216 protein-coding genes and 4 pseudogenes (2 of these 220 only partly in view) are annotated in these 230,686 nt (G+C 67.5%); 126 read left to right on the top strand and 94 right to left on the bottom strand.

The window, feature by feature from the left end:
* On the bottom strand, positions 1–394 hold the 5' portion of the coding sequence (locus NI1_RS24255) for a TetR/AcrR family transcriptional regulator (RefSeq protein WP_067824934.1). Its footprint begins 206 nt before the window's first position; only the first 394 of its 600 coding nucleotides appear in the window; its start codon is at positions 392–394; the stop codon falls past the left edge of the window.
* A 149-nt stretch (positions 395–543) separates the two neighbouring features.
* On the opposite strand from NI1_RS24255, the gene NI1_RS24250 reads away from it, so the two are divergent.
* The 3 genes from NI1_RS24250 (at position 544) to NI1_RS38935 (ending at position 4,217) form a co-directional block, all read left to right on the top strand.
* Positions 544–1,392: an alpha/beta fold hydrolase gene (locus tag NI1_RS24250; protein WP_067824932.1), complete on the top strand. Its 849-nt coding sequence runs from the start codon at positions 544–546 to the stop codon at positions 1,390–1,392.
* Positions 1,389–3,764 carry a beta-glucosidase family protein gene (locus NI1_RS24245; RefSeq protein WP_067824930.1) on the top strand — a complete coding sequence of 792 codons (2,376 nt, stop codon included), beginning with the start codon at positions 1,389–1,391 and terminating at the stop codon, positions 3,762–3,764. Before NI1_RS24250 ends, NI1_RS24245 begins: the two co-directional genes overlap by 4 nt.
* A gap of 75 nt (positions 3,765–3,839) precedes the next feature.
* Positions 3,840–4,217: a hypothetical protein gene (locus NI1_RS38935; RefSeq protein WP_067824929.1), complete on the top strand. Its 378-nt coding sequence runs from the start codon at positions 3,840–3,842 to the stop codon at positions 4,215–4,217.
* A gap of 1 nt (position 4,218) precedes the next feature.
* Here NI1_RS38935 and NI1_RS24235 read toward each other — a convergent pair whose 3' ends face one another.
* Genes NI1_RS24235 through NI1_RS24205 form a run of 7 tightly spaced genes read right to left on the bottom strand, consistent with a single transcriptional unit; the run spans position 4,219 to position 13,120 of the window.
* Positions 4,219–4,884, bottom strand: a complete 666-nt coding sequence (locus tag NI1_RS24235; RefSeq protein WP_067824927.1) for a double zinc ribbon and FHA domain-containing protein — start codon at positions 4,882–4,884, stop codon at positions 4,219–4,221.
* Positions 4,884–6,170, bottom strand: coding sequence for a vWA domain-containing protein (locus NI1_RS24230; protein ID WP_067824925.1), 1,287 nt, complete (start codon positions 6,168–6,170; stop codon positions 4,884–4,886). Before NI1_RS24230 ends, NI1_RS24235 begins: the two co-directional genes overlap by 1 nt.
* Positions 6,167–7,291 (bottom strand): PP2C family protein-serine/threonine phosphatase, encoded by a 1,125-nt coding sequence (locus NI1_RS24225; RefSeq protein ID WP_245663382.1) that lies wholly within the window; start codon positions 7,289–7,291, stop codon positions 6,167–6,169. The genes NI1_RS24230 and NI1_RS24225 overlap by 4 nt, the downstream gene beginning before the upstream one ends.
* Positions 7,288–9,678, bottom strand: a complete 2,391-nt coding sequence (locus NI1_RS24220; RefSeq protein WP_067824923.1) for a serine/threonine-protein kinase — start codon at positions 9,676–9,678, stop codon at positions 7,288–7,290. Before NI1_RS24220 ends, NI1_RS24225 begins: the two co-directional genes overlap by 4 nt.
* Positions 9,675–10,874 (bottom strand): hypothetical protein, encoded by a 1,200-nt coding sequence (locus NI1_RS24215; RefSeq protein ID WP_067824922.1) that lies wholly within the window; start codon positions 10,872–10,874, stop codon positions 9,675–9,677. The genes NI1_RS24220 and NI1_RS24215 overlap by 4 nt, the downstream gene beginning before the upstream one ends.
* Before the next feature lie 6 nt (positions 10,875–10,880).
* Positions 10,881–11,852: a glutamate ABC transporter substrate-binding protein gene (locus tag NI1_RS24210; protein WP_369690154.1), complete on the bottom strand. Its 972-nt coding sequence runs from the start codon at positions 11,850–11,852 to the stop codon at positions 10,881–10,883.
* On the bottom strand, positions 11,849–13,120 hold the full coding sequence (locus tag NI1_RS24205; RefSeq protein WP_501193569.1) for a GlnX family signal transduction membrane protein: 1,272 nt from the start codon (positions 13,118–13,120) through the stop codon (positions 11,849–11,851). Before NI1_RS24205 ends, NI1_RS24210 begins: the two co-directional genes overlap by 4 nt.
* 231 nt (positions 13,121–13,351) lie before the next feature.
* Here NI1_RS24205 and NI1_RS24200 point away from each other — a divergent pair, with 231 nt between their 5' ends.
* On the top strand, positions 13,352–16,183 hold the full coding sequence (locus NI1_RS24200; RefSeq protein ID WP_157535305.1) for a hypothetical protein: 2,832 nt from the start codon (positions 13,352–13,354) through the stop codon (positions 16,181–16,183).
* A 24-nt stretch (positions 16,184–16,207) separates the two neighbouring features.
* Here NI1_RS24200 and NI1_RS24195 read toward each other — a convergent pair whose 3' ends face one another.
* Both NI1_RS24195 and NI1_RS24190 read right to left on the bottom strand, forming a co-directional pair.
* On the bottom strand, positions 16,208–16,792 hold the full coding sequence (locus NI1_RS24195; protein WP_067824918.1) for a hydrolase: 585 nt from the start codon (positions 16,790–16,792) through the stop codon (positions 16,208–16,210).
* 30 nt (positions 16,793–16,822) lie between these two features.
* A complete protein-coding gene (locus NI1_RS24190; protein WP_084523602.1) occupies positions 16,823–17,290 on the bottom strand; it encodes a MarR family winged helix-turn-helix transcriptional regulator in 468 nt (155 codons plus the stop codon).
* Positions 17,291–17,449: 159 nt separating this feature from the next.
* On the opposite strand from NI1_RS24190, the gene NI1_RS24185 reads away from it, so the two are divergent.
* The 5 genes from NI1_RS24185 (at position 17,450) to NI1_RS24165 (ending at position 22,081) form a co-directional block, all read left to right on the top strand.
* Positions 17,450–17,944, top strand: a complete 495-nt coding sequence (locus tag NI1_RS24185) for a methylated-DNA--[protein]-cysteine S-methyltransferase (RefSeq protein WP_067824914.1) — start codon at positions 17,450–17,452, stop codon at positions 17,942–17,944.
* On the top strand, positions 17,941–18,669 hold the full coding sequence (locus NI1_RS24180; RefSeq protein WP_067824912.1) for a 2OG-Fe(II) oxygenase: 729 nt from the start codon (positions 17,941–17,943) through the stop codon (positions 18,667–18,669). Before NI1_RS24185 ends, NI1_RS24180 begins: the two co-directional genes overlap by 4 nt.
* Before the next feature lie 102 nt (positions 18,670–18,771).
* Positions 18,772–19,428: a TetR/AcrR family transcriptional regulator gene (locus NI1_RS24175; protein ID WP_067824910.1), complete on the top strand. Its 657-nt coding sequence runs from the start codon at positions 18,772–18,774 to the stop codon at positions 19,426–19,428.
* A gap of 150 nt (positions 19,429–19,578) precedes the next feature.
* Positions 19,579–20,718: an esterase/lipase family protein gene (locus tag NI1_RS24170; RefSeq protein WP_067824908.1), complete on the top strand. Its 1,140-nt coding sequence runs from the start codon at positions 19,579–19,581 to the stop codon at positions 20,716–20,718.
* 25 nt (positions 20,719–20,743) lie between these two features.
* Positions 20,744–22,081: a lipase family protein gene (locus NI1_RS24165; protein ID WP_067824906.1), complete on the top strand. Its 1,338-nt coding sequence runs from the start codon at positions 20,744–20,746 to the stop codon at positions 22,079–22,081.
* Here NI1_RS24165 and NI1_RS24160 read toward each other — a convergent pair.
* Both NI1_RS24160 and NI1_RS24155 read right to left on the bottom strand, forming a co-directional pair.
* Positions 22,074–23,336, bottom strand: coding sequence for a PucR family transcriptional regulator (locus NI1_RS24160; protein ID WP_067824904.1), 1,263 nt, complete (start codon positions 23,334–23,336; stop codon positions 22,074–22,076). The two genes, NI1_RS24165 and NI1_RS24160, sit on opposite strands and share 8 nt — an antisense overlap.
* 94 nt (positions 23,337–23,430) lie before the next feature.
* Positions 23,431–23,886, bottom strand: coding sequence for a (4Fe-4S)-binding protein (locus NI1_RS24155; protein WP_067824902.1), 456 nt, complete (start codon positions 23,884–23,886; stop codon positions 23,431–23,433).
* Between the two features lie 144 nt (positions 23,887–24,030).
* Here NI1_RS24155 and NI1_RS24150 point away from each other — a divergent pair, with 144 nt between their 5' ends.
* The 3 genes from NI1_RS24150 to NI1_RS24140 all read left to right on the top strand — a co-directional run bounded on the left by NI1_RS24150 (position 24,031) and on the right by NI1_RS24140 (position 26,473).
* Complete coding sequence (locus NI1_RS24150) at positions 24,031–24,768, top strand: SDR family NAD(P)-dependent oxidoreductase (RefSeq protein ID WP_067824900.1); 738 nt, start codon at positions 24,031–24,033, stop codon at positions 24,766–24,768.
* Positions 24,769–24,858: 90 nt separating this feature from the next.
* On the top strand, positions 24,859–25,701 hold the full coding sequence (locus tag NI1_RS24145) for a hypothetical protein (RefSeq protein WP_084523601.1): 843 nt from the start codon (positions 24,859–24,861) through the stop codon (positions 25,699–25,701).
* Positions 25,702–25,729: 28 nt separating this feature from the next.
* Positions 25,730–26,473, top strand: coding sequence for a phosphotransferase family protein (locus NI1_RS24140; RefSeq protein ID WP_067825330.1), 744 nt, complete (start codon positions 25,730–25,732; stop codon positions 26,471–26,473).
* A gap of 7 nt (positions 26,474–26,480) precedes the next feature.
* Here the strand turns inward: NI1_RS24140 and NI1_RS24135 are convergent, their stop codons facing one another.
* Positions 26,481–27,548: a fatty acid desaturase family protein gene (locus tag NI1_RS24135; RefSeq protein WP_245663381.1), complete on the bottom strand. Its 1,068-nt coding sequence runs from the start codon at positions 27,546–27,548 to the stop codon at positions 26,481–26,483.
* 221 nt (positions 27,549–27,769) lie between these two features.
* On the opposite strand from NI1_RS24135, the gene NI1_RS38930 reads away from it, so the two are divergent.
* From NI1_RS38930 to NI1_RS24105, 6 genes are all read left to right on the top strand, one after another.
* Positions 27,770–28,036: a hypothetical protein gene (locus NI1_RS38930; protein ID WP_067824896.1), complete on the top strand. Its 267-nt coding sequence runs from the start codon at positions 27,770–27,772 to the stop codon at positions 28,034–28,036.
* Between the two features lie 39 nt (positions 28,037–28,075).
* Positions 28,076–28,726: a hypothetical protein gene (locus NI1_RS24125; protein WP_067824894.1), complete on the top strand. Its 651-nt coding sequence runs from the start codon at positions 28,076–28,078 to the stop codon at positions 28,724–28,726.
* A 4-nt stretch (positions 28,727–28,730) separates the two neighbouring features.
* Entirely contained in the window at positions 28,731–29,048 is a 318-nt protein-coding gene (locus NI1_RS24120; RefSeq protein ID WP_084523600.1) for a hypothetical protein, read from the top strand.
* A gap of 39 nt (positions 29,049–29,087) precedes the next feature.
* Positions 29,088–29,489, top strand: a complete 402-nt coding sequence (locus NI1_RS24115; RefSeq protein WP_067825326.1) for a nuclear transport factor 2 family protein — start codon at positions 29,088–29,090, stop codon at positions 29,487–29,489.
* Between the two features lie 23 nt (positions 29,490–29,512).
* The gene (locus NI1_RS24110; RefSeq protein WP_067824891.1) at positions 29,513–30,490 is read left to right on the top strand and encodes an NAD-dependent epimerase/dehydratase family protein; all 978 of its coding nucleotides are present in this window, start codon (positions 29,513–29,515) and stop codon (positions 30,488–30,490) included.
* A gap of 96 nt (positions 30,491–30,586) precedes the next feature.
* The gene (locus NI1_RS24105; RefSeq protein ID WP_067824890.1) at positions 30,587–30,952 is read left to right on the top strand and encodes a hypothetical protein; all 366 of its coding nucleotides are present in this window, start codon (positions 30,587–30,589) and stop codon (positions 30,950–30,952) included.
* A gap of 88 nt (positions 30,953–31,040) precedes the next feature.
* Here NI1_RS24105 and NI1_RS24100 read toward each other — a convergent pair whose 3' ends face one another.
* The 3 genes from NI1_RS24100 to NI1_RS38925 all read right to left on the bottom strand — a co-directional run bounded on the left by NI1_RS24100 (position 31,041) and on the right by NI1_RS38925 (position 33,486).
* Positions 31,041–31,553: a L,D-transpeptidase gene (locus NI1_RS24100; RefSeq protein ID WP_245663380.1), complete on the bottom strand. Its 513-nt coding sequence runs from the start codon at positions 31,551–31,553 to the stop codon at positions 31,041–31,043.
* Between the two features lie 203 nt (positions 31,554–31,756).
* Positions 31,757–32,950 (bottom strand): MlaD family protein, encoded by a 1,194-nt coding sequence (locus NI1_RS24095; RefSeq protein WP_245663379.1) that lies wholly within the window; start codon positions 32,948–32,950, stop codon positions 31,757–31,759.
* 50 nt (positions 32,951–33,000) lie between these two features.
* Complete coding sequence (locus NI1_RS38925) at positions 33,001–33,486, bottom strand: helix-turn-helix transcriptional regulator (protein WP_067824886.1); 486 nt, start codon at positions 33,484–33,486, stop codon at positions 33,001–33,003.
* A gap of 117 nt (positions 33,487–33,603) precedes the next feature.
* Here NI1_RS38925 and NI1_RS24085 point away from each other — a divergent pair.
* Together NI1_RS24085 and NI1_RS24080 are read left to right on the top strand one after the other, a co-directional pair.
* Positions 33,604–34,788, top strand: a pseudogene (locus tag NI1_RS24085) (acyl-CoA dehydrogenase family protein).
* A 16-nt stretch (positions 34,789–34,804) separates the two neighbouring features.
* Positions 34,805–35,875, top strand: a complete 1,071-nt coding sequence (locus tag NI1_RS24080) for an acyl-CoA dehydrogenase family protein (RefSeq protein ID WP_067824884.1) — start codon at positions 34,805–34,807, stop codon at positions 35,873–35,875.
* 276 nt (positions 35,876–36,151) lie between these two features.
* Here NI1_RS24080 and NI1_RS24075 read toward each other — a convergent pair whose 3' ends face one another.
* From NI1_RS24075 to NI1_RS24055, 5 genes are all read right to left on the bottom strand, one after another.
* Positions 36,152–37,648, bottom strand: coding sequence for an ABC transporter ATP-binding protein (locus NI1_RS24075; protein ID WP_067824882.1), 1,497 nt, complete (start codon positions 37,646–37,648; stop codon positions 36,152–36,154).
* Complete coding sequence (locus NI1_RS24070) at positions 37,645–38,454, bottom strand: ABC transporter permease subunit (protein ID WP_067824880.1); 810 nt, start codon at positions 38,452–38,454, stop codon at positions 37,645–37,647. The genes NI1_RS24075 and NI1_RS24070 overlap by 4 nt, the downstream gene beginning before the upstream one ends.
* Positions 38,451–39,392 carry an ABC transporter permease gene (locus tag NI1_RS24065; protein WP_067824878.1) on the bottom strand — a complete coding sequence of 314 codons (942 nt, stop codon included), beginning with the start codon at positions 39,390–39,392 and terminating at the stop codon, positions 38,451–38,453. Before NI1_RS24065 ends, NI1_RS24070 begins: the two co-directional genes overlap by 4 nt.
* On the bottom strand, positions 39,377–40,897 hold the full coding sequence (locus NI1_RS24060) for an ABC transporter substrate-binding protein (RefSeq protein ID WP_245663378.1): 1,521 nt from the start codon (positions 40,895–40,897) through the stop codon (positions 39,377–39,379). The genes NI1_RS24065 and NI1_RS24060 overlap by 16 nt, the downstream gene beginning before the upstream one ends.
* Positions 40,898–41,038: 141 nt before the next feature.
* Positions 41,039–43,936 carry an AfsR/SARP family transcriptional regulator gene (locus NI1_RS24055; protein WP_169815624.1) on the bottom strand — a complete coding sequence of 966 codons (2,898 nt, stop codon included), beginning with the start codon at positions 43,934–43,936 and terminating at the stop codon, positions 41,039–41,041.
* A gap of 135 nt (positions 43,937–44,071) precedes the next feature.
* Between NI1_RS24055 and NI1_RS38125 the strand changes: the two genes are divergently transcribed.
* Positions 44,072–45,478, top strand: coding sequence for an MFS transporter (locus tag NI1_RS38125; protein WP_067824872.1), 1,407 nt, complete (start codon positions 44,072–44,074; stop codon positions 45,476–45,478).
* Positions 45,479–45,484: 6 nt separating this feature from the next.
* On the opposite strand, the gene NI1_RS24045 is transcribed toward NI1_RS38125, so the two are convergent.
* Positions 45,485–46,735: a DoxX family membrane protein gene (locus tag NI1_RS24045; RefSeq protein ID WP_067824870.1), complete on the bottom strand. Its 1,251-nt coding sequence runs from the start codon at positions 46,733–46,735 to the stop codon at positions 45,485–45,487.
* Between the two features lie 179 nt (positions 46,736–46,914).
* Here NI1_RS24045 and NI1_RS24040 point away from each other — a divergent pair, with 179 nt between their 5' ends.
* Positions 46,915–47,673 (top strand): RsiV family protein, encoded by a 759-nt coding sequence (locus tag NI1_RS24040; RefSeq protein WP_067824868.1) that lies wholly within the window; start codon positions 46,915–46,917, stop codon positions 47,671–47,673.
* 1 nt (position 47,674) lies between these two features.
* Here the strand turns inward: NI1_RS24040 and NI1_RS24035 are convergent, their stop codons facing one another.
* The gene (locus tag NI1_RS24035) at positions 47,675–48,598 is read right to left on the bottom strand and encodes an undecaprenyl-diphosphate phosphatase (protein ID WP_067824866.1); all 924 of its coding nucleotides are present in this window, start codon (positions 48,596–48,598) and stop codon (positions 47,675–47,677) included.
* 195 nt (positions 48,599–48,793) lie between these two features.
* Here NI1_RS24035 and NI1_RS24030 point away from each other — a divergent pair, with 195 nt between their 5' ends.
* The 5 genes and pseudogenes from NI1_RS24030 to NI1_RS24010 all read left to right on the top strand — a co-directional run bounded on the left by NI1_RS24030 (position 48,794) and on the right by NI1_RS24010 (position 53,980).
* Positions 48,794–49,801 (top strand): phosphatidylinositol-specific phospholipase C, encoded by a 1,008-nt coding sequence (locus tag NI1_RS24030; RefSeq protein ID WP_067824864.1) that lies wholly within the window; start codon positions 48,794–48,796, stop codon positions 49,799–49,801.
* A gap of 31 nt (positions 49,802–49,832) precedes the next feature.
* Positions 49,833–50,666, top strand: coding sequence for an MBL fold metallo-hydrolase (locus NI1_RS24025; RefSeq protein WP_067824862.1), 834 nt, complete (start codon positions 49,833–49,835; stop codon positions 50,664–50,666).
* A 229-nt stretch (positions 50,667–50,895) separates the two neighbouring features.
* Positions 50,896–52,068, top strand: coding sequence for an elongation factor Tu (gene tuf, locus NI1_RS24020; protein WP_067824860.1), 1,173 nt, complete (start codon positions 50,896–50,898; stop codon positions 52,066–52,068).
* Positions 52,069–52,179: 111 nt separating this feature from the next.
* A complete protein-coding gene (locus tag NI1_RS24015; protein ID WP_067824858.1) occupies positions 52,180–53,142 on the top strand; it encodes a purine-nucleoside phosphorylase in 963 nt (320 codons plus the stop codon).
* Positions 53,143–53,196: 54 nt separating this feature from the next.
* A pseudogene (locus tag NI1_RS24010) lies at positions 53,197–53,980 on the top strand (acyl-CoA dehydrogenase family protein).
* Position 53,981: 1 nt separating this feature from the next.
* Here NI1_RS24010 and NI1_RS24005 read toward each other — a convergent pair.
* The 4 genes from NI1_RS24005 to NI1_RS23990 form a co-directional block, all read right to left on the bottom strand.
* The gene (locus tag NI1_RS24005; RefSeq protein WP_067824856.1) at positions 53,982–54,797 is read right to left on the bottom strand and encodes an SDR family NAD(P)-dependent oxidoreductase; all 816 of its coding nucleotides are present in this window, start codon (positions 54,795–54,797) and stop codon (positions 53,982–53,984) included.
* Positions 54,798–54,981: 184 nt separating this feature from the next.
* Complete coding sequence (locus NI1_RS24000; RefSeq protein ID WP_067824854.1) at positions 54,982–55,392, bottom strand: hypothetical protein; 411 nt, start codon at positions 55,390–55,392, stop codon at positions 54,982–54,984.
* Positions 55,377–56,780 (bottom strand): HAMP domain-containing sensor histidine kinase, encoded by a 1,404-nt coding sequence (locus NI1_RS23995; protein ID WP_245663377.1) that lies wholly within the window; start codon positions 56,778–56,780, stop codon positions 55,377–55,379. The genes NI1_RS24000 and NI1_RS23995 overlap by 16 nt, the downstream gene beginning before the upstream one ends.
* Positions 56,777–57,439 (bottom strand): response regulator transcription factor, encoded by a 663-nt coding sequence (locus NI1_RS23990; RefSeq protein ID WP_067824851.1) that lies wholly within the window; start codon positions 57,437–57,439, stop codon positions 56,777–56,779. Before NI1_RS23990 ends, NI1_RS23995 begins: the two co-directional genes overlap by 4 nt.
* A gap of 74 nt (positions 57,440–57,513) precedes the next feature.
* Between NI1_RS23990 and NI1_RS23985 the strand changes: the two genes are divergently transcribed.
* From NI1_RS23985 to NI1_RS40160, 4 genes and pseudogenes are all read left to right on the top strand, one after another.
* Positions 57,514–59,466 carry a glycoside hydrolase gene (locus tag NI1_RS23985; RefSeq protein WP_067824850.1) on the top strand — a complete coding sequence of 651 codons (1,953 nt, stop codon included), beginning with the start codon at positions 57,514–57,516 and terminating at the stop codon, positions 59,464–59,466.
* Positions 59,463–60,392, top strand: a complete 930-nt coding sequence (locus NI1_RS23980; RefSeq protein ID WP_067824848.1) for an endonuclease/exonuclease/phosphatase family protein — start codon at positions 59,463–59,465, stop codon at positions 60,390–60,392. Before NI1_RS23985 ends, NI1_RS23980 begins: the two co-directional genes overlap by 4 nt.
* A gap of 133 nt (positions 60,393–60,525) precedes the next feature.
* Positions 60,526–60,921: pseudogene (locus tag NI1_RS40165) on the top strand (AarF/UbiB family protein); the annotation flags it as partial.
* 160 nt (positions 60,922–61,081) lie between these two features.
* Positions 61,082–61,471 (top strand): AarF/ABC1/UbiB kinase family protein, encoded by a 390-nt coding sequence (locus NI1_RS40160; protein ID WP_067824846.1) that lies wholly within the window; start codon positions 61,082–61,084, stop codon positions 61,469–61,471.
* Between the two features lie 10 nt (positions 61,472–61,481).
* On the opposite strand, the gene NI1_RS23970 is transcribed toward NI1_RS40160, so the two are convergent.
* The 5 genes from NI1_RS23970 to NI1_RS23950 form a co-directional block, all read right to left on the bottom strand.
* Positions 61,482–62,840 (bottom strand): hypothetical protein, encoded by a 1,359-nt coding sequence (locus tag NI1_RS23970; RefSeq protein ID WP_084523598.1) that lies wholly within the window; start codon positions 62,838–62,840, stop codon positions 61,482–61,484.
* Positions 62,841–62,997: 157 nt separating this feature from the next.
* Positions 62,998–64,566: a flavin-containing monooxygenase gene (locus NI1_RS23965; RefSeq protein ID WP_067824844.1), complete on the bottom strand. Its 1,569-nt coding sequence runs from the start codon at positions 64,564–64,566 to the stop codon at positions 62,998–63,000.
* On the bottom strand, positions 64,563–67,160 hold the full coding sequence (locus NI1_RS23960; RefSeq protein ID WP_067824842.1) for an SDR family NAD(P)-dependent oxidoreductase: 2,598 nt from the start codon (positions 67,158–67,160) through the stop codon (positions 64,563–64,565). The genes NI1_RS23965 and NI1_RS23960 overlap by 4 nt, the downstream gene beginning before the upstream one ends.
* A gap of 29 nt (positions 67,161–67,189) precedes the next feature.
* Positions 67,190–68,746 carry a flavin-containing monooxygenase gene (locus NI1_RS23955; protein ID WP_067824840.1) on the bottom strand — a complete coding sequence of 519 codons (1,557 nt, stop codon included), beginning with the start codon at positions 68,744–68,746 and terminating at the stop codon, positions 67,190–67,192.
* A 93-nt stretch (positions 68,747–68,839) separates the two neighbouring features.
* Positions 68,840–69,718 (bottom strand): RNA polymerase sigma-70 factor, encoded by an 879-nt coding sequence (locus NI1_RS23950; RefSeq protein ID WP_067825318.1) that lies wholly within the window; start codon positions 69,716–69,718, stop codon positions 68,840–68,842.
* A gap of 172 nt (positions 69,719–69,890) precedes the next feature.
* On the opposite strand from NI1_RS23950, the gene NI1_RS23945 reads away from it, so the two are divergent.
* Together NI1_RS23945 and NI1_RS23940 are read left to right on the top strand one after the other, a co-directional pair.
* Positions 69,891–70,376: a carboxymuconolactone decarboxylase family protein gene (locus tag NI1_RS23945; RefSeq protein ID WP_067824838.1), complete on the top strand. Its 486-nt coding sequence runs from the start codon at positions 69,891–69,893 to the stop codon at positions 70,374–70,376.
* Positions 70,377–70,431: 55 nt separating this feature from the next.
* On the top strand, positions 70,432–71,289 hold the full coding sequence (locus tag NI1_RS23940) for an alpha/beta fold hydrolase (protein ID WP_067824836.1): 858 nt from the start codon (positions 70,432–70,434) through the stop codon (positions 71,287–71,289).
* A 2-nt stretch (positions 71,290–71,291) separates the two neighbouring features.
* On the opposite strand, the gene NI1_RS23935 is transcribed toward NI1_RS23940, so the two are convergent.
* From NI1_RS23935 to NI1_RS23925, 3 genes are all read right to left on the bottom strand, one after another.
* Entirely contained in the window at positions 71,292–72,731 is a 1,440-nt protein-coding gene (locus tag NI1_RS23935; RefSeq protein ID WP_067824834.1) for an ABC1 kinase family protein, read from the bottom strand.
* 80 nt (positions 72,732–72,811) lie between these two features.
* On the bottom strand, positions 72,812–73,606 hold the full coding sequence (locus NI1_RS23930) for an amino acid-binding protein (protein ID WP_157535302.1): 795 nt from the start codon (positions 73,604–73,606) through the stop codon (positions 72,812–72,814).
* Between the two features lie 152 nt (positions 73,607–73,758).
* On the bottom strand, positions 73,759–74,094 hold the full coding sequence (locus NI1_RS23925; RefSeq protein ID WP_067824830.1) for a TfoX/Sxy family protein: 336 nt from the start codon (positions 74,092–74,094) through the stop codon (positions 73,759–73,761).
* A 114-nt stretch (positions 74,095–74,208) separates the two neighbouring features.
* Here NI1_RS23925 and NI1_RS23920 point away from each other — a divergent pair, with 114 nt between their 5' ends.
* A complete protein-coding gene (locus tag NI1_RS23920; protein ID WP_067824828.1) occupies positions 74,209–75,297 on the top strand; it encodes a carboxylate-amine ligase in 1,089 nt (362 codons plus the stop codon).
* Positions 75,298–75,300: 3 nt separating this feature from the next.
* Here NI1_RS23920 and NI1_RS23915 read toward each other — a convergent pair whose 3' ends face one another.
* From NI1_RS23915 to NI1_RS23900, 4 genes are all read right to left on the bottom strand, one after another.
* On the bottom strand, positions 75,301–75,840 hold the full coding sequence (locus NI1_RS23915) for an LppU/SCO3897 family protein (protein ID WP_067824826.1): 540 nt from the start codon (positions 75,838–75,840) through the stop codon (positions 75,301–75,303).
* A 311-nt stretch (positions 75,841–76,151) separates the two neighbouring features.
* Positions 76,152–76,778 (bottom strand): MBL fold metallo-hydrolase, encoded by a 627-nt coding sequence (locus NI1_RS23910; protein WP_067824824.1) that lies wholly within the window; start codon positions 76,776–76,778, stop codon positions 76,152–76,154.
* Entirely contained in the window at positions 76,778–77,863 is a 1,086-nt protein-coding gene (locus NI1_RS23905; RefSeq protein WP_067824822.1) for an S-(hydroxymethyl)mycothiol dehydrogenase, read from the bottom strand. Before NI1_RS23905 ends, NI1_RS23910 begins: the two co-directional genes overlap by 1 nt.
* Before the next feature lie 98 nt (positions 77,864–77,961).
* Positions 77,962–78,840, bottom strand: a complete 879-nt coding sequence (locus NI1_RS23900; protein ID WP_067824820.1) for a LysR family transcriptional regulator ArgP — start codon at positions 78,838–78,840, stop codon at positions 77,962–77,964.
* A gap of 71 nt (positions 78,841–78,911) precedes the next feature.
* Between NI1_RS23900 and NI1_RS23895 the strand changes: the two genes are divergently transcribed.
* Positions 78,912–79,529: a LysE/ArgO family amino acid transporter gene (locus tag NI1_RS23895; RefSeq protein WP_245663376.1), complete on the top strand. Its 618-nt coding sequence runs from the start codon at positions 78,912–78,914 to the stop codon at positions 79,527–79,529.
* Here the strand turns inward: NI1_RS23895 and NI1_RS23890 are convergent.
* Positions 79,526–80,533: a Gfo/Idh/MocA family protein gene (locus NI1_RS23890; RefSeq protein ID WP_067824815.1), complete on the bottom strand. Its 1,008-nt coding sequence runs from the start codon at positions 80,531–80,533 to the stop codon at positions 79,526–79,528. The genes NI1_RS23895 and NI1_RS23890 overlap by 4 nt on opposite strands.
* A 68-nt stretch (positions 80,534–80,601) precedes the next feature.
* Positions 80,602–81,606 carry a LacI family DNA-binding transcriptional regulator gene (locus tag NI1_RS23885; RefSeq protein WP_067824813.1) on the bottom strand — a complete coding sequence of 335 codons (1,005 nt, stop codon included), beginning with the start codon at positions 81,604–81,606 and terminating at the stop codon, positions 80,602–80,604.
* Positions 81,607–81,866: 260 nt separating this feature from the next.
* On the opposite strand from NI1_RS23885, the gene NI1_RS23880 reads away from it, so the two are divergent.
* From NI1_RS23880 to NI1_RS23800, 17 genes are all read left to right on the top strand, one after another.
* Positions 81,867–82,769: a TIM barrel protein gene (locus NI1_RS23880; RefSeq protein WP_067825316.1), complete on the top strand. Its 903-nt coding sequence runs from the start codon at positions 81,867–81,869 to the stop codon at positions 82,767–82,769.
* Positions 82,770–82,785: 16 nt separating this feature from the next.
* Positions 82,786–83,787, top strand: coding sequence for a sugar ABC transporter substrate-binding protein (locus NI1_RS23875; protein WP_067824811.1), 1,002 nt, complete (start codon positions 82,786–82,788; stop codon positions 83,785–83,787).
* Between the two features lie 21 nt (positions 83,788–83,808).
* Complete coding sequence (locus tag NI1_RS23870; RefSeq protein ID WP_067825313.1) at positions 83,809–84,858, top strand: ABC transporter permease; 1,050 nt, start codon at positions 83,809–83,811, stop codon at positions 84,856–84,858.
* Positions 84,855–85,637: an ATP-binding cassette domain-containing protein gene (locus NI1_RS23865; protein ID WP_174564521.1), complete on the top strand. Its 783-nt coding sequence runs from the start codon at positions 84,855–84,857 to the stop codon at positions 85,635–85,637. The genes NI1_RS23870 and NI1_RS23865 overlap by 4 nt, the downstream gene beginning before the upstream one ends.
* Entirely contained in the window at positions 85,634–86,572 is a 939-nt protein-coding gene (gene iolC / locus NI1_RS23860) for a 5-dehydro-2-deoxygluconokinase (RefSeq protein ID WP_067824809.1), read from the top strand. The genes NI1_RS23865 and iolC overlap by 4 nt, the downstream gene beginning before the upstream one ends.
* Entirely contained in the window at positions 86,563–87,456 is an 894-nt protein-coding gene (locus tag NI1_RS23855; protein ID WP_067824807.1) for a Cgl0159 family (beta/alpha)8-fold protein, read from the top strand. Before iolC ends, NI1_RS23855 begins: the two co-directional genes overlap by 10 nt.
* Complete coding sequence (iolB, locus tag NI1_RS23850) at positions 87,453–88,352, top strand: 5-deoxy-glucuronate isomerase (protein WP_067824805.1); 900 nt, start codon at positions 87,453–87,455, stop codon at positions 88,350–88,352. Before NI1_RS23855 ends, iolB begins: the two co-directional genes overlap by 4 nt.
* Positions 88,349–90,403 (top strand): thiamine pyrophosphate-dependent enzyme, encoded by a 2,055-nt coding sequence (locus tag NI1_RS37375; RefSeq protein ID WP_084523597.1) that lies wholly within the window; start codon positions 88,349–88,351, stop codon positions 90,401–90,403. Before iolB ends, NI1_RS37375 begins: the two co-directional genes overlap by 4 nt.
* A 176-nt stretch (positions 90,404–90,579) precedes the next feature.
* Positions 90,580–92,082 carry a hypothetical protein gene (locus NI1_RS23840; protein ID WP_067824803.1) on the top strand — a complete coding sequence of 501 codons (1,503 nt, stop codon included), beginning with the start codon at positions 90,580–90,582 and terminating at the stop codon, positions 92,080–92,082.
* A gap of 157 nt (positions 92,083–92,239) precedes the next feature.
* Positions 92,240–94,195, top strand: a complete 1,956-nt coding sequence (locus tag NI1_RS23835) for an MFS transporter (protein WP_067824801.1) — start codon at positions 92,240–92,242, stop codon at positions 94,193–94,195.
* A gap of 66 nt (positions 94,196–94,261) precedes the next feature.
* A complete protein-coding gene (locus NI1_RS23830) occupies positions 94,262–95,167 on the top strand; it encodes a winged helix-turn-helix transcriptional regulator (protein ID WP_245663375.1) in 906 nt (301 codons plus the stop codon).
* A gap of 83 nt (positions 95,168–95,250) precedes the next feature.
* The gene (locus NI1_RS23825) at positions 95,251–96,711 is read left to right on the top strand and encodes a carotenoid oxygenase family protein (protein ID WP_067824799.1); all 1,461 of its coding nucleotides are present in this window, start codon (positions 95,251–95,253) and stop codon (positions 96,709–96,711) included.
* Positions 96,712–96,725: 14 nt separating this feature from the next.
* Positions 96,726–97,787, top strand: coding sequence for an LLM class flavin-dependent oxidoreductase (locus NI1_RS23820; RefSeq protein ID WP_067824798.1), 1,062 nt, complete (start codon positions 96,726–96,728; stop codon positions 97,785–97,787).
* Positions 97,780–98,964, top strand: a complete 1,185-nt coding sequence (locus NI1_RS23815; RefSeq protein WP_067824796.1) for an acetyl-CoA C-acyltransferase — start codon at positions 97,780–97,782, stop codon at positions 98,962–98,964. Before NI1_RS23820 ends, NI1_RS23815 begins: the two co-directional genes overlap by 8 nt.
* Positions 98,965–99,023: 59 nt before the next feature.
* Complete coding sequence (locus NI1_RS23810; RefSeq protein ID WP_067824794.1) at positions 99,024–100,751, top strand: class I adenylate-forming enzyme family protein; 1,728 nt, start codon at positions 99,024–99,026, stop codon at positions 100,749–100,751.
* A gap of 31 nt (positions 100,752–100,782) precedes the next feature.
* A complete protein-coding gene (locus NI1_RS23805; protein ID WP_067825310.1) occupies positions 100,783–101,997 on the top strand; it encodes an acetyl-CoA acetyltransferase in 1,215 nt (404 codons plus the stop codon).
* Between the two features lie 20 nt (positions 101,998–102,017).
* Entirely contained in the window at positions 102,018–103,241 is a 1,224-nt protein-coding gene (locus NI1_RS23800; RefSeq protein WP_067824792.1) for a cytochrome P450 family protein, read from the top strand.
* A gap of 4 nt (positions 103,242–103,245) precedes the next feature.
* Here NI1_RS23800 and ilvD read toward each other — a convergent pair whose 3' ends face one another.
* The gene (gene ilvD, locus NI1_RS23795) at positions 103,246–105,099 is read right to left on the bottom strand and encodes a dihydroxy-acid dehydratase (protein WP_084523595.1); all 1,854 of its coding nucleotides are present in this window, start codon (positions 105,097–105,099) and stop codon (positions 103,246–103,248) included.
* Positions 105,100–105,206: 107 nt separating this feature from the next.
* Between ilvD and NI1_RS23790 the strand changes: the two genes are divergently transcribed.
* Complete coding sequence (locus NI1_RS23790) at positions 105,207–105,803, top strand: TetR/AcrR family transcriptional regulator (RefSeq protein ID WP_169815623.1); 597 nt, start codon at positions 105,207–105,209, stop codon at positions 105,801–105,803.
* On the opposite strand, the gene NI1_RS23785 is transcribed toward NI1_RS23790, so the two are convergent.
* Positions 105,804–106,232, bottom strand: a complete 429-nt coding sequence (locus NI1_RS23785; RefSeq protein ID WP_067824790.1) for a nuclear transport factor 2 family protein — start codon at positions 106,230–106,232, stop codon at positions 105,804–105,806.
* A gap of 84 nt (positions 106,233–106,316) precedes the next feature.
* Positions 106,317–106,997 carry a DUF2510 domain-containing protein gene (locus tag NI1_RS23780; RefSeq protein ID WP_084523594.1) on the bottom strand — a complete coding sequence of 227 codons (681 nt, stop codon included), beginning with the start codon at positions 106,995–106,997 and terminating at the stop codon, positions 106,317–106,319.
* Between the two features lie 107 nt (positions 106,998–107,104).
* Here NI1_RS23780 and NI1_RS23775 point away from each other — a divergent pair, with 107 nt between their 5' ends.
* Positions 107,105–108,592 (top strand): DUF4246 domain-containing protein, encoded by a 1,488-nt coding sequence (locus tag NI1_RS23775; protein ID WP_084523593.1) that lies wholly within the window; start codon positions 107,105–107,107, stop codon positions 108,590–108,592.
* A 13-nt stretch (positions 108,593–108,605) separates the two neighbouring features.
* Here the strand turns inward: NI1_RS23775 and NI1_RS23770 are convergent, their stop codons facing one another.
* Positions 108,606–109,220 carry a class I SAM-dependent methyltransferase gene (locus tag NI1_RS23770; RefSeq protein ID WP_067824787.1) on the bottom strand — a complete coding sequence of 205 codons (615 nt, stop codon included), beginning with the start codon at positions 109,218–109,220 and terminating at the stop codon, positions 108,606–108,608.
* 60 nt (positions 109,221–109,280) lie between these two features.
* Positions 109,281–109,841, bottom strand: coding sequence for a dihydrofolate reductase family protein (locus NI1_RS23765; protein ID WP_067825304.1), 561 nt, complete (start codon positions 109,839–109,841; stop codon positions 109,281–109,283).
* A gap of 154 nt (positions 109,842–109,995) precedes the next feature.
* On the opposite strand from NI1_RS23765, the gene NI1_RS23760 reads away from it, so the two are divergent.
* The gene (locus NI1_RS23760; protein ID WP_067824786.1) at positions 109,996–110,739 is read left to right on the top strand and encodes an AAA family ATPase; all 744 of its coding nucleotides are present in this window, start codon (positions 109,996–109,998) and stop codon (positions 110,737–110,739) included.
* A gap of 594 nt (positions 110,740–111,333) precedes the next feature.
* On the top strand, positions 111,334–111,858 hold the full coding sequence (locus NI1_RS23755; RefSeq protein ID WP_157535300.1) for a DUF1499 domain-containing protein: 525 nt from the start codon (positions 111,334–111,336) through the stop codon (positions 111,856–111,858).
* A 159-nt stretch (positions 111,859–112,017) separates the two neighbouring features.
* Here NI1_RS23755 and aat read toward each other — a convergent pair whose 3' ends face one another.
* Positions 112,018–112,755: a leucyl/phenylalanyl-tRNA--protein transferase gene (aat, locus tag NI1_RS23750; RefSeq protein ID WP_245663374.1), complete on the bottom strand. Its 738-nt coding sequence runs from the start codon at positions 112,753–112,755 to the stop codon at positions 112,018–112,020.
* 131 nt (positions 112,756–112,886) lie between these two features.
* Between aat and NI1_RS23745 the strand changes: the two genes are divergently transcribed.
* Positions 112,887–113,399, top strand: a complete 513-nt coding sequence (locus NI1_RS23745; protein WP_067824784.1) for a nitroreductase/quinone reductase family protein — start codon at positions 112,887–112,889, stop codon at positions 113,397–113,399.
* Positions 113,400–113,607: 208 nt separating this feature from the next.
* Complete coding sequence (locus tag NI1_RS23740; RefSeq protein WP_157535299.1) at positions 113,608–115,263, top strand: WD40 repeat domain-containing protein; 1,656 nt, start codon at positions 113,608–113,610, stop codon at positions 115,261–115,263.
* Between the two features lie 11 nt (positions 115,264–115,274).
* Here the strand turns inward: NI1_RS23740 and NI1_RS23735 are convergent, their stop codons facing one another.
* Positions 115,275–115,733, bottom strand: a complete 459-nt coding sequence (locus NI1_RS23735) for a hypothetical protein (protein ID WP_067824781.1) — start codon at positions 115,731–115,733, stop codon at positions 115,275–115,277.
* A gap of 238 nt (positions 115,734–115,971) precedes the next feature.
* Here NI1_RS23735 and NI1_RS23730 point away from each other — a divergent pair, with 238 nt between their 5' ends.
* Positions 115,972–117,162, top strand: coding sequence for an alanine--tRNA ligase-related protein (locus NI1_RS23730; RefSeq protein ID WP_218026816.1), 1,191 nt, complete (start codon positions 115,972–115,974; stop codon positions 117,160–117,162).
* Here NI1_RS23730 and NI1_RS23725 read toward each other — a convergent pair.
* The 3 genes and pseudogenes from NI1_RS23725 to NI1_RS38920 all read right to left on the bottom strand — a co-directional run bounded on the left by NI1_RS23725 (position 117,134) and on the right by NI1_RS38920 (position 119,764).
* The gene (locus tag NI1_RS23725) at positions 117,134–118,261 is read right to left on the bottom strand and encodes a serine hydrolase domain-containing protein (RefSeq protein WP_067825301.1); all 1,128 of its coding nucleotides are present in this window, start codon (positions 118,259–118,261) and stop codon (positions 117,134–117,136) included. The genes NI1_RS23730 and NI1_RS23725 overlap by 29 nt on opposite strands.
* Before the next feature lie 137 nt (positions 118,262–118,398).
* Complete coding sequence (locus tag NI1_RS23720) at positions 118,399–118,881, bottom strand: hypothetical protein (RefSeq protein WP_157535298.1); 483 nt, start codon at positions 118,879–118,881, stop codon at positions 118,399–118,401.
* Between the two features lie 89 nt (positions 118,882–118,970).
* Positions 118,971–119,764, bottom strand: a pseudogene (locus NI1_RS38920) (alpha/beta hydrolase).
* 152 nt (positions 119,765–119,916) lie between these two features.
* On the opposite strand from NI1_RS38920, the gene NI1_RS23710 reads away from it, so the two are divergent.
* The 4 genes from NI1_RS23710 (at position 119,917) to NI1_RS23695 (ending at position 122,485) form a co-directional block, all read left to right on the top strand.
* On the top strand, positions 119,917–120,387 hold the full coding sequence (locus NI1_RS23710) for a MarR family winged helix-turn-helix transcriptional regulator (RefSeq protein ID WP_067824777.1): 471 nt from the start codon (positions 119,917–119,919) through the stop codon (positions 120,385–120,387).
* Positions 120,388–120,498: 111 nt separating this feature from the next.
* Positions 120,499–121,167, top strand: coding sequence for a GNAT family N-acetyltransferase (locus NI1_RS23705; protein ID WP_169815622.1), 669 nt, complete (start codon positions 120,499–120,501; stop codon positions 121,165–121,167).
* A gap of 191 nt (positions 121,168–121,358) precedes the next feature.
* A complete protein-coding gene (gene arfB, locus NI1_RS23700) occupies positions 121,359–121,787 on the top strand; it encodes an alternative ribosome rescue aminoacyl-tRNA hydrolase ArfB (RefSeq protein ID WP_067824773.1) in 429 nt (142 codons plus the stop codon).
* Between the two features lie 155 nt (positions 121,788–121,942).
* Positions 121,943–122,485, top strand: coding sequence for a hypothetical protein (locus tag NI1_RS23695; protein ID WP_067824771.1), 543 nt, complete (start codon positions 121,943–121,945; stop codon positions 122,483–122,485).
* A gap of 77 nt (positions 122,486–122,562) precedes the next feature.
* On the opposite strand, the gene NI1_RS23690 is transcribed toward NI1_RS23695, so the two are convergent.
* Complete coding sequence (locus NI1_RS23690) at positions 122,563–123,600, bottom strand: tetratricopeptide repeat protein (RefSeq protein WP_067824769.1); 1,038 nt, start codon at positions 123,598–123,600, stop codon at positions 122,563–122,565.
* A gap of 661 nt (positions 123,601–124,261) precedes the next feature.
* Here NI1_RS23690 and NI1_RS23685 point away from each other — a divergent pair.
* The gene (locus tag NI1_RS23685; protein WP_067824767.1) at positions 124,262–124,762 is read left to right on the top strand and encodes a hemerythrin domain-containing protein; all 501 of its coding nucleotides are present in this window, start codon (positions 124,262–124,264) and stop codon (positions 124,760–124,762) included.
* Between the two features lie 30 nt (positions 124,763–124,792).
* Here the strand turns inward: NI1_RS23685 and NI1_RS23680 are convergent, their stop codons facing one another.
* On the bottom strand, positions 124,793–125,989 hold the full coding sequence (locus NI1_RS23680; protein ID WP_157535295.1) for a hypothetical protein: 1,197 nt from the start codon (positions 125,987–125,989) through the stop codon (positions 124,793–124,795).
* Between the two features lie 564 nt (positions 125,990–126,553).
* Here NI1_RS23680 and NI1_RS23675 point away from each other — a divergent pair.
* Entirely contained in the window at positions 126,554–127,801 is a 1,248-nt protein-coding gene (locus tag NI1_RS23675) for a hypothetical protein (protein ID WP_157535294.1), read from the top strand.
* A gap of 561 nt (positions 127,802–128,362) precedes the next feature.
* Here the strand turns inward: NI1_RS23675 and NI1_RS23670 are convergent.
* Complete coding sequence (locus NI1_RS23670) at positions 128,363–128,566, bottom strand: hypothetical protein (RefSeq protein WP_067824760.1); 204 nt, start codon at positions 128,564–128,566, stop codon at positions 128,363–128,365.
* 83 nt (positions 128,567–128,649) lie between these two features.
* On the opposite strand from NI1_RS23670, the gene NI1_RS23665 reads away from it, so the two are divergent.
* Complete coding sequence (locus NI1_RS23665; protein WP_067824758.1) at positions 128,650–129,429, top strand: alpha/beta fold hydrolase; 780 nt, start codon at positions 128,650–128,652, stop codon at positions 129,427–129,429.
* Positions 129,430–129,714: 285 nt separating this feature from the next.
* Here the strand turns inward: NI1_RS23665 and NI1_RS23660 are convergent, their stop codons facing one another.
* Both NI1_RS23660 and NI1_RS23655 read right to left on the bottom strand, forming a co-directional pair.
* Complete coding sequence (locus NI1_RS23660) at positions 129,715–130,245, bottom strand: dihydrofolate reductase family protein (RefSeq protein ID WP_067824756.1); 531 nt, start codon at positions 130,243–130,245, stop codon at positions 129,715–129,717.
* A gap of 182 nt (positions 130,246–130,427) precedes the next feature.
* Complete coding sequence (locus NI1_RS23655; RefSeq protein ID WP_067824754.1) at positions 130,428–131,873, bottom strand: carotenoid oxygenase family protein; 1,446 nt, start codon at positions 131,871–131,873, stop codon at positions 130,428–130,430.
* 91 nt (positions 131,874–131,964) lie between these two features.
* Between NI1_RS23655 and NI1_RS23650 the strand changes: the two genes are divergently transcribed.
* The 3 genes from NI1_RS23650 to NI1_RS23635 all read left to right on the top strand — a co-directional run bounded on the left by NI1_RS23650 (position 131,965) and on the right by NI1_RS23635 (position 134,708).
* Positions 131,965–132,591: a TetR/AcrR family transcriptional regulator gene (locus tag NI1_RS23650; RefSeq protein WP_067824753.1), complete on the top strand. Its 627-nt coding sequence runs from the start codon at positions 131,965–131,967 to the stop codon at positions 132,589–132,591.
* A gap of 197 nt (positions 132,592–132,788) precedes the next feature.
* Positions 132,789–133,016 (top strand): hypothetical protein, encoded by a 228-nt coding sequence (locus tag NI1_RS23645; RefSeq protein ID WP_067824751.1) that lies wholly within the window; start codon positions 132,789–132,791, stop codon positions 133,014–133,016.
* A gap of 768 nt (positions 133,017–133,784) precedes the next feature.
* Positions 133,785–134,708, top strand: a complete 924-nt coding sequence (locus NI1_RS23635; protein WP_157535293.1) for a hypothetical protein — start codon at positions 133,785–133,787, stop codon at positions 134,706–134,708.
* 165 nt (positions 134,709–134,873) lie between these two features.
* Here NI1_RS23635 and NI1_RS23630 read toward each other — a convergent pair whose 3' ends face one another.
* Positions 134,874–135,338, bottom strand: a complete 465-nt coding sequence (locus NI1_RS23630; RefSeq protein WP_157535292.1) for a hypothetical protein — start codon at positions 135,336–135,338, stop codon at positions 134,874–134,876.
* Between the two features lie 250 nt (positions 135,339–135,588).
* Here NI1_RS23630 and NI1_RS38120 point away from each other — a divergent pair, with 250 nt between their 5' ends.
* Complete coding sequence (locus NI1_RS38120; protein ID WP_157535291.1) at positions 135,589–135,918, top strand: hypothetical protein; 330 nt, start codon at positions 135,589–135,591, stop codon at positions 135,916–135,918.
* A 596-nt stretch (positions 135,919–136,514) separates the two neighbouring features.
* Entirely contained in the window at positions 136,515–136,772 is a 258-nt protein-coding gene (locus NI1_RS23625; RefSeq protein ID WP_067824744.1) for a hypothetical protein, read from the top strand.
* Between the two features lie 205 nt (positions 136,773–136,977).
* Here NI1_RS23625 and NI1_RS23620 read toward each other — a convergent pair whose 3' ends face one another.
* The 3 genes from NI1_RS23620 to NI1_RS23610 all read right to left on the bottom strand — a co-directional run bounded on the left by NI1_RS23620 (position 136,978) and on the right by NI1_RS23610 (position 138,625).
* Positions 136,978–137,724 (bottom strand): hypothetical protein, encoded by a 747-nt coding sequence (locus tag NI1_RS23620; protein WP_157535290.1) that lies wholly within the window; start codon positions 137,722–137,724, stop codon positions 136,978–136,980.
* Positions 137,725–137,727: 3 nt separating this feature from the next.
* Positions 137,728–138,261, bottom strand: coding sequence for a hypothetical protein (locus NI1_RS23615; protein ID WP_157535289.1), 534 nt, complete (start codon positions 138,259–138,261; stop codon positions 137,728–137,730).
* A gap of 160 nt (positions 138,262–138,421) precedes the next feature.
* Positions 138,422–138,625, bottom strand: a complete 204-nt coding sequence (locus NI1_RS23610; protein ID WP_067824739.1) for a hypothetical protein — start codon at positions 138,623–138,625, stop codon at positions 138,422–138,424.
* 355 nt (positions 138,626–138,980) lie between these two features.
* On the opposite strand from NI1_RS23610, the gene NI1_RS23605 reads away from it, so the two are divergent.
* From NI1_RS23605 to NI1_RS23600, 3 genes are read left to right on the top strand one after another with little or no spacing between them, the layout of a single operon-like run.
* Positions 138,981–139,574 carry a DUF6630 family protein gene (locus tag NI1_RS23605; protein WP_157535288.1) on the top strand — a complete coding sequence of 198 codons (594 nt, stop codon included), beginning with the start codon at positions 138,981–138,983 and terminating at the stop codon, positions 139,572–139,574.
* An 11-nt stretch (positions 139,575–139,585) separates the two neighbouring features.
* The gene (locus tag NI1_RS38115) at positions 139,586–139,759 is read left to right on the top strand and encodes a hypothetical protein (protein ID WP_157535287.1); all 174 of its coding nucleotides are present in this window, start codon (positions 139,586–139,588) and stop codon (positions 139,757–139,759) included.
* 28 nt (positions 139,760–139,787) lie between these two features.
* Entirely contained in the window at positions 139,788–140,888 is a 1,101-nt protein-coding gene (locus NI1_RS23600; protein WP_067824735.1) for a hypothetical protein, read from the top strand.
* A gap of 114 nt (positions 140,889–141,002) precedes the next feature.
* Here NI1_RS23600 and NI1_RS23595 read toward each other — a convergent pair whose 3' ends face one another.
* Positions 141,003–141,572, bottom strand: coding sequence for a DUF6630 family protein (locus NI1_RS23595; RefSeq protein WP_067824733.1), 570 nt, complete (start codon positions 141,570–141,572; stop codon positions 141,003–141,005).
* A gap of 339 nt (positions 141,573–141,911) precedes the next feature.
* Here NI1_RS23595 and NI1_RS23590 point away from each other — a divergent pair, with 339 nt between their 5' ends.
* Positions 141,912–142,268 (top strand): hypothetical protein, encoded by a 357-nt coding sequence (locus tag NI1_RS23590; RefSeq protein ID WP_067824731.1) that lies wholly within the window; start codon positions 141,912–141,914, stop codon positions 142,266–142,268.
* Positions 142,269–142,839: 571 nt separating this feature from the next.
* Here NI1_RS23590 and NI1_RS23585 read toward each other — a convergent pair.
* Positions 142,840–143,112, bottom strand: a complete 273-nt coding sequence (locus tag NI1_RS23585; protein WP_067824729.1) for a hypothetical protein — start codon at positions 143,110–143,112, stop codon at positions 142,840–142,842.
* 400 nt (positions 143,113–143,512) lie between these two features.
* Here NI1_RS23585 and NI1_RS23580 point away from each other — a divergent pair, with 400 nt between their 5' ends.
* Positions 143,513–143,710: a hypothetical protein gene (locus tag NI1_RS23580; protein WP_157535286.1), complete on the top strand. Its 198-nt coding sequence runs from the start codon at positions 143,513–143,515 to the stop codon at positions 143,708–143,710.
* Positions 143,711–143,786: 76 nt separating this feature from the next.
* Entirely contained in the window at positions 143,787–144,968 is a 1,182-nt protein-coding gene (locus tag NI1_RS23575) for a DUF3558 family protein (RefSeq protein ID WP_067824725.1), read from the top strand.
* A 54-nt stretch (positions 144,969–145,022) separates the two neighbouring features.
* On the opposite strand, the gene NI1_RS23570 is transcribed toward NI1_RS23575, so the two are convergent.
* On the bottom strand, positions 145,023–145,397 hold the full coding sequence (locus tag NI1_RS23570) for a GFA family protein (protein ID WP_067825297.1): 375 nt from the start codon (positions 145,395–145,397) through the stop codon (positions 145,023–145,025).
* A 249-nt stretch (positions 145,398–145,646) separates the two neighbouring features.
* Here NI1_RS23570 and NI1_RS23565 point away from each other — a divergent pair, with 249 nt between their 5' ends.
* From NI1_RS23565 to NI1_RS23540, 6 genes are all read left to right on the top strand, one after another.
* Complete coding sequence (locus tag NI1_RS23565; RefSeq protein ID WP_067824723.1) at positions 145,647–146,162, top strand: P-loop nucleotide/nucleoside kinase family protein; 516 nt, start codon at positions 145,647–145,649, stop codon at positions 146,160–146,162.
* A 227-nt stretch (positions 146,163–146,389) separates the two neighbouring features.
* Complete coding sequence (locus NI1_RS23560; protein ID WP_067824721.1) at positions 146,390–146,989, top strand: hypothetical protein; 600 nt, start codon at positions 146,390–146,392, stop codon at positions 146,987–146,989.
* Positions 146,990–147,358: 369 nt separating this feature from the next.
* Positions 147,359–148,132, top strand: a complete 774-nt coding sequence (locus tag NI1_RS23555; RefSeq protein ID WP_245663373.1) for a class III extradiol ring-cleavage dioxygenase family protein — start codon at positions 147,359–147,361, stop codon at positions 148,130–148,132.
* Between the two features lie 418 nt (positions 148,133–148,550).
* Positions 148,551–148,853, top strand: coding sequence for a DUF6342 family protein (locus NI1_RS23550; RefSeq protein WP_067824719.1), 303 nt, complete (start codon positions 148,551–148,553; stop codon positions 148,851–148,853).
* A gap of 38 nt (positions 148,854–148,891) precedes the next feature.
* Positions 148,892–149,194, top strand: a complete 303-nt coding sequence (locus NI1_RS23545) for a DUF6342 family protein (RefSeq protein WP_067824717.1) — start codon at positions 148,892–148,894, stop codon at positions 149,192–149,194.
* A gap of 30 nt (positions 149,195–149,224) precedes the next feature.
* Positions 149,225–149,527 carry a DUF6342 family protein gene (locus NI1_RS23540; RefSeq protein WP_067824715.1) on the top strand — a complete coding sequence of 101 codons (303 nt, stop codon included), beginning with the start codon at positions 149,225–149,227 and terminating at the stop codon, positions 149,525–149,527.
* Between the two features lie 84 nt (positions 149,528–149,611).
* Here NI1_RS23540 and NI1_RS23535 read toward each other — a convergent pair whose 3' ends face one another.
* Entirely contained in the window at positions 149,612–150,487 is an 876-nt protein-coding gene (locus tag NI1_RS23535; protein ID WP_067824713.1) for an NAD-dependent protein deacetylase, read from the bottom strand.
* 132 nt (positions 150,488–150,619) lie between these two features.
* Between NI1_RS23535 and NI1_RS23530 the strand changes: the two genes are divergently transcribed.
* The gene (locus NI1_RS23530; protein ID WP_067824711.1) at positions 150,620–151,417 is read left to right on the top strand and encodes an SDR family oxidoreductase; all 798 of its coding nucleotides are present in this window, start codon (positions 150,620–150,622) and stop codon (positions 151,415–151,417) included.
* A gap of 6 nt (positions 151,418–151,423) precedes the next feature.
* Here the strand turns inward: NI1_RS23530 and NI1_RS23525 are convergent, their stop codons facing one another.
* Positions 151,424–152,422: a 1-aminocyclopropane-1-carboxylate deaminase/D-cysteine desulfhydrase gene (locus NI1_RS23525; RefSeq protein ID WP_067825293.1), complete on the bottom strand. Its 999-nt coding sequence runs from the start codon at positions 152,420–152,422 to the stop codon at positions 151,424–151,426.
* 67 nt (positions 152,423–152,489) lie between these two features.
* On the opposite strand from NI1_RS23525, the gene NI1_RS23520 reads away from it, so the two are divergent.
* The 3 genes from NI1_RS23520 to NI1_RS23510 all read left to right on the top strand — a co-directional run bounded on the left by NI1_RS23520 (position 152,490) and on the right by NI1_RS23510 (position 155,796).
* Complete coding sequence (locus NI1_RS23520) at positions 152,490–153,368, top strand: Gmad2 immunoglobulin-like domain-containing protein (protein WP_245663372.1); 879 nt, start codon at positions 152,490–152,492, stop codon at positions 153,366–153,368.
* Positions 153,369–153,615: 247 nt separating this feature from the next.
* A complete protein-coding gene (locus NI1_RS23515) occupies positions 153,616–154,479 on the top strand; it encodes an SDR family NAD(P)-dependent oxidoreductase (RefSeq protein ID WP_067824707.1) in 864 nt (287 codons plus the stop codon).
* Between the two features lie 21 nt (positions 154,480–154,500).
* On the top strand, positions 154,501–155,796 hold the full coding sequence (locus tag NI1_RS23510) for a phytoene desaturase family protein (protein WP_067824705.1): 1,296 nt from the start codon (positions 154,501–154,503) through the stop codon (positions 155,794–155,796).
* Positions 155,797–155,806: 10 nt separating this feature from the next.
* On the opposite strand, the gene NI1_RS23505 is transcribed toward NI1_RS23510, so the two are convergent.
* Entirely contained in the window at positions 155,807–156,454 is a 648-nt protein-coding gene (locus NI1_RS23505; protein WP_067824703.1) for a TetR/AcrR family transcriptional regulator, read from the bottom strand.
* A gap of 92 nt (positions 156,455–156,546) precedes the next feature.
* On the opposite strand from NI1_RS23505, the gene NI1_RS23500 reads away from it, so the two are divergent.
* The gene (locus tag NI1_RS23500; protein ID WP_084523590.1) at positions 156,547–158,013 is read left to right on the top strand and encodes a cytochrome P450; all 1,467 of its coding nucleotides are present in this window, start codon (positions 156,547–156,549) and stop codon (positions 158,011–158,013) included.
* Here NI1_RS23500 and NI1_RS23495 read toward each other — a convergent pair whose 3' ends face one another.
* On the bottom strand, positions 158,014–159,018 hold the full coding sequence (locus tag NI1_RS23495; protein ID WP_067824701.1) for a TY-Chap domain-containing protein: 1,005 nt from the start codon (positions 159,016–159,018) through the stop codon (positions 158,014–158,016).
* 124 nt (positions 159,019–159,142) lie between these two features.
* Here NI1_RS23495 and NI1_RS23490 point away from each other — a divergent pair, with 124 nt between their 5' ends.
* Positions 159,143–159,934, top strand: a complete 792-nt coding sequence (locus tag NI1_RS23490; protein WP_067824699.1) for a phosphatidylethanolamine N-methyltransferase family domain-containing protein — start codon at positions 159,143–159,145, stop codon at positions 159,932–159,934.
* Here NI1_RS23490 and NI1_RS23485 read toward each other — a convergent pair.
* The 5 genes from NI1_RS23485 to NI1_RS23465 form a co-directional block, all read right to left on the bottom strand.
* A complete protein-coding gene (locus tag NI1_RS23485; RefSeq protein WP_067824697.1) occupies positions 159,931–161,202 on the bottom strand; it encodes a sensor domain-containing diguanylate cyclase in 1,272 nt (423 codons plus the stop codon). The two genes, NI1_RS23490 and NI1_RS23485, sit on opposite strands and share 4 nt — an antisense overlap.
* 37 nt (positions 161,203–161,239) lie before the next feature.
* Positions 161,240–162,049 (bottom strand): SAM-dependent methyltransferase, encoded by an 810-nt coding sequence (locus NI1_RS23480; RefSeq protein ID WP_067824695.1) that lies wholly within the window; start codon positions 162,047–162,049, stop codon positions 161,240–161,242.
* Positions 162,050–162,163: 114 nt separating this feature from the next.
* Positions 162,164–162,943, bottom strand: coding sequence for a M50 family metallopeptidase (locus tag NI1_RS23475; RefSeq protein ID WP_067825289.1), 780 nt, complete (start codon positions 162,941–162,943; stop codon positions 162,164–162,166).
* Between the two features lie 52 nt (positions 162,944–162,995).
* On the bottom strand, positions 162,996–164,867 hold the full coding sequence (locus NI1_RS23470) for an arabinofuranosyltransferase AftB family protein (RefSeq protein WP_501193570.1): 1,872 nt from the start codon (positions 164,865–164,867) through the stop codon (positions 162,996–162,998).
* A gap of 179 nt (positions 164,868–165,046) precedes the next feature.
* Positions 165,047–165,973, bottom strand: coding sequence for a terpene synthase family protein (locus NI1_RS23465; protein WP_157535285.1), 927 nt, complete (start codon positions 165,971–165,973; stop codon positions 165,047–165,049).
* Between the two features lie 586 nt (positions 165,974–166,559).
* On the opposite strand from NI1_RS23465, the gene NI1_RS38110 reads away from it, so the two are divergent.
* Entirely contained in the window at positions 166,560–166,793 is a 234-nt protein-coding gene (locus NI1_RS38110) for a hypothetical protein (protein WP_157535284.1), read from the top strand.
* Positions 166,794–166,827: 34 nt separating this feature from the next.
* Here the strand turns inward: NI1_RS38110 and NI1_RS23455 are convergent, their stop codons facing one another.
* Positions 166,828–167,514 (bottom strand): response regulator transcription factor, encoded by a 687-nt coding sequence (locus tag NI1_RS23455; protein ID WP_067824688.1) that lies wholly within the window; start codon positions 167,512–167,514, stop codon positions 166,828–166,830.
* Positions 167,511–168,731, bottom strand: coding sequence for a sensor histidine kinase (locus NI1_RS23450; RefSeq protein WP_067824686.1), 1,221 nt, complete (start codon positions 168,729–168,731; stop codon positions 167,511–167,513). Before NI1_RS23450 ends, NI1_RS23455 begins: the two co-directional genes overlap by 4 nt.
* A 233-nt stretch (positions 168,732–168,964) precedes the next feature.
* Here NI1_RS23450 and NI1_RS23445 point away from each other — a divergent pair, with 233 nt between their 5' ends.
* Genes NI1_RS23445 through NI1_RS23435 form a run of 3 tightly spaced genes read left to right on the top strand, consistent with a single transcriptional unit; the run spans position 168,965 to position 170,482 of the window.
* A complete protein-coding gene (locus NI1_RS23445; protein WP_067824684.1) occupies positions 168,965–169,330 on the top strand; it encodes a DUF6223 family protein in 366 nt (121 codons plus the stop codon).
* Between the two features lie 14 nt (positions 169,331–169,344).
* The gene (locus tag NI1_RS23440) at positions 169,345–170,109 is read left to right on the top strand and encodes an arsenate reductase/protein-tyrosine-phosphatase family protein (RefSeq protein WP_067824682.1); all 765 of its coding nucleotides are present in this window, start codon (positions 169,345–169,347) and stop codon (positions 170,107–170,109) included.
* The gene (locus tag NI1_RS23435) at positions 170,090–170,482 is read left to right on the top strand and encodes a VOC family protein (protein ID WP_067824680.1); all 393 of its coding nucleotides are present in this window, start codon (positions 170,090–170,092) and stop codon (positions 170,480–170,482) included. The genes NI1_RS23440 and NI1_RS23435 overlap by 20 nt, the downstream gene beginning before the upstream one ends.
* A 43-nt stretch (positions 170,483–170,525) precedes the next feature.
* Here the strand turns inward: NI1_RS23435 and NI1_RS23430 are convergent, their stop codons facing one another.
* Positions 170,526–171,854: a sensor domain-containing diguanylate cyclase gene (locus NI1_RS23430; RefSeq protein ID WP_067824679.1), complete on the bottom strand. Its 1,329-nt coding sequence runs from the start codon at positions 171,852–171,854 to the stop codon at positions 170,526–170,528.
* A gap of 116 nt (positions 171,855–171,970) precedes the next feature.
* Complete coding sequence (locus NI1_RS23425; RefSeq protein ID WP_245663371.1) at positions 171,971–173,083, bottom strand: terpene synthase family protein; 1,113 nt, start codon at positions 173,081–173,083, stop codon at positions 171,971–171,973.
* A gap of 192 nt (positions 173,084–173,275) precedes the next feature.
* Between NI1_RS23425 and NI1_RS23420 the strand changes: the two genes are divergently transcribed.
* Positions 173,276–173,896, top strand: coding sequence for a hypothetical protein (locus NI1_RS23420; RefSeq protein WP_067824675.1), 621 nt, complete (start codon positions 173,276–173,278; stop codon positions 173,894–173,896).
* Between the two features lie 34 nt (positions 173,897–173,930).
* Here NI1_RS23420 and NI1_RS23415 read toward each other — a convergent pair whose 3' ends face one another.
* Entirely contained in the window at positions 173,931–175,208 is a 1,278-nt protein-coding gene (locus NI1_RS23415) for a cytochrome P450 family protein (protein WP_245663370.1), read from the bottom strand.
* Between the two features lie 227 nt (positions 175,209–175,435).
* Here NI1_RS23415 and NI1_RS23410 point away from each other — a divergent pair, with 227 nt between their 5' ends.
* The 3 genes from NI1_RS23410 to NI1_RS23400 all read left to right on the top strand — a co-directional run bounded on the left by NI1_RS23410 (position 175,436) and on the right by NI1_RS23400 (position 180,078).
* Positions 175,436–176,689, top strand: a complete 1,254-nt coding sequence (locus NI1_RS23410; protein WP_067824673.1) for a cytochrome P450 family protein — start codon at positions 175,436–175,438, stop codon at positions 176,687–176,689.
* A gap of 234 nt (positions 176,690–176,923) precedes the next feature.
* Positions 176,924–178,693, top strand: a complete 1,770-nt coding sequence (locus NI1_RS23405) for an acyl-CoA dehydrogenase family protein (RefSeq protein ID WP_084523588.1) — start codon at positions 176,924–176,926, stop codon at positions 178,691–178,693.
* Between the two features lie 188 nt (positions 178,694–178,881).
* Complete coding sequence (locus NI1_RS23400) at positions 178,882–180,078, top strand: MFS transporter (RefSeq protein ID WP_067825285.1); 1,197 nt, start codon at positions 178,882–178,884, stop codon at positions 180,076–180,078.
* A 90-nt stretch (positions 180,079–180,168) separates the two neighbouring features.
* On the opposite strand, the gene NI1_RS23395 is transcribed toward NI1_RS23400, so the two are convergent.
* Both NI1_RS23395 and NI1_RS23390 read right to left on the bottom strand, forming a co-directional pair.
* The gene (locus tag NI1_RS23395; RefSeq protein ID WP_067824669.1) at positions 180,169–181,056 is read right to left on the bottom strand and encodes an alpha/beta hydrolase; all 888 of its coding nucleotides are present in this window, start codon (positions 181,054–181,056) and stop codon (positions 180,169–180,171) included.
* Positions 181,053–182,585 carry a flavin-containing monooxygenase gene (locus tag NI1_RS23390; protein WP_067824667.1) on the bottom strand — a complete coding sequence of 511 codons (1,533 nt, stop codon included), beginning with the start codon at positions 182,583–182,585 and terminating at the stop codon, positions 181,053–181,055. Before NI1_RS23390 ends, NI1_RS23395 begins: the two co-directional genes overlap by 4 nt.
* A gap of 121 nt (positions 182,586–182,706) precedes the next feature.
* Here NI1_RS23390 and NI1_RS23385 point away from each other — a divergent pair, with 121 nt between their 5' ends.
* From NI1_RS23385 to NI1_RS23350, 8 genes are all read left to right on the top strand, one after another.
* Positions 182,707–183,954 carry a PucR family transcriptional regulator gene (locus tag NI1_RS23385; RefSeq protein WP_067825283.1) on the top strand — a complete coding sequence of 416 codons (1,248 nt, stop codon included), beginning with the start codon at positions 182,707–182,709 and terminating at the stop codon, positions 183,952–183,954.
* Between the two features lie 24 nt (positions 183,955–183,978).
* Positions 183,979–184,605: a TetR family transcriptional regulator gene (locus NI1_RS23380; protein ID WP_067824664.1), complete on the top strand. Its 627-nt coding sequence runs from the start codon at positions 183,979–183,981 to the stop codon at positions 184,603–184,605.
* A 238-nt stretch (positions 184,606–184,843) separates the two neighbouring features.
* Positions 184,844–186,412: a GMC family oxidoreductase gene (locus NI1_RS23375; protein WP_067825281.1), complete on the top strand. Its 1,569-nt coding sequence runs from the start codon at positions 184,844–184,846 to the stop codon at positions 186,410–186,412.
* Positions 186,409–188,106 carry an aldehyde dehydrogenase family protein gene (locus NI1_RS23370; RefSeq protein WP_067824662.1) on the top strand — a complete coding sequence of 566 codons (1,698 nt, stop codon included), beginning with the start codon at positions 186,409–186,411 and terminating at the stop codon, positions 188,104–188,106. The genes NI1_RS23375 and NI1_RS23370 overlap by 4 nt, the downstream gene beginning before the upstream one ends.
* A 220-nt stretch (positions 188,107–188,326) precedes the next feature.
* Positions 188,327–189,862 carry a class I adenylate-forming enzyme family protein gene (locus tag NI1_RS23365; protein ID WP_067824660.1) on the top strand — a complete coding sequence of 512 codons (1,536 nt, stop codon included), beginning with the start codon at positions 188,327–188,329 and terminating at the stop codon, positions 189,860–189,862.
* A 27-nt stretch (positions 189,863–189,889) separates the two neighbouring features.
* A complete protein-coding gene (locus NI1_RS23360) occupies positions 189,890–190,672 on the top strand; it encodes an SDR family oxidoreductase (protein ID WP_067824658.1) in 783 nt (260 codons plus the stop codon).
* Positions 190,665–191,702, top strand: coding sequence for a phosphotransferase family protein (locus tag NI1_RS23355; protein WP_067824657.1), 1,038 nt, complete (start codon positions 190,665–190,667; stop codon positions 191,700–191,702). The genes NI1_RS23360 and NI1_RS23355 overlap by 8 nt, the downstream gene beginning before the upstream one ends.
* 3 nt (positions 191,703–191,705) lie before the next feature.
* Complete coding sequence (locus tag NI1_RS23350; RefSeq protein WP_084523587.1) at positions 191,706–191,948, top strand: DUF3263 domain-containing protein; 243 nt, start codon at positions 191,706–191,708, stop codon at positions 191,946–191,948.
* On the opposite strand, the gene adh is transcribed toward NI1_RS23350, so the two are convergent.
* The 3 genes from adh to NI1_RS23335 all read right to left on the bottom strand — a co-directional run bounded on the left by adh (position 191,918) and on the right by NI1_RS23335 (position 195,692).
* A complete protein-coding gene (gene adh / locus NI1_RS23345; RefSeq protein WP_067824655.1) occupies positions 191,918–193,435 on the bottom strand; it encodes an aldehyde dehydrogenase in 1,518 nt (505 codons plus the stop codon). The two genes, NI1_RS23350 and adh, sit on opposite strands and share 31 nt — an antisense overlap.
* 85 nt (positions 193,436–193,520) lie before the next feature.
* Positions 193,521–194,732 (bottom strand): GAF domain-containing protein, encoded by a 1,212-nt coding sequence (locus NI1_RS23340; protein WP_218026813.1) that lies wholly within the window; start codon positions 194,730–194,732, stop codon positions 193,521–193,523.
* Between the two features lie 303 nt (positions 194,733–195,035).
* Complete coding sequence (locus NI1_RS23335) at positions 195,036–195,692, bottom strand: TetR/AcrR family transcriptional regulator (RefSeq protein WP_067824653.1); 657 nt, start codon at positions 195,690–195,692, stop codon at positions 195,036–195,038.
* Between the two features lie 177 nt (positions 195,693–195,869).
* Here NI1_RS23335 and NI1_RS23330 point away from each other — a divergent pair, with 177 nt between their 5' ends.
* The 5 genes from NI1_RS23330 (at position 195,870) to NI1_RS23310 (ending at position 201,351) form a co-directional block, all read left to right on the top strand.
* Positions 195,870–197,183: a saccharopine dehydrogenase family protein gene (locus NI1_RS23330; protein ID WP_067824651.1), complete on the top strand. Its 1,314-nt coding sequence runs from the start codon at positions 195,870–195,872 to the stop codon at positions 197,181–197,183.
* Between the two features lie 2 nt (positions 197,184–197,185).
* A complete protein-coding gene (locus NI1_RS23325) occupies positions 197,186–197,881 on the top strand; it encodes a transporter (protein ID WP_067824649.1) in 696 nt (231 codons plus the stop codon).
* Positions 197,878–199,194, top strand: a complete 1,317-nt coding sequence (locus NI1_RS23320) for an NAD(P)/FAD-dependent oxidoreductase (RefSeq protein ID WP_067824647.1) — start codon at positions 197,878–197,880, stop codon at positions 199,192–199,194. Before NI1_RS23325 ends, NI1_RS23320 begins: the two co-directional genes overlap by 4 nt.
* 73 nt (positions 199,195–199,267) lie before the next feature.
* Positions 199,268–200,320 (top strand): phosphotransferase family protein, encoded by a 1,053-nt coding sequence (locus tag NI1_RS23315; RefSeq protein WP_067824645.1) that lies wholly within the window; start codon positions 199,268–199,270, stop codon positions 200,318–200,320.
* Positions 200,317–201,351, top strand: a complete 1,035-nt coding sequence (locus NI1_RS23310) for a TIGR03857 family LLM class F420-dependent oxidoreductase (RefSeq protein WP_067824643.1) — start codon at positions 200,317–200,319, stop codon at positions 201,349–201,351. The genes NI1_RS23315 and NI1_RS23310 overlap by 4 nt, the downstream gene beginning before the upstream one ends.
* Before the next feature lie 14 nt (positions 201,352–201,365).
* On the opposite strand, the gene NI1_RS23305 is transcribed toward NI1_RS23310, so the two are convergent.
* From NI1_RS23305 to NI1_RS23260, 10 genes are all read right to left on the bottom strand, one after another.
* The gene (locus NI1_RS23305; protein ID WP_067824641.1) at positions 201,366–202,553 is read right to left on the bottom strand and encodes a DUF445 domain-containing protein; all 1,188 of its coding nucleotides are present in this window, start codon (positions 202,551–202,553) and stop codon (positions 201,366–201,368) included.
* Complete coding sequence (locus NI1_RS23300; RefSeq protein WP_067824639.1) at positions 202,554–203,144, bottom strand: hypothetical protein; 591 nt, start codon at positions 203,142–203,144, stop codon at positions 202,554–202,556.
* 36 nt (positions 203,145–203,180) lie between these two features.
* A complete protein-coding gene (locus NI1_RS23295) occupies positions 203,181–204,176 on the bottom strand; it encodes an MlaD family protein (RefSeq protein ID WP_067824638.1) in 996 nt (331 codons plus the stop codon).
* Positions 204,173–205,198 carry an MlaD family protein gene (locus NI1_RS23290; RefSeq protein ID WP_067824636.1) on the bottom strand — a complete coding sequence of 342 codons (1,026 nt, stop codon included), beginning with the start codon at positions 205,196–205,198 and terminating at the stop codon, positions 204,173–204,175. The genes NI1_RS23295 and NI1_RS23290 overlap by 4 nt, the downstream gene beginning before the upstream one ends.
* Positions 205,199–205,378: 180 nt before the next feature.
* Positions 205,379–206,482, bottom strand: a complete 1,104-nt coding sequence (locus NI1_RS23285; protein WP_067825275.1) for an MlaD family protein — start codon at positions 206,480–206,482, stop codon at positions 205,379–205,381.
* Entirely contained in the window at positions 206,482–207,471 is a 990-nt protein-coding gene (locus tag NI1_RS23280) for an MlaD family protein (RefSeq protein ID WP_067824634.1), read from the bottom strand. Before NI1_RS23280 ends, NI1_RS23285 begins: the two co-directional genes overlap by 1 nt.
* Positions 207,468–208,466 carry an MlaD family protein gene (locus NI1_RS23275; protein WP_067824632.1) on the bottom strand — a complete coding sequence of 333 codons (999 nt, stop codon included), beginning with the start codon at positions 208,464–208,466 and terminating at the stop codon, positions 207,468–207,470. Before NI1_RS23275 ends, NI1_RS23280 begins: the two co-directional genes overlap by 4 nt.
* Positions 208,463–209,515 carry an MlaD family protein gene (locus NI1_RS23270; protein ID WP_067824630.1) on the bottom strand — a complete coding sequence of 351 codons (1,053 nt, stop codon included), beginning with the start codon at positions 209,513–209,515 and terminating at the stop codon, positions 208,463–208,465. The genes NI1_RS23275 and NI1_RS23270 overlap by 4 nt, the downstream gene beginning before the upstream one ends.
* Positions 209,516–209,527: 12 nt before the next feature.
* Positions 209,528–210,391, bottom strand: coding sequence for an ABC transporter permease (locus NI1_RS23265; RefSeq protein WP_067824628.1), 864 nt, complete (start codon positions 210,389–210,391; stop codon positions 209,528–209,530).
* A complete protein-coding gene (locus NI1_RS23260) occupies positions 210,391–211,239 on the bottom strand; it encodes an MlaE family ABC transporter permease (RefSeq protein ID WP_067824626.1) in 849 nt (282 codons plus the stop codon). The genes NI1_RS23265 and NI1_RS23260 overlap by 1 nt, the downstream gene beginning before the upstream one ends.
* Positions 211,240–211,376: 137 nt before the next feature.
* On the opposite strand from NI1_RS23260, the gene NI1_RS23255 reads away from it, so the two are divergent.
* The 6 genes from NI1_RS23255 to NI1_RS23230 all read left to right on the top strand — a co-directional run bounded on the left by NI1_RS23255 (position 211,377) and on the right by NI1_RS23230 (position 217,210).
* Complete coding sequence (locus NI1_RS23255) at positions 211,377–211,778, top strand: SCP2 sterol-binding domain-containing protein (protein ID WP_067825273.1); 402 nt, start codon at positions 211,377–211,379, stop codon at positions 211,776–211,778.
* Positions 211,775–212,890: an NAD(P)-dependent alcohol dehydrogenase gene (locus NI1_RS23250; protein ID WP_067824625.1), complete on the top strand. Its 1,116-nt coding sequence runs from the start codon at positions 211,775–211,777 to the stop codon at positions 212,888–212,890. The genes NI1_RS23255 and NI1_RS23250 overlap by 4 nt, the downstream gene beginning before the upstream one ends.
* Positions 212,887–213,996, top strand: coding sequence for an NAD(P)-dependent alcohol dehydrogenase (locus NI1_RS23245; RefSeq protein WP_067824623.1), 1,110 nt, complete (start codon positions 212,887–212,889; stop codon positions 213,994–213,996). Before NI1_RS23250 ends, NI1_RS23245 begins: the two co-directional genes overlap by 4 nt.
* Positions 213,993–215,441, top strand: coding sequence for an aldehyde dehydrogenase (locus NI1_RS23240; protein WP_067824621.1), 1,449 nt, complete (start codon positions 213,993–213,995; stop codon positions 215,439–215,441). The genes NI1_RS23245 and NI1_RS23240 overlap by 4 nt, the downstream gene beginning before the upstream one ends.
* A 79-nt stretch (positions 215,442–215,520) precedes the next feature.
* Positions 215,521–216,462 carry an alpha/beta hydrolase gene (locus NI1_RS23235; protein ID WP_157535282.1) on the top strand — a complete coding sequence of 314 codons (942 nt, stop codon included), beginning with the start codon at positions 215,521–215,523 and terminating at the stop codon, positions 216,460–216,462.
* Between the two features lie 94 nt (positions 216,463–216,556).
* A complete protein-coding gene (locus tag NI1_RS23230; RefSeq protein ID WP_067824620.1) occupies positions 216,557–217,210 on the top strand; it encodes a TetR/AcrR family transcriptional regulator in 654 nt (217 codons plus the stop codon).
* Between the two features lie 57 nt (positions 217,211–217,267).
* On the opposite strand, the gene NI1_RS23225 is transcribed toward NI1_RS23230, so the two are convergent.
* Positions 217,268–218,056: an enoyl-CoA hydratase/isomerase family protein gene (locus NI1_RS23225; RefSeq protein WP_169815620.1), complete on the bottom strand. Its 789-nt coding sequence runs from the start codon at positions 218,054–218,056 to the stop codon at positions 217,268–217,270.
* 105 nt (positions 218,057–218,161) lie between these two features.
* Here NI1_RS23225 and NI1_RS23220 point away from each other — a divergent pair, with 105 nt between their 5' ends.
* The 4 genes from NI1_RS23220 to NI1_RS23205 all read left to right on the top strand — a co-directional run bounded on the left by NI1_RS23220 (position 218,162) and on the right by NI1_RS23205 (position 223,491).
* Positions 218,162–219,109, top strand: coding sequence for an alpha/beta fold hydrolase (locus tag NI1_RS23220; protein WP_084523580.1), 948 nt, complete (start codon positions 218,162–218,164; stop codon positions 219,107–219,109).
* 92 nt (positions 219,110–219,201) lie between these two features.
* Positions 219,202–220,740, top strand: coding sequence for an aldehyde dehydrogenase family protein (locus NI1_RS23215; RefSeq protein WP_218026812.1), 1,539 nt, complete (start codon positions 219,202–219,204; stop codon positions 220,738–220,740).
* 40 nt (positions 220,741–220,780) lie between these two features.
* On the top strand, positions 220,781–222,427 hold the full coding sequence (locus tag NI1_RS23210) for an AMP-dependent synthetase/ligase (protein WP_067824615.1): 1,647 nt from the start codon (positions 220,781–220,783) through the stop codon (positions 222,425–222,427).
* Positions 222,424–223,491: a phosphotransferase family protein gene (locus NI1_RS23205; RefSeq protein WP_067824613.1), complete on the top strand. Its 1,068-nt coding sequence runs from the start codon at positions 222,424–222,426 to the stop codon at positions 223,489–223,491. The genes NI1_RS23210 and NI1_RS23205 overlap by 4 nt, the downstream gene beginning before the upstream one ends.
* A 72-nt stretch (positions 223,492–223,563) precedes the next feature.
* Here NI1_RS23205 and NI1_RS23200 read toward each other — a convergent pair whose 3' ends face one another.
* Positions 223,564–225,168: an FAD-dependent oxidoreductase gene (locus tag NI1_RS23200; protein WP_067825267.1), complete on the bottom strand. Its 1,605-nt coding sequence runs from the start codon at positions 225,166–225,168 to the stop codon at positions 223,564–223,566.
* 74 nt (positions 225,169–225,242) lie between these two features.
* On the opposite strand from NI1_RS23200, the gene NI1_RS23195 reads away from it, so the two are divergent.
* The 6 genes from NI1_RS23195 to NI1_RS23170 all read left to right on the top strand — a co-directional run.
* A complete protein-coding gene (locus NI1_RS23195; RefSeq protein WP_067824611.1) occupies positions 225,243–226,037 on the top strand; it encodes a crotonase/enoyl-CoA hydratase family protein in 795 nt (264 codons plus the stop codon).
* Positions 226,037–227,194: a thiolase family protein gene (locus NI1_RS23190; protein ID WP_067824609.1), complete on the top strand. Its 1,158-nt coding sequence runs from the start codon at positions 226,037–226,039 to the stop codon at positions 227,192–227,194. The genes NI1_RS23195 and NI1_RS23190 overlap by 1 nt, the downstream gene beginning before the upstream one ends.
* A complete protein-coding gene (locus NI1_RS23185) occupies positions 227,194–227,619 on the top strand; it encodes a Zn-ribbon domain-containing OB-fold protein (RefSeq protein ID WP_067825265.1) in 426 nt (141 codons plus the stop codon). The genes NI1_RS23190 and NI1_RS23185 overlap by 1 nt, the downstream gene beginning before the upstream one ends.
* Before the next feature lie 94 nt (positions 227,620–227,713).
* Complete coding sequence (locus NI1_RS23180) at positions 227,714–229,339, top strand: AMP-binding protein (protein WP_067824607.1); 1,626 nt, start codon at positions 227,714–227,716, stop codon at positions 229,337–229,339.
* Positions 229,336–230,553: a cytochrome P450 gene (locus tag NI1_RS23175; RefSeq protein WP_067824605.1), complete on the top strand. Its 1,218-nt coding sequence runs from the start codon at positions 229,336–229,338 to the stop codon at positions 230,551–230,553. The genes NI1_RS23180 and NI1_RS23175 overlap by 4 nt, the downstream gene beginning before the upstream one ends.
* Positions 230,554–230,561: 8 nt before the next feature.
* Positions 230,562–230,686, top strand: partial view of an acyl-CoA dehydrogenase family protein gene (locus NI1_RS23170; RefSeq protein WP_067824603.1) — the start only. The gene runs 1,024 nt beyond the window's last position; only the first 125 of its 1,149 coding nucleotides appear in the window; its start codon is at positions 230,562–230,564; its stop codon lies off the right edge, out of view.

Raw genomic sequence — 230,686 nt, 5'->3', positions numbered from 1 at the left:
TGCGGTACCGCTCGACCGCCCAGGCGTGCGCCGGATGGTCGGCGGTGGCGGCCTCGCTGGTGAGCACCGTGAACAAGCGCACCAGCCCGGGCACGTGCGCGTTGTACTCCACCAATTGCACCAGCCGCATGAGCGCGTCCTTGCCGCGCAGCGGCTGACTGGTCGAGAACCGGTCGTAGTCGATGCGGTCGCGCTGCTCGAGCACCGCCGCGAGCAGTGCGGTCTTGCTGGGGAAGTAGTGCAGCAGCCCCGGCTGCGAGAGCCCGCACCGTTCGGCGATCTCGGCGATGGAGGCCCCGCGGTAGCCGTTGTCGGCGAACGCGCGCAGCGCCTCGTCGATGATCTGCTCGCGGCGCGCCTCGCCCCGGGAGCGTCGGTGCGAGTTCTGCGTCATGACCAGGCACACTAGCCAAGTGCGCTGATCAGGCAAAATCAGCAGAGAATAACGGAAGGATAACAGTCCCGAGTGAGTGCTCGGTAGACTGGTTCTCCGCTGGCAGACTCGTGTCGGCTGTACAGGGATGTGCGAGGAAGGGAGACCGGATGAGTCGGATCAGCGAGGCGATCACACCGATCACCCTGCGAGGCGGCGCCGGAACGCTCGCCGGTTGGGAGATCGCGCCGGCCGCCGATACCGAAGCGCGCGGCACCGTCGTGCTGGTGCCCGGGTTCACCGGCTCCAAGGAAGACTTCGAGTTCATGCTCCCGCTGCTGTCCGCGGCCGGATATCGCGCGGTCGCCTACGACCAGCGCGGGCAATACCAATCGCAGGGCCCGGACGATATCGCCGGCTACACCATGGACGACTTCGTCGGCGATCTGCTCGGCGTGCTCGATCAGGTGTCGCCCGGCGCGCCCGTGCATCTGGTCGGGCATTCCTTCGGCGGCTATGTCGGCCGGGTCGCGGTGATCGCCGAACCACGTCGTATGCGCAGCTTCACCCTGCTCGCCTCGGGCCCCTCGTCGGTCGAGGACATCAATTTCCCGCCCCCGCGGCTGGTCGCGCAGTTGGTGGAAGCCGGTGGGCGCGAGGTCATCTGGCAGCAGATGAGCGACGCCATGACCGCGGCCGGGACCACCTTCGCGCCCGAGCGCGCGGAGTTCCTGCACAACCGGATTCTCGCCACGAAGCAGGCCAATATTCTCGGCATCCTGAAGGTGATGGAGCAGCCGCCGGTCAAGGATCCGGCCGAGCTGCGCGACACCGGCGTGCCGCTGCTGGTCGCCTACGGCGACACCAACGACCTGTGGGACCCCGCCGTGCACGAGCGGTTCGCCGCTCAGCTGGGCGCGCGGACGGCCGTCTACCACGGCGTCGGCCACGTGCCGAACGAGGATGTGCCCGAACAGGTCTGCGCCGACCTGATCAGCTTCTGGAAGGAACTGGCATGAGCGACCGCATCGAAGAGCTGCTCGGCAAGCTGGACCTGCCCGCCAAGATCGAACTGATCTCCGGCGCGGGCTTCTTCCGGTTCGCGGGCGAACCGGGCATCGGACTGGCCGAGATGCCGGTCTCGGACGGGCCGTCCGGCGTGCGCGGCGAGGAGTGGGACGAGCGCGATCCGTCGGTGAGCCTGCCGTCGGGCACCGCGCTGGCGGCCACCTGGGATCGCGAGCTGCTCACCGAGATCGGGGCGCTCATCGCCGCCGAGGCCCGGCGCAAGGATGTGTACGCGGTGCTGGGGCCGACCATCAACCTGCATCGATCGCCTTTGGGCGGACGGCATTTCGAATGCTTCTCCGAGGATCCGGTGCTCACCGGTGAGATCGCCGACGCGTACGTGCGCGCGGTGCAGGCGCACGGCGTGAGCGCGTGCCCGAAGCACTACGTGGCCAACGACTCCGAGACCGAACGCTTCACCGCCGATGTGATCGCCGCCGAGCGGACCCTGCGCGAGCTGTACCTGTACCCGTTCGAACGGTCGGTGCGGGCGGGCGCGTGGATGATCATGGCCGCCTACAACTCGGTCGACGGCGTCACCATGACCGAGAACGCGCTGCTCGACGAGCCTTTGAAGGGCGAGTGGGGATTCGACGGCGTGGTGGTGTCGGACTGGACGGCGGTGCGCTCCACCGCCGGTGCGGCCAAGGGCAACGACATCGCGATGCCCGGACCGTGGGAGGCGTGGGGCGCACCCCTGGAGGAGGCGGTGCGCAACGGTGCGGTGCCCGAGGCGGCCATCGACGAAAAAGTCCGGCGCATACTGCGATTCGCCGAGCGCGTAGGCGGATTGAACGGCACGCCCAAGGCCGTGACACCGTTCACCGATGCCGCCGCACAGCAGCTGGTGCGGGAAGCCGCCGCCAAGGCCATGGTGCTGGTGGCCAATGACGGCACGCTGCCGCTCGGCAAGCCCGCGCGAGTGGCGCTGCTCGGATCCGCCGCCGCCGAACCGCGTTTCATGGGCGGCGGCAGCGCCACCGTCATTCCGGCGCACACCACCTCGCCGCTCGAGGGGCTGTCGGCGGTGCTGCCGGTGACGTACACGCCCGGCGTGCACCTGAGCGACCACATGATTCCGGTTCCGCTCGCCCTGGTCACCGATCCGGAAACCGGGACCGCCGGTGTCTCGCTGCGCTACCTCGACGGCGAGACCGTGCTCGCGGCCGAGCATCGCACCGCGGGCAACCTGATGCTGTTCGGCAATCCGAATGCCCTGGCCGCCAAGGTCATCGAGCTGCGCGGGCGGTTGCGGGCCGACACCACCGGCGAGTGGCGGATCGGATTCGCGGGCGTGGGCGCGCTCAGCCTGAGCATCGACGGTGAGACGGTGCTCGAGGACACCGTCATGCCCGACGGCGGCGATCCGGTGGAGATGCTGCTGAACCCGCCCCAGCGGTTCGTCACCCGCAGCCTCACCGAAGGCGACGAAGTGGATGTGCTCATCCGCATGGTGCCCGGCGGCGGCTTCCCGGCGCTGGGCATCACCTACGCCATCGGCCGCCCGCGCCGCGCCGATGACGAAGAGTTCGCCGCCGCAGTCGAACTGGCGCGCGATTCCGAAGTAGCGGTGGTGGTGGTCGGCACCACCGAGCAGATCGAATCCGAGGGCTTCGACCGGACCAGCCTCGCCCTGCCCGGCCGTCAGGACGAACTGGTGGCCGCCGTCGCGGCGGTCAATCCGCGCACCGTAGTGGTGGTGAATTCCGGTTCCCCCGTGGAGATGCCGTGGCGCGACGACGTGGCCGCCGTGCTGCTCACCTGGTTCCCGGGCCAGGAATTCGGTGCGGCGCTGGCCGATGTGCTCACCGGCGCCGCAGAACCCGGCGGCCGTTTGCCCACCACCTGGCCCAAGACCATGGCCGACGTGCCGGTGCTGAACACCAAGCCGAACCCGGACCACACCCTGCCCTATGACGAGGGCATCCACATCGGCTACCGGGCGTGGCTGAAATCCGGTGTGGCCCCGGCCTATCCGTTCGGGCACGGGCTCGGCTACACCACCTGGGAGCTGTCCGAGCTGACCGTCTCGGGCCGCACCGCCACCGTCACCGTCACCAATACCGGCGACCGCGCGGGCCGGCAGGTAATCCAGGCGTACCTGTCCCGGGCGAACAGCGCCGTCGACCGCCCGGTGCGCTGGCTGGCCGGCTTCGCACCGGTGGAAGCCGGGGCCGGTGAATCCGTCACCGCCACCATCGAATTGCCGCAGCGCGCGTTCGAACACTGGACCGATACGGGCTGGGCCGTCGAGCCCGGCGACTTCACGCTCCATGTCGGCACCTCCGTCATGGATCTACCGCTCACCGCCCAGATCGGCTGAGCCGCAGCCGGTCCCGTGCCGCGTGCGGGACCGGCTGCCCACTTCTTCGCTCCTTCGCGCACTCCGGGATCCCCTGTGTCCAATTTCGACGCCGACGCCGCCGTCGGCGAAACCGCCACGGCCACACCCGCACGCGGATTGCTGCCGATGCTGTTCGTCGGCAATGCGGCTATGTACGCGCTGTACATGGGCGTCGGTTCGGTCCTGCTGCCCTTGCAGATCGAGCACCTCGACCCCGCGTCCAAGGTGGCGAACCTGGTGCTGCCCAAGGCCGAGGACGCCGCCCGCGATATGGGCGTGTTGAACATCGCCAATGCCGGACCGCAGATCCTGGGCCCGTTCGTGGCCTCGGCGGTGGTGAGCCTGGGCGGCTACACGCCGTTGTTCCTCTTCGGCGGGCTGCTGTCGGTGCTCGGCGCGCTCGCGGTCGCCCCGATCCGGTCGGTGCGCTGAATCAGGGCTGTTCGGCGGTGAGGGTGATGGTGGTCCAGCCGCCGACGTGAATCCGATCGCCTGATTTCAAGGGCAGGGGCCGGCGCGGCGGGATCGGCACGGAGCTCTCGTTGAGACAGGTGCCGTTGGTCGAACCGAGATCGGTGACGGTGACGGCGTCGAGACCGACGTGCAGGATCGCGTGCGAGCGCGAGACCGCCACATCCGCCGGCGCGATGGACAGGTCGATGTGCGGGTGCACGCCCTGGGATTCGCTGCGCTTGCCGATCAGGATGTCGGTGTCGTGCAGCGGGATTCGGCGTTCGGGGTAGAAGACGGGGAACTCGACGCGATCCAGGTCCGGGCCTTTGAGCGCGATCATGCGCTGATAGTGCCCCTGATCCGCGGTGACCGTGGCGACCCACAGCACCGTGCCCGCGGGCGGCACGATGCCGTGCTCGCCCGTGGCAGGCGCGACGGAAGGCGCTGGGGGAGTGAGGTTCCGGGGCGGGGAGCCCAGGGCGGAATCGAAGCCGCAGTATTCGCAGAACCGTCCCTCCATCGGGGACTGGCACTGCGGGCACGGCACGAGCTGGGTGGTGGGAGGCGCGCCCGCGGCCATCGGCGATCCACATACATCGCAGTAGTCGATCGCCGTGGACGGGTGGCCTTCGGGGCAGGCGGGCATCAGTCGTCCTTTCGCACCCGGGCGGTCTTGGTGGAGCGCACATCCAGGGCCATCTCGTCGGCCGGGTCGATGGCCGAACGCAGCCGCACCGTCCCGGTCCGGTCGTCGACCTCCACCACCGCCGCGAGCAGTTTGGCGGTGTTGTCGTTACCGGATTCGGCGGCCAGTTGCACCGCGCGCTGGAGTTTCGCGGTGGCCGTGGTGAGATCACCGGCCTTGCGGGCGGCGAGGCCCTCCTGCACGGCCGCCGCCAGCTCGGCCTGGCCGGTGTAGTGGGCGACCCGCCGGCTGATGCGCGCCGAGAGGTCGGTGTCGGTGGTCCAGACGGCCTTCACCAGCCCCTGGCCCACCACTTGGTCACCGATCACCAAACTGATTCGGGCGGCCAGCTTCTCGCGGCCCGGAGCGGCCGGCTCCACCTCGAGTTGCACGTGGTAGTCGCGCTCCTCGGCGCCCCACGAGCCCAGGGGATACTCACCCACCTGCGGACCCACCTCGTTGCGACGATCGGTCAGCGCCTCGATATTCGGCGCCACCTGCTTCACGAACCGGATCCGCGCCCCGACCGGCGTCCAGAGCCGCAGCGTCAGTTCGGGAATCGACTTGGCCATGGAGCTCTGCATCATGGCGGCGAAATCGGCGGCCAGCAGGTCCGGAGTCTTGATCAGGTCGACGGTGCCGTGCAGCGCGGAGGCGATGGAGCGCAATTCGTCCACCCGCCAATCGGTTCCGACGCCGCGGCAATCACAGGTGAACACGCCCTCCGACGCCTGGATCTCGCGGGCCAGCTGTTCGGGCGTCTCGTGTTCGTTCTGCCCGTCGGTGAGCAGGATGGCGTGCACCATCGCGCCCGGATGATGCTGGGCGATGAGCCGCGACAACCCCAGCCAGGTGCCGATGGCGGTGCCGCCGGAGGGCCGCAGTTTGTCCAGGGCGTGCCGGGCGGCGGTGCGGGTGTGCCGGTCGGCGACCGCGGAGGGGCTCGTCGTCGGGTACACCACTTCGGCCTTGTCGGTGCCGGCCACGATCGCGAACCGGGTGCCGTCGGCGAGCACGTCGAGGGCGGCCAGGGTGGCGCGGCGGGCGCCGCCGAACTTGTCGTAGCTGCCCATCGAACCCGAGCAGTCGATGATCAGGATCTCCACCCGCTGCTGCGGCGGGGCGGCGACCGCCAGGTCGTCGGAGGTCTCCACGGTGACGATGGCGTCCACGGTGCGGGCGCCTTCGGCCAGGTATTCGTTCTGGTCGACGGCGACCGAAATGCCTTCGGCGGTAGCGGAACTCATCGGGCATCTCCTGTCTGCACCGGGCTGGGTACGGGTACCAGTGCCACGCTGATGTTGTCCTTGCCGCCCGCGTTGAGCGCGTGATCGACCAGCGCCCGGGCGGCGGGCAGCGCCGGATAGGCGGTGGCGATGCGGGCCAGCGCGGCGGCCTCGGGCAGGTAGTTCCACATGCCGTCGGTGCAGAGCAGCAGCACCCCGGGGTCGGTGACCCGCAGGCTGCGCACACAATCGGCGGGCCAGGGTTTGCGTTCGCTGTCCGCGCCGAGCCAGCGGGTGAGCACGTGCGCGTGCGGGGCGTCCATGGCGGTGTCCTCGTCCATCACGCCGGTGTCCACCAGGGCCTGGGCCAGGGAGTCGTCGCGGGTGAGCCGGGTCGAATCGTCGAAGTCGGGGCGCAGCCAATAGGCCCGGGAGTCACCGATATTGACGACGGTGAGCTGGGCGCCGCCGTCGGCCGCGAGCCGGGCGATGGCCGAAACATAGGTGCAGGACGGGGATTTGCCTTCCGGAGTGCCGATATCGCGCACCGCCTGGGCGGCCGCGTCCAGCCCGGCCAGCACCGCCTCTTCGTCCGGGCGGCCCATGCTCAGGGCGGTCAGGCAGGCGTCCACGCCCGCGCGCGCCGCCGCACCGGAGGCCGCCTGCGGGTCCTCGGAGGTCGAGACGCCGTCGCAGACCGCGATCACCACGGTGCGCGAATTCTCCAGCACCGCGGCCGCGACCGAATCCTCGTTGTGCTCGTGCAGGATGCCGCGGTCGGTGATGAGCACGGTCGCGGCCAGATCGGCTTCGAAGCGATCCCGGCGCACGCTCAGCTGCCCGCAGTCCGCGCAGTAGCCGTCGGCGTCGAAATGCCTGCCGCCGCAGGCTTCACACGCGGTGACACCGGAGTCGTAGGCCATGGTGGTGCCGGTGAACGGCGGGATGGCATTGCTGAGGGCGGTGGCGAGGGCCGGTGCTGCGGTGAGTTCGGGCAAGGTGGAATCCTCCGTGGACGATGCGATATCGGCGGGCTGCGGCGGCAGTGCGATGCGGCGGGTACTCAGCCGGTGTCCGCATGCCTCGCAATAGTTTTCGGTCTCGGCCGCGAGTGCCCCGCAGGCCGGGCAGCGGGCGCTCACCAGGAGGTCCTGGGCCGCACCGCATTGGCCTGTTCGACCAGGGTGATGCGCTCCCACATGTCATCGGTCTCGCGGGCCAGATCGCGGTAGCAGCGTTCCAGGCCGGTGCGCACGCCCGGTTGATCGAGGGAACTGCCGAGCAGCGGGGCGTGACCGGTGGGCACGCGGCCCGATCGCAGCCAGTGCAGGGCGGCGTCGAAGACGCGCAAACGAGCCTGTGCGGCAACCCGTTTGGAGTCCAGCCGGAGTCCTTCGACCCGGCCGCCGGCATCGCGCAGCAGGCTCTCGGTGAGTTCGCCGTCGCGATCCACGTCGAGGAGGATGTCGACGGCCGCGATGCCGGCCTCGGTGTGCACCGCCGACGCGTGGTCCACCTGATCCAGCACAGTGATCGCGCCGGTGCGGTCCCGGGCCAGCCGGCGCAGGCGGGACAGACCGAAAGCCGCACTGGTGAAGCCGCGATCGGTGCGCCACACCGCCTCGTAGTAGTCGGCGGCCCGGCGGCGCGCCGGCTCCGGATCACTGCCGTTGCCGTGATTGCCCAGATTCTCGGCGGTCACCGCGAGCGCCAGTTTCGGTGCGGCCTCGCCGGGCAGCGCCGTGTACAGCGCATCGAATTCCGCCGCGGCGGCGGGCCAGTCGCGTTGCAGCAGCCGGGCCAGGCCGCGATACCAGGTGAGGCGCCAATCGCCGGTCAGGGTTTCCTCCAGTTCGTCCAGGCGGCGCAGGGCGTCGTCCACCGCGCCGTATTCCAGTGCGGCGCGGACCAAGCGGAGCGGAATCTCCACCGACTCCGCCTGACCGGTCACCACCGAGCGCAGCCCCGCGGCGAGCTCGCGCTCCAGGATCTCCGGTTCGACCGCGCTCGTCGAAGCCAGCAGCGCCGCGCCGGTATCGTTCGGATCGACCAGCGGGACCGGCAGGGCCGCAACGAGTTTCGCCGGATCATCCGGGAGTTCGTCGCCTACGCCGAACACCCCGCGCGACGGGCCGAAGCGGGCGGACAGGCCCGGGCGGGGCACGCCGTCGTCGGTGGCGAGCACCTCCCGCAGTACGCCGGTGAGCTGATCGGCCATCTCCTCCATGGAGCTGAACCGGGCATCGGGGTCCGGATCGGTGGCGCGCAACAGGAATCGGTACAGCGATTCGTGTCGGGCCAGCACCGGTTCGGTGGCCGGGGTGGGCAGCGGGCCCAGGCGGCCGTGCTCGATCGGCAGGCTCATCAGCAGCACCGCCAGGGTGCGCCCGACCGTGTACACCTCGGTGGCGATGGTCGGGCCGGTCTCGGCGATCTCGGGAGCCTGATAGCCCGCGGTGCCGTAGATGGCGCTGTGCTCGTCGTTCATGGCGATGACCGCGCCCAGGTCGATGAGCTTGAGCTGCTCCTCGGTCTGCATCACGTTGTCGGGCTTGAAGTCGCAGTAGGCCCAGCCGTAGGAGTGCAGATAGCCCAGCGCGGGCAGCATCTCCAGCACATAGGCGATGGCGCGGGCGGGCGGCAGATACGTGCCCTCGGTCTCGCGATGCCGCCGCAGCAGCTGTTTGAGCGAGGTGCCGCCCACGTACTCCATCACGATGTAGCCGACCGGTTCCCCATCCGGTCCGGTCTCCTCGGCGAAGTTGTAGATGCGCACGATATTCGGGTGATCGACCTGCGCCAGGAAGCGGCGCTCGGCCACGGCGGCGCGCATGGCGTCCGCGTCGCCGGTATTGAGCAGGCCCTTCAAGACCACCGGACGGTCGTTGACCTTGTGATCCACCGCGAGGTAGATCCAGCCCAGGCCGCCGTGGGCCAGCGGGCCCAGCACCTCGTACTGGCCGACCGACTGGCCCTGGGACAGCTTGGGCGTGAACGAGAATCGCGTCCCGCAATTGCCGCAGAAGCCTTCCGTGCGGCCCGGCTGATCGGCCCGGCCCCGGCCCACCGGCCGATCGCACTTGCCGCAATACCGCTGGTGCTCGGGCACCTGCGCGTTGCTGAGCACCGCCGAAACCGGCTGAATCCGTGGCACGCGTGGGACATTCACCATTCCCGCGCCCAGCCGGCCGCGGGTCGCCCCCGACGACCCGGACCGTCCGGTGCGCACCGACCGGCTGCTGCCGCGCCCCGATCGCCTGCCGGTGCCGGTTCCCGCGGATCCCGATGCGGTGGAGCTGATTCCGGCGGTGCCCGCCGGCGCCTGCGTCGTGGGCGCGGTGCCGCAGGTCTCGCAGTAGCCGTCGCTGATCTTCCCGCCGCAGCCCGGTTCGATGCAGAGCCCGGCGGTGGCCGGGGTGGCGGGCGCCGGTGCGCTCGCGGTGGTGCCGGGCGGGGGAGGGGCGGCTCCGCAGACATTGCAGTAGCCGTCCTCGATCGTTCCCGTGCACCCGGGCTCGGTGCAGTTCACAGTCCCCTCCCCGATTTCATCGCGATCAGTTGGCGATAGTCCGTTATGGCGCGGGTGACCGCGGCCAGATCGCACGGGCGGCGCGACAGCAGCCCGGCGGCGATGCGGCTCGCGGCCAGCACATCCCGGTCCTCGCTGACACCCAGGCGGGCCGCCTTCGCCCGATAGGCGTCGAGCCGGCCGCGCAGTTCCAGGCGGCGGTCCAGCAGCCCCTGGGCCAGTTCCTCGTTGTGCGCGGCCGCGGCCTGCGCCGCGGTGAGCCGGCGGCGCAGATCCCACAGGGCGGCGGGATCGGCCGGATTGGCTTCCAGCGCGGTCAGTTCCGCACCGAACACGGCGCTGTCATCGGTGTGCACCGGCAGTGCGGCGGTCGCGATGGAGTGCTCGGCATCGAGGCGGGCGTGGTCGGCGCGCTCGTAGGTGCGGCGCAGGGCCTCGATCCGGCCGCGGGTGCGTTCCACCGCCTCGTCCCACCGTGCCGCCAGCGCATCAAGCTCGGCGAACAGGGCTGCGGCGGCACGCATTCGGGTGTTCAGGCCGGCCAGACGGCGATCCAGCTCGGTGGGGGACAGCGACAGCGGATCGGTCGCGGCCCGGTTCGACAGCTCATCGATATCGTGCGCCAATTCCCGCAATTCGGAGAAGGCGGAACGGTTTCCGCGGTGCGCACCGGCCTTGTCGAGTTGTGCTTGCAGCGGCGCGATCTCGGCGGTCACCCGGTTGTTGACGGTTTCCACGGCATCGAGGATCTCGATCAGGGCCGGGAAGGCCGCGCGCATCCGGTCGAGGGTGTCGGCGAACCCGGCCCGGGTGATGTGATGGCTGGGCCCGGTGAGGGTGCGCCGGGCCAGCGGAATCGTATTGCGGGACACCTCGAGCGGCCGGCCGCGCAGCAGCTGCGTCAGCTCCTCGCGGTCCACGGCATCGAGCCGGCGGCGGGCGCGCGCCGCCCGGACCTTTTCGAGGATGCCGCGCAGCCGGCCGAAATCCTCCCAGAGCAGATCCAGCTGCTGCTGCGCCGGGGCCCAATGCTCGGCGGTCTTGCCGATCGGCGGAAAACTGCGCAGCAGCACCAATCCCGGATGCTGGTCCAATTCGACCAGCGTGGCCGCGATCGCTTCGATTTCACGTTCCCGTTCGGCGGTTTCGCGATCGATCTCGGCGACGGTGAGAATGTATCCGGAATTCCCCTGCATGGCCGGTCACTCGGAATACTTGGCGGCGGGCGGACTCGGCGCGGGACCGAGCACCGTGAGGCGGGCATTGTAGAGCCGGGTCCAGGTGCCGTCGCCGCGAATACGTTCCAGCACCCCGTTCACGAAACGCACCATATCGGTGTTCTTCTTCGGTACGCCGATCGCGTACGCGTCGAACGCCATCGGCTCACCGACGATTTCGAGATTCGGATCCTGCTCTTTCAGACCGTAGAGAATCGGCAGATCGGTGCTGATCGCATCCACCTGACCCTGTTGCATGGCGGTCAGGCAGTCCAGCCAATTCGACATGCCGATCACCGTCGGCCGCGGATTCAACGCGAAGATGGCGTCCATGGTGGTGGTGCGGAAAACCGCGCAGACGCGTTTCCCGGCGAGATCGGCCGAGGTCTTGACGTTCGAACCCTTGGTGGTGAGAATTCGCTGATCGGTGACGAAATAGGTGCTCGAGAACTGGATTTCCTGCCGGCGCACACAGGTGGCCGTGAAATTCTGCACCACGATGTCGACTTCGTCGCCGGTGAGCGCGGGCACGCGGTGCGCGGCGTCGATGGGGTGCAGTTCGATCTTCTCCGGATCGCCGAACAGATCCTGCGCCACTTCCCGGGCGATATCGATATCGAAACCCTCGAGCTGTCCGGTCACCGGATTGCGGAACCCGAACAGATATTGATTCTGATCCACCCCGACCCGCAATTTACCGCGCTGCACGATGGCGGCCATGGTCGAACCGGCGGGCATGGCGCCCGCGCGGGGCTGGCCGCCCGGCCGCAAGCTGGCCTCGGGATTGCAACTGATATCGCCGCGCTGATTCGGCGCCTCGGTGACCTCCACCGCGCCCGTCGGGAGCGGATCACCGGCGGGCAGGTGCAGCGACGACCCGCCCGGCCCCGCCGACCCGCAGCCGCCCAGGACGGCGGTGGCCAAGGCCAGCAACAAGATTCGACCGCGCACGCTCACAGGAACTCCTTCAACCGCGGCCATACGCCGATCACCACGGCACTCGCGGCCGCCAGCAACAGCACCAGCGCACCCCACGGGCTCAACGTGAGCGCGTCGCCCGCAGCATCCACACCATCGCGCACATCCGTTCGCGCCGCCTCCAATTCGCCGCGCAACGTGTCGTCGAGTACGCCGAAACGGGTGGCGGAGGTGCCGGCCCCGGTGCCGATGGACTGGCTCACCGCGCCCTGATAATCATTGCCCTGATAGGCGGCGACCTCCAGCCGATGCCCGTCCTGCCAGCCGGTGAGCGCCCGCATCGCGGTCGAATCGTCGCCGGTGGCGGCGGTGACGGCGCTCCTCAGTTCGCCGGTGCGGGCCTCGAACCGCTTCTCGCTCTCGGTCAGATCGCCGCGGGTGACCAGTTGCAGGGTCTCCTCGGTGCGCGCCTGCTGGGCGAGAATCCGTGCCTTGGCGAGGGTTTCGAAGCGGGTGGTGGCCCCGTGCGCGCCGGAATCGATGGACTGGGCGGCGGCGAGGGTCGCGGCGGAAAGCCACAGCAGCGTCAGCACGGTGAGCCCGGCCGCGGTGAGCACACCGATATTGAAACGGCGGTTGGTGCGGCGCAACAGCACCCAGGACAGGTACCCGCAGAGTGTGGCCACGATGAGCAGCGTCAGCAGGCTGGTGCCGGGAATCGCGGTGATGTCTTCCTGGTCGGCGCGCAGGCGCGTGAGCCGATTCTGTTCCAGCTCTTGGGCGTTCTCGAGCACCGAGGTCTGCATGAGCGAGGACGCCTGCCGCAGATAGGCCGCGCCGACGGGCAGCTGCTGACGGTTGTTGGCGCGCGCCGCCTCGACCAGGCCGGTGTAGGTGGGCAGCTCGGAGGAGATGCGGGCGACGATCTCGCGGGTCTCGGCGTCGGAGGCGCCGGTGGTGGCTTCGGAGAGCGCGACCGCCGCGTCGGTCAGCGCCTGGCGGTACTGCGCGCGCACCGTGGGCGATTCGATACCGCCGGAGAGGAACGCGCTGGAGGCCGCCGCATCGGCCGCGGACAATGCCACGTACAAGCGCTGCGCGGCATCGGCGAGCGGTTCGGTGTGGCCGAGTACGGTATCGCGGCGGCTGATCTTCTCATTGAACTGATTCGCGCAGACCAGACCCGATATCAGGCAGGCGATCACGAGTATCGCCGCCACCGCGGCGAGTATGCCCGGCGCGGTCCGCGCGAAACGCCGCGTCCACTCCGCTGCGTCGCGAGTGGCCGCCGGTAGACGACTTCGCACCGTTCCCCCGTTCGACCGGCCTGCTCCCCGTACGGTGATGGTACGGGAGGTGTCCGGTTGTGTCGATCGCGTTCCAACCAGTTGGATTGAATTGGTGTATCACGCAATTCGCAGTATTGCACTCGGAGCAATAATCCGTTGCCGCGATGCGCACCGCACTCGTATGGTCTGCCGAGGAGGGGTTCGGCCGCGCGCCGAATCCGGGGAACGCGGTAAACGGGAGTGCGGAGTTTGGCAGTACGGTTGGCCTGGGGTGTAGTGGCGGATCGAGACCGGCGGGCCTGGGCGGCCGAAACCGGAGCACCGATCGATCCACGCGCGCAGGATCTTTCCGAAGGCGCGGCGGTGGTGCTGGGTCCGCGGGACAGTGAATTCGCCGATATCGAAACGGCGCGGGCGGAACTGAATCAGCTCATCGCCGCCGGCGGGGTTGTCCTGGCCGGGGCCGGAATTGATTTGGGCAATGGGTTTATCTCCGCGCGACTGGCCGGGGCCGGCGGTGATCGGCGCGATGCGGTATTGGCGGCATTGCGGGTACTGGGGTCCGCGGGCGCGCCCCGATTGGGTGAACGCACCGCCACCCTGGTCGCATTGTTCGGGGTGACCGCGACCAAACCCGTCGGGGCGGCGGCGGAACGCGCGATTGCCGAAGAACGCTGGGCGGCATTGACTCTCGCGTCGGCGGCGGCGGATCTGCTCGGGCCCGAACAACTCGAACGGGTGCTCGGCTTCACCGCGCCGGCGGATATCGACCCGGTCCCGGGTGGGGCGGCCTCGGCGCTGGCGGTGAATCTGCGGGTGGTGCTGGAACCGTTTTCGCGCCCGAAGCGGGCGGCGCTGCTGGCGGATCTGTGGCGGCAGGTGTGCGATCGGCAGGTCGCGGTGGCGGCGCAGCGGTCGCTGTCCGCGTCGCAGGACCACGAGATAGCGGGCAAGCTGAGCGCGCGCTACCGTGCGCACGCCGAGGAACGCCTCGAGCGGCAGGCGCGGTATCGGGACGACGTGCCGCTGACGGTGTTCGATGCCCTGCGCTTCGCCGCCACCTGGGACAACCTGTGGAAGTATCGCGCCGAGTGGCTGATCGAGGACGCGATCGCCGCCACCGTCCTGCTGCGCACCGAACTCGCCGTGCGCGAACACGGAGTGGCCGAAGGCATTTCCCGCATGCGCGAGCAGATCTCGGCCGCCTCGGCGCTGCTGCGCAATTCCGACCTGAAGTGGGCGCGCAGCCGCACCCCGGAGCAACTCGACCTGCCAGCTCGGCCCGGGTGCCACGTCCGCGAAATCGACGCCTGGCTTCGCAGCCAGCCGCTGAACGCCGCGTTCGAACGATTCCTGCCTACCCGGCTGCGCACCGCGCTGGCCTACGTCGTCGTCGTCGATACCGCCTGCCACGACGCGCTGTGCAATCAGCTGCCCCGGGACGACCACCCCGAGAAGTGGGCGTCCGAAGCCCTGCTCGACTGGCGGGAAAAGGTGGGCTACACCGAGATTCGCCCGCCCAGCGAGTGGTTGCAGCGCCCCGTCCTGCGCGACTCCGCCTCCGGCGACTGTCTGGCCGAACGCCTGGCGGCCGACCCCACGACCCGCGACCAGCCGAGCGATCTGCTCTGGTACGCCGAGCTGGCCGACGCCATGCTGCGAGCCCAAGGACAAGCCCGCGCCGAGATTTGGTTCGAATACGGTTTCATGCACTTCGACGCGCACCCGGACCCCACTCCGGTGACGCTCGATCCCCTCACCCCGCGCCCCGATTCGGTCCCGCTGGCGGTAGCCGGTGCCGCCCAACTGCTTTCGCTCGGCGCGACCGCACCGCCCCGCTGCCGCGACTGGGTGCGCCTGTGCACGGGCCTGATGACCAGCGGTGCCGTCGCCGCCGCCCTGAGCAACGAATTCCAGATCCCCGAACCGGTACTGGCCTGGGACGGAGCCGAACTCCCCGGCACCGCCACCCGCCTCCAGATCGCCCGCAACGGCGGCCACCTGGCGGAATGGTCCGACTACATGGGCAATTGCATTGCGGGCCAGTGGTATCAGGACGAGGCCGTGCGCGGCCGCAGCATCCTGATCGCGGTCCGTGACGACCGGAACGTCATCCAGGTCAATGCCGAACTCCGCTCCACCGGCCCCGGCTGGTTCGCCGACGAGATCAAAGCCCGCTTCAACAACGAACCCGACCCATCGGTGAAGAAAGCCATCCAGCACTGGGCCCTGACTCTCCGCGCCGCCGAACCGGACCCGGAACCACCGTCCGCCGAAACACCCCCGCGCCCCCGCCGCGCCCGCCCGAACCCGCTACGCGAGATCGCCCCCGACCTGTACGCCGCCACCCGCGTAACCCTCGCCGCCGCCCAGCCCGCCCTGCACGTCATCACCGCCATAGCCGGAGACCCCGCCGCCGACCCGAAAACCCTCACCCCCGTGCGCCGTTCGACCCTCACCCGCCTGACCCGCCTGACCACCGAAGCCCTCGAATCCGGCCGCATCACCCTCCCGCAACTCTGGTCGGCCACCGCCACCCACCCCCTCACCGCCGCGGTAAACGCCCTCGACCCGGCCCTCCAAGCCCGCTACCCCCGCCTGCACACCCTCTCCGAAGACGCCCCCCTCCCCTCGAAAGCCCTGCGCGCCTTCATAAAAGACCCCGAAATGGCAACAGCCCGCTCCCAGGAAATCCTCGCCCGCCGCCTCCGAACCATCCTCGCCCACCTCACCCTGACCGCCGCCCCCACCCTCACCCGCGCCGTCATCGCCCACCCCGAAACCCCCACCCTGTGCGCCCTCATCCAAGCGATCACCTGCGCGCACAACTACCCCCACCGCACCCTCCCCATCGCCGACCCCCGCGCAACCACCATCCCCGCCTTCCCCACCACCTCCCTCTCCGACCCGAACGGCCCCTGGCAACTCGCCTGGCCCGACGCGGTCACCCTCGGAGCCGACCGCGAACGCTTCTGGAACCAGATCGCCGACACCGGCCTCCTGGCCCCCGCCGACTGGCTGAACACCGATGGCTGGCAAGCACTCTGGTCCCGAGCCACCGCCAACTCACGAAACGGCTGACGTCCGCTGCGGCGAGACTTGCGGTCAGGCGGTGGGGGTGGCGGCGAGTTCGGCGAGGAGTTGGGTTGTGGTGGTGGTCAATCCGAGGCGGGGGAAGATCTTGGTGGTGGAGTGGTGGTGGGAGGCGGGGTCGCGGTCGGAGACGGCGTCGGTGGGGATGATGACGGTGTAGCCGTGTTCGTGGGCGGCGCGGGCCGTTGATTCGACGCCGATGCTGGTGGCTATGCCGGTGAGGACGATGGTGGTGATGGTGCGGCGGCGGAGTTGCAGGTCGAGGTCGGTGCCGTAGAAGGCGCCCCACTGGTGTTTGGTGATGGGGAGGTCGGTGGGGTGGAGGTCGAGGGCTGGGACGTAGTCGTCCCAGCCTGGCGGGGGAGTGGTGGTGAGGGGATGTTCGGTGCGGCCGGGGGCGGCGTCCGCGCCGTCCGGGGCGAAGGAGACTCGGACCGGGAATACCGGGAGGTTGCGGGCTCGGAAGGCTCGGGCCAGGGCGGCGGAGCGGGTGATCACCTCTTCGGTGGAGTGCGGGGTTGCGGGGGCGGCGACTATGCCGTTTTGCAGGTCGATGATCACTAGGGCGGTGTGGGGGTCGAGCAGGTCGGATGTCATCGGGAGTCCTTGCGGTGCGGGGGGATTCGGTCAGGGCTCGACGAGGCGGGCGAGCAGGGGGATGGCGGCGAGTAGCGAATGTTGTTCGGTGGGGGAGAGTTTGGTGGCGATGGACTCGGCTAGCCAATCCTCTTTGGCGTCGTGCGCTTGGTTGAGCAGGCGTTCGCCTTCGGGGGTCAGGGACAGCAGGTTCTGGCGTTGATCGGTGGGGTGCGGGGCGCGGGTGAGGTAGCCGCGGTCTTCGAGTGCGGCGACGGTGAGGCGCATGGATTGCGGGCGGACCCGCTCGGCTCGGGCCAGGTCGGCGACGGTGCTGGGGCCGTCGGAACCCAGGCGGCTCAGGGCTACGGCCTGGGACGGGGTGATGTCGAGTCCGGCGCGAGCGGTGCGCAGGTGGCGGAGCAATCGGCTGCTGATGATCCGTAGCTCGGCGGCCGCGACGGTGAGGTCTTCCGGCGAATGCTGAGCACTCGACCGGTGTTCGGCGGGTCCGCTCATGTGGACCAGTATCGATATTGACAGGAAAGCTTGCAAGTTTGCCTGTCGAAGCTTTGCTGCGAGCTGGTGGATGCGGTGTCCGATTCCCGCCGGTACTTCTCTTTCGCATTGGGCAGATTGGTCAGTGGAACAACGACGACATCGAGGAAAGGACTCGTAATGACCGTCTACACGACCATCGACAGCCCGCTCGGCGAACTGCTGCTGGCGGGCAAGCGGGCCGGCGACGGTGTCGTGCTCACCGCACTGTCGATGAGCGGTGGCAAAGGCGCGGTGATCCGGCCGGACTGGGTGCAGGACCGGGCCGCGTTCGCGAACGTCATCGACCAGCTGGCCGGCTATTTCGCGGGCGAGCGCACCGAATTCGAACTCGAGATGTCCAGCAGCGGAAGTGAATTCCAGGATCAGGTGTGGCAAGCGCTGGACGCCGTCCCGTACGGCACCACCGTCACCTACGGTGAGATCGCGGCCCGGATCGGGGCACCGCGTGCGGCGATCCGGGCGGTAGGTGCGGCCATCGGCGCGAATCCGCTGCTCATCGTGCGGCCCTGCCATCGGGTGATCGGGGCGAACGGATCGCTCACCGGGTACGCCGGCGGGCTGCCGCGCAAGCAGCAGTTGCTCGTCCTCGAGCGCGTCCTGCTCGCCGCATGAGCGCCCCCGCCCGGCCCGGCACCGATTGGGCGGCGCGGGTGGGGGAGCAGGACTGGGCGGCGCTGGCGCGTGATCTCGACGATCACGGCCAGGCGCTGACCGGTCCGCTGCTCACCGCCGACGAATGCCGTTCGCTCACATCGCTTTACGATCGGCCCGAGCATTTCCGCTCCACCATCGACATGGCCCGGCATCGCTTCGGATCCGGTGAATACCGTTACTTCACCCACGATCTGCCGGACGCGGTGCGAGGTTTGCGGGCGGCGTTCTATCCGCACCTGCTCCCCATCGCACGCGACTGGGCCGCTCGCCTGTCCCGGCCCGGCACCTGGCCCGCCGACCTCGACGAGTGGATTCGCCGGTGCCACCACGCCGGTCAAGCCAAATCGTCGCAGATCCTGCTGCGCTACGGCCCCGGCGATTGGAATGCCCTGCACCGGGACCTCTTCGGCGATCTCGTCTTCCCGCTCCAGGTGGTCATCGGCCTGGATCGACCCGGGATCGACTACACCGGCGGTGAATTCCTGCTGGTAGAACAACGCCCCCGCGCCCAATCCCGCGGCAGCGCCATCACCCTGCCACAGGGCCACGGCCTGGTCTTCACCACCCGCGACCGCCCCGTCCGCTCCGCCCGGGGCTGGTCGGCGGCCCCGATCCGGCACGGTGTCAGCCTGGTTCGCTCCGGCCGCCGCCACACCCTCGGCCTGGTGTTCCACGAAGCCTGACCGGGCGCCGGTCCCGGCCCTGCCCGCCCGGTATCGCGAATGGAAACAGCGCGCCTCGGCGGCCGTCCCTCGGGAAATCGGCGGGCGCAATAAGCTGTGAGCGTGAGTGTGGAAGCTGAGGGTTCGCCGGGACCGTTGCCGAAGGGACGGCACGGGCTGACCCGCGAGGAAGTGGTGACCTCGCAATACCGGCGTTTATGCACCGCGGTGCTGGAGGCCGTCGGTGAGCTGGGCTATGCGGCCACCACCGTCGCCGATATCGTCTCACGCGCGCAGGTGGCGCGCCGCACCTTTTATTCGGTCTTCGGCGGCAAGGACGAATGCTTCGCCGCCGCATACGATCTCGCGGTTTTCGCCGCCCTGGACCAATTGCAGGAAACCGTCACCGGAATGCAGGGCGTGAATTTCGCCGATCGGGTGCGGATCTCGTTCGAAATCTATTTGAATGTGCTGGCCGTGCAACCGGGCGCGGCGCGGGCGCTGTATGTGGAAACCCTCGCCGCCGGCCCCGCGCTGGTGACGCATCGGCTGCGGGTGCACGAGCGCTTCGCCGAGTACATCATGGCGGTGTCGCGGATAGGGGTGCGCGACGGCGATCTGCCCGCCGACCCGGACCCGCGCCTGATCGACATGCTGCTGGGCGGCATCGACGATCGGGTGCGCGCCTGCCTGCACGAGCGCGGGGCCGCCGCCCTGCCCGAGCTCGCGCCGCTGTTCACGCACACCGCCATCGCGTTGGCGAGCGCCCCGAGGTTCTGAGCGCACCCGGCGCTGTCGCCCGCCACAAACGCCGCCCCTGCGCGGTTTGTCACTCGGCACAGCGAACGTGACACGGGCCACACCGGACCCCTACCGTCGCAATCGAATTCGAATCACATCGAGTTCTGTTCCATGCGGTAGGAGAATTTCATGAGACCAGGTTTCCGGGTGCTGGGCAGCGCCGTATTCGCGAGCGCCACCGCCGTGACGCTGGCGTTGTCGAGCGGAGTGGCCGATGCCGATCCGGAAATCCCGGCCACCACACAGGGTTTGGCGGATTACATCAGCAAAGGCTTGAATCCGGCACCCGATGGCCGGCAGCCCCGCGCCATTGCCGGAACGGGCAGCAGTTCCGGTTCCGCCGTCACCAGCACCGCCTCCGACGCGATCGGCGAGGGCCCGGAGATGACGGCATTCCTGGCCGCCTTCGGATACGGCCTCACCCACCCCGATGCCGCGCCGCCCGGATCCAACAACTGGAATTGCAAACCGACCGCGGCACATCCACATCCGGTGGTGCTGGTGCACGGCACCTGGCTCAATACCTACGACAGTTTCGCGTATCTGGCGCCACGTATCGCCCGCGCCGGATTCTGTGTCTTCGCCTTCAATTTCGGCCGCGAAGGCGTGCTCGAAGGCGGCGGGCTGGGACCGATCCTGCCCGGCCGGTACGGGGTCGGCCCGATGGAGGACTCCGCCCGTCAGCTCTCCGTGTTCGTGGACCGGGTGCAGGCCGCCACCGGCGCGTCCATGGTCGACATCATCGGGCATTCCCAGGGCGGGCCGGTGGCCAACCAGTACCTGAAATTCGAAGGCGGACAAGGGAAAGTCGGCAAGGTCATCACCTTCGGCGCCACCAATCACGGCACCTCGCTGCTGGGCATCGCCACCCTCGCGCGCATCATCAACAACCTCGGCGTGAACATTCTCGGCTTCTACGAACCGTTCATCGGGCAGGCCAATGTGCAGCAGGCGGCCGGATCGGCCTTCTACGCCAGCCTGAACCGCGACGGCGACACCGTGCCGGGCGTGGCCTACACCGCCATCGGCACCACGCACGACGAGATCTCCAACCCCTACGACTGGACCTTCCTGACCGCCGGCCCCGGAGCCACGGTCGACAACATCACCCTGCAACAGGGGTGCGAACAGGATCTGTCCGACCATCTCACGATCATGTACTCCCCGCGCGCCGTGTCCTTCGCGCTGCGCGCCCTGGATCCCGCGGTGCAGCCCGAACCGGAGTGCGCCTTCAACCCCTGGATGATCGGCGGCGGCGGCAAACTGTAGCCGTCCGGTACCGGAAAGGACCCTCATGACCCTCGGCGACGCGGTCGAACTACCCAGTCCCGGAACAGAATTCGACGCGCCCGCCGGGCGGCCCCGGCTGCCGCCCGACGACCCGTTCTACCGGTCGCCGGTGGAGTTGAGCCGCATCGCGCCCGGCACCATCCTGCGCACGCGCCGAGTTCGCCTGGGACTGTTCGGGATGGTGCCGCAGCGCGTCACCGCCTGGCAGTTGCTGTACCGCACCGTCGATCTGCACGGCACGCCCGAGGCGGCCGTGACCACGGTGCTGCTGCCCTGGGACGCGGACCCGGAGCGGTCGCGGCCACTGGTGTCGTTCCAGTGCGCCATCGATGCGATTGCGCCGATGTGCTTGCCCTCCTACGCTTTACAGTATCGGGCTCGCGCGTTGGGGGCGATCCCGCAACTGGAGCTGCCCTTGGTGGCGGCCGCGCTGGCCCGGGGCTGGGCGGTGTCGATACCCGATCACGGCGGGGTCGACGGGCGTTTCGGCGCCGCGCTCGAGCCCGGGTACCGCGCGTTGGACGGCGTGCGCGCGGCCCTGCGTTTCGCGCCGCTCGGACTGGATTCCCGTGCCCGCGTGGGCTTGTGGGGCTACTCCGGCGGCGGACTGGCCACCGCGTGGGCGGCCGAGCTGGCCGCGGAGTACGCACCCGAGCTCGATATCGTCGGCGCGGTCGCGGGTTCGCCGGTGGGGGATCCGGCGGCCGCGTTCGTGCGGCTCAACGGTTCACCTTTCGCCGGTTTCGCCATGGTGTTCACCGCCGGGCTGCGGCGCGCCTACCCGCGACTGGACCGGGTGCTGCGCTGCCAGCTCTCCGCGGACTATCTGAAATTGCTTGCGTACGCGGAGAATACGCCGACGCTGCCGTTGCTGGCCCGGTTCGTCGGGCGGGACGCCGACCGGCATCTCAGCGGCGGGCTCACCGACTTCCTGACCCATCCGGAGGTGGTGACGGTGCTCGACGAGATCCGGCCCGGCCATCGCGCGCCCACCATGCCGATGCTGGTGTTGCAGGGCGTGCACGACGAGGTGATCGCCGTCGCCGATATCGACGCCCACGTCGGCCGCTATCTGGCGCAGGGGGTGCACGTCACCTATCTGCGCGACCGGCTCAGCATGCATCTGCCCTTGCAGTTCATCGGGATTCCGGCCATGATCGCGTGGCTGGCGGATCGCTTCGACGATCGGCCCCGCACGCCCGCGGGAACGCGCACGGTCTGGTCGGTGGCGTTCGACCGGACGGCCCGGTCGCAGCACCTCGGCTTGGCGGCCTTGTTCGTCCGGATGCTCACGGGCCGTCCGATTCGCGAACGTCCCGCGCCCGGTTGGCATTTCAAGTGAACGCGGGCTCGAAGTGCTTGCTCGGCACCGCATTCCGATAGGTGCGCGCCACCAGTGCCGAGCGCAGATACCACAGCCCCGACGGCTGGGACGGATCGAATCCGGTGAGTTGCCCGATCCGTTTCAGCCGGTAGTCGACGGTATTGATGTGCACGCTCAAGGCCCGTGCGGTGCGCCGGCGGTTCAGGTCGTTGCCGATGTGCCGGCGCAGGGTCTCGAGCAGCTCCGGGTACTCGTCCAGGGGATCCAGCAGCGAGCCGAGGTATTCGCGGCCCGGTCCGGGACGGGTCAGCTGGTACTCCATGGCCAGGTCGTCGAAGCGGTACAGGCCCGGCGAACATTCCAGGCGGTGCACCATGTCGAGGAGTTCGTGCGCGCGCTCCGCGCCATCCGGGATGCCGCCGGTTTCGGTGTGCATGACCGTGGCGGTGATGGAAACCTGTGCGGCGGTGGATAATCCGGTCACGAAAGCCTCCAGGTCGGCCGCGGACGGATCGGAGTCGGGCAGCAGTACGGTGCCGCCGTCCGACCCCAGCAACGACAGCGCCCGGCCCGCGCTGCGCCGCGCCAGTTCGGATTGGAGGCGCCGCAACTTCCGGCGCGCCACCACGCCGCCGTCCACGCTGGCGTCGCTCTCGCCGGGATGCGCCGGAATGCTCAGGGCCAGCACGTAATACGCGCCATCGATCTGTACTCCGCCCGCGCGTGCCATGGTCGATGTCGAATGGCCGGCCAGCAGTGCCGAAGTGACGGTGTGCACGGCGCTGTGATGCTCGGCGGCGACCGCGCGATGCTCGCGCACATAGGCGACCGCGAAGGCGGAGTCGATGGTGGCGAGCACTTCCAGCAGTCGCCGGGCCGTAACCGCCACGCGCGCGGAGTCATCGGGGCCGATGGGCCCCAGGAGCAGGTCGAACCCGCGCGCGAATCCATCGTGCACGGCCCGGTGGATGGCCCCGATCGGAATGCCCTCCCGCGCCCAGTCCGCGCCGGCGCGCTGCAATCGCTCGATCTTGGCGGTCACATCCCGGCCTTCGAGCACCCCGGTGGCGAGCTCCAGGCAGGTCCGCGTCACCACCGTGACCTCGCCGCGCAGGGCATCGCCGGGCAGTGTGCCGCACGGTGCCACATGCGCGGCGAAATGCTCCACCAATTGCCGTGACAGGCCTCGGATATCGTGCAGCGGAGTCGAAATGGCTTCGACCGCAGGCCCGTTCGCGAGTTCGGCCGATCCGGAATACCTAGGTGCGCTCATATTCGACTCCACTACCCTCTTCAGGGAACGCTTGCGTTCCTACTGGAGCGTAACTGTAGTGGGGCCGAATCCGGGTCGCAATCAACCGAAAAGATCACCCGTGCAGATCGCAGCTCCCATCGCAGAAAGGAGCATTGCCGGTCTTGCCGCACCGGCACGCCGCCATGCGGGTCTCGCGCAGGAATTCCGGGGTGCCGTCGGCATTCCGGCCGGGTACCGAGACTTGCAGATCACCGCGGAGCAGCAGCGGTCCGCCGGGTAACGGGATCACCGTCGTCACCGCGTCGCCGGTCTCGTGCGGGCCGGGCTCGAGCAGATAATGCAGTGCGCCGCTCGGGCATCGCCGGATCACCTCGGCGACTTCGGTCGCGCTCGCCCGGTCCGGCTGGATCCACGGTCGCTGCGAGGTATCGAACACCATGGGCAGGCCGCGGACGCACTCGGCGAAGTGCACGCAGCGCGCGGCGTCGTAGTAGACGGTCACCTCGGGCGCGGTATAGGCGCGGCCCGGCGGGGTGCCGGGGTCGGAAACGGACTGGTCAGCAGGCATTCTCGAACGGTACGCCTTGCCGCTGCCCGCGGCGGGGCACCGCGCTGGAGACACGGCCGTCGGCATCGATACCGCCGGCGTGCGAACGCGTAACTCGACGACCGAACCTCCCGGGTGGCAAGCTGACCGCATGGTGATCTTGAAATGAGCCGGGGTGTGCTGGTGACGGGCGCCTCACGCGGGATCGGGCGCGCCGTCGCGACCATGTTCGCGGAACTCGGCGACCGGGTCGCGGTGCATTACTCCTCGCGGCGTGAGCAAGCCGAGGAGACGTTGCACGGGCTGCCCGGTACCGGTCACGTACTCATCGGCGGCGACATCTCGGATCCGGCCGGCGCCGCCGCGATCGTGGATACCGCCGTCGGCACGCTGGGCACCGTGCACGTGCTCGTGAACAATGCCGCGGTCAATCTCGCCGGCCCGGTCGCCGACACGGATTATGAAGAGTGGCAACGGGTTTGGCGTCGGACCGTCGATGTCAATCTGCTCGGCACCGCCAATGTGAGCTTCCTGATCGCCAAGCACATGATCGGCCGCGCGGTCGCGGGGCGCATCGTCAATATCGGCTCCCGAGGGGCGTTCCGGGGCGAACCCGATCATCCCGCCTACGGTGCGACGAAGGCGGCGGTGCATGCGCTCGGCCAATCGCTGGCCGCCTCGCTCGCACCGCACGGCATCGCGGTGGCCTCGGTGGCACCGGGTTTCGTCGCCACCGAACGCGTCGCCGACCGTGTCACCGATCAGGTCCGCGCCCAGAGCCCCTTCGGCCGCGTCGCCGAACCCGCCGAAATAGCCGCGGCCGTCCGCTATCTCGCTTCCCCGGAAGCGCAGTGGAGCTCCGGCGCGGTCCTGGACGTGAACGGCGCCTCCTACCTGCACTGAACAGCGCGGAACCGGCCGCTCGCGAATTCTGTACGCTCGCAAACGAGCCTGCCGGCGGGTGCGCCGCGCGATCGAGCCCAAGGAGTCTCCGTGACCGGTTCCCCCGCTCGAGTCCGATCCGCGGAGCTGCCCGCCCGCGCACTCGCCGCCCTCGCGGTCGGCCTGACCGCGGCCTTCGTCCTCGCCCCCGGCCGGCTGGCGTCGGGCACGGGCACGGATTTCACCGGTGAAAGCGACCTGCGCACCGCCTTCCGCGCGGCCTTCGCCACGTATTGGCGTTCCAGCCAACGCGATTACCCGCCCGCGCTCCAAGCGATCGTCGACTACTGGTTCCGCTATCACCTGGTCAAGGCGGTGATCGCCGCCCTTCTGCTCCTGGTCCTGCTGAAACTCGCCCTGCTGCTCTGGAAGCAATTCCGCACCACCGCCCCGGAACCCGGCGGCACCACGGCGCTGCTCGCCGGCGCAACGGTCACCACCCTCCTCGCCCTCGTCGCCCTGGTCCTGCTGATGGCCAATATCCAAGGTGCGATCACCCCCTTCGCCTCCCTGTTCCCCCTGCTCACCGGCGACAACCTGGACCCCGAAACCCAAACGGTCCTGAGCCAGATCAATCAGCACCTGAGCGACTACCCGAACAACGGAACCACCCCCGCCCTCGAAGTGATGATCACCGACTTCGCCCACTACCACCTCGCCATGGCCATCATCGCCGGAACCGTGGCCGTCACCTTCGTCACCCTCAGCGCGCTGCTCTGGAAGCGTTTCGCCGCAACCGAATCCACCAACCGCGGCACCCGCCGGGCACTGAGTACCTTCGCCACCGCCTCGGCCCTGCTGTTTCTCGCCACCGCGATCGTCGTGTCAGCGAACATCACCAACGCCACCGACTCACCCCCCGGCCTCGCCGCACTGTTCACCGGCGGCTGGTGACCGCCACCGGCTCGCGATAGTGTCCGGCATGGAAACGATCGAGGTCATAGCAGCCCATCATGAGCGCGCGACCGTGCGCGTCGGCGACATGTTCCTGAAGATCGACGCCGATCGGACTCGCACCGACCACGAAGTCGCCGCGATGGCGCTGGCCCCGATCCCAACGCCGAAGGTGTTGTGGCGCAAGCCATCCGTCCTCGCACTGGCCGCGGTCGGGGGAACAGCGCTCGGCCGCCTCGGCGAACCATCGACCGCGTCTTCCACAGCCTGGGCCGCCGCCGGTGCAGCCATTCGGGAGCTGCATGACGCACCGCTACCTCCGTGGCCCGGCCGCACCCCCGCCGAAATCGCTTCGGAACTCGACGCCGAATGCGCCTGGCTCATCTCGAACGACGTTCTGCCCATCGAAGTGATCACGCACAATCGCCGACTGGCAGCGGTCGCGCTGCGCCCGTGGAAGCCGGTCTTCGTACACGGCGACCTACAGGTCGCCCACGTTTTCGTCGCCGACGACGAGGTCACCGGCATCCTCGACTGGTCCGAAGCCGCCCGGGGCGACGCCCATTACGACCTCGCCACTTTGACACTCGGGCATCAGGATCGGCTCGATGACGTTCTCGGCGGTTACGGAGCCGGCCTCGACCGCGACGTGATCCGAGCCTGGTGGTCACTGCGCAGCCTCCGGGGCGTCCGCTGGCTGATCGAGCACGGTTCGGACCCCAGCGCACCGGGCTGCGAAATCGACGTGCTGAAGTCCAGTCTTCGCCGTTGAGCCCGGTTCAACGTGCGGAGGCGTGGCGGCCGACGGCGTTGAGGTGGGTGAGGGCTTCGGCGTAGGAGACGACGACGCTGGTTTCGGCGTAGGGGACGCCGATTTCGGCGCAGTAGGCGCGGACCAGGGGTTGGGCGGTGCGCAGGGCGGGGCGGGGCATCGAGGGGAACAGGTGGTGTTCGATTTGGTAGTTGAGGCCGCCGAAGACGGTGTCGGTGACCGGGCCGCCGCGGACATTGCGGGAGGTGAGGACCTGGCGGCGCAGGAAGTCGGTTTTGTCGCCGTCGGGGAGGACCTCCATGCCCTTGTGGTTGGGGGCGAAGGTGCAGCCCATGTAGAGGCCGAACAGGCCCTGTTGGACGGCGATGAAGACCAGGGCTTTCGCCGGTGACAGGATCAGGAAGACCGCGGTCAGGTAGCCGATCGCGTGGGCGGCGAGGAACGCGCCTTCCCGGACGCGGTGCGGGATAGGCCATTTCAGGACCGCGCGCACGCTCGAAAAGTGCAGGCTGCCCGCTTCGAGCAGCAGCATCGGAAAGAAAAGCCAGGCTTGGTATCGGAAGATGAAGCGCCGCCAGCCTTTTCCGGCAGCGGCGCGGGCACCGGAATGCGCCAAGATGCCCGAAACGTCGGGATCGGCGCCCTCGGTATTCGGATGCGCGTGATGCCGATTGTGATTGCTGGTCCACCATCCGATGCTGACCCCGGTAGCCAGATTCCCGACGATCAGCCCATACCAATGGTTGGCCCGCACGGTCCCGAAGATCTGCTTGTGCCCCGCATCATGTCCCAGGAACGACAGCTGCGCGAACACCGCGGCCAGCACGACAGCCGGACCCAACGCCCACCACGAATCGCCGATCACCCACAGCGCAGCCCAGCCACCAGCGAAAACCGCTGCGGTGACAGCGCTCTTCCACCCGTAATACCGCAACCGCCGATCGAGCAGCCCCGCCTCTTTCACCCGCCGCAACAACACCGCGTAGTCGCTCCCACGCGTCGACCCGGCCGCGACCACCACCGGTGACCGCTTCTGTTCCCGCCGCGCGGGCCGCTGTGCTGTCTCAATTACCAAAGGTTCTGCACATCCTGCGATCGTGGTGTTCAGCAAGTCGCCGCGCGAGCGCCTGCCGCGCACGAGATTCCGGGTTCGGCACCGAACCGCCCGCGTATCCTAGAACAGCATCTCGCGCCGCCGACACCGGCAGGTGAACGAACGGGCGGACCGGCAACACATCTACATGACGACTTCGCGTCCGCCGCACCCGAGCGGCGTCCCGGCTACGGTTGATCCGCATGGCGCACAACAAGATAGAGCTGACCGCGGATTCGGTTCGGGACCTGCTGCGCGACCAGCACCCCGACCTCGAGGGCTACCCCCTGCGGCTCGGCGCGCGCGGATGGGACAACCAACTCTGGCGGCTCGGCGACGATCTCGCCGTGCGCTTCTCATCGGCGACGCCGGCGACCACGGCCGCCCCGGCGGCAAGCCCACCTGGGGGCCGCCCGGTCACGCGGCGCTGCATCGCCTCATCGCGACGATCGGCCGCTGATCGATCCTGAGGCGGCGGTTCTGCGGGACCATCGCTTAGCATTCGGGGTATGCGCCGCGGGTGGGTCTCGATCCTGGTGGGCCTGACCGTGATCGGGACCAGTGGATGTGTGGGAGCGATCGATCGGTCGGTGTTCGAGCAGGAGGTTCGGGCGCGGGGTGGGGGACTGGTCGATGCGTTGCCGCGTGAAGGGTTCGCGGCGCTCGCGGCGCGCTTGGGGACCGCTGATCCGGAAGCCGATGTGCTTTTGCTGACCGCGCCGGACTCGAATCAGTTCCGGCTGGTGCTCGACGATCAGCCGGTTCAAGTGACCCGATTCCTCGCCGGTCGCGGCGACCTGGCCACCGGTACGCCGACGCTGCGCATGCGCGTCCGAAACCCTCGTGAAAGCCGGCAGCTCGACGACTATTCGTTCACGCTCGGAAGTCTCGGTTCCGCGGAGCCGGTGCGGGTTTCGGCATTCGACGATCTCGACGGGGAAGTATTCCATCTCAGTGAGGTGACCGGGTTGTCGAAGCTGGAGGAGATCGTCGATACCGCGCGCCGGAAGAGCGAACTCGGTGATGGGCAGGTGAATACGGTGGTGGTGAGCCGGTTCGGAGGCGAAATCCGGATTGTCGCCAACGTGGTTTCGCCGCGCACGGAGATGCTCGCCGAGTTCGATCGCACCGGCGCCCTGCTTCGAATTCGGCAGGTGTGAGGCGATGGCCCGTTTTCTCGGGATCGCGGCCTCCACCGCGGCCGCTGCCGGTGCCCTCACCCTGGTGGTTCCGCTCGCGATCTGGCCCGGCGAAGCGAAACTGACCGCGCCAATGCTCTGTTCGCCCGCGACAGAGCCGATGGTCGTCTCCGACACCATGCATGATTCGGAAGGCACCTCGGTCAACTACACGCTCTACTGCGTCGGTCAGCGCGGCGAGTTCACCGATGCCGGCTTCGCATTGCCGATGCTGATTCTCTTCGCCGCACACCTGACCATCCTGGCCGCATTTGTGATGGCTGTTTCCCGCCAGCAGCGGTGAGGTGTGGCGGCGAAGATCGTTGACGTGCCGACGAATGTGATGACCACTCTGAAGGACTTCTACGCAGCGGAGGCCGCGTACCTCGCCGATGGATCCGGCTTCGAGAACATGGCTCGGTATCTCGCGCCGAATGTCGTCATGTACCAGGCGTCGTCGCTGCCGTACGGCGGTGAATGGCGCGGCCACAACGGATTCCGTGGATTCATCGCGGCGATGGGGGAGAGCTGGGACGGGCTGTGGTTCGACGAGCAGCAGTTCCTCACCGAGGGCGATCGCGTCGTGGTCTACAGCCGGGGCCGCCTGCGTGCTCGGCGCACCGGCCGAGTGCTGGAAACCTCTCTGCTGCAATGGATCAGCTTCCAGGACGGACTGATCACCGAGTTCCGTCCTTATTACCACGACACCTCGGCAGTCCTGGAGGCGCTGCACGAATCCCGGTAGCCAAGGGATGGTAGAGAGGTCGTATGGAGCGTTTTCTGGTCACGGGCAGCTCGGGGCATCTCGGGGAAGGGCTCGTGCGGGTGCTGCGGGAGCGTGGGCAGGACGTGGTCGGGCTCGATGTGGCCGAATCCGCGTACACGACGTTCGTCGGGTCCATTGCCGATCGTGATGTGGTGCGGCGGGCGCTGGACGGGGTTACGCGAGTGCTGCACACCGCGACGCTGCACAAGCCGCATGTCGGCTCGCATCGGCGTCAGGACTTCGTCGATACCAATGTGACCGGCACGTTGACCTTGCTCGAGGCGGCGGCGGAAGCCGGAGTGCGGGGGCTGGTGTTCACCAGCAGCACAAGCGCTTTCGGGCGGGCGCTGACACCCGAGGCCGGTCAGCCCGCCGCGTGGATCACCGAAGAGGTGCCGCCGGTGGTGCGGAATATATACGGCGCCACCAAGATTGCCGCCGAGGACCTCTGCGAACTCGCCGCTCGCGATCTGAACCTGCCCGTGATCGTCCTGCGCACCGCACGCTTCTTTCCCGAACCGGACGATCGCGACGAGGTCCGCAGCGCCTACGACGACGCCAACCTCAAAACCAATGAATTTCTCTACCGCCGGATAGATCTCGCCGACGTGGTGGACGCTCACCTGCTTGCCGCCCGGCGAGCCCCGGCACTGGGTTTCGGCCGCTACATCCTCAGCGCCACCACCCCGTTCACCCCCGCCGATCTCGCCGAGCTGGCGGTCGACGCGCCCGCCGTCGTGGCGCGCCTGTTCCCCGATATCGCCGCCGACTACCGCAAGCGGGGCTGGCGCATGTTCCCCGCCCTCGACCGCGTCTACGTCAACGACCGCGCCCGCCGGGACCTCGGCTGGACCCCCGAGTACGACTTCCGATCCGTCGTCGAACTGGTCCGCGCGGGCCGCAAACCGTGCAGCCCGCTGGCGGCCACCATCGGCGCCAAGGGCTACCACGCCACCAAAACCGGCGTCTACACCCGTTGACCGCGCCGCACGCCGTGGATCGCCGACCGCCGAGGGCAGGCAGCGGGTGAGCGGCTCGCCGACTCTAGGATTCGAGTATCGACGGTCGGAGGGCGGATGCGGATCGGGAGTGCGGGCGAGCGTACGGACTGGTTGGTGTTGTGGGCGGTGGCGGCGTGGGGCGCGATCGCCGCGGTATTGACCGCGCCGTTGACGGCGGGGCTGGTGGGAGTCGTTTTCCGGTTTCCGATTCCGTTCGGCGAACCGGCGCGCGGGTTGGGCGATGTGCTCAATGCGGTGATGGCTTCGGTGTTCTATCTGATCTGGGGTGAGGGGGTCGTGCTGGCGGTGCTCGGTGGAACGGCGGGGTATTTCATTGCCAGGGGCTTCGGGCCGGGGTTGCTGCGGCCGCTCTCGCTCGCGGTCGCGGCGGCTGTCGGGCTGGGGCTAGTCGGAGGACTGATTCTCGCGGTGTTCGGATGATTCGGTCGGCCCCGGGCGAGGCGCGGGACAGCAAGGCCCCCTCTCGCTTTGCGGGAGGGGGCCTCGGGAACCACTGCGGTGGCGACGTTTAAGTCACTACCTCGACGGTGTCGCCGACATTCATGTAATTGAAGAACTCGCGCGCCCCGTCGGGGGTCATGCGGATACAACCGTGGGACTGCTTCTCCACCGGTCCGATGTGGAATGCGATATCGCCGTTGAAGAACATGGCGTACTCCATCGGGGCATTGTGCATGGTGCTCCAGTGGAAGGGCTTCTTGAGGAAGACCTTGAAAACACCCGGCGGCGTTTCGTAACCGGGCATACCGTGCGAGATGGGCGTGGGGCCGAAGACGACCTTGCCGTTGTCCATCAGCCAGGCCTCATTGGTGCTGAGGCGCAGGCAGGCGCGAGCATTCGCGCTGCACGGAGCTACGACCGGTGCGGGAGCGGTATCCGGGATGATCGATGGAACACCCGGGACATCCGGTCCGCCCGGCCATAACGGGTCGGCGTGGGCGGGCGCGGTCGCGAGACCGGCGGTGGCGACACCGACCAGTACCGCGGAGCGCGCCATCGCGCCGAGGGAACGCTTGCTCATCATCGAGATTCAGACCTCTCTAGCCTTGCCCGCCACCCTTGCTGGTTCCGCCTGCGAGGGCGAAGGGACATCACGTTGGGACAAGCATTGGGACCATGGGAGGGGTACCGCTGATCATTCTTAACCGTGCCGAGCGCGATTCGTGGGACAAACCGCCACTGACGCGCCGACACGCGAGCCGTCGGGGGTGGACGCGCCGGTGATCAGCGGATCGGCGGCAGGGTGCGTTCGTTCGGATCGGCCCCGGCGGGCAGGTGCGCGCCATTGTTCGGAACATTCGGGCGCGGCGCGTTGGACGAGCCCCGGATCTGCTGATCGGCCGGCGGATTGTCGCAGTAACTCCAGCGTGCGAGGGTGCCGTCCTGGACCACATACGGGGCGGTCGCCTTGGCCGAGTAGTTGCACCACGGCCGGGCCCAGATATCGACGATCGTGTAGAACTCGTTGTCGTGCGCCGGAACACCCATGGCTTGCGTGCCGGGCACCAGCGCGGGGAACAGGGCGCGCAGGGCGGGGATCCGCAATTGCGCGGCGCGCACGATGGCGGTCATGGTGACCGCGAGCTGGTGGATCGGCTCCTCGTTGCGGTCGAGGGTCTCGCTCGCGATCGCCAGCTGCCCGGGCGCGCGATCGAGCAGCTCGCGCAGTTCGGCATTGGCGGCGTTCGCCTGATCCATCAACGTGCGCGAATTGCGGGTCAGCGTCCCCAGATCCGGTTGCGCCTGCGAAGTGGTGGCGGCGATCGAGCGCAGGTTCTCGATCAGGTTCACCGTTTGCGGCAGCAGGTTGTCCAACCCGGTGGTGGCGATGCTGACGCCCTCGATCAACCCCCGCAACTGCTCTTTACCGCCACTGAGCGCGATATCGAGCTCGTTCAGAATGACCTCGTATTTGTCCGGATCTATCTGGGCGATCAGCTCGTTCGAGTCCGCGAGCGCCTCCCACACCGGTGTCGGCGTGCTGATCTGCGCCGGATCGAAATGCACCACCTGTCCGTCGTGCAGATACGGCCCGGCGTCGGTGCGCGGCCGGAAGTCCATGTACTGTTCGCCCGCCCCCGACAGCGCTCCCACCGCAATGGCGGTATCGGCCGGGATCTTGTACTTGTCGTCGATCACCGCGACCGCCGCGATCCGCGCCCCGCCGTCGATGATGTCGACCGCCCGCACTTGCCCGACGCGATACCCCCGCCACGTCACATCATTGCCGGCTTGTAGCCCGCCCGACCGATCGAGATGCACGGTGACGGCATAGGTTCCGCCCGGCGGGCGCACCCGCGCCACATCCACGGCCAGATACCCGGCACCCACCAGCAACAGCCCCACGAGGGAAAGATTCGAGATCAAGGTTTTGCGCTCACGCAGCACGCCCACGGACCCGCCTTCATTGCCGATCACGGACAAAAGGTTCGGTGCACAGCAAACACTCGGCGAAACTGCGGGCAATACTAACCGGGCGAGCGCAGCAGACCCAGTTCGGCCGCGCGGACACCGATTTGGAATCGCGTGGACACGCCGAGCCGCGCCATGAGATCGGCGACCTGCCGGCGATAGGTGCGCAGTGACACACCGAGGCGGCGCGCGGCGGTCTCGTCCTTGAGGCCGAGCGCGAGCGTGCCGAGCACCGCGCGCAGCGCCGCATCGATTTCGGGCCGCACCGGATCCAGCGCGACGGCCAGCCCCGCCGCCGATTCCCAGGCCATCCGCGCGAATTGGTCGAGCGCCCGCAACCGCACCTGTTTCCCGGCCGCGAGCAGATCCCCGACCACCACCTGCCCCAGCCGGTAATGGTTCGGCGACCGAGTCGGATTCGAAACCGCCACCACCGCTTCATGTTCCGCGCGCAGCAGCAACCGCTGGACATCGTCGTCCCAATGCCCGTCCTGGCTGAAGCGGACGATCCCGCCCCGCGCCGGCCTCGCATCCCGCGTCATAACCCTGCCCCGATCCTCTCCCTCACCATTACGTTCCGTGGTCCACCCCTGTCAACGGCGGTGGCAGCCTCCTGCCACACCCCGCGCGCCCGAGCCATCGCTTCCTACCGTCGGCTCATGCACATCGACTTCACCGACGAACAGCTGCAACTGCGTAAACAGTTGCGCGAGTACTTCGCGGACCTGATGACACCGCAACGGCGAGCAGCGTTGCGGCGCGGGCCCGGCGGCGAGCACGGGGACGGGGTGACCTATCGGGAGATCGTGCGGCAGCTCGGGGCTGATGGCTGGCTGGTGCTCGGGTGGCCCCGGGAGCACGGCGGGCAGGGGCGATCCATGGTGGATCAGCTCATCTTCAATGACGAGGCCGCGGCGGCGGGGGTGCCGTTGCCGTATCTGACGGTGAATACGGTGGGGCCGACCATCATGCGGTACGGAACGCCGGAACAGCGGGAGTACTACCTGCCGCGGATCGCCAGGGGTGAAATCCATTTCTCCATCGGCTATTCCGAGCCGGCGGCCGGCACCGATCTGGCGTCGCTGCGGACGCGCGCGGTGCGGGACGGCGACGAATACGTGATCGACGGCGAGAAGATGTGGACCAGCCTCATCTAATACGCCGACTACGTGTGGCTGGCCGCGCGCACCGATCCGGCGGCGGGTAAGCACGGCGGATTGTCGATTCTCGTGGTTCCCACCGGGGCGCAAGGGTTCTCGTGGACGAAGGTGCACACCATGGCGGGAGTGGGGACCAGCGCCACCTACTACTCCGGGGTGCGGGTGCCCGCCGCGAACCTGGTGGGCGGCGAGAACCGGGGCTGGTCGTTGATCACCAACCAGCTCAACCACGAACGGGTCGCGTTGAGTTCGGCTGCGCCACTTCGGGAATCGATGCGGCAGGTGCGGGAGTGGGCGCGGAACACCCGCACGGACGACGGTTCTCGAGTGATCGACGCGGAATGGGTGCGAGTGCATTTGGCGCGGGTGCACGCGCATGCCGAATATCTGAAGCTGCGCAATTGGCGTACCGCCGCGGCCGCCGACGCGGGGGAGCTCGGACCCGCGGAGGCCTCGGCCACCAAGGTGTTCGGAACCGAATTCGCCACCGAGGGATACCGATTGCTGATGGAGGTGCTCGGCGCGGAATCGATTCTGCGCGAGGATGCGCCGGGAGCCTTGCTGCACGGGCGGATCGAGCGCTTCCACCGGTCTTCGCTGATCCTCACCTTCGGCGGCGGGATCAATGAGGTGCAGCGCGACATCATCGCCAAAACCGCCCTCGCCCTGCCGGTCGCGCGCTGAAACTAGGAGTACGACAATGGATTTCGAATACACCGAAGCGCAGCGCGACCTGTCCGGGCTGGCGCGCGACCTCTTCACCGAACACGCCGGTCGGCCGGCCGGATTCGATCCGGAGCTGTGGCGCGCCATGGCCGCCGCCGGACTGCTCGATGCCGCCCTGCCCGAAACCGCCGGGGGAGCGGGATTCGATGTGCTCGAGCAGTGCGCCATCCTGATCGAGCTCGGCCGGACCCTCGCGCCCGCGCCGTATGCGACGAGCATCGCCGTGGCCGCCGCGACGATCGCCCGGTTCGGCGACGAATCCCAGCTGCGCCGATGGGTGGACCCGGTGCTGTCGGGCGAATCGACCATCGCCCCCGCATTGGCACGCACCACCGTCGCGTTCGAAGCCGAACCCCACGGCGAACGCCGGCGTATCACCGGCTCCCAATCGGTCGTCGCCGCGGGCGCTTTCGCCGGAGCCTTCCTGGTCGAGGCCCGCGCCGGCGCGGATTCACTACTGCTGCTGGTGGATCGGGAGGCCGAAGGCGTCGACGTCACCGCACAGCAGGTGGTCGACGGAAAGGACGCGGCCCGGCTGGAACTGCGGGATGTACGCGTCGATGCCGGCCACGCCCTCACCGCCCCCGGTGCCGCCGCCTGGGCACGCCGCCGCGCCACCCTCGCCACCTGTGCGCACCAGCTCGGCGTCCTCACCCGCGCCCTGGAGCTGACCTGCGAGTACGCCCGCGACAGAAGGCAATTCGGGCAGCCCATCGGCGCGTTCCAAGCGGTCCGCCAGCGTCTGGCCGACGCCTACATCGATGTCGAGGCCGTTCGCCTCACCCTCTGGCAGGCGGCGTGGCGGGAATCCCGTTCGCTACCGGCCGATGCCGAGATCGCGGTGGCGAAGTTCTGGGCCGCCGAGGCCGGGCACCGGGTGGCGCACACGGGCGTGCACGTGCACGCCGGCACCGGCATCTACCTGGACTATCCGATGCAGCGCTATTTTCTGGCCGCCAAGCGCGCCGAGTTCGAGTCCGGATCCGCCACGTCCCAGTTGCGCGGGCTCGGCGAGCTCTTGGCCGCCGAGCCCGCGGACGCCTGAGGCGCGATCACCCGATCGGCGAGCAGGCCGGCCCACCAGGTGATGCGGGCGCGACCCAGGACGCAACGGTCGCCCGCTGCGGTCCAGACCCCGGCGGTGATGCCGCCCAGGCGAGCCGTGGTGATCCGGGCATGTATCCACCGCGTGTGCACCCCTCGTACCCACGCGGCCATGGCCGTCGTGTTCGCCGACACCGTGACCTCCCTTTCATCGGTGGTGGCGTTGGGGAAACCTTTCCACCCGCCGATAAAAAGCGAATAAACGTTCTCTATGAGGTCAGGTCAGCAGTGCCCGGGTCTGCGGCGCGGCCGGTTCGGCCAGGACGCGGGCGGTGTCGCCGCGTTCGACGATCGCGCCGTCGGCGAGCACCACGATCCGGGTGCAATGCCGCGCGACGACGGCCATGTCGTGGCTGACGACCACCACGCCGATGCCCCGGGCGAGCCGGGTGCGCTCGATCAGGTCCATGATCGCGGCGGCGGTGGCCGCGTCCAGGGCGGAGGTGATCTCGTCGCAGAGCAGCACCTCCGGTTCGGCGGCCAGCGCGCGGGCGATGGCGACACGCTGGCGCTGACCGCCGGAGAGTTCGCGGGGATAGCGCTCCAGCAGTGCGCGATCCAGCTCCACATCGGCCAGCAGCGCCGCCGTGCGTGCGGTGATCTCACCGCGCCGGGTGATCCCGTTGAGCCGCAGCGGGCGCGACAGCGCCTGTCCCACGGTGTGTTTCGGATTGAGGGTGGAGAGCGGATTCTGCGGGATCAACTGGATGCGCCGGCAGTCGCGCCGGGACCGCCGCCGTGCTCCGACCGCCAGCGGGCGTCCGGCCACCTCGAGCGTGCCCGTGGCCTCGGCGTGAATACCCGCCAGCACCCGTGCGAGGGTGGTCTTGCCCGCGCCCGAAGGCCCGGCCACCGCAATCGATTCCCCCGCGCGGACTTCGAGATCGATGGAGTGCAGCAGGGTGCGGCGACCGGCCGCGGCGCCGATTCCGCGCGCCCGCAACAGCACCGGCGAGTTCGCGCCCGGTGCGGCCACCGCGGAGGTCAGCCGCGTGAGTGCCGCCTGCCGGGTGCCCAGTGCGACCACGTCATCGGCGAGCCGATGCAGGATCTCGGTGTCGTGGCCGGAGACCAGCACCGCTACCCCGTCATCGGTGGCGAGCGATCGCAGCAGCTGGGCGATCTCGTTGCGCAAACCGCCGTGCAGGCCGGCGAGGGGTTCGTCGACGACCAGCACGCCGACCTCGCGAACCAGCGCCAGCGCCAACGCGATTCGCCGCTGTTCACCACCGGAGAGCTCACCCGGGTATCGCCGCAGGCACCGCGCGGGCAGGCCCACCCGGTCCAGCACCTCGATCGCCTGTCGGTCGTCGGGTCGTCGGGTCGCTGCGCGGAGCAGCGCGCCGATCGCGGGCCGGTCGTCGGGTCGTCGGGTCGCTTCGCGGAGCAGCGCGCCGATCCGCATCCGCGGGTTCAAGGCGGCTCCCGGATCCTGGCTCACCAGCGCGAGGTTCCGGCGGCGGAAGGCTTGCAGCGCAGCCGGTTCCAGTGCGAACACATCCTGCCCGTGCACCCGCACCGAGCCGCTGACGCGGGTGGTGCCCGCCGCGAGGTGCCCCAGGACCGCGCGCATGAGCGTGGTCTTCCCGGAGCCCGAAGGACCGGTCAGCGCCGTGACACCGCCGGCCGGCACGTGCAGCGAGACCGGGGCGAGCAACTGGGTGCCCGAGGATGCTCGGACACCGAGGTTCTCGACGATCACCCCGGCGGTCATAGGTCGCGCCGTCCGCGCCCGAACGCCACCACGGCGCTGTTCACGCTGACCGCCAGCAACCCGATCGCCAGGCTCGGAGCCAGCACCGCCGCGGGATTGAGCAGGATTCCGGAAGCGTTCTCCCGCACCATGATCGCCCAATTCGCATCGCCGAGCGAGGTCGGCAGTTGCAGGAAAGCGGCCGTGCTCACCAGATACATGGCCTCCACGAACCGCAAGCCCAGCTGGGTCAGCAAGGTCTCGCGCAGGTTGGGCAGCAGTTCCCGGAAAACCAAGTAGCCCAGGTGTTCTCCACGCGCCTGCGCCGCCTCCATGAACCCGGCGCGTGTCACTCCGCTCGCCGCCGCGGCGAAAACGCGTGCCGTGTAGGGGGTTCCGGCGATGACGGCGACGATGACCAGGCCGAGCGCACCGGATTCGGGCCAGGACAGCATGAACAGCAGGATCGCCAGCACGGGCGGCAGCAGCATGCCCAGGTCGGCGGCGCGTTCGATCCAGCCGCCGAGCCGCGGTCGCAGGGCCGCGACGGCACCGAGCACCGCCGCGCACCCGGTGACCACGGTGGCGATCACCGCGGCGAGCAGCAGCAATCCCCAACCGCCGCGCAGCAATTGACTCCACACGTCCCGGCCGAGCCGATCGCCGCCCAGCCACGCCGCCCCGCCGGGCCGCTGGAAGCTGATCCCGATACCGTGCTCGGCCGAATGCGGGGCCAGCACGGGACCCAGGACGGCGATGGCGACGATCACGGCGGCGGGGATGATCGGCGGCCACCAGCGCCGGGCCGGGGCCGGGGCATCGATCATGACCGGCCTCGATTCGCCCACGCCCGTACGGCATCCGCCAGCAGCAACACGCACAGGATCGTGGTGCCGGTCATCGCCACGACCGCCGCGACCAGCGCGGTATCGCGATCGGAGACCGATCCGGCGATCATCGCGCCCATGCCCGGATAGTTGAAGACCGTCTCCACCACGAGCGCCCCGCCGAACAGGGTGCCGACCGAGGTCGCGAAGGAGGTGGCGATGGTCGGCATGGCGAACGGCAGGATGTGGCGCAGCAGTACCGTGCGCTCCGGCAGGCCGTTCAGCACCGCGCTCTCCACGTGCGGGGCCGAGGCCGCGTCCGCGATCGCACCGCGCACCACCCGAAGGTTCCACGCGGACTGCGGGATCGCCAGCGCGGCGACCGGCAGGATCAGCATCCGCGCGCTCGCGGGATATCCCGACCGGTCGGTGAAAGTGACCGCCGGTAGCCAATCCAGCCAGAGCGCAAACACCAGCACCAGCAGCGTCGCCAGCACGAACTCCGGAACGGCGATGACGAACGCCGACCCCGGCGCCAGCACCCGGGCCGCCCGACCGCGCGGCCGCGCCGCCCACCACAACCCGCACAGCATCGACACCGCCACGGTCACCGCCATCGCGACCGCGGCCAGCAGCAGCGTCTGCGGAAACGTGGCCGCCAGCAGATCGTTCACCGGCGCCCCGCGCGCCGTGGTGCCGAAATCTCCGCTGAGCACCCCGCTGAACCAATCCCGGAACCGCACCGGCAGTGGCCGATCCAGCCCCAGCTCGTGCTCCTTGGCCGCCAGCTGATCCGGTGTGGCGTCACGCCCCAGCACCGCCCGCGCCGCATTGCCCGGCAGCAGGTCCACGACCACGAACACCAAGGCCAGCAACGCGATCAGCAAACCCAGCCGACGCGCGATCGATCCGGCGAAACCGATCAATTCGACATCCACACGCGTTCGAGTTGCACGCGCCCGTACCCGCCCAGCTTCGGCAGATCCCGCACCGAACTCGACGCCACATCGATCCCATCGGCCAGGCCCCACACGAGGTAACCGCCGTGGTCGTACTGGATCTGCTGGATGGTCCTGCTCGCTTCGGTGAACTTCGCGCCGGCCGGTGCGGCCAGCGCGTCCAGATACGCCTTGTCGAAATCCGGGTCCTGGAAACCGGTTTCGTTCCATTTGGTGCGTGAGTACATCACCTTGCTGGCGAAGAACACGACCGAATCGTTGGTGCCCCAATTCGCCGTGTACAGGGGTGCTTTCAGCCAGGTCTGATCGTAGAAGGCGTTCGAATCCTGGACGACGACCTCGATCGATACCCCGATGTCCTCGACCTGGCTCGCGAACACCTTGGCCGATTCGACCTCGCCCGGGGCTTCCTGCTTGGTGAGGAGCTGATAGGTCTTGCCGGTGTCGAACTTCGCCGCGGCGAGCAACTGTTTCGCTTTCGCGACATCCCGCGTGCGCTGCGCGAGGGACTTGTCGTAGGTCGGATCGGCGGTGCCGAGAACGTCATTGGCGATGCTGCCGTACCCCGAAAGCACCTGTGCCACCATCGCTTCCCGGTCCACCGCCAGCCGCAGCGCCGTACGGACCCGGGCATCGGCGAACGGGCCGTCGCAGGTGCGCATGGCGATCACCACCGCGACATCGTCGGGGCGGCGCACCACCTGGAGATCGCCGCGGCCCTCGGCGGTGCGCCCGGCGACCGCTCCGACGCTCGAGGCGAGGTCGATCTGCCGGGCCAGCACCGCGTTCGCCATCGATTCGGGGCTCTCGAACAGCGTGACCTCGATGGCGTCGAGCAGGGGTGCGCCACCGTGCCAGGCGTCGTTGCGGATCAGCCGCGCGTTCCCGTTGTGGTAGCTCTCCAGCTGGAACGGCCCACTCCCGACGGCCCGCGTGAAATCGGTGGTGCCGCGCGGAACCGTGAAGGTCATCAGCCGAAGCAGCAGTGGCAGCTGGCTGTTCGGGTTCGCACAGGTCAATGTCACCGCATTGGGTCCGGCGGCCTTGATGTCGTCGGCCGATGCGACGGGAACCTTGGTTTCGCCGGCGGTCTCGCGCAGCCGCCGCAGTGACCACACCACGTCCTCGGCGGTCACCGGGCGGCCGTCGTGGAAGGCGGCCCCGTCGGCGATGGTGAAGGTCCAAACGCGTTGTGCCGCATCGGATTCCCACTTCGAGGCCAGTCGCGGCGCGACGTTCGGGTCCGCGCCCGGCACCGTGAGCGGGTCGTACACCAGCGACATGATCAGGAAGTCGCTGTCGTTGCTGAGGGTGGCGTGCGGGTCGCGTTCGACCTTGGCGGACTTGCCGATCGCGCCGATGCGCAGCGTGCCGCCGCGTCGCGGGGCGCCGCCGGAATCGCCGGGGGAGCCGTCACCGCAGGCGGCGAGCGTCAGGATCGCGCTGAGTCCGAGACCGGCTTTGAAGAGTTGACGCCTGTTCACATCCACGCTGACCTCACCCGGTTCGCCTGCCTTATAGGTTAGCCTCTGCTAATTCGGCAAAGGCTAGCCCGGCGACTCCCGGCGAGGCAACAGCATCGCCGCCATCCGGATTCCCGGGTGCGGCAATGCGGTTCGCTCCGGTCACGGCCGGGCCGGTGGACCGAAAAGCGCGGCCGGGGTGGGGGCGGGCAGGCCCGCGCGCCGGAAGATCTCGGTGGCATCGCGCAGTTCGGCGTCGGCGGCCGCGGTGTCGCCGCGGGCGGCGCGGGCCGCCGCACGCAGCGCCATGGCCCGGGCCCGGTCGAGCGGATCGGCGGCTTTGGCGAACAGGTCCAGGGCATGGGTGGCCTCGGTCTCGGCGGCGGGGACGCGCCCGGCCCGCAGATGGATCTGAGCCAGACGGGTGCGCGCCCAGCCTTCCCAGAGCCGCACGCCATTGCGGCGGGCGATGGCGACCGCTTCGTTGCCGAGTTCGCGGGCGCGCTCGTGCTCGCCGAGCATGGATCGGGTGGCGGCCAGTTCATGGGTGGCCCAGCCGAGAGCGACGGGATTGGAGGCTTCGCGCGCCAGCGTGATGGCGCGGCCGGCCACCGCCACCGCCTCGTCGTATTGGCCGGATTCGCAGAGGGTTCGGGTAGCGATGGCCAGGATCCAGGCCTCCATGGAGCGGTCGCCCTCGGCGCGGGTGAGGGCCATGGCATTGGCGTAGTGACGGTGCGAGTCCTTGGTATTGCCCATGCGACGGTCGGCCACGCCCAGCAGCACCTCGGTCAGGATCTGCAAGCGGCGGTCGGCGGCGTCGGCGGGCGGCGAGATCGGTTGCAGGAACTCCATACTCGCCTCGATCTCGCCGAGACCGACTTGCAGCAGGGCGCCGGTGGCCACCCGCAGGCGGCGCGCGGAGGTGGCGTCGTTCTCGCGAACGGCGGTGTGCAGCAGCCCTTTCAAGGCATCGGAGAGTTCGCGGGCGCGCGTTCCGGCATCCATCAGCTCGGCCATCACCCAGGCCATGTCGGCGGCCACCGCGACCGCCGGGCCGCCGATGCGCGCGGCCTGCCGGTGCAGGGCGATCACGACCGGGCGCTCGATATCGTTCCAGGTCTGTCCTTCGGCCCCGTTGGTGAAGGTGCGGCCGGGGACGTCGGTGGGCACCAGCAGCCGCGCGGTATTGCTGAAATCGATGGCGCAGAGCAGGTTCTTGGTGCTCGCCAGGTAGTAGTCGAGCAGCCGCACCAGGACGGTGGATTCGTCTTCCCCCGCGCTCCCGTCGGGGTCGTTGGCCTCGGCGAGCCGGGCCGCGAACAGGCGCAACAGATCATGGAAGCGATAGCGCCCGGGAGCGGTGGTCTCCAGCAGGTTCAGATCCACCAGCGACTCGCAGAGCTGCTCGGCGCGGGCGACCGGCACGTCGAGTACCGCCGCCGCGCCGTCGACCGGGAAGTCGGGCACATCGTTGCGGGCGAGCATGCGAAAAGCCCTGGCCTGCTCGGGATTCAGCTGACCGTAGCCGAGCTGGAAGACGGCCTCGACGGCCAGTTCACCGGTTTGCAGGATGTCGAGACGCTGGTTCTCGTCGGCCAGCCGATCGGCCAGCGCGGCGAGGGTCCACTGCGGCCGCACCGCCAGCCGCGCGCCCACGATGCGCACCGCGAGCGGCAGGCGGGCGCACAGCGCGATCACCGTCAGCGCCGCATCCTGTTCGGCCGCAACGCGTTCCGCGCCCAGCACCCGGGTCAGCAGCGTCATGGCCTCCTCGGTCTCGAGCACATCGAGCCGGGTGCGGCGCAGCGCGGGCAATTCGGTGAGCACCGAGCGGCTGGTGACCAGCACCGCCGTCCCCGGCGTCCCTGGCAGCAGCGGGGCGACCTGGGCGCTGTCGCGGGCGTTGTCCAGCACCACCAGCACGCGCTTGTCGGACAACAGGGTTCGCAATTGGCACGCCCGGTCGTCGACGGCGGAGGGGAGGTCGCCCTCCGCGACGCCGAGCGCGCGCAGGAATCCGCCGAGCGCGTCGCCGGGCGAGACCGGCTCGGGATCGACGCCGCGCAGGTTCACATACAGCTGCCCGTCCGGGAAACGGTCGCGCACGCGATGGGCGACGTGCAGTGCGAGGGCGGTCTTGCCGACGCCGCCCATGCCGCCGACCGCCGAGATCACCACGGTGCTGCCGTCGCCGGTGAGCTCCGCCGCGATCTCCTCGCTGACCCGTGAGCGGCCGGTGAAATCGGCGATGTCGGGCGGCAATTGGGCCGGGGTGGGGGTGGGGCGCGGGGCCCGCAGCACCGGCGGCAGCTCGGCGCGCAGGATGCGGGTGTGCACGGCGCTCAACTCCGGTCCGGGCTCGACGCCGATGCCGTCCACCAGGGCCCGCCGGGCGCGCGCGTACTCCTCGAGCGCGTCGGCTTGGCGCCCGCAGTGGTAGAGCGCCGTCATGAGCAACGCCCGGAACCGTTCCCGCAGCGGATGCTCGTCGATGAGCGGCCCGAGTTCGGTCACCGCGTCGGCGCTGCGCCCGGTCTCGATGTCCAGGCTGAGCCGATCTTCCAGAATGGCCAGCCGCCACTGTTCCAGGCGGGCCCGCTGCCGTTCGGCGAAGGGTCCGGGTAGCCCGCCCAGTGCCGCGCCCTGCCATTGGGCCAGTGCGGCTTCCAGGGTGTCGCGGGCGGCGACCGGATCCTCGTCGCGCAATTGCGCGGCCGCGGCGACCCGGTCGACGACGGTGTCGATATCGGTGCAGCCGGCCGGAACTCGCAGCGCGTAGCCGTCGCCGACCGAGACCAGCAGACTCGACGGCCCGCGCATGGTGCGTTCGGGTTCGAGTTCGCGGCGCAGCTTGGCCACGTGCGTGCGCAGGGCCGGGACCGCGCGCAACACCGGATCGTCGCCCCAGATGCCTTCGACGAGTTCGGCCGCGGTCACCGCCTTCCCCTCGCGCAGCAGCAATGCCACCAGCACGGCGCGCCGCTGTGGCGGGCCGAGATCCAACGGTGTGTCTCCGCGCCAAGCCCGGACCTCACCCAATACCGCGAACTTCAACAAACCGACCTCCCCGTTCGGGCAGTGTAAATGGCCGCCTGGCTCGTTGATCCGGCGACTATTCAACACCGATCACAGCCCCCCATCGTGGAATATCGGCCCGCTCGACGGGTTCGGCAACGAAATGGGGGAGGGAATATGGCCCATCGGGTATCCGGCGAGGTCACCGACATCGGTGCGCGGGCGGTGCCGGCGCTGGTGTGCGCGGCATCGTTTCTGACGTTTCTGGATGTCTCGGTGGTGAACATCGCCTTCCCGAGCATCGCGCAATCCTTCACCGGCACAAGTCGATCCGTGCTGACCTGGGTGGTGAGCGGGTACAGCGTGACGTTCGCGGCCGGGCTCGCGCCCGCCGGGCGGCTGGCCGACGTGATCGGGCGCGGACGCCTGTTCCTGCTCGGGCTGGCCGGATTCGTGCTGACCTCGCTGGCGTGCGCGGTCGCGCCCACGGCGGCGGCGCTCATCGCGGCGCGACTGCTGCAAGGGGTGGCGGCGGCGGTCGTGGTGCCGGCGTCGGTGGGGCTGCTGCTGGGGGTGGTCGCACCGGAGAAACGGCCGGGCGCCATCGGAACCTGGACGGCCACCAATGGTCTGGGCGCGGTGCTCGGGCCGGTGCTGGGCGGGCTGCTGGTGGATCAGTTCGGATGGCGGGGGATCTTCGCCGTCAATATCCCGATCGGGGTGGCGCTGGTCGGGGTGGGCCTGTGGCTGGTGCCGGCCGATCGGCCGCGGGTTCGGGGGCCGCTGCCGGATGCGTTGGGCGCGTTGCTCTTCGCCACCGCCACCGGGTCCGTCGTCGCGGCCGTCACGCGGGGCCAGGATTGGGGCTGGACCGCACCGCTCACCGCGGGCCTGCTGCTGGGCGGGCTGACGCTGCTGGCGCTCGCGCTGTTGCGCGCCCGCTACCATCGCAGCCCCGCCGTGGATCTGGCGCTGTGGCGCAACGGGCTGTTCGCCCGCACCAGCCTGGCCTCGGCCGTCATCGGCCTGGCACTCTTCGCGCATATGCTGATCGGCCCCATCTTCCTGGCCGAGATCTGGCATTACTCGGTGGTCAAAGCCTCGTTCGTACTCACCATCGCGGCGGTCGCGGCCATGATCACCTCGGTCGTGGTCGGCAAGATCGGCACCGCGCACAATGCCGGCCGGCTCGCGGCCCTGGGCGCGCTGCTGTTCGCCGCGGGCGCGACGCTGCTGGGCACGCACGCGCTCACCGCCGAGGAACGGCTCTGGACGGTGTGGGCCCCGGCCGCCGCGGTCATCGGCCTGGGCATCGGACTCTCGTTCGCCGCGTTGGGGATTGCAGCCTCGGCCGCCATCCCCGCGGAGAAGTTCGCCGCCGGGCTCGGCATGAACTTCACCGTCCGCCAGGTCGGGGGCGGTCTGGGTATCGCGATCCTGGCCGCGCTGGTCTCCGCGCACGGCATCCATCTGCTCGATGCCGTCCACCAGCTCTACCGCGTCGAGGCGATCGTCCTGCTCGCCGCGGCACCGCTGTGCCTGACCCTGCGGCCCGCGAAGACCGCCCCCGTCACCGTGGGCTGACCGGAATCAGTTGCGGCGCTCTTCGATTCGATCCCGCGCGGCTTCGGCGGCCCGGGCACTGCGGTCGAGCGCGGTCTCCGCCAGCAGCGCGCCGCGATCGAGCGCGGTCTCGGCGAACCGCACGCTGCGGTCGCGAGCCGTCTCGGCGGCGTCGGCGGTCCGGCCGCGGGCGATCCGGGCGGCCTGCCGACGCCGGCCGCGTGCGGTCCGGGCGGCTTTCACGCCTCGATCGTGCGCGGCTTCGGCGGCGCGCAGCCGGCGTTCCCGAGCGGTCTCGGCGACCTGCGCGCCACGCTCCCGTGCGGTCTCGGCGAGATCCGCACCCCGGTCCCGCGCGATCTCGGCGAAGTCGGCGCCGCGTTCGCGTGCGATCTCGGCGAAGTCCGCGCCGCGTTCCCGGGCGGTTCCGGCCAGGTCCACGCCGCGTTCCCGGGCGGTTTCGGCGAGGTCGGCGCCGCGGTCGCGGGCGATTTCGGCGAAGTCCGCGCCGCGATCTCGCGCGATCTCGGCGAAGTCGGCGCCGCGGGTCTTGGCCACGTCCACGAAACGCCCGCCGCGCCGCTTGGCGATATCGGCGAACTCGCGACCGCGTTCACCTACGGTCTCGGCGATTTCCGCGCTCTGTTCCTTGGCGGTCTCGGCCCAGTGCGGGGCCTCGGACTGCACGGTGTCGGCCAGATCGGCGATCTTCTCCTTGGTGTGACCGGCCGCGACCTTGCCGTGCTCCAGGGCCCCTTCGAGCCCCTTGCGCAGGGACTGATAGGTGTTGTCGGAGCCGCCGTGGACCAGCGGGAGGCTCGCCGAAACCTTTGCGGCGGCCCGCTTTCCACGCCAGGCCAGGGACGGCTTGCCCGCGGTGTCGGAGGCCGCGATCAGCAATCCGCCGAGCAGGCTCACGTCCTTGATGAAGCCCAGTCGCTTGGCCGCGCGCCGTTCGGGATCCTGCTCGTCCCAGAAATTGTGCTCGACGGCGGTGGCGGGAACGAGGGTGGCCGCCAGCACCGTCGACGCGATCCGGGGCATGCGACCGAACGCCAGCAGCGTCGCGGCGCCGACCTGCACCATGGCGTTCACCCGCACCACCTGTCCGGGATCGGACGGAAGTTTGGCGGCGTAATTCTCGGGCAATTTCCGTTCACCGTGCTGCACCAGCGTGGCGGCCGTCTTGGTGCGGGGCTCGGGGTTGGCGAGTGTGGTGAGCCCGTCGGCGATGAACGCGGACGCCAGGAGCGGACGGGCGATTCGTCGAATCAGCATGTTGGGGTTCCTTTCCGCCCAGGCAGTGCCCACTGTCGGATCGGGCAAACCTGCCCGTACCGGCGCGTCGGCGGAGACTCACCGCGTGCTCGGTGATCCGTTGGTACATCGTGAGCGGCCGGGCCGATGGTTGTCGGTGAGCACCGAGCAGAGCCGGTGCCGGAACATCGGGAGGGATCGTGCGCATCACCATCGTCGGTTTGATCGCCGCCGCCACGCTGGCCGTGGCGGCAACGGGTTGTTCCACCGACGGGACGTCCACCGTGCCCACCACGGGGCGTCCCACCGTCGTGCAGACTGTCGAATCGTCGCCGCCCAGCACTGCCTCGGTAATCACGGCGACCACCATCCGGGTCAATGGTAAACAGGGATCGCTCAGCTATGACGTAGACGTGCCGCAATTGGCGGGACAAGGCCGGGACGCCGCCGTCAAGGAGTTCAACGACGGTATGCGCACCACCTTGCAGGCCATCATCGCCGCGCGTTCGGATGCGGTGAAGCTGACCGGCGTCGCCGATGAGAGCAAGGTCGAGTATCTCGGGAACAAGGTGGCCGGCGGCATCATGTGGCTCACCCTCGATTTCGGCGGCGCGCACCCGACCGCGGTGCTCGCCACGCATGTGACGAACCTGGACACCGCCAAGCAGATTCGGGTCGCGGACCTGTTCACCGACGAGACGGCCGGGCTCACCAAGCTCTCCACGCTGGCGACCCAGAAACTGAAGAAGTCCAAGTACGCGAGCGTCATCGACGCCGACGGCCTCACCCCCACCCGGGACCACTTCCAATATTGGACGCCCACGCCCGAGGGCATGCACCTGTATTTCGAGCAGGGTCAGGCCGCGCCGCCCGTCGCGGGCGTGCTCGACGTGACCATCGAATGGTCGGCGCTGACCGGTGTCCTGAAGCCGGGCATGCCGGAGGTGCTGGCCGGCTGACTCACCAGAAACGCAGCACCGAGACCGGCCCGGCGATCAGGCAGTAGAGCGCGAAGAGCAGCAGCGTGCGGGTCTGGAAGTAGCGTTCCAGGAAGCGCACGGCGAGCCAGGAGCAGAGCCCGGAGACCAACGCGCCGAACAGGATCGGACCGCGGCAGCCCGCGCTGCCGGGGCCGATGAGTTCGGGCAGCTCGATCACCCCCGCGCCGAGAATGGCGGGGGTGGCGAGCAGGAAGGCGAACTTGGCGGCGTGCTCGTGTTCCAGGCCGCGCCAGAGCCCGCCGACCATGCTCAATCCCGCTCGGCTGAAGCCGGTGATCAGCGCACCCGCCTGCGCGAGGCCGATGCCGGCCGCATCGGCGGCGCTGAGCGCGGCGAGCGGACGGTCGGTTTGGCGGCGGGCGCGGGTCTCGGTGGGGCGGGCGCGGTGCAGGGCGAACCGCCTGCCGTACTGGGCGAGGGTGGGTTCGTTGCGGCGGCGCAATCCCTCGCCGATGATCAGGACCACCCCGTTGAGGGTCAGGAAGACGGCGGCGTAGATCGGCGCGGCGAAGAGCGCGTGCAGCGAATGTTCCAGCAGCGGACCGAGAACGGCCACCGGCAGGGTGCCGATCAGCAGCAGCCAGGCCAGGCGCTGCGGGACGGTGTCGACGCGCTTGGTGCGCAGCGTATCCAGGAAGCCGCCGCCGATGGCCTGCCAATCGCGCCGATAATGCCCGAGCAGGGCCAGCGCCGTCGCCACGTGCAAGGCCACCACGAACGCCAGATACGGTGTGCCCCCGCCCGATTCCCCTTCGGTCAGCTTCGCCCAGTCGCCGCCGAGCCAGGCCGCGACGAGTACGGAATGCCCGAGGCTGGAGATGGGGAAGAGTTCGGTGAATCCCTGGACCGAGCCGATGACCGTCGCTTCGAGGTAAGTGAGCATCGCGAAGGAGTTTCGCACGGCGGCGAGGGGTGATTCCTGGCAGGTCGCTGTGATCCGGAATGTCCGAATTCGTTGGTGAACAACGGGTTTCGACCGGCTGAACCGAAAAGCAGGACAACTGGTCTGATGTCCAGCTAGGCTCGCGGCGCGATCGCGCAAGATCGCATTTCGAGGATTCGGCAGAGCGAGGCGTGAATGAGGACCAGTCGTAGGGAGCTGCTGCGGGCCGCGGTGGGTGCGGCGGTCGTCGCCGGTGTCGGTGCGGCCCCGGCGTGGGCGGGTCCGGTCCGGCGCACCGTGAGCGCTCCGCAGGCGTGGATGTCGGGGTTGCCTGACGGGACTTCGCTACTGCGGCTGACGATTCCGGGTACCCACGACTCCTGCTGCACCAGCCCGGCCAACGGGACGGAGTGGGCACACACCCAGAACTGGTCGCTGCCCGAGCAATTCGCGCACGGCATTCGCTTCCTCGACATCCGCTGCAATGGATTGCAGGACCACACGAGCGATTCCTTCGGCATCTACCACGGGCCCGCCTATCAGGACATCACCTTCGACGACGTGCTGAACCGATGCCGGGACTTCTTGGCGCGCAACCCCGGTGAGGTCTTGATCATGCGGGTCAAGAAGGAGGACGGCACCGGAAACGATGTGGGTTCCGACTTCGAACGGGTCTTCAACGGATACCTCGATGTGAAGGGCTACCGCTCGCTGTTCTGGATCGGCAATCGCATTCCCGCGCTCGGCGAGGCGCGCGGGCGGATCGTGCTGATCACCCAGTTCGCCAACCAGCTGTCCACCCTGCGCTGGCCCGGCGGCGACAACGGCGTCGTCACCAATGACGCCTTCTACGTACAGGACCGGTATCAGGGGCGGGGTCTCGCGGGCCTGGACTCGGGTTCGTCGGCCGGTTCCTCGGGCTCCGCGCAGACCGGATCGTCCGGCGGCGACAAATTCGATTACGTCCGCGACTGCTTCGACAAGTCCGCCGCCGACCCCGGCAACACCCGGATGTACATCAACTTCACCAGCTACGCCGACCGCGCCTGGCCCAAGGACAATGCCGCGGCCATCCTGCCGAAGGTCGAGTCGTATCTCACCGAACACCGCGGCAAGCCCGGGCATTTCGGTATCGTTCCGATGGATTTCCCCGACCGGTATCCGAACGTCCTCGACCTGCTGCTGGAGCGCAATTTCAGCTGACGGAACCGGCCCTGTCCGACAAGGAGACGCGATGCATGCGGGCCTGGATGTGCGGTGGATTCACGGGTCGCCGTCGGCCGAGCACAACACCGACGTGGACATCCAGGTGTACGCCTACGACGCGAACACCATCATCCTGCGGCAGAACATGGCCGTCGACTACGAGGCCCCGTTTCTGTTTCTGCTGTTCGGGGATGAGCGGGCGGTGCTGATCGACACCGGCGCGACCGAGTCCGCCGAGTTCTTCCCGCTGCGGCGCGTGGTCGACGATCTGGTCGAGGACTGGCTGGCCCGCTATCCACGGCCCGCGTACCGGCTGCTGGTGCTGCACACTCATCCGCACGGCGATCACATCGCGGGGGACGGTCAGTTCGCCGATCGCCCGGATACCACGCTGGTCGCCGGTGACCGGGAAACCGCCTGGCAGTACTTCGGATTCGATCGTGACGCCGAGGCCGTCGCGCGGGTCGATCTGGGCGGGCGGGTGCTGGAGTGCCTGGCCACGCCGGGGCATCACGAAGCGGCCGTGACCTTCTACGATCCGCGGACCGGGTTCCTGCTCACCGGTGACACCGTGTATCCGGGCCGGCTCTACATCGAGGACTGGGCCGCGTTCTCGCGCAGTATCGACCGGTTGCTCGAGTTCACCGCGCAACGACCGGTCTCGCACGTGCTGGGTTGTCATATCGAGATGACCACGACGCCGGGCGTGGACTATCCGGTGCGCACCACCTATCAGCCCGACGAGCCGCCACTGGAGATGCGTCCCGGCATCCTTCGCGAAATCCGTTCTGCCATGGACGAAGTCGGTGATACGCCGCGCCGTAAGGTCTGTCCGGAGTTCATCCTGTACCCGCTACCGTGAAAATCGGTGGCGCGTAAGGCCGCCCACGCGTCATGATCGTCGGCATGTTCTCGCAGTCCATCGCCCCATACCCCGCAGTCGCGGGCGCGATGGCTGCTGCCCAGGCACAGTCCGCATTCGACGGCGCACGAAGCTGACCTTCTCCGGGACGTCCCGGGACCTCAGACGGGGAAGGTCGGCGCGTCTTTGAGGTCCCCTCGAAACCTGGACTCCTGGATGGAGAATCGTCATGGGCAAGCAGCCCTACATTCGTAACAAGCCGCACCTGAACATCGGCACCATGGGCCACGTCGACCACGGCAAGACCACGCTCACCGCCGCCATCACCAAGGTGCTCGCCGAGCGCGACGGCGGCAAGTACGTGCCGTTCGACCGCATCGACCGGGCCCCGGAGGAGATCGAGCGCGGCATCACCATCAATATCGCGCACGTCGAATACGAAACGGCCACCCGGCATTACGCGCACGTGGACATGCCGGGGCACGCCGACTTCGTGAAGAACATGATCACGGGGGCGGCGCAGCTGGACGGGGCGATCCTGGTGGTGTCGGCGCTGGACGGCATCATGCCGCAGACCTCCGAGCACGTGGTGCTGGCCCGGCAGGTCGGGGTCGAGCACATCGTGGTCGCGGTCAACAAGGCCGACGGCGCGGATGCCGAGCTGCTGGAGCTGGTCGAGCTGGAGGTGCGGGAACTGTTGTCCGCCAACGGATACGACGGCGACAACCTGCCGGTCGTACCCGTCTCGGGCCTGAAGGCGCTCGAGGGTGACGAGCACTGGTCGCGGGAGTTGCTGCGGCTGCTGGACGTCATCGACGAGCACATCCCGATGCCGGTGCGCTACACCGATGCGCCGTTCCTGATGCCGGTGGAGAACGTGCTCACCATTACCGGGCGCGGCACCGTCGTGACCGGCGCGGTGGAGCGCGGACAGGTCCGGATGGGCGACCGGGTGACCGTGCTCGGGTTCGGCGAGACCATCGAATCGGTGGTGACCGGCGTCGAAACCTTCGGGCGGACCATGGAATCGGCGGAGGCGGGCGACAATGTGGCGCTGCTGCTGCGCGGCGTGCAGCGCGGGCAGGTGCAGCGCGGCCAGGTGGTCGCGGCTATCGGCAGCATCGCCGTGCACCGCGGGTTCACCGCCCGCGTGCGGCTGCTCAGTGCCGCGCAGGGCGGGCGGCGCACCCCGGTCGCGTCGGGCTACCGGCCACAGTTCTTCCTGCGCACGGGCGATGTGTCCGGGCAGGTGGTGCTGGCCGGCGGCCGGGCGGTGCCGGGGGAGACCGTCGAGATGACGGTGACCCTGGATCGCGCGGTGCCGCTGGAGCCGGGCCTCGGGTTCGCCGTGCGTGAGGGGAACCTGACGGTGGCCGCCGGTACGGTGCTCGCCGTCGAGTAGCCGGACGTCCCGGTTTCGAGCCGTGTGCTCGGAGCCGGGACTTCCCGTCCGACACTCCGGTACAGACCCCCACTCCGGCGTTTCGCTCGGCGTGTCTCCTAGTCTGGCGCAATGACCACCCGTTGCCAGAAGTTCGCCGCCACCGTGGGCGTGGCCGCCGTCGCGCTCGCCGGATGCGCGAGCGGATCGAACTCCGAGAGCTCGGACAAGATCGATGTCGGCGTGCTGGTGATCACCATGTTCGATCCCGAGAACCAGGTGTGGCTGGATAGGGAACAGCTGCCCACCACCGTCGAGGTGCCCGGTGCGTACAAGCCGGTGCGCTGCAATGCGGACAAGCTGTGCGTGGCCGAGACCGGTCAGGGCAAGGCGAACGCCGCCACCTCCATGATGGCGATACTCGGCAGCGACAAGTTCGACTTCTCGCACGCGTACTTCCTCACCGCCGGAATCGCGGGCACGCCACCGGATCAGGGCACGCTCGGTTCGGCCGCCTGGGCGCGCTACGTGGTCGACTTCGACCTCGGCAACCATCTGGAGCCGGCCGAAGCCCCCGACGTACCGTTCGGGTACCGCCCCGTCGAGGCTTACAACACCGCCGTCTACAAACTCGATGACGCGTTGGTGGACAAGGCATTCGAGCTGTCGCAGGGTGTGCAGCTCGCCGACACGCCCCAGGTCGCCGCCGCCCGCGCGCAATACCCCGGCCAAGCGGGGCGCACCCCCGGAATCATGAAGTGCGACACCATGACCGGGGACGACTTCTATTCGGGCAAACCGCTCTCCGATACCGCCCGCTACATCATGGACCTGCGCACCGAGGGGCAGGGCGTCTACTGCACCACGCAGATGGAAGACAATGCCACCGCGACCGCATTGCAGGCGCACGGCTACCTGAACCGCTACCTGTCGCTGCGCACCATGAGCAACTTCGATCAGCCGTACCCGGGCCAGACGGTGGTGCAGCACCTGGACGACAGTTCGACCGGTGGCTTCCGGCTGGCCTGCGAGAACGCTTACACCCTCGGCAAAGTCGTCGCGGCCCACCTGCTGAAGAACCCGCCCGAGAACTGACTCCGGCCGGAAATCTCTCTCCGGTCGGCCCCGGCATCCCGGACCATGGGTGCCATGGAATGTGGGCACTACGGCGACGATCATCTGGCTTTCGCGGAACTGGCGCGCGGCTTCGCCCGCAAGGAGGTCGCGCCGCGCTATCCGGACTTCGAGGCCGCCGGGATAGTGCCGCGCTCGGTCTTCGCGCGCGCGGGTGAACTCGGGCTGCTCGGCTTCGCGGTGCCGCAGGGGTAATCTGGTCAACGGCGCGAAGACCTTCATTACCAACGGCATCAATGCGGATCTGGTCATCACGGCGGTGCGCACCTCAGCCGAGCGTCATCGCGGCATCAGCCTGCTGGTGCTCGAGCGTGGCATGGCGGGATTCGAACGCGGGCGCGGTTTCGAATACCTCATGCGGAACCTGCCCCAGGAGCGCATGCAGATCGCCGTCGCCTGCCTGGCCCGCGCTCGCGCCGGCCTCCGCTGGACCATCGAATATGTCGGCGGCCGAACCGCTTTCGGCCAACCCATCGGCGGCTTCCAGAACACCAAGTTCACCCTCGCCGACGTATCCACCGAAGTGGCGGTGGCCGAGGCGTTCATCGACAGATGCGTGCTGGAGCTCGATGCCGGTCGACTCACCCCCGCCGACGCGGCCAAGGCCAAGCTGTGGGCCTCGGAAATGGAGTTCCGTTGCCTGGACCGCTGTCAGCAGCTTTTCGGCGGATACGGCTATATGCGTGAGTATCCGATCGCCCGCGCCGCCGCCGACGCCCGGGTGACCCGGGTGTACGGCGGGACGTCGGAGATCATGCGCGAAATCATCGGCCGGGACCTGAAATTGACGCAGCGATAGCTCAGCGCTTCAGGCCGTGGCCGGCGGCGATGAGCCGCTCCATGACCGTGCGCGGGACCAGGCGGCGCACCGCGAACATCAGCGGTGCGTTACTGCCCACGGCGTAAAGCGGTTTCGGCCGATCTGCTTCGGCGGCGCCCACAATGGTCTTCGCAACCTGTTCCGGGGCAATGCCTTTGGACATCTTCTGATCCAGGGTCGCCATGAACTTGGTGAAATCGGTGGTGTGCGGCGAACCTTCGTTCAGGTACTTGGTGCGGCGCTCGCTCAATCCGGTATCGATCTGCCCGGGCTCGACGGTGGTCAGCCACACCCCGAACGGTGATTCCTCGAACCGTGCCGCCGTGGCGAAGGCCCGCAGCGCCGCCTTGGTCGCGGCATACGACGAGCGATACGGCATCGGAAAACTGCCGATCATGGAGCCCACCATGATGATTCGCCCGTACCCGCGCTCGCGCATGCCCGGCAGCAGCTGCTGGGTCAGCGCCACCGGTCCCAGCACGTTGAGCCGGAACAGCCGCTCGACCGCCTCGGCCGGCAGCTCCGCGAGGGGCCCGGCCTGGCTTTCGCCCGCATTGTTGACCAGCACGTCCACCGTGCCCAGCGCCGCGGTGCAGCGGGCGATGGAATCGGCGTCGGTGAGGTCGAGCGCCCGGTAATCCACCCCGGGCAGCCGATCGGCAGCGGCGATCGAATCAGGATTGCGGCTGGTGCCGATCACCTTGTGGCCACGCGCCGCGAAGGCCGCCGCCGTCGCTTTGCCGATGCCGGACGAAGCGCCGGTGACTACCACGGTGCGGGTCGAATTGCTGCTCATGGAACTGAACGCTAGCCGCTGAACGCACCCCGAGCCACACACCGACACCGAACGAAGCGGCGAAAACCGGCACGAACAGAACTGCTTGGGTGCTCATGCCGGGCAATCGGGAACACGCAGGACTGCTGTTACGTGACGATTTGCGATGAATTCGCAGGCAGACCCGCCGGTTCGCCCCGGCCGGCTACTTCGGCAGCGGATAGCTCTGCGACGGCTCGCCTTCGGGGATGACCGTGAGCTGGGTGAAGTACCCGTCGACGGGCTTGCTCAGCGTCACCGCGGCGGGCACGGCCCGCTGTTCGCCGTCGGCGCAACTGGGTTCGCAAGTATTGCTGTTCTCGATGCCGCTGCCGTGCGCGGCATCGGCGTTCCAGTCCGACCAGGTGAGCCCGGAGACCGACAGATTGCCGTCGGCACAGGTGATGGTGAGCTGGCTCGGCCGTGATTCGGGCTGGGAGACACAGTTCTTGATCCGCGGGAGCGCCGCGACGGTGGTCGTCGCGGACGCCGCGGCCGAAGAGTCGTCGTTCGAGCCGCATCCGGTCACCGCGGCGGCGAGCACGAGCCCGGTGGCGATGGCTAGGGGCAGTCGCATGGATCCTCCTGATCGGTCGAGCTGTGCGGGGCGGGGAAACGCATCCGGAACTCGGCGCCGTGACCGGGCTCGGTGGCGACCGAGACCGTGGCACCGTGGATTTCGGCCACCTGCGCCACGATCGCCAAGCCGAGGCCGTGGCCGGGGGTGGAGCGGGCGGTGGGGGAGCGGTAGAAGCGGTCGAAGACGTGCGGCAGCTCCGCGGCGGCGATGCCGGGACCCGCATCGCGGACCGTCAAGGTCCGATCGGCCAGTGCGACATCGACTTTCGCCCCGGCCGGGCTGAATTTGGCGGCATTGTCGAGCAGGTTGGTGATGGCGCGGCTCAATCGCGCCGCACTGCCCCGGACCGTCGTGGGCTCCAGCTCCGGGCTGAAATCGATTGCGGGCCAATGCCGTCGAGCGATATCCAGGCGGTCTTCGATCAGAGTGTCCAGGCGCAGGTCCTCGAAGGGTTCCCGGGCGGCGGCCGAATCGTCGGCGCGGGCCAGATCGATGAGATCGGTGACGAGGCCGGACAATTCCTCGGACCGGACGCGCAGCGCGGCGGCGGTCTCGGCCAATTGGTCCGGGGGCAGGCGGTCCGCGCGGCGCAGCAGATCGATATCGGTGCGCAGCGCGGTGAGCGGGGTGCGCAGTTCGTGGGAGGCGTCGGCGATCAGACGCTGCTGTGCCGCACGGGAATCGCGCTCGGCCGACAGCGCGGCATCGAGTTCGGCGAGCATGGTGTTGATGCTGGCGGCCAGGCGGGCGAGCTCGTCGGAGCCGCTGACCGGGATGTGCTCGCCGGGATCGCGGGTGCGGGCCACACGTTCGGCGGCCTCGGTCAGGGCCGCGACCGGGGCGAGCGCGCGCCGGGCGAGCAGTATGCCGATCCCGGCCGCCAGCAGGGTTCCGGCCGCCGCCCCGGCCAGCAGCGCCCAGCCCACCCGGTGCAGGCTGGTGTCGATGGTGTCCGAGCGCTGTGCGACCTGCACGGCGCTACCGGGGCGCAGCGGCGCGGTGTACATGCGCAGCGGGTAACCGTCGAGGGTGATATCGCTGTAGTAGGCATCCGCGGAACCCGCTGCCACCGCACGGGTTCCGGCGTCCACGGGCAGGCTCTGCTCCGGATAATGCTCCGATTCGATGGTCCCGTCCGCCGCCACCACCTGAACGCAACTGGGGGCGGCCAGATACCGGCACGGTCCGGAGGACGCCGCGAGGGCCGGTTCCGTGGGGTACTGGCGTTCGATGCGGATGGCTTGGCGGCGCAGGTTCAGATCCAGCGCGCCGCGCAGTTCGTGACCCACCACCGCATAGGCGGCGGCCGCCATCCCCGCGAGCGCGGAAGCCATTGCGAGCACGAAGAATACGGCGATCCGGCCGCGCAGGCCGAGACGTTTCACGCCGGACCCAGCCGGTAGCCGACGCCGCGCACGGTGTGAATCAAGGGCGGGCGGTCCCCGGCCTCCAGCTTGCGGCGCAGATACCGGATGTAGACCTCCAGCGAATTCGACGACCGGTGACCCCATACCCGATCGATGAGGGTTTCCCGGGGCAGCGCCTGCCCGGCATTGCGGAGCAGCACCTCCAGCAGCGCGAATTCGGTTCGGCTGAGCTCGATTTCGCTATCGCCCCGGTGGACCGTGTGAGCGGCGGTGTCCATCACCAGATCTCCGGAGGAGAGCACCGCACCGTCCTCGGGATAGGTGCGGCGCACCAGTGCGCGCACGCGCGCCAGCAGCTCGTCCAGATCGAACGGTTTGACCAGGTAGTCGTCGGCCCCGGCATCGAGACCCGCGATCCGGTCGGCCACCGCGTCCCGGGCGGTGAGCATGAGAATCGGCGTGCGATCCCCGCGTCCGCGCAGCGTCCGGCACGCGGTCAGGCCATCCATGAACGGCATCAGCACATCCAGCACCACCACCTCCGGCTGCCATCCGGCAACCTCGGTCAGCGCGGTCGCGCCATCGCCGGCGGCCCGGGTCTCGTACCCTTCGCTGCCGAGGGCGCGCACCAGCGCGTCCCGTACCGCGGGCTCGTCGTCCACCACCAATACGCGCACCCCACGAATATACGGACCGGCGGCACCTGGGCATTCTCATCCGGCTCTCATGTCGGGTGTCCAGGGTGAGCGGTATGGGACATCGGAAACTGCGCCGCGCCGGAGCGGTGATCGTCATTGCGGGCCTCACCGCGGCCGGGCTCGCGGCCTGCGCGAGCGAGCCGGCGCCGGCCGCGCCCCGAATCGAGGGCAATCAGGTGGTTATCCCGATCGACGGCGGCATGGCCGAGGTCGACACCACCTCCCTGGCAGTGGGGGCGATGGCCTCCGGGCAGCGGCTGGAGCTGTCCGGTCCGGCGGATGGGGAGCTGGGCGCACCCGGGCCGGTACGGGTCGAGGGTGCGGCGGCCGGCTGGAACTATCCCGATCGCGGGCTCACGGTGAGCGCGAGCGCCGCCGACGGCCGCCTGCGTATCGATGTGCGCGGTGAGCGGGACGAGAAGCTGATGTGGCCGGTCACGGGCGGCGACGAGGCCGCGCGTTCGCTTCAGATCCCGCGCGGCGAGGGGCTCTCGCTGCCGGTGCGCGACACCTTCTGGAACGGTCCCGACACCGGTCTGGTCGGTGAAAACCTCTCCCTCACTGCGGGATTGACCATGCCTTTCTGGGGCTTCACGATCGGTGACCGTGGTGTCAGCTATGTGGTGCCCACCGATATCGGCAGCGCGGTGACCGTGCAGTCCGAAGGCGGCCGGCTGCTGGCCCGTGGCGAACACGACTTCGAGCCCGCGCGCGGAACCAATGACTACCGGGTCGATTTCGCCCTCACCGACGCATCGCCGGTCGCGGCGGCTCGGGACTATCGCGCGTGGTTGCTGAAGCACGGCGAATTCCGTTCGCTGACCGAGAAGATCGCCGAGAATCCCGCGATCGGCAAACTGCTCGGCGCGTTCCACACCTACATGTGGGGCGACGGACGTAGCCCGGAAGCCATTGCGCAACTGGAGAAGCTGGGCATCGACCGCATGTGGATCGGCTACGACGCCGACGGCAAACCCATGACGGGGGAGGCGGTGCGCGCCGCCGCACAGGCCGGTTACCTGGTGGGCCCCTACGACTCCTACGACAATGCCCAGGATCCCGCCACCGCCGACAACCCCTCCTCGCGCTGGCCCGGCCGATTGTGGCCGGACGGGTGCGTGCACGACGCCGACGGAGTACCCGAGACCGGCTTCGGCGGGCGCGGCTGCTATCTGAGCACCGAAGTGCTGAAACAGGATCCGAAGCTGTATCAGCAGCGCTATGCCGCCATGACCGCCAACGGCGCGGACAGCTACTTCCTGGATGTGGATGCCGCCGGTGAGTTCTTCGACGACTACACCGCCGCGCATCCCATGACCCGGACGCAGGATCGGGAGAATCGCCTGGAACGCATGCGCTGGCTGGCCGCGGACCGCAAGACTGTGCTCGGCTCCGAGTCGGCGGGCGCGTGGTCCGCGCCGGTGCCGGCCTTCGATCACGGCGCACAGAACCCCATCTCCGACGGGCTGTGGAAATTGCAGCGCGACAAGCAGACCTGGGGCGCGTACTACCCCGAGCAGGCGCCCAAGGCGTTCTTCCAGCCGGTCGACCTGCCCGCCGCGCTGGCCACCGCCATGTTCGATCCGGCCTACCGGGTGCCGCTGTACGAGACGGTGCTGCACGACTCCCTGGTCAATGCCGACCGCTGGGAGCTGTCGTACTACAAACTGCCGCAGCAACAAACGATGCGCGCACTCACCGCGATCCTCAACAACACGCCGCTGAACTTCGTCCTGGACCGCGCCGCCATCGACGCGCACGGGGCGGAAATCGCACGCCTGCAACAGTTCTTCGCACCGTTGCACGAGGCCGCGGGCACCCTGCCCATGACCGACTTTCGCTGGCTCACCGACGATCATCAGGTGCAGCGCAGCGTCTTCGGCGACGGCACGCTCACGGTGACCGCTAACTTCGGTACCCGAGCCCACGACGGTCTGCCCGGCGGCTGCGTGGACGCACAGCTCGCCGGTGATCCACTGCCGCGCCGCCTGTGCCCGGGACAATGATCGGCACCGGCGGCAGGACCGCGCCGAAGGCGATCGTATTCGCCACTGCCGCAGCGGTTCTCACCTTCGCACTGCTCGGGCACGAATGGATTCCCGATATCGCCGGATCCGGTGCGGTGCTGGACGCCGCGGTCCCGTGGCTGGGGCTGCTCGTCCCGGTCCTCGCGGTGACGGCCGTACTGCTGCGCAGTCCGGCGGGCGCGGTCACCATGCTGGTCCCCCTGCTGGCCTGGGCTTACGTCTTCGGTGCGTGGTGGGCTCCGCGTCCCGCTGCCGCCACGCCGGGCGGTGGGCTGACCGTGGTGTCCCAGAATCTGTTCGCCGCCAACGGTTCCCCGGTCGCGACCGCCCGCGCGCTGCTTTCCGCCGATGCCGATGTGGTCGCGGTCCAGGAGTTCGCCGGATCCAATCGCGCACCGGTGCAACGCATTCTGGATGACGCGTATCCCTATCGCGAGCAGCTCGGCACCGTGGCGCTGTGGAGCCGTTACCCGACCTCCGACGCCGAACCCGCCGACGTCGGCATCGGCTGGACCCGCGGACTGCGCACCCGCATCGCCGCACCCGGTGGCGATGTCGTCGCCTACGTCGTGCACCTGCCGTCCATCCGTCCGGGGGAGAGCGCCGGACGCGATCACGGATTGGCGGTGCTGTCGCGTCAGCTCACCGGCGAACCGGCCGAACGTGTCCTGGTGGCAGGCGATTTCAATACCGCCACCACCGACCGGAACTGGTCCGGCTTCGCGCCCGGATACCGAGATGCGCTGTCCGCGGGCGGTTCCGGCCCCGGATTCACCTGGCCGTCCTCCTTCCCGCTGGTGCGGCTCGATCATGTCCTGGTTCGCGGCGGCGCGGTCGACTCCGCGTCCGTGCTGCGCACTCCGGGTCCCGATCACCGGGCCGTGCGGGCCACCATCGGCTTCTGAGTCCGCCGCGTGATCGACCCCGCTCCGAAAACCACTTACACTGTCTGAGACGGGGGTGCCGGGTGTGGTCGGCGCTCGCGGCGCAGAAAGGAACGGCAACGTGGCCGGAACCAGGAGAAAAGGCATCTCTCGCATGGCGAAGGTGGCGAGCATCCCCGCCACCCTGCTGGCCCAGCGGGCCGCCGCCACCGGCCGCGGTCTGCTCGCGGGCGCCGAACGCGGCAGCATCACCGACGAGATGCTCGACAATGCCGCCGACCAGGTCTTCGCGGTGCTGGGCGAGCTCAAGGGCGGAGCCATGAAGCTCGGCCAGGCGCTCAGCGTCGCCGAGGCCGCGGTACCACCCCGCTTCGCCGAGCATTTCCGCGCGGCGCTGACCCGCTTGCAGCAGGAAGCCCCGCCCATGCCGGTCGCGGACACCCACCGCATGCTCGATCTGCAATTGGGCACCGCGTGGCGGAAACGCTTCGCGCACTTCGAGGATCAGCCGATCGCGGCGGCGAGTATCGGGCAGGTGCACAAGGCGGTCTGGCACGACGGCCGCACGGTCGCGGTGAAGGTGCAGTACCCGGAGGCCGAGGAGTCCGCATCCGGGCAACTTCCAGCTTCGGCCGGACGGGCGGCTCGGCGTCATCGATTTCGGTGCGTGCGCGGAGACGCCCCGAGGCATTCCGCGGGCCGCTGGGCGAATGGGCCGGTGCGCACTGGCCGGGGACTACGCGGGGCTCGAACGAGTGCTGCGCGAGGAGGGTTTCGTCAAGCCCGGGGCCGCCATCGAGATCGATCCCATCCGGCGTCGCATCGAGCCGATCGTCGCCCAGATCGACGGTCACGACTTCCATTTCAGCCGTGCCATGCTCCAGGAGGACGTGGCGCGGGCCTTGGATCCGGCGAACATCTCCCTGGTCAATGCTCGCGCCATGAAAGCGCCCGCGGACCGGCCCGAGTACGCCATGTTCGGGCGCGTGCTCGGGGGCGTGGTGGGCATCTGCGCGCAGCTCGATGCCCGGGGGCCGTTCCTGGGGCTGGCGGAGCAGTGGATTCCGGGCTTCGCCGACAGCCACGAGGCCGCCGGCTGAGGCGTCACGATCAGCGGAAGTACGGTGCGGGCTGCACCCAGTGAAAGCCGCGCGAGACGGACGGGAGCCGGTCCAGGTCCAGGCGCGCCAACCGCATCCGCACCGGACGGCCACCGACCTGCCCCTCCAGGATCAACTCGCCGGCTTCGGGCTGCTCGTAGGCGAAGGTCGCGATCTTCCACTGGTGCGCGCGATCCTTGGCCAAGGTGACGGTGTGTGCGTCGGCGTCGACCTCGCCGGGGAACGACACCAGGGAATCGTCCATGCGCTGCGCGGTGACGCCGATGGTGTTGTCGAAGATGATGCGGCGGAATCGCTCGTTGGCACCGAGCATTTGGGCATTGTGCTCCTTGCCGCTGTAATCCACGAGCGGCGGCAGGGTCTGGCCGGCGACGGTGTATTCGGTGACGTTCCAGATGCCGTACAGCGGTGAGTGCTCCCGGCCGTTGCCGTAGGAGCGATACGCGTCGTAGCCCTCGGTGATCGAGGTGAACAGCAGCCACGCCCCGAACAGCACCTGGGCGAGCAGCAGCATCCGCTGTGCGCGTGGGGTCGCCACCAGCGGTGGGGTGTCCGGGGCCGGAACGGCGTGCCCGGTGAGCGCCTTGACGATCCGGGCGATGTCGGGCGCGGCGAGGATGGCCGAGTACACGACCAGTTGCAGCGCGAACAGCTTCACCGGCACATCGAAGGTGAGGTTGAGGACGGCGACCTGGAGCGACACGATGAATGCCAGCACCGCGCCCAGTCCGGCGGTGCGCGGCAGCACCAGCAGCAGCGCGGCGGTGAGCTCCGCTGCGCCCAAGGCGATTTCGTAAGGCTCCGACATCGCGGTCGAGGCCCACAGGATCGACATCGGGCTCATATCGCCGAACGGCTCGACCAGGCGCTCCAGGCTGAAGGTCATCTGCGAGGGCAGCGCCTTCACCATGCCGTACAGCAGCAGCGCGGCTACCAGGACGGCGCGCAGCAGCAGCCGGAACCAGCCGTAGAGCCGGTCGTAGCCGGGGCGGCGGCGATCGAGGATCGACCAGACCGCGGTGGCCACGACGGCGACCAGCAGCAGCGTGAACTCCGCGACCCACTGCGTCGCGGTATCACTACTGCCGGAAGCGGAGTAGTCGGCCCGGGTGCCGAAGAACTGCGTACCCACCCAATCGGAGAGCGGATGCAGCGCCGTCCATTTCGCGACCGTCAGCACGGTATCGGTCGGCAGCCCGAAGGAGCGCAGCAGGGCGTGCGCCACCCACGGGGCCGCCATTCCGACGCCGACGAAGACGAAGCCGAACCGGAAAGCGATGCGCACCAGCGGATGCCACGCTGCGGCCGGGGCCCGCTCGTCGTCCAGCCGGCCCGCTTCGGCCGCCATTGTTGCCACCACGGATAACCCCTCACCAATTCACGCAGCAAACTCCTTGCGGGCGTGAACGTTATGGCAACCGGTGATACGGGCGTATCCGGCAAAAGTGGTGCCCCGATCGTCCGTGCCCCCGGAATCATCGCCACGAGTGCTGGGTGCCCGGCGGTCAGTTCACCGAGACCGCGCGCCGCCCGTTGCTGGTGACGGTGACCGGCCGGGTCACCGTGAAGCGGTAGTCGTCCAGGGGGAAATGCCGGTTCTCCCAATACATTTCCAGCTGGGTGGAGGGGCGGAAGGCCGCGCCGTCGCCCTGATAGTTGATGTAGTAGGTGTTCGAGGTGACACAGCCCTGGGTGAACAGGTGGGTGCGCTTGGCGCGTTCGTCCATGCGGGCGAAGTAGCGGTCGTGCGGCTCCTGGCGGACCTCCACGCGGGTGGCCCGGCGGCGGCGCGCCTCCTTGATGACGCGCGCGGCATGCGCCGAGGTGGATTCGATGAGCGGGATATAGGAGCCCGGCGCGTAGGCGTAGGGGCCGACGATGAGGAACGCGTTCGGGAACCGGGGCACCGAGACGCCCTGATACGCCTGGAAGCGATTGCGGTCCCAGAATTCACCGAGCTCCAGTCCACCGCGACCGTAGATGGGATAGGGCGGCGTATAACCCTTCTCCATCACCTTGAATCCGGTGGCGCACAACACCATATCGAATTCGCGTTCCCGCCCGTCGGCGCTGACGATGCCGGTCGGGGTGAAATGCTCGATGGCCGCGGTGACCAGGTCGACGTGCGGGCGGGTGAAGGTCTGGAAGTAGTTGTTGGAGATGGACGGTCGTTTGCAGCCCAGCCGGTAGTCGGGGGTGAGCTTGCGGCGCAGTTCGGGATCGCGCACCTGGCTGAACAGATAGCCCTTCATGGCGGCCTCGCCGAGGGTGATACCGGCCGAGGTGACGCGCGGATAGTTCGAGATGGCCAGGCCCGCGCCCAATCCGGCATTGACCCCGATATTGCCGAGGAATCGCACCGTCTTCTGTACCGGCGCGAAACCGAGCAGTGTATTGAGCACCGGGCCCATCTCGAAATCGAGCTTGGGGCCGATCCAGATGGCGCGGCGCTGATACACCGTCAACTGCGAAACCGTCTTGGCCAGTTCGGGAATCGCCTGGAGCGCCGTCGCGCCGGTGCCGATGACCGCGACCCGTTTGCCGCTGTAATCGTAGGAGTGATCCCACCGCGAGCTGTGCATGAGCTTGCCGGTGTAGTCGTCGATACCCGCGATATCCGGATTGTTCGGCTGCTCCAGCCCGCCCACCGCGCCGATGGTGTAGCGCGCGGTGATCTCGCCGCCGTCCTCCAGCCCGATCCGCCACAGGTCGTTGTGCTCGTCGAAGGAACCGCGCACCGCGCCGGAGCCCAATCGCAGTTTCGGCCGCAGACCCTGCCGGTCCACCACCTCCTCGGCGTAGCGCTGCAATTCCTCGCCGGGCGCGAAGAAGCGTGACCAGTGCGAGCGCGGCTGGAAGGAGAAGTTGTAGACCGGTGACGGAATATCCACGGCCACACCGGGATAGGTATTGGCCAGCCAGGTGCCGCCCACCTTGTCCCACTTGTCGATGATGACGAAGTTCTCGATCCCGGCCTTGCGCAGGGCCACGCCCGCGCCGATCCCGCCGAGACCCGCGCCGATGACGACGACTTCGTATTCGGGGGTGCGGGGGGAGCCGTTGGTGGTGCTCATCGTTGAGACCTCGTGTTCTCGGGAAGAGGGGATGATGCGTGCGCCGCGGCGATGACGTCCGGAAGTTGCTGCCGCCGTAGCTTTCCCGCGGTGGTGCGGGGGAGTTCCGGCGCGAACACGATGTCGCGCGGGACCTTGTAGTTGGCGAGGGTGGATTTGATGTGCGCGCGCAACGCCTGCGCGGTGGTGCGCGCGCCCGGCTCCAGGACCACCACCGCGGCCAGGCGCTGACCGAATTCGGTGTCGGGGACGCCGATCGCGCCCGCGTCGGCGACGGCGGGATGGGCCAGCAGGGCGGCTTCGACCTCCTGGGGGAAGACGTTCTCGCCGCCGGAGACGATCATGTCGTCGGAGCGGCCGTCGATGAACAGCCGGCCCTGCGCGTCGAAATGGCCGAGATCGCCGGAGTCCATATGCTTTCCGACCATGGCTTTGGCGCGGCCGTCGGTGTAGCCGTGCGACATGGCGGGGTTGCGGTTCACGATGCGGCCGGTGTGACCGGTGGGCAGTTCGCGGCCCTGCTGATCCACGATGCGGATATCGACCAGACCGGTCGGTGGTTTGCCTACGGTGCCGGGCGCGGCGCGCAGATCGGCCGGCGTGGCGATCGCGCCCGCACCCGTCTCGGTGGAGGCGTAGCCGTTGAACAGCACATCGCCGAACTCGTCCATGAAAGCCGTTGCCAGCCAAGGCGGTAGCGGTGCAGCCCCGCACACCACCATTTGCAGGCTGTCGGTGCGATAGTCGTGGCGGTCGGCATCGGGCAGTGCCATGATGCGGCCCAGCATGGTCGGCACCAGGCAGGCGATGCGCACCCCGTGGCGTTCGATATCGGCGAGCACGGTCTCGGCGTCGAAGCGTTCGTGCACGATGGCGGTGGAGCCGAGCAGGAACGCGGCGGGGAGGGCGAGGAAACCGAAGGTGTGATGCAGCGGCGGGGCGATGATCATCGGTTCGCCCAGGCGTGGAATCGGTTCGAAGCGAGCCAGGTCGGCCACCGCGCCCAGCATGCGCGGGTGCAGCCCGGCCAGCACGGGCAGTGCGGCCCGGCCGCCGATCCCGCGCGCCACGCCCTTCGGCACGCCGGTGGTGCCGCCGGTGAGGAGCACTATCGCACCGCCGTGGGCGGGTTCGCGCACGGGTGCACCGCCCGCCTCGATCAGCTCGGCCACCGTCGGCAACCCACCGGCCGCACCGCGCACCACCACCCGCCGCCCGGAGTAGCCGGATTTCGTTATCTCGCCGTGGAATTCGCCGTCGTACAGCAGTAGATCGATGCCCTCGCGGCGGAGCACCTCGCCGATCTGCGGGCCGGCGAAACCGTAGTTGAGCGGAACCAGGTCGGCCGAGAGCCGGGCGGCGGCGTAGGCGGCCGCGACGAAACCGCGATGATTGCGGCACAGCACGCCGACCTTGTTGCCGCGCCGGATATCCCAGCGTGCCCGCAGCGCGGCGGCGAGGTGTTCGACGTGCCGGTGCAGTTCGGCGGCGGTGATCGGGCCGTCGTCGTCGATCACGGCGGGGCGGTCGGGGAAGCGGGCCGCGAACAGGGCCAGGGTGGTGGCCAGGCCGACGCCCCCGCGCAGGGCCGCGGCGGCATGTGGAATCCGGTTGGGCGGCAACAGTTTCAGTGCACCGGTGCCGGGAAACCGGGCCGCCAGGGTCACCGCGTCGTCCAGGAGGTTGGCGGCCGATTCCAGGCGGCCCAGCCGTCCGGCGATATCGACCGGCCGGTTGTTCCAGTTTCCCAGCTCGGCGTAGCGGGTCAGCAGGCGCTGCGCCAGCGGCGAGGAGTCCATCGCATAGGACACCGGCGCGCTCGCGCGCTCCCACCACGGGCGAATCGCCAAGGGCCGGTCCACAATCGCGCGGCACACCAGGCTCGCGGCCTCCTCGGTGGACATGCTCGGGGTGTAGCGGTACATGCGGTACGGCCCGAGCATTTCCGAGCGCACCAATTGCAGATGCACGGCGGTGCTCGTGATGCCGTCGGCGCGCAATTCCGGTCCGGCTCCGCGCATCCAGGAATTGAAGGCCGCTTTGGTGGCGATGTACGCGGTCCAGCCGACGCCGGGCATATGCACGCCCGCGGTGCTGATATTCACGATATGGCCCTGGCGGCGCGCTCGCATGGACGGCAGCAGGCTCAGCACCAGGCGCACCGGGCCCAGATAATTGATGCGATTGGTGTCGTCGAAATTGTCCCAGCGGTCCAGGGAGTCCGAGAGCCAGCGGCGGATGGACTTGCCCGCGTTATTGACGAAGACGTCGACGTGACCGTGGTCGGCGAGGACGCGCTCGACCATTTCGGCGCAGGCGTCCATATCGGTGAGGTCGGTGGGGTAGGGGTGGATCGATCCCGGTGCGCCCGCGAGTTCGTCGCGCAATTCCGTCAGCAGCCGGGCGCGCCGGGCGACGGCGGCGACGATCGCGCCATTGCGGGCCAAGCGCTCCGCGGTGGCCCGGCCGACGCCGGAGGAGGCCCCCGTCACCAGGATGACCTTGCCGGATACGGCCGGAGCCAGCCGCCGGTCGCTGATTCCGTAACTTGCCGCGCCCAGCGCGATCCGGATCGATTCGGGTAATTCGATCATGGGCTGGAGATTCCTTGCCGAGCGCGGTATCACGCGGTCTGGGTATCGAATTCGTAGTCGGAGAACGGGAACCGGCGATGCTCACGGCGGGCGGTGAAGAATCCGGTGGGCCGGATATAGGTGCTGTCACCCTGCGAATTGCGGTAATAGGTGGGTACGTGCGCGTTCAACTCCGCCAGGTAATAGCGCATGGCCGCACCGTGCCGGTAGATCCGGCGGTGGTAGGCGTCGTGCGCGTCCTGGCGGACCGCGACGAAGGTCGCGCCGCGGCGGCGGGCCTCCGAAATCGCCCGCACCGCATGGTCGGCGGTCATCTCCACGAAGGCGTGCCAGCCGCTGCCGGACCAGGAATACGGCCCGACCAGGGTCCACCGGTTCGGGAGCGCGGGCAGCGCCACGCTCTCGTAAGCCTGTAAACCGTTTTCCGCGTAGAACTTTCCCAGATCCATGCCCGCGCGGCCGATGACCATGCCGGGCGTATAGGTCTCCGGATCGGAGAACACGTGATAGCCGGTGGCCAGGACGATCATGTCGAATTCGCGTTCGACGCCGTCGGTGGTGCGCAGGCCGCCGGCGGTGAAGCATTCGATGGGGGTCGTCACCAGATCCACATTCTCGCGATTGAAGGCCAGCAGATAGCCGGTATTCGCGGTGGGGCGCTTGGCGATCGGACCATAATCCGGGGTGAGCGCGGCGCGGGTCCCGGGGTCGGTGACCATGGTGCGCAGCAGTGCCCGATAGCCGCGAATCGCGGCCGTGTCCATGGCGCGCATCGCGGGTTTCGCCACCGCCATCGGCGCGGTCGACATGGCACGCAGCGCCGCGTCCACGACGACCAATGCGGCCCCGTGCACAGCGGCCTGCACCCCCGGCACCCGCAAGGCCATCTGCACCACCTCGGGAATCTTCGGATTGGGCTTGGGAATACACCACACCGGCGTCCGCTGGAACACCGCGAGATGCGCTACTTCGCCGGCGATCGACGGCGTAATCTGTACCGAGCTGGCTCCCGTGCCGATTATCGCGACCCGCTTACCTCGCAGGTCGTAATCGTCATCCCAATCCGACGGCCGCTGTATCTTTCCCCGATACTCGGCCAGCCCCGGAATTCCCGGATCCTGCTTCGGACTGATGAACGCCCCCACCGCGCTGACCACGAACCGCGCCGTAACGACCCCGCCGCCATCGAGATACAGATTCCAGCGATGCCGGTCCTCGTCCCATTCTTCGCTGATCACCCAAGTCCCGAAGCGCAGATGCGGATACAACCCGAATCGCCGGGCCACCCCCATGTGATACCGCTTCACCTCCGCTCCCGGCGCGAACAGCCTGCTCCAATTCGCGTTCCGGGCGAACGAATACTGGTAGGCGATGGACGGAATATCGACTTCCAGACCCGGGTAATGGTTCTCCTGCCAGCTCCCGCCGACCTCGTCGGCCCGTTCGAGAATGACGAAATCCTCGATCCCGGCCCGCTTCAGCTTGACTCCGGCGGCGATCCCGCCCGGGCCGGCTCCGATGACGACCACCCGGTGGTCCGGCCCCGAATCCCGAAGTGCGCCATTGCGCTTCGATACTGTGCCCACGTGCCTCGGCCTTTCGAGCAGGCGACTGGTATCCCACCAGAGTAGATCTGTCTGGGACAGTGATCAAGGGTGGGAATCCGAGGCGGGTCCGGTTCACCGGTGCAGCGGGGTCTCCGCGTGCATGTGCGTCATCTTCTCCGGATTGCGCACCGCGTAGAGCCCGCTGATCAAGCCGTCGTCCATGCGCAGCGCCAGCACGGTGTCGGCATCGTCGTCGGCGCGGACCAGCAGCGCCGGGTAGCCGTTGACCTCGACGGATCGGATCGCGGCGGCGGACATTCGAGCCAGCCCCAGCGCGAGCACCCGCGCCACCCGCTCGGCCCCGACCACCGCCACCTGGACGGCCTGCACGATTCCGCCGCCATCGCCGAGCAGGACCACCTCGGGGGCGAGGATGTCCAGGAGAGGTTGCAGGTCACCGGTTTCGACGGCGCGCTGGAAAGCCGTGAGCGCGGAGCGGGTTTCGTCCGCGGTGACGCTGCCGCGCGGCCGGCGGGCCGCCACGTGCGACCGGGCGCGATGAGCGATCTGCCGCACCGCCGCCGGTGACCTGTCCACCGCCTCCCCGATTTCGTCGTACCCCAGATCGAAGACCTCGCGCAGCACGAAGACCGCGCGCTCGGTCGGCGTCAGCGTCTCCAGCACCAACAGCATTGCCATGGACACGCTTTCGGCGAGCTCGACATCCTCGGCCACATCCGGCGTGGTCAGCAGCGGTTCCGGCAGCCACGGACCGACATAGGACTCCTTGCGCCGGTTCAGCGTTCGTAAACGGCCCAGCGCTTGCCGAGTGGTGATCCGCACCAGGTAAGCACGCGGATCCCGCACCTCCGCGAGATCCACGCCGGTCCATTTCAACCAGGTCTCCTGCAACACGTCCTCCGCGTCGGCGGCGGACCCGAGCATCTCGTAGGCGACGGTGAACAGCAGCTTGCGGTGGGTGACGAACTCGTCCGTGGCGGCGTCGGGCATGCGGGTCTCCTCTTGTTTCTCACCCACCAGACACCGCCCACCGCGATTTTGTGACACCCCCGCGGCAATGAATTCCTATGGCGCACGTCACGTTCCCGATGCTGTCACAGCTGGCGGGCGACCGGCATCTCATGGTCGTTCACTTCGAAAACACTCCGGTGAGGATCACATCATGGAACCCCGTTTCGACCTGATGGCCAACGAGCTCGGCGCCAAGCTCGGCAAGCGCTTCGCCAACGCCGGCCTGCTGATCATGCAATCCACCCTCCCGAAAACCACCCAGGAACTGGTGGAACTCCGCGTCGGTCAAATCAACGGCTGCGGCTTCTGCGTGGACGCCCACTCCAAAGAACTGGCCGCCGCCGGCGAACCCGCCGTCCGCATCAACCTGGTCGCCACCTGGCGCGAATCCACCGTCTACACCGATGCCGAACGGGCCGCCCTCGCGCTGGCCGAGGAAGGAACCCGCGTCGCCGACGCCGCCCGCGGCGTCTCCGACGAAACCTGGGCCCAGGTCCGCGAACACTACGACGACGACCAGACCGCGGCCCTGCTCTACCTGGTAGCCATGATCAACGCGGCCACCCGCCTGAACGTCATGGTGCACAACAAGGGCGGCTCCTACGAGCCCGGCATGTTCGCCGCCTACGCCGGCTGACCACCGGCCTCCGGCGGAGTTAGAGTCTGGGAAACCTGAGCCTGGAGGGAAACCCATGCAAACTTCGCTGGAGCAGTGGATCGCCGCGGGGTCGTGGCTGGAGGTGGACGGGCATCGGGTGTTCCACCGGCAGGACGGGGCGGCGGGCGGGCGGCCGGTGACGCTGCTGCACGGGTATCCGTCGTCATCGCACGATTGGAGCGGGATCGTCCCGGCACTCGTCGAATCGGGTTGCCGGGTCACCACTTTGGATTTTCTCGGGTTCGGGGCCAGCGACAAGCCGCGCGGGCACGACTATCGGATGGCCGGGCAGGCCGATCTGGTGGAGCAGGTGTGGAAGCGGCTCGGGATCGGTGAGACCGCGCTGGTGGCACACGATTACGGGGTGAGTGTGGCGCAGGAGCTGCTGGCTCGGGATCCGGGCCGGGTGACGCGGATGGCCTGGATGAACGGCGGGCTGTATATAGATCTGTACCGGCCCTTGGCGATTCAGAAATTGATGATCTCGCCGGTCGGGAAACTGCTGGGGCCGTTGATGTCCGAGACCACGTTTCGGGCGTCGGTGCGCCGCACGGCGGGGCGGCCGCTGGCGGAGGAGGTGCTGCACGAGATGTGGCTGTCCACCGCGCGGGACGGGGGCACCCGCATTCAGTGGCAGATCAATCGCTATCACGCCGAACGCCATGCGAACGCCGTCCGCTGGCAGCGCGCCCTCGAAACCTATTCGGGGCCTACGTTGTTCATCTGGGGTCCGGCCGATCCGATCAGCGGCGGCCAGGTCGGGCGGTTCCGCGAGCGGTTCCCGGAGGCGACCATCATGGTGCTGGACGAACCGCCCGCGGTCGGGCACTGGCCGCAGCTCGAGGACCCGGACACGGTGCGCTCGGCCCTCACCGGCTTCCTCGCGGAATAGCGCTATCCGGCCGCGGCATCGCGGGATGGGCCGGCGCTGCGGCGCAGGCGATGCATGGCGAGATCGGCGGGGCGGTCGGCGCGGGTGCGGTGGCGGGTCATGACCGCGGTGAGCTCCGGTGACCAGCGCAGGATTTCGTCTCGAATGGGGCCGGTGGCGCCGAGTTGGCAGCTGAGGCCGAGCAGACCGGCCAGGGCGCGCTGGAACGGGGCGAGGTAGGCGGGCGCGCCCAGTTGGCGGAAGACGTTGGTGAGGCGGGGGCTCGCGACCGAGAGCACGCGTTCGCGGAGCCATTCGGTGTTCGCGTGGAAGGTGGGGTGGCGCAAGAGATCGGTGAATGGCATGAGTTCGGCCACCAGAGCCTCGGCGTCGAGGGGGCCGGTGGCGAAGCCGTGGGCGCGGGCGGCCGCCTCCAGATCGGTGGGGGTGCCGTTGATCAGCGCGTCGACGAGGTCATGGACCATCGGGAGGAATTGCGGTGGGGGCCAAGGGGTGCAGGCCCCGAAGTCGACCACGCCGAGCCGGCCGTCGGGCAGCACCCGGAAGTTACCCGGGTGCGGGTCGCCGTAGAGCAGGCCGCAACGCTGCGGTGAGGACCAGACGAAACGGATGGCGAGCATGCCCACCCGGTCGCGTTCGGCCTGCGCGCCCGCGGTGACCAGGCGGGTGAGCGGGACCCCGTCGAGCCATTCGCTGATGATCACGTCACCCTGCTGGGCGATCACAGCCGGCACGTGGAAATCGGGGTCACCGGCGTAGGCGGCGGCGAAGGCGCGCTGGTTGTCGGCCTCGGCGGCATAATCGAGTTCGGCTCGCACACACTCGGACAGCGCCGCGAGGGCGGCGGCCACATCGGTGTTCGGGAGGAAGACGGGCGCGATCCACGCCAGCTTGCGCAACTGCTCCAGGTCGCTGAGCACGGCCTCGCGCGCACCCGGGTACATGATCTTCACCGCGACCCGGCGGCCGTCGTGCCAGACCGCGCGATGCACCTGCCCGATGGTCGCCGAAGCCGCCCGCCGGTCGTCGAATTCACGGAAGTGGGCGCGCCAGCCGGGGCCGAGCGCGGCGGCCAGTTCGGCGTGCACGGTGCCGGGCAGCATCGGCGGCGTCGCATCCTGCAAGCGGCTCAAGGCGTTTCGATACGGTTCGGCGAGCTCCGGCGGCAGCGCCAGCTCGTAGAGGGCGAGCATCTGCCCGAGTTTGGCCGCGCAGCCCTTCAATTCGCCCAGCACCTCGAACATGTGCTCGGCGGTGCGCACCCGGATATCATGATCCACCTGGCGCGCCGGCCGCCCCATCGCCTTCTTGCCGGCCCCGGCCATCCGGCGGCCCGCGAAGGCGACCGGCAGGGCGGCGAGTTTGGCGGAGCGAACCGACTTACGGGCGGGCGGATTACCGCCGGTGTCCCGTTCCCCCCGCCGTGTACGACGCAAACTCATCGATCATCCCCTTGCGCGCGCTCGACCAATGCGCAAGAAGTCAGTGTGCCATGCGAGGAAACTATTCGGTACGGAAAGGTTCAGCCTTGGCGCGCGGACAATTTCGCCAGGTCGGTCAAGCGGTGCGCCCGCGCGATCTCGGCGGGGGTGAAAGGCTCGCCGGAGCGGATGAAGGTCATGGGCTCCGCGGCGGTGATCTCCAGCACCGTTCCGGGCGCGCTCTCGGGATCGGCCGCCGGAACATATTGCGCGCCCAGCAATTCCGCGATGACCAGGGGCAGTTCGCCCGGATCGAGCGCGATCCGGGCGGCCAGGCCCAGCGCCTTGGTCTGCCCGTCCACCAGGGTCAGCGCCGAGGCGGGCCAGATGCCGACCGGTGTGCCGCCCGCCCGGGTGACGGCATTGGCCAGCCGCTGCGGGGTGATGTCCGAGGGCGTCGAGACCACCAGTTCGTCCAGCGCCCCGTCTTCGAGGTGATGCACGTGGACGGTGAGAATATTGGCGCGCTTGTCCGCGAGATGCTTGGCGAGCAGCTCCAGCCGGCCGGGCTTGTTGTCCACCCGCACCCGGATGCGCCACAGCTGTTCGGCACTGTCGAGCCGGTGCCGATGCCGCAGTTCGGGAGCGTGCAACCAGCGCGCGAAGTACCGCATGGCCCCGGGCTCCACCACCCAGATCACCAGGATGGTGGTGGTGACGGTCAGCAGTACGACGGTGAGCAGGTAGGGCAGTTCGTAATGGATGACCAATGCGTGCAGGGCGAGCTCGACCGGGAAGACGGCGGCCAGTTTCGCCAGCGTCAAACGGGTGCGCCGCGGATGGGGCAGGCGACCGCACACTTCGCAGGCCAGCGCATGTACCTCGGTTTGCCTCATATTCACCAGGTTCGGTGAACGAGGTTTCACCGATGTGCCCGGCGGTAAAGACGGAGTGACAAATCGCGTTCTCACCGGCCGGATAGGTGGTGTGCCGCACAGCAATTCGCGAGGTGTGCCGGGTAACACACCATTTGCGCTGGAGTTTCGCCCTACTTCGGGGGTAGGGAGCGCGCGTAGGCCACGCCGCGGCCCACCCACTCGTCGAGGGCATCGTGGTCGTCCACCGCCTCGGCGGCGACCCGCAACCAGCCCTTCATCTCGCGCCCGCGCATGACCATCAACTCCACCGCGTCCCGCCGCGCCAGCTCCACCGAACTGTCCGGATCGGTCCGCACCAGCAGCCCGCCCTGCCCGCTGGCGGCCACCGCCATATTGCCGCCGATCAGAAAGGCCAGCCCGCCGAACATCTTCTTCTCGACGGTCAGGCCGCGTGCGGGACCGAGTGCGTCCCGGATCCGCTCGGCCAGCTCTTCGTCATATGCCATTTCCGCATTGTGACCCCGGCCACCGACAATTTCCGGCTCGCGCCGAAAGTTAGCGGCCGAAAAGAGACCGTTCCGGCAGGTGTCAGGGCGCGCGGATTGAGGTACACAGGGAAAGTGGAAGCACCGCCGACGGTAGGTGTCGAAGAGGAGTTTCTCCTCGTGGATCCGCGCACCGGTGCGCCTGTCGGCCGGAACGCCGACGTCGCACGCACCGCCGCGGACCTCGGCATCGAGCTGCAATTGGAGATCACCCGCTGCCAGGTGGAGACCAGCACCAGGATCCACACCAACACCGGCGACCTCCTGCGTGAGCTGCGGGAACTGCGGCGCGGAGCCGCCGCCTGCGCCGAGAAGAACGACGCTCTGCTGCTGGCCGCCGCCGTTCCCCCGAGCGGCCCCGACGATCTCTCCATCACCAGCACTCCCCGTTACCATCGCATCGCCGAAACGTTCGGCCGCCTGGCCTACGACCAGGGCATCTGCGGCGCCCACGTCCACGTGGAGGTCCCCAATCGTGAAGTGGCCCTTCAGGTCAGCAATTTCCTGCGCCCCTGGCTCCCCCTCCTGCTGGCCCTGACCGCCAACTCCGCCATCTACCGCGGCGACGAAACCGGTTATGCCAGTTGGCGAAACATTCTCTGGCGCCGCTGGCCCAGCGCCGGCCCACCCCCGCACTTCGATTCCCTCGAGGACTACGACACCCGCGTGGAATCCATGCTTTCCCGAGGCGTGATTCTCGACCGCAAAATGGTCTATTGGGATGTGCGCCCGTCGATTACGTTTCCCACGGTGGAAGTCCGCGTCAGCGACGTCCCTGCCACCGCCGAAGAAAGCGCCCTCCTCGCAACCCTGGTCCGCGCCGCCGTCATGACCGCCCGCACCGCGACCCGAGTCCCCGTCATCGCGGAGGACACCCTGCACGCGGCCTACTGGAAAGCCGCCCACGAAGGGATAGACGGCCCCGCCATCAACCCGCTCGACGGCCGCACCATCCCCGTGGAAGAACTCCTCGACGACCTCATCGGCCGCCTGCACACCGCCCTGGAACAACTGGGCGACCTCGACTTCGTCACCGCCACAGTCCGTTCCCTCCTGGCCCGCGGCAACGGCGCCCGCCGCCAACTCGCCGCCTTCCGAGCCCGCCGCGAAATCACCGACGTGGTAGGCGAACTCGCCGAAGCCACCCTCTACGCCTGCCGCTGATCGCTACTTCTTCTTCAGGCAGAGCGTGAAATCGGCGACGCCCGCACTGTTGTTCCGTTTGGAAGACTCGCTGTAGACCTGATCCGCCTGCGGATACTGTTTCGCACACTGCATATCGGCGAGGCCGGCCACGGTGATCACCCCTATCACCGTCGCCTCGGCGCGGCTGTCGGAGCACGCCACGATGACCAGATCGGGATCGGTGGCGCTGCCTTTGTCCCGAACACAGTCCCCGACCTCGGCGGCCCTTGCGCCGGACCCGGACGAGAACCCGGCGAACGCCGAATGTGCCCCGGACGAACCATTGTTCGCGGCGACGACCAGCAGCACGATGAGCGCCGGCGGAACGAAGAACCCGGCCACCTGCCACCGCCGAGTCAACGGCTTCCCCGGATTCATCGGCACCCCCGGCGCCCCTGGAATCGGCGCCCCGAGCCGGTTCAACCTCGCTCGATTCACCAGATTGACCAGAATGGTGATCGGATTGGCGAGCACGAACGATATCGGTCCCCACCAGCCCTCCACCAGGCTCGCCCCGGTCATCTGCCGAAACGAGGCCAGGCCACAGGTTTTGCAATACGGCCCCGGCAACTTCCGGAACTGCATGACGAGCACCAACCCCCGATGCGCACGAAATGTGGCATCAACCGCCGGCGTCGCCCCGCAGTACCGGCAATAAGCGCCATTCGGCTCCGAAACGGGCACGGCACCGGACGGTGATTCGATTGTGGACATTGCTGGGCTATCCCCCCGTGTGAACTGTGGAACCGCCGTATTGAAGCACACTCGGGAGACGGATTCGGCCCCGGTCGATCGAGGGGACCGAACGGGGCCGTACTGGTAACTCCGACCGATCAATTGGCGCGGGTGCGCCATTCTTCGAGGTGTTCGGCCTCCGCGCCGATGGTGGTGGATTCGCCGTGTCCGGTGTGCACCAGGGTTTCCGGGGGCAGGGACAGCAGGCGGTCGGCGATGGAGGTGACGATGGTGCCGTAGTCGGAGTAGGAGCGGCCGGTGGCGCCGGGGCCGCCGTGGAAGAGGGTGTCGCCGGTGAAGACGACGCCGAGGTCGGGGGAGTGGAAGCAGCAGGCGCCGGGGGCGTGGCCGGGGGTGTGCAGGACGTGCAGGGCGGTGCCGCCCACTTCGATGATCTGCTCGTCCGACAGCTCGCCGTCCGGCGTCACGTCGGGGTGGGTCAGCCGCCACAACACCAGGTCGTCGGGGTGCAGCAGGATGGGAGCGCCGGTGGCGGCGGCCAATTCGGGGGCTACCCGGATGTGGTCGTCGTGGGCGTGGGTGGCGAGGATCGCCTTCACGGTGCGGCCACCGACCAAGTCGAGGATCGTTTCGACATGGTGGGGGGCGTCGATGATGACGCATTCGGCGTCGTCGCCGACCAGCCAGACATTGTTGTCGACGTCGAAGGTTTCGCCGTCGAGGCTGAACGTGCCGTTGGTGACGGCGTGATCGATGTGCGCCACTAGAGCATCACCACCGAGCGCAGGACGTCGCCGTGATGCATCTTGGTGAAGGCGGCCTCCACGTCGGTGAGCGAAATCGTCTCGGTGACAAAGGCATCCAGGTCGAAGCGACCCTGCTTGTAGAGCTCGATCAGGTAGGGGAAGTCGCGCGAGGGCAGGCAGTCGCCGTACCAGGAGGACTTCAAAGAGCCGCCGCGGGAGAAGAAGTCGATGAGCGGCATCTCCAGCTTCATATCGGGGGTGGGGACACCGACCAGGACCACGGTGCCCGCCAGGTCGCGGGCGTAGAACGCCTGCTTCCAGGTCTCGGGGCGGCCGACCGCGTCGATCACGACGTCGGCGCCGAACGAATCGGTGAGCTCCTGAATGCGTTCGACCGCATCCTCTTTGGCGGCGTTCACGGTATGGGTGGCCCCGAAACCCTTGGCCCACTCCAGCTTCCGCTCATCCACATCCACGGCGATGATGGTGGTCGCCCCGGCCAGCCGCGCCCCGGCGACGGCCGCGTTCCCGACACCGCCGCAACCGATCACCGCGACACTGTCCCCACGGCTGACCGCACCGGTATTGATGGCCGCGCCCAGCCCGGCCATCACCCCGCAGCCCAGCAGCCCCGCCGCCGCGGGCGACACGCTCGGATCCACCTTCGTGCACTGCCCGGCATGCACCAGGGTCTTCTCGGCGAACGCGCCGATCCCCAGCGCGGGCGTCAACGGAGTGCCGTCGGTCAACGTCATCGGCTGCGCCGCATTGAAAGTCGAGAAGCAGTACCACGGCTTGCCCTTACGGCAGGCGCGACAGGAACCGCACACGGCCCGCCAGTTCAGGATGACGAAATCGCCCGGCTCCACATCGGTGACGCCCTCGCCGACCGCCTCCACGATGCCCGCGGCCTCATGCCCCAGCAGGAACGGGAATTCGTCGTTGATGCCGCCCTCGCGGTAGTGCAGGTCGGTGTGGCACACCCCGCACGCCTGCACCTTCACCACGGCCTCGCCGGGACCGGGATCGGGGATCACGATCTCGGTGACTTCGACCGGAGCATTCTTCGAGCGCGCAATCACGCCCCGCACGATCTGGGACATTGGTTCCTTCCTGTTTTCGGCACAAGCCGTTCCGACTATCGCATCCCGGCCCGGTAACTAGCGAGGGATCGCCGGTCCCTCCCAACCGGATAGCGGTTCTAGAGCAGCGCCTCGGCGGCGGCCTCGGCGATGGTGGCCGCCAGCCGGCCGAGCGCGGGGGAGTCGAGTTTCCACTGCTGCCAGTACAGCGGCACATCGATGAACATCTTGTCGTCCAAGGGGATCAGGTTGTCCCGCGGTCGGCGCTGAAGGTCCGGCACCATGCCCCAGCCCAAGCCCAGCCGGATCGCCTCCACGAATCCGGCCGAGGACGGAATGTAGTGGCGCGGCGGATCCACGGGCTTGCGAGTGTATTGCCGGACCAACCGGAATTGCAGATCGTCCTTGCGGTCGAACAGGATCACCGGGGCCGCCGCGAAGGCTTGCGCGGTCGGCCCGTCGGGAAACCAGTCGCGCACGAAATCCGGTACGGCCATGGCCCGGTATCGCATGGCTCCCAACCGCCGCACCGTGCAGCCTTGCACGGGCGCGGCGGTGGAGGTGATGGCCGCCATCACCGTCCCGTCCCGCAGATATCGCGTGGTGTGCTCCTCGTCCTCCCGATGGATCTCGTAATTCACGCCCGCCGCGGCCCGCCCCAGCGCGGGCATGACCCAGGTTTGCAGCGAGTCGGCGTTCACCGCGATGGGTATCCGCACCGGCCGGTGCGCGGGCTGCTGCTCGTCGCCGAGCTCGAGCGCCGTGTCCCCGGTCAGCAATTCGATCTGCCGCGCCAGCCGCAGCACCGCCAGCCCCGATTCCGTCGGCCGCACCGGTTTGGTCCGCTGGACCAGAATCCGCCCGGCCGCGTCCTCCAGGGCTTTGATGCGCTGGCTGATAGCCGAGGCGGTCACGCTGAGCCGCCGCGCCGCCGCCTCGAAGGTGCCCTCGCTGATCACCGCATCCAGCGCGCGGAGCTGGTCCAGCTGTAGATCCATGTAAGAAATGCTAATGGTAGATAAAAATCTTTAGCTGGACTGGTGCTGGACGACCGCCCTACTTTCGAATGGTGAACGCATCATCGGCGGCCCTGGCGGCCATCTCGGGACTCGGCTTCGGACTCTCCCTCATCGTGGCGATCGGCGCGCAGAACGCCTTCATCCTGCGCCAGGGCATCCGCGGCGAGCACGTCCTGCCGGTGGTGGCGGTGTGTGCGCTCTCGGATGTGGTACTCATGACCCTCGGCGTGGCGGGCTTCGGTTTCGTCACCCGGACCGCGCCGTTCCTGATGACCGCGGCCAAGTACGCGGGCGTGGCGTTCCTGCTCGGCTACGCCTTCCTCGCCGCCAAGCGGGCGTTCTCCGCCTCCGCGCTGACCGCGGGCGGCGGCGCGCCGATCGCGCTCGGCGCGGCCATCGCCACCTGCCTGGCGGTGACCTGGCTGAACCCGCACGCCTACCTGGACACCATGGTGTTGCTGGGTTCGTTCGCCAGCACCTACGCCACTCCCGACCGCTGGTTCCTGGCGGCGGGCGCGATGCTGGGCAGCATCATCTGGTTCACCGGCCTGGGATTCGGCGCGCGACTGCTGGCCCCGGTGTTCGCCAAACCGGCGGCCTGGCGGGTGCTGGACTCCGGTATCGCGATCGTCATGACCGGCCTGGCGGTCGGCCTGCTGGTCAGCTAGCGCACCGCCGAAACCGGCACCGGACGGCCCTCGCGGCGCGAAAGTTCGCACGCTTCAGCGATATAGAACGCCTCGAGGGCATCGGCGGGCGGGCACGGGTTCGACATCTGCCCGGTGGCCACGCCCACGAAGGTCGCCAGCTCCTCGGTGTACGCGCCCCGGAAGCGATCCATGAATCCGGGATAGGCGGGCAGCGGCGACGGCGGGTAGTCGGGCTCGACCGAATGCAGCGGAGCCCGATCATCAAGCCCCACAACGGCATTGCCCGCCGACCCGAGCACCTCCAAACGCACGTCGTACCCCGCGCCGTTGTAGCGGCTCAGCGAAACAGACGCCAGCGCACCGTCATCGAGGCGCAGTATCACCGCCGCGGTATCCACATCGCCCGCATCGGCGAAGAACTGCTCCCCGCGATTGCCGCCGGTGGCATAAACCTCGATCACCTCGCGCCCGGTCACCCAGCGAATGATGTCGAAATCGTGCACCCCGCAATCGCGGAAGATGCCGCCCGAGCGCGGAATGTACTCGGCGGGCGGCGGCGCGGGATCCAGGGTGGTGGCGCGCAGGGTGTGCACCCACCCCAATTCCCCCGAGGCCACGGCCGCGCGGGCGGCGCGATACCCGGCGTCGAACCGGCGCTGAAACCCGATCTGCACCGGCGTTTCGGCATCCGCGACCCGGCGCACCACCTCCAGGGTCCCGGCGATATCGGCCGCGATCGGCTTCTCACAGAACACCGGCAGCCCGCGATCCACCGCCGCGGTGATCAGCGCGGGATGCGAGTCGGTGGCGGTGGTGACGATGAGCGCGCCGATGCCGGCGGCGAACAGCGCCTCCAGATCCGCCGCGTACTCCACATCCAGTTTGTCGGCGGCGGTGCGGGCGCGGGCGGCGTCGGCATCGGTGACGATCACCGACTCCACGCCCGGCAGGGTTTTCAGGGTCTCGGCGTGCGAGGTGCCGATCCGGCCGGTGCCGGCGAGGCCCACACGGAGGGAGGTCATAGCTGCTCCTCGGAGATGAGTTGCGGTGAAAGGGGTTGCGCCCCGCTTGATCTCGGGTTGCGCCCCGGTCAATCCCGGGGCGCGGCCGTCGTGGCGCGGACGACCAGTGCGGGTTCCAGGCGTTTGCGCACCGGTTCGGTGCGCTGATCGTGCAGGCGTTCGGTGAGCGCCTCCACCGCCAGCCGCCCGATGCTGGTGCGCGGCTGATCGATGGTGGTGAGCGAGACGTGCCGCAGCGCGGCGAGCGAGGAATTGTCGTACCCGACCACCGAGACATCCTGGGGGACGCGCAGTCCGGCTTCCTCCAGGGCCGTCATGGCGCCGACCGCATTGAAGTCGTTGCCGCAGACCAGGGCGGTGGGGAAATTGGCCGGGGTGAAGAGGTTCAGCAGTTTGCGCACCGCCAGCGCACCGGCCTCGTCGGTGTGCTCGCTGGCCACCACCATGGGTTCGAGGCCGTGCCGGGCCATGGCGGCGCTGTAGCCCTTGCGGCGCGGCGCGGCGGCGAACGCGGCGCCGCCGTCGAGGTGCACGATGCGCCGATGTCCCAGTGCGGCAAGGTGATCCACCGCCAGCGCCGCACCCAGCTCGCCATCGTCGTTGACGGTGTCCACCCCCGCGATGGTGGAGCCGCGGGAAACCAGCACGACCGGGGTGCGTTGTGCCGCATCGCGAATCGCGCTCGCGGGCAGCACCGGCGACAGCAGGATGACCCCGCCGGGCCGGAATGCGAGCAGGCCGTCGAGGGCGGCCTGCTCCCGGGACGCACTGCGCCGCCCGGTGTTCAGGATGAGCTCCAGCCCGGCTTCTTGCGCGGCCTCGTCCATGCCCTCGATGACATCGGCGAAGAAGGCGTTGCGCAGATCCGACACCATCACCCCGACGATATTGGAGGTCCGGCTGGCCAATGAGCGGGCCATGGCATGCGGCTGGTAACCGAGCTCGGCGGCGGCGGCCAGCACCGCGCGGCGGCGGTGTTCGCTGACCTTGGGGGAGTTGCGCATGACGAGTGAGACCAGCGCGCGGGAGACGCCGGCGCGGGCGGCGACATCTTCCATGGTCGGTCGCGTCAAAACTGCCTCCGTGCTCGCGGATCGGTGTGTGACGCACGCTACCGTCTCGCCTCGCCTCGGGCAATAGAGCGCTCTAACGGGAGAATTCGGACCGTCTGACGAAGGCTCGTTTGCCCTGGAAGTCGGTGTTCGGCTAGGTGGCAGCGGGCTTTTCGGCTGATGTCGCACCCTTGACACCCGAGTGATCCAAGTTACATTGTTGGAGCGCTCCAATAGCGAGCCCTCCATTCGATGGCTTACCGACAGGTCTGGAAATGCCGATGACCGAACCGCTCCATCCACTGCGTATCGCAGCCGCGCCGATCTCCTGGGGAGTCTGCGAAGTGCCCGGCTGGGGGCATGTCCTCGAACCCGCGACAGTCTTCGCCGAGATGGCGGCACTCGGGCTGGCCGCCACCGAATTCGGCCCACCCGGCTATCTACCGGCAGACCCCGTGGAGCTACGCGAAACGCTCGGCACCTACGGTCTCACCGCGCTCGGCGGATTCCTGGCGCTCGCCCTGCACCGTGAGCCGCGCCAGGCCCTCGAGACCGCCCGCCGCACGGCCGCGCTCTTCGCCGCCACCGGGGCCGAGATGCTGATCCTGGCCGCCGCGACCGGGCAGGACGGCTACGACACCCGTTCGCCGCTCAGCGATTACGAATGGCGGACGGTGCTGGACACCGCCGCCACGGTCGCCGATATCGCCGCCGAACACGGCCTGCGGACGACCGTGCACCCGCACGTCGGCACCCATGTGGAGACCGAGGCCGAGGTGGAACGCTTCCTCGCCGATTCCGAACTGGACCTTTGCCTGGACACCGGGCACCTGGCCATCGGCGGCACCGACCCGGTCCGGCTGGCCCAGCGGCACGCCCTTCGCATCGGGCATATTCATCTCAAGGATGTCCGGCTCGCCCTGGCCGGCGAAGTACGTTCCGGTGCAAGGGAATACAGCGACGCGGTCCGGCACGGCCTGTACACGCCGCTCGGCGCGGGCGATGTCGATATCGAGGCGCTGGTGCGCGCGGTGCACGGCGCGGGCTATCGCGGTTGGTACGTCATCGAACAGGACACCGCCCTCGCGCCCGGTGACACCGCCGCGAATTCGACCCGGGACGCGCGACAAAGTCTGCGACACCTGACCGAAATCGGCTCCGCCGTGACCTCGGCGCGGATTTAGTAGGGAGGTGCAGACGATGAAGTCCAAACCCACACCCTCCCGACTACGGCGGTGGCGGCGATTGACGCCGTGGATAGCCGCGGCGGCGGTACTGGCCGCCTGTAGCGGGCCCGGCGGCGATACGGCCGGCGACACCACCCAGGCCCCGGTCTCGGTCGGCGAATTGAAATCGGTCGCGGTGGTCACCCACGGCTCACCCGGCGACGCCTTCTGGAATGTGGTCAAGAACGGCGCGCAAGCGGCCGGTGACCAGCTCGGAGTGCGTGTCGACTACAACTCCGCCGGCGATCCCGGACAGCAGGCCAAACTCATCGACAATGCGGTGGCCAAGGGCGTGGACGGCCTGGTGGTCTCCATGGCCAACCCGGACGCGCTGCGCAGCTCGGTGGAGAAGGCGGTGGCGGCGGGCATTCCGGTGGTCACCATCAACTCCGGCGAGACCGAGAGCGCGGTGTACGGGGCCATCGGGCATGTCGGGCAGAGCGAACGGCTGGCGGGTGAATCGGCCGGCAAGCGTTTGAAGGACGCCGGAAAACACAAGCTGCTCTGCGTGATTCACGAAGCGGGCAATGTGGGTGCGGCCGAACGCTGCGCCGGCGCCACCCAGGGCTTCGGGACCGCCGTCACCCTACAGGTCGACATCAACAATCCGACCGACGCGCAATCGCGGATTCGCGGTGCGCTGGAAGCGGATTCGTCGATCGACGCGGTGCTCACCCTGAACTCGCAGATCGCCGCGCGCGCCGTGGACGCCGCCAGGGAATCCAAGTCCAAGGCGACCGTGGCCACCTTCGATCTGAACAGCGATGTGGTGACCGCGATCCAGGCCGGAACGCTGCTCTTCGCGGTGGACCAGCAGCAGTACGAACAGGGCTATCTGCCGATCGTGTTGCTGAAGCTGTACAAGTCGAATCTGGACACCGTCGGCGGTGGCCGGCCGGTGCAGACGGGCCCCGCGTTCGTGGACAAGTCCAATGTCGACGCCGTGGCGGCGCTGGTCGCCCAGGGCACGCGGTGAGCAGGACGAGGAGTGAGTGAAATGAGTACTGCCACAACCACGTCCGATACCGCGGTAGCGCAGGCCGCGAATCCGCCACTGGTGAACCGGCTGATTCAGCGACCGGAGATCGGGGCGCTGCTCGGCGCGATCGTCGTCTTCGTGTTCTTCTCCGTCGTCACCAGCAAATTCCTGAGCCCGCAGGGCATTTCGAACTGGCTCGACGACGCCTCCACGCTCGGCATCATGGCGGTCGCGGTGGCGCTGCTCATGATCGGCGGTGAATTCGATCTCTCGGCCGGTGTGATGACGGCCTCCACGGCGCTGGTCACCGCGCTGCTGGCGGTACACGCGGGCTGGAACGTATGGCTCGCGCTGGCGGTTTCGCTGGTGTTCGCCCTCGCGGTCGGCGCGCTCAACGGCTGGGTGGTGATGCGCACCGGGTTGCCGAGCTTCATCGTCACCCTGGGCACCTTCCTGGCCCTACAGGGCCTGAATCTCGGTGTGACGCGGGCGATCACCGACAATGTCCAGGTCACCGGCATTCGCCGCGCCGATGGCTACGAGTCGGCGGGCTGGGTCTTCGCCTCCACCACCGATATCGGCGACGCCCGCATTCAAGCCTCGGTGGTGTGGTGGATCGTGTTCGCGGTCGTGGGCGCGTTCATCCTGTTGCGCACCCGCTTCGGCAACTGGGTCTTCGCGGTCGGCGGTTCGCTGCCCAGCGCCCGGGCCGTGGGTGTTCCGGCGGCGCGCACCAAGATCCTGCTGTTCATGACCACGGCGTTCGCGGGCTGGGTGGTCGGCGCGTGTAATCTGCTGCGCTTCACCAGCGTTCAAGCCAACCAGGGCATCGGGCTGGAATTCCAGTACATCATCGCCGCGGTGGTCGGCGGCTGCCTGCTCACCGGCGGGTTCGGCTCGGTGATCGGGGCGGCGCTGGGCGCGCTCATCTTCGGTATGGCCCGGCAGGGCATCGTCCTGGCCGGGTGGAACGACGACTGGTTCATGTTGTTCCTCGGTGTGCTGCTGCTGTCCGCGGTGCTGGTCAACAATGCGTTCAAGAAGCGGGCGGAAAGGGTACGGCGATGACGATCCCACTCATCGAAACCATCGGCATCGGGAAGAGTTACGGCGGTGTGGTCGCCCTGCGGGATGTATCCACCGTGGTCAACGCGGGTGAGGTCACCTGCGTGCTGGGTGACAACGGCGCGGGCAAATCCACGCTGATCAAGATCCTGGCCGGGGTGCATCAGCACGACAGCGGCGAAATGCAGATCGAGGGTGAGACGACTCGATTGGCCTCGCCGCGAGCGGCACTGGATCGCGGGATCGCCACCGTGTACCAGGATCTGGCCGTGGTGCCGCTGATGAGCGTATGGCGCAACTTCGTGCTCGGTTCGGAGCCGGTGAAGAAGTACGGGCCCCTCGAATTCCTCGATCGCGCGCAGGCCCTGGACATCACGCGGAAAGCGCTGGTGGACATGGGAATCGACATTCACGATCTGGAACAGCCGGTGGGCACGCTCTCGGGCGGGCAGCGGCAATGCGTCGCCATCGCCCGCGCCGTGCACTACGGGGCGAAGGTGCTGATCCTCGATGAACCCACCGCCGCACTCGGCGTGAAGCAGGCCGGAGTGGTGCTGCGCTACGTGGTCCAGGCACGCGATCGCGGGCTCGGCGTCGTGCTCATCACCCACAACCCGCACCACGCCTACCCCGTCGGTGACCGGTTCCTGCTGCTCAAACGCGGCACCCAGCTGGGCAGCTACGAGAAGTCTCAGATCGACCTGCCCGAGCTCACCCGGCAGATGGCCGGCGGAGCCGAACTCGAAGCGCTGCAACACGAATTGGAGCGGGTGGTGTCGTGACCGACCTCGACGTGCTGACCATCGGCCGGGTCGGGGTGGACCTGTACCCGGAGCAGAGCGGGGTACCCCTGGCGGAGGTCACCACCTTCGCCAAGTTCCTCGGCGGTACGGCCACCAATGTGGCGGTGGCGGCGGCCCGGCTGGGCCGCCGCACCGCGGTGCTCACCAAGGTGGGGGCGGACGGGTTCGGGCCCTTCGTGCGAAAGGCCCTGGAGGACTTCGGTGTCGCGTCCCGATACGTGGGGACCGCACCGAATCTGCTGACCCCGGTGGTGTTCTGCGAACTCGACCCGCCCGCCGATCCGCCGCTGCTGTTCTACCGCCTGCCCATCGCCCCGGATCTGACCCTGACCCCCGACGAAATCCCCTGGGATGTCGTCGATTCCGTGCCTCTGCTGTGGGTGACCGGGACCGGTGTGAGCGCCGAACCGGGACGCACCACCCAGCGTGCCATCCTGGAGCGCCGGGCCCGGCGCGGGCACACCGTGCTGGACCTGGACTACCGGCCCATGTTCTGGCCGGACGTCGACACCGCCCGCACCGAGATCGGCTGGATGCTCGATCACGTGAACGTGGTGGTGGGCAATAGAACCGAAGTAGAGGTCGCGGTCGGCACCGCCGACCCGGAGCAGGCCGCCGACCGCCTGCTCGAACGCGGCGTCCGGCTCGCGGTGATCAAACGCGGAGCCGAGGGCGTGCTCATCGCCACCGCGTCCGAGCGCTGGACCGTCCCGCCCTGCCCGGTGCGGGTGGTCTGCGGGCTCGGCGCGGGCGACGGCTTCGGCGGCGCGCTCGCCCACGGCCTGCTGGCCGGCTGGAACCCGCACCGCATCGCCTCCTACGCCAATGCGGCGGGCGCGCTGGTGGCTTCCCGCCTGGCCTGCGCCGACGCCATGCCGACCGATGCCGAGATCGAGGAGATGCTGTGCACCTGACCGACGCCCGCTGGCAGGAGCTGCTCCGCCTCCGCGCCACCGAGCCCGAAGCCGTCCAACGCGCCTACGCCGACCGCCGGCGCCGCCCGAACCTGTTGTCCGGCACCGGAACCCTGTTCCTGGTCGCGGCCGACCACCCGGCCCGCGGAGCCCTCGGCGTAGGCGCCGACCGCACCGCCATGGCCGACCGCCGCACCCTGCTGGAACGCCTGCTCATCGCCCTCGCCAACCCGGCGGTGGACGGCGTCCTGGGCTCCCCGGACATCGTCGAGGAACTGCTGCTGCTGGACGCCGTACACGAGAAGATCGTCATCGGCTCGATGAACCGCGGCGGCCTGGCCGGCGCCGACTGGGAAATCGACGACCGCTTCACCGGCTACGACGCCGAATCCCTGGTCAAATACCGGCTCGACGGCGGCAAAATGCTACTCCGCCTGGTGGATTCGGACCCCGGCACCATTCCCACCCTCGAAGCCTGCGCCCGCGCGGTCTCCGAACTCGCCGAACACGGACTGATGGCCATGGTCGAACCCCTGCCCTACGGCCGCGAGCCCGACGGCTCCCTGGTCATGCACAAAGACGCCGCCTCGCTGCAACGCGCCGTCACCGTAGCCTCCGGACTCGGCTGCACCTCCGCCTACACCTGGCTCAAAATCCCGGCCCCCGAAGACATTTCCGTCCTCGACGCCACCACCCTCCCGGTGGTCGTCCTCGGCGGCGCACCGTCCGGCGACCCCGAAGCCGACCTCGAGTCCTGGGGCGCGGCGCTACGCCACGAAGTCGCCCGCGGCCTCGTCGTCGGCCGCAGCCTGCTCTACCCACCGGACGGCGATGTGGCCGGCGCGGTGGACGCGGCCGCCCGCGTACTCGCGGTGGCGCGATGAGCAAGACCAGCAAGCTGCACTGGGAGCGCGGGACATTGAGCGACGGGATCGACCCGGTGCGGCTCAACCCCGGCGAGGCGGGATGGACCTATACCGGATTGCGGGTGCTGCGCCTGCTGCCGGGTGAGACGCGACAGCTGCGGACGGGCGAGTTCGAAGCGTTCGTGCTGCCGCTGGCCGGATCCTGCCGGGTGCGGGTGGACGGGGTGGAGTTCGAACTGGCCGGGCGGCGTTCGGTTTTCGAACGGGTCACCGACTTCGCGTACGTGCCGCGCGATGCGGAGGTGGAGCTGATCGCCGAGGGCGCGCTCGAGGTCGCATTGCCCATGGCGCGGTGCGAGCGGCGACTGGATCCGAAATACGGTCCGGCCGAAGGGGTTCCGGTAGAGGTGCGCGGAGCGGGACCGGCCACGCGGCAGGTGACCGGGTTCGGGGTGCCGGGAATCTGGGACCATGCCGACAAGCTCAATGCGTGTGAGCTGCTCACCCCGGACGGGAACTGGTCCTCGTATCCGCCGCACAAGCACGATACTGCGAGCGACTGCGAAGTGGTGAACGAGGAGGTCTACTACTTCCGGATCGGGGAGACGGGCTCGATCATGCCGTCGAACAAGGGATTCGGGCTGCATCGCACCTATACCGCCGACGGCGCGCTGGACGAGAACGTGGCGGTGCGCGACGGCGATGTATTCCTGGTTCCGCACGGATACCACGGCCCGTGCATCGCCGCGCCCGGCTATCCCATGTATTACCTCAATGTGCTGGCCGGGCCGGCCGACGAGCGCTCCATGGCCTTCTGCGACGACCCGGCACACGCCTGGGTGCGTGACAGCTGGGCCGGCATGCCGCTCGATCCGCGCTGCCCGATCACCTCCAGTGAAGGACGAGTCCGATGAAACTCACCACCGCGCAAGCCCTGGTGGCGTGGCTGATCGCGCAGCGCTCGGAAACCCTCGACGGAGCCGAAGTCCCGCTGTTCCCAGCTGTTTTCGGGATCTTCGGGCATGGAAACGTACTCGGCCTCGGCACCGCCTTGCACGAGCGGCGCGCCGAGATCCCGCTGTGGCGTGGACAGACCGAGGAAGGAATGGCCCTCGCCGCCGTCGGCCTGGCGAAGGCCGCGCACCGCCGCCAAGTAGGCGTGGCCACCTCCTCGATCGGACCCGGCGCATTGAACATGGTGACGGCCGCCGGTGTCGCGCACGCCAATCGACTCCCGCTGCTCCTGCTGCCCGGCGACACTTTCGTCGGTCGCGCTCCCGATCCGGTGCTGCAACAGGTCGAGCACTACGGCGATCCCACCCTCACCGTCAACGACGCCTTCCGCCCGGTGAGCCGCTTCTTCGACCGCATCACCCGCCCCGAACAACTCCTCGCCACCCTGCCGCAGGTGGCCCGTGTCCTCACCGACCCGGCCGACACCGGACCGGTGACCCTGGCGCTCCCGCAGGACGTGCAAGCCGAGACCTTCGATTACCCCGAAGCCCTGTTCGAGCCTGTCCTGCACCGTATTCCGCGCCCCCGCCCCGACCTGCACAGCCTTCACGCGGCTGCCGAGGCCCTGCGCTCCGCGCGGCGACCACTATTGGTGCTCGGCGGGGGAGTGCGCTACTCGGGCGCCGCCCAGCAGGCCGTGGAATTCGCTGCGCGGCACGGTATTCCGATCACCGAAACCACCGCCGGCCGCACCCTCGTCCCGCACGACCACCCCCTCTACGCCGGTCCGCTCGGCATCACCGGCGCGGCCTCCGCCAATACCCTTGCCGCTGAAGCGGATCTGGTGCTCGCCGTCGGCACCCGCCTCCAGGATTTCACCACCGCCTCCTGGACGGTGTTCGCGCCGGATGTGCGCCTGGTGCACATCAACACCGCCCGCTTCGACGCCGTCAAACACGGTGGCCTCGCCGTCGTAGGAGACGCCGCCGCGACCCTGGATGAACTAGCGGCACTACTGGGCGTTACCGCGGTGCATCCGAGAGTGACCGACCCGGCCACCGCTGGGCACACCGTCCGCGCCCTGAGGATTGCCGCACCCGCTGCGGAGGCGGCGGATGTCGTGCCGGAATCTTCTGCTCGCCGAACTCTCCCCGGTCCTGGAAGCGCAGCGCCCGAAGACGGGGACGCCGCGCGCCGCGGTGGCGCAGCCAGGCGGCCCGACTGGCGCGCGGAGCCGTCGTGGACTGGCCGCGCGGCCGCCGTGCGTGCGGAATGGGACGCGCACATCGACAAGTTGCGAGCGCCCGCGCCCGGTGCGCCCAGTTACGCCCAGATCGTGGGCGTCGTCAATGAACTGAGCGGTGCTGCCGATTACGTGATGACCGCTTCCGGCGGTCTGCCGGGCGAGGTGATCGGCGGGTGGCGCGCCACCGGTGGCAATCCCACCATGGACGTCGAATACGGCTTCTCCTGTATGGGATACGAGCTCGCCGGGGCATGGGGCGCTGCCTTGCTGCGCCGCGAGACCGGCGCCGAGGGGCTGGTCACCACCCTGCTCGGCGACGGCTCGTACCTGATGCTCAACTCCGAGCTGTTCTCCGCCGCCTTCGCCGGGCACCCCATGGTCGCCGTCGTCTGCGACAACGACGGTTTCGCGGTGATCGCACGACTCCAGCAGGGGCAGGGCGGGGAGCCGTACAACAACTTCCTCGCCGACTGCCGCACGCATCACGCCGAACCGCCGCGCGTCGATTTCGCCGCGCATGCCCGCGCCCTCGGCTGCGCCGTGTTCACCGCCGGCGATCCGGCGGAGTTCCGCGACGGCTACTCCCGGGCACGCGCCGCCGCGGTGGCCGAACAGCGCCCGGCGGTGGTGGTGGTGCGCACCCGGCCCGCCGATTGGACCGAGGCCGGGGCCTGGTGGGAAGTGGGTGTGCCGCAACATCTCTCGGGCCGGGCCGCCTACGATGCGGTGAAACCGGGACAACTGCGGTACATCGGGCGCGGCTGATCTTCGACACTCCCGGTGCCCGCCGGGCAAACCGGGCATCGAGGCCGATGGGTCACCCGCGCCGGGATTTTGTGGCAGACTCGGCGCAAACGCGCGAACCGGTGAAGGTGGAGGGGTTGACCCGTACAATCCCAGCCCGGCTCGTGCTCGGGTGATGCGGGAGTTTGAAGGTCGCAATGGATCTCAGCGCCATCGAGCGCCAGGTGGCAACGGATCGAGGGGCTGCGCGGGACCGCTCCGCGGAGACCGAGTTGGCACTGGCGACCAGCCTCTGCGAATTCGCCCGCGCGCTCATCGCCACCAAGTCCGATCCGGCGCAACGCGATCGCTCGCCCGCCGCACTGGAACCCGCCCAGGAGGCGGTGCTGATCCGGTTGCGCTGGCTGACCGCCGGGCATGTGACGGCGGTCTTCGCCAACCAGGTGCAGGAGGCGCTGCGGCTGTTCGAGCAGGCGGCGCGCACCATCGGGCATCGGGAGCTGGCCACCTCCACCATCCGCAATGCCTGTAACGCGTATCGCCATGTCGCGCAGACCTATCCGCAGGCCCAGGGCGTGTGCGCCGACGCGCTCTCCAAGTGCGGCGTCTGGCTGTGCCGCCTGGACCCGAATGCCGCCGTCGCCGCCAGCGAGGACGCGGTGCGGATTCGCGCCGCCATGTACGCTGCCGACCCGGATCAGGCCAACCGCTATCTGGCCACGCTCAACACCCTGCTGCGCACCCTGATGGTCGGCCGTCAGCGCAAGCAGGCGCTGTCCATGTACCGCGAACGCTATGCCGCCGTCACCTCCCCGGCCATGACGCAGGGCCTGCGCGAAATCCGTATCGACGAACTCGGATTCACCTCCAAGACGGTCACCGCGCTGGGCAAGCTCGACTGCACCACCCTCGAACGCGCCGGGTACCTCACCCAGCAGCAGATCCTGTACCAGACCTCGGGTGACCTGGCCACCATCGAGGAGGTCAACTGGCAGCTCGCTCTGGTCGGCCTGAAGCCGCTGGCCGCCGGCGCCCTCCCGGACCCGCCTTCCAAACCGGTCGAGATCAGCACCTCGTTCGGCGCGCTCAGCGTGCGCTGCTCCTCGCGCAATGCCGTCACCCTGGTCCGCGCCGCCCTGCTCGCCGCCTATGTCTCCGACGGCGCGGAACCGGTGCCCAGCTCCGCCTACCTCGGCGTGGAAGAAAAGCACTGGAGCACCCCCGAGCCCGAGGTCAACGTCCAGGAACGCCTCGGCGAGGACGTCGTCATCATCGAGAAGATCTCCGAACACTGGGTTTCGGTCAAATCCCTCAATTGGGAAGTGGCCCCCGTCGGCAGGCATCCCCTGGCCCTGCGCCTGTCCCAGGAATGGCCGGTCGTGAGCGTCACCACCACCGAGCAGATCTCCTACGAGCTCTGCTGGTACGAGGGCGGCACCGCGACCCAGTACGCCGCACTCGGCCTGCCCGCCGGTCAGATCGCCCTCGAAAAACCGCTCGCCCCATTGGATTTCAAGGCCCTCGCCGATTACGGCGCGGATTACGCCTCCGAAACCCAGGTCCGCGCGGCCTTCGGCAATACCACCATGTTCACCAAATTGACGAAACTCCCCGGCAGCGGAATTCGCCAGGCCGCCGAAGCCGGACCGCTCGCCGAGCACGGGTCGAACATTCTCTACTTCCGGGACGCCTCCGAATAGTCCCGGCCCCGATCAGTAGCACTGTCCAGTATTCATTGCTGAATGCAGTGATGTAGATCACTTGTGCCCGCTACCCTGTTCTCACCCGGCGCTCGCGCTGCATCACGAAGGGTCTTCCGGTCACACGAGTTGCCGTGGGCAGAAAGGCAACTCGATCATGAGCACGACTCCGACCGCCGTCCCTCCCGCCGCCCCCGACACTCCGCCGCCCACCCTGGTCACCGGATTGTGGCAGCGGAAACTCCCGCACTATCCGGATACCCCGGCCCGATCCTGGTACCTCTTCCTGGTCGTGGTCGTTTCGATCGCGCTGTACTACCAGCTGTTCGTGGCCGGCGCGGTCGGCAATCAGCTGATCGCCTACTTCCACCTGAGCTTCCGATACTTCGTCGGCATCTTCATCGCGGGTTCGGCGTTCGGAGCGGTGGCCTCGGTCATCACCGGCATCATCGACCGGTGGGGGCGCGCCAATATCGTCGCCTATGGCACGGTCATCTGCTCGGCGCTGACCCTGTTCGCGGTGCCGCAGACCACCACCAAAGAGTCCTATCTGATCGTGTACTGCCTGATCAGCATTGTGGAAGGCGCAGTGCTGGTCGCGACTCCGGCACTGGTGCGCGACTTCTCGCCGCAACTCGGCCGGGCCTCGGCCATGGGATTCTGGACGCTGGGGCCGGTGTTCGGCGCGCTGGTGACCACCGAGATCTCCACCCAGACCCTGGACGCGCATCCGGACTGGCAGTTCCACTACCGGTTGTGCGGCGCCGTCTGTTTGATCATCTCGATTCTCGGGGTGATCGGGCTGCGCGAGCTGAGTCCGGCGCTGCGGGATCAGGTCATGGTGTCGCTTCGGGACCGGGCGCTGATCGAGGCGCGGGCGCGCGGGCTCGATGTCGAGGCGCTGGAGCGCAACGAGTGGAAGCAGATGATGCACCTGGACATCGTCGGATCTGCGCTGGGGATCTCGATCTTCCTGGCCTTCTTCTACACGATCGTGTCGTTCCTGCCGGTCTACATGGCGACCAACTTCGGCTTCAGTTCGGCGCAGGCCAATGCGCTGGGCAACTGGTATTGGATCGCGAGCGCGCTGTCGCTGGTGCTGACCGGGATCGTGTCGGACTACCTGAAGGTGCGCAAGCCGTTCATGATCTTCGGGGCGATCATCTCGATCATCGGGATCTACGTCTTCCTCGGCTACACCGATAAACCCGGCACCGACTACTACACCTTCGCGGTGGTGCTGAGCTTCATCGCCATCGGCACCGGGATCTCGTACTCCACCTGGATGGCGAGCTTCACCGAGACCGTGGAGAAGCGCAACCCGGCGGCCACCGCGGTCGGGCTGGCGGTGTGGGGCGGCATGCTGCGGACCGTGGTGACCGGGGTGCTGTTCGGGTTGCTGATCGTGGTGACCGCGGCCGGGACGCTGGTGAACTACGGGCCCAAACTGCAAGAGATCCAGGCGAAGTACCACAGTGAGATCGAGACCATAAACAAGGTGGGCGCGGATACGCTGACGGCGCTGAGCAAGAATCCCGGGGATGCGGCGGCGCAGGTGAAGGCGCTGACCACGCTGTCGGGGCAGTCGGCGGCGGATGTGCAGACGACCTTGAGCGTCAATGCCAAGTACCCCGAGGAACTGGCCACCTTGCAGGCCATCGACAGTGGGGTGCTGACCAAACTGCTGACCAATCCCAATGATTCGGAGGCGGCGGCGACCGCGGTCGGGCAGGTGGCGAAGAAGTTCTCGATCACGCCCGAAGCGGCGGCGGCGCGGATTCAGGCCGCCAAGGCGGTGCCGGTGAGCGATCTGGCCGTGGTGTCGGTGGCGGGTCCGTCCATCGCGACCGCGAGCACCCAGCTGCTGGCGGTGGCCAAGATCCCGGCCGAGGATCGCGACTATCTGGCCGCGCACGGTAAGGACGCACAGCAGGCGGCCATCGACGGTCCGGCGCAGTGGAAGCGCTGGTGGTGGATCTGCCTGATCGCGCAGGTGCTGTTCATTCCGTTCGTGTTCATCATGTCCGGATATTGGAGCCCGAAGAAGGCCGAGGAGGCGGCGGCCGAGCACGATGCGGCTGTCGATCGGGAACTGGCGGGCCTGGCGAAGTGAGGTCGGGGGATGGGCTCGGCGGTGCTGCGGGGCCGCCGAGCCCATTCATCCACTACAGTTATTGAAGTGCAATCTACCCCCGCCGTGCCGGCTGTCAACAGTGTCGCCGCGACCTTCGATCTGCTGGGCGACCGGCTGACCTTGACCGTGCTGCGGCATGCGTTCGTCTCGCGGGCACGGCGGTTCAACCAGTGGATCGAGTGCACGGGTGCGCCGCCGGCGGTATTGACGGCGCGGCTGCATGCCCTGGTCGAGGCGGGAGTGCTGGTGCGGACGGCCGGGGCGGGGGATCGCGGCGAGTACCGGCTCACCGAATTGGGTTTGGGGACTTGGGAAATCCTGGTCTGCGTGTGGACCTGGCAGCGGGAATGGACGGCGGAGTGGGCGCTGCTGCCCGAGTTCGTGCATACCGACTGCGGGCACCGGGGGCCGCCGGTATTGCTGTGCCGGGGGTGCGGGCGCACCGTCACCGCGCACGACACCGATGTGGAGCTGGATCGGGAAGCGTTGTGGCACATCACCTCCGGGCGGCGGCGGTCCGCGCGGGCGGCGGTCTCCCCGGTGCGGGCGGACGCGCGGTTCGACGAGATCATGGAGGCGATCGGGGATCGCTGGAGCGCCTCGGTCACCGGCTTGGCGCTCGCCGGAGTGCGCAGGTTCTCCGAATTCCGTGCGGCCTTGAACCTTTCGCCGACCACCCTGACCGAGCGGTTGAACCGGCTGGTCGAAGCCGGGATATTGCAGCGGTCCGAAGCCGGGGGGCGTGAATACCGGTTGACGCCGCGCGGGCGGGCCCTGTTCGGGGTCTTCGCCTTTCTGCTCGCCTGGTCCGAGCGGGCGCATCCGGACGCGCCGGAGCCGGGATTGCTGATCCGGCACCGGGACTGCGGGGCGGTGCTGCGGCCCGCTTTGCGCTGCCGGGGCTGTGATGCCGAGCTGGGCCGTACCGATGTGACGTTCGAGCGGCCTTGACAGCTGCGGCATGAGACGCGTATCACTTCATTAACTGTAGTGAAATCTGCCGGGCTTGGCGGTCCGGCCGCTGGAGGCTTCTCATGCCGCTCAACGAAGAACTCATCGCGCCCGCCGCTGCGGCGCTGACCAATCCGTATCTGGAGGGCCCGTACGCGGCGACGGCGGAGGAGGTCACGGCCACGAATCTGACTGTGCTGCACGGGGAATTGCCCACCGACCTCGACGGCGTCTATGTGCGCAACGGGCCGAATCCGCAGTTCGCGCCGCTGGGCCGCTACCACTGGTTCGACGGTGACGGCATGCTGCACGCGGTGCACTTCGAGAACGGGCGGGCCACCTACCGGAATCGGTTCGTGCGGACCGGCGAATTCGAGGCCGAGCGGGCGGCGGGAACGGCATTGTGGCGCGGCGTGATCGAGCCGTGGGACGGGAATCCGGCGGGGGATCGGCGCGAGCGGAACTCCGCCAATACCGATGTGGTGTTCCATCACGGGAACCTGCTGGCGCTCTGGTACCGGGCGGGCAAGCCGTACGCGCTGGATCCGGTCAGCCTGGAGACGCGCGGCGTCGACAACTTCAACGGCACTCTGCGCGGGGAGGTTTCGGCGCACGCCAAGGTGGATGAGCGCACCGAGGAACTGCTCTTCTTCGACTACGGCATCAACGCCCCGTACCTGCGCTACGGTGTGGCCGATCCGAACGGGACGGTCACCCACTACACCGGGCTGGAGCTGCCCGGGCCGCGCCTGCCCCACGACATGGCGATCACCGAAAACTATTCGGTGCTGATGGATTTGCCGCTCTACAACGATCCCCGCGCCGCGGCCGCGGGACGGTTCAAGATCTTCTTCGATCGCACGCTGCCCAGCCGCTTCGCCGTGCTGCCGCGTTACGGCGATGGGGCGCAAGCGAAATGGTTCGAGGCCGACCCGGGATACATCTACCACACCGTCAACTCGTGGGAAGAAGGCGACGAGATCGTCCTGGTGGTCTGCCGGGTATCCGAGCCCAGCCCCGTCTCCGACCGCGCCCACCCGCTCGCCCAGCTGCTGGCCTACCTGCGTCCCGAGGCGAAGCTGCACCGCTACCGCTTCGACCTGCGTACCGGCCGGACCATCGAGGAGCCCCTGGACGACGTCAACACCGAATTCCCGGCCATCGACCAGGGACTCACCGGCCGGGCCGGCCGCTACTCCTACCAGATGCGTCTCTCGGTGGATCGCACCATGATCTTCGACGCGGTGATCAAGTACGACATCCGCACCGGCACAAAGGAAACCGCGCCCTTCGGCGACGGCATCTACGGCAGCGAACTGACGGTCGTCCCCCGCCCGGGCGGGAAGTCCGAGGACGACGCCTACCTGACCATGTTCGCCCACAACAACCACACCGGCCTGTCCGAAGTCTGGATCTACGACGCCGCCACCCTCACCTCCGGCCCGCTCTGCCGCCTGGCCCTCCCGGTCCGCGTCCCCCTGGGCTTCCACGCCACCTGGGTGAGCGGCGACCGCATGCGCGCAGCCGCCGCCCCCATCGCCTGAAAAGGGTTCCCCGCGTGACCGATCCCGCTCTCGGTGTCAGCCTCCCGTACTGGCAGGACCGTGACCCCCTCGATGCTCTCCTGGTGGCCGAGACCGCCGAAAAGCTCGGCTACGACCGACTTTGGATCGGCGAGATGGCCACCTTCGACGCCTTCGCCCTGGCCTCCGCGATCGGCGGCACCGCCGGTCGCATACCGCTGTGCGTGGGCCCCCTCGCCGTGGACGTTCGCACCCCGGCGACCATCGCCATGGGGGTGGCCAGCGTCGCCGCGCTCACCGGCCGCCCGGTGGACGTGGCGCTGGGCACCTCCAGCACGGTGGTGGTGCGTGACTGGCACGGCCGCGAAAGACGCCGGACCGCAGTGCATCTGGAGGAGTCCGCCCGCATCGTCCGGGCACTGCTGTCGGGCGACCGCGTCGAGTACGAAGGTGCGACCGAGCGCATGAACGGATTCCGGCTACGGCTCCCGGTGGCACCCCGGACGGAATCGGACATATTGGCGCAGAGCGGTTCTCAGGTCATGGCCGGTCGCGGCAATGACCCCTCCCGTGCGCGGGCGGAGTTGGTGCTGGCGGCCTTCGGGGCGAGCGCGCTCAGGGCGGCGGCCCGGGTCGCCGACCGCGTGGTGCTGAACCTGGTCACACCCGCGCAGGTGGCCCGATGTGTCACCGCGATAAAGGAGTTCGCCGAACGCGCGGGACACGACGCACCGCCGGTGTCGGTCTGGGTGACCGCCGCGGCCGACCCGTCGCCGGAAATGCTGGCCACGCTGAGACGCGGGGTCGTGGGTTACTTGCGCGCGCCGGGCTACGACGCCATGTTCACCGAAGCCGGGTTCGGCGAGGTGGTAGGGCTGGCCCACAGCGGGGCGCGGCCACGTGCCGTGCTGGCCGCGGTGCCGGACGAATTGGCCGCGGTAGTAGGGATGTTCGGTGATCGAGCCGAGATAGCGGCCCGGCTCACGGCTTATCGGGAGGCCGGCGCCGACGAAGTGGTGATCGTGCCGGTGACCACGGCCGAGGATCCGGGCGGGAGCTACACGCTGGAGACCGTGCTGGGGGTGGAGCGTGCGTGAGGCGTACGTGTACGACGCGGTGCGGTTGCCCAGGGGGCGGGTGCGCAAGAGCGGGGGGACTCTGGCCGATGTCCCGCCGCACGAATTGTTCGGGCAGCTGCTGACGGCATTGGAGCAGCGGTCGTGCCCGCCCGAGGTGGTCGACGACATCATCGTGGGGATCAGCACGGTGGCGGGGGAGCAGGGCGGAGATCTGGCGCGGGCCGCCGCATTGTGGGCGGGCTGGCCGGATTCGGTTCCGGGCGGGGTGGTTTCGCGATTGTGTTGCTCGGGACTGGACGCGGTGCAGAGCGGTGCGGCGCGGGTCGCGGCGGGATACGCCGACGTGGTGGTCGCGGGCGGAGTGGAATCCATGTCGCGGGTGCCCATGCTGTCGGATCGGCCGGGCATCGCCACGGATCCGGATCTGGGGGAGCGGGCCGGGTTCGTCACCATCGGGGTGTCGGCGGATCTGACGGCGGCGGTGCACGGGATCGGGCGGGCGGAGCTGGATGCCTACGCGGTGCGCTCGCATCGGAAGGCTTCGGGCGCAGCGGGTTCGGACTCGGTGATACCGGTGCGCAAGGGCGGGACCCTGCTGCTGGCCGCCGACGAAGGAGCGCGGGCCGATGCGAGCCTGGAGAACTTCGCCGCATTGCCGGCCCTGTTCGAGGCCGATCCGGGATGGGATCGGGTGGCACGGCGGCTGCCGGGTGCGCCGCGACCGGCAGCCGGATTGCATACCCTCGCCACCGCTCCGCAACTCGCCGACGGGGCCGCGGCGGTATTGCTGGGCAGCCGCCGAGCGGAAGGTTCGGTGGGTCGTGCGCCGCGCGCGGTCATCGCGGGGACGGCGCAGGCCGCCGAACGGTCTCCGCTGCTCACCGCGCCCGTCGCGGCCGCACGGCGAGCCATGGATCGGGCGGGGGTCGGGACCGCCGGCATCGACGTGGCCATCATCAACGAATCCTTCGCTGTCACACCGATAGTGGTGATGCGCGAACTCGGTCTGAACCCCGAACGCGTGAACCCCACCGGCGGCGCGCTGGCCGTCGGTCATCCGCTCGGAGCGACCGGCGGGATCCTCCTCGCCGAGGCCCTGGACGCCCTCACTCGCATCGACGGCGAGCATGCGCTCGTCGCGATTCCCGCCGCGCTCGGACTCGGATCGGCGGTGGTGCTCCGCCGGCTCCGCTGAGCCGGTACGGCCGAAACGACCATCCTCCACCGTCGAGAACTACGAACACAGGGACCCTCATGGCCGAATCAACTCTCTCCCCGGCAATTCCCACTGATCGACCCGGCGCGCACCGCTGCCATCCCGAGGAACTGGTGCGGGAATATCTCGAACGCGGCTGGTGGGAGCCGGACACGATTCCGGAGATCTTCCGGCGGCGCGTCGCCGAAGCGCCGGCCGCGCCCGCGGTCAGTGATCCGGCGAATCTCGCCGAGTTGACCGGGGCGACGCCACGCACCTCGAGCTGGCGGGAACTCGATGATCAGGTGCTCGATATCGCGGCCGTATTGTGGGCCAACGGGATTCGGCAGGGCTCGACGGTGGCTGTGTTGCTGCCGAATTCGATCGCGCTGACCGCCACGTATCTCGCGCTGTGGCGGATCGGTGCGGTGGCGACGCCGATGCCGGTTTCGTACCGGCGGCACGAGATCTCGGGGATCGTGGCGGCCACGGATGCGGACGCGCTGATCACCACCGGCGTGCTGGGGGATCGGGAGCTCGCCGCGGAAGCGTTGACGATCGCGGAGGGGCGACGGGTGGTCTTCGCGTTCGGGCCACGGGTGCCGGAGCAAGCCGTCGAGGTCGGGCCGCCGGCACCGGAGGAAGCTCGAAAGCTGGTGTGCGACTACGAGTCCGGTCTCGAGCGGACCGTGAACGACCGGATCACGGTGTGCTGGACCAGCGGCACCGAAGCCGCACCCAAAGGTGTGCCACGTTGTCACGGCGACTGGCTGGCGGTGGCGCGCGGCGTGCAGGACGGGCTGGCGCTCACCACGGAATCGGTGGTGCTGAATCCGTTCCCGATGGTGAACATGGCGGGATTCGCGGGCACGCTCCTGCCGTGGCTGCTGACGGGCGGGCATCTGGTGCAGCATCATCCGCTCGATCTGCCGGTGTTCCTGCGCCAGATCGCCGAGCATCGAGTGACCTACACCTGTATGCCGCCGGCACTGCTGACCATGCTGCTCCAGAACGACGCGCTGCGCGCCCACGCGGATCTGAGTTCACTGCACACCGTCGGCTCCGGCGGCGCTCCCTTGCCGCCGTCCGTGGTCCGACGCTGGCAGGAGGAACTCGGCATCGCCGTCGTGAACTTCTTCGGCTCCAATGAGGGTGTGAGCCTGCTGGGCGCTCCGGCCGACATCCCGGATCCGACGGTGCGCGCCCAGCATCTTCCGCATTACGGTGCGGCGGGCGTGCGCTGGGCGACCCGGCTGGCCGCGAGCACCGCGGTGAAGCTCGTCGACGTCGTCACCGGGGACCAGGTGACCGAGCTCGGCGGACGCGGCGAGCTGCGGATGCGCGGGCCGGCGGTGTTCGGCGGCTACCTGGCGGGTACGGCCGCCACCACACCCTTCGATGCGGACGGATACCTGTGCAGCGGAGACGTTTTCGAACTCTGCGGCGAAGGCGGCCGGTATCTGCGATTCGTGGACCGGGTCAAGGAGATCATCATTCGCGGCGGCATGAATATCGCGCCCGCCGAGATCGAAGGACTGCTCGCCGATCACCCCGGGATCGCGGAGGTCGCGGTGGTCGGGTACCCGGATGCCGTACTCGGTGAGAAGTGCTGTGCCTTTGTGGTTCCCGCGCCGAATACCACCGTCACCCTCGATGATCTCGTCGCATATCTGCGATCGCGCGACGTGGCCTCGTTCAAACTGCCGGAACGATTGGAGATCGTGGCGAGCTTGCCGCGCAATCCGGTCGGCAAACTACTGCGCCGCGAACTGCGCGCGCGTCTCTGAGCCTTCGAGAATTCCAGGAGTTGTTGTGTCCGTGCATATTCTCGGTGGGAGCCAAACGGATTTCGCCGTCAACTGGCAGCGCGCCGGACTCGGATTCGATGCGCTTTTCAGCCGGGTGGTCGACGACTCGTTGCGCGCCGCCCAGGTCGACGCGGCCGATATCGGGGTCATCCACGTCGGCAACGCCTTCGGGCAGTTGTTCACCGGCCAAGGGCAGTTGGGCGGGATGCCCGCCACCGTGCGGCCCCAATTCTGGGGTGTACCGGCTACCCGGCACGAGGCCGCCTGCGCCTCCGGCAGTATGGCCGTGCTCGCCGCCATGGCCGACCTCGAGTCCGGGCGCTACGACTGCGCGCTGGTGATCGGCGCGGAGCTGGAGAAGACCGTGCCGGGCGGGCAAGCGGCACGGTTCATGGGCGCGGCCGCCTGGGCCGGGCATGAAGCGCTGGGGACGGATCTGGTGTGGCCGAGCATGTTCGCCGCCATCGCCGAGGAGTACGACCGCCGCTACGGCCTCGACCCGGCGCATCTGCGGGCCATCAGCGCACTCAATATCGGCAACGCACGCTCGAATCCGGCTGCGCAAACCCGGGATTGGAAGTACGCACCGGACAGCTTCGATGCCGACGACGAGGCCAATCCGCCGGTGGCCGGAGTGCTGCGCCGCCAGGATTGCAGCCAGATGACCGACGGTGCCGCGGCGGTGGTCTTGGTGTCCGAACGATTCCTTCAGCAGCGCAACACTATTCGGCCCGCCGGTCGATCGGTGATCGCAGGCTGGGGACACCGCACCGCCGCCCTGTCACTGGACGCGAAACTGGCTTACTCGGCCGACGACCCCTACGTCTTCCCGCACCTGCACCACACGGTCCGCGACGCCCTGGACCGCGCCCGGCTCCCCGATATCGACGCCGTCGACGCCGTGGAGGTCCACGACTGCTTCTCCATGTCGGAGTACGTGGCCCTCGACCACCTCGGCATCACCGCGCCCGGCGAGAGTTGGAAAGCCATCGAAGCCGGTGAAATCGCCCGCGACGGAAGACTTCCCGTCAATCCCGGCGGCGGACTCATCGGCATCGGACATCCCGTCGGCGCCACCGGAGTTCGCATGCTTCTCGACGCGCACCGCCAGGTCACCGGGCAGGCGGGCGACATTCAGGTGCCGGATGCGCGCCGGGTCGCTACGGTGAACATCGGCGGCAGCGTGACCACCGTCGCGAGCTTCGTGGTGGCCGCCGTCGACTGAGGACAACGTCAGGAGATCCCTTGTCGGACAACGAACCTCTCATTCTCGATCCCACCGGAGTCGATATCCAAGGTGAGGCCGCGCGGCTGCGCGAACGCGGCCCCGTCACCCTCGTCGAACTGCCCGGCGGTATTCGCGCCTGGTCGGTGAGCGATGTGGCACTGCTGAAGAACCTGCTCACCGATCCGCGGGTATCTAAGTCGGCGAAACAGCATTGGCCCGCGTTCATCAACGGTGAAGTGCCGCAGGATTGGGCGCTGTATCCGTGGGTTTCGGTGTCGAGCATGTTCACCGCGTACGGCGTGGACCATCGGCGGCTGCGCAAGCTGGTCGCGCCCGCGTTCACCCATCGCCGGACCGCGGCCATGCAGCCGCGCATCGAGCGCATCACCGCGGACCTGCTCGACACCCTCGCGAAGACGCCCGATGGTGAATCCGTGGACCTGCGTGAAAGTTTCGCCTATCCGCTGCCCATCCAGGTCATCTCCGAGATGCTGGATGTGCCCGAGGAGCTGAACCCGACCCTGCGGTCCTGCGTGGACGCGTTCTTCGACACCACGCTCACGCCCGGGGAATCGATGGCGAAGTACGGCGAAATGTACGAGCTGCTCGCCGAACTCGTGTCGCGCCGGCAGCAGCGGCCGGGCGACGACATGATCAGCGTGCTGATCGCCGCCCGGGACGAGGACGACGGGTCCACGCTCACCGATACCGAACTCATGGACACCCTGCTGCTGGTGATCAGCGCCGGGCACGAAACCACCGTGAACCTCCTGGACCAAGCCGTCTTCACGCTGCTGACGCACCCCGGTGAGCTGGCGAAACTCACTGCGGGCGAGGTGAGCTGGGAAGATCTGGTCGAGGAATCGCTGCGCTACCAAGCCCCGGTCGCGCACCTGCCGCTGCGTTACGCGGTGCAGGACCTCGAAGTGGGCGGGGTCCGGATCGCTGAGGGCGAGCCCATTCTCGCCTCCTATGCCGCCGCCAACCGGGACCCGAAGCTGCACGGCCCCACCGCGAACGAGTTCGACCTGACCCGGGAGAGCAAGGAGCACTTGGCCTTCGGGTACGGGGCACACCATTGCCTCGGTGCGCCCCTGGCCCGGCTGGAGGCGAAAGTGGCCTTGCCCGCGCTGTTCGCGCGGTTCCCGGAACTGCGGCTGGCGGTCGAACCCGGTGAGCTGGGCGCCGTGCCCAGCTTCATCTCCAATGGTCACGACCGCCTGCCGGTCTACCTGAAATAACCCGTCAGGCAGGCAGTTTCGACGCATCGCGGACCGCGCCGCGATCGGCGGAGGTGGCGAGCATGGCGTAGGTGCGCAGCGCCAGCGAGACCTGACGGTCACGCTGGCGCGGCCGGTATCCGCCGCCTGCCTCCAGCTCCGCGCGGCGCGCGGCCAGTTCCGCATCCTCGACCGCCAAAGTCATACCGCGCGAGGGGATATCGATGGTCACGGCATCCCCGTCCCGCACCAGCGCGATCGGCCCGCCGGCCGCTGCCTCCGGCGAGATGTGCCCGATGGACAGCCCCGAAGAACCGCCCGAGAACCGTCCGTCGGTCACCACCGCGCACGCACCGGCCAAACCGCGGCCCTTGAGATACGAAGTGGGATACAGCATCTCCTGCATGCCCGGTCCGCCGCGCGGCCCCTCGTAGCGGATCACCAGCACGTCACCGGGCTGGATGCGGCCGGAGAGAATCGCCTCCACCGCCTCTTCCTGCGAATCGACCACGACGGCCGGTCCGGTGAAGGTGTGCATGTGCTCGGCCACGCCCGCCGACTTCACCACCGCGCCGTCGGGTGCGAGATTGCCGCGCAGCACCGCCAAACCGCCGTCGCGGGAATGCGCGTGAGCGAGATCGCGGATGCAGCCGTCGGCGGCATCGACATCGAGGGTGTGCCAGCGCTCGGACTGTGAGAAGGCCGTGGCCGAACGCTTCCCGCCGGGTGCGGCATGGAACATCTCCAGCGCGGTGGGGGAGGGCTTCTCGGCGCGCACATCCCATTCGGCCAGCCACGCATCGAGCGAATCCGCGTGCACCGCATGCACATTCCGGTGCAGCAGGCCCCCGCGATGCAGCTCACCCAGGATGGCGGGCATACCGCCCGCGCGATGCACATCCTCCATCAGATAGCTGCCGTTCGGTGCGACCTTGCACAGGCACGGGATCTGCGGGGACATCTTCTCGATATCGGTCAGCGTGTAGTCCAGCCCCGCTTCCTGCGCCGCCGCCAGCAGGTGCAGCACGGTGTTGGTGGACCCGCCCATGGCCAGATCCAACGCCATCGCATTGTCGAAAGCCTCACGGGTGGCGATGTTCCGGGGCAGCACCCGGTCGTCGTCCTGCTCGTAATAGCGGCGGGTCAACTCCATCACCGTATGCCCGGCCGACTCGTACAGCGCCTTGCGCGCGGTATGGGTGGCCAGCACGGTGCCGTTGCCCGGCAACGCCAGACCCAGCGCCTCGGTCAGGCAGTTCATGGAATTGGCGGTGAACATGCCCGCGCAGGACCCGCAGGTCGGGCAGGCGTTCTCCTCGATGCGCGCCATATCCTCATCCGACACGTCGGGGGAGACGGCCTCGGCCATGGTGACGATGAGGTCCAAGCGGCTGCGGACGGTGCCGTCGACCAGTACGGCGCTGCCGCCCTCCATGGGCCCGCCCGAGACGAACACGGTGGGGATGTTCAACCGCATGGCCGCCATCAGCATGCCCGGGGTGATCTTGTCGCAGTTGGAGATACACACCAGTGCGTCGGCGCAGTGCGCGCTCACCATGTACTCGATCGAATCGGCGATCAGATCCCGCGACGGCAGCGAATACAGCATTCCGCTGTGCCCCATGGCAATTCCGTCGTCGATGGCGATGGTGTTGAACTCGCGCGCAATACCGCCCGCCGCTCGTACCGCCTCCGACACGATCCGCCCGACCGGTTGGAGATGGGTGTGCCCCGGCACGAACTCGGTGAAGCTGTTGGCGATGGCGATGACCGGCTTGCGGCCGATATCCGCCGACGGGACGCCGCTGGCGCGCATGAGCGCGCGAGCCCCCGCCATATTCCGACCGTGCGTGACGGTGCGCGAACGCAATGCGGGCACGATGCCACCTCCTGAATCCCAATCTCCAACCGTGCAGTTGCAACCGCACGGTTGGAGTCTTGCATACCGGCGGGGTGAACCGCAACCATGCGGTTGGAGATGGTTGGATGGTGCGCATGGCGTGGGATACCGAGGGCACCAAACGGCGACTGCTGGAAGCGGCGGTGCACGAATTCGCCGAACGCGGCCCCGACGGGGCGCGGGTCGCGGCCATCGCCACCCGCGCCGGAATCAACAAGGAACGGATCTACCAGTACTTCGGCGACAAGAGCGGCCTGTTCGAAGCCGTCCTCACCGACCAGCTGGAACAACTCGCCGCAGCCAGCCCACTCTCCGCCGACAGCGCCGGCGACCTGGCCGAATACGCCGGCCACGTTTTCGACTTCCACCAGACCCACCCCCAGTTCCTGCGCCTCATGTACTGGGAGGGCTTGCAGCACGGCGGCGGCGAACTCCCCGCCGAATCCGCCCGCGCCTCGCACTACGCCGACAAGGTCGCGGCTCTGGCCGCCGCCCAGCGCGCCGGCAAGCTCGCCGACGACGTCGCACCCGGATACCTGCTGTACGCGGTCGCGGCACTCGCGGCCTGGTGGTTCGCCGCACCGCAGGTGGTCCGGATGATCCTCGGCGCGGACACCGACTCACCGGCCACCCTGCGCGCGGCCCTGGTCGCTTTGGTGCGGCGGCTCGAACTGCGTTCCTAGCTACCCGAGTCGATCCGGCAACGGGGCAAGTGTGAAGTTCTGCCAGACATAGCTATCCATCTGATGCTGATCACCGGAGAGGTTCACCACCCGATCGACCTTCCCGGCCGCATCGAAATGCCAGACCAGCGCCCAGATGGTGTCCACCTGGCCCGCGCCCGCGGTCGAGTAGCCGCGGTGAATATCCACCACATACTCGTCATTGGCTTCGAGAAAGAACGTCTCCGCCTTCATGCCCGCCTTGGCCAGCGCATCGAAGAATGCCAGCACCTCATCGATGCCCCGCTTGGTCCCCGACAGCGCATGATGCCCCGGAATGGTCCACTCGATGTCCTCGGTGAGCACGGCGCGCATGCCGTCCAAGTCATAGCGGGCATAGGCATCGAAGAATGCGGTAATGGCGGTGATCTTCGTATCTTGTTCGGTCACAGTACTTCTCTACCCGCGGGACGATGTCCGAGGGAAAGACCGATTCGGGCTGGACTCAGCGCGGTTCGTTATGAATTCGCCCGGTCAGGCGTTCAGGTAGCGCCGGGAGATGTCCTGGTAGACGCGCGGAACGGTGGCGAGGATCAATGCGCCCAGCGGTCCGGTGAGAGGGCGGTCGAGCTGTAGGTGCATCTCGTAGCGGTCGATGATCCACTTGTTCCGGCGCACCACCTCGTGATCGATCCTGCCGATCTGCTCGTTGCCGGCGTCGCGGATCAGGAATCGGTCCGACCAGTTGCCGGCGCATTCGACAGTGCCGAGCGGGACGTCGTTTTCGTCGCTCAGGGTGAACTTGGTCTTCGACGACCAGCCCACGGTGACCTTGCCGAGGTCCTTGATGCGGCTGACGGACTTGAACCGGACCACATCCTCGGTGATGGTGTGGATGAGCGCGTCGTCCTGGTCGCGGAGTTCGACTCTGGTGCCCGCCAACCTTTCAAGCACTTTCGCGCCGATGGGCACCATCGATCCGAGTGGCCTACCGTGGTGGTCGGTAATGGTCCAGCCGCGATGCTCGATCAGTTCGGCTTGGTGCCGGAAGACCAGGCCGCGTTCCGCGAGCAATCGCGGATCGACCGAAACAACCTGTGTCGGTGTGGTTCTCACCGGCAGCGGCTGACTGTGCTCGGTCCAGCGGTACCCGTCCCACCAGCGCAGGAGAGTGCCGTTGGGATACCAGCCAGGGGGCGGGAGCGGTGCTGCCATGACCCCAGGTTAGGAAGCGGCCGGACCCGTTCCTACCCACCGCAGGGGTGAGAATCCGGCACCTGACGGCAGTATTCTTGCTGCCGTCGCGAACAGTGAGAGAGAGAATGACTGAGCTAGCCGCATTTCCGCTGCCCTTTACCGGTTTTCATACGACGGTCGCGCCGGTGCGGACCCTGCGGGAACGTCAGATGATGCAGTTGAGTTCCGGTATTCGGTCGAAACCGGCGTGGTCCGTCAAGATCGATGATGCCGAGATCGTCGGCAGATGGACTCGGGAAGCGGTCGAACAAGGACTGACCGAGGCCCAAATCCGTTATGTGCTGGCGGAATTGGCGTACTACGCCGGGCTGCGGGATGAGCGGACCGGGATCGAGGTGGCGGCTGTCGACGGGGTGTGGCAGTCGGATTCGCTGATCGAGGACGAGTTGAGATCGCGTCTGCGGGAAGCGGTTCGGGTGCTGGAGGAGGTGCCCGCCGAGGAGCTGGATTGGCATCCGGGGACCGATGCACAGGTGCTGGATCTGGTGCATCCGTCGCTGTTCTGCCGGGTGCGGTCGGTGAGTTCGGCCGACGATTCCGATTGGAAGAAGCCGACCTCTCATTACGAGCGGTACCTGCATTCGGAGAAATTCCAGTGGCTGCCAACGGATGTCGAGGTCGGCGCCGACGGTGCAGCCGTGTTCTGCTCATACGTGAACAATGTGCATCCCGATACCCATCGGGAACTCGAAGCCGTGCTGCCCGAGCTGTTCACGCGGGTGCTCCCGCTGTTCGAGAAGGTGCTCACCGAATTGCGTAATCCGCGACCCGTGCGGATCGAAGTCGACTCGACCAGCTGGTATGACCAGGACCCGGACCGGCCGGTCGAACCCGAGGACGAGGACGACGAGGACGCCCAGCGCGAATGGGAAACGGCGATGGAGGAATGGTGGGACTGGCGCAGCCCCGTGATCCCGGACGCGCCCGAATTCACCCCGCCGGCGACACCCGAACGCGTCGAGCTGCGCGGCCGGCGCCTCCAGGTCATCGTCAAGCTCGCGAATATCCATCTCACGCCGGAGCGGCCCCGATACCCCGGCGGCAGTTGGCATGTCGAAGGCATGTTGAACGAGCGCATCGTCTCGACCGCCATCTACTATTGGGACAGCGAGAATATCGGCGACAGTCAGCTCGGCTTCCGGGCGGCGATCGACGACCCGGATTACGAACAGAACGACCGCACCGGCGTGTCCGAGGTCTACGGTCTCGGCGACGAGGATCCGCTGAATCAGGTGCTCGGGTCGGTGCGCACCAGCGCCGGGCGCTGCATCGCGTTCCCGAACATCCTCCAGCATCGCGTCGCACCCTTCGAACTGGCCGATCCCACCCGGCCCGGGCATCGAAAGATCCTGGCGTTCTTCCTGGTCGACCCGTCGGTGCGAATCACCTCGACCGCCGATGTGCCCCCGCAGCAGCCGTGGTCGCCGACCTCGACCATGACGCTGGCGCAGGCCAAGGAGTTTCGTGCGGAGCTGATGCGGGAGCGGAAGTTCTTCATCGACGAGCACAACGAGGAGCTGTACGAGCGGGAGTTCTCGCTCTGTGAGCATTGACCCGCAGTGGATTTCACTCCGCGCGGGAGAACACCGCCACCAGGAAGTCGGAGTCGTCGTCGAAAGGCCGCAAGTCCCACGCCGAAAGTTTCAGATCGACTGTGAGCCCGGCGTTTTCGGCGTCGGCCAGGAATTGCGGGAACTCGTAACCCCGATCGGCGCCGAAGCCGGTGACCAGGCGTCCGGTCGGGGCGAGGTGGCGGGCGAACCCGTTCAGCACGGCCGCCCTGGTGGAGGGCGCGAGGAAGGTCATCACGTTCCCGGCGCAGACGATGGCATCGAAGTCGGCGGCGACCCCGCGACTCGGCAGATCCAGCTCCGCGAGGTCACCGACCAGCCAGGCCGGACCGGGGTAATCCTGTTCCGCCGCCGCGATCAGCACCGGATCGACGTCGACACCGACCACGAGGTGACCGGCCGCATGCAGGTAACCGCCCACCCGCCCCGGCCCGCACCCCGCATCCAGGACGCGGCTGCCGCGCGCGAGCATGGCATCGATCATCCGCGCCTCGCCGACGATATCGGTGCCGTCGGCCGCCAAAGCCCGGAACCGCTCCACATACCAGCTCGAATGCGCCGGATCCGCCGCGGTGAGCTCCTCCCACTGGCTGGGGACGCGTCCGCTCATCGTCAGTTCCTCCTCGCTGTGGCAAACCTCCGGTTCACTCTGCCACGGCCGGGCCGATCTTCACCGTGCGCGCTGGTACCGAAGGTAGACGACCTGCGCCCCCACCTGGCGAGTCTCGACCAAACGCAGCTCGAGACGCCGGTCGAGCGGCGGAAAGTACGGCGTTCCGCTGCCGAGCACGACCGGGTAAACGAACTGACAGTATTCGTCGATCAGATCCTCGGCGATGGCCGCCGCGGCAATCTCAGCGCCGGCAATGGCCACCACGCCCGGACCCGGCTGCCCCCGCAACCGATCGATTTCGGTGGCGATATCGTCGGTCGCAAGCCGCGCATTGCCACTCACCGACTCCAGCGTGCGCGAGAACACCACCTTGGGAATCGGCCGCCAAATCTTGGCGAACTCCAAATCCGCCTCATCGCTCATCGTCTGCTCGGCGGTCTCCCAAACCAGCATGGTCTCGTACAGCTTGCGCCCACACACATGCGCCGCGATATCGCGAGTCTGCTCGATATGGAACCGCATCAACTCTTCATCGGGAACGCTCCAACCGAGGTCGTCACCGGGCCCAGCGATATACCCGTCCAGTGACACACTCAGCGAATAGATCACGGGCAACATCGAATCCTCCTCGATGATCGATCGGTCCACCCCGCGACGAGGCGTGAATGTGCTTCCGTTGTGGTCCAGGCTGCCCTACGAACCCGACCCCATGCGCGTACGACTTCAACGTTTGCCGGACAATTCCGGCTATGGATGCCGTGGACGCTCGCCGATGAATGCCCCTTACGTCCGGAGCGCTGTTCTCGACCGGTCCAATGTGCCGTCCTTCGACCAGTATCCGTTCTCCTTGCCGGTGGTGCGCGAGTTATCGGAGTTGGAGCTGCATCCCCGGGTGACCTTCCTGGTGGGCGAGAACGGCAGCGGCAAGTCGACACTGCTGGAGGCGATCGCCACGGCGTGGGGCTTCAACGCGGAAGGCGGCACCAAGAACTTCAACTTTTCCACCCGCAGCTCCCACTCGGCCCTCAACGAGCATCTGCGACTGGTGAAGTCCATACACAAACCCCGCGACGGCTTCTTCCTGCGCGCGGAAAGCTTCTTCAACGTCGCCACCAATATCGAGGAGCTGGACCGTGAGCCCGGCTCCGGACCACCACTGATCGGCGCCTACGGCGGCGTCTCGTTGCACGAACAATCACACGGCGAATCCTTCTTCGCCCTCCTGATGCACCGCTTCAACGGCCACGGCTTCTACGTCCTCGACGAGCCGGAAGCCGCACTGTCCCCCAGCCGCCAACTCGCGATGATCGCCCGCCTGCACGAACTCGTATGCGCCCGTTCCCAATTCCTGATCGCCACCCACTCCCCGATCCTCATGTCCTACCCGGACGCCTGGATCTACCAAATCGGCGAGGACGGCTACGAACTCGTCGAATACGAGGACACCGAGCACTACCGAATCACCCGCACCTTCCTCGACAACCCCGCCAAATACCTCGACGAACTACTGGATTGACGAGATCGCCTGAGCCACAATCGCCGATTGGCTGATCATCAACCAGGCCCTGTCGGTGCATGAAAACAGCGAGGCAGCGTCACGCCTGATGCACGCGATCGCCAACATCGCTCCAACAGTTCCGAACTCCCCGGGGTAGCCTGCGGCGTGAACGCAGACGGCTGGCTGGAAGATACGCGAGCGTCCTACGACAGCGTCGCCCTCGCGGATGCATCCCTAGCCGGTCTGGTTGCATGGTATTCGCTGATTCACATCCCCGACCACGAAATCCCTACTGTCCTAGCGCATTTCCGCCGAGCCCTGCGCCCCGGCAGCCCGCTGCTACTCGGCTGAAACTCCGCCTGTCCCACATCGATTATTCAGTGAAGCGGCCCCGTTCGATCAGTCGGGGAGCGGGATCTCCCTGATCTGCCTGGCCTTCGATTGGGCAGCGACGCAAGGCGAACTGGGGTTGTTGACCGAGTACGAGTGGCCGACCTCGGCCACCACGCCGCTGCGGCCGCCGGATCGATCAACGCGCTACCCGGCAGGACAGCCTTGGTGCGAGGGGATGACGGAGCGGTATGACTTCGACGAGTTCAGTAGGCTGCCGCCATGAGTCCTCTCTGGCGCGGGGCAACCCGGATATTTCTGCGCAGCGGCCTGATCTTCGGCTGTGTCATGGCGCTTTACCTGGGGTTGGTCTCCGGCTCCGTGTGGGGCGGGGTGATCGCCGGATTGATCGGCGGGCTGCTGTTCGGTGCCGTGATCACTGCGCTGTCCATTTTGCAAGCACGGCGCAACGGCACTGGTCATGAGCTCGGAGCCGATGTGCGCCAGCAGGTTTCGATCGAGGTGGCGCAATCCGCAGGGGAAGCGTTCGCGGCGGCCGAACGAGCGCTGGCCGAGTTGCGAGCGACCATCACACAACGCGATCTCGCCGCTGGTGTACTCGCCGCACGGACAAAGATGTCATGGATGAGTTGGGGCGAGAACCTGCGGGTGGTGGTGGCAGAGCGGCCCGACGGCAGCACCGTGGAGGTCTCCAGCCGTCCGCGCCTTCCGGTCACGACCGTCGATTACGGTCGCAATCTCCAGAATGTGCGCTCGATCGTGCGGGCGCTGACCGTGCCGACGTAGCGGCCCACCACCGGCGGATATCTCAGCGCCGGTGGACTTCTCGGAAGCGGCGAAGATCCTCGCAGCCGTACGCGGTTACGGATCACCTCGGCGGTTGTCGAACGCACTCAATTCGGCGCAAGGTGCTTTCGGCGCGGCATCCTTCGCTGTGGTGACCGCTCACCCCGGTAGATGATTGGGGGAGTTGGGGATTGGGATCTCGAATTGCCAGGGGCCGGGGATGTCCGGGCGGGCGGCGGCCTGGGTGTGGAGGTGCAGGTAGTCGGTGCGGGGGACGTCGATGGCGCCGAGGGAGGTGAGGTGGCTGGAGGTGACTTGGCAGTCGATGAGGGTGAAATCCCAGGCGGTCAGTTGGGTGCAGAGCCAGTAGAGGGCGATTTTGGAGGTGTCACGGGCGCGGGAGAACATGGACTCGCCGGCGAAGGAGCGGCCGAGTGCGACGCCGTAGAGGCCGCCGACGAGTTCGCCGTCGCGCCATACTTCGACCGAGTGCGCATGACCGAGGTTATGCAGTCGCAGGTAGGCCGCCTGCATGTCGGAGCCGATCCAGGTTCCTTCCTCGTTCCCGCGCGGCGCGGCGCAATTCGACATCACATCGGCGAAAGCGCGATCCATGGTCACGCCGTAGTCGGCAGCAGTGACAGATCGGCGATAGGACCTGGTCACCCGCAGGTCGGCCGGCAGCAGAATGCTGCGCGGGTCCGGGCAGTACCAGTGGATCATTTCGCCCGGGTTGTACCAGGGGAAGATGCCCGCGGAATAGGCGCTCAGCAGCCGCTCCGGCGACAGATCGCCGCCGAAAGCGACCAGTCCGGAAGGATCCGCGAGCTCGACGGGTGGGAAGGGCTGGTCGGGTTCGGCCAGGTACATCCGCATCAGGTCGGCAGCGTCGGTCACCGGATCGAGATTACCGACTCGAGCGAACAGCCTCGGGCTGGACAGATCAGTGCGGCGACTCGTGAAATGCGCCGGTATTTCTCGTTTGAACTAGGACCTGATCTGTCCTATATCCGCGACATGATCGACTCATGAGCGAAATCGAATCGACTGTGGGACAGCCGGATCAGGCCGACATCACCGATTACAACGATCCGAACGCGCCGTGGAACCAGGCGTGGGACCAGGACGGCGGCATCGCCAACTGGAACGATGATGTGATCAAGGAGTTCCGGGCGAACTCGGGCGTGGTGGGCGGCGCATACGCGGGTGGGGATCTCATCCTGCTCACCACGACCGGAGCCAGGAGCGGCAAGCGGCACACCACGCCGCTGGGACCCCTGTATCGGGACGACACCATGTATGTGAGCTCGTTCATCGAGGACAAGTACCCGGCCTGGTGGTACAACATCAAGGCGAATCCGCGGGTCACCATCGAACTTCGAGGCGAGACTCACCAGGCGACCGGCAAGGTGCTCGAAGCCGCGGAGTACGAAGAATTCGCGGCGTGGGTGCTGGCCAACAACCCGCTGCTCGCGGATTTCCAGTCCAAGGTCGACAGGCCGATTCCGTTGGTAGTGCTGACTCTCGACGCTGAGGGCTGAACGCTCCTCCGAACTTCACGGCCGCCCAGCTCGCAAATCGGTCCGACGCCGCGAGGGATGCTAGGACTGCGAGGTGGATTCTTCTGCTTCGACCCCACCGCCGCCCGTACCTTGTCTACGTCAGACGGCGATCCGACTGGCGAAGGCCGGCGATCTCGAGGAACTGCGGCGGCTGGCGGATGCCGGTGACGCGCAAGGATCCCGGCAGTTGGCTGCCGGCTTGTTGCGCGCGGGACGGGTCGCCGAGTTGGAAGCGCGGGCGGCCGATGGAGATCGGTATGCCGCTCGGGCACTGGCGGATTGGCTGCTGCGGCAAGGTCGCATCGACGAGGCCATCGACCAGATGCGGGTGGTGGCCGAGGGCGGAAATGCAGGTGCTCGCAGACGATTGGCTCGATTGCTCGCCGGGCAGGGGCGGGTGGAAGAAGCTATTTCGCAGCTGGACCGCCTGCCGGAGCGAGATCGGTTCGCCGGCGTGGTCGGGTGGCTGTCCAGCCAGCGTCGCTTCGACCTGCTGCAACAGCTGGCGGTCGCCGGAAATGCCCATGCCACAAGGGAACTCGAGCGAGGTGCGCTGAAGTTGTGGCGTGCCGCCCGCCTGACCGCCGCCATCGATCTGCTCACCGGCATCGACCAGAGGTGTTCGCAGTATCGCGACCTCGACTGGACGATGGTGAACATCGCGAACGAATGGCGGGTACGGCGGCTCCACCTTCGTGAGGAAGCCATCGAGTTGCTGGGCGCCGTCGCGCACCCGATGCTCCGGCGGGTGCGGGCCGGGCTGCTGCTCGCACAAGGGCGCTATGACGAGGCGGTGACGGAACTCCGGGCGCTCACCGCCGGGGGCGACCACGCCGCCGAAGCGAGATTGAATGTGGTGCTGCGGCGCGAGCTACCTGCCTTGGAACTGCGTGCATTCGAGCACTGCGCCGGCGACTTCCGTACGGTCGCGTTCAGTCCGGACGGGGCCGTGCTCGCTATCTGCGACGGCAACAACCACACGATCGTCGCGTGGCACCTCGAGACCCGTAGGGTCTTGTACACCGTGCGGACGTCCTTCTTCATCGGCGCGATCGCGTTCAGCGGCGACGGTACGGTGTTGGCTGCCAACGGTTGGGGTCGAGCAGCGGTGTGGGATGCGGCCACCGGCAAGCACCTGCGAGACCTGGGCGCGCACATCCGCTATGACAACGGAGTCGCTTTCATCTCCGACCGCACGCTGGTCGAGGGACATACGTTGTGGGACATCACCACCGGCGACCGCTTGCTCGTTCTGGGCGTCGACGACGCCGAGGGACGAGCCGAGCACCTGTTGGACGAGCGGGCGACCGATGCGTCAGCCGGTGGTTCCGGCGATCGGGTTCGGGCCGTCGCTCTCGCGCGGGACGGTCACCTGCTGGCAACCGGCACCGAGATCGGTGATCGCACCCGGGACCGGAAAATCCTTGTCCAGCTGTGGAATCCGAATACTGGTGAGCACCTCCGCGATTTCCGACTCGACGGTCGACCACCTGTACTGAGTCTCGCTGTCAGCCCCGACAGCAGTCTCATTGCCGCCGCCTGCGAGTCCAAGGTGTGGTTGATGGACGTCGCGGGGGATCGCGTGCGACGCCTGGGCGGTCGTGGCGGTGCGGACGCGGTCGCGTTCCACCCCGACGGTCACCTACTGGCGACGGCCCGGCGCTGCGGCTGGACCGATTCCGGGGTGCGAGTGTGGAATTCGGCAACGGGGTCCCGCATAGGCGAGCTGGAAACACCCGCCCGGGCGATCGCCTTCAGTCCCGACGGCGCATCCTTGGCGACCGCGGACGAGGCCAGCGGGCTGGTCTGCCTGTGGGACACCGCGCGTTGGCAAAGCCGATAGGCTTCGGCGCCTCAGCCTCGGTCATGTTCGTGTGCAATCGGATTCGGCTCCGGTTCCTGCGCTGCGATCCATCTACCCGTCGCCGGTAGCGCGGACAGGACGAGGATCAGCAGGCTCGCGGTGACCGGAATGAACAAGAAGACGAATCCCCTATTGAGGAATTGCGCCACGCCCGCGATCAACGCCACTCCTGAAGTGAGGATCAACACGACCCGACCCGTTCTCAGGTACGCCAGCAGCAGGAATCCGCCGACGTACCAGGCGACACCGACGACGATGGCGATGATCCCCATGAAGAACAGATCCGTGTACAGGCTCACCTCGTCCGAGTATTCGCGGGCGTGCTCGTCGGCACCGACGATCATGTAGAGCACCCACATGATTCCGGTGATCGCGGTGAGTGGGCCCAGGATCAGCGCGATGAGGGCTGCGGTGACGGCGGTCGCGCCGGCATTGTCCGGAGGGCTCATGAGGCACAGTATTGCGCGCCGGAAAATCGGTCGTGCTCCGGTGGTGTCGTTGCTACCGTGCCGGCTATGAAGGTCGATTCGCGAACCGCTGCCGCGCGAGCTCTGTGCTCGCCGGTCGCTGCCGCTTGACCTCATTCCCTTGCCGGCGACCGGAGACGGTCCGTCGGTGTGGCTTTCATTGCGGGGCTCGCCATGTGCGGTCGTTTCCGGTCGATTTCATTTCGATGGAGGAATCACCGTGATCACTACAGAGCAGACCGTTCGCACGTTCGTCGAGTTCTTCCGGGAGCGGGGGCATCAACTCGTGTCAGGGGAATCGCTGGTGCCGCCGCCAGGGGGTTCGGTGCTGTTCACCACTTCCGGGATGCATCCGCTGACCGAGTACCTGATGGGTCGCACGCATCCGCAAGGGCGGCGGTTGACCAATTTGCAGCGGTGCCTTCGCACTACCGATCTCGACGAGGTCGGGGACGACACGCATTTGACGGTTTTCGAGATGCTCGGCTCTTGGTCGCTCGGGGACTATGGCGGATCGCAGAGTCTGCGCTGGGGTTTCGAGCTGCTGCGTGACGGGTTCGGCGTCGACCCGGGGCGCATGCACGTCACCGTGTTCGGTGGGGACGAACATGTCGGGCCGGACAATCAATCGTGGGAAACATGGACCGAGCTGGGTGTCCCGGTCGAGCCGACGGTTGACGAAAACTGGTGGGACAACGGGCCGGTCGGACTGTGCGGACCTGATTCGGAGATATTCGTCTGGACCGGACCCGAGTCGCCGCGGGGCACACCGACCACCGATGAGCGATGGGTGGAGGTGTGGAATCACGTCATGATGCGGTACGTGAGGCATTCGGACGGGAGCCTCGAAGCGTTGTGGCGGCCGGGTATCGACACCGGGCTGGGGCTGGAACGACTGGTGCGGATATTGCAGGGGACACGGTCCGTCTTCGAAATCGATGTCTTCCAGCCGTGGATGAGCACATTGCCGCGATTGTGGGGGCCGCTGGACGAACCATCCGTGCGGCTGCTCTGCGATCATCTGCGGTCCAGCATCGTCGTAATCGGTGACGGGATAACGCCTTCCACGACGGGTCGCGGATATGTGCTGCGCCGCTTGATACGCCGGGTATTGACCACGCTGTGGCGCGGCGATCCGACGAGCACCCTGTCCGACCTTCCGATCGATCTGATCGAACACACCCTCGAGCATTTCCGGCAACTCGGCGATCCCCGCGAAATCCGCACGATTCTGCTCGACGAGGAGCGCAAATTCGGTCAGCTGCTCCAACGCGGACGGCAGATCCTGTCCCGCCCGCGCTTCCGAGAATCATTGAGCGACAGTGACTATGAGTATCTGCGCGACACCCATGGCATCCCGCGCGACCTTGTTCTGCATCTCCTCACCGAGAGTCGCAGAGAGCGGTATTGAGGGCGGTGCGCATGTCCGCGTTCTTGGTGTCGCTGCCGCCGGGGGCGAGGTTGACCATCACCGTGGCGGTCCGGCCGTCGGTGGTGGCTCCGCTGATCACCGAGAAACCGAGGATGTCACCGTTGTGGCCCCAGTAGGTGCCGCCGCAGGGCAGCGGGGAGCTCATGAAACCGAGCCCGTAGGCGTTTCCGGAGGCATCTCCGGTCGCTCGGGTCGTCATCATGGCTTGAAGTTCGGTGGGTTGCAGTAGGCGGCCGGTGAGCAGGGAGCGGAGGAAGATGTTCAGATCGGCTGTGCTGGAGATTATTTCGCCGGAAGCGCCCGCGATCGATGGGTTGAAGTCGGTCAGTTCGACGAGGGCGTCTCCGGGCTTCGCGTACCCGCGAGGGTGCGTGCCGGTGATCGTCGATCGGTTTCCGGGCGCGGAGGTGTCGTGCAGCGCGAGCGGCTCGATGATGCGCCGATCGATCTCCTCCTGGAACGGCCGGCCGGTGACCTTCTCGATGAGCATCCCGGCCAGCACATAGTTGGTGTTGGAGTAGCTCCAGCCGCTCCCGGGCGGGAACAACGGCGGGTGGGCGAGGGCCGTCCGCACGAGCTGCTGCGGATCGTATTGAGCGAGAGGGTTTTTCACCACCTCCAGCAAATCGACGTAGTCCAGGTAATCGGGCAGGCCGCTGGTGTGCTGGAGCAGTTGCCGCACGGTGATCGCACGCCCGTCATTGCCGTTTCCGATGACCAGTCCGGGTAGATACCGCTCGATCGGTGCATCGAGCGCGATTTCGCCCGCGCCCACCAGCTGCAATACCACCGTGGAAACGAACATCTTGGTCATACTGCCGACTCGGAACCGGCTGTGATCCGCCATCGGCACCCGAGTCTCGATATCCGCCACGCCGCTTTTCAACACGGCGCGGCCGCGCGGCCCGTTCACCGCGAGCAGCGCTCCCGGAGCCGCGTCCGCGGTGGTCAGCCGCTCGAGCACGCCGCGCGCATCGCTGTAATCGGGCGAGGTATCGGCCTGTGTTGCGGTGCTGCAAGCGCACAGCGTCAGCACCGACGCGCACAAAGCGCCGAAAAGGTAAGCGGAGCCGGGCATTTTGTCCTCCAACAGGGTGGTGGACAAAATGCTAGGCAGCCGCAACCGGTGCACACCTCACCCGAGAGAGCCAGCCGTGGCACCGCATCTGATACCGGAGAGCCATAGAGCGGGATGTGATGCCGGCCGACAGTGGTTCAGCGGGGCGCGGGTACGTCCACGATCAGCTCGCCGGGGCTGGGATTCGTACTGACCTGGATGCTCACCCGTCCCGAACCGGGGAAGTGGAAGAAGGTGGCGTTCCAGCCGTAATGGCTGTCGTAATGGGTGGCTTGGGTTTTGGTTTCGGTGACGCCACTGTCGAGGTTGGTGGCGGTCACTGTTGCGGAGATCGAGCAGTCGGTGCCCGTGGCGGGCGATTGGGACAGCGAACCGAACGGATTGCTCTCGGTATCGGCTTTGAAATTCACCTGCACCTGAATCGAGCTGTCGAAGAAGGTCGCATGGTCGCCGCCTTGCTGCCCCTGCTGCGGGGAGGCAGACGCGCTGACCGTGCCCACACAACCCGGCCCGGCATCGACGTGCGCGGGATCGAAGGACGAGGTCTCCGCGGCCGCCGGACCGACCGCCGCCCCGAACGCGATAACCGGCAGCGTCGATATCGCCGCAAACCTGAGCATGCTTCGCATCATGGCTTCTGTCCTAGCATGAACCCGGCCGTGAAGATCGACTTTGCCGAGATGTGCGCGGGTCGATGAACGTGCATCGCCTACCCGCCGGCGTGCCGTAGCTGCTGGCTGAGGAAGTGTGCTGCACGGTCCAGGGCTTGGTCGGCCTCGTCGAGCATGCCGGCGAAGGATTGGAAGACGTGAGGTACGCCCGCGGTGATGTCGAGGATGACATCGACCCCGGCGGCTTGCGCGCGGGCCGCCAGGCGGGTGGAGTCGTCGAGGATCATTTCGTTGCCGCCCGCCTGTAGCAGTATCGGCGGGAAACCGGTGAGATCGGCGAGAACCGCGGGGCTGAGCAGCGGCTGGTGCGGGTTCTGCCCGGCGAGATACATGGCGCCGGTGCGCTCGAGGGCTGCTCGGGTGAAGACCGGATCGATGCTCTCCTTGGTCTTCATGCTTGCGCCGGTGCGGGTCATGTCGAGCCCGGGGGAGAAGGCCACGATCGCGGCCGGCAGCGGCAGGCCGGCGTCGCGAGCGGCCAGACAGGTGGTGACGGTCAGGCCGCCCCCGCGGAATCGCCCGCGAATGCGATGTTCGAGGGGTCCTCTCCGCTGTCGAGCAGGGCGCGGTAGGCGCTCAGCGTGTCGTCGATCGCGGCCGGGAAGGGGTGTTCGGGCGCCAGCCGGTAGTCCACCGAGAAGGCGCGAAATCCGGTGCGAGTCACCAGGTTCGCGGTCAGCGACATCGCAGTTTCCGGTGAACCGAAGACGAAGCCCCCGCCGTGGAAGTACAGGATGGTCCCGGGGCGCGGGCTATCGGCTGGTTCGACGAGTACGGCGGGCCGGGCGCCGAGTTCCGTGGTTCGGGTGCGTATTTCGGCCGGCACGCTCATCTGGGCCATCAGCGCCCGGAATGCCGCCCGGATCTCCTGGACCGATCGAGGTTCGGCCGGTGGCGGCTGACGTAGTAGCGCGTCGACCCGTGCACGTTGTTCGCTGCTCATGTTCGCCTTCCTTGGAATTATCTTGCTATAAGATATATGCCATGGAATATACATCGGGCTCGGTCGATCTGCCGAGCGTCTTCTCCGACGTGGTCCGGTGCGAGACGCGGCTGTACAACGCGCTCGGCGATCGCCTTCGTGAGCGGCACGGGATCGTCGCTTCGCAGTTCGAATCCCTGCGCTTCCTGCGTGATCATCCAGGGGCTCGGGTGGCCGACCTCGCCAACGAGTTCGCCACCGGCGTCGGGGCGATGAGCAAAGGTGTCGACCGTTTGGAGAAGCAGGGATGGGTAGCGCGGCAACCTAATCCGGCGGACCGTCGCTCATCGCTGCTGGAGCTGACCGACGCCGGTGCGCGTCTGGTCGAAGCGGCCGAAGTCACCTTTGCTGAGCAGCTGGGCGAATTGCTGGGCGGCAGCCTCTCTGGGTCCTCGTTATCGGTTGTCGCGCAGGTATTTTCGCAGCTGCGCGCCTCGCTCGAGCGCGACCGGATCGGGCTGCCGGCAGGCTGATCGGCGGTAGGCTACAAGATCATTTCGGTGAGTTGGGAAGGGATGATGACCTCATCGGGTAAGCGGCAACCCTATGTCGACGCGGTAAACGCCTATGTCGCAACCCATTTGGTGCGAGCATACGAAACCGGTGATGGCGACGCCTCCTGCTGGTTCCGTACCGGCGCTCCCAGTGACGAACTGAACGGGGTGCTGCGACTCCGCGGCGATCTCCCCGGCGAGATCGAGCGATTGCGGGGTCTGCTGGATGGTGTCCCCGCGTCCTGGCATGTCTGGCGAGAGAGCGATCCCCCGGAGCTTCCTGAACTACTGGCGCGATACGGCCTCGCACGGTTCGAATCCGAGCCGCTCATGGTGTTCTCCGGCGGGGCAGCGCTCGGGCCGCCGGAATTCGCACGGATCGAGGAAGTCACCGACGAGACCGGCCTCGTGCAATGGGCGTCGCTGTGGTCGGGTACGCCTGGCGCGGAGGCTCTGGCGGCGGGTCTACGTCAAGGCCTGCAACTGGCATCGGTTCGCTACTTGGTGTGGCGTGAGCGCGGCGCGATCCTCGGCTGCGCCGCCGTCGTGACCAGCGCCGCCGGCGCGTCGATCGAGCACATCGTCACGCGAGCCGATCAGCGCGGACGAGGAATAGGCACCGCCCTCACCCGCCGCGCCCTCGACCTGGCGCTCGAATCCGGCACCGACCGCGTCGTGCTCACCGCTTCTCCCGATGGCGAGCAGATCTACCGCCGGCTCGGATTCGTCACCGTCGGGCACGTCGACCGGTACGCATAAAGACGACGTCATACCTTGCGCCACAACAGATCCCGACCGGCGGGCCAATCGCGCCCATGAGGTCGCTATCGTCATCGGAATGCCACACACCGCCGCAGACCCACCGGTCGCTATCGTGGATGAAAGGGCCACCCTCGAGTCGTAACTGGACCGACGCGGCCGAAATCGTGTCGGGAGAATGGCGTCGAACAGTGGCAGCAGACCTGAACGTGACTCGCACGCTGGTAATCCCGGCGTCCGAGCTGCGCGAGCGGTTCTCCCGTTCGTCCGGCCCAGGCGGCCAAAACGTCAACACCACCGACAGCCGCGTCGAACTCTCCTTCGACCTCGCCAATTCCCCCTCGATACCGGACCCGCTGCGCACCCGAATGCTCGACCGCCTCTCCACCCGCCTGATCAACGGCGTACTCACAATCGCCGCATCCGAGCACCGCACCCAACTCCAAAACCGCGCCGCCGCCCGTGATCGCCTCGCCGCCCTCCTCCGCGCCGCCGCTGCCGCCCCACCCCCCGACCGCCGCGCAACCAAACCTTCACGCGCGGCAAAGGAACGCCGCATAGCAGCCAAGAAGCGACGCGGCGTCACCAAACGCAACCGCCGCACCTCAGCCGACGACTAGGTCCTGTGACTATCCGACACCTATTCCACGCTTATCCGACGGCCTAGCCTCGATCCGGGGAGACCAACGCCGGAGCTCCCGTCCGATTACCAGGAATTACCGGCTCCAGCAAGCAGCTCGGGACGGATCGGCCCGGTGGCAAGTGAGGAAATAGCATGCACGGCTACGATTTACGATGGTTGTGGGTCACCATGGCCCTCGTCACCACATGCGGGCTACTGATGGCCGGATGTGTGGCCATGAACGTGATTGATCGACTGGACAAGGACCTGTCTACCGCCGAGGCACGCAGGCAGATGGAACGAAGCCACATCCACATACCCGAATCGTTCAGACTGATCAACATGCGGCGATTCGGCTGCCCCGCCCTGGCAGGTGCATGCGGTTATCGAGGGAGTTTTGTGGCGTCAGCAGAGAATTTCCCAGAGCTTCGAAACCCCTTCACCGATGCCACCCACCACCGCCCGTTGCAGAAAGTAACGTGCCCCGAGCTGCGGGAGCGCGTTGACTTCATGCCGACAGGCAAGAAGAGTGACGATGACTGGAACTTCGATTGCGCCGGTGCAATCGAATTATTCGCCAGCACTCCCTATGACACCCCTGCCGGCGTAACAGGCACTGTGCACAGCTATCCCGAAATCACGATCGCTCGCGACTCCCAGTTCGCCACGCTCTACTTCTATTCGAGCCCATCTTGAGTCAGACCTGGGCCAAGGGGCTGAATGGGATTCGCTGCGCGGCATGACGGCTCGGCATCGGTTCGGGTTCGTGGAAGTCAGCGAGGCTGCTTGCGCGCCTGCCGGAGCCAGTATCTCGCCTCGGAGCGTTCGCCTTTCTGTTTCAGCAGGAGCCCGAGGTTGTTCATGGCACCGGTGTTGCCGGCGGCCGCGCCTTGGCGGAACCATGATTCGGCCTCGCTCGTCCGATCTCGCTTCTGTAGGAGGACGCCGAGATTCGACATCGCGTCTGCGCGTCCGTGGCCTGCGGCTTTGCGGAGCCACTTCTCGGCCTCGTCCATCTCGTCCCGTTGGAACATCAGGACGCCGAGGTTGTACATCGCGCCGGGGCTGTCACGGGCTGCGGCCTCGCGAGTCCATAGCTCCCATTCGGCGATCTCGTCACGCTGCAATAGCAGGGCCGCAAGGGAATTCATCGACTCGGCGTGTTCGAGGGCCGCGCCTTTGCGCAACCACGACTCTGCTTCGGTCAGGTTTCCATGGTCGTGTAGCAGGTTCGCGAGACTGCGCATCGCGTCGGCTTGCCCGAGGGCGGCGGCCTTGCGCAACCACGATTCCTGTTCGCCCTCGTTTCGCGGATACAACAGGCGCGCGAGGTTGTACATCGCGTCGGCATGCCCGAGTGCAGCGGCTTTACGGAACCAGGTCTCCGCGTCGCCCCGCTCGCCGTGCCGAGCAAGCCGGAGCCCTAGGCTGTTCATCGCGTGGGCGTCGCCGTGTTGCGCGGCTTCGCGGTACTGCTCGTTATCCTCGTTCCGTTCCTCGGACAGGCTTCTGAGCGTGCGCATCGAGCCGGCATTACCGCCTTCCGCCGCCGTGCGAAACCACGTTTTCGCCTCGTCCGTCTCGCCGCGCTTATGCAGGACAGATCCGAGATTGTGCATCGCGTAAATGTCGTTTCGGGCCGCCGCCTCGCGGTACCACGTCTCGGCCTCCGCCGCCGCACCCTGCCCGTAAAGCAGAGTGGCGAGGGCGGTCATGGCGTCTCTGTTGTCGAGGGCAACAGCTCGGCGGAACCATGATTCCGCTTCGTCCGTCTTCCCCTGCGCCTGCCGCACGGCTCCGAACCGGACCATCGCGTCGGAGTCGCCGCGGGCTGCGGCTCGCTTGAACCGCCGAATCCGAACAGGCCCAACCTTATACGGATCCAATTACGCTCGCCTCCCCGAACTGCACTGCGCCACGATCCATTCCGGGTCAGCTGCAATACTCGCTTCGAACTATGAGCCCGCAGGCATCGAAAGACGGCTCGCCCGCGGATTCCATCGCCGAATCATAAGTCCAGCAAGCGATTCGCGCCGGGTAAAGTAGCCATCTGGTCGACCGGTGCCGGTCTATTATCGGCCGATCGATGGTCGTCAGCGCCACATGCGGCAGGCCAAGCGGGCCGTTCCTTGCGGTCAGTCCGGGGGTTCCTGCGCGCCTTCCTCGGTGCCGACGTCCTCGGCAACTTCTCGGCTAGCCATCCCACCGTCCTTCCCTTGGTCCGAGGGGCCTGGCCGGCCGCCCTTAGGTTCGTCGGTGTCGTTTTCGCGCCGCTCTTCTGGTCCACTCATGGCAGCTTCCTTCCGTGTGGTTCCCGATCAACAGCCGACTACCTCCGCAGGAGGCGGGCAAACGTCGAGCACGCGGCGGATCAGGGCGGAGGACCGCCCGAGGCTGCGGTTTGGTTGCCGACACGCGGGGAATGGCGGATCCGAAGGTTCCTTTCCTATTTGCCGCGGTGGAGGAGTTGCGATGTCCAGTGATGCGATCGTGCTGTTGCGTGAGGACCACAAGCAGATCCGGAAGCTGTTCCGGGATTTCGAGAAGGCGGGTGCGAGCGCGCACGCGGAGAAAGGGCGACTCGTCGACAAAATCATCGAACTGCTGACCGTGCACACCTATCTGGAGAACGAATGCATGTATCCGGCGGTGCGCAAGCTGCTGCCCGACTTGGAGGACGACATCCTCGAATCCTATGAGGAACACCATGTCGCCGATGTACTGGTGATGGAGCTGGCGGGGATGAAGCCGGAGGACGAGCGCTTCACAGCCAAGACGACCGTCCTGATCGAGAACGTCGACCATCACATCGAAGAGGAAGAGGGGGAGTGGTTCCCGAAGGTACGAGACCAGCTGGGGCGCAAGCAACTTCAGGAAATCGGTGAGCGGATGATCGAGTTGAGGAAGAAAGCGCCGCGGTCGCCGGCGCAGCCATCGGCGGTGAAGAAGGCCATCGACGCGGTGCGGGCCTGACCAGCCGGAGCCTTCTTGGCGAGTATCCGGTTAGTAGTCGTTTCCTCGCGGCTGGAGGGCCAGGGCTCGGTTCAGGCGGCGGATTCGGCGGTTCGATGCGGGTTTGCCGAAGGCGTAGATGAACGGCCATTGGGGCCCGGTGTATTCGGCAGGGATATAGCCCAAGCGTTGGAGTAGCCCTTTGCCGACGGGGAGGGCTGCGAAGAAGCCGCCGGCGATCGCCCATTGGGTGACGCCGTCGAAGACCAGTCCGCCGGCCGCGGTGATCGCCCCACCGGTAAAACCTATGACACTATCCGGTTTTGCTACCCAACTCCGTAGGGTGTTCTTCAATTCCGCGGTGTCGAGCTGTCGGCTCAGTTCTCGAAAGACCTTGTCATCCAGTAGGTCTGGGTTCTCGTAGGCAACGGATCGGCATAGTGACGAGAACCAGGAGATCAGCTGGTCGTGTGCATCGGAGCGGACGAAGCCGGAGATATGGTCGACTGTGCCGGAGGTTTCGAGGGTTCGCAGCAGTCTGCGCAGCTGGGTCGCGAGTTCGGCGTAGTTCGCGCGACGCTGTTGCGCTCGGCGAATCGATCCGCTTTCCGATTCTCCGGGGTGTACCTCGGACATCCATTTCAGGAACCGGCTGTCGCTCTGGGACAGGAAGAACGGTGCCTCGGCAGCTGAATCACAGTATGCCTCAGCATGATTGAAGGCTTGCTGGAACACGGCCTCGGCGACGCCTCGGGGATCAGAGGCCAGGCGGTGGGCGGTTTCCAATACGCCGTCCGGGATCGCGCCACCGCGGCGGGCTGCCCGAGTGACACTGCCGATCACTCGTGGATTCTCGGTCAAATACTCCTGCGCGCGTTCCTTGCCCTGCGCCGGGGGAACGATGCGCACCCGTTTGTCGATATCCGCCTTGTCCTTGTCCTCCTCGGCGATGCGGCGAATGACATCGTCCACGCCCCGAGTCCATTTGGCACCCGCCCAGTAGTGGTTGTCCCGGAATGCTGAGGACATGATCCAGCTTTCGCGGGCGTGAATGCGAAGGTCGCCACGGTTCATCAAATCCAGGAAGACCTTCGTCCCAACTGTGCACTCGGGGATGTTGAGGAGGACGGTCGACGGGGCCCAGAGAACCAAGGGCCTGCTTGCTGCGATCATGCGGTGCAGGTTGCCGTATCCAACCGGACCGTACTCGCTGATATGACAGAAGGTACGGAAGTCCGTGCTCGCCATACTCGTGTGCTCCGCTTGGCCCGACAGTTGCCCTCCATGGTGACATCGAACGAGCTACAGCGCAGGAGGTTCGCTGCCGGTCAGGTTCCCCTGAGGACGTTGAGGGGCTTCCTGGGCAGGGGTGCACCCTCCTTGTGCGCCTTGGTAAGTACCAAGGCGTCGCCGGTCGCCGCCCTGGTCACTGACCCACCGGCGATTGTCGACCTCGCTGGTAGGGTCTTAGGAACGGGAGGCGGGATGGGATCCAGTGCGCGACATGATGGTTCGGCGATGGCGATTTTCCGGCGTCGAATAGGGGCGTGGGTCCTCATAATGCTCGGGCTCGCAGTGATGTTCGGCATGCTGCTGGCCCCGGTGATCTTCGCTCTGAACAAGTTGCTGGATCTGGTAGCTGCCCACGCCACGTAGTGCGGTCAGGCCAACGGTCCGCTGCCATCGGGCAATTGCCTCAATCATGTTGTAGGTCAATACGGAACGACGAGCAGCGAGTTGCTGCCGACCGAGGGAAGCGACTATCGCGACCGGCGGCATGACAGTGCGGATTGGCGGAGCTAGGTTCGATATGTGGAACGTGAAGTTTTCGCCGAGCGATTCGCTAGTGCCGCAGCGGCGGCCGTGCGGTACGCGCGCGTTCAACTGATCGAGGATCTACCCGCACCGCTGACGTTCCGCGTTTGCCTGAATAGGTCTTATGACGGTATTCCCGCGCAACCGGGTGAGGTTCGATTTCCGGGCGACGGTTCCAGGGATCGCGCAAAAGCATTGCATCGCTGCGACTTCGAGACGGTGGTGGGCGAGTTGTGGCGGCAGGGCCGGGTGCCGCAGTGGATCGATCTTGCCGTGGTCGGTGTCTCGCGCTCGGCGACGATCGTGGAAGTCGCATGCTGCGGGCGGTTCACCGACGATGAGGATCAGCTGTACCACCTGCGCGGTGGCACGGCACCGTTTCATGCCGTGGGGCCTGTGCTGCCGCCTTTCCATGATGGCACCCGATTCAGCATTCACACACGCGGCGAATGCTGGGACCGTGACGACCTCGACATGCTCGTCGCCAACCCGGACCGGGTGTGGTCGTTACGAATCGAAACCGACGAGTTCGATCGCGAGATGCTGTCCGCTGTTCCCGACCTGCCCAATGTCGAGATCATCGAGCACGCGGCGTGCACCCTCGAAGACGACGCGCTGACAGCGTTCGCCCGCTTTCCGAAATTGCGGATCCTCCGGTTGTACCTGTCGAAGTCCGAGCGTTTCCACCTCGGTCACCGCCGTCTGGGTACGCTCACCGGCCTCGCGATCGCGAATCTGCCGAATCGACCATGGACGCACGATCTTCGCGACCTCGCCCCCGGCCTCACCAGCCTGGACCTGCATGGGCAGGACACGGTCCGGCTCGACGGCTCTTTCCCGAAATCCCTCCATCGCCTGACCCTCACCGCCCCTCGGATCAGCGCCGCCACCCTGTCACCACTTCAGGTCGAGCACCTCGACTTCCACCTTGCCGACAGCACAAGCCGCGCCATTACCTCGCTACTGCACGTGATCGCGCCGCTCGAGACGCTCGGCCTACGTGACACTCCCGTCACCGACTCGATCATGCAAAGTCTCGAGGGCTACCGGCTCAAAGGAATCGACCTGGTGCGCACCCAGGTCAGCGCCGCAGCATTGAACGACTACCGCGGCCGCCACCCCGAGACCGAGCTATACCCTCGACAGCCGATAGCGACAACGGAGTCGATTCAGACTGCCAGCCCATGGGACAGCGTGCGGATAGAGTTGACCAAACCTCACGACGACTTCGGTGAAGCCCGGTGAAATGCTCCGTGTATTCGACTGCCCGCCATATGGATTGGTGCGGCTGCACAAGCCGTAATACTCGATCGCCTGCGCTGGCCGGGGCAGCGGCTAAGTTCGAACTCACAAACCCCCGGCCAACGGTTGGCCTCCCACCGAGGCCATTTCAATAGTTCAGCAACGAAGTTGGCTATCGTCGATTATTCCCGCTGGCAGAAATGAACGCACGATGCAGGCTGAACCGGTCTGGATCCACGGGACAGCAGCGTCATCGACCGGCTGTGTCGCCGGGACGGCAACCTCGGATGCACCCGGCTCCGGCTCCAGAACGATTGCCGCGCCTGCCGCGCCGGTGCCGATGGTCAACGCCAATGCAGCTGCGATAACTACTCCAACTGTAAAACGCTTCATCACAACGCAATTCCCTCCTGTGTGGAAATATTCGGCCTCACAGAGGCACGCCCATCGTCCTACCCGCGTGACGCGACCCGAAACCGGGAAAGGCGCGTCTCTCATCCAGAGCGGAACGCTGAAACCGAGGTCGGAGATTCTGCGGGTGCCGTCCCTGAATTGGATTGCTGCTCAGGCGAAGAAGTCGAGCAGCAGCGACGCGAGCAGTTCGGGCTCGTGGAGCACTTCGTGATCGGCGCCGGTCAGGACTTCCCGTCGTGCGTTCGGGATGGCAGCGGCCAGAACTTGGTTCGCGGTCTGGATCCACGACAGCCGTCTTATGCCGGTTCCTGACCTATCTTGGACGCTTACCCGCTGTGCGGCAATGCTTTTCATATCAACATCGAGTGGAACCAGCTAAAGAGGTGCCGGTAACGATCGGTGCTCCTCGCGGGCGCGCCCACGTGTGATAATCGCGCATGGCCTCGATCAAGTCTCCGCTTGTCTTGCTCCACGGCGTCACCATGTCGGCCCGGGTGTGGGACGAGGTCATCCCGCTGCTCACTCCACGCCACGAGGTCTTCGGGCTGACCGCACTCGGACACCGGGGCGGCCCGCCGGTGCAGCGGCGCCCGGCCACCGTCGCCGACCTCGTCGACGCTGCCGAGGTCATGCTGGACGAGCTCGGGCTGCACCGGCCACACCTGGTAGGGAACTCGCTCGGCGGCTGGATGGCGATCGAACTCGCCCGGCGTGGCCGGGCGGCCAGTGTGTGCGCGTTGTCGCCGGCCGGGTTCTGGTCGGCGGGCACGCATGCGCAAACCGGGGGCGTCACGAAGTTGAGCAGGCTGGCCACGCTCAATCGACTCACCCGCACGGTGCAACCACTGGCCTTTCAACTGCCGCTGGTCCGCCGCTTGGGGATGCGTGACATCGCTTGCCACGCAGACCGTTTGACTCCGAGCGCAGCGTTGGAGTCCGCGCGCGACCTGCTCGACTGCGCGGTCACCGGTGATCTGCTGGCCACCGACGAGCAGATCGCTCCGCTGGACCCGCTGCCCTGCCCGGTCACCCTGGCGTGGTCGAGCCGCGACGCCATCCTGCCGCCGCAGATCAACGGCAAGATCGCCCGGGAACGCCTGCCCCGGGCAGACTTCGCGTTGCTCCCCGGCGTCGGTCACGTCCCCATGATCGACGACCCGGCCCTGGTAGCCCGAACAATTCTCGCCCGCACACGAGAGCACACCCCGAACGCCTGACGCCGATCCGTCCCCGCCGTCAGCTCCGTCCGCCCGCGGTGAGCTCCCCGCAGCGGGACGGCAGCTTCTGCGGCACATGCAAGTTGTGGCGACACCGATGTACTCGCGCATCGGCATTATCGTGCGTCGCCCTGGCTGAACCACGTTCTGCCCGTTGATCTTCCATGGTCCCGCGCTGGTTCTTCGAACCGCTCGGAAGGCGGCAGACGAATGCGTTTGCGGGCGCGAGACGTCTCGGGGGGACGAAGGATCTGAGCTCGCGTCCGCTCTCTCGGCGGGCGCTGGTCAGTGCTGCGGCAGCACCCGATAGACGATCTCCACCCCACCGCCGTCCAACGACCGCGAACTCTCGAATTCCAGACCGGTCCGTGGATCCAGCGAATCGGTCAGGCGCATGCCACCACCGACGAAGAACGGCAGCACAACCAGTTCGAGTTTGTCGAGAACCCCAAGGGCACGGTAGGTCTCGATCGTAGCGGGGCCACCGATGAGATGGACATCGCCGCCACGATTGGCCGCCCGGATCTTCTCCAGCAATCGCTGCGGATCATCGTCGACGATCACCTCCTCGGGCGTGCCTTCGGGTCGATGCGAGCCGAGAACGAAGACCTCCAAGTCCGGCCAGGGCCAGCGATCGGCGGTCAGCGCGGGTTCGAACGTGGTGCGCCCCATCAGAGCGGCTTCGCAGGTTGTCAGGAATTCGGCGATGCCGTGACTGCCAGGTCCGTGCACCGGATCGATGACCTGAGGTGGCCAGCCGTCCGGAGTCGTCACGTAGCCGTCAGCGCTCACGCACAGCCGGGCCAGGATTTGCACGAGTACACCCTTCCGTCGAGTTACAGCAGAGACGGCCCCCGCCGCCGAAATTCATCGGCCGACAGAAGATCCGGCCGGGATCGTCCACCGGACATGTACAGCGGCTTGTATCCCGAATTCGGCGTATGCGTGCACTCGTTGGCGGCGCCCACGGCCAACTCCGAAGCGCCCGGGTCGCGGCATTACCGGATGGTGTTCGGCTGGGCGATGCGGTGGGTGAAGGTGCCGTGGAATCCCCAGGGGATGTGGTGGTCGAGCCAGGCGGTGGCCAGTGGTCCGTGTTCGAGGTCGCGGGCGTCGAGGATCAGCAGTTGGGAGCGGTTTTCGGTGAGGTGGTGGTTGAGGGCGAGGAGCCAGCCGTCATCCTCGGCGGCATCGCCGGTGCGGGGGACGAACAGGGGTTCGCCAACCGAGCTCGCCCCCAGCTCGCAGCTGCTCACGGTGCCGGTGTGGTGCTCGACCTTGAGGATCGTGTTGAACAGCCCGGCGGGGCCGCCAGCACCCGCGAGGTAGCTGTAGCGGTGTTCGCGTGTGCCGCGGCGCCAGTCGTATTGGGGGAATTCGCCGGAGCGGTCGGTGAGCTCGCGTTCGATGACTGTGCCGCCCTTGGTGATTCGGTATTGCATCAGCCGGGAGTCCGGGAACTGGGGTGTGCCGGTGCCGGCGTGGTTGACCATTCCGGTCATGCGGCGGAATGCGTCCCATTCGGTGTCGAGGTGCACCAATTCGACCACGACGTCGTCGCCGTCGTCGTAGGCGTTGGTGACGTGTATGTGCAGCAGCGCCTCGTGTTCGACGATGCGTGGTCGGCCGCCGTTCTTGGGGACCAGCAGGAAGCGGGTTCCTTTGGCGCGCTGAAAGTCCAGTGAGTCGATGAACGAATGGGTGGCGAGTGCGATCTTGGGGATGTTGGGCAGGATCGGGTCCAGGACGAACACCAGATACCTTGCGGTGAGCGCGAAATCGTGGTTCCAGGGCAGATCGAGCATCGGGATCGTTGCGAGCCGGTGCAGTCGCCCGGCCGGGTCGACGCGGTAGGTACGGATGCGGGGTGTGGGCAGCAGGTCCAGGCCGAAGTTGTACATGTCGCCGGTGATCGGATCCCATTTCGGGTGCGCAGAGAACGCGCCCAGGAAGCCGAGTTTGCCGTCGAAATCGGTGGGGCCCAGGGTTTCCAGGGTGTCGGGGTCGATGCGGTGCGGGTTGCCCAACTCCCACAGCGCGAGCAGGCCGCCGTCGTAGTTGACGATGTTCGTATTGGCCACGTTCGCGGGCAGCCGCCCGATATTGGCGAGCGGCCCGCCTGGAATCTGACCGCCGACACCGCGATACCGGATCCGATCCGACTGCTGTCCGTGCCGGAAGTGGCGGGTGCGGACATACCGGTTGCGGAACCGCACCCCCGAGCCGTCGAGGACGAACTGCGAGATCATGCCGTCGCCGTCGAACACGTTGTGCAGCAACGAGCGACCGACTTGATGCTTGCCCGGCCCGATCCGGTACAGCGTGCCGCGTAGTTCCGGCGGCAGGTGCCCGTCGATCTGCTCGATCCGGTAGTCGTGCTCGTCGAGCAGGGGTGCGGTGACCTGTCGATAGGCGGCGATATCGGGGACAGAGGTGCTGGTCATCGCGGATTCTCCCTTGAATCGCTAATCTGATGACATCTGTCATCTGATGACGTATGTCCGCAAATGTAGGACTGCGCCTAGAGTGTTGTCAATGACGAACGAGGCCCTGCGCAGCTACGGCGGTGTCAGTGCCGTGGACCGTCGCGCCGAGCGCCGGTCCCGGTTGATCGCCGCGGCCCGCACCACTTGGGGCGAATCCGGGATCGCCGCGGTCACGGTGCGCGGAGTCTGCAAGAGCGCCGGACTCACCGACCGCTATTTCTACGAGCATTTCGCCAACCGTGAGGAGCTGCTCGCCGCCGTCGCCGACGAGGTTCGTGACCAATTGCTGGCCGTCCTCGTGGCAGCCGGCATCTCGAGCACCGGCCCCGCCGAAGCGCAACTGCGCGCCGCACTTCAGGCCTTCCTCGAAACCGTCGCGAGCGATCACCACATTCACCGCATCGTCTCGAGCGACCCCGGCGACATGCCCGCCCTGATCCAACGCCGCCACGACGTGCTCGACATGATCACCGACCTCGTCGTCGCGCACGCCCCGGCCGCATTGGGAACCACCCCCGACCCGGTACGGCTACGCCGCGCTGCCCTGTTCATCGCCGGCGGAGTCAATCAACTCATCGAAGGCTGGCTCACCAGCACCGTCGACATGCCCGCCGCGGACCTCGCCGCCGAGTGCGCCCGCATGTGCATCAACGTCATCGGCAATATCGAAGCCTGACAACCCGAAACCTCTCACGAACACACGAACGGTTCCTCGCCCCCGGCGCGCCCATCGGCAGATCAGTGCGTTCGCCGGCAGTCATCGCGGCCGTGCTGAACCCGAGCGGTTAGCGGCAGATAAGTGCGTTCGATGCCCCCATTCGACACGCGGTCGTGTAGTCCATCAGCGAACCGAGGTGTCACTAGGTTCGAGCCATGAAGGTGAGGATCCAGGCCGGAGACAAACCGATCACAGGCACCTATGAGATCCAGGGTGACGTGCACCAACTCGCAGCTGGTGATCACGTGATCGTCGAGTACGACAACACACTCGGCTATGCCGACGATGTGCACATCGAGCACGCCGCGCAGGGTGTCACCATCCACATTCCGTCGGCCGCTTGGAGGGTGTGGTCCTCGGATGGCGCAGAAATCTCTCCGTAAACACCCATCCTGCATTCGGCAGTGCAGGACGTTCGGGCGACCCCGGATCGGCGCGGCCGGTTGACCTTCCGCGTGCCACGCTGGCCGTTTCGACCCGCGCGGCTCGCGGCAGTTCCGGACGTTCTCACCGACCGCTACATCACGACGTACAGGCGCTACCTGTCCTCGGCTCCGTCCCGCTGAGCACGCTGGAAACCCTCCGCGATCCGCCGGAGGTACTCCCCGTACTCGGGTGAATCCAATTCGTAGCCTTGCTGGTTCCACCGATGAGCGCTCCACCGATCATCGATCTCGGCTTGATGGATTGCCCTGAGCACCTCCGGCCGGTAGATCAGAGCCACACGCCAATTGCCGAGGTATCGAGCCTGGATATGAGCTGTGACGTACCGGCGGCGGTGAGCAGTACCGACCACGGTCACCACCTCATGACCCTTACCCGCGAAACCGCCGATCACATGAAGCTTCGCCCCAGCCGGGAAGATCTTGTGGCTTCGCATGTCAGCGTTGGGCCCCGACTCCTTGTACGGATACGGCAACAATGACGCGACCACACACCACTCAGGTCCAACGGCATCGCTCACGGCATCAAGATATCGGCCCACCTGGTGAAACACGTGCATTGATCCCCAGCACCCGGCCACGCCCATCCGTCGTGAAGGCCCTTATAAGCGGCATGAGCGGATGTGACTGTCGGTGGCAGCAACCACTCCGCAGCGTGTTGGTCATCGAACGGCGGCGTTGTCAGGGTGAGTGCTTAGGCTCGGCAGCATGACGCAGAGGACGACAGTGACGGAATTGGTCGCGCTGGACGACGAAACTCGAGAGCACTTGGAGGCTCTTGTTCCCGCAATCGAGAAGCTGGCGGACTTCTACTGCGATGCGGGTCGGCCCATGCCCGGCAGCGCACTGGAGTCCGAATTAGAGGTGCTGACCACCCAGACGACCGTGGCAACCATCCCCGTCATCGGGTTGAACGCGCTCGACCACCTGCAAATGGCTGCCAGGGGTGTGCTGCGCGCACGTCAGATCTCGGCGTTCTCGACCTTCACCCTCGTTCGGTCGGCGATCACTGCCGCTGGACTCGGCGGGTGGATTCTCGCGGCCGAGACGGAGAAGGAACGGCAATCCCGGACCCTCTGTGTGGCGTATCACGAGGCGAAGAACAACCGAACCGCCGCCCGTGAACTGGTCAACGACCACGCCGAGCGGGATGCCACGCCGGAGAACGAGCACTACAACGCGCGCCGAGACTCCGCGCTCAACAAGATCAAACAGTTGAATGCCCAACTCGACGCGATCGTGGCTGACGCTGTCCGCATCGGGGTAGGCGACAGCCCGACCGCAGAGACGATAAAGAAGCACATAAAAGAGAAACCAACCGATACCGAGATCATCGGCGCTGCCGCTGCTCTCGTCGCGCCGCACGCGTACTACGCCGACTTCGGCGCCAAGAGCGAAATCGTGCTTCGATGGCGGACGATGAGCGCCCACGCCCACGGGTTGAGTTGGGCCGCGCGGATGTCGGTGGTCGAGGCGACGACCGGCGAGGGTCGTCAACTGTCTATCTGGAACCCGCAAGGTGTGGATCTGCTCCAGGGAATACAGGTCGCCTGGGATCTCGTGTACGGCATGACCGAAAGGTACATCGAACTAATGGGACGGCGTCCGGCGTCGCAAGACGACGTCAGCTGAGTCCGGCCCTTCTATTGGCCACGCGGTGGGGCGCTGCACTAGTCCGCGCCGACCCATCCGGAACTCGGCATGAGCGGATGGTTGAGATGTCATGTGGCGGAAGCCATATAGGCGGCGAGCATGGTGGTTACGAAGGTATGACCCAGCATGTGCGGGTGCGGATAGTCAGGCGGGCGCGATGGTGGGAGCGAATTTGCGCTCCCACGCTTCCCGGATCGCAACCGCGATCAAGATGACCAGCAGAGCGGTGAACGGCATGAGGACGAAGTTCCGGTGTCCACCCGGCAGAGCGGACCAGATCAGCAGCGCGGCGACAAACGGCACTGTGACAGTGACGATTCCGGCGATGAACCGTCGCACTACCACCGCTTCAGCGAGCGCCGACAGCACGAGCAGGCAAAACCCGATCAGTGAGGTCACACCCAGGTGCTCGAACCCATCCGACGGTAGGTAATCGGCGTATCGGCGGGGCATGTCGGTCAGCGGCGCATACGGGTCCCAGGGGAAGAAATCGGCCTCGCTGCTATCGAACCACGTGATGCCACGGTCGAGCATGGCCGCCACGATGAACACCCACCAGGACACATGACCTGAGATCTGGGCTGTCCGAAACCTCTGATAGCGGGTCATGGGTTGCAACTTAGATCAACGGCACAGCGCGCATGGTCAAGGAGCGCCGTGGTGCGCCGGATTCCGTCGACTGCCCGTGATTGAGCTGATCGATGGCAGCTACCCGTCGTGTCATCGGCATGATGATGCAGTCGGACCGGCCGGCCGCAGTCGGTCCGAACGACCTTGTAAGCGGCAATCCAGGACGTTCGGAGGTCCACCGTCGCCCCGTCCGATGTGGCATCAACACTGGTGCAGGACGTCAGGGTCGGTGTCGCTGGAACTTCGGATGCAGGACCGCGACGTCATGGATTCGGTCGAGGGCGGACAACGTCAGCCGACGGAAAATCAGCAAACAGAAGCCAGCGGCGAAGAGGCCGACGCTTGGTGCCACGGTTCCGGCGTGGAGAGAACTCGATCCGAATATCGGTATCACCAATCTGACGATTCCGATCCACGTGACCACCCAAGCTGCGAGACGAGCACAGCCAGCAAGTACCGACAGGACGGTCACGCGGCGGTGACAGCGGGCGCACTGCGGTATGCGCTCGGTCACGATGCGGTTAACCACGGGCCCTTCGACTCGGTACTCGTACTGTGAGCCCTCAGTGCGCGGCTTTCCGCAGAACCAGCACATCTCGAGCACATCAACCTCCGGTAGCCAGCCGAGTCGAGGGTGCCGCAGGTTGGGAGTTGGGTGGCCAAACACGTTGGTGCATCGACGATTCGGAAAATCCCCCCAAGGATAGTCCGGGCTCCTCGTTGCCGCCCGAATTGATTCCTCACCCTCATAGGGGATTTGCGTGGCGACGAGGTGCACGTTGGAGCATGAGTCGTACCGGATGCGCTGCTCCTCATCGATCAAGGCACCACCGGCGAAATCGTGTTCGCCGGCACATCTCGGCGGATCCCATTGTGAGCATCTCGGTGTGGACGTCCCGAGTACCTCGCCGGCAGTGGTTTTCACGTCCTCGCTATTGGCGCCTTCGCAGGGGACAGAAGCAACTACGGGCCTGCTGCCCAGGAAGATCGGCGGCACTCGCTCATCGGCATAAGCACGCACTGAAACGGCCCGAGTTCACCTCGGGCCGTAGATCTTCGGAGTCACTGCGGTGGCCGCCTTCATCAACGCGCCATGCGGCAATGTAGTGCGTTCGGGTGCTTCGGCCAGATGAATGCTGATGACCGTTTCAGAGGTTGCGGCTGCTGGTGCCGAGCGCGGAAGACTCGCCGGTGCTGAGACCGTTCCTGCTCGCGACCGCGCAGGACATTGTGGAGGACGACCTGGTCCGGGTCGAGGCGATCCGGGCGATCCCGCTGCTGGACTTCGCCGAGCCGGCCCTCGTCGACCAGTGCCGGAAGGCGCTGTTCCGACTCGTCCGAGAAGACGACGACTGGGACGTTGGCAACGTGTCTGCCGCGCTCAACCTATTCTTGCGCCGGTCCCTACGCTGACGGCCGGAAGCACTTCGAACCGGCCACTTTACGACGCAGTCCTACCCTGGCAGGAACACCGGCTGCCCTACGCGGAGCGCTCGGATGCCGTCGACGTGGGTTGTGGTGCAACCCGGATGGGAACCGGCCTTCATTCGCAAGGAATCTCAGCGCTGACCGATGGCCGCGGATCTCGTGCCATGAACGCACTACATTGCCGCGACGTTCATTCGATCGCGCTGTGCCGACCGTGGCGGGGCGAGGATTTCCGAGACCGGCGATAGTGCCATACGCCACCGCTGGCACCGGCGACGCTTCCGGCCAACGCCAGCCACAACCCCCACGTCGTGAACTCCTGCTCCCGCAACGGATCCTGCAACAGCAGCAGGGCCATTGCGAACAGCATCACCGCATCCACGGCCATCGCAATGCACACGGCTTCGCCCCGAGGTGCATGCCGAGTGCGGTCCCGTTCGAGAACACCTAACGTCACCCCCGCCAGCCCGAAACCGGCACCCGCGAGGGCATGTCCCAGCGACAAGAACAGCGCAACCGGCGGCGCATCGTCGGTCAGTACCCGGTCACCGGAATCCTCCACTGCGACAGTGGTTCCCCGCCACCGTTCGAGCACGACGATTCGACCGGCCGAAGGGTTTCTCACGATCGAATTGCCGCGCGGGAACGCGATGCGCTCACCCCCGTCGGCCGTGGTCACCAGCAGTTCGAACGTCGGCGATCGACCCGACGTAACGACGATCTCGCTGACCACAGCCGGGAGCTGCTGATGCGGCTCCAGCCGGTACGCAGTCACGTCGTGCCCTGCCTGGAGCGCACCCACGCCGCCAACCACGAAGACGACCCAGCCGAGCACCCCGAACACCGCCAGTGCCAAGAACTTCCAGCCAGCGCGCTTCCACCACCGGGGCATCCCCCGTGGCCGTTGCCGGTCGGCCTCGGCATCCGGTCCCGTCACGGCTCAGTCTGTGTAGACGGTGAACGCGCCGCCCCACCATGCGCAGCCGGCGGCGCTGGTCAGATCGCCGGTGAAGGACCGATCGAGAATCCTTTGCCGCAGTTCGTCGGTCAGGGCGGTAGTGGGCGTGACGGCGAGGTTGAGTCGCTCGAGGTTGGTGCCGGTCGGGGTGTCAGCCGGTGCCACGCAAGCGGCAGTCACGGTCAGTTCCCCACGAGGAACGCCGTCGACGACCGGACCCGCAGGTATGGCCACCAGGTTGAGGTGTACGTCCGCGGCGTTCTTGCCGCCGGTCACTCCAAGATGTTGTTCGGCTTGGGCGAGTGTCATGCCGTACAGGTCGTTCACCTGGACCTCGACCGATGGCCGGGAAGGGGTCGCACGAACAGCCTGCGGTGGCGAATCGGAGCCGGTCAGATGGATACCGGTCGCGGTGCAGATCGCGGCCACCACGACCACGATGGCGAGTGCCCAGCGCATCCGGCCGCTGCGAGTGGGATCCACCGATGCGGCGGTGTTCGAATCGTTTTCTCTCACAGCGGCTCCGGTCGTCCGAGTGCGGTGGGCAGCGGCGCGAAGAGGTCAAGGACGACAAGGTCACCGCGCCGGAGAATCCACCGGTCAATGAAGGCCCCGCGGCCAACGGCTGCGCCTCGTGCAACACCAACTCCCAGAACTGGTGTAACTGCCGTTGACCTCACCACCCAACCGTGACCGCATCGATGAAAGCTTCTCGCGACCAAGGTGATCGGGCCAGATTCGGCACCGTGTTCACGACGACGTCGATCAGCGAGGCTTCGGCGGTCCAGCCGTCGACGGTGGGTTTGGTGACCACGTGATCGGGGCTGCGTACCAACTCCGCCGACGCGGTCGCGCAACCGAAATAGCCAACGGTCAGCAAACTACCAGTGAGAGCGAAAGATCTGAACATAAATGTGCATCCACCCCGAATGTTGTGATCGAATCTAACCTTCAACCACCTCAGAACAACAAACAACTTCCATCATCGCAACTTTTCAGCAACCAATGTGTTCGGGGCCACAACGCCATTTGCGTTCATCGGCAATTCAGTACGTTCGGCCCGGCCGAGATTGCCTCGGCGCGTTGATCTTCGGCGCTGCCGCGTGGCCGGTTCGCACCGCGCGCCACGCGGCGTGAGGGTACGTCACGGGCTCGCGACGGCCTGGTGACCAATTGCCTGGGCTCACGTCTAGGCTCTCGTCGAGCAGCAAGATCGCGCAGTCTCGGAGGTACCGTTGCCAGAGCCCGTCATCACTGAATCGGCGTATTCACCTGCGCGGATGTCGGCCGGACATGCGTTGATGTCGTTGGCTGTCACACTGGCCCCGGACGAGGACTGGGCATTTTCGTTGGTCTCTCTGGTATCGGACGCTCTCAAGTTCCCCGAGCAGCTGCGCCGGGATTTTCCGGACTGGCTGGATGTGCCTTCCTGGTCCCCGCACGAACTGGCCCGTGAAGCCGTCCTGGTGGGACTCACCGGCGAACTGTGGGGCTTGGATCCGCTGGTGGTCGGATTCGACTGGCGTGCCAGCGCGCAACAGATCCATCGACGCCTGCGACATCTTGCCCTGTCTCCGTTGGCATCCTGGGAGCCGGAACTCACCGAGGATTTCGTAGAACCCGACCCTGATGCTGCTGCCCTGTATCTGAGCGAGGCCGCGCGCCGAAGCAGGGCGGCAGGATTGGCGTTGTACTCCATCGACATCGGTGACTCGTCCACTTTGGGGTTTGTCCGCGTTGAACGGGCCGATCTACTCATCGTCGACGCGGCGCGGGCTGGATACACCAGAGCAGTCGGCCAGGTGTTTCGGCTGGTCGACCGAAATTAAGATCCGACCTCGTGCGCACTGGAATCGGCATGTGCGTGCACTCGCAGGCCGAGCCCGCGCCGGTTCCGGATGCCCGGGTCGTGGCAGATCAGTACGTTCCCGTGACCGCGCGACTCGACCAATTCGTTCTGGTTGCCGAACCGTTTGCCAAGGCCCGCAATGCCTGTCACGATCTGCTCTCATGATCGCAAGAATCGAGTTCTCCACCGCGCGATGAGCGTGCCCACCGGCTCGGCCCAGCCCAGCCGCAGAACCACCTTCTACAACCATGCGCGTGCTCTTGCCCGCAGGTACCCGGACATTCCACTGCCTCGTGCGGGCCGACCATATCCGGACGCCGACCGCCGGGACCGCTGCCGCGGGAGTGACGACGAATCCGATTTCCGGGGCATCCGCACGAGCCGACTCATCGATGAATACTTCAGCGCCCCAACCCGACACCGCGACATCGCAAAGCTCTACCGCGAGGTCATCGAGTACGACATCGAGAGTGCGTTGTGGCCATCAGTGCGAGAGGCCATCAGTCGCGCGGACCCCGGCCAGGCCCGTGAGCTCGGCCGTCATCTCACCCTCACCAGCACCGATCAGAACCCGACCGTGCTCGGCATGGCGTTGCTCGCCGTCGCCGGGACCGAACAAGACGTCCGGCTGATCCAGACGATCGGATTGTTGTCCAACACCTTTGGGCTGCTCGCCGCCCAGGCTCTTGCCCGGCTTCCCGATGCCACGACGAACCTCATCTGGCTCGCTGACCGCACTGCGGGCTGGGGCCGGGTGTACCTGGTCTATGCCCTCTGCGAGCTAGGTGACCCCGCAGCCGAGCCTTGGCTACTGCGCAAAGCGTGCAACGGTGACGACCTCACCGGCGAATTCGCCTACAAGGTCTCCTGTGCCGCACCGGTCCACACAGCCATAGCAGCACCAGACGCCGACGAGACGCTCATCGACCACACCGGAGAGCTGATGTCCACCATGGCCTGGTGTGACGGCATGGGAGGCACCCTGTGGGACTACGGGCAGGCCGAACAGGTTCTCACGGACTATCTTTCACACGTACGCGGACTCGCTCCGAGCTCGGATCGGTATCGCTGGGCGTGGGCCCTCGCTTGCTTTCTGGACGGTCGCCCCAACGTGACTGCGCCGGACTGGGCAACCTTGGCAGCATTGCGAGTCGGCTACTGGTCCCTGCTGAACACACCGTCGTGGCATTGCATCCCGGTCTCAGCAGCCAACAGCGACAACGAACGAACCCGCGAATGGGCGAACCGCGTCCTCGACGTGCTCGGTCGACGTGGTGCGGAGCGCGGCGAATGACTACGCCGCAACCGCACCGTCGCCTTCGTTGTGTCGGTCCGCCTAATGTGGCGAGAACAGGCAGTAGCGTGGGCTCGGTCGGCATCGGATCCGCGTTCGCAAGCACGGACTACCTCAGCGGACGGGCTCCACGACCATGGGCACGATCGGGGTACCGGCGGAATCGAACAAGTCGTGCCCGCACGAGTCGCACTCGCCCTCCGCAGGTTTCACTTCCGTGGCGGGAAGCTGCCACACGTTCATGCCACCGCACGGACAGTCGATGATGTAGAGCAACTCGGGAGAAGGCTGATTCACACCCCACGCCAGACTGGAGGCCGTCGTGCGGCGCATGACGCCAACGCGGTAGGTGTCGTCGCCGGAGCGGAGTTCGCCGAGCGCCAACCCTGCACTCGCCAGGGCTTCATCCACTGCGCGCAGAATCGCCGGCACGTGTTCACCACGTTCGAGGTCGGCCCCGGCCGCTTGCTGAGCCGCGGATTCGACGGCAGCGACAACCGTGCGGTCCTTCCCGAAGGCCGTCACCCGACCCGCCACGAATTGCGCTATCTGTCCGGTCCGTTCCTCGCCGGACCAGTCGACCGGCAACAGAATCCCCTCCTGGATCAAGGAATTCACCACCTCGTCCACATCAAGCGGGAACCCCTGCTCAGACGCCGCCAGAAAATACGCCAAGTCGCTCACGCCGCCAGCATACGAACGGGGATCCGATAGATACGCAATCCCCGGTTGCTCGGACCGCTTTCGCCTACGGTCAGGCGGGTCTGGGTCATGTCGTGGGTCCGCGACGAATTGACGATAGCCACCACCGCTGTCAGCATGACAATCGTTGTCGCACTACGGGGCTCATCGACCAACTAGTCATCGACCAACCGGTTCGATCAGCGGCCACAGCAGGACTTCCTCGCCCAGCCGCTCGACGATCCCTCGGGCCCGCCCATCGGCAGTCGAGGACGTTCCCGTTGGATTCGTTTCGGTGCAGGGACCTGCCCGTGCTGCCAGCTGCGAATTACTCTCTCTGCCATGGATGTCGAGGAGGCATACATCCAGCGAGTGATCTTGATGCAGGATGGGGCCGTGACCACCCCGCACCCGCAATCGCCGATTGTCGATGTCTACGCGCTGCTGAACGGCGCGTTCGATTTGCGGTCGTATTCGCGCCGATACCTGGTATTGAGCACGAAGGCGCCGCTCCAGCAGAAGTTCATTCCGACCATGGCCGACTTCGATCAGGCGTTCTTCGGGCCGATCGTGGCCATGACCGACGCCATCGAATGGTTGGAGGGTCAGGGCTGGAGTCTTGTGAGCATGCTGGATCGCGACAAGGAGCAGAACAACTTCGCGTACACGCTGGCGTTCATGCGACGCGATCAGCTCTGATCGACAGTGCGATCCCGGGGTGAGGGCCGATGCTCGAGATCCGGCGGTCGGTTCCCTGCGTCGATGGGTTGAACGAACACGCTTGGTTAGAAGTGGAAAAACCCCGCGACGCCGTAACCAAGTTTGCATGCCCAGCCGCCCGTTCCCGCTGCCGTAAACCGACCGAGCCTCGTAATTGAACTCAAGGCACCGGATCAGCACGGCCGTTGAGCGTCGCCCCGCCCGCGCCGGCCGGTTCCGTCAGCGCGCCAAGAGCTCGTCGAGATCCCAACGCTGGAGGCTCATCACGAGCGCAGGCAGGGGCCTTCCGCGTATCTAGCGAGTCATTTCCATTGGCAGGCGTACTTGCCGCAGTTGCCATCGGTGCCGTTCGGTCGCATGTCCGTACCCGGCGCTTCAGCGTTCGGATTGTGGGATTCAGGGGCGGGCAACGTGGTCGGCTCGCACCCGATCGCCTGGCATTGCACGACGGGCGCGGCGCCGGCGGCACCCGCCCCTGCGGTGAGCGCCCCCGCGACTACGACAAGCGCTGCCAGCCTTGAGACTTTGCCAACAAGCATGTCGATACCTCTCAGTAGCCGTAGGTGAACAGTCGCCAGTAGGTGTATCCGGCCTTGTCGACGCCCTCGACGCAGTTCCATGTGCGGATGGTCGAGTCGTTGGATTTCATCGTGGATCCGGTGATGTTGCATTCGGCGAGCGAGTAGAAGTCGCCCCAGGAATCGGTGGGCACGGAGTTGCCGCCGCCGAACGATCCGGTGCCCGGCGCGGCCGAGGCGATCGCAGCGGGGATCGAGATAAGTGCCGCAGCGGTGAGGATAGTCGGAACTGCTCGTTTGATCATGTCTATGGACACAACACGACCCGTTATGACCGATTCGTGAACTGCCCACGGGTAGGCCCCCTGCGTGCAGGTACGTACGGGTGTCGACTCGCGTAATCGCTTGACGCAATTCGGCATTTCAAGTGCGTTGGTCTCTTCCGGCCGACGAGCAGAGAGGCGTCAAGGCCCAGCTGAACAGCACTGTGGGCGACCCTGAACACGGCTTCGAACATCGACAGCCGCTCGCCGGATCGCGTAGCGCACTCGGTCTCGAATATCGGTCCTCGTATCACTCGCAGGCGTGAATCCACTCGACAGCACAACGGAACCCGCCCGGTGGTGTGATCGCCCGCCGAGCCGGTACGGTCGCGCCATGAGATCAGTGGGGGATGACGATGCCGCAATAGTGCGGCGGCGACGAATGGTGCTGTGGGTGGTGGCGTTTGGTGTGCTTTTCGAATTGCTTCTGGTAGCAGTGTTGGTGGTGTGCGGCGCGTTGTTGGTTTCACTGGGCGGGCTCGTGCTCGGTGCGCTGGCGTTCGCGGGCGCGGCGGCTCTGGGTCTGAATGTGGTCGTAATCGTGCGCCGTGCTCGTCGACGGCTCCGCACTATGGGGTGAGCGGCCCCAGTTGTGGCAAGATCAACCGCCACATCGCCCGGGGGATACCGGCGGCAGGAGTTCAACGGGGTGGGGCATGTCCAGGGTCATCGATCGGATCGCGCTCTCCCTGGTGCTGATCGGAATATGTGTGGCGGGAAGTGGTTGCGGCCGAGGCGATTCCGAAGACAACTCCTACACCGGATATGTTTCACCGCCGACGTGCGGCGAGCTCGAACCCCTGATCGCCTCCACTCTGCGTGAGATCGTCGCCGCCGATCTGTACCAGGCCAACAAGTCGTTGACGCTCACGGATGCCGAGTCCCGAGACGGTTTTCGCAATGTCGGGTGCCGGATCGTGTTCGAGGACCCGATGCCGCGCGGGCCCGGTGTGCCGGCCGCCGGGGCGCTCTCGCGCACCATCGATATCAACGTCGCGATCCACCGCCCTTTCCGCACCATCACCCCGACCTTGAAGCCCGGTGCGCCAGCGTCAGAGGTGGATGACACCGCGCCGCTGCTCGGCGTGGGCGATGAGGCGGTCAGTTGGGCCGGGACCGGGTTCTTGGACGCTGATCGGGCCGGAGCCAGTGCCAGAATCGCCAACCTCCAGATCGACATCCGTACCGCCGGTGTGGACTGGACCGGCGGCAACCAGGTGCCGGTGCTGCATTCGCGCTATCTGCAAGCCGACCTGCGATCGAGCGCGCAAGCATTGGTGACCGTCCTGGCTGCCGAACTCCCGAACATCATGCCCCGCACCGAGTTCGGCTGGAAGCTGCCACCGGACACCCGCGCGCCGGGCGCCCCCGCGGTCGATACGCCGATCACGGTGTGGGATCCCTGCACCATCTCCGACGAGGCGATCGCGCAGGCCGGACTGGACCCGGCCGCCAAGCGCCACGAGGGCTTCAGCACTCTGGAATCGTACAAGAGTTGCATGTGGAGCCAGGACGGCTACAACTTCACGATCAGTGCCGGTGAGAGCAGTTTCCAGCGCGCCTACTACTACCCGGGCTTTCATGAAACCTTCACCCCGATCAACGTGGCGGGCCGCCGATCGATGAGCCTGCCGCAGGTCACCTCGCCGGAGCACTCCTGCAACCTGGTGTTCGATACACCTTTCGGTGAGCGATCCGCGGCCCTGGTCGGCGCGGTGGAGATGGAGGTGGGTAGTTGGGACCGCCGCTACCAAACCCGAGAGCAGTTGTGCGACATACTTCTTCGTATCGCGCGTCCCCTCGCACCCCAACTGCCGCCGCAGCGATCTCTCGGATAGGGACGGCGGCCCGCCGGTCCCTTTGTGCTTGTCGTAGATCATGCACCCCCGCAGTCATGTCAACGGGGGAAGCCACGAGACTGCGTTCTGAGCAAAGCTCTGCCGGACCGGTACAAGGCCGGCTTGATCGTCCAACGCCATCATCGTGACCCCGATTAGCCCGGCCTCATCCCCCTTGGACGCCATGGTTGATCCGCACAGCGGGCAGAATCCTCGACATACCTGGGGGAACGTCTCGAACCAGGTGGGCTCCCCACCGGCACCGGTCCACTCGAATCCCTCTTCTGGGAAAGACACCCAGGACATCACCGGCGCGCCCGACAGTCGCTGGCAATGCGTACACGAACACAGATGTGGGAAGTCCGGGTCTCCGGTCGCGGAGAACCGAATATTGCCGCAGAGACAGCCGCCAGTCAGGGTCTGTGACATCCCGCGAATCTTAGCCAGCCGCACCGACAACCAATCCATGACCGACTGCAACCAACATGCTCAACTCGGAAATATAGTGCGTGCCGGGCTGTGCTCATCCGAGGCGGTTCCGTCGAGATCACGGCAACCCTCACCGTCGATGCCCTACATCTCGTTGCAGTTCACCAAGACCCAGCCGCCGGAACGTTCACCTGGGATCTGATATCCACCCGACAACCACGATCGATCGAGGGTCATAAGATCAGCCGTATGGCAGTCGGAACAGCTTCTCTGGTGGTGTTCGCCGGCCTACCGGGATGCGGGAAGACCACGTTGGCCCGTGCCCTCGCCGACGAGGTGGGAGCGACATTCCTGCGTATCGACACCATCGAGGCGGCGATCGTGTCGACGTTGATGCCGTTCGAGGAAAACCCGGTCGGCTATGTCGCCGCGGCGTGGGTAGCCGAAGACCAACTGCGGGGCGGGCGTTCGGTGGTCATCGATGCCTGCAACAACATCGAGGCGGCTCGGAATACGTGGGGCGACCTCGCCCGCCGATCGAATGTAGGGCTGCACTGGGTCGAGGTGATCTGCTCCGATGCGGTCGAACATCGTCGCCGTGTGGAGGCACGCACTCCCGACTGGCCGGGACAAGCCAACCCGACCTGGACACAGGTGCGAGCTCGGCGCTGGGAGCCCTTTACCGAGCCTCGGATTCTCATCGACAACATCGGCTCCGCCGCAGCCAACGTTGCCGACATCCGCGCAGGGTTGCGCAGGAACTGAATCCCCGGCGTTCACATTGAAAAGCATTGGAGGCCAATTAGTTCGGACAGTTGGTTCGCGTCTGCCACGGCAGGCAGTTTCGTCCTCGCTCGTTCGGCGGTGCGCTCACCAGTCAGGGGATCGAGGGGAACGCGCCTGACTTGGTCGTTGGGGCCAAGTCGACGAACAACGCGATGGTGCCGACGCTGCTAGGTTCGAAAGTGATTTCCGCCGACCGGGGAGAGGCTATGACCGGCGAACCTGTGACGACACTGCATGATTACCAGCTGTCGATGCTGCACGTGATGTGCAGGACCGCTCCGGCGCACGCCGCGGATCTGCTCGATCGCATCGGCGCCACGCAAGCCGACACAGAGATCGCCGACAAGCGCTGGTGGTGGGCGGATGCGGTGAACAACTTCGAATCGCTCGCCGAATACGAGACGGCCTGGGGTACACCGGAATCGAAGAATCCGCACCCGGAGGGGTCGCATATCGCTCGATTTGCCCGCTGGGATCTGTCGTTCTGGCCTGGCCTGCAGATCGAACTGATGGAGATCCCACGCAAACCCGGTCCGGTCTTTCGGCGGCTCATCCGCAGATCCGGACTTCGACTGCCATGCCTGGAAACGGTCGCGGACCTGACACCGTGGGCGTGTACCCAGGAAGAATTCGAGAACACCGAGCTGGGGCCGTTCCATCACTTCGATGGTTTCGGAGACCACCACGTTCTCATCGACTTCGACGCTACCGATCCCGAATCGGGACGCCGACGCTCCTGCACCGCACACTTCGAGTGGGGTCTGCTGCAGTCGGTGAAGGGCGGGGCCATGAACCCGGAGGCGTGAAAACCCTTCGGCTGCACCGATTCACGTTCGATGGACGACCTCATCCTGGCCGTCCTGGAGATCGCGACGGAAGGTCACAGGCAGTGGCTCCGACGCGGTAGGTGAATACCAGCGATGGCACGCGCGGCTACATGGCCTGTGATTCGCGCGATCCTGATACGCCGGGGTGCTTCGCCTTCTTTCCAGAGCTCTCTGACGGAAGCCTTCCGGATCGTTGTCGTGCTCTCCATACCGCGATCACCGTCGCCGAAATCGAGCACATCGCCACAGAGCTCTCGCGCCACCGTGTCGCGCCGGCTGCAAGCTCCGGGTGCCGTGTCCGCGGTGCGTCTGTCAAGGTGGTGAGGATCATGATCGTTAGGAGTAGTTGTGCCTCTGATCTCGGCCGCGATGTGCCCGCATCCGATGATGTTGATTCCAGATGTGGCGGGTAAGGCTTCGCGTAAATGGGGCAAGTTGCGCTCCGCGTGTACGGAATCGGTTCAGCAGCTTGGGATCCCGGTGTACAACACGTTGCGTGAGTCCACTACACCTGCTGCCAGGGCGGCGGAGCTGGTTGTGATTGTGGGCGGTGACCATGGAACCAGGACATTCGATCCGGCCGGTGCTTACGGGAGTTTGTTGGCGCAGGGCATTTGCTGGGAGTACGGATGGGAGGGATTCGGTGAGCCGCAGCCGCTCCCGTTGTCGTTGACGCTCGGGTATTGGTTGATGCTCACCGGTAAAGGGGAAGGGCTGATGACCGCGGACGTTGTGTACCAGGCAATCGCATTCAACGCATCACCTCGGGAGTGCTTGTTGCTCGGGCGGGAGCTGGCGGGGCGGGCGGAGCGGGTTGCCATGCTCGTGATGGGCGAGGGATTGACGAGTATGGCCGCTGCGGAGCGACGGCGCAATCGAAATCGCGCTCAGCTGTGTGACAGTGAGGTGAGACGGGCACTGGCACAGGCTGATTCGGATGCGCTCGCACGTCTGGACCCGAGAGGACTCCGGATGACCGCGACTGGCCGGGCGGCCTGGCAGGTGTTGGCAGGAGCAGCGATCGGGCACCGCTTCCAGGGGCGGCTGCACACCGGTTCGGCCTGGCGTGCGGAGTATTTCGTGGCGAGCTGGATTCGACGCCCTGATGTCATGGGGCGTTGATCCTCCGGACTCGGGCTCTCACGCTGTATTCGGTTCCAGCAGAGCAGGTCTGGTCGGCGAGAGGACATCATGGAGGGGTCGTCGGCCTCGCCTCTGTGCACGACGTGGATCGCGAGGTTGCGATCGCTATGCGGGCTACCGGTGGATGTAGCGGCGAGCGGCGGTGGATTTACGCCGATACGGTGCGTGAGTACTGACGTCATTCTGAAACAAAGGGACTGGTTTCTCTATTTCTCATCCGGGACGTGAATGGGTGGGATGATGCGGTCACTTGTTCAAAAGTGTCTCCGGGGTAGATTTGCGGGCCTATACTGATGAGCATCAGAGCAGGCCACTCGTGCCGCCTAATCCTTGGAGCAATGGTGCTTCGCCCGAGCGCCGGGGACAAGCCTCGGAATTCTGAGGAAGGTGATGAATCATGCCCGATGTTGATTTGGGGCTGGCAACCGACTGGGAGGACGGGGAGATGCATGGCCTCGTCAAATTGCGGCAGAACCAGCGTTATCCTAATTCGGCCAAGAAGGATGTGCTGATCAGTGGGCCGGTCGGTATGGAGTTGTCGGTCAATACCAACTTGGAGGTCACGCAGGATTCGGACAAGATCTTCTTCACTACGTTCGTTGGGGGAACGAAGAAGATAATCGCGATTTTGGATTCCGACGGGAAGCTTTTCATTGCCGGGCGCCTGTATCAGAACTGCACGGATCTCAAGTACACGTAGTAGCCCGAGAGATCTGGCTTTCAAGGAAGGTGAACCTCATGGCCGACATCGATCTGGGCCTGGCAACCGATTGGCAGGAGGGTGACACGCACGGCCGCGTCAAGCTGTCGCAGAACCAGTGCTATCCGACCTCTCCGAAAAGGGATGTTCTCATCAGTGGGCCGAACAGTATCGAACTGTCGATCAACACTGATTTGAATTCGACTCAGGAGGCAGACAAGGTCTTCTTCACGACTTATTGGGGGGAGACGAAGAAGATCGTCGCCATATTGGATTCCAGTGGCAATCTCTACATCGCCGGCCGCTTGAATCAAGGGCAGACCAACCTCGGCTACCAGTAGCCGTCCTATTTATCGAGGAAAGTGATCACAATGGCGGATATCGACTTGGGTATTGCGTCCGACGGTAGTTCGGGCGATACGCACGGCCGGGTGAAGTTGAAGCAGAATGAGTATTATCCGCAGTCGCCTCGGAAGGATGTGCTCATCAGCTCACCATCGAGTATCGAACTGTCGGTCAATACCAACTGGAGCACCAGTCAGGAGGCTAACAAGTTCTTCTTCACCACATACCACGGGAGTTCGAAGAAGATCATCGGCATGCTGGACTCCATGGGAAATCTCTCCATCGCTGGAACCATAACCGAACAAGCCGCTGATCTGAAGTACAGGTAATCCGTGTAATTCGATAACCGGCTACCCGGGTGCCGGCCCGCTCGACCTTCGGGCGGGATCCGGCCTCGGTGGGTCGCTAGGGGACTACCTGGAATATTTGGGCGCGGTTGCGTCAGTTCGGTTGGGTGCAAGGGCTTCGGCGAGGGCGGTGAGGGTGGGGGCGCAGCCGGAGTCGAGGGTGAGGGTGGCCAGGGCGTCGGCTCGGGTCGGGCCGCGGTTGATTATTACTACGGGGCGGGCGGTTTTGGCGGCGTGGCGGGCGAAGCGGAGGCCGGACATGACGGTCAGTGAGGAGCCGATTACGAGGAGGGCTTCGGCGGCGTCGACCATGGCGTAGGCGGCTTCTACTCGGGGTTTGGGGACTGGTTCGCCGAAGTAGACGATGTCGGGTTTGAGGAGGCCGTTGCAGCGGAGGCAGTCGACCATGCGGAAGGTGGCGGTTTCGGGGATGGCGGCGTCGGCGTCGGGGGCTACTTCGAGGCCGTCGATGGGGTGGGCTGCGGCGAAGCCGGGGTTGGCGGCTTCGAGGCGGTCGGCGAGGGTCAGGCGGGAGGTGAGGTCGTTGCAGGACAGGCAGCGGACTCGGAGGTAGATGCCGTGTAGGTCGATTACGGCGCGGTGGCCTGCTTTGGTGTGCAGGAGGTCGACGTTCTGGGTGATCAGGCCGGTGACTATGCCTGCGCGTTCCAGCTGGGTGAGGGCACGGTGGGCGGGGTTGGGGCGGGCGGCGTCCATGAACCGCCAGCCGACGTGATTGCGGGCCCAATAGCGTTGGCGGAAGACCGGATCGGCGACGAACTGCTGGTAGGTCATGGGGGTGCGGGGTTTGGCGTGGGGACTGCGGTAGTCGGGGATGCCGCTGTCGGTGGAGATGCCCGCACCGGTCAGGACCGCGATGCGCCGGCCCGCGAGCAGGTCGCACAGGCGGGTCAGGTCCGAGGTGGGGGCGGAGACGGGCATGAGGACAGGGTACGAAACGCGGGGCGGTGTGTGGCCGGTCACACCGCGTCACACCGGCGGGAGGCATCTCGTCTTCGAGGTAGGACGCCGGGAGCACGGCGTCGCGGGCTCGGCGACAAGGAGTTGATCATCATGGCGCAGACGGTTCTGGTCACCGGTGGAACGGGGACGCTGGGTAAGCAGGTGACGCCGCTGCTGCTGGATGCCGGGGTGACGGTGCGGGTGCTGAGCCGGACCGCGCGTACCGCCGACGGCATCGAATATGTGGCGGGGGATCTGGAGACGGGGGAGGGGATCGCGGCGGCGGTGGCCGGCGTGGACACCATCCTGCATCTGGCGGGGAGCCAGAAGGGGGACGGGGACAAGGCGCGCACGCTGGTCGAGGCGGTGCGTAATTCCGGCGCGGCGCCGCACCTGGTGTACATCTCGGTGGTCGGGGCGGAGCGGGTGCCGGTCGAAAGTGCTTTGGACAAGGCGATGCTCGGCTACATGTCCTCCAAGCGGGACGCCGAGCTGGTGGTGGAGCAGTCGGGTCTGCCGTGGACCACGTTGCGCGCCACCCAATTCCACGATCTGCTGTTCACCATGATGGGCCCGCTCAGCAAGCTGCCGGTGGTGCCCGCCTTCGACTTCCGGTTCCAGCCGATCGAAACCGCCGAGGTGGCAGCACGTTTGGTGGAGCTGACCCTCGGCGAGCCGCAGGGGCTGGTGCCGGACATCGCGGGGCCCAAGGTCTACACGATGAAAGAGCTGGTGCGCGGATACCTGGACGCGGTCGGCAAGCAGCGGCCGATCATCACCATCAAGACGCCCGGTAAGGCGGCGCGCGCCTACAAGGAGGGCGGCAACCTCAACCTCGATCGCGCGGTCGGCGTGCGCACCTGGGAAGAGTTCCTGGCGGCGAAACTCGCCGCACCGGCGCACGCCTGAACGCGGTCAGCGGGGCCCGTTGGTATTGAGGTAGACGACGGGCCCGGGAGTCAGCCGGTGATGGGCGTCGAGGTCGAGCAGCGCGGCCATGGCCTTGGCGGTGTAGACCGGCTCCAGAGTGAGATGCTCGAGGTCGGCGGAGAGCGTCTGCGCGGTGCGGGCCTCGGGTGTGGGCTGACCGTAGCCGGGCCCCAGCCAATCGGTGACGATGTCGAGATTGGCTGTGCGGGTGACGGTTTCGGGGATGTTCGCACCGCGGGCGCGGAGCAGGTTCGCGGTGCGGGTGGCCAGCCTGTTCAGCGTCGGTTCGTCGAGCCGCAGGGTGTCGTTGACGACCACGCCGACCGCGCGGGTGGCCAGCCCCGCCAGGCGGAGACCCAGCGACAGACCCGCCACCGTGCCGCCCGAGCCCACCGCGGTCACGATATGCGATGGTTCGGGCAGCTCGCCCGCGCGAACCTGGGCGGCCAGTTCCAGTGCGGCCTCGACGTATCCGAGCGCACCGACCGGTGAGGAACCCCCGGCGGGCAGCAGGTAGGGCGGTGTCCGCCCGGAGAAACCGCGAGCCAGCAGGTACGGCGCGGCCAGCACGGTCCGCAGCTTGGTGTGGGTGAAATGCAGCTGCGCGCCGGATGCCCGCAGCCGCTCCAATTGCCGGCGCACATGCTCGTCGACCGGCTGATCCACCAGTGCCAGTACGGTTTTCAGGCCCTGCTCCCGCCCGTACAGCGCGGTCGCCAGGCCCCAATTGGTGCCGAGCCCGCCCACCGTGACAATGGTGCGCCGGCCCAGCCGCCGCGCGTCGGGCAGCAGCCACTCCAGTTTGCGGACCTTGTTGCCGCCCCAGCCGCCGTCGCCGAAGACGCTGTCGTCCTTGACCCAGAGCTCGGAGCCGGTGGTGTCGAGGGAGGTCAGGCGGCGCACCGGGGTGGGGGCGGCGTTGAGCGCGAGGTGCGGAAGGGTGTCCGCCAGTGCGGGGTAGAGCTGGTGCAGGTATGGCGTCACCACTCCAACATATCGACTGTCCAGTACTGCGACGAGTGTGGCGGGACGGAATCGGGCATGCTGGATCATGAGCACCGAATCCCAGCCGCCCGGACGTCGGCCGGCGACACCGGCGCTGGTGATCGCCGCCGTAGCGGTGGTACTGGCCCTCGCGGTGACGCTGTATTTCACGATGATCCGCGACAGCGGCGACGAATCGACCGGTACCGCGACGACCACCGGGCAGAGCACCGACCGCACCGTCACCACCTCGGGCAACGGGCCCGCGCCCGGGCAGGCATCGAGCACCACGGTGCCGACCGCCACCGGCGGCACCGGGCCGACCACCGCCTCCGGCCCGAAAACCTTCGCCTTCCAGCCGCTCTGGCCCTTCGCCGACGCCGCGGCGGCAGCCGAATGGCAGCGCTCCTACCGTGACGGCGGCCATCAACCCTGGCATCTGGAACCCGCCGCCACGGCTTCGAGCTTCACCACCGGCTACCTGGGCTACACCGGCGTGGACCAGGTCCTGCAAACCACCGTGCGCGGCGACGAAGCCTGGGTCACAGTCGGTTTCGCCAATCCGAACGCGGTCCCGGTGCCCGCGGCCATGCTGCACCTGGCCAAGCTCGGCAATGGTGACGACGCGCCGTGGGAGGTCGTCGGTACCGAAGACCGCACCCTGAGCCTCACCTCGCCCGGATACGGCGCGCGGATCACCTCACCGGTCACGATCGCCGGACGGATCACCGGCGTCGACGAGAGCCTGCATTTGCGAATCCTGCAACTGAACGCAACCCGACCGGTCGGTGAGACGAGCGGTGTACCCGCGGGCGGCCAGGACAGCGCGTGGTCGGCCACCGTCCCCTTCACCGCCGCGTGCCCGGGCGCCTTGACCATCGCGGTAGCCACCGGCGGCCATCTCCAGGAGGTGGAGCGCTTCGCCCTCACCGCCGCGCACTGCTGACCACCCGGAGTATTCGGCGGTACAAGGCAATTCGACCCGCATAACGGGCGAGTCGCCGCGTCGAAACGCGTACGGTGGAATCGAAGGAAGGTGACCGCCGTGCACGGACTGGTGGTCGGCAGCGACGAACCACGGTTACCGCGTGTCAGCACCGCGGAACCGGTCCCGCGCACCCCCATCGGCCGAAATCCCCTGTACCGGTGTGTCATTCGACCCTCGCGAAAACCACACTACCGCAGGGAGAATCATGCCTGGCGTGACCGATCGAGTCGTTGTAGTCACCGGTGCGGGCGGCGGTCTGGGCCGCGCCTACGCCCGTTTGCTGGCGCGCGAGGGCGCGCTGGTGGTGGTCAATGACCTCGGCGGCGAACGCGACGGCACCGGCTTCGGCACCGCCATGGCCGACACCGTGGTCGACGAGATCCGCGCCGAAGACGGTGTGGCCGTGGCCAATTACGACAGCGTCGCCACCGTCGACGGCGCGCGCTCGCTGGTCGACACCGCGGTGCGCGAGTTCGGCGCGGTGCACGGCATCGTCAACAACGCGGGCATCCTGCGCGACACCAGCTTCGCCAAGATGAGCGCCGAACAATGGGGAGACGTGCTGCGCGTGCACCTGTTCGGCGCCTACAACGTCACCCAGGCCGCCTGGGGCTACTTCCGCGAACAGGGCTTCGGGCGGGTCGTGATGGCCACCTCCACCTCGGGCCTGTTCGGCAATTTCGGCCAAGCCAATTACGGCGCCGCCAAACTCGGACTGGTCGGGCTGATGAACACCCTCGCCATCGAGGGCCGCAAATACGACATCACGGTCAATGCCGTGGCCCCCATGGCCGCCACCCGGATGACCGCCGATATCGCGCCCGCCGACCTGTTGCAGAAGCTTCCACCCGCCCATGTCGCACCCGTGGTGGGTTACCTGGTCAGTGAGGAGTGTGAGGACACCGGGCTGGTGCTCATCGTGGGCGGCGGCACGGTGCAACGGGTGCAGCTGTTCGCGGGCAAACCGGTGTTGTTTCCGGAGGTGCCCACGGTGGAAGAGGTGCGGGAGAATTGGAGTCGCATCACCGATATGTCCGACGCGCAACCCGGGGTGAACCCCGCGGGCTGAGCTATTTCGAGGAGCCTCGCCATGAGCGAGAACAGTTGGGACGCAGTCGTTGTCGGCGCCGGAGCGGGCGGTTTGTGTGCCGCCGCCAGGCTGGCGCATCTGGGCTATCGAATACTGGTGGCCGAACGCCTGGACCGGGTCGGGGGACGCGCCTCCACCGATATGATCGACGGTTTCACAGTCAACAACGGCGCGATCGTGATCGAGCTCGGCGGGGTGACCGAGCAAACCTTCGCGGAGGTGGGTGCGAAATTCGAAGTGCGACCGGCCGATCCGCCGATTCTGTACCGGATCGGCGGCCGGGACGTGGATGTCACCAGCGGCGGCTGGGGTTTGCTGCTGTCCCAATTGGCGCGGCAGGGCGCGCAGATGCTCGACGAACTCGATACCGACCGGGAAGGTGACACGCCCGGGCGCGAACTCTCCACCGCCGAATGGGTGCGGCGGTACACCAAGAACGAAGCGGTGCAGGGGATCTTCCGCAATATGTGCGGATCGGTCTTCGCCGTCGGCTCCGAGGAACTGCCCGCGCGGGTGTTCCTGAACTACTTCACGCACAAACCGGAGCTGGAGAAGTTCGGGTTCTGCCCGGAGGGGACCATCGGGGTGTGGCGGGCGCTGGCCGAAGCGGTGGAGCGCGACGGCGGCGCGGTCTGGCTGGAGAGCGAGGTGACGCGGCTGCATGTGCGGGACGGGCACATCACCGGCGCGAGCATTCGCCGCGGCGGCGAAACAGTCGACGTCACTTGCCGTTTCGCGATCAGCGATATCGGACCGTCGGCGACGCTGGACCTGGTCGGCCTGGAGCACTTCCCGGCCGATTACGTCGGCACGGTGCTGCAACGCGACCTGCCCAGCGCCATGATCTCGGTCAACTTCGCCAGCCGCGAACCCCTCGTCGAAGCCCCCGGCCTGCTCGGCTTCGCCCGCACCCGAAGACTCTGCTACATCGCCAATTTCACCGCCACCTGCCCGGAGATGGCGCCCGAGGGCTGGCACCTGTACGTGGGCAGCGGCGTCCCCAAACCCTCCGTGGGCGACTTCGACGCCGACGCCGAAACCGCGCTGGTGCTACAGGATCTGCGCGAGCAGATACCCGGATTCGATGCCGCCCGCATCCTGTCCATCAATGTCACCCGCGACGATTGGCCTCCGCAGCGCGCCGTCCCCGGCTACGACCTGCCGCGCGAAACTCCCATCCCGAATCTGTGGAATGTCGGTGACGCGGTGAAGGAGTACACCGACGGCGGCACCAGCGCCTGCGCCGAAACCGCGCGGCAGGTCGCGGCGGAGATTCATCGCCTGGCTAGCGGCTGAGTGGGAGTGCTCAGGCCAGCTTCTCCGCCATGCCGGGCAGCCGGTCCACCATCGCCACCACATAGTCGGCGACGATCTCGATCAACACCGGCCGCTCCACCTTCAGCCCGCCGTCCAGCCACACCAGAATCAACTCCGCGGCACCGCCCGTAATGAGCTGCGCCAGTGCGGTGATCGCGGTGTAGTCGCCTTCGGGAATGTGCAGCAGCAGCCGGGTCTGTTCGATGATCACCTGCGCCACCTTGCGCATGCCCTCGAACCGGCGGCGCATCAGCTCGGCGCTGCCGTACGCCTGCGCGAAGGCGATATTGGCCCGGCGGGGATCGTCGGTGACCGCGATGATCAGCGCCGCCACCCCCGCGCGGATCTTGGTCGCCGGCTCGCCGGGCGTGGCCGCCATGGTGGTGCGCGCCTGCTCCAGCGCCGCCGCCTGCACCTCGTCGAGCAGCGTGCCCGCCAAAGTGTCCAGATCCGGGAAGGATTCGTAGAAGAACCGCGGCCCCACCCGCGCCTGCTCGCACACCCCGCGCACGGTCAGCGCGGCCAGCCCCTGCGTACCGACGATCTCCAGGGCCGCGTCCAGCAGCCGCCGGCGGCGTTGCTCCCGGCGTTCGTCGGTGGAGGTGCCGCGATAGGTCCCCTGAAATGCGCGCGTCACCTTTCCAGCTTCGCACAGAAGTCGGGAAACAACCGTTTACGGAAACATTTGTTTCCGATACCGTGGATGGGTGTCCTGAAGGGAGACCGACGATGAATCTCCTTGCGCCCTCGGATTTCCGGCTACCGGCGTCCCTGCGCGATCCGCATCTGCGCACCCGGCTCAACCGCGGCATCCAGACCCGTGCCGCCGGTGTGCTCGAGCGCTATCCATCCCCGTCGCGGCCGCTGGCCGCGCCCCCGCCCGGTAGTGGATTGCGCCCGGTCATGGGCGATTTCGGTCCGCCGGGCATCGGCCATATCCTGGGCAGCCTGGCCGACCCGATCGGATTCCCGCGCCGGCGACTCGCGCGCTACGGGCCGGTGCATTGGATGGGCGGATTCGGCCGGCCCATCGTCGGAGTGATGGGACCGGCCGCGGTCGAGGACGTGCTGCTGGATCGCCGGCACGTGTTCTCCGCCCAGCAGGGGTGGGAGTTCCTCATCGGGCCGTTCTTCAAGGGCGGAATCCTGTTGCGGGACTTCGAGGAACACGCCTACCACCGGCGCATTCTCCAGCAAGCCTTCACGCGCACCCGGCTGATGGGCTATCTCGCGCTGACCACGCCGCGCATCGTGCGCGGGATCGACGCGTGGCAGCCCGGCCCCGGGTTCCTGCTCTACGACCGGGTGAAGGAGCTGCTGTTGCAGCAGGCCACCGAGGTCTTCGCGGGCGCGGAGCTCGGTCCGGAGGGGACCCGGCTCGCGCGCGCCTTCGAGGACGCGGTGTACGGCGGGGCGGCCATCGTGCGCACGAATCTGCCCGGGGGAGTGTGGCATCGGGGGCTGCGCGGCCGCCGGGTGCTCGAGGAGTACTTCCGCCGGGAACTGCCGAACAAGCGTGCGGGCAACGGCGACGATCTGTTCAGCGTGTTGTGTCACGCGGTCACCGACGACGGGGAATCCTTCGCCGACAAGGACATCGTCGATCACATGATCTTCGTGATGATGGCGGCGCACGACACCAGCACCATCGCCATCTCCATGCTCGGCTACGAGCTGGCCCGGCATCCGGAATGGCAGGAGCGGCTGCGGGCGGAATCGCAGGCGCTGGGTAAACCCACGCTCGACTACGCCGACCTGGACCGGCTGCCCGGTATGGAGCTGGCCTTCCGGGAGATCCTGCGCTTGCACGCCCCCGTGGCGCAGATGGTGCGGAAGTCCATCGCGGACACCGAGATCCAGGGCTACTACATACCGCGCGGCACCATCGTCATGATCGGCCCGCACACCCTCATGCGCACCGCCGAATACTGGCACGACCCGGACGTTTTCGATCCGGAACGCTTCGATGCGTCCCGCGCCGAGGACAAGTCGCACCGCTTCGCCTGGCCCCCGTTCGGCGGCGGCGCGCACAAATGCATCGGCCGGTATTTCGGCGGCATGACCGTCAAGGCCGTGCTGCACCGCATGCTGCTCACCTACCGCTGGAGCGTGCCCGACGGCTACGAGGTACCGCTGGCGGTCGGCACCGGGCCGAAACCCGGTGACGGCCTGCCGATTCGGCTGGAACGGCTCTGATCACCGCACATCGCGCGGGATGCCCAGCTCCACATCCAGATACCGCAGCTCCGGATCGCGGCGGCGGCCGTTGCGGAAGGCCCGGAACACCAGATCCTGCGGATGCCCGACCGAGAACACCTCCCGGAAGGTGGTCACCGTGCGCCGGGGCGCGCCGCGCAATTGCGGGTTGTAGCCCGCCTGGGCCAGTGGCCCCTCCCAGATCAGCGCCGCGCCGCCCGGCACGCTGTGCGGGGCGAAGCTCCAGCCGAGATCCCGCATGCGCCGGTCGAATTCGCCCGCGCCCAGCCCCGCCACATCCCAGCCGCTGGCCTCGTTGAACAATTGCCGCCCGTGCAGGAATTGAATGAAGCACGGGTCCGGCCCGGGATGCGGGGTGCTCAGGTTGATCACGCCGTCCCAGGGCAGCGTGGTCAGCGCCCAGCTCAGCCGCGCCTCGAAATCGGCCCAGTCCGTGCAGGATACGGGCGCGTCGCGTTCGCTGGGACGGTCGGAGACCAGCCCGTGGCCGCCGGGTTCGGGCGCGTCCAGATTCCAGGCGCACAGGCGCAGGGTGTCGGCGTGCAGGCGCATACCCTCGCGCAGCACCGTCACCACCGAATCGGCGATGCGGCGGCGCTGTTCCAGCGGTGCGCCGCGCCGCCAGCCGGTGCCCCATTCGCGTGCCAGCCTCGGTTGCAGGCGCACCCGCTGCACCGCCCGCCACTGCGGATCCGGTGCGCTGGAATCGGATTCCACCGGCAGCGGCACCGGATCCCACACCCCTTCCGGCTCGGCCTGCAAAATCGCCAGCAGTTGCTCGGCGTCCGCGGCGTCGTCGGGCACCGCGATGATGACGTCGATGTCATTGCCCTGCTGCGCGAAATGCACGTGCCGCCCGCTGTGTTCGTCGCGCACCTGGATGAATCGCGGATTCCATTCCAGTCCGGGTTCACCGGTCTCGACGTCCTCCTCCAGGAAATCCGGCATCGACTTCAGCAGCAGTTCCCAACCCTCTGCACCCACTAACGCCTCCCTCCGGGTTCTAGCCAACCTACCCGTCGGTTCTGTCCCATGCCCGGCCACGGGTATCGGACGAGGCCGCCGCCATGGTAGAACCGGTTCTAGTTTTTACGACGAAGGACCACGAATGCACTGGTACACCGGTAACACCGTCTACGACACCGTGTTGACGATCGCGATCGCGTTCACCGCGTTCGTGCTCGTGGGCGGCTTGTTCGCGCAGAGCCCGTACGGCCGCTTCGCCACCGCCAAACTCGGCTTCAACCTGAATCCGAAACTCGGCTGGTGGCTCATGGAGATTCCGGCCACCGTGGTGTTCGCGGTCGCGTACCTGACCGGGCCCCACCGGTTCGAGCCGACATCGCTGGTGCTGGCGGCCATCTGGATTCTGCACTACGCCAATCGCGGATGGTTCTTCCCCCTCTCCATTCGCCAAGTGCCCGGAAAACGAAGCAGTTTCAATGTATCCGTCCTCGGCTTGGGGATGCTCGTCACCTCGCTGCACGGATATCTGAATGGTGCGCTCTTCAGTCATGACTACTTCGGACAGTATGGAACCGAGTGGCTGACCGATCCGCGTTTCCTCATCGGCCTCGTGGTGTACCTGGCCGGTTTCGCGCTGCTGACCAGTTCCGAATCGATCGTGCGGAACCTGCGCGACAAGAACAACCCGGGCGCAACGGAATACAAGATCCCCTACGGGCTCGGATACAAATTCGTCACCAGCCCCACTTATCTCGGTGAGCTACTGGCCTGGGCCGGCTTCGCGCTGCTCACCTGGGCGCTGCCGGGCGTGATCATCTTCCTGATCACCTTCGGCAACCTGGTGCCGCGCGCCTTCGCCACCCACAAGTGGTACCGGGAGAAGTTCGCCGACTACCCGGCCGAGCGAAAAGCCTTGGTGCCGTTCGTGATCTAGCGGCCGTGCCGCAGCGCCTTGTCGCGGTACATGGCGGTGTCGACGGCGTGCATGAGCTCGTCGATGGCGGTGGCATCGGTGTCGACCAGTGCGGTGCCGATGCTCGCGCCGACCCGCACCTCCAGCCCGGCCACATCGAAGGGGCGCTCCAGCGCGCCCAGCAGGCTCTCCGCCACATCGTCCAATTCGCCTCGGCCGGAGCAGTTCTCGACCAGGACGATGAACTCGTCGCCGCCCAGGCGCGCCACCACCGCCTTCTCCGGCAGGGCGGCGCGCAGCCGGGCGGCCACATCGCGGAGCACCTGATCGCCCGCGGTGTGGCCGCGCTGATCGTTGATCTCCTTGAAGCCGTCCAGATCCAGATAGCAGACGCCGACCTGGCCGTCGGCGGCATGCAGGCGGTCGAAGAACAGCAGGCGATTCGGCAGGCCGGTCAGGGAATCGTGATGGGCGTCGTGCCAGAGCTGATCGGAGAGCTGCTTGCGTTCGGTGATGTCGACGGTGACGCCGATGAGAAAACGCGGGGCGCCGATGCTGTCGCGGACCACGGTCATGGACAGGTCCACAATGGTTTCGGTGCCGTCGGGGCGAGCGTGCGCGGTCTCCAGCCGGAAACGATCGACGGTGCCGGAGAGCAGGCGCTGGAATTGCTCGAAAGCCTCGGTGAGGTTCTCCGGGCCCAGGATGTCGGCGACCGAACGGCCCGGCATATCGGCGGCGGGGACGCCGAGCACATCGGCCATGGCCTGATTGACATCCACCACCAGTCCGGTGGTGACATCGATGGTGCCGATACCGACCGACGCGCCCTCGAAGATCGCCTGAAAGCGGGCCTCCGACAACTGTCTTCGCGCTTCGGCCTCGCGGGCGGCGGTCAGCGCGGCCGAGAGGGTGGTCTCGTGCTCGGCCAGGGCCGCGCTGCGCAGGCCCGCGCTGAACTCGGCCGCGAATTCGGCGGCCAGGTCGATGGCGCGCTCGCGCACCGGCCAGTACTCGTCGCAGCCGGGGTCCGGGCAGGCCGCGGTGACCAGGTCCTTGCACAGCACCAGCACCGAGCGGTGCACGGCCAGGGGATCGCGATAGTTCGCGGCGACCAGCGCGGCCGCGGCCTCGCGCGCCGCGGCCATATCGCCGGTGCCGAGCACCGCGTCGAGCAGTCGCGGGGTGATTCCGGTGAGCAGGTCCTCGACCTGATTCCTGGTCAAGGTGGGCGCGACCGAGCCGTCCAGCATGTCGGCCCAGCGCACCGCCAGCTCGTATGCTCCCACCGGTCTCACCCCCTCGTCGCGAACTCGATTCGGCTGCTCAGTCTTTCCGGCCCACACCCGCCAAACCGAGCGAGCGGCCCGGCGTTTCGTGCTGGTCACGATCGGATTCGGGGTGCCACAGCGGCAATTCCACCACACCGGGTTCGACCACGGTCCAGGCGTCGAAGAAGGCGGTGATGTCCGCGCGGGAGCGGAAGTGAATGCCGATCTTGTTCTGCTGGGCGGCATTGTTGCCGAGTTTGGCGGCGTCCTCGGGGCGGGTGGCGGAGGTCAGATGGGAGATGGCGACGTAGCTGCCGGCCGGGACGGCGGCGTGCAGGGCGGTGACCAGCTCGCCCGGGCCCTCCTCGTCGGCGACCAGGTGCAGCACCGCGACCAGCAGCACCGCGACCGGTTGGTCGAGGTCGATCAGGCCGGTGGCCTTGGCCCGGTCGAGCAGGTCGGCGGGTTTGCGCAGATCGGCTTCGAAGGCGTCGGCGCCGTCGTTGCCGCTCAGGATGGTGCGGGCGTGCGCCACCGCCACCGGATCGATATCGGCGTAGAGCACCCGGCAGGCCGGATCCAGCTGCTGCGCGATCTCGTGCACATTGCCCGCGGTCGGGATCCCGGAACCGATGTCCAGGAACTGCCGTACCCCCGAATCCACCAGGTACCGCACCGCCCGGCGCAGGAACGCGCGATTGCTCAAGGCCAGCCGGGGCAGGTCCGGGACCAGCTGCTTGGCCCGCTCGGCGGCCTGGCGATCGACCTCGAAATTATGCGAGCCACCCAGCAGCGCGTCGTACATGCGCGCCGGACTCGCCTGAGTCATGTCCACGCCCTCCGGGGCCCACGCCGGTCTGTCCATTCGAAACCCTCCTGCGACAACGAATCGAACCCGGCCGACTGTCTGGTGGGGCGGGCCCGCCATAGCTCCGGCCGATCCCGTGTACCCGATCACCCGGACGGTGCAGTCCAGATGTTAGCCGCCGTTCTCCAGAACGCTTGCAGCGATACCATTCTCGTTCCAGGGCAGGTCCCGCACATCGGCCAGCAGCAGGCGACCGCCCAGGATCAGCGACCCCACCGCAATCGCGCCGAACACCAGCACCCACAGGATGCCGGGAATGCGGGTGAGCCGGGCCAGCTGATCTGCATCGGAGTTGGGTTCGTGCGCGCGATTGCGCTGCAACTCCACCACCGGCCGCGCCGCCGCCAGCAGCAGGAACCAGGCTGCCAGATACGCCAGCGCGGCCTGTGCGGTATCGGTCCCGAACCACGACACCGCGAACACGATCCCGCCCGTGATCAGCACCGACAGCAGGCCGTACACATTGCGCACCTTGAGCAGGATGATCAGCAGCAGGGCGATGGTCAGCCACAGCATCAACGTGATCCGATGCGCCCCCAGCAGCGCCGCGTACCCCAGCCCCACCAGCGCGGGCGCGGGATATCCGGCGGCGGTCGTCAGAATCATGCCCGGCCCGTACGGTTTCCCGCTCGACACCGTCAGTCCGCTGGTATCGGAGTGCAGCCGGATACTGTTCAACCGGCGCCCGGTCAGCAACGCGGTGAACGCGTGCCCACCCTCGTGCGCGATGGTCACGATATTGCGCAGTAGCCGCCAGGTAGGGCGGAACGCCACCAGTACCAGCGCGACCAAACCCGTCCCCACCACCAACTGCCACGGCGGCGGTGTCTGCGTCCCGGACAACCTCTCCCAGATCGAACTGCCACGTTCGACGAACTCTGCGGTGTTCACCGCCGCAGAGTAGCGGCCGAGGCTGGGAACGACCACCGGATCACGCTTGCTCTCAGCGGGGCGTGACCGGCGGGTCGGGTAAACCGCAGCGCTGGATTTCGTTCTCGGGGACCCGGTCTATGCGGTACCGGGCGTAGATGAGGGACATCCGGAGGTTGCGGGCGAAGCGGGCGGGCGTGAGCGGGGAACGGGTGGCCTCGAGGAGGTCCCGGGTGCGGGGACAGCTGATGGCCGTGTGGATCCGGCTGACCCAGCCTTCGTCGATGAAGCGGGGCATCGCGGGGTTCTTGTCCGTGACCGCGGCATCGACCACGGCCCAGTCGGCATCGAGGTTCTTGTCGTGGCCGATGCGGGCGCCGGGGAAGCGGAAGGTGTGGGCGGCAAGAGGATAGGCCAGGCCCATGGGGTCCAGGACGCGAACGCGCAGTGGCATATTCATGCTGATCATGCCCAGGTTCATGTAGTAGACGGTGTGGGTGGCGGTGGGTCGCGGGGGCGGGATCAGGTGCCAGTTGGTGTAGGAGGGGGAGTTGATGAGCAGGCCGCCGTCGGGGTTGGCGGCCAGCACGCGCAGCATGCCGCGCATGCGCGGGTAGTCCAGGTAGTCCTCGGCGAGGATGGGATGGGCGTGGCCGGTGGTCAGGACGTAGTAGCGACGTTCGTCCGCGATGCCCGTGGCGGTGATGCCGTTGGGAGTGTCGATGGCGGTGGTGCCGGCCGCGAACAGGATCCAGCCGGCGGTGGCGGCGAGGGCCACCGACACGGTGAGCAGGATCGAGTCGGCGCGGCGGGGCAGCGGGAAGACCATGACCGGGAGCAGCAGGCAGAACAGTTGGGGGAGGAGCATGCGGGCGTGCATGAAATCGCCGCCGACCCGGACCTCGTAAACGGTCAGCAGCAGGCCGCCGGCGATCATGAGGGCGACGACCGCCGAGGGGGTGCGCAGCCATCGGCGCACGCGCACAGCGGGTTTCGCACCGGTACTGGGCCGAGCGGCCATCGATAGCTCGATGCGGCCGCGTGCGGTGGCGAGCGCGGCTACGGCCAGCGCGAGCAGCGGCACCCACAACCAGTACGGCCCGATCAGATTCCACAGGTAGTCGCAGCCCTGCCCCCATTTGGCTGCGCTCGCGTCCTTGGCGACGGCCGTATTCGGGTACGGCAGACCGTAATAGCCCATCCGCCAGATCTGATAGCCGACCGGGAGCAGGCCGCCGGCGGTGCCGAGCAGCGCATGGAACGCCCACGGCCGCAGCCGAGTTCGGGGGAGCGGCGCGCACCAGAGCATGAGCAGGGCCGGTGTGCCGAGCAGCGTCATCTCCGGCCGGATCAAGGGTGCGAGCCCGGCCCAGCAGGTGAGGCCGAAAAGGCTTGCCGCGCGCACTGTTCCGGTCTGGCTCCAGCGGATCAGCCACCACCACAGGACCGCGAGCCAGCAGATGACCAGGCTGGACTCCAGTCCCGAGGTGGCGTAGTCGCGGGCCGCGGGAATCGCGATGTAGACGAGAGCGCCTGCGGGCAACAGGAGTTGAAGCCCGCGGCCGCCCCACAGCCGGGCGGAACCGAGCATCGCGAAAAGGATGGCCGCCACCGACAGTGTGAGTGCGAGGAAGAGCGCCACGTACTCCAACCGTGCCTGGGTCAGCCAGCCGAAGAACCAGATGAGGTAGGTCCATGCCGTGCTGGTGTTGACCTCGACGCGTTCACCGGCGTTGAATACCGGCCCGTTGCCGGCCAGCAGATTGCGCACGGTGCGCAGCACGGTCAAGCCGTCGTCGGCGATCCAGCGCCGCTGCCAGCCACCGGCCGCGAAAAGCGCTGCGGTGAGCACGATCCCACCGGCGCGGGCGGTCCGGGGCCATCGCGGGATGCGCGGCGCGAACGTGGGCTGCTCGCCCGCCCTCACGACGGGCGAGCGGGTCAGCGTCACCTATGCGAGCCGATCGCCGACGCGAGCCGGGTGCGCGTACGAGAAGTCACGAAATCCCCCTAACTGGTACGGGCGAACCATATCGCGCCGTGCCAGTCGGGGGCGACCCGCCAATCTTGGCGGCTACCGCGCCGCCGGATCCGGGTCGATGATCTCGGTCCGGGGCCGGCGGATCAGACGGCGATCGCGGGCGGATGGTAGCGGGTGCAGAGTTTGGTCCAGGCGTAGTTGCCGTGCACCCAGGTGCGCAGGCTGCGGGCCACCTTGCGTTCGGCGGGACCGAGATCCGGATGCGCGGTCAGCTCGGCGATCTGGGCGGTCTGCTGGTCCAGCAGTTCGGTGTACAGGGCCACGATATCGTCCAGCGCGACAGTGAGATTGGTGTCGGCGCGCAGGATGGTGACATAGTTGAGCGAGTCGTCTTCCTTGACCGTCGAGTACAGGTCGTTGACGATCGCGCACAGTACGGCGCTCGTCTGCCGGACATCGCGGAACAACCGGACGTGCGCGGGCGCGATCTCACCGTAGGCCAGTTCGATCAGGTCGAACGGGGGGAACAGGCCGATGCTGAAGGTGCGTAGGTACCGGTAGGCCCCGGGGGACGGCATCAGATCCATCTGGCGGTACGGCATCTCGAACAGGCAGCCGTGGAAGAACATCCGCATATCCGTGGCGAACCGGTCCAGCCAGGCCTCACCGGCCAGGCGGGCGCAGCCGTCGCGGAAGTCGCTGAGCGCCAGCAGATATCGGTTGTCGTCCCGCGGCGCCTCGCCGCGCAGCACCCGCTCGCAGGCATCGAACACCTCGATCGCCGCGGTCGGGTCGGTCCCCTCGCCGTAGATGTCGTCGAAGACGAACATCCAGCCGATCAACTTCGCCGCCAGCTCCACCACCTGCACGGGCGCGCCGGGCAGCGCGTAGGCGGCGCAACTCCAGCAACAGGTTCTCTCGAAGTGGCCTCCGGCATCGAGGCCGTACCGTCGCGCCCAGCGCAGCACTTGCTTGCGGACATGATCGACATGTGGGCTCGGAAAGACTTCCTCACGGGGCAGTCGCTCGACCGCCGTCATGATTTCCTTCATCTGGCGCTGTGATTTCATCAGAGTTCCTCCGCATGCGTGGCAGCTATCAGAGGCAGCAGCCGGCGCCGCGAGATTCTGAGTCGCCGGACCGTCCGTCCCTGATTGTCCGCCGAGAAATCCATTGTTTCCCAGCTACGTTCATCAGGGGCCGTAACGCGCTATCGAAGGCGTAACGACCAGCGGCGGATCCCCCGCGGATACCGTTGCTCCGAATTCGCCGAATCGCTTGTGACCCAATGGGTTGCAAGAAGTTCCCGAACGCGGTGGTGAGAGCCGTCCGGTATTCGATCATATCGGGCCGGACCCGCCGGTGGGGAGCAACTTGCCGGTATCGCCGCCCGGGCGGGGCTGAACTCCGCTGCGGCATAAGGAGTTCTGAGATCACGAGCCGCGCGGCCGGTCTCGGATCGGATGCGCCGAGCGGTTCTGGTCCGGTGCGGGGATGATCGCCGACGCATCCGAGATGGACGATCGGCTGAGTTTGCTGAAGTACATGAAGCTGCGAGTGCGAAGCGTTACCCAACCGATGCATCCGCAATGCCCCGAGATCGATCCGCGGCGGGGCGGTGCCCCCTCGGGTCGCGGCCGCGGGCAGAATATGGCCATGGATACCGTCACCGCCTCGGATCTGCGGAGACTGTTGGCCGCAGCGAACCCTGATGCCTGTCTGGTGCTGGCCGAAGGCCGCACGCAAGTCGCCGCCGGGCCCGATGCCCCCGGCCTGGTCCTGGTCGATCGTTCCCAGGTGGAGAAGCGCCTCGGAGCCGATCCCGAGGAATCCGCACTGGTCGAGTACGCCGCCCTGCTGGATTCGGAGCTGCGCATGCAGGGCGGCTGAGCCGGCGCCGACCCGCCCGGCCCGGTCGCGTCGGCTACGGAGTGACGAGACCGGTCCGGTAGGCGATCACCACCAGTTGCGCGCGATCCCGGGCCCCGAGTTTGACCATGGCGTGGCTGACGTGGGTGCGGGCGGTGGCCGGGCTGAGGAAGAGCGCGGCGCCGATCTCGGCATTGCTCAGGCCCTGACCGACCAGCGCCAGCACCTCGCGCTCCCGTTCGGTGAGCACCGAAAGGCGTTGCCCGGCCGCTTGATCCGCGGCGTACTGCGCGGTGAACCGGGCGATGAGGCGACGCGTGACACGGGGCGCGAGCAGGGCGTCACCGGCGGCGACCACGCGGATGCCGTGCAGCAGTTCGGCCGGGCCCGCGTCCTTGAGCAGGAAGCCGCCGGCTCCGGCCCGCAGCGCCTCGAAGACGTGGGCCTCGGTGTCGTAGGTGGTGAGGATGAGGATGTGGACCTCGCGTAATCCGCTGGTGGCGACGATCTCCCGGGTCGCCTGGATGCCGTCCAGCTTCGGCATGCGGATATCCATGAGGACGACGTCGGGACGCAAGACCCGAGCCATCTCCACGGCTTCGAGACCGTTGGTGGCCTCACCGACCACGGCGATATCGTCCTCGGTGTCCAGCAGCAGCCGGAAACCCGAGCGCACCAAGCGTTCGTCGTCGGCGAGCAGGACTTCGATCCGGCGGTCGCGGACATCGGTTCCGTCGTTCACGGCGCCACCGCCGTGGCCGGGGTCAAGGGGAGCCGGGCGGAGACCGTGAATCCGCCGTCCGGGAGTGGGGCCGCGGTCAGCTCGCCGCCCAGTAGCCGGCAGCGCTCGCGCATCCCGGGAATGCCGTACCCGTTCCGGTCCGTGGCGGCCACTGCCGCAGCGGGTTTCGCACCCGGTGTGCGGCCCGCGTCGGTCACCCGGATCTGCACACTCTCCTCCTCATAGCGCAGTGCGACGGTGACGCGGGTCGGGCCGGCATGACGGATCACATTTGTCAGCGATTCTTGCAGGATGCGGTACACGGCGTTCTCGATCGCGGTGGGTATCGGCGCGGGCGGTGCGGGGGTCGCGATTTCGACCTCGAGCCCGGCCGCGCGCGCCCGGTCGGCGAGTTCGCCGACCTGCGCCAACCCGGGATGCGGGACCCGGCCGTCATCGTCGTCGCGCAGCACGCCGAGGACGGCGCGCATCTCGGCCAAGGCCCGGGAACTGGTCTGCTCGATGGTCCGCAAAGCCGCGCGCGCCTGCTCCGGTCGTTTGTCGAGCACGTGCGCGGTGACCCCGGATTGCACATTGATGATGGCGATGGCGTGCGCGACGGTGTCGTGGACTTCGCGGGCGATCCGCAACCGTTCGGCATCGACCCGCGCGCGGGCCTGCTCCTCCCGGGTTCGCTCCGCCAGTGCGGCACGCTCCAACGCCTGGGTCGCGATGATTTTCCGGGAGCGGACGCTCTCGCCGAGCGCGGCGCTCATGATCGACGCGCCGATCCGGAAATACACCCAGCCGATGGCGGCCGGGGGCTCGATATCGGTGGCGGAGATCAGCCAGATCGCGGTCAGCGCAACGATTCCCGACCCGGCGATCAGTAGCGAGCGGTGCCCGTCGCCACGCGCGGTCAGGGTATAGACGGCGACGAACAGCGCCAGCCAGCCGGGGCCGTCCGGGAAATCGAGGGCGTAGTAGACGGCGCTGGCGAGTGCGCTCACCGCGAACACCGTCAACGGCAGGCGGCGGCGCACCAGCAGCGCCGCGCCGGGGAGGAGCAACAGGAGGTAGCCGAGTTGCCCGAGGTCCGACAGCGGGCGCAGCACCGCTTCGGGCTGCCCGCTGTTGCGCACCACGGTGCCCTGCACCTGCATCACCGTGATGAACACCGCCAGCAGCACATCCTGGACCCGGGCGGGCGGGCGTAGCGGCGTCACGCGATCGAGCATGTGGCGATCATAGGGTTCGGGGTGCGGCGTCGACTCCGCTCGAACGCGCGGTCGCCTACGTCCAGAAGCGCGGTTTCGCGCGAATCGGCTACGCCCGATGCCGTACTCGCCGCCGCTTCCCGGCCCAGGACGCGGACGGCACCCGGAGACGACGATCGGAACCGTCCACGCATTGCCGGTGACAGCCGCGAATATCGCGGCCGGTAGCCGTCTTTCGGTCGAAGGGATCCGTAATGTCCGTCCTCGCGGTAGTTTCCGCACCCACTGATTTCCAGTTGCTGGCCGCCGGTTACGAACTCGGCGTCGGCCGAGCCGTGCCCAGCACCGCCGCCGTGCTCGGGCTCATCAGCGTGCTCGCCGGCTCGTCGCTGGTCCGCGCCCGGCGCATCGCCGCCCGCCGCATTCGCCTGGCCGGCGCGCTGGGGCTGGGCCCCATCGCCGTGGTCGTGGGCGGGCTGCACGGGGCCAATGCCGCCGGTGGTCTCGGCACCGGAAACGGGCTCGCCGGAGCCGTTATCGCCGTGGCGCTGGGCCTGATCGGCATCCTGCTCGGTGTGCTGGCGCTGGCCCGAAGCTCGAAGTCCATCAAACCGATTTGATGTAATATGGGGAGATGGTCGAAGACCGGGTACCCCCGCTGATGCGGATGGCAGCACATCCGCTGCGCTGGGCGCTGCTGACCGAACTCGCCGGCGGTGACCGCCGGGTGCGGGAATTGGTCGCGGCGCTCGGCGAACCGCAGAACCTGGTCTCCTACCATCTGCGGCTGTTGCGCTCGGCCGGTCTGATCACCGTGCGGCGCAGTAGTTTCGATGCCCGCGACAGCTATTACCATCTCGATCTGGCCCGCTGCGGCGCCGGTTTCGCCGACGCCGCAGCCGCATTGCATCCGGCGCTGCGGGCCGCCGCCGCACCCGGCAGGGTGGGCGGTGCGGTGCTGTTCCTGTGCACCGGCAACAGCGCTCGGTCGCCGATGGCGGAGGCGCTGCTGCGCCGCCGCGGCGGCGGCCGGGTGCGGGTGGCGAGCGCGGGCAGCCACCCCAAACCGGCGCTGCACCCGAACGCGGTGCGCGTCATGCGGGAGGATTACGGCATCGATCTGTCGCGGCGGACGACCAGACCGCTCACGGCCGTGGCCGGCCGCCGCTTCGATTACGTGATCACCCTGTGCGACAAGGTTCGTGAGGTGCCGCGCGACCACGGGTCCGCCGCCACGCTGCATTGGAGCCTGCCCGATCCGTCGGCGGGCGCCGACGAGGCGAGCTATCCCGAATTCCGCCGCATCGCAAGCGAACTCGACACCCGCATCGGCTATCTGCTGCCGTTGCTGACAACCGAGACACCAGGGAGTGTCCATCATGACCATCCGAACCACTGATCTGGCCAGCGTGCGCTATATCGTCGGCGACGTCACCGCCGCCGTCGACTTCTACACCAAGCACCTGGGTTTCACCCTCGATCACGATGCCAGTCCCGCCTTCGCGGACGTGGTCCGCGGACCGCTGCGCATCCTGCTGTCCGGGCCGATCAGCTCCGGCGCCCGCCCGATGCCCGACGGCGTCACCCCCGAACCGGGCGGCTGGAATCGCATTCACCTCATCGTCGACGACCTCGCCGCCGAAGTGGAGCGCCTGCGCGCGGCCGGGCTGCGGTTCCGCAACGACATCATCAGCGGCCCTGGCGGACAACAGATCCTGCTGCTGGACCCCGACGGCAATTTCATCGAACTGTTCCAGCCCGCCGCCCGATAGGAGCGACCGGCCGGTGTGGACGCGTCCCCGGATTCGGTGGTACTCAGCTCGAACCGTCGTTGTCGGGGCAGGCGTCCGCGCGCAGATCCTGGGAGTGCAGGACCCAGCGGTTCTTGCCGTCCGCCTTCGCGCGGAACAGGGCGGTGTCGGCGGCGTCGAGCAGGGCTTCGGCGTCCGCGCCGGCGACCGGTCCGAGGACGCTGCCGATGCTTGCGGAGACGCGTAAGAGGTTGTCGCCGACGGCGATCGGCTCGTCCAGCGTCGCCAGCAGGGTGTCGGAGACGGCGGCAACCCGGGCGGCATCGGCGTGCGGGATCAAAGCCACGAACTCGTCGCCGCCGATGCGGGCGATGAGCTGGCCGTCCGCACCGGTGCCCCGGCGGAACCGGTCGGCGACCGCGGTGAGCAGCCGGTCGCCGACGCCGTGGCCGTGATGGTCGTTGACCTGTTTGAAACCGTCCAGGTCGAGGAAGCACAGGCCGACCCGATCTTGATCGCCCGCCTGCGCGATCATGGCGTCCAGTTGCTCGACGAGATGACGGCGATTGGGCAGGGCGGTGAGCGGATCGTGGCGGGCCTGGCGGGTCAGCTCGTCCTGCATCTCGTGCCGCTCGGTGACGTCCTCGCCCACCGCGAGCAGGTAATCCGCCTGTCCGCCCGAACCTTTGACGAAGGTGATGGCGAACGACGCCCAGCCGTAACTGCCGTCGGCGCGCTGGATTCGCTGCTCCAGTTTCACCGTGCCGCTACCGGACGGCACCAGGTTCTCGTACACCAGGGCTTCGATCGCCGCCCGGTCGTCGGGGTGCGCGAAGTCGTAGACCGAGGCGCCGAGCAGTCGTTCGATCGGCACCCCGATCATGTCGGCGAGCCCGCGGTTGGCGTCCACCAGGCGGCCGGTGGTGTCGCCGACCGCGATCGCGACCGCCGCATGATCGAACACGATCTTGAAGCGTTCGTCGGCGGCGCGGCGCGCATCGGCCACGGCTGCCTCGACCGACACCGGATTGCGGCACCGCGCGCGATGCAGGGCCGCGCCGTAGCCCTGCCCGAAGGCCGCGAGCAGCATCGCCAACCGGGCTGTGGCATCGGGCTTTCGGCAGTGCGTGGCCAATTCGCTGAGCACCCGCGCGGAGACGCCGAGCACCGGCGCGGCGGTCAGCCCCGCCGCTACCAGCGCCGCGCCCGCCCGCTCACCCACTTCGGCATCGAGTGCATCGCCGTTCACCGCGGCTGCGAGCTCGGCGGCCAGCGCACCCAGCAGCTGTTGCGGCTCCCGCGCGGCGGCGGGCACGCAACCGGACTCGGCGAGCGCCGCCCACCAGGCGCGCGCCAGCCCACTATGTCGTGCGAGCTGATCGTTCTCGTTCACGGCGTCCCCCTCTCGATGGACACCGCACGGACAACCCCACCCCGGGCGGCGTCTTGCTTCCATCTGATAATAAACACAGTGGAATCGGCATCCCCGCAACGGGTTTCGATGCGCGCTCAGGCAATGCGGTTCTCGGTGAAGATCGACTCGCCCTTGTAACGCGCGGTGCCGAGCTGCCAGACCCAGGTGGCCTGCACGCAATCGGCGAGATCGCGGGCGTGGACGGCCACCGTCTCCGCCAGTTCCGGGTCGGTGCCGCGCAACCGCGCGCAGTGGGTTTCGATGCGGGCGTGCGCCTGCCGGAATTCGGTGACGCGATCGCGCACGATCGCGGCCGCACCCGCCACCGCGGCCGCCAGGTCGGCTCCGGGATTGTTCAGCAACCACAAGGGAATCAGGTTGAAGTCCGCCAGATCGGTGATGCATTCCTTCTCGAAGGAGAACACATCGTTCATCAACGCGCCGATCTCCACCGTGAGCACCCGCAGCCGCTCGAGCTCCGCACCGAGCCCGGCCCGCTCGATGCGATCCCACGGCAGGTAGCGGTCCCGGCCGAACTCGCACAGCTCGATCGCCGGGTACATTCCCGAAACCTGTGCGCGCAGTTCGATGTACGCGCCGACATCGAGCAGAGTGCCGCGGGCGCGGGCGTTCTGGTCCCGGATCGCCGGACGCAGATGCGCGATGGTCGATTCGAGGAACCGGTCCAGCCAGCGCGGCTGCGCGAGCCGGGTCAGCTCCGTGAGCAGCTCGCTGGTCGCCGCCTCCACCGGGGTCGGATCCGGTGCGGTCGCACGCGTTTTTAGCAACCGGCACATGCGCTCGACGGCCGTGCGGGCGGCCGCCTGTTCGCCCGCGTCGAGATAGCCGAACTTCTCCCGCCCGACAGTGTCGTTGAGCCAGAACAGGATCGCGTTGTACAGCCCGATCAGCGTCATCCGCTCGAGGGTGGCCGCGCCGGGGTGCAGGTACGGGGTCATGCTGTTGTAGTGCGCGCCACCGGCTTCCAGCCAGATGCCGTGCGCGCGGCAGAACCGTTCCACCTGCGCGCAGGCCCGGTCACCGAAGCGGTTCGGCCGAAAGTCCAGGCAGTACTGCGCGATATCGCAATCCGGGGTGCTGAACAGCTCGCGCAGCGACCAGCGCCGCCCGTCCCGTAGCAGTGCGGCGTGCTCGGCCCGCATGCGCTCGATCCCTGCCTCCACCGCGGAGGTGTACTCCCTGACCATGGATCGAAGCCCTCCACATAATTCAACCGATCGAAGGGATCGCATCATATGGTGCGAGCGCGGGGGTTTCACCTTGTGCTGGTCAGGCGACCAGCTAGGTTTCGGCTATTGCCACGGCCGGTGCGCAGGAGCAGTGTGAGGGGCACCGGTGGCGCCGCCGGGGTGCCGCCCTGAGCACCGAGGAGGTGGATCGTGTTCGCACGCTCTACCACTATTCACGCGCGGCTGGCCGCCATCGACGCCGGAATCGCGCATGTTCGTGACGAGATCCTGCCCGCGCTGGAGGACATCTCCGGCTTCGTCGGGCTGTCGCTGCTGGTCGACCGGGAGTCGGGCCGGTGCATCGTGACCACCGCGTGGGAGTCCGCGGAGATGATGCGCGACAGCGCGGAACGGGTTCGTGGCATGCGGGAGCACGCGGCCGAGATGTTCGGCGGCAGCGGGCAGGTCGAGGAGTGGGATATCGCGGTGCTGCATCGCGATCACCGCACCGCTCCCGGCGCGTGCGCGCGTGCGGTCTGGGTCAAGGCCGATCCGCAGCGGCTCGATGCGGCGATCGAAGGCTTCAAGGCGAATTCGCTGCCCGGTATGGAAGCCCTCGAAGGTTTCTGTAGCGCGAGCTTGCTGGTCGACCGGGAATCCGGCTACGGCGTCGCGTGCGCCACCTTCGACAGCGCCGAAGCGATGCACCGCAACCGGGAACAGGCCCGCACCCTCCGCGAACAGGCCACCCAGCGGGCCGGGGTCGACATGGTCGAGGTCTGCGAATTCGAACTGGCACTCGCGCATCTGCGGGTACCCGAACTGGTGTGACCGCGCGGCGGCGCTGCCGCGACGACGGCGCCGCCTACAGCGCCAGGGGAGCTGCCGCCGGGAACTCGACGGGCAGCGATTCGAGGGCGCGGTGGAACGGGCCCGGCCGCCACACCAATTCGGCCGGGGTGACGGCCAATTCGATATCGGGCAGGGCATCGAGCAGGGTGTCGATGGCATCCATGGCGACCTGGTAGCCGAGCTGCCGCGCGGGGCACTGATGCGGTCCGGCGCTCCACGCCAGATGCGAGCGGTTGCCCGAGCGCACGTCGCGGTTGGAGTGGATGGCGGGGTCGGCATTGCAGCCGGCCATGCTGATCACCACCGGCTGATGGGCGGGCAGCCAGACGCCGTCGATCAGGATCGGCTGCGGCGGATAGGTGATGCAGTAATTGGCCAGCGGCGGATTACTGAACAGCACCTCGTCCAGCGCGTCGCGGGTGGAGAGGCTGCCGCTGATCAGGTCGCCGGCGAAACGCCGGTCGGTCATCATCAGCAACAGGGTGTTGGAGATCAGGTGCACCAGCGGTTCGCTGCCCGCCCCGTGCAGCGTGACCAGCTGATGCACGAGTTCGTCGGTGCTCAGGTCGCCGGCCGCGATGAGGTGGGAGGTGACGTCGTTGCCGGGACGGGCGCGGCGGCGCGTGATGTGCTCGTCCATCGCGGCGGACATGATGGCCGCGCCCTGGCCGGCCTCGCCGGCGGCGTCAAACATCATCGCCATGCCGGCGCCGACCTGTTCGTTGGTATCGGCCTCGAAGCCCAGGACGAAGGCCAGTACCCGATAGACCAGCGGATAGATGTACTGCCCGAGCAGGTCCGCGGCGACCGTCGTACCGGGCGCCTCGCCGCCGCAGAACCCGTTGATCAGGGGTATCGCGATGCGTTCGACCACCGCGCGCAGCCCGTGCAGATCGACGGCGTCGAGCGCGGCGACATTGGCCATGCGGTAGCGGGTGTGCTCGTATCCGCTGCTGCGCAGGGCATTCGGCCGCCACTCCATCATCGGCAGGATGGGGCAGCCCGCCGGCACGGTGGACTGCCAGCGGCGCGGATCGGCCGGAAAGTGCTCCGGATCGCTCAGAATGCGCAATGCTGTGGCGTAACCGATGACCAGGGTGGCGGGCACACCCGGCGCCAGTTCGACCGGCACCAGCGGTCCGTGCACGCTGCGCCAGCGCGCATAGGCGGCATGCGGGTCGGTGGCGAAATCGCCGGTGTACATGGGTCGTAGATCCTCACCGCCGAACCCGGGCCCGTAGGACTGGGTGGTGAACCAGTCCGAGGCTTCCGGCGGGTGCGAGGTGGTCACGATGATCCCCCAAACGTCTGCGTCGGCAAGTTACTTACGTTGGCCCAGAGCAATTTTCAGCATACCCGCAAATACCGTATCTACTCGGGGATTGTGTCGCAGCACAACTCGATCCGCGGCCGGCAGCAGTCGCCGGGCACACTCGGCAGCGAACAGTGGGGGACCGGGGCTGCGCGCGCGGGTGGGCTTGGGTAACATTCCGCCGCAGCCGATTTCAAGGAGACCACGTGGATCCGCAGCACGCGTATCAGGGTGCTACCGTCAGCTCGAAATCGCCGATCGAGGGTCTAGGTCCTCGAATCCCGATCTACAGCCCGGAATTCGCCGCCGATCCACACGGGGCCTACCGCCGGATGCGGCGCGACTACGGTTCGCTGGTGCCGGTGGAGATCTGGCCCGGCGTGCCCGCCACCCTCGTGATCAGATACGCGACCGCGGTGCGGATCCTCAACGACTCCGACCACTTTCCCGCCGATCCGAGCATCTGGCAGCGGACCGTGCCGGCCGATATGCCGATCCTGCCGATGGTCGAGTACCGGCCCAACGCCATCCGCACCAGCGGCGCCGAGCACGCGCGCTATCGCAAGACCATCAACGACGCCCTGGCCGGCATCAATGTGCACTCGGTGCGAAGCATGGTGGAGCGCTCCGCGATTCCGGTGGCCAACGCCTTCTGCGCCGACGGCCGGGCCGACGTGCTGAACCAGTACGCGCTGCCGCTGGTCTTCTCGGTGTTCTGCCAGATCCTGGGCTGCCCGCCGGAGATCGGTGAGCGGGTGGCCGCCGCGAGCGCCGCCATGTTCGACGGCGTGGACACCGCGACGGTGAACGCGCAGATGGGCGAGGCGCTGCTCGATCTCACCGCCCTCAAGCGGGCGCACCCGGCCGACGACGTCGTCACCCGGCTGGTGCAGCATCCCGCCCGGCTGACCGACGAGGAGATGGTGCATCAGCTGGTGCTGCTGTTCGCGGCCGGGGTGGAACCGCCGCTGAACCTGATCGCCAACACGCTGCTGCTGATGCTCACCGACAGCCGCTTCACCAGCACCGTGCACGGGGTGCCGCTGCCGACCAGCATCGCCATCGACGAGCGGCTGGCAACCGACCCGCCGATGGCGAACTACTGCATCACCTATCCGCGCCAGCCCACCCTGATCGACAGCGTGTGGCTGCCGGCGCATCAGCCGGTGATCATCAGCATGGCGGCCTGCAATACCGATCCCGAGTTGAAGCAGGGCGAATCCTTGGACAACGGCTGGAATCTGGCGTTCAGCTCCGGGGATCACGCCTGCCCCGCGCACGCGCGGCCGTACGGGATCCTGTTGGCACAGGATGTCATCGACCAGCTGTTCGATCTGCTGCCCGACATCGAGCTGGCGGTTGCCCCGCAGGAGCTCGTGTGGCGGCCCGGCCCGTTCCACCGGGCGTTGACGGAGTTGCCCGTGGTCTTCCCGCCCGCTCGCCCGTTCCCCGTGGTGTAGCTGGGAACGGCCCGGATCCGTAGCCGCTCAACAGCTTCGAGCGCTTCGTTCACGAGCTGTTCGTCATCGTTCACAATGAGCGTCGAGACGAATTGTGTAACAATACAATTCGTGTCTTTTCAGCCGAAGGCAACACCACGGCAACGTAAGACACATATCGGCGCTACCAGCTACCGCCTCGTTGCCCACCGGCGGACGAGTCGCCGCTGGGATGTGAATGAGTAGGAGGCGGTTATGGTTACGCACGGGTCCGAGGACACCAGATCTCTGGCCGAGTTGCTTCGGCACGGGAGCTCGGAGTTCCACCAGAAGTTGCAGCAGGTCTTGAGCAACCCGGACTACGCCGTCACGGAGCAGCAAAGCCAGGAACAGCGGCGCGAGAACGCGTACGACCAGCTGCGGTATCTGGTCAAGGAGATCGGCAGCACCCAGGCGGTCGCCACCGACCTGCCCGAGTTGTTCGCGGTCTTCGACTGGTCGGCGGTGCTGGCGACGGATCTGATCCCGCTGATCTCCGGGCATTACAACCTGGCCTCCGGCAGCTTGGCGACGCTGACCGATTCCGGTTCGGCCGCACCGTATCTGGCGGATCTGGACGACGCCACCAGCATCGGGGTGATGCTGCTGACCGAGTACGGGTGCGGGTCCAATATCCAGTTCATGCAGACCCGGGCGACCTGGGACGGGGACGGGTTCGTGATCGACACCCCGAACCCGCGGGCGCGCAAGTTCATGCCCAGCGTCGGTATTCCGGTCTCGCGGGTGTGCGTGGTCGGGGCGCGGTTCATCGACGCGGCCGGGGTGGATCAGGGTGTGCATCTGTTCGCGGCGCGACTACGCGGCGCGGACGGTGCGGCGGCGCCGGGGGTGACGATCACCCAGCTCGACCATCAGCCGCTGGTGATCATGGACAACTCGGTGATCAGCTTCGACGGCCTGCGTGTCGACCGCAGCGCCTGGTTGAGCAATGACCTCGCCACCATCGACGACAACGGCGTGCTGACCTGGCGGGACGAGAACAGCCGCAAGCGCGGATTCGCCTCGGCCATCAGCCAGCTCACCGTCGGGCGCCTGGCGCTCTCGTCCTGCCTGAACGCCGCGGCGCGCGCCTCGCTCTACATCGCGTTGAGCTACGCGGCCAAGCGGGTGGTGCCGTTGACGCCCACCGACGCCCCGCTCATGCTCGAGGTCCCGCACGTGCGCGACACCCTGCTCACCGACCTGGCGGGCACCGTCACCCGGACGATCTACGGGAACTCGATCAAGACCAAGCTCGCCAACAGCGATCTGACCGATCGCGACACCGTGGTGTCGGTGATGCTGGCCAAGCACTTCATCCAGCTGCACGCCCTGGACACGGTGACCCACTGCCGCATCAAGATGGGCGCGCAGGGCATGTTCAGCGCCAACCGCGTCGCCGACTACCTGGGCGTCTGCCACGCGGCCATCACTGGTGAGGGCGACTGCCATGTACTCGGCTCCGTCGCCGGGCGAGTGCTGGCGAAATACCTTGCGGGCAAGCCGGTTCCGGAACCGGGCCTGCACGACCCCGCCGATCCCGTGGACCGGCTGGGCCTGCTCAACGCACGCACCCTGACCATCGTGCAAGAGGCGCAACAGTTCCTGGCCTCACCGGACCTCGCGGACCGGCTGGCCATCATCCCGGAAGCGCTGAGCCTCGCCGAAGCGTACTGCGCCGAAGACGCCCTGCAACTGCTGCACCAGCACGCCGACCATCCCGAGATCGCCGCTGTCCGTGACGTTTACGCGCTGCACTACCTCGACCAGCACGTCGCGTGGTACCTCACCCACGGCCTGCTCGATATCGCCGCCGCGCAATCGATCAAGCAGCAGCTGCGCCAAGCCATCGACAACCTGGCCGGGCACCTGCCGAGCCTGCTCGACGCCTTCGGTTTCAGCGACGAAATCCTGGCCGCACCGGTCCTTTCCGCGGACCTGCCGGCCGCCTGGGACTCGCGCTGCAACGATCCGCGACGGCACTGAGCCCAGTCGCGGACCGATACCGTCCGATTCCAGCCATCGCCGCGTGCCGGCGGTGGCTGCGGGCGGTCCGCGCCATCACCAGCCCGTGATGGGGCCGCGCCGGTTCCAATCGGTGCCTGCCACCCGGCGGACTTATGCCGTCCGATTCCCGCCAGAAGTGGGGTGGTGGCATTCCTACCGTGGGTGGCATGGAACTCGACCTTATTCCGAAAACCCGTGTCACGGTGCTCCGGACTCCAGTCGTATGGTTCATGGCGCTCGCGGCCGCGCTCGGCACCGCCAGCATCTATCCGCTCCAGCCGGCCATCGCCGAAGTAGCTCGATCGCTCGATACTTCGGTCGCGGCCGTCGGAACGGCGTTGGCGGGCGGGCCGATCGGCTACCTGGCGGGGCTGGCCCTGCTGGTGCCGCTGGTCGATCGGTTCGCGCCGCGCATGGTCGTTTCGGCGCAATTCACGCTGCTGGCAGCGGCTTTGACCGCTGCCGCGGCGGTCCGCTCGCCATGGCAGCTCGGCACCGTGATCGTACTGATCGGGGCGGCATCCTCGATCGGAGCGCAATTGAGTTCGGTCGCAGGGCGATTCGCTGATCCACGGCGCCGAGCCACCGTGCTCGGGATCGTGACCTCCGGCATTTCGGCCGGCATCCTCACCGGCCGCATCGTCGGCGGCTGGCTGGCCGAGGTGATGGGCTGGCGCGGCATGCTCCTCGTCTTCGCCCTCGCCGCCCTCGCCGTCGCCGCGGCCACCCGGCTGGTCCTGCCCGCCGCCGCCGGCACCGCGACCACGACCTACCTCACCACCCTGCGCGGCCTACCCGCCCTCTACGCCCACTACCCGGCACTGCGCCGGGCAGCCTTCCGCGGCTCCCTGTGGTTCTTCGCCTTCTGCACCATCTGGGCGGGCCTCGCCGTCGCCCTCTCCCAGCCGCCGTTCTCGTACTCCCCGGAACGAATCGGCTGGTACGCCATCGCCGGCCTGCTGGGCGTGGCCGCCACTCGCGTAGCGGGCACCTGGACCGACCGCGTCGGCCCCCGCCGCGTAATCCTCTTCGGCCTCACCCTGGCCACCCTCAGCACGGCAACCCTCGCCACCGCCCTCTCGAACACTCCCGTAACCCTGCTGTGCCTCGGCCTCTTCGACGCCGGCCTCTTCGCCTCCCAAGTAGCCAACCAGAGCACCGTCCTGGCCATCGACCCCACCGGCCCCGCCCGTTTCAACAGCGCCTACATGATCGTCTACTTCATCGGCGGCAGCCTCGGCACCGCCTTCGGCGCCACCGCCGTCGGCTGGTTCGGCTGGCCTGCAACCACACTCGCCGCCGCAGCGGCAATCATCCTGGCCGCGACCCTCACCGCCGCAGGTCGCCTCAACCGCGATAGATGACACCGAAATCCAAGTGCAGCCCGGTCATTCGGCCGTCGCTCGTGCGGGTGGCGAGCAGCGGAAAGAAGCCGCCACCCAGCCCGATTCGGATCAGTGCAGGACGCGGGCGAGAAACTCCAGCTGATCGGCGACCGCTCGGCGCTGCCACGGACCGTCGTAGACGTCGAAGTGATCCACCGGGTATTCGCGAATCGTGGCCAGCGACCCGGCCTTCGCGGCGGCCCGGCGCGCGGCCCAGGGCGGCGCGACGCTGTCGATGGCGCCGATCTGGAACAGGACGGGGCAGCGCAGTCGCCCAACGAAGGCGCCGGGGCGGTTCAAGCCGACCTCGAGCGCCGCGCGAGCGCACACCTCGTTGCGCCAGGTCGGCCCTGCCACCGGAACAACGGCCTCCACCGCGCCGGGACTGGTCATCATGGCCGCCGATCCGGGTGGGCCGACGATCGGGACGTGATGCGGTGCGCGGCCGACGGCGGCGCGCGCGATATCGATCAGTCCGTGTCCGGCCGCGCGCAGCAGCTGCCGGGGGCCGGCGCGATGCAGGATGTGCGCGAGGGTGGCGGCCCCGTCCATGGCGGGCGTGAGCGCCGTGATCGCGGCGATCCGCTGATCGCGCGCCGCGGCCACGACGGCGTGACCGCCGGCGTACGAGGTTCCCCACAGCACGATGCGCTCGGGATCCACGCCGGGCAGCTGCCGGGCCACGGCGATGGCGGCGTGATAGTCCTCGCGCTGCCGCCGATACGAGACATCTTGACGCGGAGCGCCTTCGGAGTCGCCCCAGCCGCGGTAATCGAAGACCAGCACGTCGTATCCGGCGGCGGCGAAGGGTTCGGCGTATCCGAGCAGCCCGGTGTCGCGGGTGCCGCCGAAGCCGTGCGCCATGACCACGCACGGGCGTCCGGACTTCGCGCCCGCGCCGGTGAGATGCCAGGCGGCGCAACGGGTTCCGTGGCTGGTGAAGGTGATGTCCCTCATCGGCGGCCACCCGTCGCGGTCGCGAGCGCGGAGGTCACGGACGAAGTGGATGTGGCCGGGTCGAAACGCAGGGCGGGATCGGAGACCGGTCCCTCGCGCAAACGCCGGGCGTCCAGCTCGTAGGCCATCTCCACCGACCACGGCCCGGTCGACCCGGCGCGCGGGAAGCCGGTGATGCCGCGCTGGACATAGCCGGACTCGAGATCACCCACCAGCGGCACGCGCGGCATCTCCGGATCGGCGGCGACCGGCGTGACGGTCTGAAAACCGTTGGCGTCCATATAATCCAGCAGTCGGCAGAAGTGCTCGCTGACCAGATCCGCCTTGAGCGTCCAGGAGATATTGGTGTAGCCCACCACGAACGCCAGGTTCGGCACTTCGGAGAGCATCATCGATTTGTAGACCGTGGTCGCCGCCGGATCGATCTCGCGCCCGTCGACCTCGAGCCGAATCCGGCCCAGCGGTGACATGGTGAAACCCGTTGCGGTCACGATGATGTCGGCGGTCAGGTGCTGGCCGGACTCCAATTCGATGCCGCTCGGGGTGAATCGGGCGATGCGATCGGTGACGACCGACGCGCGTCCGGTGGAGAGCGTCTTGAACAGATCCCCGCCGGGCACCATGCACAGCCGCTGATCCCACGGGTTGTAGCGGGGCGTGAAATGCGTGTCGACATCGAAATGCGCGGGCAACTGCCGCTTGACCAATCCGATCAGCACCCGGCGTGTCAGGCGTGGAAACCGCTTACACGCCTTGTAGATACCCCGCGTGAGCGCGATGTTCTTACGCCGGATCAGCGGCGCGGCACGGTCGTGGCCGAGCGCCGCGTTCAGCGCGTTGGCGATGGCGTCCTCGGCGGGCAGCGAGAACACATAGCTCGGCGACCGCTGCAACATGGTGACGTGCGCCGCGCTGCCCGCCATCGCGGGAATCAGCGTCACCGCGGTGGCCCCGCTGCCGATGACGACGACCCGTTTGCCGGTGTGGTCCAGGTCTTGCGGCCAATGCTGCGGATGCACGATCGTGCCCTCGAACTCGTCGCGGCCCGCGAAGTCCGGCGTGTAACCGGCTCGATGGTCGTAGATTCCGGTGCCCAGGTACAGGAATCGCGCGCTGAACCGCGTTCGCTTGCCACCGGTGCGCTCGGCCAGCACGCTCCAGCGACCGGTCGCGGTCGAGAACCGCGCCTCGAGCACCCGGTGGCCCAGCCGGATGTGTTCGGCCAAGCTGTTTTCCGTGACCGTGTCGCGCAGGTAGTCCAGGATCAGGTGTCCCTCGGCGATCGATCGGCGATGCGTCCACGGCTTGAACCCGAAGCCATAGGTCGGCATATCCGAATCCGAGCGGATACCGGGGTACCGGAACAGGCTCCAGGTGCCGCCGACCGAATCGCGGGCCTCGAGAACGGCGAAGCTGGTGCCGGCGCGGCGGGTGGCGAGGTGGTAGGCGGCGCTGATGCCGGATATGCCGGCGCCGATGATCAGCACATCGACGTCGGTGGTGCTGGTAGGGGTGGATCTTCTTGTCACTCGAGGTCTCCTGGCCGCGGACGGGCTGTGATCTGGTTCACCTTAGGGATGCGTCGACCGTGCGGATATGTCCGTGCAGCCGTATTTTGTCCTCGAATATGTGCTGCGGCACACTATCGATATGAACGGTTCCGATCCCGAACTCGTCGAGCTCATGGGCCGGGTGGCCGAGTTGATGCTGGAGGACCTGGATCGGCTGGTCGCCGAGATGGATGCGGCGGAGATCGAGTTGTCGCCGATGGTCGGTGCGGACGCGGCACTGATCGCGGACATGTCCGCCAGCAACCGGGCCAATGCGGCCCGCCTGCTGACCATCCTCGCCCGCCGCGAGACCCAGCTCTCCGCCGACGATGTGCCGCCCGAGGCGCTCGACGTGGCGCGCACGGTCGCGCGGCGCGGGCTGGACCTGGATGTCATCTTCCAGTCGTATCGGCGCGGCCAGAACACCGCGTGGCGGCACTATCTGGTCCATGCCACGCGGATCGCCGGGACCGGACCGCGGCTGGCGCCATTGCTGGAGCTGTCCGCGCAACGGATGTTCGCCTACGTCGATCAGGTTGTCGCCCGGGTGATTTCGGTCGCGCAGCGAGAGCGCGAGGAGATCCTCGGCGGAGCCCTGGCCCGGCGCGCCGAAACCATCCGGTTGATTCTCGACGGCGCGCCGATCGACAGCCGCCGCGCCGGCGAACGGCTCGGCTACGACCTGTCCCGATCGCATATCGCGCTGGTGCTGTGGTCGCCGCCCGCCGGTGAGGTGCAGGGCGCGCTGGAGCAAGCCGCCACCATGCTGGCCCGGGCGGCCGGGTTGCGGCCACCGCTCACCTTCTCCGCGGGCAGCTCCGCGCTCTGGGCCTGGATGAGCGGCGACGTGCTGCCCCCGGTCGATGTGCTGCGGGACGCATTGGACGCGGTTCCCGCCGGTGTGCGGGCGGCGATCGGGCCGCCGCGTGCGGGCATCACCGGATTCCGGCGCTCGCACGAGGCCGCGCTGGGAATGCACAACCTGTTGGCCGGGCAGTCCGATGCCGACCGGGTGACCGTCTACCACGACCTGGAAGTCACCGCGCTGGCGGCGCAGAACATCACGCGCGCAGTGGAATTCGTCGCCGATACGCTCGGCCCACTGGCCGCGGACACGCCCGCGGCCGCGCGATTGCGCGAAACCCTGCGCACCTTCCTGGACGAAGCCGAGAACGCCCCGCGCACCGCGGCGCGCCTGCACACCCACCGCAACACGGTGTTGCAGCGCGTGGCCCGCGCGACCGAACTCCTCGGTCACCCGCTCGGTGAGCGGCGGCTCGCGGTCGAACTGGCGCTCGAGATCGCCCATCGGCTCGGAACTCGCGTGCTGGTGCGCCAGGTCCCCTGACCGCCTTTGTTACGATCCCGAATCGTGTTCGACAACAAGCCCGCGCCCCGCGTAGCCGCTCGCCCCGCTCCGGTGCAGCGCCGCGGTGTGGAGCGGGTCCAAGCCCTGCTCGACGCCGCCGAGGCGCTGCTCGCCGAGCAGGGTTACGCCGCCGCCACGCTCAAGGCGATGGGTGAGCGGGCCGGCATCCCCCTCGCCTCGGTCTACCACTACTTCGCCGACCGGGGACAGGTCGAAACCGAACTCGCGCAACGGCATCTGCGCGAGCTGGACGAGCGCGTCGGCACCATGCTGGCGACCGCGACGGGCACGCTGCCACAGGTCTGCGATGCCGTCATCGACCTGTACCTCGATTACTTCCGCGATCATCCCAGTTTCGCCGTGCTCTGGTTCGCCGGCCGCACTTCGACGCTCGACGAGCTGGCGAGCACCTTCGACGTCTCACAGGCCGCGCGCTTGTGGCGCCATCTGCTGGACCGCGAGCTGCTCCTGGCCGACACCCCGATGCTGGTCGTGGAATTGGCGTTCGAAGCCGGCGACCGGGTCTTCGACGTGGCCTTCCGCAAATCACCGACCGGGGACGATGCCACGATCGAACAGGCCCGCCGGCTGGTCTCGGTCTACCTGTCGTCCTTCGCGCCCGAGAGCTGAACGCCGCTCGTTTGGTGCTCGTCTTCGCCGGGGATGCGATAGAAGTCGTAGATTCCGGTGATCGCGGCCGCCGCGGCCGAAACTGCCGCCCCCGCAAAATGTGCGACGGCATAGGCAGCGGGGGAGTTGATGGGCCATCGCACATGGTTTTCCGCGCCGTGACGTCGCACGATCGACTGCGAGAGTGACCGGGGTCATAGCGCCCCGATTTCGGGATGAATCATGAGAGGTGCCGAACGTGTACGACTACGTCGTCGTGGGCGCGGGGTCCGCGGGATCCGTGCTGGCCAGCAGATTGTCCGAGGATCCGGCGGTGAGCGTCGCCCTGATCGAGGCGGGTCCGCGCGACACCGCCGAGGAGATTCACCTTCCGATCGCGTTCCCGTCGCTGTTCAAGGGCCCTCTCGATTGGGATTACGACTCCGAACCCGAAGCGGGACTGCACTTTCGGCGGGCGTACCTGCCGCGCGGGAAAGTGCTCGGCGGATCCAGCTCCATGAACGCCATGATCTACATCCGCGGGGCGCGCGCCGACTACGACGCCTGGGCGGCCGGTGGCGCGGACGGCTGGAGCTATGACGAAGTGCTGCCGTACTTCCTGAAGGCCGAGGACAACGAACGCGGCAAGGACACCTATCACGGGGCGGGTGGACCCCTGGCCGTCAGCGACAGCCGGTCGGAACATCCACTGGCGGAAGCGTTTCTGCGCGCCGCCGAACAGGCGGGCCATCGGCGCAACGACGACTTCAACGGCGCCACGCAGCTGGGGGTGGGGCGGTATCAGCTGACGCAGCGCAATGGCATGCGCTGTAGCGCGGCCGTCGCCTACCTGCATCCGGCGGCGGAACGTCCGAACCTGACGGTCCTCACCGATGTGCTGGTGCATCGCGTCGTCGTCGAGAACGGCCGCGCCACCGGCGTAGTGGTGGGTCGCGGTGACGCCACCGAGGTGATCAGCGCCCGCCGTGAGGTCGTGCTGTCCGCGGGTGCGTACGGTTCGGCGCAACTGCTGCTCCTGTCGGGTATCGGCCCGGCCGCGCAGTCGGCGGCCTTCGGGCTCGACGTCGTGCGCGATCTGCCGGTGGGGCAGAACCTCCAGGATCACCTGTCGGTATTCCTGAACTACCGCACCGACTCCGAATCACTGATGACCGCGCTCACGCCGGAGAATCTCGGGCTCTTGCAGACGGCGGGGCGCGGGCCGTTGACGTCCAATATCGGTGAGGCGGGCGGATTCATGGAGACCCGCACCGGACTCGCGGGTCCCGACATCCAGTTCCATATGGCTCCGGTGCTGTTCCACGGCGAGGGCATGGGCGCCGCCACCGAGCACGGCTTCGCCTTCGGCCCCTGCCTGGTCGATCCGCAGAGCCGTGGCACGCTCACCCTGCGCTCGGCGTCCCCGGCGACCGCGCCGCGCATCCACCACAACTATCTGGCCACCGAGACCGATCGCGCCGCCGTGATCGCCGGCCTGCGCGCGGCACTCGACATCGCCGCCCAGCCTGCGCTGCGCGAGCTGACGACCGGTGAATTCTGCACTCCGGCAAGCGATTCCGATGCCGACCTGCTCGACTTCGCGGCAAGCACCGCGCAGACGCTCTACCATCCGGCCTCGACCTGCGCCATCGGTTCGGTGGTGGATCCCCGGCTGCGGGTGCTGGGTGTGGACGGGTTGCGCGTGGCCGACGCCTCGGTCATGCCAACGGTGGTGCGCGGCAACACCAACGCGCCCACCATCATGATCGCCGAGAAGGCCGCCGTGCTGATCGCCGAGGACGCCGACACCCTGGGAGCGCGCTCATGAACCCGGCGATGACCGCGACCGCCGAGGCGATCGTCACCGCGCTGGGGCACGGCGAGATCCAATGGGCGCGTACCGCTTTGCCCGCGCGCCGGGTACTGCTCGACGAGATCCACGCCAATACCGCCAGGTACGCGCAGGAGTGGGTGGACACCGCCGCCCGCATCAAGCAACTGCCCGCGGACTCTCCGCTGCTCGGCGAGGAGTGGGTCAGCGGGCCCTACTCGGTGCTCACCGCGACCACCGCGCTCGCGGAATCGCTGCTGGCACTGGAGCAGGGCCGCAGTCCCATTGACGGTTACCCCACGCATGCCGCGCCCGGCGATCGGACCGCCGTCGCGGTCTTCCCGCACGGACTCTTCGATACCCTGCTGCTCAACGGATTCCATGCGGAGGTCTGGTCGCGGCCCGGCGTCGACGCCGAAACCGTCAGGGCCCGTGCGGGTCTGGGTCAGCGCACCCCGACCGCCACCGGCGGCGTCGGCGTGGTGCTCGGCGCGGGCAATATCTTCTCCATCGCTCCGCTGGACGTGCTGTATCAGCTCTACGCCTACAACCGGGTGGTGGTGCTGAAGCTCAATCCGCTCACCGATCCGTTGCTGCCGGTCTTCGAGAAGATCTTCGCTCCGCTGATCGAACGCGGTTTCCTGCGGCTGGTCACCGGCGGGCCGGAGCTGGGTGCGGCCCTGATCCACCATGCCGAGGTGAGCGCCGTGCACATGACCGGCAGCGCCGTCACTCACGACGCGATCGTTTTCGGCGCCGGCGCCGAGGGGGCCGGGAACCGGGCGGCGGGCACCCCGGTGCTGGACAAGCCGATCACCAGCGAATTGGGCGGCGTCTCACCGACGATCGTGCTGCCCGGCCGCTGGTCGGATGCCGATCTTCGCTACCAGGCCGAGCATCTCGCCACCCAGCGACTGCACAACAACGGATACAACTGCGTCGCCGCGCAGGTCGCGGTCATTCCCGCCGACTGGCCGCAGAAGGACCGATTCCTCACGGAACTGCGGGCGGCGATCGAGCGCGCGCCGCAACGTCCGGCCTACTATCCGGGTTCGGGGGAGCGGGTGGCGGATGCGTGCGCCGCCTATCCGCAGGCGCAGAAGCTCGGTGCGCGAGTGCTCATCGAGGGCATCGCTCCGGATCGGGATGAACCGCTGCTGCACACCGAGTACTTCGCGCCGGTGCTGGGCGTACTCGAATTGCCCGGTGGTGCAGGCCAATTCCTCGACCGAGCCGTCCAGGTGTGCAACGAGCAGATAGACGGCACGCTCGGCGTCAACCTCATCGCCCACCCCGCGACGATTCGCGAACTGGGGGAGCGGTTCGACGCCGCGGTGGCCGCGCTCCGCTACGGCACCGTGGCGATCAATGCCTGGACCGGATTGGGCTATCTCACCGCCCGCGCCACCTGGGGCGCGTTCCCCGGACACACTCTGGCCGACATCCAGAGCGGAATCGGCGTGGTGCACAACGGTTTGCTCATCGCCGACCCGGAGCGAACCGTCGTCCGCGGTCCCTTCCGGCCGGCTCCGCGCTCCTTGCTGCGCGGCGAATTCGCGCTCTCGCCCAAACCGCCGTGGTTCGTCACCAACCGCACGGGCGCAACGACATTGCGCCGCCTGACCGGTTTCGCGCACCGGCCCGGGTTTGCCGCGCTGCCCGGGATTTTCGCCTCGGCACTGCGCGGCTGAGCATCGTCGGTCGACCGGTCCGAGTGCGACATCGATCGCGAAGGGCCGGTGGACCGACGCGCGCGCCCTGTGTCACCCCTGCAACCGGCGCTTCCCGCAACGTGCGAACGCGGATCCCGCCGGTGTGGTGACCGCACCTCGTTGACAGGGTCGCGTGCGGACCATAAAGTCGAACACGATTCGACTTTGATTCGAACTCCTCATCTCCCTAGGCAGCAGAATGACCCGTTCAGTTATCCGTATCCCCCGCTCGCACAACCCCTTCGAGCAATCCGAAGTGACCCGTGACGAGCGGGGCGTCCCGCACTACACCGGTCTGCCCGCGACCTTGGCGGATGTCCTGCGCGCCCACGTCGACGCCCGCCCCGATGCCGAGGCGGTCGTCGAGGTCGGCGGTGCGCGGCTGTCCTACGCGCAGTTGTGGGATCGTGCGGTGCGGGTGGCCGGTGGTCTGCGCGCGAGCGGTGTGCGGCACGGGGATCGGGTGGCCATCCGGTATCCGGCGGGCGTGAAATGGGTGCTCGCCTTCTGGGGCACGGTGCTGGCCGGCGGCATCGCGGTGCCGGTCAACACCCGGTCGTCCGAGCCCGAGGTCCGGTACGTTCTCGACGACGCCGGCGTCGCGGCGGAGCTGACCGCCGAATCCGCACTGCCGGACGGTGATCCGTACCTCGCACCCGGACTGGGCGCGGCCGATGTCGCGGCACTGTTCTATACCTCCGGCACGACCGGGTATCCCAAGGGCGTTCCCGTCACGCACGAGGCGTTCATCACCAATGCCGAGAACATGATTCGCTGTGCCGGAATCGCCCGCGACAGCGGACCCGGCCTGCGCACGTTGATCTCGGTGCCGCTGTTTCACGTCACGGCCTGCAACTCCCAGCTGCTGGTCGCCGCCTACGCGGGCGGCACCGCGGTGATCATGCCGGTGCTGGATCTGCCCACGCTCATCGATGTGCTGGTGGCGGAACGGATTTCGTTCATCGTGAGCGTGCCCGCCGTCTACTCGCTGCTGCTGCGGCATCCGAAGCTCGCCGCCGCCGACCTGTCGGCGGTCCGCACGCTCGGATACGGCGGCGCGCCGATCGCACCCGCACTGGTGCGGGCGCTGAAAGTCGTTTTCCCGCAGGCATTCCTGATGAACGGCTACGGCATGACCGAAACGGCTTCGCTGATCACCGTGCTGCCCGATCCGGACGCCGCCGCGCACGCGGATTCCGTCGGCTACGCCGTGCCGTCGGTGGAGCTGGGCATCGTGCCGCTCGACGACGATCCGAGCATGGGAGAGCTCGTCGTCCGCGGCGCGAATGTCACCGCCGGATACTGGAACAAGCCCGCGGCCACCGCGGAGGCGCTCATCGACGGCTGGCTGCACACCGGCGATATCGTGCGCGTCGACACCGCCGGGCGGGTGCACATCGTCGACCGGATCAAGGACATCATCAATCGCGGCGGCGAGAACATCTCGAGCGTCGAGGTGGAGGCCGTGCTGCTGTCGGCTCCCGGGGTCGCAGACGCCGCGGTGCTCGCGGTCCCCGACGACGTGATGGGGGAGAAGGTCGGCGCCGTCCTGGTCGGCGACGCGGAACCCGTCGATATCGACGCGGTGCTCGCACACTGCCGAAACTATCTGGCCGACTTCAAGATTCCGCAATTCGCCGCCGTCCACACCGAGCCTTTGCCGCGCAATGCCGGTGGCAAACTCCTGAAGAACCAGCTGCGCGGGCAGGTGCGCTGGGGCGCACCGCTGCGCTGACCCTCCGACCACCCCCGAAGGAACCAGATGAACCGATTCGATCTCACCGGCCGCACCGCCGTGGTCACGGGAGCCTCCCGCGGCATCGGCCTCGCCGCGGCGAAAGCCATTGCGGCGGCGGGCGGAAACGTCGTGCTGACCTCGCGCAGCCAAGAGTCCGCGGACGCTGCCGCCGCCGAAATCGGCGGCTCCGCATTGGGTATCGCCGCGCACGCCGCCGACGAAGCCGGGGCGCGGCGGTGCCTCGAATCGGCCCTCGATCGGTTCGGCGGCATCGACATTCTCGTCAACAATGCCGGATCCAACCCTTCCTACGGGCCGGTGATCAATCAGGACTACGCGCGCTTCGCCAAGACCTTCGAAGTCAACCTGTGGGCCCCGCTGCTGTGGACCGGGTTGGCGACCCGGATCTGGATGGGTGAGCACGGCGGCTCCGTGATCAATATGGCCTCGATCGGCGGCCTGGGATTCGAGCCGAACCTCGGCCTCTACAACGCGTCCAAAGCCGCACTCATCCACCTCACCAAGCAGCTGGCCCTGGAACTGTCGCCGCGGGTGCGAGTCAACTCGATCGCACCCGGCGTGGTCCGTACCAAGCTGGCCGAAGCGCTCTGGAAACAGCATGAGGCACAGTTGAATTCGAGCACCGCGCTGGCGCGGATCGGCGAGCCCGGCGATATCGGCGACGCGGTCGCGTTCCTGGCGTCCGACGCCGCCGGCTGGGTCACCGGGGAGACGTTCGTCATCGACGGCGGCCAGCGCCTGGGCGACGCCGCGCAGTTCCGGGCGGAGGTGCCCGCGCATGCCTGACACCGCGGCTGCTGTCGCCATCGACATCGACGCGGTGGCGCGCTGGTTGGAGACCCTGGGCATCGACTTCACGATGCCGCTGCGACTGCACCGGATCGGTCAGGGCTACTCGAACCTGACCTACCGGCTCGCCGACGCGGAGGGCCGGGCCTGGGTGCTGCGCCGACCGCCGCTGGGGCATCTATTGGGCTCCGCGCACGACGTACTGCGTGAAGCCCGCATCATGGCGGCCCTGGCAGACACCGCCGTCCCGGTGCCCCGAATCCTCGGTATCGCAACCGATTCGGAGATCGCCGACGAACCGGTCGTGCTGATGGAGTTCGTCGGCGGCACCGTCGTAGACACGATGCCGACCGCACGCGCCCTGACGCCGGAGCAACGCCGTGCGATCGCCACCTCGATGCCCGGCACCCTCGCCGCGATCCACTCCGTCGATCTCGCCGCCACCGGCCTGATCGACCTGGCCAGTCACCAGCCGTACGCACAACGGCAGCTCCGACGTTGGTCCGGGCAGTGGGAACTCTCCAAGACCCGCGAGTCGCCCGCCCTGGACGCACTGACCTTGCGGTTGACGGCTGCCATTCCGGAACAGCGTGAAATCTCCCTCGTGCACGGCGATTTCCACCTGCGCAACCTCGTCACAGCACCGGAGTCCGGCCGGGTGACCGCCGTGCTCGACTGGGAACTCTCCACCCTCGGCGATCCCCTGGCCGATATGGGCAGCCTGCTCACCTACTGGCCCGAACAAGGCGAGACATCCTTCGGAGTCTTCGAAGCCTCCACCCTCGACGGCTTCCCCACCCGATCGGAAATGGCCCGCCTGTACCTCGCCGAAACCGGCCGCGACCCGGCCGCCCTGCGCTACTGGCACGCTCTCGGCCTCTGGAAGCTGGCGATCATCGCCGAGGGCGTGCTGCGCCGTGCCCTCGACGAGCCGCACAACGAATCCGCCGCGGGCACACCGACTCTCGCCCAGATCGATGCCCTCGTCCACAAGGCGGGCGAGATCGCCGACACCGCCGGACTGTGATCGATGGGCCCGCACGAGATCACCATGCTGGAGTTCGCCGCCGAATGGGCTCCGTTCGGCGGCAACGACGAGGAGGCGTTCCTGCGCTTCGGGCTCACGCCCGAAGCGTTCCACCGTCGCCTCGCACAGCTGCTCGTGTCCCCGGCCGCCCGGGCGCTCGACAATATGACGATCGCCCGGCTCCGCAAGCAATGCGCTGAGCGCGCCCGGTCGGCTCAGAAGAAGCCGAGCTTCTTGGGGGAGTAGGAGACCAGAAGGTTCTTGGTCTGCTGGTAGTGGTCGAGCATCATCTTGTGGTTCTCGCGGCCGATGCCGGACTTCTTGTAGCCGCCGAAGGCGGCGTGGGCCGGGTAGGCGTGGTAGCAGTTGGTCCAGACGCGGCCTGCTTTGATGCCGCGGCCGAGGCGGTAGGCGGTGTTCATGTCGCGGGTCCAGACGCCAGCGCCGAGGCCGTAGAGGGTGTCGTTGGCGATCTTCAGGGCTTCGTCGACGGAGTCGAAGGTGGCCACGGAGACGACGGGGCCGAAGATTTCTTCCTGGAAGACGCGCATATCGTTGCGGCCCTTGAAAATCGTGGGCTCGATGTAGTAGCCGCCGGGGTACTGGTCCACCTTGCGGGGGCCGCCGCCGGTGAGGACCTCGGCGCCTTCCTGGCGGCCGATGTCGAGATAGGACAGGATCTTCTCGAACTGGTCGTTGGAGGCTTGCGCGCCGATCATGGTCGCGTCGTCCAGGGGATCGCCGCCGATGATCGCGCGGGTGCGTTCGAGGCAGCGGGCCATGAACTCGTCGTAGATGGACGAATGGATAAGTGCGCGTGAGGGACACGTGCACACCTCGCCCTGATTGAGGGCGAACATGACGAATCCTTCCACGGCCTTGTCGAGGAAGTCGTCGTCGGCGGCCATGACATCGGGCAGGAAGATGTTCGGGCTCTTGCCGCCCAGCTCGAGGGTGACCGGGATGATGTTCTCGCTGGCGTACTGCATGATCAGCCGACCCGTGGTGGTCTCCCCGGTGAAGGCGACCTTCGCGACCCGCGAACTGGAGGCCAGCGGCTTGCCCGCCTCCACGCCGAATCCGTTGACCACGTTGAGAACTCCGGGCGGCAGCAGGTCGGCGATGAGCTCGACGACCTTCAGGATCGAGGCCGGGGTCTGCTCGGCGGGCTTGAGCACCACCGCATTGCCCGCGGCCAGCGCCGGGGCCAGCTTCCAGGTGGCCATCAGGATGGGGAAGTTCCAGGGGATGATCTGCCCGACCACGCCGAGCGGCTCCTGGAAGTGGTAGGCGATGGTGTCGGCGTCGAGTTCGGCCAGCGAACCCTCTTGCGCGCGAATGGCTCCCGCGAAATACCGGAAGTGATCGACCGCCAAAGGCAGATCGGCGGCCTTGGTCTCACGGACCGGTTTGCCGTTGTCCCAGGTTTCGGCGACCGCGAGCTGTTCGAGGTTCTCCTCGATCCGGTCGGCGATCTTGTTGAGGATATTGGCGCGCTCGGTGACCGAGGTGGCGCCCCACGGGTCGGCCGCCCGGTGCGCGGCGTCGAGTGCCAGCTCGACATCGGCCGCAGTGGAACGCGCCACCTCACAGAAGGTTTGGCCGTCGACCGGTGACGGATTGTCGAAGTAGCGGCCTTCGACCGGTGCGGTCCATTCGCCGCCGATGAAATTGTCGTAGCGGGCGGCGTACTCGACGATGCTGCCCTCGGCGCCGGGCTTGGCGTAGGCCATTTCTCACTCCTCGCGGATCTGTCGTGACGCAGGCCACAGTGTTCCGGGAAGGTTGGCGAATGGTTGAGCACCGGGCCGGCGTCGGCTAGCCGTGCAGCGCGGCGTGCAGGCGCGCCGCGGCGATCGACCGGCGGCCGTCCCCGGCGGGCAGTAGTCGCAGCGCGTGTTCGTGGATCTCGGCGTCCTCGACTGCCCGCTGCCCATAGGCCAGTGCGTCGTTGGGGTCGGTGCTGGACAGTACGGCGGTCCGCACCGCGACCTCCAGGTACTGCCGCCAGCGAATGATCCCCGGCGTCTCCGATTCCGGAAGCAGCGGCCCGCGATACAACCGGACGGCGGTGGCGGTGTCCCCGGCGCGCAGCGCGGTCACCAACTCGACGGCGTCGCACCACAGCGGACTGATCAGCCGGTAGGTGCGATTGGATATCTCGCCGCCGGTCTCCCGGCGCAGATGCGAGACATCGGCTTTGAGCGTGCTCGTGGTGACCGGCCGATCGCCGTAGACGGCGAAATGCAACTGGTCTGGCGTGAGTCCGTCCGGCTCCAGTGCGAGCAGCGCGAGGATCTCCAAATGCCTCGGCCGCATCCGGATTCGATGGCCGTCCCGCGTCAGCCCGCCGCTCCCGAGACAATTCAGCCTCACCCCCGGCTCGGGCTGTGCTTCGCTGCGCAATCGTGCCTCGATGGCGATGACCAGGCTCTGCACGGTGGCCATTGCCAGCGGATGCGAACGGTCCCAGGTGGAGGAGAGATCGAGCACCCCGAGGGTGCGCCCCTGCGCGTCCCGGATCGGCGCGCAGTAACACACCCAGCCGTGCAGCGCCGCGACCAGATGCTCGGCCGAGAACACCGTGGCCGGCCGTCCACTCTCGAGCGCGAGCGATAACGCATTGGTGCCCATGTGCGTCTCGTCCCAGCGTCCACCCGGTGCGAAGTTCACCTGCTCGGCGCGCCGCCGCATGACGGTGCCGCCGTGGGCCCACAGGATCGTGCCCGTCTCGTCGGTGACCGCCGCGACGTATTCGGCATCCTCTGTGGCACTGCGTAATTGGTCGGAGAGGTCGAGCACCGGACCGCGCAGCGGCGAGCGCGCCCAGCGAGCGTCGCTGTCGGCGGTGCCCGGAGCACTATCGCGGCTGGGGTCGACGGTGGGCAGCGACCTCGTCCACGACCGAGCGACCTCGGTGCGCACCGCGGGATTCGACTCCGGGGCCGCCGCGACAGCCAGGCGCGGAACCCAGTCGGCCCACTCCTTTTCCAGCACGGCCCGCCGCTGAGCGAGGGTCTTCCGTGTCACCGCGCAACTCCCGTGTTCCGCTTACCGCATCCGTGAACTCATCATGCCGCACGGTCGGACGGTCGCGGTCGGTATTGGCGGGCTCCGGTTTCGGCCTTGGCGGGTAGCCGTCGGCGGCTGCCCGGCGAATCGATCGGCGAGCGCGCCGTCACTGCCGACCACTCCTTCGACGGCGTGCTCACTTCCCGGTGTGGCGCGGTGTTCGACGAGAACCCCTGCGGTGCAAAGGTGTTCGGCCGACGCCTTGGCGAAATCGCGTGCGGCGCGGATGCCGTCCGACGTCAGCGATACCCGAAGTGCTCGTCAACGCGATTCGTGGCCGGCCGCGTGCAGGAGCGTGGTGTTTCGAGGTGTGGCCGCTGTCGGAGCATTGTTGTAGAGCGCGGACATCCAAATGGAGTAGAGGACGCCGACGACCACCTGTGGATCGGCCGCTGGCTCTCGACCGAGCGCCTCGGAGAGGTATCGCTCGTCCATCCAGATCAGGGCGCGGGCGGTCTCTTCGACGTCGGCGAGTTCGCCGATCCTGCCGCGGGCCTGCTCTTCTCGGATGTGGGCGGTGGTGGCGTCGATGAAGCGCTGCATGAGTGTTCGATAGGCGTCCTCGACCTTTTCGTCGGTGGTGGCGGCATCGGACACCGCACGGAACACGGGGCCGTGGGCGGCGTAGACGTCGACCAGGCCTTCGAGGGCTTGCCGCGCGTCGGTAGCCGGATCGTCGCCTTGCAGCCAGCGTTCGGTCATCTCGAACACTTCGCGGCCGAGGTTTTCGACGACTCGCAAGACGAGATCGTGCCGGTCCCGGAAGTGAACGTAGAACGCGGGACGCTTGAGACCGGTGCGGCTCATCACCGCATCGACGCTGATCTCGCGAAACGGCCGCTCGCGCAGCAGTTGCTCGGCGGCGTCGAGAATCTCGCGCTCGGACTCGCGGGGATCGTGTTTCGGTCGTCGGGCCATGGTGCAAGCGTACGGGAGCAGACCCCGGGTGACCGAATGTCATTGACGTTGCGTAATTGAAAATTTTTCGCCGCCGACGAGGGCGTATTCACCCCGGAGATGAAGCTGGTGTTACCTCTTCCTAAGACTTACACCGCGTCATTGACACTCTGTCATTATGCGTTGTAGCTTGTGACCATGACCACACAGAAGAGGATTGTTTTCATCGGCGCTGCCGGTGAGATGTGCCGGGTCGCGATCGAACGTTTCGTCCGAGCGGTCCCCGACGGCAACTGGAAACTGGAGCTCTACGACATCCGGCCCGACGCGCTCGATGACCTCGTGAACAAGCTCCCCGCGGGTTCGGCGACAGCCGGTTCCTTCGACCTTTTCGACGGCGCCGCACTGCGGGCCGCGATCGAGGGCGCCTCGCTCGTGGTGCTCGGAGCCGGGCCCTACAACCGCACCGCGGAGCCCGTGATGGAGGCTTGCATCGAATTGCAGGTGCCATACCTGGACCTCGACGACGACGAAGCGAGTGCCCGCGCCGCGCTGGAACTCGACGCCAGGGCGAAGGCCGCGGGTGTGCCGATCTTCATCTGTTGTGGCGCATCACCGGGATTGACCAATGTGATGGCGGCCGACGCGGCCCGCGATATGGACACCGTCGAACGCATCGATGTGTGCTGGGCGACCGGTGACGAGGGCCCGGTCCCGTACGGACGCGCGGTCCTCGATCACGCGATTCGAGGGTTTGCCGGCCCGTGCCAGACCTGGGAAGGCGGCCGGTCCGTGGTTCACCAGACCTTCTTGGAATCGGAGGTCGTCGACCTGGGCAATTCCTTCGGGTCCGCATATCGGCTCTACGAGTGCGCCCATCCGGAATCGGTGACGATGCCGCGACGCTGGCCGGAGGCCGACCGGATTCGTGTGCTCGGCGCGCTGGATCCGGCGCCGATCAACGGGATCATGCGCGGGATCGCCGTTGCCGTGGAGAGCGGCAAACTGCCGATGGACGATGCCATCGACTTTGTCAACGACGTCGTCTGTGACAAGACGGGTTCGCTGAAGGTCTGGCCCTATGCGCTGTCGGGAGTGTGGGGCACGATTCGCCGTCGCGAGATCACCACGGGCGAGGTGCTGCGGTACTTCTGGGCGGCGGCCCGGCGCAAGCACGCCGACTTCCGTGGCATCAACTACGTACGGCTGACCGGCGAACGCGACGGCGTGCAGGTGGTGTCGATCCGACGGCTGCCGGTCAGCGGGCCCGGGACCGCATGGACCGATATGGCCGCGGGCACCGGGTCGGCGACCGCGGCGTTCATGACGCTGGCCGTCACGGACCTGGGCACCAAGGCGGGTGTTCTCGCGCCGGAGGACTGGGCGGATCCGGAGGCCTTCTACCAGGCGCTGGCGAAGACCAGTGGTTCTCCGCTCGCCGACGTGGTCGAGGCGGTGGTGCGCCCGAGCACGGCATTGACCTCCCGCAAATCGCAGGCCGGGGTGCCCTGATCATGGACGTGAAAATTATTGCGCTCTTGGTCGTCGACCTGTGGATGGTCTACGCGGGTTTCGTCTACGGCACACGGTTCATTCGAAAGTACTCGAACTACCTGCTGGGCATCGAGTGGATCGCCGTCGCGGTCTCCGGCAGCAATGTCGTGCTGCTCGGAATGATCGGCCTCGACCACAGCAGTCCCTCGTATCACCTGATGCTCTTTCTCGACGCTTTCTCCCGATCATTCGGCATCACCTTGATCCTGGTGCTGGGAATGTTGAAGGTCACGCATCGATACTTCCCGACACCGGCAGTCGATGTCGCGGTCTTCGCACTCGCCACGGTGACCGGTGTATATCTATCGGTATACGTGCAACCGATAACGACACCCTGGGCGATCTTCTACGTCGTGATGGCGGCCCTGGCGTCTGTTTTCATGCTCTATGTAGCGAAACGTCTCTGGGATGTCGATGAGCGCCGGCACGCGGTCTGGGTTGTCATCGCCACGGTCTGCGCGGCGGCCATTGCCGGAACCTACGACTTCGTGCATATCCCGGGTGACGACGAGGACCACACCGTTTTCTACACCATCGCGCTCGCTGTCTGGGCACTCGAGCTGACCGTGTTCTACCACGCCTACAGCGCGCTCGACAGGCACAACGAGCAGACCGGCACCGGGCAGGATTCCCTGATCGAAAAGGCGGATAAATGAGCACCGATGACATCACCTACTCGACTTTCACCGGTTGGATCGATCCGCCGGCCGACCTGCGACCGTCGCTGGATTCCGATATCACGTGCGAGGTCGCGGTGATCGGCGGTGGTGTCGGCGGTATGGCAACGGCGTTGCGGCTGGCCGACCGCGGCATCGACACCGTTTTGCTCGAGGCAGAATTCTGCGGCTACGGCGCCAGTTCACGCAACGCGGGCCAATTGACCGGAGCTCCGGCGGGCGATCCCCAAATTCTGAGTGCGCTTTACCCACGCCGTTTTCCGAAGGTTGTACGGTTCGCCGAGGATGCGGTCGACTTCTTCGAGAAGGATTTGCTGCAACGGTTCGATATCGCCTGTGATTACGAATCGACCGGCAATGTCGGAGCGGCGTTTTCCAAAGGACAGCTACGCAAGGCTCGCCGGATCGCGAAGATCCTCACCAAGGCCGGAGCGCACGCCAAGTTCGGCGACAATGTCGAACTCGGACTGCCGGACACCTTCTACGGCGGCTTTCTCGAGGCCGCCGGCGGGCAACTCAACCCGGGAAAGTTCTGCCTCGGCCTGCGCAAAGCGGTGATCGAGTCGAACGCCCGTGTCTATGAGCGCTCACCGATGCGATCCATCGACAACGACGGGTCCCAAGCGGTGATCCACACTCCGGGCGGGAAAGTGCGCGCGAAAAAGGTCGTCTCGGCGACCAACGCCTACACCGCCGAACTCGGAATCGCGCCGAAACGGTCCGAAACACCCATCTGGGTCAGCATGGTCGAGACGGCCCCGATCGATCCGGCGCGGATCACGGCAACCGGGTGGACCAGCCGTTCGGGCATCATCACCGAACACAATCTGCTCACGAGCTTTCGCATCACCCCACGCAACTCCATCGCTTTCGGCGTACGGCAGCTGCGGATCGGGCGCGGCGCGCTGCCGGCCCGCACCTCCGATCCGGCGGTCGTCGCCGACCTCATCGAGGGATTCCGCGCGGTATTTCCCTCCCTGCACGATGTTCCGATCGAGCGGACGTGGGGTGGCTGGATCGCGATGACCCCCTCGTGGCTGCCGGTAGCCGGGCAAACCAGGAAGGACAACGTCTACTACTCCATCGGATGCAACGGCCACGGGCTCGCGCAAGCTCCCTACCTGGGCACGCTGATCGCCGACCTGATCGCGGGCGACGAAATGCATGAGAACCTCGAGGCCCTCTGGAATCCGCGGCCGTGGTTCGGACCCGGCTTGTTCAAGGAACCGCTGCTGCGCGCCACCTGGGCAGTCGACAGGTTGGCCGATCGTTTCACCCGGCCGAATCGCTGAGACCTGGAGCGAGAGGGATAACCCGAAGTCCGTCATCTGGCCGTACGGACGGTCAGTATGGCAGTGTGGGTGTGTGCTTTTAGAAGATTTCGACCCGGCGGACGGTCTGACCGTGGAATGGCTGGACGACGCGCTGGCCGATGTCCGGGGCGCGGCGCGGGTGGTCGAGGTGTCGAGTACCGCGGTGGGCACCGGGCAGGTGGCGATGAGCGCGCGGGTGCGAATCGGATACGACCGGCCGACCGCCGCGCCGCCGAGCGTGATCGTGAAGTTCGCCGATCCCGATCCCGAGCATCGGCGAAAGGTGCGGCGCGACGGTGCGTACGAACGGGAAGTGCGGTTCTACCGCGAACTCGCGCCACGGGTCGAGGTCCGCACACCGCGGGTGTTCGCCGCGGAATTCGAGCCCGGCACAGGGGCATTCGTTCTGCTGATGGAGGATCTCGCGCCCGCCCGGCAAGGCGATCAGCTGGCCGGGTGCACGGCGGCGGCCGCCGCGACGGCCATGGACGAGATCGCCGGACTGCACGCGCCGTGCTGGGGTGAGCGCGAAATGGGGGAATTGTCGTGGCTGCGGAGCGACCGGCCCGGGGTCGCCGCGCTGACTCCACGCCTGTGGGCGGGCTTCCAGGAACGGTACGAGGGCTGGCTGAGCGCTGAGATCCGCTGCGCGGGTGACCTTTTCGTCGAACACCTGGAGACCTGGCTGTCGTGGCGGTCCGAACACCGGACCGTGGTGCATCGCGACTTCCGGCTGGACAATGTGCTCATCGATCAGCGCGGCGCGATGACCGTCGTCGACTGGCAGACCTGTGCCATCGGTTCCGGCCCGGAGGATGTGGCGTACTTCCTGGGCAGCGGACTGCCGGTCGGTCTGCGCCACGATGCGGAGCAGGACCTGGTGCGGCGCTACCACGCCCGGCTCCTCGAACTCGGGGTGCGCGGTTACTCCTGGGCCGAATGCTGGCGCGACTACCGGCGCGGGGCCTGGCACGGAATGCTCATGGTGATCAACGCGTCGATGCTGGCGCGCCGCACCGAACGCGGGGATCGCATGTTCCTGGCCATGGCCGAACGGCACGCCCGCCAAGTGCTGGAACTGGATTCGGCGGCGGCACTGTCATGAATCCCGAACTGGGCTGCTATCTGCTGGCGGGCGCGGCGGACGATCCGCGTCGCATCATCGAGGAGGTGCGGCTGGCCGAGGAGTTGGGGCTCGGGACCGCGTTCATCTCCGAACGCTTCGACGTCAAAGAAGCGGTCACGCTCTCCGGTGCCGCGGGCGCGGTCTCCGAGCGCATCCGGATCGCCACGGCGGCAACCAATCACAACACCCGTCAGCCGATCGTGACCGCCGCCTACGCGACCACCATTCACCGGCTCACGCGCGGCCGGTTCATGCTCGGGCTGGGGCGCGGCGGTGCGCGGGCATTCGCCGCCTGGGGCCTGCCGCCGGTCACGACCGCGCAGCTCGAGGATTTCGCCGGACTCATGCGCCGACTGTGGCGGGGCGAAACCATCCGCGATCATGACGGGCCGGCGGGACGCTATCCGCGACTGCGATTGGATCCTCGTTTCGCCGAACCGATTCCGCTCGGACTGGTCGCTTTCGGCCCGCAAACCCTCGCCCTCGGCGGCCGGGCTTTCGATGAGGTCGTCCTGCACACCTATTTCACCGACGAGACGCTGGTGCGTTCGGTGGGCGTCGTCAAGGAGGCGGCCGAACGGGCTGGGCGGGATCCGGCGGCGGTGCGGGTGTGGTCCTGCTACGCGACCATCGGCGACCACCTCCCGGAAGGCCGCCGCCTGCGCGCCACCGTGGGCCGCCTGGCCACCTACCTTCAGATATACGGTGACCTGCTCGTCGCCACCAACCGGTGGGATCCGCAGCTGTTGACACGGTTTCGCGCCGACCCGGTGGTCGCCGGGATGCGCGGCGCGATCGACGCGATCGCGACCGATGCCCAGCTCGAGCACATCTCCGGACTGCTGCCTGAGGAATGGCTGGCCGTCGCGGCGCGGGGCAGCGCGCAGGATTGCGCGAAAAGTGTTCGCGCGCAATTGGATCTGGGTGCCGATGCCGTGATCATGCACGGCGCTACCCCTGCCGAGCTCGCCCCGGTGATCGCCGCTTACCGGGCGCGGAACTCTCGATAAGCGGCATATCCGGGTCAGTGCAGGAGCAACAGCACCTGTAGTTCGCCGATGAGGAATCCGAGCACCGCGCCCACGGTCACGATCTTCCATTCGTCCTGTTTGAACGCGGGTCGCAACAGTCCCTCGTACTCCTCATCGGTCATCAGCCGCATCTTCTCGACGATCAGCGTGGTGACGTCCAGGGCTTCGAGGGTGTATTGCTCTATCTCCCTGGTGGATTCGGGCAGCCGGGTCCGGATGATGGTGATGATGTCGTGTTTGATGGCGTTCAGATCCCCGACCGCCAACCGCACCAGGGGCTTCGCCAGCCCGAGGTGATGGTCCAGCGCGTCGTCGATCTCGTGCTCCAGCAGGGAGAACAGCCGATCGGATTGCGGACCGGTGAGCATGGCGTCGATGATGTTGGCCGGGGTGAGGATCTCGTTCGCGATGAGCGCGCCGTAATCCCTGGCCACGGTGTTGCGGCGTTTGTGGAACAGCCCCTGCCACCGGAAGATCCCGAAGTAGCGGCGCGGCCGGACCGGACGGAACACCATCTGCAATGCCAGCCAGTCGGTCGAGTATCCGACGAACGCCCCGAACAACGGCATGATCACCGCCGAATGGGTCAGCGCCCACACCGCGGCCTGCACGATGCCCAGCGCGAACCCGAAATACAGTCCCGATCGGACGATGAATCGCATTTCGGGAGCGGCGATCTCGCGGATCATCCGCACACTCAGCGCCTTGTCGCGCATGAGTGCGTCGATTGCCATGGTGCGCAGATCGAAGACCAGGTTCACGTTTTCTTTGAGGTCGTCCATCATCTGCGCGATGAGCCGTGGCGCGTCGCCCTGCACGCGCTGCACGATGAGGTGCCGTCCGGCCGGCGGCACCAGCTCCCACAACCCGGGGCGGTAGCGCGTCATGAGTTCGTCGACCACGTCCGACACCGCGTTGAGCATGGGCTCCTGCACGTGCCGGGCCAGCTCCTGCGGGTCGATGCGGTCGATGATCTCCTGCGGATCCACCAGCCGCGACAGCATCAGATCCACCGCGACGGTCGCCATGCGGGCGGAGTAGCGCGGTATCAGTCCCTGCCAGCCCAGATACGGCGGTATGCCCTTGAATTCCAAAGGCCGGAACAGCATTTCGACGGCGACGAGCTTGGTCAGATAGCCGATGGCCGCCGCGAGCAACGGCATGGCCAGGTATAGGTACATCTACTTCGCCGGCACCGCGTCCAGGCCACCGCCGACCTCGGTGATCTTCCAGCCGTCGTGCTTGTCGAGGGTGACGGTGTAGGTGACGGTGACCCGGCCGCCCTGCGGGGTCTGCACGCTGGTCGAGTCGACGTCGACGAAGGCGTTCACCTTGTACACCCCGCCGTTGTCCGACACCACGACCGCCTGCACCGGCGTCGCCTTGGAGGTCCACTGCAACGGCAGCAGGATCTGATCCAATTGTGTTGCGGTGGCATCGAATTTGCTCGCCAGGGTGGTGCTGGTGCCTGCTTTGAGCTTGGTCAGCCAGCCCTTGGTGTCGCGGTAGTCGATGGTGGATGCGCCGACGGCATAGTCCATGGCGACGCGCTCGGCCTGCTCGGCATCGGCGGCCTGTGCGTCGCGACCGGCGAGCTCACGGTGGGAGGACGCGTACAGCGCGCCGAAGGTGATGGTGGACGCCGTGAGCGCGGTGACCGCGACGGCGGTGACGACCGTGGAGACGCGCAGGTCGAGGCGGCGTGGCGTTTTCGCCGTGACGGCGGCAGCGGTTTCGGGTTCGGACTTGATTGCGGTTTCGGTGGAGTTCATCGGATTCCCCTGCGGTGGAAATGGATCGGATACGGATTATTTGGCGCCGGGCTGGAGCCGGACGGCTCCATCCGCACTGACGGCCGCGAGCGCGGTGCTGATCAGTGCCGAGATATCGAGTGGCGCGACCGCGCTCACGGCGCGATCGGTCAGCGGCCGCAGCGCTGGAACCAGCGGTGCGAGCTCGGGCCCGTGCTCGGCCAGGAAGGCGTCGAGCCGTTTCAGGAACGGCACGATGCCGTCCCCGTTCAGGTAGTCGGCCGGCGCGTTCCCGACCTCGAAGATCCCGGAGGCGGTACTGATCAGCTGGTCCAGCCGTTCGCCGAGCAGTCCCCAGTACGGACCGGATTCGGCCAATCCCGGTCCGGCCCAGTCCATATCGGCCCCGGCGGTCTGTAGATCGGTCAGCAACCGCCGCAACACGTCGGTGCGGCTGAGAATGGTGGCCGCCAGCAGCTTGTTGGCTCGCTCCAGCCGCGGCACTTCGCTCTCGGTGCCCGCGAGCGCCTGATCGAACGTATTCACCAGCCCGGTAATCGTTTTCGGGTCGAACTGGTTCACCACGGCGACGACCTTGGTGGCCAGTTCGGGAATGCGGGTGGGCGCGCGCGTCTTCCGGAGGTCGAGCAGCTGACCGTCGGCGACGTAGGGCCCGGCTTCGGAGGTAGGCCGGAACTCGATATAGGGCTCGCCCAAGGCCGACAGGTTCTCGATGCGGACCGCACTGGCCGCCGGAACCCGATACTCCCCGTCGAGCCGGAACTGGACCTCGACCCCGTCGGTCACCTTGTGCACGGCGGTGACCTCGCCGACCTCGATTCCGGTGAGCAGCACCGGCGTTCGAGGGCCGACCGTGCCGGAGTCGAGCAGCAGCAGCCGGGCGTCGGTGTGCTCGCCCAGCGGATCGAATCTCAGCAACCCGAAGGTCAGGTAACCGGCCCCGATCAGCAGCACCGCCGCGATCGCCCCCAGCGAGGCCACCGAGGCGGGCTGGATGCGCCGCGGCCGGAATGTCGTTGCTTCGTCGGTCATTTCACCACTCCGATCATGCGCAGGGTGTCGAGCACGCGGTCGGTTTGATCGGTGGTGATGTTCACCGCCGGATGCTGGGCGAACGGGATGAGCTTGTCGCGGATCAGCGCATTGGCCCGGGCGAGATTGGAGGCCGAGGACAGATCCAGGGGCCGCGCGCCGAGCAGCATGGGGACGAAGGCGCGCGCCAGCTCATCGGAGGCGGCCACGGTCGGCGCGAGGTACAGCGCACTGTGCGCCAACGGCCCCATGGCCGAGAACATGAGGAACACATTGATCACCGCCTGCGTGGTCGCGACCAGATGCTCGGTGCCGTCGTCGGTGAGCATCGGCTGAAGCGTGGGCAGCAGCTCCGTGCCGACGCCGGTGACGGAGGTCAGCCCGTCGAGCATTTGGTCGAGGCTGTGCAGGTCGCCCGCCACATCGGTGAGGTCGGTGCCGATCACGCCGAAGGTGCGGGCGGTCTCGTGCGGATCGGCGGGCAGTACGGCATTGAGCTGTCGCACGGTGTCCTGGATATCGGTCACCGCCCCACTGCCCAGCGCCGTCGCCAGCCCCGCCATGGTGTCCTCCACCTGCGGCGCGCGCGTCGTCCGGCTCATCGGAACGGTCGCGCCGGGCGCGAGCGGGGGAGCGGTACTGCGCGGCGGCGTGGTCACCGCGATATGCACGTCGCCGAGCGGAGTGGTCTGCCGCAGTTCGACATTCACATCCTCGGGCAGTCGCACACCCTCCCGGATCCGGATATCGGCAACGACATAGCCGCGCCCGGCCTTCCCGTCCGTGGTCGTGGTCTCGGTGACGTGCACCCCCGTCAGGTTCCCGACCTCGACACCGTCGGCCTGCACCTTCGCGCCCGGCGGCAGGTTCAATGCATTCGCGAACACGATATGCAGCGGATAAGTGCGCCCCGAGACCGATGCGCCCGGCACCGGCACCGCCGCCGGGTCGAACGTGCACCCGCCGAGCGTCAGCACCAGCGCGGAGGCCACCGTGAGTCGAGCAGGAAGCCGCCACCTCATCGCGCACCTCCGCTGGTGTGAACCGGTTGCGCCGTGGCCACATTCGCCCGGTCCGAGGACCGCATGCGCACGGTGGGTTGTTGTTGTCTCATCGCGCACTTCCGATCGGGTGAACGAGTTGCGCGGTGGGCACATTCGCCCCGCCCGAGGTCTCCGTGCGGTGGGTCGGTCGTTGCTGGTTCACTGCGCACCACCGGCAGCCAGGACTAGTTGCGCGAGCGGGATGTTGACCAGTCCTGTCCCGGCGTCGGCGCAGCTGCCGGGGCTGAGCGCGTTCACCGCCGCGCACACCGGTTCGGCCGCTCCTTGCGGAAGGGCCACGGCCGGAAGGGAATACGCCACGGACACCGCGCCCGTCGCCGGATCGACCATGCGCGTGAACGCCGTCCCGAGACCCGGGATCAGTTCGATCAGGCCGGTCAGCGAACCGACGCCGGATCGGATCAATTCCGGCAGGTTCTGCGTCGATTCGAGCTTGCGCAGGAGCGGCCCGCCGAACATGACGGTGAGGTCGTTGAGCGCGGGCAATATGTCGCGTAGTTCGCGCATCACGGTCAGCACCGGCGGCACCGTCGTGTTGTTGACCGCGTCGAGGGCGGGGGCCAGTCGGGTGAGCATGTCCTTGATCTCCGGCCAGTAGGTGGCGGCGCTGTGGGCGAGCGAGGCGAGCCCGTCCAGCAGCGCGCCGAGATGTCCGATGGCGGCGTCGGGGGAGTTCAGTACCGTGCCGAGGCGGTGGATGACGGCGTTGATCTGTTCCCCGGTCCCCGCCGACATTGCGTTGGCCGAGGTCAATCCGCGCGCCAGGGCGTTCGGCTGACCCGGTTCGCCGGTACCGGTGAGCTGCTCGGCGAGTCCGGCCAGCGCCGCGAACGTCTCGCTGAGGCTTTTGGGCGTGGCGGTGTCGGTCAGGCAGCGGTTCGAATCCCAGCCGGGCCCTGCGGGTTCCGCGCCGATGAGGGCGAGTTTGCGGTCGGCGATGAGCGAATCGGCGAGGGTGGTCGCGCCGGCGTCGAGCGGCAGGCGGCGGCCGGCCGGGATCTCGAATTCGACGCGCGCGGTCGCACCGTGCGGCTGGATACGAGTCACCGAACCCACCCGCACCCCCATGATGGTGACGTCGCTGCCCTCGTAAAGCCCGATGGCGTCGGGCATTTCGGCGCAGTAGCCGCGCATGGCGGGCTTCGGGCGTGCCACGTGATAGCCGGCGACCGCGGCGATAAGCAGCAGCGCGATGACGCTCAGGGACAGGAAAGCGCGAGAGGCGAAGAGCCGGGCGAGCATCAGCAACTCCTTGCGGGCGTCGGGACGCACACCGCCGGGGCGGGCGCGCCGAGGGATTGCAGCCGTTCGCCGAACGTGCGCAGGGAATCCAGGAGGGCGCCCAGCTTGGCCCCGAGTTCGTCGAGCTTCGGAATGGTGTCGGCCAGCACCTGCGCGGGCTCCTTCGCGGTGCCGGTCCACCCGCGCGCCAGCGGCGCGGCCTGACTCAGCACGGTCGCGAGATTGTCCAGCGCGGAACCGACCGCGACCTTGTTGTTCTCCACCAGCGTTTCCAGAATCCGGAACCGGGCGATGAGCTTGCCCACCACGGACTTGTTCGCGGCCAGGGCGCTCAGATACTCGTCGGATACCGACAGGGCGAGGGAAACCTGCTGGTTCTGCTGGGCCAGCAGCCCGACCACGGTGTCCACCGCCGTGACCATGCGCCGGAAGCCGTCGGGGCTGCCGTCGACCGCCTGGGCGAGCGCGTCCAGATTGCGGCGCAACACATCTCCGTCGAGCTGCTCCACCGGCCGCACCGCGTCCTGGAAGATCCGGGGCAGGCTGTAGGGCAGAACGACGTGATCGGCGGGAATCGGCTTGCGGCCCAACGGTTTGTCACCGGCAGGCCGCACCGCCAGATAGTGGCCGCCGACAATGGTCAGCATCCGGACGTCCAGGGTCGTGCCCTCGCCCAGGAACACCTCGTCGTCCACGGTGAACCGCATCCGCACCCGATCCGCCTCCAGGTCGATGGACTTCACCTGGCCGACCGTCACTCCCGCCAGCCGCACCTCGTCGCCGACCCGCAATGCGGAGGCGTCGGTGAGATACGCGGTATAGGTGCCGACCCCGAGCTGCACGGTCGACACCACGGTGATAGCGATGGCGGCCGCGACGATCGCCGCCAAACCCAGAGCACCCCAGCGGATATCGAGCCGCCGCTGGGCGGCGTCATCCGGCGGTGGCCCGGAACGGCGGCGCAGCGGGCGGGTAAGCAGTTCGATCATCCGTTGCACAGCGCGATCCTTTGTCCGCCGATGAGCACCCGCAGCGGCGCGGGCGCGGCCGCCTCCCCGTGTGAGCAAGCCGGGCCGGTGCCGGCCGCCGGAATCGCGGCCGTCAGCGATTGCAGTAGCGCGGGCACCTGCCGCAGCGTCGCCGCCGCCTGCGCGGAGTCGGGAATGGCCGCGCGAATCAGGTTGTCCACGTCCGGGTTCGGGTCTCCGGTGAATCCGAGCGTGCGCAGCAGCCGCGTGGCGGGGTCGAGCACCGGGGGAATGGTGACGCTGAAGTCGATCAGTCCGTCGATGCGCTCCTGCAATGTGCTGAACAGGTCGGTGAGGCGCGTCATCATCACCATGGCATTGCCGGACCGCCCGCCGATGGTCTCGGCGACGGCGGACATATTGCGAATCAGCGTGGACAGCAATGCCTGCCGGTCGGTGGTGTACCGGCTGAGCTGCTCGATGGCATCGAGCGCGGGCCCCAGCCCGGTGCCGTCACCCTCGATCACCCCGAGCAGGCTGGTGGCGAACTGGTTCAGATCCGCGGGCGTGAGTTCGGCCAGCACCGGTTGCAGGCCGTTGAACAGCGTGGTGATGTCGAAGGCGGGCACGGTGTGCTCGACGCCGATGGTCTGCGCCGGATCCACGGAACCGGCGGGTGCTTCGGCCTGCTGGATATCGAGATAGCGCTGCCCGGTGAGGCTTTGATAGCGGATGGCCAGGGTGTTGTTGGCGAACATGGTCAGATCGGTGCGCGCGGTGAACCGCACCCGCGCCCGATCACCCGACAGCGAGATGCCGAGCACCTTGCCCACCCGAACCCCGAAGAGCCGCACATCGTTTCCGGAGCGCAGCCCGTTCGCATCGGTGAAAAGCGCGGTGTACGTGCGCGTGTCGTCCACGGGCCGCTGGAGCGCCTGAAACGTCCCGTAGAGCAGCAGCAGCATGACCGTCGCGAACAAGGCGATCCGGGTCAACAGAGCGGGAATCGATTTCATCGCGCACCCCCGGGCGCGTTCGTGCCCAGCATGGCCGCCAGTGGCTGCGCGACCCCGGGCACCGCCTGCAATGCCACGGTCAGCGTGGGACCGGAGCCGTTGTCCGGCAACGCGGCATCGAGCCGGCGCAACAACTCGGCCAGATCCGCTTCGGACTTCTCGGGTGTCGGCACCGTGCGCGACAAGGCCGACAGCAGCGGCGCGAGCAGGTCGAGGAATCCGGAGTAGTGCGCCTGCCCCGTATCCAGCACGCGGACGGCAGCGCCGAACAGATCGTCCTTGATCATGTTCACATTGGCGTCGAACTTCTCCACCTTGCCCGGCTGCCCGAAGTACTCGTTGCTGAACGGCCCGTTGAGCAACGCCACCAGCCCGCGCGCCGTGGGCGGCACCCCCTGCAAGGTCGTCCCGTAGCGCTCCAGCAGCAGCGACGAGGACAGCCGCTGGGTATCGGCGACGGCCTGCGCGGTGGCCACGATGGTCTGCACCAGCGGCGCGAAAGCATGAGTGTCGGTGGCGATCCGCCCCAGCAGCGTGGTGAGCTGCGGCGTCAGCACCTGATCGGTGAACTGCCCCAGCGATTTCAGCAGCGTGGCGATGGTGGCGTCCACCGCCCGGGCGGCATTGGCGCCGGTCAGGTCAACCACCGCGGCCTCGGTCAGGGGTGTGCCGCCGGTCCCGGCCGCCAGCACCACCTCGCTGATGCCGAACAGATTCCCGGGCGCGTAATCCAGCGACAGGGCGTCGGTGAGCCCGGCCGAGTCGGCGCGATCCAGCCGCAGCCGCAACCGCTGCCGCCCCGTCGCCTCCCGCTCGATCCCGGTCACCGACCCCACACGAACCCCGCCGAAGCGCACCTCGCTGCCGCGTTCGATGCCGGTCCCGATCTGTTCGGTCAGCACCGTCACCGATATCCCGCGCTGGTCGGGTGTGTCCGGAATCGCCTGCCAGACAAGCAATCCCGTGACCGCCACGGCGGTGGCGGCCAATCCGGCGCGGCGAGCGGCGCGCGGGCCGATCGCCACCCCGGGCATTCCGAAAGCTGGCACTGCGTGAACCCCTTATCCGGAGAACGTGACCGGTGACGTGAAACCCCACAGCGCGAGGGTCAGCACCATGTCGAGGCTGATGATGGCGACGAAGCTGGCGCGGATGGCGCGTCCGGACGCGATACCCACGCCCTCGGGTCCGCCGTAGGCGAAAAACCCTTGGTAGCAATGGATCAGGATGACCGCGACCGCGAACACCACCACCTTGATCACCGCGGCGAGCACATCCCAGCCGAACAGGAAATCGGTGAAGTAGTGCTCGTAGACGCCGCTGGGTTCCCCGTGCAGCACGGTCACGATCAACGCCGAGGCCGAGTAGCTGAGGATGAGCGCGATGAGGAAGGTAGGCACGATCGAGACGATGGCCGCGATCACCCGGGTGGTGACCACGAACGGCACCGACCGGATGCCCAGGGATTCGATGGCGTCGATCTCCTCGGAGATGCGCATGGACCCGATCTCGGCGGTCATCCGGCACCCGGCCTGCGCCGCGAACCCGACTCCCGCCGCGATCGGCGCGAGCTCCCGGGTATTGGCGAAAGCCGACACCAGCCCGCTGATCTGCCCGAGCGCCACCATGTTCAGCGTGCTGTAGGCCTCGATGCCGATGGACGCCCCGATGGCCGCGCCCATCACCACCATGACCGCCGCGGTGCCGCCACCCACGATGACCGAACCGCGACCCCAGGTCATATCGGTCAGCGTCAGCATCACCTGGGATCGATAGTGGCGCAGTGTAAGTGGAATAGAGGACAGCACCTGCCATACGAAGCCGAGCACGAAACCCAACGCGTCGAACGGCTTCCACAGCTGCACATGCCGGCGCAGCAGCTCCAGCCGCCGCAGCGGAGCGGGCACGTACGACGAAGCGGCCATCACGCCATCCTCGCCGGGAAGAACATGGTGACGACCTGCGTGATGGCGGTGTTCACCACCGCGATCGAGACCACGGACAGAATGACCGCCGCGTTCACCCCGTCCGCGACCCCGCGTGGCCCGCCGCGCGCCTCCAGTCCGCGCTGACAGGCGATCACCACCACGATCAGCCCGAAAATGGTGGCTTTGATCAGCGAAACCCAGATATCGACCGGAGTGGCGAAGGCCCCGAACGATTCCCAGTAACTGCCGGGTGTGACGCCGAGCGCCGCGATCGCCATCACGTATCCGGCGACGATGCCCACGACCAGAATCAGGATATTGATCAATGGCGCGACCACCAGCATGGCCGCCATCCGCGGAACTACCAGGCGCTGAACGGGATCGATCCCCATGACCCGCATGGCATCGACCTCTTCGCGAATGGTCCGCGCCCCCAGATCCGCGGCGATGGCCGCGGCCCCCGCGCCACCCAGTAGCAGCCCGGTGGCCAGCGGTGCGCCCTGCTTGATCACCCCGAGCCCACCGGCCGCGCCGATCAGCGAATTCGCCCCCAGCTGATGCACGATATTGCCCACCTGCGCCGAGACGATCACGCCGAACGGAATCGCCACCAGCACCCCGGGAATCGCGGTCACGGTGATCAGGAACCACGCCTGCCGCACGGCTTCCTTCCACTGGAACCGCAGCCGCACGGCGTCCTCCACGCCGACCCCGGCCGCATGCGCCCCCGATCGCAGTGCCCGGCCCAGCGTGCCCAATCCCGACAACACGGTGCCGGAGATATTCCCCCGCAATGCCTGCCCGGCGCTGGTGCGTCCTTCGGCGCGGGCTTCGCGTGTGCTCATTGCCGAGCGCACCCCCTTTTGTGCTCCTCCTCGGCGTTGCTGCCGAGTGTCTGACTATTGGCTGTTGACTGTACGGGCGGTCAGTCGATTATGATAGGTGCATCACAACGAAATTTCTCCGGAAAGGCGTGGGCATCGTGGCCTATTTCTCCAATGCCGAAGAGGTCTACAAGTACATCGGCGGCGCATTCCGCCTGGCCGATGCGCATCCGCAGGCCGGACCGAAACTGCGCGGGGCGGCGGTCACGCTGCGCATCGACTACACCGACCCCAAGGCCACGCTCACCATCAAGCTCGCCGAACCGGCCATCGAGGTGATCGAGGGCGAGGACACCGACGTGGTGCCCGATATCCGCATGAGCATGTCCGCGGATAACGGAAACCGCTTCTGGCGCGGCGAATACAATGCGGCGGTCGGGCTGGCCAAGGGTGAGGCCAAGGCGCGCGGCCCGGTCAGCAAGATCCTCAAACTGCTGCCCGCCGCCAAGCCGGTCTTCCCGCTCTACAAGGACCTGGTCGCCGAGAAGGACGCGCAGTGACGGTCACCCGGGCGACGGTCGCGCTGGTCCGTGACCTCGAGTCCCCGCTGGAACTCACCGAGGTGCAGATCCCCACCCTGGAATCGGGGGAGGTCCTGGTCCGATTGCGCGGCACCGGCGTCTGCCACACCGACCTGGTCGCCCTCGAAGGCGGGATTCCCCTGGAAACGCCGTTCGTGCTCGGTCACGAAGGCGCGGGCGTCGTGGCCGCGATCGCCGACGATGTCACGGCGCTCTCGGTCGGCGACGCGGTGGTGCTGAGCTTCGATCACTGCACCGAATGCGCACAATGCACCAGCGGGCATCCGGCGTACTGCGAATTGTCCGGCGCCATGAACTATTTCGGCTCGCGCCTCGACGGCAGCACCACCCTGTCCGAGAACGGGGAGGAGGTGCACGGCAGCTGGTTCGGGCAGTCCTCGTTCGGGACCTACGCGGTGGCCAGCGTGCGCAATGCGGTGCGCGTCGATGCCGATCTGCCCCTGGACATCTTGGGCCCGCTGGGCTGCGGCCTGCTGACCGGTGCGGGCACCGTCCTCAATGTGCTGCGGCCCGAACCCGGCCAGAGCTTGATCGTATTCGGCGTCGGCGGGGTCGGGCTGGCCGCGATCATGGCGGCGCGGGTCGCCGGCTGTGATCCGATCATCGCGGTGGACCTCAATCCCGAACGGCTGGAGCTGGCCCGGGAACTCGGGGCCACGCACGTCGTCAACTCCGGGGAAACCACCGACCTGGGGTGGGCGCTGACCGAGATCACCGGCACGGGAGCCGATTTCGCCATCGAAACCGTCGGGCTCGGGCCCGTCGTGCGCACGGCGGTCGAGTCGCTGAAGACGCCGGGCCGCGCGGTCACCCTCGGCGCTCGCTCCATGGAGAACGAGATCACCATCGACCAGGGCAATCTGCTCATGGGCAGGCAACTGCTCGGTGTCCTCGAGGGCGATGCCGATCCGCACGAACTCATTCCGCGGCTGATCGAATTGTGGCGGGCGGGTCAGTTCCCGTTCGACCGGCTCGTCGAGAAGTTCCCGTTCGAGCGCATTACCGACGCCGTGGCGGCGGTGCGGGACGGCAAGGTCATCAAACCCGTGCTCACTTTCGGGGAATCATGACAACCGTACGAACCCGCGCCGCTGTCCTGCGCGCCGCCGACGCGCCCTTCCGGATCGAGGAGGTCGAACTCGACGCCCCCGGTCCCGGGCAGATCGTGGTGCGGATCGCGGGAGTGGGTATGTGCCACAGCGATTTCCTGCCGCGTACGCCCATGGCCAAACCGCCGATCATCACCGGCCATGAAGGCGCGGGCGTCGTGGTGGAACTCGGCGCCGGGGTGACCGAACTGGCGGTCGGCGACCACGTCGTGCTCTCGTTCGATTCGTGTGGCGCCTGCCGGAACTGCCTGGACGCGCAGCCCGCCTACTGCGAGAGCTTCTGGCCGCGCAACATGTCCGGCTTCCGGCCGGGCCGCGCCACCAATGTGCGTGATGCGCAGGGCGACCCGGTCAAGGGCAACTGGTTCGGGCAGTCCTCCTTCGCCGAATTCAGCGTGGTGGCCGCCCGCAATGCGATCAAGGTCGATCCGGCGCTGCCGCTGGAACTGCTCGGGCCACTGTCCTGCGGCGTGCTGACCGGGGCCGGGTCGGTGTTCACCTCACTGGGTGTGGAGGCCGGAGCGAGCATCGCGGTGTTCGGCACCGGCACCGTCGGACTGTCGGCGATCATGGCGGCCCGGGTCGCGGGCGCGGCGGTCATCGTCGCGGTGGACCTCAACCAGGAACGGTTGCGGCTCGCCGAAAAGCTCGGGGCCACACACACTTTCCTCGCTTCGACCGAGAACCTGGCCGAGGCAGTGAAGGCGCTGGTGCCCGGCGGGCTGGACTACTCGCTCGACACCACCGGCGTCCCGGAGGTGGTCTCGACCGCCATCGACGTGCTGCGGCTGCGGGGCGTCTGCGGCTGTGTCGGCGTCCAGCTGAAACCGCTCGTCGTGCGCCCCGACCAGCTCGCCTTCGGGCGGACCATCAAGGGCATTCTCGAGGGCGACAGCGTGCCGAAACTGTTGATACCCAGGCTCATCGAATTGTGGCGGCAGGGCCGCTTCCCCTTCGACGAACTGGTGCAGACCTTCCCGCTCGACCGGATCGACGAGGCCGAGCGGGCCATGAAATCCGGTGCGGTGGTCAAACCCGTGCTGATACCCGGAGAGGACACGCCATGACGGCGGATTACAACGCGCTCTACATCGGAGGGGAGTGGCGCGCACCGTCGAGTTCGCGTCGCATCGAAGCGTATTCGGCCAGCACCGAGGAGCTGCTCGGTTCCGTGCCGTCCGGCGAGGCCGCGGATATCGATGCCGCCGTCGCCGCCGCGCGGGCCGCCTTCGACAATCCGCAGGGCTGGTCGCGCTGGGAACCGGCGCGCCGCGCCGCCGTGCTGGAGCGCTTCGCCATCGAATTGGCCTCGCGCAGTGCGGATATCGTGCGCTACGTGAGCAGCCAGAACGGCATGCCGGTGCGTTTCGGCAAAGCCGTCGAGGGCACGGTGCCGGGCGTGATCCTGCGCTACTACGCGGATCTGGTGCAGCGGCAGGCGGAGTACGAGGTGCGGCCCTCGCTCGTCGCGGGCTCCACCGAAGTGCGCCGGGAACCGATCGGCGTGGTCGGCGCGATCGTGCCGTGGAACTTCCCGCAGACGCTCACCTTCTTCAAACTCGCCCCCGCGCTGGCGGCGGGCTGCACCGTCGTGGTGAAGCCGTCCTCGGAGACGGTCCTGGACGCCATGGTGGTCGCGGAAGCCGCTGCCGCCGCGCAGATTCCGCCGGGCGTGCTCAATATCGTGCCGGGGTCCGGCCGCACCGCCGGCGCGCACCTGGTGTCGCATCCGGGCGTGGACAAGATCGCCTTCACCGGCTCCACCGAGGCGGGCCGGACGATCGCGGAAACCTGTGGCCGCCTGCTCAAGCCGGTCACCCTCGAACTCGGCGGCAAGTCCGCGGCCATCATCCTCGATGACGCGGACCTGTCGGCGACGCTGCCCGGCCTGTTCGCGGTGAGCCTGATGAACCAGGGCCAGAGCTGCTACATCTGCACCCGCATCCTGGCCCCGCGCAGTCGCTACGGCGAGATCGTGGACGGCATCACCGATCTGGTGCGCGGGCTGAAAATCGGTGACCCCCTGGATCGTTCGACCGTGATCGGGCCGGTAGCCACCGCCCGCCAGCGCGAGATTATCGAGGGATATATCGCCAAGGGGCAGGCCGAAGGCGGCCGGATCACCACCGGCGGCGGCCGGCCCGCCGGATTCGACAAGGGCTGGTACGTGGAACCGACGGTCTTCGCCGACGTCGACAATGACGCCACCATCGCCCGCGAGGAGATCTTCGGCCCGGTGCTGGCCGTCATCCCCTTCGAGGACGACGCCGACGCGCTGCGCCTGGCCAACGACTCCGATTACGGCCTGGGCGGCACGGTATGGACCACCGACCTGGACCGCGGCACCGCGCTGGCCCGCCGCGTGCAGACCGGCAGCATCGGCGTCAACGGCTACACCATGGACCACGGCGCACCTTTCGGCGGCGTGAAAGACAGTGGCCTGGGCCGCGAATTGGGTCCCGAGGGCCTGGCCGCCTACCAGCAGTACAAGTCGATCTACCTGCCGAAGTAGCGCTGACCGATCGTACGGTCGATAATCTGATAGTGGGCGCTCGAGAGCCGGGCGGCCGAATGACCACAATGAGGTGATCATGTCCAGCCGCACTGTCGGGAACAATGCCGCGATGGGCGTAGCGGGTGCGGTGCGCGGCTTGGCGCAGCGCACCCTGCCCATCGGCGGGAACTTGACGGCCATGCGCATTCTGGGTGATTCCATCGGCGCGGTGCGCAATCCGTTCGGCGCGCGCACGCGCAGGCTGCGCGCGAGCCGGGTGCGCGGGCTGTGGGTGGATGCCGCGACCGCGCCGGCCGGCGGCGACACCGACCGGGGCGCGATCCTGTACCTGCACGGCGGCGGCTTCGTACTCGGCTCCTCGCAGTCGCATTACGGTCTGGCCAAACGGCTTTCGGCGGCGAGCGGACTGCCGGCGCTGGTACTCGACTACCGGCGTGCTCCCGAACACCGTTTCCCGGCGGCCGCCGACGATGCCCTGGCGGCGTATCGCTGGCTCATCGACAACGGATACGCGCCGGAACGGCTGACGCTGGCGGGAGACTCCGCGGGCGGACATCTGGCGGCTGGATTGCTGAACGACATCGTGCGCGTGGGACTTCCGATGCCGGCCGCCGCCTACCTGATGTCACCGGTGGTCGACGTCGACCCCGACCGGGTGCGCGACCCGGACCCGGTGATCCCCGAGGAATTCGGAAAAGCCTGTATACGTGCGTATCTGGGGGAGGCCGTCAGCTCCGATCCAAGACTGGACATCCTCGCCGCCGACAAGCACCGATGGCCGCCGACGCTCATCCAGGCCGGCTCCACCGAATGCCTGCTGCCCGAGATCGAAGCGCTCGCCGCCGGATTGCGGACCGCCGCGGTGCCCTGCGAACTACAGGTCTGGCCGGACCAGGTGCACGTGTTCCAGGCGCTGGCCCGTTTCCATCCGGCCGCGCGCGCCGCGCTCAGGTCCGGCGGCACATTCCTGCGTGAGGCCGTCGAATCGTCGGACGCCGCGGGCCGTCGCTCGGCCTGAGTACCGCCGCGCCGACGCTGAAACGGCGGTGGACCGGCGGAGGCGTTAGAATATCGACCGTTCGTACGGTTAATTTCTACTCCGGGAGGAACCAGTGGCCAGACCGGCAGGCCGGCGCACCGAGATTCTCGAGACCTTCATCCGGCACGTCGCCGACCAGGGTTACGAGAAGACCAATCTCGGCGATATCGCGGGCGAGCTCGGGATGTCCAAGGGCACCATCGTCCATCACTTCGGCACCAAGGCGCAGATGCTGCGCGAGCTCGAAGAGAACTACATGACCCGCCAGCTCGACGCGGTCCGCCGGATGTGGGAACAGCTCGAGACACCGCAGGAGCGCATCGCCTCCATCTTCTACGCTTCGACGATCTTGCAGGTGACCGATCGCGCCGCCACCATCGCCAGCCAGCGTGAGGTGGTGCAGCTCTCCGATGATCCCGCCATGCAGGAGGTCCGCAAACTGCGGGCGGAATTGCAGCGCATGACCATGGAGGAACTGCAGCGCGGCATCGACGCCGGTGTCTTCCGGCCGGTCGATGTGGAGGTCGTGGCCCTGCAACTGTGGGGTTCCATGCAGTGGATGTGGGTGTGGTTCCGGCCGGAGGGCCAGCGCACGCCCGAGGAGATCGCCGCCACCTTCGCCGATGTCTTCCTCGGCGGCCTGCTCGTGGACCGCTTCCCGCTCGCGACCCTGACCGACCCCAAGGGCCGCATTGTCGAGGTCGTCCGCGCCGCCTACGCCGCCTGAAAAACGAAGGCCCGGGAGACTTTTCGTCACCCGGGCCTTTCGCTGTCCGCGCGTGGGTCAGTGGTGATTGTCCAGCCACGCCTGGGCATTGGCGAAGAAGTCCGGATGGCAGATCAGCTCGGCCTGGGTGCGGGGTTCGATCTCGAGCAGGGTGGTCTCCAGATCGGCCGCGGCGGCCTGCCGCAGGGTCGCCTTGATCATGCGCGCGGCATGGGTGGGAATGCGCGCCCAGCGTTGGGCGAGTTCGATTGCGGCGGTGAGGGCGTCGTCGGCGACTCGGCTCACCAGGCCCACCCGCAATGCCTCCTCGGGTCCGATGGGCTCACAGCTGAGCAGTAGATCCAGTGCGCGGGCGTGACCGATCGCGGCCGGAAGCGTATACGAGACCCCGGCATCGGGCCCGATCGCCATCCGGGCGAAGGTCGCGCCGAACTTCGCGCCCGGCCCGGCGATCCGCAGATCACAGCCCAATGCCATGCCGAGCCCGCCACCGATGGCCGGACCGCTGACCGCGGCGATGGTGGGCTGCGGCAGCCGTGCGAATTCCAGCGAGAAGCCGTGCAGATCGCGCATCCAGGCCATGGTGGCCTCCTGCTCGCGCGGCGCCATCTCGTCGAGGCTGCTCAGATCCATGCCCGTGCAGAAGCCCCGCCCGGCACCGGTCAGGACGACCACCCGGGTGTCGGGATCCGTGGCGAGCGGGCGCACGGCCGCCGTCAGCAACGGAATCCGCGACGGGCTCATGGCATTGAGCCGTGACGGCCGATCCAGCACCACCACCGCCACTCCGTCCGCGGGTCGCTCGACTCGAACGACGTTCTCCTGTATCGCTACCCGGTCTGACATCGCCATCTCCATTGTTGACTGTACGTGCGGTTAGTTTTAGTGTTGCCAGTGACCGCGCTCACGTCAAGTGCGGCTGGCTGATGCTGAGTACAAGGGAGTAGCGGCATGCCGAAATCTCTGAAATTCGCTCCGGACGCCCACGCGACCGGAGTCCTCGGACATCCGGAACCCCGCGAGACCCGCGCTGTCATCTCTGCGGACGGGACCGCGCTGCATGTCCGGGAGTACGGCGATCCGTATTCGGATCCCGTTGTGCTGGTGCATGGTTGGTCCGTCGCGATCGAATTCTGGAACCCGCAGATCAATGCCCTGGCCGCCGACAACCGGGTGATCGCCTACGACCAGCGCGGCCACGGCCGCAGTGCCGCGGGCTCCCGACCGTTCGGCGACCGGGTGCTGGCCGAGGATCTGTCGGCGGTGCTGGCCGCGACGATCGCACCGGAGACGCCCGCCACCGTGGTGGGGCACAGTATGGGCGGGGCGACCGTGCTGGCCTGGGCCCAGCACTTCCCCGAGGAAGTGCCGCGCTATGTGGATTCGGCCCTGCTCGCCAATACCGCCACCGGGTTGTCGGAGGGCCGGGAGGGCATGCGCCGGCGGCAGGATCGGCTCTCGCGACTGATGACCGCCATGGCCGTGGCGCCCTTGCCGTCCCCGCCGCGCCGGTTGTCCCGCTCGATGTTCCGGAAGGTCTCGCTGACCGCGGACGCACCGCTCGAACTGGTCGACTTCGGCCAGCGACTGGCCGCGCTGTGCCGGCCGCGAGTGCGTTCCGAATGGGCGAAAGTCCTTCAGCAAGTGGATGTTTCGGAGGGCGTGAAAGCCCTTCGGGTGCCGACCACGGTGCTGTACGGCGAGCGCGACGGCCTGCTGCCGCCGAGCGAATCACAGCGCACCGCCGAGTTGTTCCGGCTGGCCGGGAACCTCGACCGCGTGATCGCGCTGCCCGAGTCCGGGCACGCCAGCAATATGCAGGCCATCGACGAGTTCAATGCCGAGATCGTGCGGCTGCGCGGGCTCTCCGGGCGGCCGATCGGGCTGACGGGGCTGTAAAGGCGCCGGTAGACCTTCACCGGCCTTGACTGTACGGCCGGTCAGTTGAGATAGTGATTCAGGCAACACCGAGAGAGGGGCCGAGCCCTACGATGAGTACCGACACAGCCGTCCAATCCGAGGTGGACGTACCGCATTACGCGATGTACATCGGCGGTGAGTGGGTCGATGCGGCCGAGCGCTACGAGATCCGCAGCCCGGCCACCGAACGCCTGATCGCCACGGTCGCGCGCGGCGATCTGTCCTCCGCCGACCGCGCGGTGGCCGCCGCGAAAGCCGCGCACGAGGACGGCGGCTGGCGTTCGACCCCGCCGGCCCAGCGCGCCCAGGTGCTGCGCACCGTCGCCGACCGCTTCGCCGAGCGCACCTACGAACTCGCCGCCCTGCACGCGGAGGAGATCGGCGCGACCCTGCGCGTGGCCGAGCCGTTCCACTTCGGCGCGGCCCTGCCGCACATGCACTATCTGGCCGATCTCACCGCCCGCTACGAGTTCGAAAGCGGCGGCCCCACAGTGCATCCCGTGCTCGCCGCCGGGAAGGTGCGGCGCGAGCCCATCGGTGTGTGCGCGGCCATCGTGCCGTGGAACATCCCGCTGCCGCTGTCGGTGTGGAAGGTCTTCCCGGCCTTGGGGGCGGGCAATACCGTCGTCATCAAGCCCGATGAGCACGCGCCGCTACTCCTGCTGGAGCTGGCTCGCGAATTCGAGGCGGCCGGATTGCCCGCCGGCGTCTTCAATGTGGTGACCGGCGAGGGCGAGATCGTCGGGGCGCGCCTGGCCGATCACCCGGACGTGCGCAAGATCGGTTTCACCGGGTCGACCGCGGTCGGCAAGGAGATCATGCGCAGGGCCGCCGGCAACGTCAAACGCCTCACCCTCGAACTGGGCGGCAAGGGCGCGAACCTCGTGCTACCCGACGCGAATCTCGAAGAGGCAGTGGACGGTTCGCTGTTCGCGTTCCTCATGCACTCGGGCCAGGGCTGCGAGTCCGGCACCCGGCTGCTGCTGCCGGACGCGCTGCACGACGAGTTCGTGGCGCGCATGATCGAGCGGGTCAAGACCCTGCGCTTCGGCGATCCCATGGACTACGACACCGATCTGGGCCCGGTCTTCTCCGCCGCCCAGCGCGATCGCGTTCTCGACTACATCCGCATCGGGCAGGACGAAGGCGCGACCCTGGCCTACGGCGGCGGCGTGCCCACCGGACCCGGCCTGGACAAAGGCTTCTGGGTCGAGCCGACCATCTTCACCGATGTCACCAACGACATGCGGATCGCACGCGAGGAGATCTTCGGGCCGGTGGTCTCGGTGATCCGCTACCGCACCATCCCCGAGGCCATCGCCATCGCCAACGACAGTGACTACGGCCTGTCGGCGGGCGTCTGGTCGACCGACCCCGCGCTCGCCTTCGAGGTCGCCGAACAGCTGGAGGCGGGCATGGTCTGGATCAACGACTGGCATCTGGCCCCGCCGGAGTATCCCTTCGGCGGCGTCAAGCAGAGCGGGCTGGGCCGGGAGGCCGGACCGCACGCCCTCGACGAATACACCGAACCGAAGTTCATCTCCTTCGACCTGTCCGGCGGACTGGACGGAAAGCCCTACGGCCTGCTGCTGAGCACCCCGGCCAGCTGACCCGTCCACATCTAGGCGAAGATTCACACAGGAGTACCCCATGGCCGAACCGCAGACCCTGCCCCAGGCGTTCCAACGCCAGGTGGCCGACCATCCGGACATCGTCGCGCTGCGCAATTTCGACGGTGCGCAGACCTACACGTGGGCTGAGTACGGGGCCGAGGTGCGCCGGCTCGCGGGCGGATTCGCCGCCCTCGGGCTGGGCCGCGGCGACGTGTTCGCCAGCCTGCTCACCAACCGGCCCGAGTTCAATCTGACCGAGATGGCCGCCAATCATCTGGGCGCGACCACGTTCTCGATCTACAACACCTCCGCACCGGAACAGATCAATTATCTGCTCACCCATTCGGATACGAAGATCCTGGTGACCGAGCGGCAGTACCTGGCGAAGCTGGAGGAGTCCGGCGCCGTCGTCGAACACGTCTTCGTGGTGGAGGACGGCGATCTGGACCGGCTCGCGCCCGCGCCCGGATTCGACTTCGAAGCGGCCTGGAACGCGGTGCTGCCCGACGACGTGCTGTGCATGATCTACACCTCGGGCACCACGGGGCCGCCGAAGGGCGTGGAGCACACCCATCGCGGCGTGCTGGGGATGCAGGGAGCGGTCACGAGCACGTTCCCCATCGACAGCGGTGATCGCCTGATCTCGTACCTGCCGTCGGCGCACGCCGCGGATCGGTGCGTCACCTATTACTTCAGCATTCTCAATGGCGCGCAGCTGACTACGCTCAACGACTTGTCGCGACTGCCACAGACTTTGGCCGAAGTCCGGCCGACCATTTTCACCGCCGTGCCCCGGGTGTGGGAGAAGCTGAAGGCGGGCGTGGAGTTGCAGCTCGACGCGAACGAGCAGCTGCGCGCCGGATTCGAGGCCGGTGTTCCGCAGGTGATCGACGCCATCCGCGCGAAACTCGGTCTGGAACAAGTGAAGTGGGCGATGACCGGTGCGGCGGCCTGCCCGCTCGGGGTCTTCACCTTCCTGCGAAAGCTGCGCATCCCGGTCACCGATATCTGGGGCATGTCCGAGATCGGCTTGGTCACCGCCGCGCCGCCGGAACGCGCCAAGCCCGGCACCATCGGCACTTTGCTGCCCGGTTACGAAGGGCGCGTGCTCGACGACGGTGAGCTGCTGATCCGCGCGCCGTTCACCATGAAGGGCTACCGCAATGATCCGGCGCAGACGGCCGAAGCCAAGGACGCCGACGGCTGGGTGCACACCGGCGACATCGTGACCGTGGACGACGAGGGGTACTACACCATCGTCGACCGCAAGAAGGAACTCATCATCAACGCGGGCGGAAAGAACATGTCGCCCAGCAATATCGAGAGCGCCATCTCCACCGAGTCGCTGCTCATCGGCGCGGTGGTGGCCATCGGGGACGGGCGGCCCTACAACGTCGCACTCGTCACCCTGGACGGCGCGGCGGTGCCCGCCTTCGCGGAGAAGTTCGGTCTGGATCCGGATCCGGCGGTGCTGGCCAAGGACGCGCGGGTGCTCGAGGCCGTCCAGCAGGGGGTGGACGCGGGCAATGCGAAACTCGCGCGGGTGGAGCAGATCAAGAAGTTCGCGCTGTTGCCGACCGTGTGGAACGAAGGCGGGGAAGAGCTGACCCCGACCGGCAAGCTGCGCCGCAAGCCCATCGCCGCCAAGTACGCCGCCGAGATCGAAGCGCTGTACGCCGAATGACATTGTCCAGCAACGAAATCGAATCGGAAGCCGTGGCTTGGCAGCCCATCGACCCCGAGGCGGTGGGCGCGTGGATGGACGCGGAGGGCCTGCCGCCGGGCGCTGTCACCGACATCCAGCCGATCGGCGGCGGGACGCAGAACATCATGCTGCGCTTCCGTCGCGGTGGGCGCGAGTATGTGCTGCGCCGCCCGCCCCGGCATCTGCGGCCGGTCAGCAATGACGTGCTGCGCCGCGAGGCCCGGCTGCTACGTGCCTTGCGCGACACCGACGTTCGCGCGCCTCGCGTGATCGCCGTGTCCGATGACGGACCGGCGCTGCCCGGTCTGGTGGGCTATCTGATGGAGCCTGTCGACGGCTTCAACCCGGGTACCGACCTTCCGGACCTGCACGCCGGAGACGCGGCCGTGCGGCACGCCATGGCGCTGTCGGCCGTCGAAGGCATCGCCCGGCTGGGAGCGCTCGACCACACCGCCCTCGGGCTGGCCGATTACGGCAAACCGGAAGGGTTCCTGGAACGCCAGGTGCCGCGCTGGCTGCGTGAACTCGACGGATACCGATCCAATCCGGGATACGCCGGACCGGAAATCCCTGAGCTGGAGCAGGTTTCGGCCTGGCTCAAGGCGCATCGCCCTACCCGGTGGCAGCCGGGCATCATGCACGGCGATTGCCATCTGGCCAATATGATGTTCCGCCACGACGGTCCCGAACTGGCCGCCATGGTGGATTGGGAAATGTCCACCATCGGCGACCCGCTGCTCGATCTGGGCTGGCAGATCGCCACCAGCCCGTCCGGGGCGGCCGGTGCGGCGGTCACCCCGAAACTGGCTGCCGCGGGCGGTCTTCCGACCGCGGCGGAGATGATCGAGCACTACGCCCGTTTCTCCGACCGGGATTTGAGCGCCATCACCTGGTACACGGTGCTGGCCGGGTTCAAACTCGGGATCATTCTCGAGGGCACGCATGCCCGTGCCGTCGCGGGTAAGGCGCCCAAGGCCATCGGCGATCACCTGCATGCGATCACCCTGCAATTGTTCGCCGAGGCCGCTGCGCTGATCGACTGAACAACCGAGCGGAATACGAAATCGGCCGGTGCGTCTCACGCACCGGCCGATTTCGCTGTTCGTCTGTCCGCCTTACGGGTTGGCGGCCCGAAGCAGCTCCGCGGTGCTGGTGAGCTTGACGCGCGGGCGGCCCGCGACCCGGCCCGCGCCGCGTTCGGCGGCGTCGATCGCAGTCCAGCCGTCACCGTCGACGACCTCCGGCCGGCGCTCGCGCACCAGCTTCGCCAGGGCGTCCCGATCGTGCAGGGGAGTGGGCAGCGTTCCGTCGATGAAATCGGCGATGATCCGGTCGACGGTCTCCTTGGCATCGACCTTGTTGGTGCCGATGACCCCGCGCGCACCGCGCTTGATCCAGCCGGTGACATAGACGCGCGGCACGACGCTGCCCTGATCACTGGGCACGATGCCGCGCTCGTCGTCGAAGGGCAAGGCCGGGACCGGTTCTCCGCGATAGCCGATGGAGCGCAGCACGAGCCCCGTGGCGAGCGTCTCGGTCTCACCGGTGGGTTCGGCGACCGGCCCGGAATCGGAGGGCACCAGCCGGTTCCGGCTCAGCTCGATTGCCTCCACCCGATCGTCGCCGGTGAGGGCGGTGGGGGAGGTGAGGTAGCGGAAGACGATTCGCTTGTTGCCGGGATTGACGGGACGCCCGGCGTACTCGTGCGCGAGCCGCACCTTCAACGCCACGGACGGTTCCAGGTCGGCGCTCTCGATCACCACGTCGACGTTCGGCAGATGACCGAGGGCCAGGAACTCCGGCGACGTGTAGGCGGCCTGGGCCGGACCGCGCCGGCCGAGCAGCACCACTTCCCGAATGCGGCTGTGGCGCAGCGCCTCCAGGGCATGGTCGGCGATATCGGTGCTCGCGAGCTGCTCGGGATCGGCGGTGAGAATGCGCGCGATATCCAATGCCACATTGCCGTTGCCGACGATGACCGCGCGCTCCCCGCTGAGATCGAACTGCCGATCCGCGAAGTCGGGATGCCCGTTGTACCAGGCGACGAACTCGGTGGCCGAGTGACTGCCGGGCAGGTCCTCGCCCGGAATCCCCAGCCGCTTGTCGGTGGCCGCGCCGACGGCATAGATCACCGCGTGGTGATGAGCCAGGAGCTCCTCGTGAGAAATGTGCTCGCCCACTTCCACATTGAGGTGGAAACGGAAGTTGTCGCGCCGGAACGCCGCGGCGAAGGCATCGGTGACGGTCTTGGTGCCCGCGTGATCGGGCGCGACACCCGCGCGCACCAGCCCCCACGGCGTGGGCAGCCGATCGAACATATCCACCTCGACACCGCCGCGCGCCAGCAGATCCTGCGCGGCGTAGCAGGCGGACGGCCCCGCGCCGACGATGGCCACCCGCAGGGGCCCCATTTCCCGGGGCGGGCGCAGGTCGGCGGCGATCGGATTCACATCCGGTTCGAGGGGATGCTCCTGGAAGTACTCGGCATTGATCTCCCGATAGCGCTCCAGCGAGGCGCTCAGCTCGTCCTCGGGGAAGATCGCCTGCACCGGGCAGGAATCCGCGCACGCCCCGCAGTCGATGCAGGTGTCCGGATCGATATAGAGCATCTCCGCGGTGGCGAACTCCGGTTGATCCGGCGTCGGCCGGATGCAGTCCACCGGGCACTCGGCGATGCAGGTGGCATCGTTGCAGCAGCGCTGGGTGATGACGTAGGCCATGGCGGGTTCCTCGAATAGTTGGTAGTTGGGACCGGACATTGACTGACCGCCCGTACGGTCATAATAATAGAGGCATGGTTCAGCCCGACGAAGAGCGACCCGCGTACCTCCGCAAGGACGGCCACGTCGCGATCATCACGATGAACCGCCCGCACGCGATGAACGCGGTCAACGCCGCCATGTCGATCGCGATGCAGGAGGCGGTGGACGAATTCCTCGCCGACCCGGAATTGCGGGTCGGCATTCTGACGGGCGCGGGCAAGGCGTTCTGTGCGGGCGCGGACTTGAAGGAAGTGGCCGCCAAGCGGTCACTGATCGGACCGGAACAGCACGAGCGCGGGTTCGGCGGCATCATGAAGCGGCTGATCGACAAGCCGCTCATCGCGGCGGTCAACGGCTACGCCCTGGGCGGCGGCACTGAATTCGTGCTGGCCTGCGATCTGGCCGTGATGGGCGCGGAGGCCACGCTGGGGCTGCCCGAGGTGCGGCACGGCATCATCGCCGCGGGTGGCGGGCTCCTGCGGCTGGCGCGGCGCGTTCCGCTGTCGATCGCGCTGGAAGCCACCATGACCGGTGCGCCCATCGCGCCGGAGGAGGCGCTGCGGTGGGGGCTGGTCAACCGCGTGGTGCCCGGCGATCAGGTGCTGGATACCGCGCTCGAACTGGCGAACCGGATCGCCCGCAATGCCCCGCTGGCCGTGCAGGCTAGTAAGCGCGTGCTGTATCAGGCCGCGGCCCTGCCGGATTGGGAGGACGAGGCGTGGAAGCTCAGTGACGACGCCGCGCGGGTCATCATGCGCACCGCCGACGCCAAGGAAGGCCCGCGCGCCTTCGCCGAGAAGCGCAAGCCGAAGTGGGAGGGCCGGTAATGGCGGCCACGGCGGCGATCGCCGGACTCGGTCTCACCGACGTCGGCAAGGTATACGGGCGTAGCGCAACGGATTTCGCCGCCGAAGCGGTGCGGCTGGCGGCGGCGGACGCCGGTCTGGCGCTCACCGATCTGGACGGGCTGCTGGTCAGCCCGGGCACCCAGGGGTCGCCGAAGCTCTCGCTGCAAAAGGTGTTGGGGCTGCGAGATCTTCGGTTACTCGCCGAAATCCATGCGCTCGGGGCGAGCCCGGCGGCCATGATCGCCGCCGCGGCACAGGCGATCGCCTCCGGTGAGGCCACCGCGGTCGCCTGCGTCTTCGCCGACGCGCCGCTGCGGGAGAAAAGCTCCGCCCGTGACGCTTTCGGCACACAGCGCAGCCTGCCCAGCGGATTCGCCTCCTACCACCTCGGTATCGGCGCGATCACCCCGAATCTGTTCTACGCCATGGCCGCCCGCAGGCATTTCGAAACCTACGGCACCACCAGCGCGCAGCTCGGCGCGATCGCGGTCGGCCAGCGCGGCTGGGCGGCGCGGAACCCGGCCGCGCAGTTCACCGCCCCGATCACCCTCGAAGACCACCAGTCCTCACCGCTGATCGCCGATCCGCTGCATCTGCTGGACTGCTGCCTGGTCTCCAACGGTGGTGCGGCCGTGATCGTCACCTCGGTCGAACGCGCCCGTGAACTGGCACAACCGCCCGTCGACATCCTCGGCTGGGCCCAAGCCCACCCCGGTCAGGTGATGCGCACCGGTTCGGACTTCGGCCTGCGCACGGGTGCCGCGGTCGCGGGACCGGCGGCGCTGCGCATGGCCGGAGTCTCGGTCGCCGACGTGGATCTGCTCGAGCTCTACGACAGCTACACCTTCACCGTCCTGGTCACCCTCGAGGATTACGGCTTCTGCGCCAAAGGCGAAGGCGGCGCGTTCGTTTCCGACGGCAAGCTCGGACCCGGCGGCAGCCTGCCCTGCAATACCGGCGGCGGCCAGCTGTCGAGCTACTACCTGACCGGCTTCACGCCGATCGTCGAAGCGGTCGTGCAGGCGCGCGGCCAAGCCGGCGCGCGGCAGGTCGGCAAGAAGGACGTGATCATGGTCAGCGGCAGCGGCGGCGTGCTCGAACACCACGCCACCCTGGTCTTGAGCGGGGCCGCGTGATGAGCGGAATCGACCGTGGCGCAGCCGGGTGGCCGGTCATGCGCCGGGACGGCAAGAGCGCCGAATTCTTCGATGCCGCGCGGCGCGGTGAGGTCGCGATCAAGAAGTGCGCGGGATGCGGTGTAGCGCTGGCTCCCGAAGCGATGGTGTGCACCGACTGCGCGGGAACCGAGCTGACCTGGGTCACGGCCTCGGGCGCGGGCACGCTGATCACCTGGACGGTGGTGCACAAAGCCCCGAACCGGGCCTATCAGGAACTGGTGCCCTACACGGTCGGCGTCGTCGAATTGGCCGAAGGCCCTTGGCTGTACGCCGCGATCCTGGGCGAGCCGAGCGCGGGCGCGGCATTGCGCGCCGACTTCGTCCACCCCGCCGACGGCGAGAGCTATCCGGTGTGGGTCGTCGGCGACGGCGAGCCGGTATGACGGCGACCGCGGTCTTCGCCGCCACCCGATCCGACCACTTCATTCGCCGGCGGCATGGCCGTACGGCCGGATACTGAAAGCGAGGGATTACCTCATGGCCGAATTCGACCTGGCCACGCTGCACGAGGCGATCGCCGCCGCGCTGCCCGAGGAACCGTGTGTGATCACCGGGCGGCGCGTCTACAGCTGGTCGGAGACCACCACCCGCACTCGCGCGCTCGCCGCGGTGCTGCGCGCCCACGGACTCGGTGGGCGCAAGCCGGTCGAGAACGGCTGGGAGACCGGGCAAGATCACCTCGGCGTCTATCTGCACAATGGCGCGGAGTACCTGGAAGGCGTGCTGGGCGCGCACAAGGCGTCCGTCGCGCCGTTCAATATCAACTATCGGTACACGCCCGGTGAGCTGGCCTATCTGCTGCGGGACGCGGACGCCAAGGCGGTGTTGTTCGGCGGGCACTTCGCCGGCACCCTGGCGGCGGCCCTCGAAGAACTCGACCACCAGCCGTTGCTTATCCAGGTGGATGACGGCAGCGGTGCGCCGCTGCTCGACGGCGCACTGGATTACGAAAGTGCCCTGGCCGCAGCCGATCCCGCGCAGGGTGTACCGGATTCCAGCCCGGACGACCGGCATCTGCTCTACACCGGCGGCACCACCGGCATGCCCAAGGGCGTCATCTGGCGCGTCGGGGACCTGGTGGCGGGGCCGATGGGCGTGCGTAAAGCCGAAACCGTGGATGAGGTCGTGGAACGGGCGGTGCGGATTCGCGGCCGGGTGCTCCCGGCACCACCGCTCATGCACGGCGCGGGCACCGGAATCGCGTTGGGCGGCTGGCTCTCCGGCGCGACGGTGGTGATTCAGCCGAACCCGGAGAAGTTCGACGCCGCCGTCCTGCTGGACACCTGTGAAAAGCATGGCGTCACCTCCATGGCCATCGTCGGCGATGCGTTCGGTGCGCCCATGGTGGCCGAGCTGGAAGCTCGCCCGCGCGCGCTCCCCGCGCTGAGACTGATCGTGAACAGCGGTGCCGCGCTGCGTGATTCGCTGAAGGACCGGCTCGCGGAACTGATTCCGGGGCTGCGCATCAGCGATATGCTCGGCTCCTCGGAGACCGGCCTGCACGCCAAACGCGGCTCCGGATCCAGCACCTTCGCGGCACGCGGAAATACCGCGCTCATCGACGAAAACCGCACTCGCACGGTCGAACCCGGCAGCGACGAGATCGGCTGGCTGGCCCAGGGCGGTTCCATTCCCATGGGCTACCTGGGTGACCCGGACAAGACCGCCGCCACCTTCGTCACCATCGAAGGACGCCGCTATTCGGTGCCCGGCGACCGCGCCCGGCTCACCGCCACCGGCGAATTCGAGTTCCTCGGCCGGGAAGCCACCACCATCAATACCGGCGGTGAGAAGGTCTTCGCCGAAGAAGTCGAGCAGGTGGTGCGCGGCCTGCCCGGCATCGCCGACGCGGTGGTGGTGGGCCGTCCCAGCGAACGCTGGGGACAGGAGGTGGTCGCCCTCTATCAACCCGCCGACACCACCGTGACCGTCGAGCAGCTGCGCGCGGGCTGCCGGGAAGCCCTGGCGGGCTACAAGATTCCCAAAGTTTTCATTCGCGTAGACCGGGTCGGCAGGCACGCCAACGGCAAAGCCGATTACGCCTGGGCCAAGGCCGCTGCCATTCGTGGAACAAATTCAGCCACTCCCGAGGAGCTCTCATGATCACCACCGTGCCCGATTTCGGCAATCCCGATGCCTACCTATCCGGGTTCCCCTACGCCGAGGTCGCCGCGCTGCGCCGGGAAACGCCGGTGGCGTGGGTGCCGGAACCGGCCGCCGGTGACTTTCCCGGTGGCCCCGGCTTCTGGTACTTCACCAAGCACGCCGACGTGATGGCCGCCGGTAAGCGTCCCGATGTGTTCAGCTCCTACGAGGGCGGCACCTGGGTGCGCGAGGTGACCCCGGCCGAGCTGGAGATCCAGCGGCAGGCGATGTTGAACATCGATCCGCCGATGCACACCCAGATGCGCAAGATCATCAGCAAGGCGTTCACGCCGCGCGTGGTCAACGGCATGGCGGATTCCATTGCCGCGCACGCCGATGCGATCGTCGAGCGGCTCGGCGACGGCGGCGATATCGACTGGGTGCAGCAGGTCTCCTCGGAGATGCCGCTGCTGGTACTGGCCGATATCCTCGGCGTCCCCACCGAGGAGCGGCACCTGCTCTTCGACTGGACCAATCGCATGGTCGGCTTCGACGATCCGGAGGCCGTGGACAAGAAGTCCTACGTGTCGGCGTTCCTGGAGCTGTTCGCCTACGCCCGCACCCAGACCGCCGCCAAGCGCGCCGAGCCCACCGAGGACGTGTGGAGCCTGGTGGTCAATGCCGAGGTCGACGGTCGCCGCCTCACCGACGACGAACTGGATCGCTTCTTCCAGCTCCTCGTCATCGCGGGCAACGAGACCACCCGCAATATGCTCAACGGCGCGATCCTGCTGCTGTCGGAAAACCCGGACCAATTCCGTTTGCTGCGTGCGGATCCCAGCCTGATGCCGCAGGCGGTCGAGGAGATCCTGCGCATGTTCCCGCCCATCCTCCAGTTCCGGCGCACCTGCGTGCAGGACACCGAGGTCAGCGGGCAGGCGATCAAGGCCGGCGACAAAGTCGTGCTGTCCTATGCCGCCGCCAACCGCGACGAGACCGTGTTCGAGAACCCGGATGTCTTCGACATCACCCGGAAGACCAACCCGCACGTGTCCTTCGGATTCGGCACCCACTTCTGCCTGGGCAGCGGTGTGGCCCGGCTGGAGGGCCGCGTGCTGCTGGCCAAGTTGTTCGAACGCTTCTCCAGCATCGAGGTCACCGGGACTCCGGTGCGGTTGCGCTCGAATTTCGTCAACGGCATTACCGAACTGCCCGTGCGGCTTTCGCGCTGAGGAAACCAGTGACCAACCTCTGGACCACACCCGAACGCTGCGATCTGCGCAAACTGGCCGCCGAGTTCACTCTCCAGGAAATCACCCCGCACATGGACCGCTGGGAGCGCGACGGTTCGCTGCCGCGTTCTCT

It is taken from the genome of Nocardia inohanensis NBRC 100128 (assembly GCF_001612945.1).
GTDB lineage: Bacteria > Actinomycetota > Actinomycetes > Mycobacteriales > Mycobacteriaceae > Nocardia > Nocardia inohanensis.
This window is presented reverse-complemented; position numbering and strand designations above follow the sequence as displayed.

Bases quoted from the DNA above. Each gene is read 5' to 3' on its own strand.
- NI1_RS24250 (WP_067824932.1), top strand. From the start codon at position 544: ATGAGTCGGATCAGCGAGGCGATCACACCGATCACCCTGCGAGGCGGC.
- NI1_RS24245 (WP_067824930.1), top strand. From the start codon at position 1,389: ATGAGCGACCGCATCGAAGAGCTGCTCGGCAAGCTGGACCTGCCCGCC.
- NI1_RS24235 (WP_067824927.1), bottom strand. From the start codon at position 4,884: ATGCCCGCCTGCCCCGAAGGCCACCCGTCCACGGCGATCGACTACTGC.
- NI1_RS24230 (WP_067824925.1), bottom strand. From the start codon at position 6,170: ATGAGTTCCGCTACCGCCGAAGGCATTTCGGTCGCCGTCGACCAGAAC.
- NI1_RS24215 (WP_067824922.1), bottom strand. From the start codon at position 10,874: ATGCAGGGGAATTCCGGATACATTCTCACCGTCGCCGAGATCGATCGC.
- NI1_RS24195 (WP_067824918.1), bottom strand. From the start codon at position 16,792: ATGACATCCGACCTGCTCGACCCCCACACCGCCCTAGTGATCATCGAC.
- NI1_RS24190 (WP_084523602.1), bottom strand. From the start codon at position 17,290: ATGAGCGGACCCGCCGAACACCGGTCGAGTGCTCAGCATTCGCCGGAA.
- NI1_RS24185 (WP_067824914.1), top strand. From the start codon at position 17,450: ATGACCGTCTACACGACCATCGACAGCCCGCTCGGCGAACTGCTGCTG.
- NI1_RS24180 (WP_067824912.1), top strand. From the start codon at position 17,941: ATGAGCGCCCCCGCCCGGCCCGGCACCGATTGGGCGGCGCGGGTGGGG.
- NI1_RS24170 (WP_067824908.1), top strand. From the start codon at position 19,579: ATGAGACCAGGTTTCCGGGTGCTGGGCAGCGCCGTATTCGCGAGCGCC.
- NI1_RS24165 (WP_067824906.1), top strand. From the start codon at position 20,744: ATGACCCTCGGCGACGCGGTCGAACTACCCAGTCCCGGAACAGAATTC.
- NI1_RS24160 (WP_067824904.1), bottom strand. From the start codon at position 23,336: ATGAGCGCACCTAGGTATTCCGGATCGGCCGAACTCGCGAACGGGCCT.
- NI1_RS24155 (WP_067824902.1), bottom strand. From the start codon at position 23,886: ATGCCTGCTGACCAGTCCGTTTCCGACCCCGGCACCCCGCCGGGCCGC.
- NI1_RS24150 (WP_067824900.1), top strand. From the start codon at position 24,031: ATGAGCCGGGGTGTGCTGGTGACGGGCGCCTCACGCGGGATCGGGCGC.
- NI1_RS24140 (WP_067825330.1), top strand. From the start codon at position 25,730: ATGGAAACGATCGAGGTCATAGCAGCCCATCATGAGCGCGCGACCGTG.
- NI1_RS38930 (WP_067824896.1), top strand. From the start codon at position 27,770: ATGGCGCACAACAAGATAGAGCTGACCGCGGATTCGGTTCGGGACCTG.
- NI1_RS24125 (WP_067824894.1), top strand. From the start codon at position 28,076: ATGCGCCGCGGGTGGGTCTCGATCCTGGTGGGCCTGACCGTGATCGGG.
- NI1_RS24120 (WP_084523600.1), top strand. From the start codon at position 28,731: ATGGCCCGTTTTCTCGGGATCGCGGCCTCCACCGCGGCCGCTGCCGGT.
- NI1_RS24115 (WP_067825326.1), top strand. From the start codon at position 29,088: ATGACCACTCTGAAGGACTTCTACGCAGCGGAGGCCGCGTACCTCGCC.
- NI1_RS24110 (WP_067824891.1), top strand. From the start codon at position 29,513: ATGGAGCGTTTTCTGGTCACGGGCAGCTCGGGGCATCTCGGGGAAGGG.
- NI1_RS24105 (WP_067824890.1), top strand. From the start codon at position 30,587: ATGCGGATCGGGAGTGCGGGCGAGCGTACGGACTGGTTGGTGTTGTGG.
- NI1_RS24100 (WP_245663380.1), bottom strand. From the start codon at position 31,553: ATGAGCAAGCGTTCCCTCGGCGCGATGGCGCGCTCCGCGGTACTGGTC.
- NI1_RS38925 (WP_067824886.1), bottom strand. From the start codon at position 33,486: ATGACGCGGGATGCGAGGCCGGCGCGGGGCGGGATCGTCCGCTTCAGC.
- NI1_RS24080 (WP_067824884.1), top strand. From the start codon at position 34,805: ATGGATTTCGAATACACCGAAGCGCAGCGCGACCTGTCCGGGCTGGCG.
- NI1_RS24075 (WP_067824882.1), bottom strand. From the start codon at position 37,648: ATGACCGCCGGGGTGATCGTCGAGAACCTCGGTGTCCGAGCATCCTCG.
- NI1_RS24070 (WP_067824880.1), bottom strand. From the start codon at position 38,454: ATGATCGATGCCCCGGCCCCGGCCCGGCGCTGGTGGCCGCCGATCATC.
- NI1_RS38125 (WP_067824872.1), top strand. From the start codon at position 44,072: ATGGCCCATCGGGTATCCGGCGAGGTCACCGACATCGGTGCGCGGGCG.
- NI1_RS24045 (WP_067824870.1), bottom strand. From the start codon at position 46,735: ATGCTGATTCGACGAATCGCCCGTCCGCTCCTGGCGTCCGCGTTCATC.
- NI1_RS24035 (WP_067824866.1), bottom strand. From the start codon at position 48,598: ATGCTCACTTACCTCGAAGCGACGGTCATCGGCTCGGTCCAGGGATTC.
- NI1_RS24030 (WP_067824864.1), top strand. From the start codon at position 48,794: ATGAGGACCAGTCGTAGGGAGCTGCTGCGGGCCGCGGTGGGTGCGGCG.
- NI1_RS24025 (WP_067824862.1), top strand. From the start codon at position 49,833: ATGCATGCGGGCCTGGATGTGCGGTGGATTCACGGGTCGCCGTCGGCC.
- tuf (WP_067824860.1), top strand. From the start codon at position 50,896: ATGGGCAAGCAGCCCTACATTCGTAACAAGCCGCACCTGAACATCGGC.
- NI1_RS24015 (WP_067824858.1), top strand. From the start codon at position 52,180: ATGACCACCCGTTGCCAGAAGTTCGCCGCCACCGTGGGCGTGGCCGCC.
- NI1_RS24005 (WP_067824856.1), bottom strand. From the start codon at position 54,797: ATGAGCAGCAATTCGACCCGCACCGTGGTAGTCACCGGCGCTTCGTCC.
- NI1_RS24000 (WP_067824854.1), bottom strand. From the start codon at position 55,392: ATGCGACTGCCCCTAGCCATCGCCACCGGGCTCGTGCTCGCCGCCGCG.
- NI1_RS23985 (WP_067824850.1), top strand. From the start codon at position 57,514: ATGGGACATCGGAAACTGCGCCGCGCCGGAGCGGTGATCGTCATTGCG.
- NI1_RS23980 (WP_067824848.1), top strand. From the start codon at position 59,463: ATGATCGGCACCGGCGGCAGGACCGCGCCGAAGGCGATCGTATTCGCC.
- NI1_RS40160 (WP_067824846.1), top strand. From the start codon at position 61,082: ATGGGCCGGTGCGCACTGGCCGGGGACTACGCGGGGCTCGAACGAGTG.
- NI1_RS23970 (WP_084523598.1), bottom strand. From the start codon at position 62,840: ATGGCGGCCGAAGCGGGCCGGCTGGACGACGAGCGGGCCCCGGCCGCA.
- NI1_RS23965 (WP_067824844.1), bottom strand. From the start codon at position 64,566: ATGAGCACCACCAACGGCTCCCCCCGCACCCCCGAATACGAAGTCGTC.
- NI1_RS23960 (WP_067824842.1), bottom strand. From the start codon at position 67,160: ATGATCGAATTACCCGAATCGATCCGGATCGCGCTGGGCGCGGCAAGT.
- NI1_RS23950 (WP_067825318.1), bottom strand. From the start codon at position 69,718: ATGCCCGACGCCGCCACGGACGAGTTCGTCACCCACCGCAAGCTGCTG.
- NI1_RS23945 (WP_067824838.1), top strand. From the start codon at position 69,891: ATGGAACCCCGTTTCGACCTGATGGCCAACGAGCTCGGCGCCAAGCTC.
- NI1_RS23940 (WP_067824836.1), top strand. From the start codon at position 70,432: ATGCAAACTTCGCTGGAGCAGTGGATCGCCGCGGGGTCGTGGCTGGAG.
- NI1_RS23935 (WP_067824834.1), bottom strand. From the start codon at position 72,731: ATGAGTTTGCGTCGTACACGGCGGGGGGAACGGGACACCGGCGGTAAT.
- NI1_RS23930 (WP_157535302.1), bottom strand. From the start codon at position 73,606: ATGAGGCAAACCGAGGTACATGCGCTGGCCTGCGAAGTGTGCGGTCGC.
- NI1_RS23925 (WP_067824830.1), bottom strand. From the start codon at position 74,094: ATGGCATATGACGAAGAGCTGGCCGAGCGGATCCGGGACGCACTCGGT.
- NI1_RS23915 (WP_067824826.1), bottom strand. From the start codon at position 75,840: ATGACCGGGGCGAGCCTGGTGGAGGGCTGGTGGGGACCGATATCGTTC.
- NI1_RS23905 (WP_067824822.1), bottom strand. From the start codon at position 77,863: ATGTCCCAGATCGTGCGGGGCGTGATTGCGCGCTCGAAGAATGCTCCG.
- NI1_RS23900 (WP_067824820.1), bottom strand. From the start codon at position 78,840: ATGGATCTACAGCTGGACCAGCTCCGCGCGCTGGATGCGGTGATCAGC.
- NI1_RS23890 (WP_067824815.1), bottom strand. From the start codon at position 80,533: ATGACCTCCCTCCGTGTGGGCCTCGCCGGCACCGGCCGGATCGGCACC.
- NI1_RS23880 (WP_067825316.1), top strand. From the start codon at position 81,867: ATGACCGAACCGCTCCATCCACTGCGTATCGCAGCCGCGCCGATCTCC.
- NI1_RS23875 (WP_067824811.1), top strand. From the start codon at position 82,786: ATGAAGTCCAAACCCACACCCTCCCGACTACGGCGGTGGCGGCGATTG.
- NI1_RS23870 (WP_067825313.1), top strand. From the start codon at position 83,809: ATGAGTACTGCCACAACCACGTCCGATACCGCGGTAGCGCAGGCCGCG.
- NI1_RS23865 (WP_174564521.1), top strand. From the start codon at position 84,855: ATGACGATCCCACTCATCGAAACCATCGGCATCGGGAAGAGTTACGGC.
- iolB (WP_067824805.1), top strand. From the start codon at position 87,453: ATGAGCAAGACCAGCAAGCTGCACTGGGAGCGCGGGACATTGAGCGAC.
- NI1_RS37375 (WP_084523597.1), top strand. From the start codon at position 88,349: ATGAAACTCACCACCGCGCAAGCCCTGGTGGCGTGGCTGATCGCGCAG.
- NI1_RS23840 (WP_067824803.1), top strand. From the start codon at position 90,580: ATGGATCTCAGCGCCATCGAGCGCCAGGTGGCAACGGATCGAGGGGCT.
- NI1_RS23835 (WP_067824801.1), top strand. From the start codon at position 92,240: ATGAGCACGACTCCGACCGCCGTCCCTCCCGCCGCCCCCGACACTCCG.
- NI1_RS23825 (WP_067824799.1), top strand. From the start codon at position 95,251: ATGCCGCTCAACGAAGAACTCATCGCGCCCGCCGCTGCGGCGCTGACC.
- NI1_RS23810 (WP_067824794.1), top strand. From the start codon at position 99,024: ATGGCCGAATCAACTCTCTCCCCGGCAATTCCCACTGATCGACCCGGC.
- NI1_RS23790 (WP_169815623.1), top strand. From the start codon at position 105,207: ATGGTGCGCATGGCGTGGGATACCGAGGGCACCAAACGGCGACTGCTG.
- NI1_RS23780 (WP_084523594.1), bottom strand. From the start codon at position 106,997: ATGGCAGCACCGCTCCCGCCCCCTGGCTGGTATCCCAACGGCACTCTC.
- NI1_RS23775 (WP_084523593.1), top strand. From the start codon at position 107,105: ATGACTGAGCTAGCCGCATTTCCGCTGCCCTTTACCGGTTTTCATACG.
- NI1_RS23770 (WP_067824787.1), bottom strand. From the start codon at position 109,220: ATGAGCGGACGCGTCCCCAGCCAGTGGGAGGAGCTCACCGCGGCGGAT.
- NI1_RS23765 (WP_067825304.1), bottom strand. From the start codon at position 109,841: ATGTTGCCCGTGATCTATTCGCTGAGTGTGTCACTGGACGGGTATATC.
- NI1_RS23760 (WP_067824786.1), top strand. From the start codon at position 109,996: ATGAATGCCCCTTACGTCCGGAGCGCTGTTCTCGACCGGTCCAATGTG.
- NI1_RS23755 (WP_157535300.1), top strand. From the start codon at position 111,334: ATGAGTCCTCTCTGGCGCGGGGCAACCCGGATATTTCTGCGCAGCGGC.
- NI1_RS23745 (WP_067824784.1), top strand. From the start codon at position 112,887: ATGAGCGAAATCGAATCGACTGTGGGACAGCCGGATCAGGCCGACATC.
- NI1_RS23735 (WP_067824781.1), bottom strand. From the start codon at position 115,733: ATGAGCCCTCCGGACAATGCCGGCGCGACCGCCGTCACCGCAGCCCTC.
- NI1_RS23725 (WP_067825301.1), bottom strand. From the start codon at position 118,261: ATGCCCGGCTCCGCTTACCTTTTCGGCGCTTTGTGCGCGTCGGTGCTG.
- NI1_RS23720 (WP_157535298.1), bottom strand. From the start codon at position 118,881: ATGCTCAGGTTTGCGGCGATATCGACGCTGCCGGTTATCGCGTTCGGG.
- NI1_RS23710 (WP_067824777.1), top strand. From the start codon at position 119,917: ATGGAATATACATCGGGCTCGGTCGATCTGCCGAGCGTCTTCTCCGAC.
- NI1_RS23695 (WP_067824771.1), top strand. From the start codon at position 121,943: ATGCACGGCTACGATTTACGATGGTTGTGGGTCACCATGGCCCTCGTC.
- NI1_RS23690 (WP_067824769.1), bottom strand. From the start codon at position 123,600: ATGGTCCGGTTCGGAGCCGTGCGGCAGGCGCAGGGGAAGACGGACGAA.
- NI1_RS23685 (WP_067824767.1), top strand. From the start codon at position 124,262: ATGTCCAGTGATGCGATCGTGCTGTTGCGTGAGGACCACAAGCAGATC.
- NI1_RS23680 (WP_157535295.1), bottom strand. From the start codon at position 125,989: ATGGCGAGCACGGACTTCCGTACCTTCTGTCATATCAGCGAGTACGGT.
- NI1_RS23670 (WP_067824760.1), bottom strand. From the start codon at position 128,566: ATGAAAAGCATTGCCGCACAGCGGGTAAGCGTCCAAGATAGGTCAGGA.
- NI1_RS23665 (WP_067824758.1), top strand. From the start codon at position 128,650: ATGGCCTCGATCAAGTCTCCGCTTGTCTTGCTCCACGGCGTCACCATG.
- NI1_RS23655 (WP_067824754.1), bottom strand. From the start codon at position 131,873: ATGACCAGCACCTCTGTCCCCGATATCGCCGCCTATCGACAGGTCACC.
- NI1_RS23650 (WP_067824753.1), top strand. From the start codon at position 131,965: ATGACGAACGAGGCCCTGCGCAGCTACGGCGGTGTCAGTGCCGTGGAC.
- NI1_RS23645 (WP_067824751.1), top strand. From the start codon at position 132,789: ATGAAGGTGAGGATCCAGGCCGGAGACAAACCGATCACAGGCACCTAT.
- NI1_RS23635 (WP_157535293.1), top strand. From the start codon at position 133,785: ATGACGCAGAGGACGACAGTGACGGAATTGGTCGCGCTGGACGACGAA.
- NI1_RS23630 (WP_157535292.1), bottom strand. From the start codon at position 135,338: ATGACCCGCTATCAGAGGTTTCGGACAGCCCAGATCTCAGGTCATGTG.
- NI1_RS23600 (WP_067824735.1), top strand. From the start codon at position 139,788: ATGAGCGTGCCCACCGGCTCGGCCCAGCCCAGCCGCAGAACCACCTTC.
- NI1_RS23590 (WP_067824731.1), top strand. From the start codon at position 141,912: ATGGATGTCGAGGAGGCATACATCCAGCGAGTGATCTTGATGCAGGAT.
- NI1_RS23585 (WP_067824729.1), bottom strand. From the start codon at position 143,112: ATGATCAAACGAGCAGTTCCGACTATCCTCACCGCTGCGGCACTTATC.
- NI1_RS23580 (WP_157535286.1), top strand. From the start codon at position 143,513: ATGGTGCTGTGGGTGGTGGCGTTTGGTGTGCTTTTCGAATTGCTTCTG.
- NI1_RS23575 (WP_067824725.1), top strand. From the start codon at position 143,787: ATGTCCAGGGTCATCGATCGGATCGCGCTCTCCCTGGTGCTGATCGGA.
- NI1_RS23570 (WP_067825297.1), bottom strand. From the start codon at position 145,397: ATGTCACAGACCCTGACTGGCGGCTGTCTCTGCGGCAATATTCGGTTC.
- NI1_RS23565 (WP_067824723.1), top strand. From the start codon at position 145,647: ATGGCAGTCGGAACAGCTTCTCTGGTGGTGTTCGCCGGCCTACCGGGA.
- NI1_RS23560 (WP_067824721.1), top strand. From the start codon at position 146,390: ATGACCGGCGAACCTGTGACGACACTGCATGATTACCAGCTGTCGATG.
- NI1_RS23550 (WP_067824719.1), top strand. From the start codon at position 148,551: ATGCCCGATGTTGATTTGGGGCTGGCAACCGACTGGGAGGACGGGGAG.
- NI1_RS23545 (WP_067824717.1), top strand. From the start codon at position 148,892: ATGGCCGACATCGATCTGGGCCTGGCAACCGATTGGCAGGAGGGTGAC.
- NI1_RS23540 (WP_067824715.1), top strand. From the start codon at position 149,225: ATGGCGGATATCGACTTGGGTATTGCGTCCGACGGTAGTTCGGGCGAT.
- NI1_RS23535 (WP_067824713.1), bottom strand. From the start codon at position 150,487: ATGCCCGTCTCCGCCCCCACCTCGGACCTGACCCGCCTGTGCGACCTG.
- NI1_RS23530 (WP_067824711.1), top strand. From the start codon at position 150,620: ATGGCGCAGACGGTTCTGGTCACCGGTGGAACGGGGACGCTGGGTAAG.
- NI1_RS23520 (WP_245663372.1), top strand. From the start codon at position 152,490: ATGAGCACCGAATCCCAGCCGCCCGGACGTCGGCCGGCGACACCGGCG.
- NI1_RS23515 (WP_067824707.1), top strand. From the start codon at position 153,616: ATGCCTGGCGTGACCGATCGAGTCGTTGTAGTCACCGGTGCGGGCGGC.
- NI1_RS23510 (WP_067824705.1), top strand. From the start codon at position 154,501: ATGAGCGAGAACAGTTGGGACGCAGTCGTTGTCGGCGCCGGAGCGGGC.
- NI1_RS23500 (WP_084523590.1), top strand. From the start codon at position 156,547: ATGAATCTCCTTGCGCCCTCGGATTTCCGGCTACCGGCGTCCCTGCGC.
- NI1_RS23490 (WP_067824699.1), top strand. From the start codon at position 159,143: ATGCACTGGTACACCGGTAACACCGTCTACGACACCGTGTTGACGATC.
- NI1_RS23480 (WP_067824695.1), bottom strand. From the start codon at position 162,049: ATGGACAGACCGGCGTGGGCCCCGGAGGGCGTGGACATGACTCAGGCG.
- NI1_RS23465 (WP_157535285.1), bottom strand. From the start codon at position 165,973: ATGAAATCACAGCGCCAGATGAAGGAAATCATGACGGCGGTCGAGCGA.
- NI1_RS38110 (WP_157535284.1), top strand. From the start codon at position 166,560: ATGGATACCGTCACCGCCTCGGATCTGCGGAGACTGTTGGCCGCAGCG.
- NI1_RS23450 (WP_067824686.1), bottom strand. From the start codon at position 168,731: ATGCTCGATCGCGTGACGCCGCTACGCCCGCCCGCCCGGGTCCAGGAT.
- NI1_RS23445 (WP_067824684.1), top strand. From the start codon at position 168,965: ATGTCCGTCCTCGCGGTAGTTTCCGCACCCACTGATTTCCAGTTGCTG.
- NI1_RS23440 (WP_067824682.1), top strand. From the start codon at position 169,345: ATGGTCGAAGACCGGGTACCCCCGCTGATGCGGATGGCAGCACATCCG.
- NI1_RS23435 (WP_067824680.1), top strand. From the start codon at position 170,090: ATGACCATCCGAACCACTGATCTGGCCAGCGTGCGCTATATCGTCGGC.
- NI1_RS23425 (WP_245663371.1), bottom strand. From the start codon at position 173,083: ATGGTCAGGGAGTACACCTCCGCGGTGGAGGCAGGGATCGAGCGCATG.
- NI1_RS23405 (WP_084523588.1), top strand. From the start codon at position 176,924: ATGGTTACGCACGGGTCCGAGGACACCAGATCTCTGGCCGAGTTGCTT.
- NI1_RS23400 (WP_067825285.1), top strand. From the start codon at position 178,882: ATGGAACTCGACCTTATTCCGAAAACCCGTGTCACGGTGCTCCGGACT.
- NI1_RS23395 (WP_067824669.1), bottom strand. From the start codon at position 181,056: ATGAGGGACATCACCTTCACCAGCCACGGAACCCGTTGCGCCGCCTGG.
- NI1_RS23385 (WP_067825283.1), top strand. From the start codon at position 182,707: ATGAACGGTTCCGATCCCGAACTCGTCGAGCTCATGGGCCGGGTGGCC.
- NI1_RS23370 (WP_067824662.1), top strand. From the start codon at position 186,409: ATGAACCCGGCGATGACCGCGACCGCCGAGGCGATCGTCACCGCGCTG.
- NI1_RS23365 (WP_067824660.1), top strand. From the start codon at position 188,327: ATGACCCGTTCAGTTATCCGTATCCCCCGCTCGCACAACCCCTTCGAG.
- NI1_RS23360 (WP_067824658.1), top strand. From the start codon at position 189,890: ATGAACCGATTCGATCTCACCGGCCGCACCGCCGTGGTCACGGGAGCC.
- NI1_RS23355 (WP_067824657.1), top strand. From the start codon at position 190,665: ATGCCTGACACCGCGGCTGCTGTCGCCATCGACATCGACGCGGTGGCG.
- NI1_RS23350 (WP_084523587.1), top strand. From the start codon at position 191,706: ATGGGCCCGCACGAGATCACCATGCTGGAGTTCGCCGCCGAATGGGCT.
- adh (WP_067824655.1), bottom strand. From the start codon at position 193,435: ATGGCCTACGCCAAGCCCGGCGCCGAGGGCAGCATCGTCGAGTACGCC.
- NI1_RS23335 (WP_067824653.1), bottom strand. From the start codon at position 195,692: ATGGCCCGACGACCGAAACACGATCCCCGCGAGTCCGAGCGCGAGATT.
- NI1_RS23330 (WP_067824651.1), top strand. From the start codon at position 195,870: ATGACCACACAGAAGAGGATTGTTTTCATCGGCGCTGCCGGTGAGATG.
- NI1_RS23325 (WP_067824649.1), top strand. From the start codon at position 197,186: ATGGACGTGAAAATTATTGCGCTCTTGGTCGTCGACCTGTGGATGGTC.
- NI1_RS23320 (WP_067824647.1), top strand. From the start codon at position 197,878: ATGAGCACCGATGACATCACCTACTCGACTTTCACCGGTTGGATCGAT.
- NI1_RS23310 (WP_067824643.1), top strand. From the start codon at position 200,317: ATGAATCCCGAACTGGGCTGCTATCTGCTGGCGGGCGCGGCGGACGAT.
- NI1_RS23305 (WP_067824641.1), bottom strand. From the start codon at position 202,553: ATGTACCTATACCTGGCCATGCCGTTGCTCGCGGCGGCCATCGGCTAT.
- NI1_RS23300 (WP_067824639.1), bottom strand. From the start codon at position 203,144: ATGAACTCCACCGAAACCGCAATCAAGTCCGAACCCGAAACCGCTGCC.
- NI1_RS23295 (WP_067824638.1), bottom strand. From the start codon at position 204,176: ATGACCGACGAAGCAACGACATTCCGGCCGCGGCGCATCCAGCCCGCC.
- NI1_RS23290 (WP_067824636.1), bottom strand. From the start codon at position 205,198: ATGAGGTGGCGGCTTCCTGCTCGACTCACGGTGGCCTCCGCGCTGGTG.
- NI1_RS23285 (WP_067825275.1), bottom strand. From the start codon at position 206,482: ATGCTCGCCCGGCTCTTCGCCTCTCGCGCTTTCCTGTCCCTGAGCGTC.
- NI1_RS23280 (WP_067824634.1), bottom strand. From the start codon at position 207,471: ATGATCGAACTGCTTACCCGCCCGCTGCGCCGCCGTTCCGGGCCACCG.
- NI1_RS23275 (WP_067824632.1), bottom strand. From the start codon at position 208,466: ATGAAATCGATTCCCGCTCTGTTGACCCGGATCGCCTTGTTCGCGACG.
- NI1_RS23265 (WP_067824628.1), bottom strand. From the start codon at position 210,391: ATGGCCGCTTCGTCGTACGTGCCCGCTCCGCTGCGGCGGCTGGAGCTG.
- NI1_RS23260 (WP_067824626.1), bottom strand. From the start codon at position 211,239: ATGAGCACACGCGAAGCCCGCGCCGAAGGACGCACCAGCGCCGGGCAG.
- NI1_RS23245 (WP_067824623.1), top strand. From the start codon at position 212,887: ATGACAACCGTACGAACCCGCGCCGCTGTCCTGCGCGCCGCCGACGCG.
- NI1_RS23240 (WP_067824621.1), top strand. From the start codon at position 213,993: ATGACGGCGGATTACAACGCGCTCTACATCGGAGGGGAGTGGCGCGCA.
- NI1_RS23235 (WP_157535282.1), top strand. From the start codon at position 215,521: ATGTCCAGCCGCACTGTCGGGAACAATGCCGCGATGGGCGTAGCGGGT.
- NI1_RS23225 (WP_169815620.1), bottom strand. From the start codon at position 218,056: ATGTCAGACCGGGTAGCGATACAGGAGAACGTCGTTCGAGTCGAGCGA.
- NI1_RS23220 (WP_084523580.1), top strand. From the start codon at position 218,162: ATGCCGAAATCTCTGAAATTCGCTCCGGACGCCCACGCGACCGGAGTC.
- NI1_RS23215 (WP_218026812.1), top strand. From the start codon at position 219,202: ATGAGTACCGACACAGCCGTCCAATCCGAGGTGGACGTACCGCATTAC.
- NI1_RS23210 (WP_067824615.1), top strand. From the start codon at position 220,781: ATGGCCGAACCGCAGACCCTGCCCCAGGCGTTCCAACGCCAGGTGGCC.
- NI1_RS23205 (WP_067824613.1), top strand. From the start codon at position 222,424: ATGACATTGTCCAGCAACGAAATCGAATCGGAAGCCGTGGCTTGGCAG.
- NI1_RS23200 (WP_067825267.1), bottom strand. From the start codon at position 225,168: ATGGCCTACGTCATCACCCAGCGCTGCTGCAACGATGCCACCTGCATC.
- NI1_RS23195 (WP_067824611.1), top strand. From the start codon at position 225,243: ATGGTTCAGCCCGACGAAGAGCGACCCGCGTACCTCCGCAAGGACGGC.
- NI1_RS23190 (WP_067824609.1), top strand. From the start codon at position 226,037: ATGGCGGCCACGGCGGCGATCGCCGGACTCGGTCTCACCGACGTCGGC.
- NI1_RS23185 (WP_067825265.1), top strand. From the start codon at position 227,194: ATGAGCGGAATCGACCGTGGCGCAGCCGGGTGGCCGGTCATGCGCCGG.
- NI1_RS23180 (WP_067824607.1), top strand. From the start codon at position 227,714: ATGGCCGAATTCGACCTGGCCACGCTGCACGAGGCGATCGCCGCCGCG.
- NI1_RS23175 (WP_067824605.1), top strand. From the start codon at position 229,336: ATGATCACCACCGTGCCCGATTTCGGCAATCCCGATGCCTACCTATCC.